Origin of the sequence: Thiohalophilus thiocyanatoxydans (assembly GCF_004366735.1) — a bacterium.
Taxonomy (GTDB): Bacteria; Pseudomonadota; Gammaproteobacteria; order UBA6429; family Thiohalophilaceae; genus Thiohalophilus; species Thiohalophilus thiocyanatoxydans.
The window spans coordinates 1-230686 of the sequence record NZ_SOQX01000003.1 but is presented as its reverse complement, the minus strand read 5'-3'; the positions used below and the strand labels follow the sequence as shown (position 1 = coordinate 230686).

At 58.2% G+C, this 230686-nt stretch carries 219 protein-coding genes and 2 tRNA genes (1 of these 221 cut by a window edge); 81 read left to right on the top strand and 140 right to left on the bottom strand.

Translation table 11 applies throughout. From position 1 onward, the window contains the following. Nucleotides 1–4413, bottom strand: the 5' portion of a protein-coding gene (locus EDC23_RS08015; protein WP_134083187.1) for an NAD-glutamate dehydrogenase. The gene continues 444 nt to the left of window position 1, outside the view; 4413 of the gene's 4857 nt are visible here — the first part of the coding sequence; its start codon is at nucleotides 4411–4413; its stop codon lies off the left edge, out of view. Nucleotides 4414–4741: 328 nt separating this feature from the next. After that, the gene (gene guaB, locus EDC23_RS08010; RefSeq protein WP_134083329.1) at nucleotides 4742–6202 is read right to left on the bottom strand and encodes an IMP dehydrogenase; all 1461 of its coding nucleotides are present in this window, start codon (nucleotides 6200–6202) and stop codon (nucleotides 4742–4744) included. A 255-nt stretch (nucleotides 6203–6457) separates the two neighbouring features. On the opposite strand from guaB, the gene EDC23_RS08005 reads away from it, so the two are divergent. The 4 genes from EDC23_RS08005 to EDC23_RS07990 all read left to right on the top strand — a co-directional run bounded on the left by EDC23_RS08005 (nucleotide 6458) and on the right by EDC23_RS07990 (nucleotide 9831). After that, nucleotides 6458–6760, top strand: a complete 303-nt coding sequence (locus EDC23_RS08005) for a DUF4398 domain-containing protein (protein WP_134083184.1) — start codon at nucleotides 6458–6460, stop codon at nucleotides 6758–6760. 124 nt (nucleotides 6761–6884) lie between these two features. Next, a complete protein-coding gene (gene xseA, locus EDC23_RS08000; protein ID WP_134083182.1) occupies nucleotides 6885–8234 on the top strand; it encodes an exodeoxyribonuclease VII large subunit in 1350 nt (449 codons plus the stop codon). After that, nucleotides 8227–9078 carry a peptidoglycan DD-metalloendopeptidase family protein gene (locus EDC23_RS07995; protein WP_134083179.1) on the top strand — a complete coding sequence of 284 codons (852 nt, stop codon included), beginning with the start codon at nucleotides 8227–8229 and terminating at the stop codon, nucleotides 9076–9078. The genes xseA and EDC23_RS07995 overlap by 8 nt, the downstream gene beginning before the upstream one ends. A gap of 528 nt (nucleotides 9079–9606) precedes the next feature. Next, a complete protein-coding gene (locus EDC23_RS07990) occupies nucleotides 9607–9831 on the top strand; it encodes a hypothetical protein (protein WP_134083176.1) in 225 nt (74 codons plus the stop codon). A gap of 97 nt (nucleotides 9832–9928) precedes the next feature. On the opposite strand, the gene der is transcribed toward EDC23_RS07990, so the two are convergent. The 11 genes from der to trmJ all read right to left on the bottom strand — a co-directional run bounded on the left by der (nucleotide 9929) and on the right by trmJ (nucleotide 20035). Continuing rightward, complete coding sequence (gene der, locus EDC23_RS07985; RefSeq protein WP_134083173.1) at nucleotides 9929–11323, bottom strand: ribosome biogenesis GTPase Der; 1395 nt, start codon at nucleotides 11321–11323, stop codon at nucleotides 9929–9931. A gap of 41 nt (nucleotides 11324–11364) precedes the next feature. Then, nucleotides 11365–12537, bottom strand: a complete 1173-nt coding sequence (bamB, locus tag EDC23_RS07980) for an outer membrane protein assembly factor BamB (RefSeq protein WP_166668808.1) — start codon at nucleotides 12535–12537, stop codon at nucleotides 11365–11367. A gap of 14 nt (nucleotides 12538–12551) precedes the next feature. Then, on the bottom strand, nucleotides 12552–13211 hold the full coding sequence (locus EDC23_RS07975) for a YfgM family protein (protein WP_134083167.1): 660 nt from the start codon (nucleotides 13209–13211) through the stop codon (nucleotides 12552–12554). Nucleotides 13212–13271: 60 nt separating this feature from the next. Further along, on the bottom strand, nucleotides 13272–14558 hold the full coding sequence (hisS, locus tag EDC23_RS07970) for a histidine--tRNA ligase (RefSeq protein ID WP_134083164.1): 1287 nt from the start codon (nucleotides 14556–14558) through the stop codon (nucleotides 13272–13274). 189 nt (nucleotides 14559–14747) lie between these two features. Further along, nucleotides 14748–15200: a helix-turn-helix domain-containing protein gene (locus EDC23_RS07965; RefSeq protein WP_134083161.1), complete on the bottom strand. Its 453-nt coding sequence runs from the start codon at nucleotides 15198–15200 to the stop codon at nucleotides 14748–14750. 9 nt (nucleotides 15201–15209) lie between these two features. Next, a complete protein-coding gene (pilW, locus tag EDC23_RS07960; RefSeq protein WP_134083158.1) occupies nucleotides 15210–15986 on the bottom strand; it encodes a type IV pilus biogenesis/stability protein PilW in 777 nt (258 codons plus the stop codon). Further along, complete coding sequence (gene rlmN, locus EDC23_RS07955) at nucleotides 15983–17098, bottom strand: 23S rRNA (adenine(2503)-C(2))-methyltransferase RlmN (RefSeq protein ID WP_134083155.1); 1116 nt, start codon at nucleotides 17096–17098, stop codon at nucleotides 15983–15985. The genes pilW and rlmN overlap by 4 nt, the downstream gene beginning before the upstream one ends. A 24-nt stretch (nucleotides 17099–17122) precedes the next feature. Continuing rightward, nucleotides 17123–17554 carry a nucleoside-diphosphate kinase gene (gene ndk, locus EDC23_RS07950; protein WP_134083152.1) on the bottom strand — a complete coding sequence of 144 codons (432 nt, stop codon included), beginning with the start codon at nucleotides 17552–17554 and terminating at the stop codon, nucleotides 17123–17125. Nucleotides 17555–17802: 248 nt separating this feature from the next. After that, nucleotides 17803–18288 (bottom strand): Fe-S cluster assembly transcriptional regulator IscR, encoded by a 486-nt coding sequence (gene iscR / locus EDC23_RS07945; RefSeq protein WP_134083149.1) that lies wholly within the window; start codon nucleotides 18286–18288, stop codon nucleotides 17803–17805. 112 nt (nucleotides 18289–18400) lie between these two features. After that, nucleotides 18401–19213: a serine O-acetyltransferase gene (cysE, locus tag EDC23_RS07940; protein ID WP_134083146.1), complete on the bottom strand. Its 813-nt coding sequence runs from the start codon at nucleotides 19211–19213 to the stop codon at nucleotides 18401–18403. Between the two features lie 36 nt (nucleotides 19214–19249). Then, entirely contained in the window at nucleotides 19250–20035 is a 786-nt protein-coding gene (trmJ, locus tag EDC23_RS07935; RefSeq protein WP_134083143.1) for a tRNA (cytosine(32)/uridine(32)-2'-O)-methyltransferase TrmJ, read from the bottom strand. A 106-nt stretch (nucleotides 20036–20141) separates the two neighbouring features. Between trmJ and suhB the strand changes: the two genes are divergently transcribed. Both suhB and EDC23_RS07925 read left to right on the top strand, forming a co-directional pair. Beyond that, nucleotides 20142–20945, top strand: coding sequence for an inositol-1-monophosphatase (suhB, locus tag EDC23_RS07930; RefSeq protein WP_134083140.1), 804 nt, complete (start codon nucleotides 20142–20144; stop codon nucleotides 20943–20945). 378 nt (nucleotides 20946–21323) lie between these two features. Further along, the gene (locus EDC23_RS07925) at nucleotides 21324–21680 is read left to right on the top strand and encodes a hypothetical protein (protein WP_134083137.1); all 357 of its coding nucleotides are present in this window, start codon (nucleotides 21324–21326) and stop codon (nucleotides 21678–21680) included. Nucleotides 21681–21912: 232 nt separating this feature from the next. On the opposite strand, the gene secF is transcribed toward EDC23_RS07925, so the two are convergent. From secF to queA, 5 genes are all read right to left on the bottom strand, one after another. Further along, nucleotides 21913–22848: a protein translocase subunit SecF gene (secF, locus tag EDC23_RS07920; RefSeq protein ID WP_134083134.1), complete on the bottom strand. Its 936-nt coding sequence runs from the start codon at nucleotides 22846–22848 to the stop codon at nucleotides 21913–21915. 18 nt (nucleotides 22849–22866) lie between these two features. Then, nucleotides 22867–24720 carry a protein translocase subunit SecD gene (gene secD / locus EDC23_RS07915; protein WP_134083131.1) on the bottom strand — a complete coding sequence of 618 codons (1854 nt, stop codon included), beginning with the start codon at nucleotides 24718–24720 and terminating at the stop codon, nucleotides 22867–22869. A gap of 63 nt (nucleotides 24721–24783) precedes the next feature. After that, complete coding sequence (gene yajC, locus EDC23_RS07910; protein ID WP_134083128.1) at nucleotides 24784–25125, bottom strand: preprotein translocase subunit YajC; 342 nt, start codon at nucleotides 25123–25125, stop codon at nucleotides 24784–24786. 38 nt (nucleotides 25126–25163) lie between these two features. Next, nucleotides 25164–26279, bottom strand: a complete 1116-nt coding sequence (tgt, locus tag EDC23_RS07905; protein ID WP_134083125.1) for a tRNA guanosine(34) transglycosylase Tgt — start codon at nucleotides 26277–26279, stop codon at nucleotides 25164–25166. Nucleotides 26280–26476: 197 nt separating this feature from the next. Further along, complete coding sequence (queA, locus tag EDC23_RS07900) at nucleotides 26477–27514, bottom strand: tRNA preQ1(34) S-adenosylmethionine ribosyltransferase-isomerase QueA (protein ID WP_134083122.1); 1038 nt, start codon at nucleotides 27512–27514, stop codon at nucleotides 26477–26479. Between the two features lie 87 nt (nucleotides 27515–27601). Here queA and EDC23_RS07895 point away from each other — a divergent pair. Continuing rightward, a tRNA-Leu gene (locus tag EDC23_RS07895) sits at nucleotides 27602–27686 on the top strand. 174 nt (nucleotides 27687–27860) lie between these two features. Here the strand turns inward: EDC23_RS07895 and pgi are convergent. Beyond that, a complete protein-coding gene (gene pgi, locus EDC23_RS07890) occupies nucleotides 27861–29531 on the bottom strand; it encodes a glucose-6-phosphate isomerase (RefSeq protein WP_134083119.1) in 1671 nt (556 codons plus the stop codon). 189 nt (nucleotides 29532–29720) lie between these two features. On the opposite strand from pgi, the gene ppc reads away from it, so the two are divergent. After that, nucleotides 29721–32555, top strand: a complete 2835-nt coding sequence (ppc, locus tag EDC23_RS07885; protein WP_134083116.1) for a phosphoenolpyruvate carboxylase — start codon at nucleotides 29721–29723, stop codon at nucleotides 32553–32555. Here ppc and EDC23_RS07880 read toward each other — a convergent pair. The 9 genes from EDC23_RS07880 to pcnB all read right to left on the bottom strand — a co-directional run bounded on the left by EDC23_RS07880 (nucleotide 32505) and on the right by pcnB (nucleotide 39103). Continuing rightward, a complete protein-coding gene (locus tag EDC23_RS07880) occupies nucleotides 32505–32762 on the bottom strand; it encodes a hypothetical protein (RefSeq protein WP_134083113.1) in 258 nt (85 codons plus the stop codon). The genes ppc and EDC23_RS07880 overlap by 51 nt on opposite strands. Before the next feature lie 364 nt (nucleotides 32763–33126). Then, nucleotides 33127–33576 carry a DsrE family protein gene (locus EDC23_RS07875; RefSeq protein WP_208321322.1) on the bottom strand — a complete coding sequence of 150 codons (450 nt, stop codon included), beginning with the start codon at nucleotides 33574–33576 and terminating at the stop codon, nucleotides 33127–33129. A 547-nt stretch (nucleotides 33577–34123) separates the two neighbouring features. Then, nucleotides 34124–34504 (bottom strand): aspartate 1-decarboxylase, encoded by a 381-nt coding sequence (gene panD / locus EDC23_RS07870; RefSeq protein ID WP_134083110.1) that lies wholly within the window; start codon nucleotides 34502–34504, stop codon nucleotides 34124–34126. 115 nt (nucleotides 34505–34619) lie between these two features. Further along, the gene (panC, locus tag EDC23_RS07865; protein ID WP_134083107.1) at nucleotides 34620–35495 is read right to left on the bottom strand and encodes a pantoate--beta-alanine ligase; all 876 of its coding nucleotides are present in this window, start codon (nucleotides 35493–35495) and stop codon (nucleotides 34620–34622) included. 6 nt (nucleotides 35496–35501) lie between these two features. Next, nucleotides 35502–35819, bottom strand: a complete 318-nt coding sequence (locus EDC23_RS07860; RefSeq protein WP_134083105.1) for a DUF4156 domain-containing protein — start codon at nucleotides 35817–35819, stop codon at nucleotides 35502–35504. 57 nt (nucleotides 35820–35876) lie between these two features. Beyond that, nucleotides 35877–36698, bottom strand: coding sequence for a 3-methyl-2-oxobutanoate hydroxymethyltransferase (gene panB, locus EDC23_RS07855; protein ID WP_134083102.1), 822 nt, complete (start codon nucleotides 36696–36698; stop codon nucleotides 35877–35879). Further along, entirely contained in the window at nucleotides 36695–37348 is a 654-nt protein-coding gene (locus EDC23_RS07850) for a deoxynucleoside kinase (protein WP_134083099.1), read from the bottom strand. Before EDC23_RS07850 ends, panB begins: the two co-directional genes overlap by 4 nt. Further along, nucleotides 37341–37832 (bottom strand): 2-amino-4-hydroxy-6-hydroxymethyldihydropteridine diphosphokinase, encoded by a 492-nt coding sequence (gene folK, locus EDC23_RS07845; RefSeq protein WP_134083097.1) that lies wholly within the window; start codon nucleotides 37830–37832, stop codon nucleotides 37341–37343. Before folK ends, EDC23_RS07850 begins: the two co-directional genes overlap by 8 nt. After that, nucleotides 37829–39103: a polynucleotide adenylyltransferase PcnB gene (gene pcnB / locus EDC23_RS07840; protein WP_243830742.1), complete on the bottom strand. Its 1275-nt coding sequence runs from the start codon at nucleotides 39101–39103 to the stop codon at nucleotides 37829–37831. The genes folK and pcnB overlap by 4 nt, the downstream gene beginning before the upstream one ends. Before the next feature lie 148 nt (nucleotides 39104–39251). Here pcnB and traF point away from each other — a divergent pair, with 148 nt between their 5' ends. Next, nucleotides 39252–40364, top strand: a complete 1113-nt coding sequence (traF, locus tag EDC23_RS07835; protein WP_134083091.1) for a conjugal transfer protein TraF — start codon at nucleotides 39252–39254, stop codon at nucleotides 40362–40364. 343 nt (nucleotides 40365–40707) lie between these two features. Here the strand turns inward: traF and EDC23_RS07830 are convergent, their stop codons facing one another. The 3 genes from EDC23_RS07830 to EDC23_RS07820 form a co-directional block, all read right to left on the bottom strand. Beyond that, nucleotides 40708–41289, bottom strand: a complete 582-nt coding sequence (locus EDC23_RS07830) for a DUF3501 family protein (protein WP_134083088.1) — start codon at nucleotides 41287–41289, stop codon at nucleotides 40708–40710. Between the two features lie 164 nt (nucleotides 41290–41453). Then, nucleotides 41454–42788 (bottom strand): heterodisulfide reductase-related iron-sulfur binding cluster, encoded by a 1335-nt coding sequence (locus EDC23_RS07825; RefSeq protein ID WP_134083086.1) that lies wholly within the window; start codon nucleotides 42786–42788, stop codon nucleotides 41454–41456. 96 nt (nucleotides 42789–42884) lie between these two features. Beyond that, the gene (locus EDC23_RS07820) at nucleotides 42885–43307 is read right to left on the bottom strand and encodes a rubrerythrin family protein (RefSeq protein WP_134083083.1); all 423 of its coding nucleotides are present in this window, start codon (nucleotides 43305–43307) and stop codon (nucleotides 42885–42887) included. 280 nt (nucleotides 43308–43587) lie between these two features. Here EDC23_RS07820 and EDC23_RS07815 point away from each other — a divergent pair, with 280 nt between their 5' ends. The 5 genes from EDC23_RS07815 to folE2 all read left to right on the top strand — a co-directional run bounded on the left by EDC23_RS07815 (nucleotide 43588) and on the right by folE2 (nucleotide 47947). Continuing rightward, nucleotides 43588–43866, top strand: a complete 279-nt coding sequence (locus EDC23_RS07815; RefSeq protein WP_134083080.1) for an exodeoxyribonuclease VII small subunit — start codon at nucleotides 43588–43590, stop codon at nucleotides 43864–43866. 3 nt (nucleotides 43867–43869) lie between these two features. After that, nucleotides 43870–44757, top strand: coding sequence for a (2E,6E)-farnesyl diphosphate synthase (gene ispA, locus EDC23_RS07810; RefSeq protein WP_208321321.1), 888 nt, complete (start codon nucleotides 43870–43872; stop codon nucleotides 44755–44757). Nucleotides 44758–44838: 81 nt separating this feature from the next. Further along, complete coding sequence (dxs, locus tag EDC23_RS07805) at nucleotides 44839–46734, top strand: 1-deoxy-D-xylulose-5-phosphate synthase (RefSeq protein WP_134083077.1); 1896 nt, start codon at nucleotides 44839–44841, stop codon at nucleotides 46732–46734. 28 nt (nucleotides 46735–46762) lie between these two features. After that, nucleotides 46763–47143, top strand: coding sequence for a 6-carboxytetrahydropterin synthase QueD (gene queD / locus EDC23_RS07800; RefSeq protein WP_134083074.1), 381 nt, complete (start codon nucleotides 46763–46765; stop codon nucleotides 47141–47143). A gap of 6 nt (nucleotides 47144–47149) precedes the next feature. After that, nucleotides 47150–47947, top strand: a complete 798-nt coding sequence (gene folE2, locus EDC23_RS07795; protein ID WP_134083071.1) for a GTP cyclohydrolase FolE2 — start codon at nucleotides 47150–47152, stop codon at nucleotides 47945–47947. 239 nt (nucleotides 47948–48186) lie between these two features. Here the strand turns inward: folE2 and EDC23_RS07790 are convergent, their stop codons facing one another. The 13 genes from EDC23_RS07790 to EDC23_RS07730 all read right to left on the bottom strand — a co-directional run bounded on the left by EDC23_RS07790 (nucleotide 48187) and on the right by EDC23_RS07730 (nucleotide 59970). Beyond that, nucleotides 48187–48834 carry a retropepsin-like aspartic protease family protein gene (locus EDC23_RS07790; protein ID WP_134083068.1) on the bottom strand — a complete coding sequence of 216 codons (648 nt, stop codon included), beginning with the start codon at nucleotides 48832–48834 and terminating at the stop codon, nucleotides 48187–48189. A gap of 2 nt (nucleotides 48835–48836) precedes the next feature. Beyond that, entirely contained in the window at nucleotides 48837–49229 is a 393-nt protein-coding gene (locus EDC23_RS07785) for a hypothetical protein (protein WP_134083065.1), read from the bottom strand. After that, nucleotides 49226–49714: a phosphatidylglycerophosphatase A family protein gene (locus tag EDC23_RS07780; protein WP_134083062.1), complete on the bottom strand. Its 489-nt coding sequence runs from the start codon at nucleotides 49712–49714 to the stop codon at nucleotides 49226–49228. The genes EDC23_RS07785 and EDC23_RS07780 overlap by 4 nt, the downstream gene beginning before the upstream one ends. Continuing rightward, nucleotides 49714–50694, bottom strand: a complete 981-nt coding sequence (thiL, locus tag EDC23_RS07775) for a thiamine-phosphate kinase (protein WP_134083059.1) — start codon at nucleotides 50692–50694, stop codon at nucleotides 49714–49716. The genes EDC23_RS07780 and thiL overlap by 1 nt, the downstream gene beginning before the upstream one ends. Nucleotides 50695–50937: 243 nt before the next feature. Next, nucleotides 50938–51381 (bottom strand): transcription antitermination factor NusB, encoded by a 444-nt coding sequence (nusB, locus tag EDC23_RS07770; RefSeq protein WP_134083056.1) that lies wholly within the window; start codon nucleotides 51379–51381, stop codon nucleotides 50938–50940. Nucleotides 51382–51386: 5 nt separating this feature from the next. Next, on the bottom strand, nucleotides 51387–51854 hold the full coding sequence (gene ribH, locus EDC23_RS07765; protein ID WP_166668807.1) for a 6,7-dimethyl-8-ribityllumazine synthase: 468 nt from the start codon (nucleotides 51852–51854) through the stop codon (nucleotides 51387–51389). 12 nt (nucleotides 51855–51866) lie between these two features. Beyond that, on the bottom strand, nucleotides 51867–52979 hold the full coding sequence (gene ribBA / locus EDC23_RS07760; protein WP_134083053.1) for a bifunctional 3,4-dihydroxy-2-butanone-4-phosphate synthase/GTP cyclohydrolase II: 1113 nt from the start codon (nucleotides 52977–52979) through the stop codon (nucleotides 51867–51869). Nucleotides 52980–52984: 5 nt separating this feature from the next. Then, complete coding sequence (locus EDC23_RS07755) at nucleotides 52985–53641, bottom strand: riboflavin synthase (RefSeq protein ID WP_134083050.1); 657 nt, start codon at nucleotides 53639–53641, stop codon at nucleotides 52985–52987. Nucleotides 53642–53768: 127 nt separating this feature from the next. Next, nucleotides 53769–54869 carry a bifunctional diaminohydroxyphosphoribosylaminopyrimidine deaminase/5-amino-6-(5-phosphoribosylamino)uracil reductase RibD gene (gene ribD, locus EDC23_RS07750; protein WP_134083047.1) on the bottom strand — a complete coding sequence of 367 codons (1101 nt, stop codon included), beginning with the start codon at nucleotides 54867–54869 and terminating at the stop codon, nucleotides 53769–53771. Between the two features lie 14 nt (nucleotides 54870–54883). After that, nucleotides 54884–55396, bottom strand: coding sequence for a transcriptional regulator NrdR (nrdR, locus tag EDC23_RS07745; protein WP_134083045.1), 513 nt, complete (start codon nucleotides 55394–55396; stop codon nucleotides 54884–54886). A 173-nt stretch (nucleotides 55397–55569) separates the two neighbouring features. After that, nucleotides 55570–56820 carry a serine hydroxymethyltransferase gene (gene glyA / locus EDC23_RS07740; RefSeq protein WP_134083042.1) on the bottom strand — a complete coding sequence of 417 codons (1251 nt, stop codon included), beginning with the start codon at nucleotides 56818–56820 and terminating at the stop codon, nucleotides 55570–55572. Nucleotides 56821–57519: 699 nt separating this feature from the next. Further along, nucleotides 57520–58443, bottom strand: a complete 924-nt coding sequence (locus EDC23_RS07735; protein WP_208321320.1) for a hypothetical protein — start codon at nucleotides 58441–58443, stop codon at nucleotides 57520–57522. Between the two features lie 186 nt (nucleotides 58444–58629). After that, nucleotides 58630–59970 carry an OmpP1/FadL family transporter gene (locus EDC23_RS07730; protein ID WP_134083039.1) on the bottom strand — a complete coding sequence of 447 codons (1341 nt, stop codon included), beginning with the start codon at nucleotides 59968–59970 and terminating at the stop codon, nucleotides 58630–58632. Between the two features lie 317 nt (nucleotides 59971–60287). Here EDC23_RS07730 and EDC23_RS07725 point away from each other — a divergent pair, with 317 nt between their 5' ends. Further along, nucleotides 60288–61550 (top strand): OmpP1/FadL family transporter, encoded by a 1263-nt coding sequence (locus EDC23_RS07725; protein ID WP_166668806.1) that lies wholly within the window; start codon nucleotides 60288–60290, stop codon nucleotides 61548–61550. 157 nt (nucleotides 61551–61707) lie between these two features. Here EDC23_RS07725 and dsrE2 read toward each other — a convergent pair whose 3' ends face one another. From dsrE2 to EDC23_RS07710, 3 genes are all read right to left on the bottom strand, one after another. Further along, nucleotides 61708–62184, bottom strand: coding sequence for a sulfur carrier protein DsrE2 (dsrE2, locus tag EDC23_RS07720; protein ID WP_134083033.1), 477 nt, complete (start codon nucleotides 62182–62184; stop codon nucleotides 61708–61710). Between the two features lie 80 nt (nucleotides 62185–62264). Beyond that, nucleotides 62265–62498, bottom strand: coding sequence for a sulfurtransferase TusA family protein (locus EDC23_RS07715; protein ID WP_134083030.1), 234 nt, complete (start codon nucleotides 62496–62498; stop codon nucleotides 62265–62267). Nucleotides 62499–62638: 140 nt separating this feature from the next. Continuing rightward, nucleotides 62639–62962 carry a rhodanese-like domain-containing protein gene (locus EDC23_RS07710; RefSeq protein WP_243830741.1) on the bottom strand — a complete coding sequence of 108 codons (324 nt, stop codon included), beginning with the start codon at nucleotides 62960–62962 and terminating at the stop codon, nucleotides 62639–62641. Nucleotides 62963–63092: 130 nt separating this feature from the next. Here EDC23_RS07710 and EDC23_RS07705 point away from each other — a divergent pair, with 130 nt between their 5' ends. The 5 genes from EDC23_RS07705 (at nucleotide 63093) to soxA (ending at nucleotide 67004) form a co-directional block, all read left to right on the top strand. Continuing rightward, complete coding sequence (locus EDC23_RS07705) at nucleotides 63093–64622, top strand: beta-barrel assembly-enhancing protease (protein WP_134083027.1); 1530 nt, start codon at nucleotides 63093–63095, stop codon at nucleotides 64620–64622. A 236-nt stretch (nucleotides 64623–64858) separates the two neighbouring features. Next, nucleotides 64859–65221: a sulfur oxidation c-type cytochrome SoxX gene (soxX, locus tag EDC23_RS07700; protein WP_134083024.1), complete on the top strand. Its 363-nt coding sequence runs from the start codon at nucleotides 64859–64861 to the stop codon at nucleotides 65219–65221. Between the two features lie 28 nt (nucleotides 65222–65249). After that, the gene (gene soxY, locus EDC23_RS07695) at nucleotides 65250–65714 is read left to right on the top strand and encodes a thiosulfate oxidation carrier protein SoxY (RefSeq protein ID WP_134083022.1); all 465 of its coding nucleotides are present in this window, start codon (nucleotides 65250–65252) and stop codon (nucleotides 65712–65714) included. Nucleotides 65715–65756: 42 nt separating this feature from the next. Further along, nucleotides 65757–66071, top strand: a complete 315-nt coding sequence (gene soxZ, locus EDC23_RS07690) for a thiosulfate oxidation carrier complex protein SoxZ (protein WP_134083019.1) — start codon at nucleotides 65757–65759, stop codon at nucleotides 66069–66071. A 39-nt stretch (nucleotides 66072–66110) separates the two neighbouring features. Next, the gene (gene soxA, locus EDC23_RS07685; RefSeq protein ID WP_208321319.1) at nucleotides 66111–67004 is read left to right on the top strand and encodes a sulfur oxidation c-type cytochrome SoxA; all 894 of its coding nucleotides are present in this window, start codon (nucleotides 66111–66113) and stop codon (nucleotides 67002–67004) included. A 615-nt stretch (nucleotides 67005–67619) separates the two neighbouring features. Here soxA and EDC23_RS07680 read toward each other — a convergent pair. The 21 genes from EDC23_RS07680 to EDC23_RS07580 form a co-directional block, all read right to left on the bottom strand. Further along, nucleotides 67620–67695 (bottom strand) — tRNA-Lys (locus EDC23_RS07680). A 113-nt stretch (nucleotides 67696–67808) separates the two neighbouring features. Next, the gene (locus EDC23_RS07675) at nucleotides 67809–69071 is read right to left on the bottom strand and encodes a YeeE/YedE family protein (RefSeq protein ID WP_134083013.1); all 1263 of its coding nucleotides are present in this window, start codon (nucleotides 69069–69071) and stop codon (nucleotides 67809–67811) included. 201 nt (nucleotides 69072–69272) lie between these two features. Beyond that, nucleotides 69273–69947: a 7-cyano-7-deazaguanine synthase QueC gene (gene queC, locus EDC23_RS07670; protein ID WP_134083010.1), complete on the bottom strand. Its 675-nt coding sequence runs from the start codon at nucleotides 69945–69947 to the stop codon at nucleotides 69273–69275. Between the two features lie 196 nt (nucleotides 69948–70143). Then, complete coding sequence (gene queE, locus EDC23_RS07665) at nucleotides 70144–70812, bottom strand: 7-carboxy-7-deazaguanine synthase QueE (protein WP_134083007.1); 669 nt, start codon at nucleotides 70810–70812, stop codon at nucleotides 70144–70146. Then, nucleotides 70813–71655, bottom strand: a complete 843-nt coding sequence (gene ybgF, locus EDC23_RS07660) for a tol-pal system protein YbgF (RefSeq protein ID WP_134083004.1) — start codon at nucleotides 71653–71655, stop codon at nucleotides 70813–70815. Nucleotide 71656: 1 nt separating this feature from the next. Continuing rightward, nucleotides 71657–72205: a peptidoglycan-associated lipoprotein Pal gene (pal, locus tag EDC23_RS07655; protein ID WP_134083002.1), complete on the bottom strand. Its 549-nt coding sequence runs from the start codon at nucleotides 72203–72205 to the stop codon at nucleotides 71657–71659. A gap of 27 nt (nucleotides 72206–72232) precedes the next feature. Then, a complete protein-coding gene (gene tolB / locus EDC23_RS07650) occupies nucleotides 72233–73543 on the bottom strand; it encodes a Tol-Pal system beta propeller repeat protein TolB (protein ID WP_317622976.1) in 1311 nt (436 codons plus the stop codon). Between the two features lie 8 nt (nucleotides 73544–73551). Next, a complete protein-coding gene (gene tolA, locus EDC23_RS07645) occupies nucleotides 73552–74532 on the bottom strand; it encodes a cell envelope integrity protein TolA (protein ID WP_134082997.1) in 981 nt (326 codons plus the stop codon). 2 nt (nucleotides 74533–74534) lie between these two features. Continuing rightward, nucleotides 74535–74975 carry a protein TolR gene (gene tolR, locus EDC23_RS07640; protein ID WP_134082994.1) on the bottom strand — a complete coding sequence of 147 codons (441 nt, stop codon included), beginning with the start codon at nucleotides 74973–74975 and terminating at the stop codon, nucleotides 74535–74537. Next, on the bottom strand, nucleotides 74972–75655 hold the full coding sequence (tolQ, locus tag EDC23_RS07635) for a protein TolQ (RefSeq protein ID WP_134083312.1): 684 nt from the start codon (nucleotides 75653–75655) through the stop codon (nucleotides 74972–74974). The genes tolR and tolQ overlap by 4 nt, the downstream gene beginning before the upstream one ends. A 27-nt stretch (nucleotides 75656–75682) precedes the next feature. After that, nucleotides 75683–76081 carry a tol-pal system-associated acyl-CoA thioesterase gene (gene ybgC / locus EDC23_RS07630; RefSeq protein WP_134082991.1) on the bottom strand — a complete coding sequence of 133 codons (399 nt, stop codon included), beginning with the start codon at nucleotides 76079–76081 and terminating at the stop codon, nucleotides 75683–75685. Nucleotides 76082–76258: 177 nt separating this feature from the next. Next, complete coding sequence (gene ruvB / locus EDC23_RS07625; RefSeq protein WP_208321318.1) at nucleotides 76259–77320, bottom strand: Holliday junction branch migration DNA helicase RuvB; 1062 nt, start codon at nucleotides 77318–77320, stop codon at nucleotides 76259–76261. Nucleotides 77321–77348: 28 nt separating this feature from the next. Further along, nucleotides 77349–77963, bottom strand: a complete 615-nt coding sequence (gene ruvA / locus EDC23_RS07620) for a Holliday junction branch migration protein RuvA (protein WP_134082989.1) — start codon at nucleotides 77961–77963, stop codon at nucleotides 77349–77351. A 300-nt stretch (nucleotides 77964–78263) separates the two neighbouring features. Further along, nucleotides 78264–78791 (bottom strand): crossover junction endodeoxyribonuclease RuvC, encoded by a 528-nt coding sequence (gene ruvC / locus EDC23_RS07615; protein WP_134082986.1) that lies wholly within the window; start codon nucleotides 78789–78791, stop codon nucleotides 78264–78266. Between the two features lie 201 nt (nucleotides 78792–78992). Further along, nucleotides 78993–79742 carry a YebC/PmpR family DNA-binding transcriptional regulator gene (locus tag EDC23_RS07610; protein WP_134082983.1) on the bottom strand — a complete coding sequence of 250 codons (750 nt, stop codon included), beginning with the start codon at nucleotides 79740–79742 and terminating at the stop codon, nucleotides 78993–78995. Between the two features lie 223 nt (nucleotides 79743–79965). Then, nucleotides 79966–80325 (bottom strand): FHA domain-containing protein, encoded by a 360-nt coding sequence (locus tag EDC23_RS07605; protein WP_134082980.1) that lies wholly within the window; start codon nucleotides 80323–80325, stop codon nucleotides 79966–79968. A 21-nt stretch (nucleotides 80326–80346) separates the two neighbouring features. After that, nucleotides 80347–80991 (bottom strand): FHA domain-containing protein, encoded by a 645-nt coding sequence (locus tag EDC23_RS07600; RefSeq protein WP_166668805.1) that lies wholly within the window; start codon nucleotides 80989–80991, stop codon nucleotides 80347–80349. Between the two features lie 33 nt (nucleotides 80992–81024). Next, nucleotides 81025–81822 (bottom strand): Stp1/IreP family PP2C-type Ser/Thr phosphatase, encoded by a 798-nt coding sequence (locus tag EDC23_RS07595; protein WP_134082974.1) that lies wholly within the window; start codon nucleotides 81820–81822, stop codon nucleotides 81025–81027. Nucleotides 81823–81833: 11 nt separating this feature from the next. Next, nucleotides 81834–84368: a serine/threonine-protein kinase gene (locus tag EDC23_RS07590; protein ID WP_134082971.1), complete on the bottom strand. Its 2535-nt coding sequence runs from the start codon at nucleotides 84366–84368 to the stop codon at nucleotides 81834–81836. A 174-nt stretch (nucleotides 84369–84542) separates the two neighbouring features. Next, on the bottom strand, nucleotides 84543–86333 hold the full coding sequence (gene aspS / locus EDC23_RS07585) for an aspartate--tRNA ligase (RefSeq protein WP_134082967.1): 1791 nt from the start codon (nucleotides 86331–86333) through the stop codon (nucleotides 84543–84545). 101 nt (nucleotides 86334–86434) lie between these two features. Next, nucleotides 86435–86683: an FmdB family zinc ribbon protein gene (locus EDC23_RS07580; protein WP_134082964.1), complete on the bottom strand. Its 249-nt coding sequence runs from the start codon at nucleotides 86681–86683 to the stop codon at nucleotides 86435–86437. Nucleotides 86684–86865: 182 nt separating this feature from the next. Here EDC23_RS07580 and EDC23_RS07575 point away from each other — a divergent pair, with 182 nt between their 5' ends. The 4 genes from EDC23_RS07575 to EDC23_RS07560 all read left to right on the top strand — a co-directional run bounded on the left by EDC23_RS07575 (nucleotide 86866) and on the right by EDC23_RS07560 (nucleotide 91065). After that, nucleotides 86866–88431 (top strand): thymidine phosphorylase family protein, encoded by a 1566-nt coding sequence (locus EDC23_RS07575; RefSeq protein ID WP_134082961.1) that lies wholly within the window; start codon nucleotides 86866–86868, stop codon nucleotides 88429–88431. A gap of 18 nt (nucleotides 88432–88449) precedes the next feature. Continuing rightward, complete coding sequence (locus EDC23_RS07570; protein WP_134082958.1) at nucleotides 88450–89331, top strand: ribose-phosphate diphosphokinase; 882 nt, start codon at nucleotides 88450–88452, stop codon at nucleotides 89329–89331. A 3-nt stretch (nucleotides 89332–89334) separates the two neighbouring features. After that, nucleotides 89335–89988, top strand: a complete 654-nt coding sequence (locus tag EDC23_RS07565) for a DUF1614 domain-containing protein (RefSeq protein ID WP_134082955.1) — start codon at nucleotides 89335–89337, stop codon at nucleotides 89986–89988. Nucleotides 89989–90231: 243 nt separating this feature from the next. After that, the gene (locus EDC23_RS07560) at nucleotides 90232–91065 is read left to right on the top strand and encodes an SDR family oxidoreductase (RefSeq protein WP_134082952.1); all 834 of its coding nucleotides are present in this window, start codon (nucleotides 90232–90234) and stop codon (nucleotides 91063–91065) included. Nucleotides 91066–91249: 184 nt separating this feature from the next. On the opposite strand, the gene EDC23_RS07555 is transcribed toward EDC23_RS07560, so the two are convergent. From EDC23_RS07555 to purL, 4 genes are all read right to left on the bottom strand, one after another. Continuing rightward, a complete protein-coding gene (locus EDC23_RS07555) occupies nucleotides 91250–92023 on the bottom strand; it encodes an ABC transporter permease (RefSeq protein ID WP_134082949.1) in 774 nt (257 codons plus the stop codon). Then, nucleotides 92020–92940: an ABC transporter ATP-binding protein gene (locus tag EDC23_RS07550; protein WP_134082946.1), complete on the bottom strand. Its 921-nt coding sequence runs from the start codon at nucleotides 92938–92940 to the stop codon at nucleotides 92020–92022. The genes EDC23_RS07555 and EDC23_RS07550 overlap by 4 nt, the downstream gene beginning before the upstream one ends. Nucleotides 92941–93216: 276 nt before the next feature. Then, nucleotides 93217–94458, bottom strand: a complete 1242-nt coding sequence (locus EDC23_RS07545) for an HD-GYP domain-containing protein (protein ID WP_134082943.1) — start codon at nucleotides 94456–94458, stop codon at nucleotides 93217–93219. Between the two features lie 41 nt (nucleotides 94459–94499). Further along, nucleotides 94500–98396 (bottom strand): phosphoribosylformylglycinamidine synthase, encoded by a 3897-nt coding sequence (gene purL / locus EDC23_RS07540; RefSeq protein ID WP_134082940.1) that lies wholly within the window; start codon nucleotides 98394–98396, stop codon nucleotides 94500–94502. Nucleotides 98397–98614: 218 nt separating this feature from the next. Here purL and EDC23_RS07535 point away from each other — a divergent pair, with 218 nt between their 5' ends. Then, on the top strand, nucleotides 98615–99733 hold the full coding sequence (locus tag EDC23_RS07535) for a glycosyltransferase (protein WP_134082937.1): 1119 nt from the start codon (nucleotides 98615–98617) through the stop codon (nucleotides 99731–99733). A 49-nt stretch (nucleotides 99734–99782) separates the two neighbouring features. Here the strand turns inward: EDC23_RS07535 and EDC23_RS07530 are convergent, their stop codons facing one another. Genes EDC23_RS07530 through EDC23_RS07520 form a run of 3 tightly spaced genes read right to left on the bottom strand, consistent with a single transcriptional unit; the run spans nucleotide 99783 to nucleotide 100864 of the window. Beyond that, nucleotides 99783–100115, bottom strand: a complete 333-nt coding sequence (locus EDC23_RS07530) for a DUF2173 family protein (protein ID WP_134082934.1) — start codon at nucleotides 100113–100115, stop codon at nucleotides 99783–99785. A 9-nt stretch (nucleotides 100116–100124) separates the two neighbouring features. After that, a complete protein-coding gene (locus EDC23_RS07525; RefSeq protein WP_166668804.1) occupies nucleotides 100125–100463 on the bottom strand; it encodes a DUF2173 family protein in 339 nt (112 codons plus the stop codon). Between the two features lie 44 nt (nucleotides 100464–100507). Then, nucleotides 100508–100864: a DUF2173 family protein gene (locus EDC23_RS07520; protein ID WP_134082931.1), complete on the bottom strand. Its 357-nt coding sequence runs from the start codon at nucleotides 100862–100864 to the stop codon at nucleotides 100508–100510. Nucleotides 100865–101079: 215 nt separating this feature from the next. On the opposite strand from EDC23_RS07520, the gene EDC23_RS07515 reads away from it, so the two are divergent. Beyond that, nucleotides 101080–101604 carry an RDD family protein gene (locus tag EDC23_RS07515; RefSeq protein WP_134082928.1) on the top strand — a complete coding sequence of 175 codons (525 nt, stop codon included), beginning with the start codon at nucleotides 101080–101082 and terminating at the stop codon, nucleotides 101602–101604. A 119-nt stretch (nucleotides 101605–101723) separates the two neighbouring features. Here the strand turns inward: EDC23_RS07515 and lptG are convergent, their stop codons facing one another. Then, entirely contained in the window at nucleotides 101724–102785 is a 1062-nt protein-coding gene (gene lptG / locus EDC23_RS07510) for an LPS export ABC transporter permease LptG (RefSeq protein ID WP_134082925.1), read from the bottom strand. Continuing rightward, on the bottom strand, nucleotides 102782–103873 hold the full coding sequence (gene lptF / locus EDC23_RS07505) for an LPS export ABC transporter permease LptF (RefSeq protein WP_166668803.1): 1092 nt from the start codon (nucleotides 103871–103873) through the stop codon (nucleotides 102782–102784). Before lptF ends, lptG begins: the two co-directional genes overlap by 4 nt. Before the next feature lie 181 nt (nucleotides 103874–104054). On the opposite strand from lptF, the gene EDC23_RS07500 reads away from it, so the two are divergent. The 4 genes from EDC23_RS07500 to EDC23_RS07485 all read left to right on the top strand — a co-directional run bounded on the left by EDC23_RS07500 (nucleotide 104055) and on the right by EDC23_RS07485 (nucleotide 109853). Then, on the top strand, nucleotides 104055–105557 hold the full coding sequence (locus EDC23_RS07500) for a leucyl aminopeptidase (protein WP_134082919.1): 1503 nt from the start codon (nucleotides 104055–104057) through the stop codon (nucleotides 105555–105557). After that, complete coding sequence (locus EDC23_RS07495; protein WP_134082916.1) at nucleotides 105557–105997, top strand: DNA polymerase III subunit chi; 441 nt, start codon at nucleotides 105557–105559, stop codon at nucleotides 105995–105997. Before EDC23_RS07500 ends, EDC23_RS07495 begins: the two co-directional genes overlap by 1 nt. Then, nucleotides 105994–106506, top strand: a complete 513-nt coding sequence (locus tag EDC23_RS07490; RefSeq protein ID WP_134082914.1) for a hypothetical protein — start codon at nucleotides 105994–105996, stop codon at nucleotides 106504–106506. Before EDC23_RS07495 ends, EDC23_RS07490 begins: the two co-directional genes overlap by 4 nt. A gap of 530 nt (nucleotides 106507–107036) precedes the next feature. Then, nucleotides 107037–109853, top strand: a complete 2817-nt coding sequence (locus EDC23_RS07485; protein WP_134082911.1) for a valine--tRNA ligase — start codon at nucleotides 107037–107039, stop codon at nucleotides 109851–109853. 92 nt (nucleotides 109854–109945) lie between these two features. On the opposite strand, the gene cspE is transcribed toward EDC23_RS07485, so the two are convergent. Further along, entirely contained in the window at nucleotides 109946–110146 is a 201-nt protein-coding gene (gene cspE, locus EDC23_RS07480) for a transcription antiterminator/RNA stability regulator CspE (RefSeq protein ID WP_134082908.1), read from the bottom strand. A 420-nt stretch (nucleotides 110147–110566) separates the two neighbouring features. On the opposite strand from cspE, the gene EDC23_RS14325 reads away from it, so the two are divergent. From EDC23_RS14325 to EDC23_RS07470, 3 genes are read left to right on the top strand one after another with little or no spacing between them, the layout of a single operon-like run. Beyond that, entirely contained in the window at nucleotides 110567–110698 is a 132-nt protein-coding gene (locus EDC23_RS14325; RefSeq protein WP_279585920.1) for a hypothetical protein, read from the top strand. 11 nt (nucleotides 110699–110709) lie between these two features. Beyond that, nucleotides 110710–111693, top strand: a complete 984-nt coding sequence (locus EDC23_RS07475; protein WP_134082905.1) for an XdhC family protein — start codon at nucleotides 110710–110712, stop codon at nucleotides 111691–111693. Next, the gene (locus EDC23_RS07470; protein WP_134082902.1) at nucleotides 111690–112268 is read left to right on the top strand and encodes a nucleotidyltransferase family protein; all 579 of its coding nucleotides are present in this window, start codon (nucleotides 111690–111692) and stop codon (nucleotides 112266–112268) included. The genes EDC23_RS07475 and EDC23_RS07470 overlap by 4 nt, the downstream gene beginning before the upstream one ends. Nucleotides 112269–112304: 36 nt before the next feature. Here EDC23_RS07470 and EDC23_RS07465 read toward each other — a convergent pair whose 3' ends face one another. From EDC23_RS07465 to EDC23_RS07405, 14 genes are all read right to left on the bottom strand, one after another. Further along, nucleotides 112305–112520, bottom strand: coding sequence for a DUF2970 domain-containing protein (locus tag EDC23_RS07465; RefSeq protein WP_134082899.1), 216 nt, complete (start codon nucleotides 112518–112520; stop codon nucleotides 112305–112307). A gap of 42 nt (nucleotides 112521–112562) precedes the next feature. Then, complete coding sequence (locus EDC23_RS07460) at nucleotides 112563–113834, bottom strand: MFS transporter (RefSeq protein WP_134082896.1); 1272 nt, start codon at nucleotides 113832–113834, stop codon at nucleotides 112563–112565. Nucleotides 113835–113892: 58 nt separating this feature from the next. Beyond that, nucleotides 113893–116061, bottom strand: a complete 2169-nt coding sequence (locus EDC23_RS07455; RefSeq protein ID WP_134082893.1) for an AMP-binding protein — start codon at nucleotides 116059–116061, stop codon at nucleotides 113893–113895. Nucleotides 116062–116122: 61 nt separating this feature from the next. After that, nucleotides 116123–117706 carry a peptide chain release factor 3 gene (locus EDC23_RS07450; RefSeq protein WP_134082890.1) on the bottom strand — a complete coding sequence of 528 codons (1584 nt, stop codon included), beginning with the start codon at nucleotides 117704–117706 and terminating at the stop codon, nucleotides 116123–116125. Between the two features lie 130 nt (nucleotides 117707–117836). After that, a complete protein-coding gene (locus tag EDC23_RS07445) occupies nucleotides 117837–118442 on the bottom strand; it encodes a DUF502 domain-containing protein (protein WP_134082887.1) in 606 nt (201 codons plus the stop codon). 303 nt (nucleotides 118443–118745) lie between these two features. Then, nucleotides 118746–119534 carry an inositol monophosphatase family protein gene (locus EDC23_RS07440; RefSeq protein ID WP_134082884.1) on the bottom strand — a complete coding sequence of 263 codons (789 nt, stop codon included), beginning with the start codon at nucleotides 119532–119534 and terminating at the stop codon, nucleotides 118746–118748. A 31-nt stretch (nucleotides 119535–119565) separates the two neighbouring features. After that, nucleotides 119566–120036: a ribosomal protein S18-alanine N-acetyltransferase gene (rimI, locus tag EDC23_RS07435; protein ID WP_134082881.1), complete on the bottom strand. Its 471-nt coding sequence runs from the start codon at nucleotides 120034–120036 to the stop codon at nucleotides 119566–119568. Nucleotides 120037–120048: 12 nt separating this feature from the next. Continuing rightward, complete coding sequence (locus tag EDC23_RS07430) at nucleotides 120049–120765, bottom strand: uracil-DNA glycosylase (protein ID WP_134082878.1); 717 nt, start codon at nucleotides 120763–120765, stop codon at nucleotides 120049–120051. A gap of 201 nt (nucleotides 120766–120966) precedes the next feature. Beyond that, the gene (locus EDC23_RS07425; RefSeq protein ID WP_134082875.1) at nucleotides 120967–122517 is read right to left on the bottom strand and encodes a 2-isopropylmalate synthase; all 1551 of its coding nucleotides are present in this window, start codon (nucleotides 122515–122517) and stop codon (nucleotides 120967–120969) included. A gap of 124 nt (nucleotides 122518–122641) precedes the next feature. Continuing rightward, nucleotides 122642–122764: a hypothetical protein gene (locus tag EDC23_RS14320; RefSeq protein ID WP_279585919.1), complete on the bottom strand. Its 123-nt coding sequence runs from the start codon at nucleotides 122762–122764 to the stop codon at nucleotides 122642–122644. A 40-nt stretch (nucleotides 122765–122804) separates the two neighbouring features. Further along, nucleotides 122805–123599, bottom strand: a complete 795-nt coding sequence (gene pssA / locus EDC23_RS07420) for a CDP-diacylglycerol--serine O-phosphatidyltransferase (RefSeq protein ID WP_134082871.1) — start codon at nucleotides 123597–123599, stop codon at nucleotides 122805–122807. 190 nt (nucleotides 123600–123789) lie between these two features. After that, nucleotides 123790–124806: a ketol-acid reductoisomerase gene (ilvC, locus tag EDC23_RS07415; protein WP_134082868.1), complete on the bottom strand. Its 1017-nt coding sequence runs from the start codon at nucleotides 124804–124806 to the stop codon at nucleotides 123790–123792. 37 nt (nucleotides 124807–124843) lie between these two features. Then, nucleotides 124844–125338, bottom strand: a complete 495-nt coding sequence (gene ilvN, locus EDC23_RS07410; RefSeq protein WP_134082865.1) for an acetolactate synthase small subunit — start codon at nucleotides 125336–125338, stop codon at nucleotides 124844–124846. After that, nucleotides 125338–127056: an acetolactate synthase 3 large subunit gene (locus EDC23_RS07405; protein ID WP_134082862.1), complete on the bottom strand. Its 1719-nt coding sequence runs from the start codon at nucleotides 127054–127056 to the stop codon at nucleotides 125338–125340. Before EDC23_RS07405 ends, ilvN begins: the two co-directional genes overlap by 1 nt. 255 nt (nucleotides 127057–127311) lie before the next feature. On the opposite strand from EDC23_RS07405, the gene EDC23_RS07400 reads away from it, so the two are divergent. The 4 genes from EDC23_RS07400 (at nucleotide 127312) to EDC23_RS07385 (ending at nucleotide 130777) form a co-directional block, all read left to right on the top strand. After that, nucleotides 127312–127776 (top strand): DUF4124 domain-containing protein, encoded by a 465-nt coding sequence (locus tag EDC23_RS07400; protein ID WP_134082859.1) that lies wholly within the window; start codon nucleotides 127312–127314, stop codon nucleotides 127774–127776. A 26-nt stretch (nucleotides 127777–127802) separates the two neighbouring features. Continuing rightward, on the top strand, nucleotides 127803–128147 hold the full coding sequence (locus tag EDC23_RS07395) for a phenylpyruvate tautomerase MIF-related protein (protein WP_134082856.1): 345 nt from the start codon (nucleotides 127803–127805) through the stop codon (nucleotides 128145–128147). Between the two features lie 286 nt (nucleotides 128148–128433). Next, nucleotides 128434–130146 (top strand): proline--tRNA ligase, encoded by a 1713-nt coding sequence (locus EDC23_RS07390; protein ID WP_134082853.1) that lies wholly within the window; start codon nucleotides 128434–128436, stop codon nucleotides 130144–130146. Between the two features lie 43 nt (nucleotides 130147–130189). Then, entirely contained in the window at nucleotides 130190–130777 is a 588-nt protein-coding gene (locus tag EDC23_RS07385) for a lytic transglycosylase domain-containing protein (protein ID WP_134082850.1), read from the top strand. 297 nt (nucleotides 130778–131074) lie between these two features. On the opposite strand, the gene yccX is transcribed toward EDC23_RS07385, so the two are convergent. The 6 genes from yccX to EDC23_RS07355 form a co-directional block, all read right to left on the bottom strand. Next, nucleotides 131075–131344 (bottom strand): acylphosphatase, encoded by a 270-nt coding sequence (gene yccX, locus EDC23_RS07380; RefSeq protein ID WP_134082847.1) that lies wholly within the window; start codon nucleotides 131342–131344, stop codon nucleotides 131075–131077. Next, a complete protein-coding gene (locus EDC23_RS07375; protein ID WP_166668802.1) occupies nucleotides 131341–132114 on the bottom strand; it encodes an efflux RND transporter periplasmic adaptor subunit in 774 nt (257 codons plus the stop codon). Before EDC23_RS07375 ends, yccX begins: the two co-directional genes overlap by 4 nt. Beyond that, a complete protein-coding gene (locus EDC23_RS07370; protein WP_134082841.1) occupies nucleotides 132098–133468 on the bottom strand; it encodes a TolC family protein in 1371 nt (456 codons plus the stop codon). Before EDC23_RS07370 ends, EDC23_RS07375 begins: the two co-directional genes overlap by 17 nt. A 9-nt stretch (nucleotides 133469–133477) precedes the next feature. Next, nucleotides 133478–134008: a thioredoxin family protein gene (locus tag EDC23_RS07365; RefSeq protein WP_134082838.1), complete on the bottom strand. Its 531-nt coding sequence runs from the start codon at nucleotides 134006–134008 to the stop codon at nucleotides 133478–133480. Nucleotides 134009–134346: 338 nt separating this feature from the next. Then, nucleotides 134347–134808, bottom strand: a complete 462-nt coding sequence (locus EDC23_RS07360) for a LysM peptidoglycan-binding domain-containing protein (RefSeq protein ID WP_134082835.1) — start codon at nucleotides 134806–134808, stop codon at nucleotides 134347–134349. A gap of 172 nt (nucleotides 134809–134980) precedes the next feature. Next, complete coding sequence (locus tag EDC23_RS07355; protein WP_166668801.1) at nucleotides 134981–135208, bottom strand: DUF4398 domain-containing protein; 228 nt, start codon at nucleotides 135206–135208, stop codon at nucleotides 134981–134983. A gap of 201 nt (nucleotides 135209–135409) precedes the next feature. Here EDC23_RS07355 and arsC (EDC23_RS07350) point away from each other — a divergent pair, with 201 nt between their 5' ends. From arsC (EDC23_RS07350) to EDC23_RS07340, 3 genes are read left to right on the top strand one after another with little or no spacing between them, the layout of a single operon-like run. Then, nucleotides 135410–135760, top strand: a complete 351-nt coding sequence (arsC, locus tag EDC23_RS07350; protein WP_134082829.1) for an arsenate reductase (glutaredoxin) — start codon at nucleotides 135410–135412, stop codon at nucleotides 135758–135760. After that, nucleotides 135757–136365, top strand: a complete 609-nt coding sequence (gene wrbA / locus EDC23_RS07345; protein ID WP_134082826.1) for an NAD(P)H:quinone oxidoreductase — start codon at nucleotides 135757–135759, stop codon at nucleotides 136363–136365. Before arsC (EDC23_RS07350) ends, wrbA begins: the two co-directional genes overlap by 4 nt. Before the next feature lie 4 nt (nucleotides 136366–136369). Beyond that, on the top strand, nucleotides 136370–136765 hold the full coding sequence (locus tag EDC23_RS07340; protein WP_243830740.1) for a DUF2069 domain-containing protein: 396 nt from the start codon (nucleotides 136370–136372) through the stop codon (nucleotides 136763–136765). Here the strand turns inward: EDC23_RS07340 and hda are convergent. From hda to EDC23_RS07320, 4 genes are read right to left on the bottom strand one after another with little or no spacing between them, the layout of a single operon-like run. Then, the gene (hda, locus tag EDC23_RS07335) at nucleotides 136716–137405 is read right to left on the bottom strand and encodes a DnaA regulatory inactivator Hda (RefSeq protein WP_134082823.1); all 690 of its coding nucleotides are present in this window, start codon (nucleotides 137403–137405) and stop codon (nucleotides 136716–136718) included. The genes EDC23_RS07340 and hda overlap by 50 nt on opposite strands. Beyond that, nucleotides 137402–138478: an AI-2E family transporter gene (locus tag EDC23_RS07330; RefSeq protein ID WP_134082820.1), complete on the bottom strand. Its 1077-nt coding sequence runs from the start codon at nucleotides 138476–138478 to the stop codon at nucleotides 137402–137404. Before EDC23_RS07330 ends, hda begins: the two co-directional genes overlap by 4 nt. Then, nucleotides 138475–139038, bottom strand: coding sequence for a CDP-alcohol phosphatidyltransferase family protein (locus EDC23_RS07325; RefSeq protein WP_134082817.1), 564 nt, complete (start codon nucleotides 139036–139038; stop codon nucleotides 138475–138477). Before EDC23_RS07325 ends, EDC23_RS07330 begins: the two co-directional genes overlap by 4 nt. Further along, entirely contained in the window at nucleotides 139035–140168 is a 1134-nt protein-coding gene (locus EDC23_RS07320; RefSeq protein WP_166668800.1) for a DUF2066 domain-containing protein, read from the bottom strand. The genes EDC23_RS07325 and EDC23_RS07320 overlap by 4 nt, the downstream gene beginning before the upstream one ends. A 223-nt stretch (nucleotides 140169–140391) precedes the next feature. Here EDC23_RS07320 and purM point away from each other — a divergent pair, with 223 nt between their 5' ends. From purM to EDC23_RS07305, 3 genes are all read left to right on the top strand, one after another. Continuing rightward, nucleotides 140392–141447 (top strand): phosphoribosylformylglycinamidine cyclo-ligase, encoded by a 1056-nt coding sequence (gene purM, locus EDC23_RS07315; RefSeq protein ID WP_134082811.1) that lies wholly within the window; start codon nucleotides 140392–140394, stop codon nucleotides 141445–141447. Nucleotides 141448–141461: 14 nt separating this feature from the next. After that, entirely contained in the window at nucleotides 141462–142124 is a 663-nt protein-coding gene (gene purN / locus EDC23_RS07310) for a phosphoribosylglycinamide formyltransferase (RefSeq protein ID WP_208321317.1), read from the top strand. 186 nt (nucleotides 142125–142310) lie between these two features. Further along, nucleotides 142311–143018, top strand: coding sequence for a DUF3108 domain-containing protein (locus EDC23_RS07305; protein WP_134082808.1), 708 nt, complete (start codon nucleotides 142311–142313; stop codon nucleotides 143016–143018). 436 nt (nucleotides 143019–143454) lie between these two features. On the opposite strand, the gene EDC23_RS07300 is transcribed toward EDC23_RS07305, so the two are convergent. The 3 genes from EDC23_RS07300 to apbC all read right to left on the bottom strand — a co-directional run bounded on the left by EDC23_RS07300 (nucleotide 143455) and on the right by apbC (nucleotide 145880). Beyond that, a complete protein-coding gene (locus EDC23_RS07300; RefSeq protein WP_134082803.1) occupies nucleotides 143455–143709 on the bottom strand; it encodes a hypothetical protein in 255 nt (84 codons plus the stop codon). Between the two features lie 151 nt (nucleotides 143710–143860). Further along, nucleotides 143861–144427 (bottom strand): dCTP deaminase, encoded by a 567-nt coding sequence (gene dcd / locus EDC23_RS07295; protein ID WP_134082800.1) that lies wholly within the window; start codon nucleotides 144425–144427, stop codon nucleotides 143861–143863. 361 nt (nucleotides 144428–144788) lie between these two features. Further along, a complete protein-coding gene (apbC, locus tag EDC23_RS07290; RefSeq protein ID WP_134082797.1) occupies nucleotides 144789–145880 on the bottom strand; it encodes an iron-sulfur cluster carrier protein ApbC in 1092 nt (363 codons plus the stop codon). A gap of 213 nt (nucleotides 145881–146093) precedes the next feature. Between apbC and metG the strand changes: the two genes are divergently transcribed. The 16 genes from metG (at nucleotide 146094) to kdsB (ending at nucleotide 161168) form a co-directional block, all read left to right on the top strand. Further along, entirely contained in the window at nucleotides 146094–148124 is a 2031-nt protein-coding gene (gene metG / locus EDC23_RS07285) for a methionine--tRNA ligase (protein WP_134082794.1), read from the top strand. A gap of 191 nt (nucleotides 148125–148315) precedes the next feature. Further along, the gene (gene rsxA / locus EDC23_RS07280) at nucleotides 148316–148897 is read left to right on the top strand and encodes an electron transport complex subunit RsxA (RefSeq protein WP_208321316.1); all 582 of its coding nucleotides are present in this window, start codon (nucleotides 148316–148318) and stop codon (nucleotides 148895–148897) included. 9 nt (nucleotides 148898–148906) lie between these two features. Further along, complete coding sequence (gene rsxB / locus EDC23_RS07275; RefSeq protein ID WP_134082791.1) at nucleotides 148907–149479, top strand: electron transport complex subunit RsxB; 573 nt, start codon at nucleotides 148907–148909, stop codon at nucleotides 149477–149479. Next, on the top strand, nucleotides 149476–151041 hold the full coding sequence (gene rsxC, locus EDC23_RS07270) for an electron transport complex subunit RsxC (protein ID WP_134082788.1): 1566 nt from the start codon (nucleotides 149476–149478) through the stop codon (nucleotides 151039–151041). Before rsxB ends, rsxC begins: the two co-directional genes overlap by 4 nt. Beyond that, on the top strand, nucleotides 151038–152069 hold the full coding sequence (gene rsxD / locus EDC23_RS07265; RefSeq protein ID WP_134082785.1) for an electron transport complex subunit RsxD: 1032 nt from the start codon (nucleotides 151038–151040) through the stop codon (nucleotides 152067–152069). Before rsxC ends, rsxD begins: the two co-directional genes overlap by 4 nt. Before the next feature lie 4 nt (nucleotides 152070–152073). Beyond that, entirely contained in the window at nucleotides 152074–152718 is a 645-nt protein-coding gene (rsxG, locus tag EDC23_RS07260; protein WP_243830739.1) for an electron transport complex subunit RsxG, read from the top strand. Then, nucleotides 152715–153407: an electron transport complex subunit E gene (locus EDC23_RS07255; RefSeq protein ID WP_134082782.1), complete on the top strand. Its 693-nt coding sequence runs from the start codon at nucleotides 152715–152717 to the stop codon at nucleotides 153405–153407. The genes rsxG and EDC23_RS07255 overlap by 4 nt, the downstream gene beginning before the upstream one ends. 212 nt (nucleotides 153408–153619) lie before the next feature. Beyond that, nucleotides 153620–154255: an endonuclease III gene (gene nth, locus EDC23_RS07250; RefSeq protein WP_134082780.1), complete on the top strand. Its 636-nt coding sequence runs from the start codon at nucleotides 153620–153622 to the stop codon at nucleotides 154253–154255. A gap of 227 nt (nucleotides 154256–154482) precedes the next feature. Beyond that, nucleotides 154483–154839: an HvfA family oxazolone/thioamide-modified RiPP metallophore gene (locus tag EDC23_RS07245; protein WP_134082777.1), complete on the top strand. Its 357-nt coding sequence runs from the start codon at nucleotides 154483–154485 to the stop codon at nucleotides 154837–154839. 18 nt (nucleotides 154840–154857) lie between these two features. Next, nucleotides 154858–155715: an HvfB family MNIO-type RiPP peptide maturase gene (locus EDC23_RS07240; protein ID WP_134082774.1), complete on the top strand. Its 858-nt coding sequence runs from the start codon at nucleotides 154858–154860 to the stop codon at nucleotides 155713–155715. Further along, a complete protein-coding gene (locus EDC23_RS07235) occupies nucleotides 155690–156493 on the top strand; it encodes an HvfC family RiPP maturation protein (RefSeq protein ID WP_243830738.1) in 804 nt (267 codons plus the stop codon). Before EDC23_RS07240 ends, EDC23_RS07235 begins: the two co-directional genes overlap by 26 nt. Nucleotides 156494–156811: 318 nt before the next feature. Beyond that, the gene (locus tag EDC23_RS07230; RefSeq protein WP_134082771.1) at nucleotides 156812–157819 is read left to right on the top strand and encodes a CBS domain-containing protein; all 1008 of its coding nucleotides are present in this window, start codon (nucleotides 156812–156814) and stop codon (nucleotides 157817–157819) included. After that, nucleotides 157816–158814 carry a 3-deoxy-7-phosphoheptulonate synthase gene (aroF, locus tag EDC23_RS07225; protein WP_134082768.1) on the top strand — a complete coding sequence of 333 codons (999 nt, stop codon included), beginning with the start codon at nucleotides 157816–157818 and terminating at the stop codon, nucleotides 158812–158814. The genes EDC23_RS07230 and aroF overlap by 4 nt, the downstream gene beginning before the upstream one ends. Further along, nucleotides 158807–159301, top strand: a complete 495-nt coding sequence (locus EDC23_RS07220) for a KdsC family phosphatase (RefSeq protein WP_134082765.1) — start codon at nucleotides 158807–158809, stop codon at nucleotides 159299–159301. The genes aroF and EDC23_RS07220 overlap by 8 nt, the downstream gene beginning before the upstream one ends. A 17-nt stretch (nucleotides 159302–159318) precedes the next feature. Then, nucleotides 159319–160407 carry a glycosyltransferase family 9 protein gene (locus tag EDC23_RS07215; RefSeq protein WP_134083288.1) on the top strand — a complete coding sequence of 363 codons (1089 nt, stop codon included), beginning with the start codon at nucleotides 159319–159321 and terminating at the stop codon, nucleotides 160405–160407. Beyond that, entirely contained in the window at nucleotides 160404–161168 is a 765-nt protein-coding gene (gene kdsB, locus EDC23_RS07210) for a 3-deoxy-manno-octulosonate cytidylyltransferase (RefSeq protein ID WP_134082762.1), read from the top strand. The genes EDC23_RS07215 and kdsB overlap by 4 nt, the downstream gene beginning before the upstream one ends. Before the next feature lie 22 nt (nucleotides 161169–161190). Here the strand turns inward: kdsB and EDC23_RS07205 are convergent, their stop codons facing one another. Together EDC23_RS07205 and EDC23_RS07200 are read right to left on the bottom strand one after the other, a co-directional pair. Further along, the gene (locus EDC23_RS07205) at nucleotides 161191–163557 is read right to left on the bottom strand and encodes a bifunctional diguanylate cyclase/phosphodiesterase (protein ID WP_134082759.1); all 2367 of its coding nucleotides are present in this window, start codon (nucleotides 163555–163557) and stop codon (nucleotides 161191–161193) included. A gap of 234 nt (nucleotides 163558–163791) precedes the next feature. Further along, nucleotides 163792–165006 (bottom strand): argininosuccinate synthase, encoded by a 1215-nt coding sequence (locus tag EDC23_RS07200; protein ID WP_134082756.1) that lies wholly within the window; start codon nucleotides 165004–165006, stop codon nucleotides 163792–163794. 254 nt (nucleotides 165007–165260) lie between these two features. Here EDC23_RS07200 and EDC23_RS07195 point away from each other — a divergent pair, with 254 nt between their 5' ends. Continuing rightward, complete coding sequence (locus tag EDC23_RS07195; RefSeq protein ID WP_134082753.1) at nucleotides 165261–165503, top strand: hypothetical protein; 243 nt, start codon at nucleotides 165261–165263, stop codon at nucleotides 165501–165503. 442 nt (nucleotides 165504–165945) lie between these two features. On the opposite strand, the gene arsB is transcribed toward EDC23_RS07195, so the two are convergent. From arsB to ppsR, 6 genes are all read right to left on the bottom strand, one after another. Beyond that, entirely contained in the window at nucleotides 165946–167031 is a 1086-nt protein-coding gene (gene arsB / locus EDC23_RS07190) for an ACR3 family arsenite efflux transporter (protein WP_134083284.1), read from the bottom strand. 44 nt (nucleotides 167032–167075) lie between these two features. Next, nucleotides 167076–168023, bottom strand: a complete 948-nt coding sequence (locus tag EDC23_RS07185; RefSeq protein WP_134082750.1) for an MBL fold metallo-hydrolase — start codon at nucleotides 168021–168023, stop codon at nucleotides 167076–167078. Next, nucleotides 168020–168442: an arsenate reductase (thioredoxin) gene (gene arsC, locus EDC23_RS07180; protein WP_134082747.1), complete on the bottom strand. Its 423-nt coding sequence runs from the start codon at nucleotides 168440–168442 to the stop codon at nucleotides 168020–168022. The genes EDC23_RS07185 and arsC (EDC23_RS07180) overlap by 4 nt, the downstream gene beginning before the upstream one ends. A gap of 65 nt (nucleotides 168443–168507) precedes the next feature. Continuing rightward, entirely contained in the window at nucleotides 168508–168861 is a 354-nt protein-coding gene (locus tag EDC23_RS07175) for a metalloregulator ArsR/SmtB family transcription factor (RefSeq protein ID WP_134082744.1), read from the bottom strand. 767 nt (nucleotides 168862–169628) lie between these two features. Beyond that, nucleotides 169629–171521, bottom strand: a complete 1893-nt coding sequence (gene htpG / locus EDC23_RS07170) for a molecular chaperone HtpG (RefSeq protein WP_134082741.1) — start codon at nucleotides 171519–171521, stop codon at nucleotides 169629–169631. A gap of 231 nt (nucleotides 171522–171752) precedes the next feature. Then, nucleotides 171753–172577, bottom strand: coding sequence for a posphoenolpyruvate synthetase regulatory kinase/phosphorylase PpsR (ppsR, locus tag EDC23_RS07165; RefSeq protein ID WP_134082738.1), 825 nt, complete (start codon nucleotides 172575–172577; stop codon nucleotides 171753–171755). Nucleotides 172578–172695: 118 nt separating this feature from the next. On the opposite strand from ppsR, the gene ppsA reads away from it, so the two are divergent. From ppsA to EDC23_RS07140, 6 genes are all read left to right on the top strand, one after another. Next, nucleotides 172696–175080, top strand: coding sequence for a phosphoenolpyruvate synthase (ppsA, locus tag EDC23_RS07160; RefSeq protein WP_134082735.1), 2385 nt, complete (start codon nucleotides 172696–172698; stop codon nucleotides 175078–175080). A 1-nt stretch (nucleotide 175081) separates the two neighbouring features. Further along, complete coding sequence (locus tag EDC23_RS14120; protein WP_166668799.1) at nucleotides 175082–175240, top strand: hypothetical protein; 159 nt, start codon at nucleotides 175082–175084, stop codon at nucleotides 175238–175240. Between the two features lie 318 nt (nucleotides 175241–175558). After that, on the top strand, nucleotides 175559–176209 hold the full coding sequence (locus EDC23_RS07155; protein ID WP_134082732.1) for a c-type cytochrome: 651 nt from the start codon (nucleotides 175559–175561) through the stop codon (nucleotides 176207–176209). After that, on the top strand, nucleotides 176206–177120 hold the full coding sequence (locus tag EDC23_RS07150; protein ID WP_134082729.1) for a c-type cytochrome: 915 nt from the start codon (nucleotides 176206–176208) through the stop codon (nucleotides 177118–177120). Before EDC23_RS07155 ends, EDC23_RS07150 begins: the two co-directional genes overlap by 4 nt. Nucleotides 177121–177190: 70 nt before the next feature. Next, a complete protein-coding gene (locus EDC23_RS07145) occupies nucleotides 177191–177781 on the top strand; it encodes a biliverdin-producing heme oxygenase (RefSeq protein WP_166668798.1) in 591 nt (196 codons plus the stop codon). After that, complete coding sequence (locus EDC23_RS07140) at nucleotides 177778–179838, top strand: sensor domain-containing diguanylate cyclase (RefSeq protein ID WP_243830737.1); 2061 nt, start codon at nucleotides 177778–177780, stop codon at nucleotides 179836–179838. Before EDC23_RS07145 ends, EDC23_RS07140 begins: the two co-directional genes overlap by 4 nt. Nucleotides 179839–180307: 469 nt before the next feature. Here the strand turns inward: EDC23_RS07140 and EDC23_RS07135 are convergent, their stop codons facing one another. The 3 genes from EDC23_RS07135 to lexA form a co-directional block, all read right to left on the bottom strand. After that, a complete protein-coding gene (locus EDC23_RS07135) occupies nucleotides 180308–181498 on the bottom strand; it encodes a pyridoxal-phosphate-dependent aminotransferase family protein (RefSeq protein WP_399359077.1) in 1191 nt (396 codons plus the stop codon). 129 nt (nucleotides 181499–181627) lie between these two features. After that, on the bottom strand, nucleotides 181628–182113 hold the full coding sequence (locus tag EDC23_RS07130) for a Mut7-C RNAse domain-containing protein (RefSeq protein WP_134082720.1): 486 nt from the start codon (nucleotides 182111–182113) through the stop codon (nucleotides 181628–181630). A gap of 9 nt (nucleotides 182114–182122) precedes the next feature. Then, nucleotides 182123–182587 carry a transcriptional repressor LexA gene (gene lexA, locus EDC23_RS07125; protein WP_134082717.1) on the bottom strand — a complete coding sequence of 155 codons (465 nt, stop codon included), beginning with the start codon at nucleotides 182585–182587 and terminating at the stop codon, nucleotides 182123–182125. 143 nt (nucleotides 182588–182730) lie between these two features. Between lexA and EDC23_RS07120 the strand changes: the two genes are divergently transcribed. The 3 genes from EDC23_RS07120 to asd are packed head-to-tail and all read left to right on the top strand — an operon-like array spanning nucleotide 182731 to nucleotide 184764. Continuing rightward, nucleotides 182731–183390, top strand: a complete 660-nt coding sequence (locus tag EDC23_RS07120) for an SCO family protein (protein WP_134082714.1) — start codon at nucleotides 182731–182733, stop codon at nucleotides 183388–183390. Between the two features lie 3 nt (nucleotides 183391–183393). Next, nucleotides 183394–183870: a copper chaperone PCu(A)C gene (locus EDC23_RS07115; RefSeq protein ID WP_134082711.1), complete on the top strand. Its 477-nt coding sequence runs from the start codon at nucleotides 183394–183396 to the stop codon at nucleotides 183868–183870. A gap of 3 nt (nucleotides 183871–183873) precedes the next feature. After that, nucleotides 183874–184764, top strand: coding sequence for an archaetidylserine decarboxylase (gene asd / locus EDC23_RS07110; RefSeq protein WP_134082708.1), 891 nt, complete (start codon nucleotides 183874–183876; stop codon nucleotides 184762–184764). A gap of 248 nt (nucleotides 184765–185012) precedes the next feature. Here the strand turns inward: asd and epmA are convergent, their stop codons facing one another. Both epmA and efp read right to left on the bottom strand, forming a co-directional pair. Beyond that, nucleotides 185013–185990, bottom strand: coding sequence for an EF-P lysine aminoacylase EpmA (gene epmA / locus EDC23_RS07105; protein ID WP_134082705.1), 978 nt, complete (start codon nucleotides 185988–185990; stop codon nucleotides 185013–185015). Nucleotides 185991–186002: 12 nt separating this feature from the next. After that, nucleotides 186003–186572, bottom strand: a complete 570-nt coding sequence (efp, locus tag EDC23_RS07100; protein ID WP_134082702.1) for an elongation factor P — start codon at nucleotides 186570–186572, stop codon at nucleotides 186003–186005. Between the two features lie 113 nt (nucleotides 186573–186685). Between efp and epmB the strand changes: the two genes are divergently transcribed. Together epmB and EDC23_RS07090 are read left to right on the top strand one after the other, a co-directional pair. Then, the gene (gene epmB, locus EDC23_RS07095; protein ID WP_134082699.1) at nucleotides 186686–187693 is read left to right on the top strand and encodes an EF-P beta-lysylation protein EpmB; all 1008 of its coding nucleotides are present in this window, start codon (nucleotides 186686–186688) and stop codon (nucleotides 187691–187693) included. A 267-nt stretch (nucleotides 187694–187960) separates the two neighbouring features. Then, the gene (locus EDC23_RS07090; protein ID WP_134082694.1) at nucleotides 187961–190042 is read left to right on the top strand and encodes an EAL domain-containing response regulator; all 2082 of its coding nucleotides are present in this window, start codon (nucleotides 187961–187963) and stop codon (nucleotides 190040–190042) included. A gap of 201 nt (nucleotides 190043–190243) precedes the next feature. On the opposite strand, the gene EDC23_RS07085 is transcribed toward EDC23_RS07090, so the two are convergent. Together EDC23_RS07085 and EDC23_RS07080 are read right to left on the bottom strand one after the other, a co-directional pair. After that, nucleotides 190244–191482, bottom strand: coding sequence for a DUF1015 domain-containing protein (locus EDC23_RS07085; RefSeq protein WP_134082691.1), 1239 nt, complete (start codon nucleotides 191480–191482; stop codon nucleotides 190244–190246). Nucleotides 191483–191551: 69 nt separating this feature from the next. Next, the gene (locus EDC23_RS07080; RefSeq protein ID WP_134082688.1) at nucleotides 191552–192421 is read right to left on the bottom strand and encodes a M48 family metalloprotease; all 870 of its coding nucleotides are present in this window, start codon (nucleotides 192419–192421) and stop codon (nucleotides 191552–191554) included. Between the two features lie 279 nt (nucleotides 192422–192700). Between EDC23_RS07080 and EDC23_RS07075 the strand changes: the two genes are divergently transcribed. Both EDC23_RS07075 and EDC23_RS07070 read left to right on the top strand, forming a co-directional pair. Further along, on the top strand, nucleotides 192701–194248 hold the full coding sequence (locus EDC23_RS07075) for an adenylate/guanylate cyclase domain-containing protein (RefSeq protein WP_243830736.1): 1548 nt from the start codon (nucleotides 192701–192703) through the stop codon (nucleotides 194246–194248). After that, nucleotides 194245–195318, top strand: a complete 1074-nt coding sequence (locus tag EDC23_RS07070) for a hypothetical protein (protein ID WP_134082685.1) — start codon at nucleotides 194245–194247, stop codon at nucleotides 195316–195318. The genes EDC23_RS07075 and EDC23_RS07070 overlap by 4 nt, the downstream gene beginning before the upstream one ends. Before the next feature lie 33 nt (nucleotides 195319–195351). Here EDC23_RS07070 and parC read toward each other — a convergent pair whose 3' ends face one another. The 6 genes from parC to dapA form a co-directional block, all read right to left on the bottom strand. Then, nucleotides 195352–197598: a DNA topoisomerase IV subunit A gene (parC, locus tag EDC23_RS07065; RefSeq protein WP_134082682.1), complete on the bottom strand. Its 2247-nt coding sequence runs from the start codon at nucleotides 197596–197598 to the stop codon at nucleotides 195352–195354. Nucleotides 197599–197765: 167 nt separating this feature from the next. Then, entirely contained in the window at nucleotides 197766–199658 is a 1893-nt protein-coding gene (gene parE / locus EDC23_RS07060) for a DNA topoisomerase IV subunit B (protein ID WP_134082679.1), read from the bottom strand. 305 nt (nucleotides 199659–199963) lie between these two features. After that, on the bottom strand, nucleotides 199964–200677 hold the full coding sequence (purC, locus tag EDC23_RS07055) for a phosphoribosylaminoimidazolesuccinocarboxamide synthase (protein ID WP_134082676.1): 714 nt from the start codon (nucleotides 200675–200677) through the stop codon (nucleotides 199964–199966). Nucleotides 200678–200715: 38 nt separating this feature from the next. Then, complete coding sequence (locus EDC23_RS07050) at nucleotides 200716–201474, bottom strand: MBL fold metallo-hydrolase (protein ID WP_134082674.1); 759 nt, start codon at nucleotides 201472–201474, stop codon at nucleotides 200716–200718. 35 nt (nucleotides 201475–201509) lie between these two features. Continuing rightward, complete coding sequence (bamC, locus tag EDC23_RS07045) at nucleotides 201510–202619, bottom strand: outer membrane protein assembly factor BamC (RefSeq protein WP_134082671.1); 1110 nt, start codon at nucleotides 202617–202619, stop codon at nucleotides 201510–201512. Nucleotides 202620–202646: 27 nt separating this feature from the next. After that, nucleotides 202647–203525: a 4-hydroxy-tetrahydrodipicolinate synthase gene (gene dapA / locus EDC23_RS07040; protein WP_134082668.1), complete on the bottom strand. Its 879-nt coding sequence runs from the start codon at nucleotides 203523–203525 to the stop codon at nucleotides 202647–202649. Between the two features lie 372 nt (nucleotides 203526–203897). Here dapA and EDC23_RS07035 point away from each other — a divergent pair, with 372 nt between their 5' ends. From EDC23_RS07035 to EDC23_RS07025, 3 genes are all read left to right on the top strand, one after another. After that, nucleotides 203898–204980, top strand: coding sequence for a galactose-1-phosphate uridylyltransferase (locus EDC23_RS07035; RefSeq protein WP_134082665.1), 1083 nt, complete (start codon nucleotides 203898–203900; stop codon nucleotides 204978–204980). A gap of 206 nt (nucleotides 204981–205186) precedes the next feature. Continuing rightward, a complete protein-coding gene (bcp, locus tag EDC23_RS07030) occupies nucleotides 205187–205666 on the top strand; it encodes a thioredoxin-dependent thiol peroxidase (protein ID WP_134082663.1) in 480 nt (159 codons plus the stop codon). A gap of 240 nt (nucleotides 205667–205906) precedes the next feature. Beyond that, nucleotides 205907–207337, top strand: coding sequence for a PhoH family protein (locus EDC23_RS07025; protein WP_134082660.1), 1431 nt, complete (start codon nucleotides 205907–205909; stop codon nucleotides 207335–207337). Between the two features lie 199 nt (nucleotides 207338–207536). Here the strand turns inward: EDC23_RS07025 and EDC23_RS07020 are convergent, their stop codons facing one another. From EDC23_RS07020 to EDC23_RS07000, 5 genes are all read right to left on the bottom strand, one after another. Beyond that, a complete protein-coding gene (locus tag EDC23_RS07020; RefSeq protein ID WP_134082657.1) occupies nucleotides 207537–208637 on the bottom strand; it encodes an AI-2E family transporter in 1101 nt (366 codons plus the stop codon). A gap of 5 nt (nucleotides 208638–208642) precedes the next feature. After that, the gene (locus tag EDC23_RS07015; protein ID WP_134082654.1) at nucleotides 208643–208987 is read right to left on the bottom strand and encodes a Crp/Fnr family transcriptional regulator; all 345 of its coding nucleotides are present in this window, start codon (nucleotides 208985–208987) and stop codon (nucleotides 208643–208645) included. Nucleotides 208988–209026: 39 nt separating this feature from the next. Beyond that, nucleotides 209027–209929: a selenium metabolism-associated LysR family transcriptional regulator gene (locus EDC23_RS07010; protein ID WP_134082651.1), complete on the bottom strand. Its 903-nt coding sequence runs from the start codon at nucleotides 209927–209929 to the stop codon at nucleotides 209027–209029. A 157-nt stretch (nucleotides 209930–210086) separates the two neighbouring features. Then, nucleotides 210087–213305 carry an efflux RND transporter permease subunit gene (locus EDC23_RS07005; protein ID WP_134082649.1) on the bottom strand — a complete coding sequence of 1073 codons (3219 nt, stop codon included), beginning with the start codon at nucleotides 213303–213305 and terminating at the stop codon, nucleotides 210087–210089. Next, on the bottom strand, nucleotides 213302–214309 hold the full coding sequence (locus EDC23_RS07000; RefSeq protein ID WP_208321314.1) for an efflux RND transporter periplasmic adaptor subunit: 1008 nt from the start codon (nucleotides 214307–214309) through the stop codon (nucleotides 213302–213304). The genes EDC23_RS07005 and EDC23_RS07000 overlap by 4 nt, the downstream gene beginning before the upstream one ends. Before the next feature lie 193 nt (nucleotides 214310–214502). Between EDC23_RS07000 and ettA the strand changes: the two genes are divergently transcribed. After that, nucleotides 214503–216164, top strand: coding sequence for an energy-dependent translational throttle protein EttA (gene ettA, locus EDC23_RS06995; RefSeq protein ID WP_134082646.1), 1662 nt, complete (start codon nucleotides 214503–214505; stop codon nucleotides 216162–216164). Nucleotides 216165–216201: 37 nt separating this feature from the next. On the opposite strand, the gene EDC23_RS06990 is transcribed toward ettA, so the two are convergent. The 3 genes from EDC23_RS06990 to EDC23_RS06980 form a co-directional block, all read right to left on the bottom strand. Beyond that, nucleotides 216202–216468, bottom strand: coding sequence for a DUF6763 family protein (locus tag EDC23_RS06990; RefSeq protein WP_134082643.1), 267 nt, complete (start codon nucleotides 216466–216468; stop codon nucleotides 216202–216204). Between the two features lie 185 nt (nucleotides 216469–216653). Then, complete coding sequence (locus EDC23_RS06985; protein WP_134082640.1) at nucleotides 216654–217361, bottom strand: DUF2914 domain-containing protein; 708 nt, start codon at nucleotides 217359–217361, stop codon at nucleotides 216654–216656. A gap of 179 nt (nucleotides 217362–217540) precedes the next feature. Further along, the gene (locus EDC23_RS06980) at nucleotides 217541–218524 is read right to left on the bottom strand and encodes a 2-hydroxyacid dehydrogenase (RefSeq protein WP_134082637.1); all 984 of its coding nucleotides are present in this window, start codon (nucleotides 218522–218524) and stop codon (nucleotides 217541–217543) included. A gap of 109 nt (nucleotides 218525–218633) precedes the next feature. Between EDC23_RS06980 and hemH the strand changes: the two genes are divergently transcribed. Then, nucleotides 218634–219719 carry a ferrochelatase gene (gene hemH / locus EDC23_RS06975; RefSeq protein ID WP_134082634.1) on the top strand — a complete coding sequence of 362 codons (1086 nt, stop codon included), beginning with the start codon at nucleotides 218634–218636 and terminating at the stop codon, nucleotides 219717–219719. A 201-nt stretch (nucleotides 219720–219920) separates the two neighbouring features. Here the strand turns inward: hemH and soxB are convergent, their stop codons facing one another. Continuing rightward, nucleotides 219921–221738 carry a thiosulfohydrolase SoxB gene (gene soxB, locus EDC23_RS06970; protein WP_134082632.1) on the bottom strand — a complete coding sequence of 606 codons (1818 nt, stop codon included), beginning with the start codon at nucleotides 221736–221738 and terminating at the stop codon, nucleotides 219921–219923. Nucleotides 221739–221830: 92 nt separating this feature from the next. Further along, the gene (locus EDC23_RS06965) at nucleotides 221831–222163 is read right to left on the bottom strand and encodes a hypothetical protein (protein ID WP_134082629.1); all 333 of its coding nucleotides are present in this window, start codon (nucleotides 222161–222163) and stop codon (nucleotides 221831–221833) included. Nucleotides 222164–222464: 301 nt separating this feature from the next. Here EDC23_RS06965 and EDC23_RS06960 point away from each other — a divergent pair, with 301 nt between their 5' ends. Then, nucleotides 222465–223109: a hypothetical protein gene (locus tag EDC23_RS06960; protein ID WP_134082626.1), complete on the top strand. Its 645-nt coding sequence runs from the start codon at nucleotides 222465–222467 to the stop codon at nucleotides 223107–223109. 198 nt (nucleotides 223110–223307) lie between these two features. Here EDC23_RS06960 and clpB read toward each other — a convergent pair whose 3' ends face one another. Together clpB and EDC23_RS06950 are read right to left on the bottom strand one after the other, a co-directional pair. Next, on the bottom strand, nucleotides 223308–225899 hold the full coding sequence (gene clpB / locus EDC23_RS06955) for an ATP-dependent chaperone ClpB (protein WP_134083272.1): 2592 nt from the start codon (nucleotides 225897–225899) through the stop codon (nucleotides 223308–223310). A gap of 321 nt (nucleotides 225900–226220) precedes the next feature. After that, nucleotides 226221–226574 (bottom strand): TraR/DksA family transcriptional regulator, encoded by a 354-nt coding sequence (locus tag EDC23_RS06950; RefSeq protein ID WP_134082623.1) that lies wholly within the window; start codon nucleotides 226572–226574, stop codon nucleotides 226221–226223. Nucleotides 226575–226834: 260 nt separating this feature from the next. Here EDC23_RS06950 and EDC23_RS06945 point away from each other — a divergent pair, with 260 nt between their 5' ends. Together EDC23_RS06945 and EDC23_RS06940 are read left to right on the top strand one after the other, a co-directional pair. Beyond that, on the top strand, nucleotides 226835–228325 hold the full coding sequence (locus EDC23_RS06945; RefSeq protein WP_134082620.1) for a SulP family inorganic anion transporter: 1491 nt from the start codon (nucleotides 226835–226837) through the stop codon (nucleotides 228323–228325). Nucleotides 228326–228339: 14 nt separating this feature from the next. Beyond that, the gene (locus tag EDC23_RS06940; protein WP_134083269.1) at nucleotides 228340–229182 is read left to right on the top strand and encodes a universal stress protein; all 843 of its coding nucleotides are present in this window, start codon (nucleotides 228340–228342) and stop codon (nucleotides 229180–229182) included. Between the two features lie 155 nt (nucleotides 229183–229337). On the opposite strand, the gene EDC23_RS06935 is transcribed toward EDC23_RS06940, so the two are convergent. Together EDC23_RS06935 and EDC23_RS06930 are read right to left on the bottom strand one after the other, a co-directional pair. Next, the gene (locus tag EDC23_RS06935; RefSeq protein WP_134082617.1) at nucleotides 229338–230117 is read right to left on the bottom strand and encodes a ZIP family metal transporter; all 780 of its coding nucleotides are present in this window, start codon (nucleotides 230115–230117) and stop codon (nucleotides 229338–229340) included. A gap of 441 nt (nucleotides 230118–230558) precedes the next feature. After that, nucleotides 230559–230686: integrase core domain-containing protein (locus tag EDC23_RS06930; RefSeq protein ID WP_166668796.1), on the bottom strand; the 128-nt coding region annotated here is incomplete at its 5' end.

Genomic DNA, 230686 nt, shown 5'->3' with positions numbered 1-230686 from the left:
AAAGGGTTCGGGGATATCCTGTTCCTGGTACGCCTGTGCCGCTTTAGCCAGAGCTTCACTATCCTCCTCAACAACCTGGCTCGGCAAGGCATGAATCAGGGAGGAGACACTATCCATGTATTTATCAATTGTGGCGCCAATATCCAGCGGACGCGGAATATTTTGTAATAACCACAATGTAGACTGATTGGCCAGGCGGCGGATTGCGCTTAACATATCGAGCTGGACAGAGGCCGTGACCCGGTTATCGAGTAACGCGATCTGTTGCCACAAGCCGGGTAGGTCAAAAGTTTTGCGGGTTACCAGGTAAGCGCAGGCGATCTCGGGAATCGGTGCGCCGGTGTGCTCATAAAGGCGAGACGGGAAAGCCATACCCATCCGATTAATCATACTATTGGCGATGAACGTTGCGATAATTTCCCGACGTAACGGATGATTGTTCATATACTGCGGATATTGCCTGGCAATCGCCTCGGGAAAATAAATCGGAAGTTCATTAATCAGATACCCTTCATCAAGAACCCCGGAAGCCAGTAGTTCCTGATATAGATCGATCTTGCTAAACGCCTGTAACACGGCCAGTTCAGGTCGACTTAATCCCTGTTCGGTGCTGCGTCGTGACGACAGATTTTCATCATCGGGAAGACTCCAGGTCTCGCGTTGGATCAACCCTTTACGTTCCATCATTCGCATCAGGCGAATATGTTCATCCAATAATGTCGGAGCCAGGTGCTCACTGAGCGAAAGCGCCTCACTCTGCTGATAATTGTTTATCAGAACCAGGCGGGCGACATCTTCGGTCATACTGTCGAGAAGCTGGTTGCGCTGTGATTCGTCAAGCAACTCTTCGCTCATCGCCTTGTTGAGCAATATCTTGATGTTGACTTCGTGATCGGAACAATCAACCCCACCCGAATTATCGATAAAGTCGGTATTGAGACGCCCACCCTGTCGAGCGAACTCGATACGGGAACGCTGTGTCAACCCCAGATTCCCCCCTTCTCCGATCACCCGGCAGCGCAATTCATCGGCATTGACTCTCAGGGCATCATTAGCCCGATCATCCGCATCATCATGGCTTTCATCACTGGCTTTGACAAAAGTCCCGATACCGCCGTTCCAGAACAGTTCAACCGGTGCTTTGAGAATTGCCGTAATCAGTTCGTTGGGTGTCAGTGACCCGGCCTCCACTTGCAAAGCGTTTTTCACCTGTGGAGAAAGCGTAATGGATTTTGCCGTACGCGAATAAACTCCCCCGCCTTTGGAGATAAGTGTCGGATCATAATCTGACCAGTTGGAGTGTGGCAGGTTGAACAGGCGTTCACGTTCCCTGAAACTGTGCTCGGCATCCGGCTCGGGATCCAGAAAAATCTCCTTGTGATTGAAGGCCGCTATCAAGTGGATATGGCGGGATAACAACATACCGTTGCCAAAGACGTCGCCGGCCATATCCCCGATTCCGGCAACGGTAAAGTTTTCCAGCTGAATATCCTTACCGATTTCCCGAAAGTGGCGTTTGACCGACTCCCAGCCACCGCGGGCGGTAATTCCCATTTTCTTGTGGTCGTAACCGCTCGAGCCCCCTGAAGCAAAGGCATCATCCAGCCAGAAGTTATACTCCCGGGCGATGGCATTGGCGGTATCGGAGAAAGAGGCCGTCCCCTTGTCGGCCGCCACTACCAGATAGGGATCCGGCTCGTCATAACTGACCACCCGGGGTGGCGGAACCGGTTTGTCGTCGATCAGGTTATCGGTCAAATCCAGCAATCCGCGAATAAAGGTTTTGTAACAACTGATAACCCGCTGATTCACCTCATCGCGTTCCAGTTCACGCAGATTCTGTTTGACAATGAAACCGCCCTTCGCGCCAACGGGAATGATTACGGCATTTTTCACCATCTGGGCCTTCATCAGCCCAAAGACTTCGGTGCGAAAATCCTCCTGGCGGTCTGACCAGCGGATACCGCCACGCGCGACCTTATCACCTCGCAGGTGGACCCCCTCGGTTTGCGGCGAGTAAACAAATATCTCGAACCGGGGTTGCGGGTTGGGCAGATCGGGGATTTTTTGCGGATCCAGTTTGAATGACAGATAAGCCCTTGGGGCCTGCTGGTCCGTTGTCTGAAAGTAGTTGGTGCGTAGCATGGCCTGGAGCAGGACAAATAGGCGGCGTAATATTCGATCCGCATCCAGCGTCGGCACTTCATCCAGGGAGCGTTGAATCGCATCAGTGATCCGTTCGCTGCGTTCGGCGGCTTGTGCCTGTCCGTCGGGATCGAAGCGCACCAGAAACAGATCCACCAGCATTCGGGCAATCTGGGGATGTTCCACCAGCGCCTGTTCCATATAGTTCTGACTGAACGGGAAGTTGGTCTGTTTAAGATATTTGACACAGCTTCGAATCACCACGACTTCGCGCCAGTCAAGCCGGGCGCGCAACACCAGGGCATTTAGTCCGTCATTTTCCACCACTCCATACCATATGCGCACAAAGGCATCCTGAAAAATCTGCCTGATCTGTTCGATATCCAGTTTCCCTTTATACGCATACACCATACCGACATCATGCAGCCAGACCAGGGGGCGTCCGGCCGGTTGCAGACGATGCGGTCGCTCGTCAATAACCTTCAGCCCCATATTCTCCAGAACGGGTAATAACAAAGAAAGAGATAATGGCTCTTCGGTATGAAACAGTTTGAAGCGGATTTTCTCCTGCGGCGCTTCTACCGGGTGATACAGTCCCATCCCCAGATCCAGGCCATTTTTCAGCGCTTCGAGTTTGTGGATATCATGCGCGGCGATTTCCGCCGAATACTCTCCCTGGTAGGAGACAGGAAAGGCGGTCTCATATTCCTGCAATAATCTGTTGCCCTGCTCCTCGCCGTATTCATGAATCAGCGCGCCATGCAATTCATCTTTCCAGCTGCGAATAGTAGCCGCGATACGTTTTTCAATTTCCTCGGTCTCATACCGGGGCAACTCGCCGGGTGGCAGATGCAGTATCAGATGCAAACGGGCCAGTACCGAATCGGTCAGCCAGACTGTAAAGTCCAGTTCCCGGGCATTAAACAGGTTGGCGAGAATCTCCTGGACCTTGAGCCGGATATCGGTATTGAAGCGATCCCGCGGCATATAAATCAGGATGGAAACAAATCGTCCATAAGCATCGGGACGCACAATCACCCGTACACGTTGCCGCTCCTGAAGTTGCAAAATGCTGTGCGCAATTTCATACAGTTCGTCATCGGTACACTGGAACAGTTCATCACGCGGCAGGGTTTCAACGATATTCAACAGCGCTTTTTGTGAATGACTGTGCGCTCGAAAACCGGAGCGACGCATCACGGACTGTACCTTGCGCCGCAGCAACGGGATGTCCGTGGCGCGGCGAATATAGGCTGCGGAAGTATACAGCCCGAGAAAACGCCATTCACCGATCACTTTGCCATCGGCATCGAATCGCTTGATACCGACATAGTCCAGATAGCCAGGCCGGTGAACGGTCGCCCGGGAATTACTCTTGGTCAGAATCAACAAAGCCGGTTCGTGGGCTTTTTGTTTGGCCCGGGGGTGTAATTGTTCGAAGCTGCGGGAATAGGTATTATCCTCAGCATTACGCAAAATTCCCAGCCCACTGTCAGGAATAATTTTTAAAGAATCACTCCCTTTGCGATGTTCGAGTTGATATTCACGATAACCGATAAAGGTAAAATGGTCCTGATCCAGCCATTCCAGAAAAGCCAGATCTTCCTCCAGTTGTTCATCATCCAGTGGTGGGGTGATTGCCTTGACTTCGCCGATAATGGTTCGCAAACGTTCCCGCATCGGTTGCCAGTCCTGTACACAGGCCTCGATATCCGCGAGCACCCGGGCGATATCATCATACAACGCCTGTAACACGACCGGATCACTCTGCTGGTCCACCTCGAAATACATACAGGCTTCATTGGCGGTCTCATCACCGATTTCATCGATATCAAACACCTTGATCAGACGACCTTCCGCGTTGCGCTCTATACGCATCACCGGATGAATAATCAGATGAACCGTCAACCCGTGCCGATTCAGTGCCATACGCACGGAATCCACCAGAAATGGCATATCCTTCTGGATGACTTCAACAACCGTATGGGTCGATTGCCAACCATGCTCTTCCAGGGTGGGATTTTGTACCCGGATCAGCACCTGCTGCGGCAGACGTTGGCTCACCAGGTTCCAGTGTGAGATCACCGCACCGTACAGGTCCTCCAGCTGACGTTCGGCCATGTCCTCCCAGGACACACTGCCCAGGTACTGACGGATAAACCGCTCTATGTTGTCATGATCCCGGACGGGAAAGCTGTTATGGGCACGCGCCACCACCTTGTCAATCATATGGTGGGCATCATGTGTCGGCGTCACGGGATTATGCATGGTGGAGGCTGATCCGCCCGGTGTGTATTGGACTGTCTTTTGAGTCTACAAAAAAAATCCGGCCAACGACAGCGACCCACTCCAGACTTCAGGCTGTAGTAATAGCCAGCAAGACCGTCAGCAGACATTTTAAGGCCAGGCGGCCTGCCATCGTGCCGTTATCTCAACAGGTATTACGCCTAGCGGTACCGTGCCACCACCCGATTGATCCGGCATTCGTAACGACTATTTAAAACGAGCTGCTTGGCTAAAAACCAGAGCTCGCGGAGAGAAAGAAGACAGAGAGGAAGGAGAGCGGCCGGGTAAAGTGATACCCGGCAGTCCTGATTCAGACCCGGTAGTTGGGGGATTCTTTGGTGATTTGAACGTCGTGGACGTGGCTTTCCCGCATTCCGGCACCGGTCACCCGGACGAATTCAGGACGGGTCCGCATCTCATCGATGCTGCGGCAACCGGTGTAGCCCATACTGGCCCGGATCCCGCCCAGCATCTGGTGAATCACCGGGCTCAGGGGGCCTTTGAACGGCACCCGACCCTCGATCCCTTCGGGAACCAGCTTCTCGACCTCGCCGCCTTCCTGGAAATAGCGATCCGAAGAGCCGTGCTGGGAACCCATGGCGCCGATTGAACCCATACCGCGGTAGGATTTGTAGGAGCGTCCCTGGAAGAGTTCGACCTCGCCGGGCGATTCCTCGGTGCCGGCAAACATGGAGCCGAGCATGACACAATAGGCGCCGGCCACCAGCGCCTTGGCGATATCCCCCGAATAGCGAATGCCGCCATCGGCGATCAGCGGCACGCCGGTCCCCTCCAGCGCCTCGGCCACGTTGGCCACGGCCGTGATCTGCGGCACGCCCACCCCGGCCACAATCCGGGTGGTGCAGATCGAGCCCGGGCCGATCCCGACCTTGACCCCGTCGGCGCCGGCCTCGACCAGCGCGAGCGCCGCGGCACCGGTGGCGATGTTGCCTCCGATCACCTGGACCTGCGGGAAATGCTTCTTGGTCCAGGTGACCCGATCCAGCACGCCCTGGGAGTGGCCGTGAGCAGTATCCACCACAATCACATCCACGCCGGCCTCGACCAGCGCCTCGATCCGCTCTTCGGTGCCCTCGCCGACCCCCACTGCCGCGCCCACGCGCAACTGGCCGTATTTATCCTTACAGGCAGTAGGGAATTCGCTGGCCTTCTCGATATCCTTGACTGTCACCAGGCCGCGCAGCTCGAAATTGTCGTTCACCACCAGCACCTTCTCGATGCGATGTTCATGCAGCAGATTCAGGATCTCCTCCCGGGCCGCGCCTTCCTTGACCGTCACCAGGCTCTCCTTGGGCGTCATAATGCTGGAGACCGGCGACTCGTGGTGGGTTTCGAAACGCAAATCACGGCTGGTAACAATTCCCACCAACTCGCCCCCCTTGACCACCGGGACACCGGAAATATTCTGCGCCCGGGTCAGGGCCAGCACGTCGCGAATACTGGTTTCGGGCGTGACCGTGGTCGGATCCTTGATCACGCCGCTCTCGAACTTCTTGACCAGCCGCACCTGCTCGGCCTGGGTCCGGGCATCCATATTCTTGTGCACAATCCCGATGCCCCCTTCCTGGGCCATGGCAATGGCCAGCCGGCCCTCGGTCACGGTATCCATGGCCGCCGCCACCAGGGGAATATTCAGCTCGATCTCCCGCGTCAGGCGGGTCGTCAGCTGAACCTCCCGGGGCAGAACATTGGAATGGGCCGGCAGGAGCAGGACATCATCGAATGTGAGGGCTTCTTGAGCAATTCGCAGCATTGTGGGGTCCCGGTTGCGGTAAATCGCCGAATTATAAAGATTTTTGGGGGATCGGTAAATCGGCCCCGGCGTCAATTTTAGCAAAAATCAGCGGTTGCCATCTGGATTCTGACCCCGCATAATGGACTCCAAGTGCGGCTTGGTGGCATTTTTGCTCCAGCCAAAAAACTGAATAACAATCAAGATCCGGCAAGGATCGTAAATCACAAACCCAAGATAAACTCATAACAAGTGATTCCATCGGAGGAGCCCATGAAGAAGATAGCGATTATGGCGATGACTGCTGCCCTGACTCTGGCCGCGTGTGCAACCGGCCCGAGCATGTCTGAACAGGACGCCAACAATGCCATCAGTGCCGCGAAAAGCGAACTGAACAAAGCCAAAAACGTCAACTATGCCTGGCGCGATACCGGCAAGATGATCAAGGCAGCCGAAAAAGCCGCCAAAGAAGGCGAATATGAGAAGGCCGTTGATCTGGCTAACGAAGCCGAGAAACAAAGCGAACTTGCTCAGAAACAGTCTCGTGAACAGAAGGATGCAGAACCAATCATCTAAGAGTTCGCGAATACTGAATAAAAAGGCCGGGAAGCTCCCCGGCCTTTTTTTTGCCCGTCATCCGCGATGCGGCAGCACCGCGCTTTCGGCGACACAACGGGCGTGATTGCGGTATCCTGCTTTCATGAATCAGCCGAGCCCCGGACAACGCGATATCTACAGTGTCTCGCGACTCAACCGCGAGATCCGCACCCTGCTGGAGACCGGCTTCCCGGCCATCTGGCTGGAAGGCGAGCTCTCCAACCTGGCGCGACCCGCCTCCGGCCATCTCTATTTCTCCCTCAAGGACGAAGCCGCCCAGGTCCGTTGTGCCATGTTCCGTAACCGCAACCTGCTGCTCAAATTCCGGCCGGAAGCCGGCCTGCAGGTGCGGGTTCGCGCCCGGGTCAGCCTGTACGAGGCGCGCGGCGATTACCAGCTGATCGTTGAACACATGGAAGAGGCCGGCGACGGCGCCCTGCGCCGCGCTTTTGACGAACTCAAGGTCAAGCTGGAGGCCGCCGGACTGTTTGCCAGCGAGCACAAACAGCCTCTGCCCCGTTTCCCGCAGCGCATCGGGGTGATCACCTCCCCTAGCGGCGCGGCCATCCGCGATATTGTCACGACCCTGCAGCGGCGCTTCCCGGGGCTGCCCGTGGTGGTTTACCCGGTGCCGGTCCAGGGCGAAACCGCCGCGCCGGCCATCGTCGAGGCCCTGCATACCGCCGCCCGGCGCGCCGAATGTGACGTGCTGATTCTGGCCCGCGGCGGCGGGTCACTGGAAGATCTGTGGCCCTTCAACGAGGAGCAGGTCGCCCGTGCCATCCACAACTGTCCGATTCCGGTGGTCAGCGGCGTGGGCCATGAGACAGACGTCACCATCGCCGATTTTGCCGCCGATCTCCGCGCCCCCACCCCCACCGCCGCCGCGGAACTGGTCAGCCCCAGCCGGATCGAATGGCAGCAGAGCTTCTCGCAGCTGGGGCAACGCCTGACCCGCGTGATGCAGCAGCAATTGCGCCAGCGGGAGCAACAGTTGAGCTGGCTCGCGCGACAGTTGCCGCACCCGCAACGCTATCTGCAATCGGTCGCCCAGCGACTGGATGAACTGGAGATCCGGCGCAACAATGCCTGGCGCTACCAGTTACGTGAGCGCGCCGCACGTCTCGACACCGTGCGCGAACGATTGCAACAGCACAATCCCCGGCACAATCTGCGTCACCTTGAGGAACGGCGACAACAACTGACGACTCGACTTGCCCGCCTCATGCGCCGTCACCTGGAGGACAGTGGGCAGCGGCTGCAATATCTGGCCCGGGCACTGGAGACCGTCAGTCCGCTGGCCACCTTGAGTCGCGGGTATGCTATTGTCAGCACCGAAGCCGGGGATAAAATCATTACCGATGTAAAACAGATTTCCCGACACAGCCGTATCCGGGCACGCTTGCACCGGGGCCGTTTTATTGCCGTAATCGAGAGACTCGAAGATGAATAAACCTGGTTTCTTTCTGCGAACACTCGCTGTTGCTGTCGTGTTTTATAGCACGCTGGTGTCAGCCAACACCCTGCCCCGTCATCAGGCCATACCCGGCGGTGTCGCAATCATTACCCTGAACGACGTGAACGAAGCCAGGCCAGGAGTCTCGTATCTCAAGAAAAAAGTGATGGTGCGCGCCAATGACACGCACTGGGAAGCCATCGTCGGGATCCCCCTGTCTGCCCAACCCGGTATTCATCGTCTTAAAGTCCGCAATGGTCAGGATAACTTCCACAAGGAATTTCGCGTGGTAGACAAGGATTACAAAACCACCCATATCACCATTAGCGACGAAAGCAAGGTCTCCCTCAGTGAGGAAGATCTCCAGCGCCATTACCGGGAAAAGAAACAGATCACCGCGGCGATTAACAGCTGGAGCGAACGCGACAACGTGGACGCCAGCTTCATCACGCCGGTAGAGGGCCGTTTCAGCAGCCCCTTCGGACTCAAGCGGATCTACAACAACCAGGAGCGCATTCGCCGCCACACCGGGCTGGATATCGCCGCGCCCGTGGGGACACCGATTATTGCCCCGGCTTCAGGAACAGTCATTCGCACCGGCGACTACTTTTTTACCGGCAACACCGTGTTTATCGATCACGGCCAGGGACTGATTACCCTGTACTGTCACCTGGACAAAATAGATGTCGAGGAAAACCAGCACATCAACCAGAGCCAGAAACTGGGGGAAGTCGGCATGACCGGCCGGGTTAGTGGCCCGCATCTGCACTGGGCCGTCTTTCTCAACCGCTTCAAGGTCGATCCCGAGCTGTTTATGAGCCAACTGGAAAAGACAAAATAATCATTGATTTACGAACAGAATAATCATCCCGAATAACGATAGCGTCGATTGACACCAGGCCGGTCGTACCCCTACTCCGGCTCGCCCAACATGTCACTACCAATAAGACCGGGTACGCTGACAACAGTCTCAGCCGGACTCTTGCGCCCACGCGCTCCCGGAACGATCTTTTTCGCGAGATAAATCCTGGCGAAGAAACACGCCGATAAAGGAGACCGGTGAACACGGATCCCCGCTCCGCCGGCCATGGCTGCAACGCCGTTCGCCCCCATCATCGGTACCCTGCAGATAAACTGGCCGCTGCGCCCTGCGCCGCTCACTGTTATTACGCCGCTCTCGTTGACAGCGCAGATCATTATCCGGTGAACCCGGCACACTGAAAGCGGCACGCAATACATCAGGCAATCGAGACGACCCGTTCAGGATAATGTCAAACCACTTCATAACCGGCTCCTGTAATCGGTGACAAATTTACGCTACGATCTAATCGCCTAAACTATCGAACAGCGACCTGGATATCAGCAAACCTTGTCACATTTTATATCTGCAAATAGATTAAGATTACCGGACTGGATCAACTGGATAGCCCAGGACGCCAACGGCAACTGGTGGGGCTACAGTGCAGAGCCGCAGCAATATCATCAGGGCTGGTATGAAAATGAAGTCGGGAAGTGTCAGTTTCTCGGCGCTGATACACCGAACCGCCTGTGGCGGGACACCCTGCAACGTATTAACGCCCAGGGTGTAACGTGACATACAATGAGGAATGCCCGGCAATCAGCATTACGCTGTTCAGAACACGGCAGGATGGCCCTCAGCAACACAGCGGGGTTTATACCTGAAGGCGGGATTACTTGCCGCGTTTAGTGACGAAGCGGCGCAGGCGCTGGCGTTTTTGTAACTGGCGGGCGGTCAGTTTGTTCTTCTTGCCGGCAAACGGATTATCACCACTGCGCAATTCCACCTGCACCGGTGTCCCTTCCAGCCCCAGATGCTTCTGGAACCCGTTGATCAAATAGCGCCGATAGCTGTCAGGGACAGAGGCCGTCTGGTTGCCGTGGATAATGATCACCGGCGGGTTCTGGCCCCCTTGATGCGCGAAACGCAACTTGATCCGACGGCCGCGTACCATCGGCGGCGGATGGGCCTCGACCAGATCCTGCAGTAACCGGGTCAGGCTGGCCGTGGAGAGCGTGCGGGTGGCGGATTCATAGGCCGTGGTAATCGACGCGAAGAGATGGCCGACATTGGTGCCATGCAGGGCGGATATGAAATGGACCTCGGCAAAACTGAGAAACGGCAGCTTGGCGTCGATCTCACGACGTATCCAGTCACGCTGATCTTTCTCCAGCCCGTCCCATTTATTCACCCCCAGTACCAGCGCCCGGCCGCTCTCCAGAACAAATCCGAGCAGGCTGGCATCCTGATCGCTGATCCCCTGATGGGCATCGAGCAGCATTAATACCACATGCGCATCCTTGACCGCCTGCAGTGTTTTGATAACACTGAACTTTTCAACGGTTTCCTTAACCCGGCTGCGGCGTCGCACGCCGGCGGTATCAATCAGGACATAGTGTTGTCCGTCGCGTTCGAAAGGCAGGTAGATACTGTCCCGGGTCGTGCCCGGACTGTCATAGGCCAGCACCCGCTCTTCACCGAGGATCCGGTTGGCCAGCGTGGATTTGCCGACATTGGGCCGCCCGATGATCGCCACCTTGATCCCCGGCGGCACCCCCTCTTCCCGGGCATCCGCATCAGGCAAAGCGGCCAGAACCTGTTCCATCAGCGGTTTGATCCCACGTCCCTGGCTGGCGGCAATGGCGTAGGGCTCACCCAGTCCCAGCGCATGGAACTCGGCGGTGGCCAGCGCGGCCTCCGTGCCGTCGACCTTGTTGACCACCAGAAACAGCGTTTTGCCGCTCTGGCGCAGCCGCTCGGCAATAGCGTGATCATCCGGTAACAGACCGGCGCGGGCATCGACCATAAACAGCACGATATCGGCCTGCTCCACCGCCAGCCACGACTGGCTGGCCATCAGGCTGTCGAGCTCGGCATCCTCGCCACTGAGACCGCCGGTATCGACCACGATATAGGGCTTGTCGCCCAGCTTGCCCTCGCCGAACTGCCGATCCCGGGTCAGGCCCGGTTGATCGGCCACCAGCGCGTCCCGCGAACGCGTCAGCTTGTTGAACAGGGTGGACTTGCCAACATTGGGACGACCCACAAGGGCAATAACCGGTTGCATGGTATATCCTGATCAGATTATTGGCGGTGCGAAGGACGGCACTACTCTGCCCGTCGAAAGGCGGCCAGAAAACCGTGGCGATCCACCGCAATCACCCGTTCCCCGACCACCAGCGGTCGGGCGAGCACATTGTTTTCCTTGCGAAATACATGCTCGTAATCGTCGGACTCATCGGTAAACAGATAAGCGCCGGCATTGAGCCGGGCCCGTCCCTCCATCCGGCCGCTCTCGCGCAGCAGCCAGTGCAGATAACCGTCGTAATCGGCCACCACCAGATAGGGTCCCTCCAGTCGCGGGCGGGTGGGATTGCGACGTTGCAATTTATCCTGCCGCCACAAGGTCGAACCATTGCGCCGATTCAAGGCCAGAATCTGGCCTTCACTGTCAGTGAGATAAATACGCTGATCGTCCGCCACCATGCCGGTGTAGGAGGACATTTCGCGAGTCCACTGAACCCGTCCGGAGCGGATATCCACCGCGGCCAGCCGGCCCTGATAGGTCACGGCATAGACCATCTCATCAACCACCACCGGTTCGGCGTCGATATCGATCATCCGTTCCAGCTCGGTCTTGCCCGAGGGATGGCTGATCGGCGTCTCCCAGAAAACCGAGCCGTTATCGAGTACCAGGGCCGTCAGGCGTCCGTTATCGGAACCGGCGATGACCAGATCATTGACAATGATCGGGGCGCTGTTGCCGCGCAGGGTCAGGGCCGGGACATCGCGATCATACACCCAGCGGCGCAGACCACTGGCCGCCTCCAGCGCAAACACCTTGCCGTCATTGGTTCTGGCGACCAGGGTGCCATCAGCCACCGCCGGGCGGGCGATCACCTCGCTGGAGAGTTCGCTGCGCCACAATTCGCGCCCGTCCTCGGCCGACAGCGCGACCACTTCGCCCTGCCGGGTCCCGAAATAGAGCCGGCCGTTGGCATGGACCGCGCCGGTGGCCAGTTCCAGACCGGTCTGTCGCTCCCACACCGTCTTGCCGCTATCGACGGCAAACGCTTTCACATAGCCCTGATAATCCGCCGCATAGGCCGTTTCTTCGTGATGACGTACCGGCAACTGCAGAGATTGCTCCCCGGCACCCCGTCCGGCCTGGCCCGACCACACGGTGTCGATCCGCATGGGCTCGTCAATCGGTTCCAGTTCGCGGGGGGGCTGCAGGTTGGGCGACGATCCACAGGCGCCGACCAGCAGCGCGAGACTCACTACTCCGACTCTTCTCACGGCATAACCTCACTGTTCGGCGCCACGGCCCCGGCGGACAACTCGGCGAGCTTCATCTCCAGCAACTGTCGGCGCAGGGCATTTTCGGCGCCCAGCAGCGCCCGTTGATAATGGCCGCGTGCCTCATCCGGCTGCTCCCGCGCCCCGGCAATGTCCCCGCGAATTTCGGCATAGATCGACCCGTAACCGCCTTCCTTCACCCCGTCGAGCAGCTCGGCTGCCTGTTCGGGCTGTTCAACCAGCAGTAACCGCGCCAGACGCTGCCGGGCCAGATGCCGATATTCGTCGATGTCGCTGTTATCCAGCGCCCAGCGCAGATAATATTCAGCCTCCCCGGGCCGGTTCGCTTCCAGCTCCAGCCGGCCCATCCCCAGCGCTCCCAGCACGGCATACGCCGTGGAGTCGTACTCTTCCATCAGCGCAGCGACCGCCTTGTCGGCCAGTTCCCGGTTACCGGCCTGCAGCGCCATCTGGACAGTGCTGTAGGCCTGAGAGGCCTGGTGCTGGTTCTGCTGCTGGTGATCAAACCAGTAACGAACCCCCACGATCCCGCCGATTCCCAGCACCACGCCGGCAATCACGGCGCGGCCGTTTTCCTTCCACCAGTCCTTGATCGCCTGGACGGTCTCTTCTTCGCTGCGTTCTAACTGTGCCATCGTTTTATCCAGTATTTTGAAAATAAGTCCCGTGGCGGCCCGATCCCGTTGCGGGTCCGCTCAGTCCTGAGCCAGGGTGAATTCACGGGCCAGAAATCCCGCGAGCTCGTTCTGCGCCACCTGTTGCTGCGGCCTGTCGCCGCGTAAATCCTTCACCGTCACGCGCTGTTCGGTCAGCTCCTGGTCCCCCAGAATCAGGGCGTAAGCGGCGCCGCTGCGATCGGCCTTTTTCATCTGACTCTTGATACTGCCACCACCGCAGTGGACCTGCAGGCGCAAGGCAGGCAGAGTGTCGCGCAACTGTTCGGCCAGTTGCAGCCCCGCGGTTTCGGCCTGTTCCCCGGCCAGCAGCAGATATGCGTGCGGGCAGTACGGCGTCTCGTCGAACGGCCGCTCGTCGAGCAACGCCACCAGCCGCTCCATACCCAGGGCGAAGCCCATGGCCGGGGTCGGCTTGCCGCCCAGCTGCTCGACCAGGCCGTCGAAACGGCCGCCGGCACACACGGTGCCCTGAGCCCCGAGCTTGTCGGTGACCCATTCAAACACGGTTTTGGCGTAATAATCGAGACCACGCACCAGACGCGGATTGACCCGGTATGGGATGCCGACCGCTTCGAGCAGTTCCCGCACACGGGCAAAGTGCGCGTTTGATTCGTCATCCAGGTGATCCTGCAGGCGGGGAGCCGCCTCAATCAGCGCCTGCATCTCGGGATTCTTGCTGTCAAGAATGCGCAGCGGGTTGCTGTGCAACCGGCGTCGGCTGTCCTCGTCGAGCTGATCGAGGTGGGCATTGAAGTATTCCACCAGCACCGCGCGATAGGCGCGACGCGACTCGCTGGTGCCCAGGGTATTGATCTCCAGATGGACATCCTGTGCCAGCCCAAGCCGCTGCCACAACCGGGCCGTCAGCACGATCAGCTCGGCATCGATATCCGGGCCGCTCAGGCCGAACACCTCGACCCCGAGCTGGTAAAACTGGCGATAACGCCCCTTTTGCGGCCGCTCGTGGCGGAACATCGGGCCGGCGTACCACAGCTTCTGTGCCCCCTGATTCAGCAGGCTGTTCTGGATGGCGGCGCGTACACAGCCGGCGGTCCCTTCCGGGCGCAGGCTCAGGCTGTCGCCGTTGCGATCCTCAAAGGTGTACATCTCCTTTTCGACAATGTCCGTCACCTCGCCGATGGAGCGTTTGAACAGCTCGGTTTTCTCGACAAGGGGTAGCCGAATCTGCCGGTAGCCATAACCGGCCATCAACTCGCGAAATGCCTGCTCCACGAACTGCCAGCGCGGCGTCTCTGCCGGCAGAATGTCGTTCATGCCCCGGATTGCCTGGACTGCGTTTGCCACGTTGATACCCTGTATTTGCGATGCGCGAAAAAGCGTCTCCCGACGCTGAAAACGGTCGCCATTATACGCGATTCAAACCGCCATGCGGTGGGGGATCGGGAGGCAATTTCAGTAAAACAGGACCGACGGAGTATCCCCGGCCAGGGCGCACAGCAGGCAAGTGCCGGCTCAACCCCGAAAACCCGCCGGCTAGAAGGGCCAGTCCAGAGCGAACGGCAGGGAAGGGACGCCGACAAACAGACCGACCAGCGCGACAATAATCAAAATAATCAATATCACATAACGCAGCGGCCGCCTGTTGCGCGTGGTCAGCGGGATCGGTTTGTCAGAGTTGAGGTGTCCGGGGAGAAGATCACGGTTTTCCTCCCGATCGATCTGGACGGCATCGATGATTTCATTTTCCGGCAACTGCAACAGACGGGCATAGCTGCGCAGGTAACCCAGGATGTAGGTCTTGCCCGGCAGGCGGGCATAATCGTCCTCTTCCAGGGCCGCAATAGTGCTCACTTCCTGATTAAGCTGGTGGGCAACCTGTTCACGGCTCAGATTTTGGGCTTCACGGGCTTCACGCAGACGCTGGCCGGGCCAGATACGCGGTTCGGCGGGCGGCATTTCCGGCTGATGTAATGCCTCCCGTGTCATATTGCCCCCTTAAAGTTTACCCTGGCGTTCCAGCTTTCTCAATTTTCGGGTTTCCTCGGAATCCGGAAACCGTTCCTTGAGCAACATGGCATATCTGGTCACCTTATTTCTGTTACCTGCTTGGCGTTCCAGCAAAATACTGAGCCACAGGCTCTGGGCATTGTGCTTGCGCTGCTCCAGAGCCCGTTCCAGGTAGTTGCGGGACTGCCCGTACAGACTCATATCAAAGGTCAACCGGGCCATACCCAGATTGGCGATGGGCAGTTCGGGATCGAGTCGCAGGGCCTTGAGGTAATACTCCTCAGCCTGCCTGAGATTATTCCGGGTCTCGGCACACTGACCCATGTTCTCGTAGATACCCGCCTTGCCGGAATAAACCGGATCATCCAGTGCTTTTTCGAAATTGCGATCGGACGCTTCATATTTTTCCAGATCACATAACAGCACCGCATAGTTGTTCAACAACGAGGGATCCTTCGGGGTAATATCCAGGGCTTCTTTGAAGTGCTGTTCGGCCTTCTCGGGCCGGTCGACGCGGCGATAGAGTTCGCCCAGGTAATGATGGGCCCGGGCATTGTCCTCGTTCTGGTCAATCGCCTTTTGCAGCTTTCCCATTGCCCGTTCGTTATCGCCCTGTTGCATGTACTTCACACCCAGCTCGGCGTTCAGTTCCGAGGCCTCGCGCAGGCGTTCGTCCGACAGTGCTGGTTTACTGCTGGTAGTGGTACAGGCCCCCAGCATCAGCGTCGAAACGATCAGCAATACAAGAGGCAGATATCGGTTCATGTTCCCACCCTGTTGATTGGTATCTGTTCGGCAGTGCGCCGTAATTTGCGTTTGGTCTTGTCCAGCACCTGGCCGGCCAACTGGCCACAAGCGGCATCAATGTCATCGCCACGGGTCTTGCGGGTCACTGTCATCAGCCCCGCTTCCAGCAAGATATCACGAAACCGGTTGATGGTCGCCGCATCGGAGCAGCGATAGTCGGTTCCGGGAAACGGGTTGAACGGAATCAGATTGATCTTGGAGGGCACCTGCCGCAACAGTTTGATCAATGCCCGTGCATCGGCCTCGCTGTCGTTGATTCCCGCCAGCATCACATACTCAAAGGTAATCTTACGTCGTGAATCGCCGTCAATATAACGCAGGCAGGCCGCGATCAACTCCTTGATCGGGTATTTGCGGTTGATCGGTACCAGCTGATCGCGCAGTTCATCGGTCGGCGCGTGCAGTGATACGGCCAGGCTCACATCGCTGACCTGCTTGAGACGATCGAGTGCCGGAATCACGCCGGAGGTACTCAGGGTCACACGTCGCTTGGACAGCCCATAGGCGTTGTCTTCCATCATGATATTCATGGCGCGCACCACGTTGTCGAAATTAAGCAAGGGTTCGCCCATGCCCATCAACACCACGTTGCTGATGCTGCGTTCCACGCGCGGAATACTGTGCAGGCGCTGGTTGGCTACCCACAGCTGGCCGATGATCTCGGCGGCGGAGAGATTACGATTGAAGCCCTGCTGGGCGGTGGAACAGAACGTACAGTCCAGTGCGCAACCGACCTGCGAGGAGACACAGAGGGTGCCGCGATGGTCCTCGGGGATAAACACCGTTTCGATGCAGTTGCCATTGTCCACCCGCAGCAGCCACTTGATGGTGCCGTCCTCGGAACGCTGTTCGCTGACCACCTCGGGCGGGCGGATTTCCGCGACCTGATCGAGCTTCTCGCGCAGCCCTTTGCCCAGATTGGTCATGGCGTCGAACTCGTCGACGCCGAACTGGTAGATCCATTTCATCACCTGGGTGGCGCGAAAGGCCTTTTCGCCCTGCTCGGCAAAAAAGGCCTGCAAGCCGCTTTGATCGAAATTCAGCAGATTGACTTTGTCGTGCTCGCTCAAGGTGATAAATGCTCCTGTAAGACCCTAGCGGGTGCGCGGACAGATTTCGTCGTCGTTGAAGAAAAAGGCGATTTCGGCGCGGGCGGTTTCCGGGGCATCGGAACCGTGGACCGCGTTTTCATCCACGGTTTTGGCGAAATCGGCGCGAATGGTGCCCGGCGCCGCTTCGGCCGGATTGGTGGCACCCATCACTTCGCGGTTTTTGGCAATGGCCTCATCGCCTTCGAGCACCTGAACCATGACCGGCCCGGAGGTCATGAACTCAACCAGTTCATTATAGAAGGGACGCTCCCTGTGCACAGCATAGAACTCCCCCGCCTGCTCCTTGCTCAGATGCAGCATCCGGGCGGCGATGATATTCAGGCCCGCCTTCTCAAAGCGGCTGTAGATCTCGCCAATCACATTCTTGGCAACGGCATCGGGTTTGATTATGGAAAGGGTGCGTTCAACGGCCATGCAGAGTTACTCCTGGTTCAGGGTAGCAAGATAGCATAAACCCGCGCCAGGGCACGGGTTTATATCACAAATGGTAGATCGGGAATTTTATCCCCTGGCGGGGCCGCAGGCAATCAGCAAGACCGGTTTCCCGGAGCATGGAGCAGGATTTAATCGCACAGCCGGTCGAACCGCAGTGACGGCCGCCGCAATACCCTGAATCGGATCACCCCTTGCCCCGCGCGAACGGGGCAAGGGGCGATCAGGCCTCAGGATTCGACCGCGACCTTGCCTTGCGGCGACTGGAAGCTGGCCTGTTGCTGGCGTTCCTGACGGGCGGCCACTTCCTGGACACCCCGTCGTTCAACCAGCTGGCCCAGGCTGATACCCTTGAGAAAATCGTGAATCTGATAACTCAAATCGGTCCACAGATCATGGGTCAGGCACTGCTGGTCATCCTGGCAGTTTGACAGACCGCCGCAACGGGTGGTTTCGACCTTTTCATCCACGGCGGTGATGACGTCGGCCACGGCCACTTCGTGGGCATCGCGGCTGAGGCGGTAACCGCCGCCCGGTCCACGGGTGCTGTCGACCAGACCGTTCTTGCGCAGCTTGGAAAACAACTGCTCCAGATAGGAAAGGGAGATCCCCTGGCGCTGGGAAATGTCGGCCAGCGTGATCGGCCCTTCTTTGTAATGCAGCGCCAGATCCAGCATGGCGGTGACTGCGTAGCGACCCTTGGTAGTCAGTCTCATTGTACTGTCCTGTCTCGTATAATTTGGATTTACCGGTTTAACTTACGGTTAATCTAGCAAGCCCTACTATTTTAGTCAAGAATATGCCGGGCGAATTTTACCCATATTATAGTCATGACTTTTCGGGTTTGCCCGGATCATCGGCCATCCCGATATCATCGGGCCCTTTCAGATCCTTGCCACTGATATCGCAAACCTCCAGATCGGGCAGATCGGGCACCTCGATCTCCATGCCCAACGCCTTGAGTGACCGGCACATGGTCTCCATCTGCTGATCCATGGCGTGAATGTGATCCAGCATGCAATCGATGGCGTTGGCGACCGGATCGGGCATGTCCTGGGTGGTGCCGTAGGCGTCGAAGCCGATTTTGGCGGCAAAGGCCTTGCGCCGTTCATCCTCCGGCCCCGGTTTGACCTTGGCCACGACCCGCCCCGGAATGCCGACCACCGTCGCACCGGGGGGAATATCCTTGACCACCACCGCGTTGGAGCCGACCCGCACCCCCTCGGCCAGGGTGATCGGCCCGATCACCTTCGCACCGGCCCCCACCACCACATTATTGGCCAGGGTCGGATGGCGTTTGCCCTTCTGCCAGGTGGTGCCGCCCAGGGTCACCCCGTGATACAAAGTACAGTCGTCGCCGATCTGGGCGGTCTCCCCAATGACCACACCCATCCCGTGATCGATAAAAAAGCGGTGGCCGATTTGCGCCCCGGGATGAATCTCGATCCCGGTCACCCAGCGACCCAGGTTGGAGAGCACCCGGGCCAGCCATTTGAGGTGATGGTTCCACAGGGCATGACTCAGGCGGTGCAAGAGTACCGCGTGCACCCCCGGATAGGTGGTCAGTATCTCGAAGGTGTTGCGCGCGGCGGGATCCCGCTCGAAGACGCACTGAATGTCTTGTTTAATCCGTCTGAACATAAGAAGCTCTAATCTGTCCTGAAGCTTACTTTACCATTAACGCTCTGATTCTTCAGTCTTTTCGCCGCGGCTGCGGGACTGGACGGCGCTCAGAATGCCGCGCAGGATGTTGATCTCCATGCGATCCAGCTCGGCCCGGCCGAACAGCCGGCGCAAGCGGCGCATGATCTGGCGCGGCGCGCTGGGCTTGAGAAAATCGAGCTCGGTCAGAGTCTGTTGCAAATGTTCGTAGAGCCGCTCCAGTTCATCGGCCGTGGCCCGCGGCTGATCGCTGTGGAAACGGTTATCCCGCCGCCCCGTCTGTTCCAGCAGACTCATGCGCAGCTCATACACCAGCACCTGGGTGGCGGCGGCGATATTCAGCGAGCTGTAATCCGGGTTGGCGGGGATATGCACCAGATAGTTGCACCGATCCAGCTCGTCATTACTCAGCCCGTTATTCTCGCGCCCGAACACCAGCGCCGCATCCGCCGACTCGACCACCTCCAGAACCCTGTCGGCGGCGGCGCGCGGATCCAGGCTGGGCCAGGGAATACTGCGCAGCCGGGCGCTGGCGCCCAGCACCACGGCACAACCGGCCACGGCCGACTCCATCGAACTCACTACCTGCGCCTGTTCCAGAATATCGTTCGCCCCCGAGGCCCGGGCCCGGGCCTCGCCGCTGGGGAATTCGGCCGGATTGACCAGTACCAGTTGCGTCAGGCCCATATTTTTCATCGCCCGGGCCACGGCGCCGATGTTGCCCGGATGGCTGGTGCTGACCAGCACCACCCGCACCCGCGACAGGCGGGCATTGAGCACGTCGTCCTGCTTTGCCGACATCGCAAATCATCCTGTCAGTTTGAATACAGCCTGCTACAATAGCGCACCTTGACGTCCGGCGCCGCCGGCGTTTTTGTTCTTTGGCAACCGGATTAAGGAAAAGCTTGTGCACCCGATGTTGAATATCGCGGTTCGCGCGGCGCGTGATGCTGGTTTTATCATCGCCCGTAACGCGGACAAGGTCGACACTCTGACCATCACCGAAAAAGCCGACAACGATTTTGTCAGCGAGGTAGACCGGCGCGCCGAACAGGCGATCATCCGCACCCTGCACAAGGCTTATCCGGACCACAGTATCCTGGCCGAGGAGAGCGGCAGCCATGCCGGCAACGACTACGAGTGGATTATTGATCCGCTCGACGGCACCACCAACTTCGTGCATAACTTCCCGCAATACGCGGTCTCCATCGCCCTGCGCCACAAGAACCGGCTGGAGCAGGCGGTGGTCTACGATCCCCTGCGCGAGGAGCTGTTCACCGCCAGCCGGGGCGAAGGCGCCCAGCTCAACGGCAAGCGCATTCGCGTAACCCCCCGTCGCACCCTGGAAGGCGCCCTGCTGGGCACCGGGATCCCCTTCCGTGACGAGCATATGCCCTACATGGACGCCTATCTGCAGATGATGCAGGCGCTGCTCCCCGGCAGCGCCGGAATCCGCCGCGCCGGCTCGGCGGCCCTGGATCTGGCCTACGTGGCCGCCGGCCGCCTCGACGGCTTCTGGGAATTCGGTCTCAACAGCTGGGACATGGCCGCCGGCGTGCTGCTGATCGAGGAGGCCGGGGGACTGGTCAGCGACTTCAGCGGCAACGCCAACCACATGAAAAACGGCAATATCGTCACCGCCAACCCCCGCCTGTTCAAGGCCATGCTGCAGAAAATCCGTCCCTTCGTCCCCGACGACCTCAAGGGTTGAGCTCTCTTTTCGGTAAAAAGAGACGAACGCAGAGGCGCAAAGACGCAGAGGATCGCAGAGAATGAATATAATAATAATCCAGGCAACGGCGTATCGTAGCTCAGGTTGCGCATAGCGCTACCTGAGACTCACCCACTAGCCAATTGTCACGCAGGCTGTCGCCAGCGTGACCTACATCCTTTTTCAGCATCAAGGACTAACCCAAAGGCGCAGCCCAGGCGCCACCACGCAGGCGGGGACGCTGGTGGTTTTTTGCTCGTCACCCCGGCACATCGGGGGCAAAATTCATTTGACCGAGATCAAAAATTCATGCTTACTAGTCAGTAACCGTACACATCACCAGAATATTCAACCCGAATATTTATTAAGGAGGGGATGGTGAAACGTAGTGCTTTCGCTTTAATCGCACCGCCGGTGGCGGTCTGCCGCTATGGCTGTGCCGGCTGTTGCGCCGCACCGATCTCAGTATTCTGGATTGCCGGCATTATCAGCCTCATATACGCATTTTTCGGCGGCCCGCTTGGCGTTGAGGGCATCAGTCTCGGCACCCTGGCACTGGGTGCGGCCCTGTGGGGCATTGCCGCCGTCTGGGCGGAGACGGTCATCAGGAACGTGGAAGAGGATGAAAACGATCCCGAATGCGAAACCCGCAGCAGCACAGTCTGTCGCATGGTCCGTCCCCGCGCCGATGACTCGGACCCGATGGACGAAGTGAAAAAATTCCAGTCCCGCTAAAACAAAAAGCCCGCAACCGCGGGCTTTTTGCACTCCGTCTCACGGCCAATTGAAAACGCGGAGTTCGCAGAGGCGCGGAGACGCAGAGTTAAAATAATAGAATTGCAAAAGTGAATTTGGCCATTCTGGTTAATTCGCTTTTCACCATCACTTCTCGTAATGCAACACGAAATTCACTTCTCCGCGACTCAGCGCCTCCGCGCGCTCTGCGATTATTTCCAGAGACTTGATTTCAAAGCTCATGGCCGGGTTGATCGGCGCCCTCTTTTTCCACCGGGATCAGGTTCGCGCTGTTGACGTTCAGTGCCAGGGCAACACTGCTGGCCACATAAATGGACGAGTAGGTCCCGATAATGATACCCACCAGCAGCGCCGCGGCGAAGGAGTGGATCATCTCCCCACCGAGGAAAAACATGGCCAGGACCACCAGCAGGGTCGTCAGGGAAGTGACCACCGTGCGCGACAGCGTCTGGTTCAGCGAGGTATTGATCACCTCCGGTGGCTGACTCTTGCGCATGCGCAGGAAATTCTCCCGGATACGATCAAACACCACGATGGTATCGTTCAACGAGTAGCCGATCACGGCAAGCACCGCCGCCAGCACGGTCAGATCGAAATCCATCTGGGTAACGGAGAAAAAGCCGATTACGATCACCACATCGTGAATCAGTGCCGCGATGGAGCCGACCGCAAAGCGCCATTCGAAACGGGCCATGACATAAATCAGAATAAAGGCCAGTGCGATCAACATCGCCAGCCCGCCATCATCGCGCAGCTCCTCACCGATTTGCGGACCGACAAATTCCTGACGCCGCATCTCGACCGACTCATCCTCGGCTCTCAGGGCCTTGAGAATATCGTCACTCAGAGCCGCATTGATCTGCCCCTCTTGCGGGGCCAGACGAATCATGACATCGCGGGAACTGCCAAAGTGCTGCACCACGGCATTATCGTAACCGGCGCGGCCAATCGCGCTACGGATTTCGTCCAGCTCCGCCGGCTCACTGTAGCCGACTTCCAGCAACGTGCCGCCGGTAAAATCGAGACCGAAATTCAGTCCGCGCGTCGCCAGTGAGACAACGGCAATTATGAGCAATACTGCGGTCAGAAAGAGCGCGTAATGACGTTTACCGGTAAAATCGTAATTGGTGTTCTGGAAAATCTGCATGACGCGAATCCTGTTGCCTTAAATAGACAGTTTGCGCAGTTTCTTGCCCGCGACCGCCAGATTAACGATGGCGCGGGTACCCATAATGGCGGTGAACATGGAGGTGATGATCCCGATCGACAGGGTAATCGCGAACCCCTTGATCGGACCGGTTCCAAAAACAAACAGCACCACGGCGGCGATCAGGGTAGTAATGTTGGCATCGGCGATGGTCGACAGGGCCTTGGCATAGCCGGAACTGATCGAGGCCTGGGGCGAATTGCCATTTTGTAACTCCTCGCGAATACGCTCGAAGATCAGCACATTGGCATCGACCGCCATCCCCACAGTCAGCACGATTCCGGCGATCCCCGGCAGGGTCAGCGTGGCCTGCAACATGGAGAGTACCGCCACGATCAGCACCAGGTTTGTCACCAGCGCCACATTGGCCACCAGGCCGAAGCCGCGATACCAGAAGGCCATGAAGGCGAGCACCAGAATCATGCCGATCAGTACCGAACTGGTTCCCTGGTTAATATTATCCTGGCCCATGCTGGGACCGATGGTGCGTTCTTCGATGATCCGGATCGGTGCGGCCAGCGCCCCGGCACGCAGCAGCAGCGCCAGTTCGCTGGATTCATTCGGCTCAAGGCCGGTTATCTGGAAACGCTTGCTCAGTACACCGCGGATGGTCGCTACATTGATCACTTCCTCGACCTTGCGGGTCACGACCTTCTCTTCGCCGTCTTCATGAGTAATCTCGGGCTTGTACTCGATGAAGACCACCGCCATCGGCTGGCCGATGTTCTTCTTGGTCACACTGGCCATGCGGCTGGCACCGGCGCCGTCCAGATTGACGAACACCGCCGGGGAACCGCTCTCCTCATCGAAGCCGGCGGTCGCATTGGTGATGCGTTCACCGGTGATGATCACCCGTTTTTTGAGCAAAATCGGATCGCCGTTACGCTCTTCATAGAGCCGTGAACCAAAAGGAACCCGGCCCCGCTGCGCTTCACGCACGTCATTTTCCACATCGACAAGGCGGAACTCCAGCGTCGCGGTAGCGCTGATGACGGTCTTGACCTGGGCACTGTCCTGTACCCCCGGCAACTGGATAACAACCCGTTCCTCACCCTGGCGCTGGACGATCGGCTCGGCTACCCCCAGCTCGTTGATACGATTACGCAGGGTCGTAATGTTTTGCTTGACCGCCGCCTTCTTGATTTCCGTTATTGCACTATCCGCCAGGCTGGCAACAAGATAATAAGCCCCGTTACGTTCCTGCTCGATCAGTTGCAGATCGCGCCGCTCGGCACTGATAGCGGTATCGGCTGCCTCACGCTCTTCGTCACTGGAAAAACGCAGCTCCACTGCTCCGTCTTTCTGGGTGACCGAGCGATAGCGAACTTTCGCCTCCCGCAGGATAGTGCGCATCTCATTGCTCATATCCTCGTAGGTCTGCTCCATCACCGTGTCGGTGTCCACTTCCATCAGAAAGTGCAGACCACCCCGCAAATCCAGCCCCAGGTACATCGGCAGCGCACCAAGCCCGGTCAGCCAGGACGGTGCCGCCGGCGCCAGGTTCATTGCCGCGACATAATCATCCCCCATTTCCGAACGGAGAATGTCGTTCGCCTTGAGCTGCTCATCGACATCGGCAAAACGTACCAACATACCCTGTTCATCCAGCGTAATCCGGCTATAGGGAATATCATTGCCTTCCAGCAGCTCCCGAACCCGATGGTGTGCCGCACTGTCGACCTGCCCCTCGCCGGTGGCGGAGATCTGAATCGAGGGATCCGTGCCGTAAACATTGGGCAAGGCGTAAACAAGGCCTGTTACCAGAATCAACAGGATCAGAAGATATTTCCAGAGTGGGTACTGATTGAGCATGAAACACGTTCCCGGATTGAGTTCGCGGCGGGCTTTAAGCCCCGCCGCGCGAAGTGTTTGTCGTTATTCTTTGTTGATGGTCTTCAGAGTTCCCTTGGGCAACACATTGACCACCGACTGCTTTTGCAATTTGACCTCGATGTTATCGGCCAGTTCCAGGTTGACATATTCGTCGCCCACTTCGGTCACTTTACCCACCAGGCCGCCGTTGGTTACAACCTCGTCACCCTTGGACAGTGCGGATACGAGGTTACGATGTTCCTTGGCGCGTTTTTGCTGCGGGCGAATCAGCAAAAAATAGAAAATCACGAAGATCCCGACAAAAAAGATCAGCTGCGACATGATATTGGGTTCCTGGGCTGCCGGGGCCGCCTGGGCCATCGCATCGGAAATGAAAAAGCTCATAATCTGTCCCTTGCATTTTGGAGGTTAGAGAGGCGCTATTATGACATAGCAGGCAGCGCTTGCGAGCGTTTGTCATAGAAATCGGCCACGAATCCGCCCAGATTCCCCGCCGCAATCGCCGCGCGCAACTGCGCCATAAGCTGCTGATAGTAGTGCAGGTTATGCAGGGTATTGAGCCGGGCACCGAGAATCTCCCCGGTCTTGTCCAGGTGACGCAGATAGGCGCGGCTGTAATGGCGGCAGGTGTAGCAGTCGCAGGTCTCGTCCAGCGGCCGGGTGTCGGTGCGAAACTGGCTGTTGCGGATGCGCAGCAGCCCGGTGGAAGTGAAAATGAAGCCGTTGCGGGCGTTACGGGTCGGCATCACGCAATCGAACATATCGATGCCCCGGCGCACCCCTTCGACCAGATCCTCCGGCTTGCCCACCCCCATCAGATAACGGGGCGTATCGACCGGCATCCGCGGACCCAGATAGTCCAGAATCCGCAGCATATCTTCTTTCGGTTCGCCCACCGACAGGCCGCCGATGGCATAGCCATCAAAACCCATCCGCGTCAGGCCGTCGAGCGATGCCTGGCGCAACGACTCGTACATGCCGCCCTGAACGATCCCGAACAGGGCGGCGGCGTTGTCGCCGTGGGCAACCTTGCAGCGCTCGGCCCAGCGCAGCGACAGTTCCATAGACGTGCGGGCCTCCGCTTCGCTGGCCGGATAGGGCGTGCATTCATCGAAGACCATCACAATATCCGAGCCCAGTGTCCGCTGCACCGCCATCGACTCTTCCGGCCCCATGAAGTGCCGGCTGCCGTCCACCGGCGAGGCAAAATCGACCCCCGCCTCGGACAGCTTGCGCAACTTGCCCAGGCTCCAGACCTGAAAACCGCCCGAATCGGTCAGGATCGGCCCGTCCCAGTGCATGAAATCATGCAAGTCGCCATGCGCCTCGATCACCTCGGTACCGGGGCGCAACATCAGGTGAAAGGTGTTGCCCAGCACGATCTCCGCGCCCAGCTCGCGCAACTCCTCGGGGGTCATCGCCTTGACCGTGCCATAGGTCCCCACCGGCATAAACGCCGGCGTCTCCACCGTCCCGCGATCGAACGTCAACCGCCCGCGCCGGGCCTCGCCATCGGATTGCAATAATTCAAATTTCACCGAAAATCTTCACTCTATTTAAATGCTCTGGAAAAATAACGCGGAGTTCGCAGAGGCGCGGAGACGCAGAGAAAATAATTTTGAATTGTGAATGGAAGCCGTCCCCTGAAATTCAAAATTTAGAATTCAACATTCAAAATTATATTTTCACACACTCCGCGCCTCTGCGTCTCCGCGCCCTCTGCGTTGAATATCCATCACTCACTACGAGTGAGGTACATGGCGTCGCCGTAGCTGAAGAAGCGGTAGCGCTGTTCGACGGCGTGGCGGTAGGCGCGCATGACGTTGTCGTAGCCGGCGAAGGCGCAGACCAGCATCAGCAGGGTCGATTCGGGCAGATGGAAGTTGGTGATCAGCCCGTCGACGATCTGAAATTCATAGCCCGGATAGATAAAGATATCCGTGTCGCCGGTGAACGGTTGCAGTTGTCCGTCGCGTACGGCGGATTCCAGACAACGCACGCTGGTGGTGCCCACCGCGATCACCCGCCCGCCCCGCTGGCGGGTCTGTTCAACCTGCTGGCAAACAGTCTCGTTCACCTCGACCCATTCGGCGTGCATGTGATGTTCGCGAATATTCTCCACCCTCACAGGCTGAAAGGTGCCGGCGCCGACATGCAGGGTAACCCAGGCGGTTTCGATCCCCTGCCGGGCCAGCTGGGCCAGCAGGGCCTCATCAAAATGGAGTCCGGCAGTGGGCGCGGCCACCGCACCGGGGCGTCGGGCAAAGACGGTCTGGTAGCGCTCCCGATCCGCCTGTTCATCGGCACGGCGGATATACGGTGGCAGCGGCATGTGTCCCAGCTCGTCCAGTATCGCCAGCAGGGTGCGTTCGGGATCGTCACGATCGGTGAGCCGCAGACGAAACAGTTCTCCCTCACGACCCAGTACCGTCGCACTCACGCTATCGCTCAAATGCAGTGTCGTGCCCGCCTTCGGGCTTTTGCTGGCGCGCACGTGGGCCAGCAAGTCAGTGTCATCGAGCAACCGCTCCACCAGCACCTCGATCTGCCCGCCGCTCGCCTTGTGCCCGAACAACCGTGCCGGAATCACCCGCGTATCGTTCATCACCAACAGATCGCCGGCCTGCAGCAGCTCCGGCAAGTCCACAAACTGCCGATCCGCGATCTCGCCCGTGACGCCCAGGCACAGCAGACGACTGTCCCGTCGCTGAGCGGCGGGAACCTGGGCAATCAGCTCCTCGGGCAGATCAAAATGAAAATCCTGGCATCGCATGGCGGCGCATAGTAGCAGATTTGAACCCCTTCGACCCCAAACGCCCTTACAACCGCCGCCCGATTTGCCTATAATGGCCGCCGCAATGGCGCTCTGGTGGAATTGGTAGACACGCGGCACTCAAAATGCCGTGGGGCAACCCGTCCCGGTTCGAGTCCGGGGAGCGCTACCAACTTAAACACAGGGACGAGTTACGAGGGCCGAGGAAAAAGCCCCCTGCCCCTGATTCCTTCCTGAATTTTCCGTCAATGTATTATCGCGTGAGCTGGCAACAATGATACAGAGTCGGGATTACGCAATCGCTTTTCCTCGTCCCTCGTAACTCGTCCCTCGGCCCTGTTATTTGTTATTTATCCGGACGCAAACCCTTGTAGTAGTTGATGAGGCCGTTGGTCGAGGTATCGTGGCTGTCGATCGGGTCGTTGTCGGCCAGTTCCGGCAGGATTTTATCCGCCAGTTGCTTGCCCAGTTCCACGCCCCATTGATCGAAGGAGTTGATGTCCCAGATCACGCCCTGGACGAAAACCTTGTGTTCGTAGAGCGCGATCAACCGTCCGAGGGTGCGGGGATCGAGGGTGTGGAACAAAATCGTATTGGTCGGTTTGTTGCCGGGAAAGACGCGGTATGGCAACAGCCGCTCGATCTCCGCCTCATCCAGCCCCTGGGCCTGCATATCGGTTCGGGCCTCGGCTTCGGTCTTGCCGCGCATGAATGCCTCGGTCTGGGCGAAGACGTTGGACATCAGGGTACGATGGTGATCACGAATACAGTGCAGACTGGTGATCGGCGCGATAATATCCGCCGGAATCAACTTGGTGCCCTGATGCATCAATTGATAAAACGCATGCTGGCCGGTGATCCCCAGCTGACCGAACAATACCGGCCCGGTCTCGTAATCGGTAATCGGATTACCCTGGCGATCGACGCTCTTGCCGTTACTCTCCATGTCCATCTGACGCAGGTAATCGGGCAGGTATTTAAGATGCTGATCGTAGGGCAGCACGGCATACGTCTGGGTGCCGAGAAAATTGTTGTACCAGATGCCCAGTAACCCCAGGATCACCGGCATGTTCTGATCCAGCGGCGCGTTACGAAAATGGCGATCCATGTCACAGGCGCCCTGCAACATCGACTCGAAGTGATCCATCCCCACCGAGATGGCGATACTCAGACCGACCGCCGACCACATGGAATAACGCCCGCCGACCCAGTCCCACATGCGAAAGATATTGGACTCGGGAATCCCGAACTCACCCGCGGCGGCAACATTGTCGCTAACGGCGATGAAGTGGCGTTCCATTGCCGAGTCATCCCCGGCCACCCGCCGGAACCAGTTACGCGCGGTCTTGGCATTGACCAGGGTATCGCGGGTGGTAAAGCTCTTGGAGACAATAATAAACAGCGTGGTCTCGGGTTTGATCGATTCCAGGGTGTCGAGAATGTGGTTCTCGTCCACATTGGAGACAAAATGCATCCGTAAATCGTGAATCGCATACGGGCGCAACGCCTCGCAGGCCATCAGCGGTCCCAGATCCGAACCGCCCACCCCGATGTTCACCACATCGGTGATTGGCTGGCCGCTGTAGCCGCGCCAGTGACGGGAGCGTACCGCCTCGCTGAGCTCGCGCATCTGCGCCAGCACCGCCTGCACCTGCGGCAGTACATCCTCCCCGTCCACCCGGATCGGCCCGGCCTCGGGATCACGCAGGGCCGTGTGCAACACGGCCCGCTGCTCGGTATGGTTAATCCGCTCGCCGCTGAACAACCGTTCGATCCAGTCAGGCAAGTCACACTGCCCGGCCAGGGCCTGCAGATGAGCCAGGGTCTCGTCCGTGATCCGGTTCTTGGAATAATCCAGCAACATATCGTCCAGAGTGAGCGAGAAACGGTCGAAACGGGCCGGATCACTCTCGAACAGATCCCGCATAGACACCGATTGCAGCTGTTCGGCGTGGCGGCGCAGCGCCTGCCAGGCTGGCAGGGCGGTGCGGGATAGTGCAGGCTGCGGTTTGGACATGACGGTCACAAATCCTTCATAATTCATTAGCTTACAGGCTTATAAAGATACTACCACGCTATGCTGGCAAGGCAACCATTGTTTGCCGGGCCGTTCGGATCACAGAGAAAATACGCCGTCAATGGACACACCCCACAGTTTGACGGCTATAATGTGCGGTCATTTTGCAACCGAAACAGTCAAACCACCATGGCGGCAGAAAAACAATTCTCGCAAGACGGGTCCCGTCAAACCGGCAATCGGCCTGTGCACGACAAACCGTTGCGCTCCCGGGTCAAGCTGTTCGGCAATATCCTTGGCGAGATCCTGCGCGAGCACGCCGGTGAAGAGGTCTTCAACGCCGTGGAAACGCTGCGCAAGGGCCACATCAGCCTGCGCGAGGCGGACAACCCGAACAAGCGCCGCAAGCTGGCCGAGTATACCGCCACGCTCGATGCCGAGACCCTTGTCCATGTGGTGCGCGCATTCGCTATCTATTTCAGTCTGGTCAATATCGCCGAGGAATCCTTCCAGCATCGCATGCGTCGTCGTGATGCCGGTAAAACCGGCCCCACCTGGAAGGGGTCCTACCACGCCATATTAAAAGAGCTGGAAGGTGACGGTATCGAGCCGGCGCAGGTCCAGACCCTGCTGAACCGGCTGGCCTACATTCCCGTATTCACTGCCCATCCGACCGAGGCGAAACGCCGCACCATTCTTGAGGCCCTGCGACGCATCTTCGTAATCAGCGAAGAGCTGGACATCCCCGGTCTGACACTTAATCAGCGTGAGGAAATTCAGGAGAAGCTGCGCCGCCACATCCGGATTCTGTACAAGACCAACGAGGTACGGGTGGACAAGCCGCAGGTGCTGGACGAGGTCAAAAACGGGCTCTATTACTTCAAGGAATCGCTGTTCGATGCGGTGCCGGAGACCTACCGCAACCTGGAAAAATCCCTTAACCATATCTATGGCCGTGACCACGGTGTGAGCGTGCCGAGCTTCATTCGCTTCGGCTCCTGGATCGGCGGCGACCGCGACGGCAATCCGTTCGTCAAGCCGGAAACCACTGTCAAGGCCGTCAACATGATGGCCCATGCCGCCGTCGAGGAATACGCCGAGCGCGTCCGCGGTCTGAGCCGGACCCTGACCCACTCTTCCCAGCTGTGCGAACCCAACGCCGCCTTTAACGACAGCCTGCAAGGGGATGAACAGCGGTACCCGCACATCTTTGCCGACCATCCGCACCGTTTTAAACAGGAACCTTATCGGCGCAAGCTGTTCCTCATGCACAAGCGCCTGCAGGCGACCCTGGACAAGCTGCAGTCACGTATCGCCGATGCCGAGTATGTCGGCCTGGGTTGCGGTTATATCAACGAACACGAACTGCTCAAGGATCTTTCTTTGATCCGCGATTCGCTCATCAGTCACGGCGACCGGGTCATCGCCGACGGTGAGCTGCAGAACCTGATCCGACTGGTGGAAACCTTTGGTTTCTATCTGGCTCATCTGGATATTCGTCAGGAATCGACCATTCACACCGAAACGGTCAGCGAAATCATTCGCCAGATCGACGGCAGCGACTACGCCGCGCTGGATGAAGATGGCCGGCTGCACAAACTGGCTGAACTGATTCGCCAGCCGCCCGCGGAGATCGACACTGAAAAACTGAGCGAGATGAGCCGGGAGACCTTCGAGGTATTCCAGGTCATGACCCGGCTGCGCGAGGAAGTCAGCCCGCACGCCTTTGGCAGTTACGTCATCTCCATGACCCATCAGGCCAGTCATGTACTGGAAGTGATGTTCCTCGGCTGGCTGGCCGGACTGGCCGGCTACCGTGACGGTGAGCCGTTCTGCCATATTCATATTTCGCCGCTGTTCGAGACGGTCAACGACCTGGCCCATATCGAACCGGTGATGAACCGCCTGCTGGATATTCCGACCTATACCGAACTGCTCAAAGCCGCGGACAACACCCAGGAAGTGATGCTGGGTTATTCCGACTCCTGCAAGGACGGCGGCATTCTCGCCTCCACCTGGAACCTGTATCAGGCCCAGCAGCAGATCACCGCCCTGACCCAGCAACGCGGCATCCGCCTGCGCCTGTTCCACGGTCGCGGCGGCACCATGGGCCGCGGCGGCGGCCCGACCCATGACTCGATCCTGTCGCAACCGACCGGTACTGTACACGGCGAGATCAAGTTCACCGAACAGGGTGAAGTGCTCTCCTATAAATACAGCAACCAGGAGACCGCCGTTTACGAGCTAACCATGGGCATTACTGGACTGCTCAAGGCCAGTCGCAACCTGATCGAACCGCCGCCGCCGGATAACCCCGAATACCTGGATATCATGGCGCAACTGGCCAAAACCGGTGAACAACATTATCGCGAACTGACCGATAACACCCCCGGCTTTCTGGATTACTTCTACGAAGCCACCCCGGTATCGGAGATCGGGCTGCTCAACATCGGCTCGCGCCCCTCGCATCGCAAGAAAACCGATCGCTCCAAGGAGTCGGTGCGCGCCATCGCCTGGGTCTTCGGCTGGGCCCAGTCGCGCCATACGATCCCCGCGTGGTACGGCATCGGCATGGCCCTGGAAAAATGGGTCGGTCGCAGTCCGGAAAAACTGCAAAAGCTGCAGGAGATGTACCAGCAATGGCCCTTCTTCAGCGCCCTGCTGAGCAATACCCAGATGTCACTGTTCAAGGCCGACATGCACATCGCCCGCGATTACGCCGATCTGTGCAAGGATCCGCAAACTGCGGACACCATCTACAAGATGATCAACGCCGAATACAACCGCACCCGTCTGCGCGTGCTCGAAGCCGCCCGGCTGCAGGAACTGATGGCCGAAACCCCCAACCTCGCCCTCTCCCTCACCCGGCGCAACCCCTACCTGGATCCCCTCAACCAGATCCAGCGCATCCTCATCGAGCGTTTCCGCGACGAATCAATCAGCGAGGAAGACCGCAACCAATGGCTCAACCCGCTACTGCGCAGCATCAACGCCATCGCCGCGGGTATGCGAAACACCGGTTAAATCTGGAATGCACTGTTTCAGCAGTGAATTCCATTTCTCCAGAATAGTAAAAAAACGCGGAGGACGCGGAGTCGCGGAGTCGCAGAGAATACAAAGTGACAATTTTGGATTTTGAATGACAATTTCAAAGAACAATTCAGCATCCAAAATTACTTTACGCACTCCGCGCCCGCTGCGTTCATTTCCAGGGATAGTTCCGTTGGTCACGCTGGCTCCGCCTGTGTGACTTCTTTATTATTTATTGGCGCTCACTTACTCGCGTTTGTCAGGTAGCGCTGCACGCAACCTGACCTACAGGCAGATATTAAGTCAAATGTGGGATCGCAATTCAAAATCAAAAATTCAATATTTATAATTGTCTTTTCGCCTTCTCTGCGTCTCCGCGCCTCCGCGTCCTCTGCGTTCATTTCCAGAGAAAGTGAAAAAGGGACCAGGCAAGCTGGACGGGAATGGTGTTGCGGGCGTGGGTAATGGGGTTATTTCGTCGAGGCAGACGCTTCCGGGTTTGTTATTGAATAGAAAAGGGCCGGTAAACCGGCCCTTTGCATGATCAAGTTTTTTGCTAACAAGCTTACGGACGGATGTAGGCGTAGCCCTGTTCCTGCAGTTCGACTATCCGGGCGACACCACCGGGAACCACTTCTACCCCCTTGGCCAGGGCAGGCTTTTTACCTTTTTTGCTTTCTATCTTGGCCATGGTATTGGAACAGGCATTGAAGTTGATATTCTGCATTGCCATGCTCTCGACCCGATCGGCATTATCGCCGTTTTTGGAAAGCAGGCCGAGCCCCGGTCCATAGGCGACAATCTGCACGTCAACATTATCCATTCCGTATGCTTTTTGCAGGTTTGCCGCATTATTCAGGGCAATTTTCTGGGTACGGGGATCATCCGTGCTGACCTGAATGATCACCTTGTGATCCGCATCCATCGATCCCGCCAGGGCGCTCTGCCCCAGAAAAACAGTGGCCAGTACCGCCGAAACCAGTCCACCTTTTACAAAATTCGTCACTTTATGCATAGTAATCTCCTCAAATAGCTCTTATGACATTTTTAATTATATCGTTATTGTTTAATAAACAACGCCGGGTAAATCAGCGTTGTTATTCTGATAGTGAGACACCTCACCATCTGCTACTCAAAAACATTACCTTTAACCAGGTACCAATGCAACCCGCCGGCGTATAAATCGATCTGAAGCGGTTTAATCAAGGATGTTTTTGAGCCACGGAAAACTAACACCAAGATAAGCACATGCGAATAATCGCAAAGAAGTTTATGTAATGTCGTCGAACGTCAGCAAGCAACGTTGGTGACATCCGAAATTATCTTCAGGGTTCGTTTTACTGGAACACCGAATTCACAGAACACACCGAACGTGGTTAACTGGTTTACAAGGCTTTTAACGCAGAGGTGCAAAGAAAATAAAGTGACAATTCTAAGTATTGAATTTTGAGGTTTGAATGACAATATTCACCGATAAATTCAGAATTCAAAATTACTTTGCGTTCTCCGCGTCTCCGCGTCCTCTGCGTTATTTTCCAGAGCGTTGGAGAAGAGAATGAAGGTCAGGCGACCTGGACGGGGATGGTGTTGCGGGTATGGGTAATGTCGTTATTTTCGTCAAGGTAGACGAGTTTGGGCTTGTAGGTGGCCAGTTCTTTCTGGTCCAGGCCGACATAGGCGCAGATGATGATCACATCACCGGGGTTGGCCCTGTGCGCGGCGGCGCCATTGACGGAGACAATGCCGGAGCCATCTTCGGCCCGGATGGCGTAAGTGGTAAATCGCTCACCGTTGGTGACGTTGTAGATTTCGATCTGCTCGTATTCCCGGATCCCGGAAACTTCCAGCAGTTTGCCGTCGATGGCGCAGGAGCCTTCGTACTCCAGCTCCGAGTGGGTTACCCGGGCCCGATGCAGTTTGGCCTTCAGCATGGTGGTCATCATGGTCCTGCGCTTCCTCTCTGAATACGAGACTCTTTTCCGGACTGTTTATTTTAGCATGCCCGACGCGGGCTTCCTACCAGACAAGGTCTTCTTTAATAAGGAGTTTTTCGCGCCATCACTTGACAGCGTCGGCGCCTTGCGGCTGCGTGGCGCCGATCCGCAGGTTGTCGATCAGCCGGACCTCGCCAAGGCGGGCGGCGCCCAGAACGACCACCGGCCGCCCGGCAGCGGGAGGCTGCAGGGTGGCGGCATCGCGCAGGCTGATATATTCGGGGGCAAACCCGGCATCCGCAAGCCGCGCCATCGCCGCCGCCTCCAGCGCGCTCAAATCGATCTCACCCGCGCGCCACTGCTCGCCGACCCACTGCAGGGTGGCGTATAACGCGGGTGCCTGGCGGCGTTCGGGCGCCCTGAGCCGGCTGTTGCGCGAGCTCATGGCCAGGCCGTCCGCTTCCCGGCGGGTTGGCAGGCCGATCACTTCCACGGGCATATTCAGATCGGCCGCCAGCTTGCGCACCACCAGCAACTGCTGATAATCCTTCTCGCCAAACAGTGCGAGATCCGGCAGCACCGCCTGAAACAGCTTGGTCACGACCGTGGCGACGCCGGTGAAATGGCCGGGGCGATGTGCGCCTTCCAGTTCGCTCGTCAACTGCGGCACCTCCACCCGGGTCACACTTTCGCGTCCTTCGGGATACATGGCCGCCTCGTCCGGGGCGAACACGGCGGCCACATCCAGTGCCGCCAGTTGCTGGCGATCCTGCTCAAACGTCCGGGGATAGTGCCGGTAGTCCGCGGCCTCGTTGAATTGCAGCGGATTGACGAAGATACTGACCACTACCCTGTCGCCCCGGCGCGCGGCCTCGCGGACCAGGCTCAGGTGGCCTTCATGCAAATTGCCCATGGTCGGCACAAAGGCAATGCGCCAGCCGGCGGCCCGCCACGACAGGCTTTGCAGCTGCATGTCGCGTACGGCATGGATGATCTGCATGAATGCCTAGTCAGTCTGCTTGCAGCGATAGACGTCATAGACCCGCTTGCCATCCTCGATTCCGGTAGTGGCAACGATGGTATCGCCTTTGAGATCGACCGCATGGTTACGCGCCAGGACTTCCAGCTCCTCTTGCATGGTCTCTTCCTTGCGCTCGACACCCGCCACGGTGGACTTGACCGAGACGGTGGTCTTGCCCAGTCGTTTGCAACCCTCGACATGTTGCGCCTCGACCACCCGGACCTGTTCGGCGGCCGGATCCAGCTTGACCCAGCTGCAACCCTGCAGGGCTACCAGTGCCAGTACCACGAAAAGCTTTTTCATACTGTTCTCCAGAGAAACGTTGTTTTACTTAGAACCTTACACGTTCTCAAGGTTCGCTTATTGATAGGTATGCTCCGCTTGCGGGAACTCGCCGGCTTTGACCTGGCGCACATATTCGGCAATCGCCGCGTTGACGCCCATGCCCGGGCCCAGTTCAGCCAGAAAGTCTTTCACAAAACGGGGCCGTTTGCCGGGGGTCATACCCAGCAGATCGTAGATCACCAGCACCTGGCCGTCGCACTCGGCGCCCGCGCCGATGCCGATGGTGGGAATCGACACCGCGGCGGTAATCCGGGCGGCCAGTTGGTGCGGGATACACTCCAGCACCACCAGCCCCGCGCCGGCCGCTTCCAGGGCCACGGCATCCTCGATCATCCGCCGGGCAGCGTCGGCATCGCGCCCCTGAACCTTGTAACCGCCCAGCTCGTTCACCGACTGGGGCAACAGCCCGAGATGACCGCAGACCGGCACGCCGTTGTCGACCAGTTGTTTCACCCGCGGTATCAGCGCACCACCGCCTTCCAGCTTGACCATGTCGGCCCCGGCTGCCAGCAGGGCGCGGCCGTTTTCCAGCGCCAGTTCGTCCGTGGTATCACTTTGATAAGGCATATCGGCAATCAGCAACGCCCGTTGTCGGGCCCGGGCGACATGACCGGTATGATAAATCATGTCGGTCATGCTCACCGGCAGGGTCGAATCATGCCCCTGGATCACCATGCCCAGCGAGTCGCCCACCAGCAATACGTCCACCCCGGCCGATTCACACTGACTGGCCAGGCTTGCGTCATAGGCGGTGAGCACCGCGATCTTCTCGCCGCGCTGTTTCATGTCCCGCAACGCGCGGTCATCCAGAGGCGCTGTCGTTTGTGTCTGGGTCATAATTCCAGCGGACCGGGATTGAAATAGTGTCTGCCGCTGCGAATTTTGCTGATCTGGTCCAGCAGCAGCGTGTAATCCTGCGCCTTGTTGGCAAAATCAATTTCGGCGGCATTGACGATCAACAGCGGCGACGCATTATAGTCATGAAAGAACGCCATGTAACTTTCACTCAAGCGGTGCAGATAGTTGGGATCCAGGCTACGTTCATAAGCGCGGCCGCGCTCAGCAATGCGCTTGCGCAACACCTCGACCGGCGCCTGCAGATAGACCACCAGATCGGGTTGCGGACCGCTCACCGCCATATGTTGATATACCTGATCATAGAGCTTGAACTCCTCGGCATCCAGGGTCAGCTCGGCAAACAGCCGATCCTTTTCCATCAGAAAGTCGGCCACGCGCACCGGGGCGAACATATCGCTCTGTTGCAGGGTTTGAATCTGGCGTACCCGTTGGAAGAGGAAAAACAGCTGGGTCTGCAGGGCGGCGGCGCGGGGATTCTCGTAGAAGCGTTCCAGAAAAGGATTGTCGTCGGCGCCCTCGAGAATCAGATCCGAACCGAAAGAGTCGGCCAGGCGCCGGGCCAGCGTGGTCTTGCCCACCCCGATCGGCCCTTCCACCACAATATAGCCGAGAGAACCGCTATCACGCATCGTGCAAACGCTCCGGCCGATCCGCCGCGACCCGGGGCAGGAGCGCCTGCAGGGAGCCGTGACCCGGGATCGTGAAATCCGGCGCGACGATCTCCTGCAATGGATACAACACAAAAGCGCGTTCAGTCATGCCCGGGTGCGGAATGGTTAATCGTTGATCGCTGATCGTTTCCTCGCCATAGAGTAACACATCCAGATCCAGGGGACGCGGGCCCCAGCGTTCTCCCTCGCGCACCCGTCCATGCGTCTGTTCGATCGCCTGCAAGGCATCCAGCAGCGCATGCGGTGACAACCCGGTCTCCAGGACAGCCACCGCGTTGATATAATCCGGCTGATCGGCCGGTCCCATCGGCGCCGAACGATACAACGCGGAGGCCGCGCGCAGGCGCGAGCCGGGCAAGTGCGCCAGTTCGTCCAGCGCCTGTCTCACCTGGGCAAGCGGATCATCAAGATTGCTGCCCAGGGCAATGTAGCTGTCTATCATGTCCGTTTTTTCCGGCGCCGCCGGCCGCGTTTGCTTTTGGTGCCCGGCGACACGGCCTGCAGCATCTCCCGCTGGATCTTTTCATCCGCCTGCTGGAACTCGGTCCACCACTCACACAATTCATCCAGCGGTTCACCGGCCTGTTTGCGCAGTAACAGAAAATCATACCCCGCGCGAAAGCGCGATTGCTCCAGCAACCGCACCGCCCGCTTGCCCTGACGTTTGACCAGACGCGCCTGCATCTGCCAGGTCTCCTTCATCGGCAGGGTGAAGCGTTTGGGAATGGTGATGCGCCGGGTCTGCTGTTGCACCACGTCGCGGCCCGCCTGGTACAGCGCCTGCAGTTCGCTCTCCTCCTGTTCCCGCAACAGGGCCGCCTGCTGCTGTACCGGCGGCCACAACAGCACCCCGAACAAAAAGAACGGGGTTACCGGTTTTTCATCCTGAATGCGCCGATCCGTATTCGCCAGGCCCGCTTCGATAAAGCGCCGGGTATAGCCGTCATCAGTCTCCAGCAGTTCGGCCGTCTGGGGAAACAGAAACTGGAACAGGCCGTATTTGAGCAACAGCTCGAAGGTTTGCACTGCCTGACCGGACATGAACAGTTTCAGCATCTCCTCGAACAGGCGCGCCGGCGGCACATCGAGCAGCCGCTCGCCATGGCGGGCAAACATTGCCTCCAGTTCGGAATCGAGGCTGAAATCCAGTTTGGCCGCAAAGCGCAGGGCGCGCAGCAAGCGTACCGGGTCTTCCTGGATCCGCACATCGGGATCCCCGATCATGCGCAGGCGCTGTTGCGCCAGATCGGCCATGCCACCGGTGTAATCGACGATGGAAAAATCCTCGATGTTGTAATACAGCGCATTGACCGTAAAATCGCGGCGAAAGGCATCTTCTTCCAGTGAGCCGAAAACGTTATCCCGCAAAATCATCCCGTCGGTCATCACCCCGTCCTCATCCCCATCCCGATGCTGGGCCCGGAAGGTGGCTACCTCGATGATGTCCCGCCCGAAATGGACATGCGCCAGGCGAAAACGGCGGCCGATCAGCCGGCAATTGCGAAACAGCTTTTTGACATCCTCGGGGGTGGCGTCGGTCGCCACATCGAAGTCCTTGGGCTGATGGCGCAACAGCAGATCCCGCACCCCGCCGCCGACCAGATAGGCGGCAAAACCGGCCTTTTTCAGCCGATAGAGCACCTTGAGCGCATACTCACTGATGTCGGCGCGGGAAACCGCATGGGCATTACGTGGAATGATTTCTGGCTGCAACGGGTAGTGGCTCGTAATCGATTCATTATTAAAGCAATTTGATTAGCGTCCGATAATAACAAAAAATCGGCGCAATCATGCACTTTTCGCCACCCTGTTTCCGGGACGGATCCGGGATCGCCCGACAACTTATAAAAACGAGGATACCATGCAACTGACACGCCCCCTGCTTACCGCCGCCCTGCTGGGACTCAGCCTGAACGCCACGGCCCTGCCCTTTGCCACCTATGAAGCCCGCTCGGCCGGGATGGGCACCACCGGTGTGGCCAGCAGCAACATTGCCTCGGCCCCGTTCAGCAACCCGGCGATGCTGGCCGCCCAGCGCTTCGAGGATGATTTCTCCCTCACCGCCGGTCTCGGCGTGCAGGCGATTGATAACGAAAATCTGCTGGATGACATCGAAGACTTCAACGATGCCTACGACGCCAACGACCTTGCCGGCATGGATGCGGCGGCCAGCCGCGCCGACGGCAAGCGGATCGATGTGCTCGGCAACGGCGCGCTGAATGTCGGGTTCTCGGCGGAAAAGTGGGCCGGGGCAGTCAGTGCCAACCGCTATATCCAGGCCAACAGCGGCGTCCAATATGACGCGTCAAACAATGGCGCTGACTCCACCATCGATCTGGTCGGTCTGGAAGTCACCGAGATCGGCGTCAGCCTGGCCCGTCAGTTCGGCCGGTTCTCGGTCGGCTTCACCCCCAAATCGCAGTCGGTCACCTCCTATGACTCGGATTCGGTTCTGCTGCGCAACACCGAAGACCTGGGCGATCTGATCGATGCCGCCACCGAGGAAGGCGAGAAGGATCATGGCGGCGGCGTCAACGCCGATATCGGCCTGGTCTACCGGCTGGGCGAGGAGAGCCGCTGGCAAGCCGGGGTGGTGGTACGCAATATCAGTGAGCAAACCTACACGACCTCCGGCAACCGGACCGTCAAGATCGAGCCCCAGAGCCGGGCCGGCCTCGCCTATAACGGCGATGTGTTCACCGTGGCCGTGGATTATGATCTGAGCGAAAACGACCCGCTGGTCGCCGGGGGTGACAAGACGCAGATGCTGGCCGCCGGGCTGGAGTTCGATATTTTCAGCACCCTCAAGCTGCGCGCCGGTTACGCCAAAAATACCGCCGATGTCGCCGGTCCGGATGATGATCTGCTCTCCGCCGGACTGGGACTGAATATCCTCGGCCTGCAAGCTGACGCCGCGGTAATGGGTAACGACAACAACCTCTCCGGCTTTGTGCAGCTGGGCGTGCAATTCTAAGCTGTAAGCTGTGATATTACATTCTATGATTGTTTGGAAAATAACGCGGAGTTCGCGGAGACGCAGAGTCGCGGAGACAAGGATAATTGTTAATGTAGAAAAATGAATTATGCAGAAGCAGGCTGTCAGAATTGACAGAGCAACAAATATCCTGCAAACCAAACCAGGTTTCTCTGCGCCTCCGCGTCTCCGCGAACTCCGCGTTTGATTTCCATATGCGAAAATTTCCGAGACCCGACTGACAATACCTGCCTGCGAGCATTGCTACGGTAAACATTCTCTTTCTTGCACAAAAAAGCCCGACCATTACTGGTCGGGCTTTTTTTACGGGTTGCCGACAGCGTTACTGAAAGTCGGCCACCAGCGCCTTGCGGGTATCGTCACTGACGGTAATGCTGGTTGTCAGGTTCTCGTGGTCGACACCCATATTGATCGCCGCGCCGTTTTTAACCGCTTCGGCCATGGCCGGTTCAAACTCGAAGCGCATGAAGTGGACCGACGAGGTCTTGGTCTCGTCTTCCCGTTCCATATCCTCGTCGGCAATGGCATAGACCTTGTCGTGCCCCTCGATCTGAACCCAGACCTTGTCCTCCACACCGATCAGCTGGGCCAGGGCCTTTTTACGCTCCTCTTCATCTTCGTATTCGATCATGAAGGTGGCCTTGAGGTTGCTGCCATCGGGGATTAACGGGTTGTAGGCATCCAGTTCATCCTGGATCCCTTCCTGTTCAAAAATGCGTTCGACCCGCAACATCTCCTGAATCTGGTACTGGATAGTCAGCCGATCCTCGAAATACAAAGTCGCATGTTCCGACAGCGGGACCTTGCGGTACTTTTTATGCTCAAGAACCTTGCTGCGGAAATCCTTGCGTTGTTTCGCGTACTCTTCCAGCGACATCAGATCGTCACGTGTCAACGTAGCCATTATCAAACCTCTCGAATCTGCATGTGTATTCGGTCAAAAACAAAGCAACTAAAATCTCTCCACCAAGGCACAAAGACACCAAGTAATAAATTATTTATTTTCTTGGTGTCTTGGTGGTGAGTGCTTTTCCTCGTCCCTCGTAACTCGTCCCTCGGCCCTGTTGCTTATATACCGTAAGCAACTCGCAGCAGGGTCATCGGGTGTTCGGGATGCGAGCCGTCGCGCAGGCCGTTTTCGATCTGATGGCCGGCCATGATGCAGTCACTGGTGTAGTGGTCCGGTTCGGCCTGTTTGACCTTGTTGGTCACCGGGCGGCAGATTTTCATGGAGATCTCGTGGTACTCCTTTTTCACCGCGTAGGTACCGTCATGGCCCGAGCAGCGCTCGATGACTTCAATTTCGGTATCGGGTACCAGCTTCAGGGCGTCCCGGGTTTTCAGACCGATGTTCTGCACCCGCTGGTGGCAGGCCACGTGGTAGGCGACCTTGCCCAGCCTGTTGGGGAAGTCGGTGTTCAGTTTGCCTTCCTTGTGGCGCAGCATCAGGTATTCAAACGGATCGTAAAACGCCTGCTGGACTTTTTTGACATCCTCGTCATCGGGGAACATCAGCGGCAGTTCCTGCCTGAACATCAGCGCGCAGGAGGGAATCGGCGCGATCAGGTCATAACCTTCATCCACCAGTTTGGCCAGCGCCGGAATGTTGGCATCTTTGGCCTTCGCCACCGACTCCAGATCGCCCAGTTCCAGCTTGGGCATACCGCAGCACTGTTCCTTCTCGGCCAGCACCACCGGGATGCCGTTATGCTCCAGCACCGCGACCATGTCTTCATTCATGCCCGGTTCATTGCGGTTCCCGTAGCAGGTCGCGAACATCGCCACCTTGCCCCAGGTGGTTTCACCGGGATCGGCCTGCATATCGCCGCTGCCCTTGAAGCGCTGGCGATACGACTTACTTTCAAAACGCGGCAACGTGGCTTCGGCATGGATGCCGGTAACCGGCTGCATCAGCTTGCGCAGCGGTTTGATATTGTTCACGGTATTGACGGTCTGGGCGACCACCGGAATACCGGCGATCTTGCCCACCGTGTCGGTTGAGGAGAGCATCTTGTTACGGAAACTCGTGCCCTCTTTTTTGAATTTGACGGCCTTGGCGCGCAACATCAGGTGTGGAAAATCCACATTCCATTCGTGCGGCGGCACATAAGGACATTTGGTCATGTAGCACAGATCACACAGATAACAGTGCTCCACGACTTTCCAGAAATCGTCTTTGGCAACACCATCGACTTCCATGGTCTCGGATTCGTCCACCAGATCGAATAACGTCGGGAATGAGTGGCACAGGCTTACGCAGCGACGACACCCGTGACAGATATCGAAGACCCTTTCCAGCTCGTCGTTGAGTGCCTGTTCGTCATAGAACGACTCGCTTTGCCAGTCAATCGGATGACGAGTTGGTGCATCGAGACTACCTTCACGAACGTTTGAACCGGCCATGAGAGCTCCCTGTTGTTATCAAGTTTGGTGAAAACAGAAGTTGAAAAACCGGGATCAGGGTTCTGATCCCGGCTCTTTATCCTGTACAACGCCGGATCAGGAATCCAGGTTGTCCAGGGCCTTCTGGAAACGGTTCGCGTGAGAGCGTTCCGCCTTGGCCAGGGTTTCGAACCAGTCGGCGACTTCGTCGAAGCCTTCGTCGCGCGCGGTCTTGGCCATCCCCGGATACATGTCGGTGTATTCGTGGGTTTCACCCGCGATCGCGGCTTTCAGGTTGTCCGCGGTACCGCCGATGGGCAGACCGGTTGCCGGGTCACCGGACTGTTCCAGATATTCCAGATGGCCGTGGGCATGGCCGGTTTCACCTTCCGCGGTTGAGCGGAATACAGCGGAGACATCGTTGTAGCCTTCGACGTCGGCCTTGGCCGCAAAGTACAGGTAACGACGGTTAGCCTGGGACTCGCCGGAGAAGGCGTCCTTCAGACTCTGTTCGGTCTTGCTGCCTTTCAGTTCTGCCATTATCGTTTCCTCCATTTATCAATGACTTAGTGGAAAAATCAAAATTTAGACTCTGTCTAAATCGTGATAGTAAGATAGACCAGCCGCTTGCCCCTGTCAAGACTCAGTCTAAACCCTGCGCGGGTGGCTCACTTCGACTGCATGGGGCCAGAGCGCGTCAATTTAAAGCGTGGCGACACCATGTTCCTGGTTGCGGGGCTGTTTTCGGCGGATAAATCCCCCTATCATTAGCCCTGCGCCCAGGGCGCTGCAACTGTCTGAACCCTAGAGTATAAGTGCCGTGACCCAAAAAGATAGCAAAAAGAAAACCAGCAAAAAGACGGCGGCCAAAACCGCCGCCCCCGATTTCGAAAAATCCCTGGCCGAGCTGGAGGCGCTGGTGGAGCGCATGGAACAGGGGGACCAGACCCTTGAGCAATCGCTCAAGGATTTCGAACGCGGCGTCGCCCTGACCCGCAGCTGCCAGCAGGCGCTGAAAACCGCGGAACAGAAAGTCGAACAACTGCTGCAGCAAAACGGCCAGGAAGAGCTGGTCCCCTTTGAGCCGGATGATCAGTAAGCCGTGACCGAAGCACTGATCGAACAATGGCAACAGCGTGCCGACCGCGCGCTGGATCGCTGGCTCCCTACGGCGGAGACCCTGCCGCAACGCCTGCACCAGGCGATGCGCTATGCCGTGTTCAACGGGGGGAAACGGGTCCGCCCGGTACTCACCTACGCCGCCGGCCAGGCGCTGGGCGTGGCCCCCGAACACCTCGATGCGCCGGCAACGGCCGTGGAGCTGATCCACGCCTATTCCCTGGTCCACGACGATCTGCCCGCCATGGATGACGACGATCTGCGCCGCGGCCAGCCCACGGTGCACAGGGCCTTCGACGAGGCCACCGCCATCCTCTGCGGCGATGCCCTGCAATCGCTGGCCTTTTACGTCCTGGCCCGGCATCTGGATCCGCAGATTCCCGCCGCACAACGCCTGCAGATGCTCGATGATCTGGCCCTGGCCAGCGGCTCACGCGGCATGGCCGGGGGCCAGGCCATCGATCTGGGGGCCGTGGGGCGGGAGCTGAACATCGCCGAGCTGGAGAACATGCATATCCACAAAACCGGCGCCCTGATCCGCGCCAGCGTCAAACTCGGCGCCCTGTGTCGTCCCGGCATCGACCCTGACACCCTGCACCAGCTGGATCATTACGCCAAATGCATCGGCCTGGCCTTCCAGATCCAGGACGATATCCTGGATGTCGAAGGCGATACCGAGACGCTGGGCAAGGCCCGCGGGGCCGATCTGGCTCGCAACAAGCCCACCTACCCCGCCCTGCTCGGCCTGGAGGGGGCCAGGGATCTGGCGGCCGAACTGCTCGACGACGCCCTGGGCAGCCTGGCCGCCTGGGATGACCAGGCCGAAGCATTGCGCTGGATTGCCCGCTATATTGTGCAGCGCACACATTGATTTGCCCCGGGCGGCACAAACCCGCCGCAAGTTGCTATAATCCCTTTCTTATTCGCTACCTGTTCCGATGACCTGACCCCGATGTCCGATTCCGCGCTTTATCCGTTGTTGCACCGTATCGATACGCCCGGCGATCTGCGCCAATTCGAACAACCGGAGCTGCTACCCCTGGCCGATGAGCTGCGCCGCTTTCTGATCGAGTCGGTCAGCCGTACCGGCGGCCATCTGGCCGCCAGCCTCGGCACCATCGAGCTGACCCTGGCGCTGCATTATGTGTACGACACCCCCGAGGATCGGCTGGTCTGGGATGTCGGTCACCAGAGTTATCCGCACAAGATCCTCACCGGCCGCCGCGAGCGCATGCCGAGCCTGCGCCAGAAAGACGGCCTGAGCGGCTTCCCGCGCCGGCAAGAGAGCGAATACGATACCTTCGGCGTCGGCCACTCCAGCACCTCGGTCAGCGCGGCGCTGGGCATGGCCCTGGCCGCCCGCCAGCAGCAAAGCGATCGCCGCGCCGTGGCGGTGATCGGCGACGGCGCCCTGACCGCCGGCATGGCCTTCGAGGCCCTCAACCACGCCGGCGACATGGATGCCAACATGCTGGTGATTCTCAACGACAACGACATGTCCATCTCCCCCAATGTAGGCGGGCTGGCCAACCATCTGGCACGGATCCTCTCCGGCCGGCTCTACGCCTCGATGCGCGAGGGCAGTAAAAAAGTCCTCAGTGTCATGCCCTCGGTCTGGGAGCTGGCCCGGCGCGCCGAGGAACACATGAAAGGCATGGTGATCCCCGGCACCCTGTTCGAGGAGCTGGGCTTCAATTACATCGGCCCGGTCGACGGCCACGATCTCAATACGCTGATCAAGACCCTGCGCAACCTGCGCCAGCTCAAGGGCCCGCAGTTTCTGCACATCGTCACCAAGAAGGGCAAGGGCTACCCCCCGGCCGAGGACAACCCCTGCACCTATCACGGGGTACGGCCGTTCGATATCGACAGCGGCAAGCCCCATGCCGGCAGCCCGGCCGGCGGCCCCACCTACACCGAGGTCTTCGGCCAGTGGTTGTGCGACATGGCCGCCGCCGACGAGCGCCTGGTGGGCATCACCCCGGCCATGCGCGAAGGCTCCGGACTGGTCACCTTTGCCGAGCAGTATCCGGATCGCTATTTTGATGTGGGTATTGCCGAACAGCACGCGGTGACCCTGGCCGGCGGCCTGGCAGCCGACGGGATGAAACCGGTACTGGCTATCTATTCCACCTTTTTACAGCGCGCCTACGATCAGCTGATTCACGACATCGCCATCCAGAACCTGCCGGTGCTGTTCGCCATCGACCGGGCCGGTATCGTCGGCCCCGACGGCGCCACCCACGCCGGCAGCTTTGACTTGAGTTATCTGCGCGCCATCCCCAATTTAACCATTATGGCCCCGGCCGACGAGAATGAGTGCCGCCAGATGTTGAGTACCGGTTTCCAGTTAAACGGCCCGACGGCCGTGCGCTACCCGCGCGGCACCGGCATGGGGGTCGCGGTTGAACCGACGCTGGCGACCTTGGAAGTGGGCCGCGGTGAACTGCGCCGCGAGGGCAAGCGTGTCGCGATCCTCTCTTTCGGCGCCCTGCTGGGCAACGCGCTGGCCGCCGCCGAAGAGCTGGATGCCACAGTGGCCAACATGCGCTTTATCAAGCCGCTGGACACCGAACTGCTGCAACAACTGGCCGCCGACCACGATCTGCTGGTCACCCTGGAGGACAACGCGATCCAGGGTGGCGCCGGCAGTGCGGTGAGCCAATGGCTCGATGAACAACCCCACTCCGTGCGGGTGTTACATCTGGGACTGCCCGACGAATTTCTGGAGCACGGCAGCCGCGAACAGTTGCTGGCAACCGCCGGGCTGGATACAGAGGGTATAATCCGGACCATTACCGCGGTACTGGGCGAGCCGCCCCTTGCCAAACACGCGACACTCGCGTAAAGTCCCACTGAATCACTCAGGTATTATCATGGCGCCACGCTACACCATGACCATTGTCACCGACTTCGCCGCGGCACATTATCTGCGCGATTACGAAGGGGTCTGTAACCGGCTCCATGGCCATAACTGGAAAGTGGAAGTGCATGTGCAGGCCAGCGCCCTGGATCGGGTCGGCATGGGCATGGACTTCAAGGACATCAAGGACGCGACCCGCGGATTGCTGGGCGGCCTGGATCACTACAATCTGAACGACATTGCACCATTCGATCAGATCAATCCGACCGCCGAGAATATTGCCGCCTTCTTTTACAGCAAACTGTCGGATGTACTGAATTCCGACGTGGTGAAAGTGAGTGCCGTAACGATTTGGGAAACCGATCGCGCCTGCGTCACCTACACAGAGGACTAGAGCTCAATGAATGCCGTAACCGATCCCATCGAAGACGTACAAAGCAGTGCCGATACCCGCCGGATTCCGATCAACAAGGTCGGTATCAAGGATATCCGCCATCCGGTACGCATCCGCGACCGCAATGAAGGCGAGCAGCACACCGTCGCCTCGTTCAACATGTACGTCAATCTGCCGCACAACTTCAAGGGCACGCACATGTCCCGCTTCGTGGACATCCTTAACAACCACGAACGCGAGATTTCGGTGCAATCCTTCAAGGAAATGCTGGCCGAGATGGCCGAGAAGCTGGAGGCCGACTCCGGTCATATCGAAATGGCCTTCCCCTACTTCATCAACAAGAAGGCGCCTATCTCCGGGGTGGAAAGCCTGATGGACTATGACGTCAGCTTCATCGGCGAAGTTCACGATGGCAAAGTGCAAATGACGCTCAAGGTCATCGTACCGGTTACCAGCCTCTGCCCCTGCTCAAAAAATATCTCCGACTACGGCGCGCATAACCAGCGTTCCCATGTGACCGTTGCCGCCCGCATCGAGGAATTCGTCTGGGTCGAGGAGCTGATTGAACTGGTCGAATCGGAAGCCTCCTGCGAACTCTACGGCCTGCTCAAACGACCGGACGAGAAAAACGTCACCGAACGGGCCTATGACAATCCCAAGTTCGTCGAAGACATGGTCCGGGATGTGGCCGCGCGCCTGAACGCCGACAAGCGGGTCAGCTACTACGTGGTCGAATCCGAAAACTTCGAATCCATCCACAATCACTCCGCCTACGCCCTGATCGAAAAAGACAAAAAAGCGTAACCAGCTCACCGGTTAGTGACAATTTTCCAGGGAGGGAACTTAAACGCAGAGGACGCGGAGTCGCGGAGGCGCAGAGGTTATTGATTTGCTGCTTCTTGATTGTGTTATCAACTTTTCCCAAGCATCTTCTCCGGAATATCGCTGTCGTTCGAATATAAAAATAATTCTGTTCTCCGCGACTCTGCGCCTCCGCGTCCTCCGCGTCCTCCGCGTTAATTCCCAGAGAATCGAAAAGAGTCTCACCATTTCTTTTTCAGCACCAGCCGTTCCCCGTCGCGTTGCATTTCCAGTTGGCCGAGGAAGGACATGCCCAGCAGGATGATCCGGGGTGAGTTCCCTTCATGGACGAGGCCGGTGACGTTGTGCAGCTGGATATTGCCGACCTTGACCCGATCCAGTTTGACCTTGTAGGCCCGGGCCAGTCCGTTGGCCGTGGAGACGCGAGTGGGATCGCCCACCACGCGAAAGTCGATGCCCAGACGCCGGGCCTGGGCCTCGTTCATGGAGATGGCACTGGCACCGGTATCCGCAATGAAGCGGATCGAATAACCGTTGATGCTGCCACTGCCCAGATACATGCCCCGCTGACGATAAATGACAGCCTCGGCCATTTCGGGCCGGGAATAGTCGGTACTGATCTGGTTGCCGAGTTCATAGGTTTCCCGCCGACCATCGATTTCCAGTACCGCTTTATCACTGTCGGCGCGGATTAGCTTGATGCCCTGTGGCGTGGCCTCTCCCGGACGCAGGGTGTATTGCGTCCCCTCAACCTCCAGGATCACTCTGTCCCGAAACAGCCCCTGTATCTGCAGATCCAGTGCGTGGGCCGCCCGGCTTCCCGCCAACATCAGCACGATCAATACCAGTTGGCGAGGCAGGGAGGACATGGTTAACGTCGCTCTACCCGGTAGCGATCGCCACTTTGCTGTTGCAAATCGATACGCACCCGATCGGCTGACCAGCCATGGAGCTTGTCGTGCGCTTCCACCACCACGACTGTCATCTCCCCGGGAATGGCAATCCCCGACAGACTGCGGGTAAACGGCTGTTCGTTCTCATGGGGATGATGCAGGGTGCGCTGACCCAGTTCCTTGCCGTCAGGGGACACCACCCGCCAGGCGTCGGCGTAATGATCCCAGCCGGTATCGGCATGCTCCAGGGTGACATGGGCACGCCAGTTTTTCCCGGTCTCTTCCTGCAGCTCGACCTGGAGAATTTGCACATCGCCGGCCCGCGCCAGGAGAGTAAGTAAAAACAGGCTGACTGTGATTATTCCCTTCATAAAGTCCCTCCTGTCAGATAAATGATCACCTGCAGTACGATCGAGGCATACACGGCTGCCAGCAGATCATCCAGCATGATACCGATCCCGCCCGAGACGCGTCGATCCAGAAGGCCGATGGGCCAGGGCTTCCAGACATCAAACAACCGAAACAGGACGAACCCGGCGAGGATCCAGATCCAGTCGAACGGCACCGCGACCATGGTCAACAAATAGCCGACAATTTCATCCCAGACAATGGCCGGATGATCGTGGACACCCAGCCGTTGCGCGGTGGCCTGACAAAGATGGATGCCTATATATAAAAGGAATAGCGTGACCAGCAGATAAGTCACCGGCGCCAGAGAGGCCAGCAACAGATAAACCGGAATCGCCACCAGCGTCCCGGCCGTGCCGGGGGCCTTCGGGGCCAGCCCACTACCCAGCCCCAGGCTCAACAAATGGACGGGATTCAACAACAGACGGGGATCGACTTTACCTGGCATCAGCTCGACTCGTTAAAATGGCGATAACCCTGACCGGTTACAGACCTCGGGCTGCCGTCCTGTTCAAGACAACGTATCCCGGGTTCGACCTCGATCCGGCCGATACGGGTCAAGGGGCAATCCAGCTGCCCGGCGAGCACCTGGATATCGGTATGCCGATCGGCCGGCGCGGTAAAACAGAGTTCATAATCGTCCCCGCCGATCAGCGGCAGATCGCCGAGCCCGGAATCCGCGGCGATCAGGTCACGGGCCGCGGACGACAACGGCAAATCGGCGTATTGCAGGGCGGCGCCGCAATCGGCCGCCGCGCACACATGCCCGAGATCGGCCAGCAAGCCGTCGGAGATGTCGATACAGCTACTGGCCATACCGCGTAGCGCGATACCCAGCGAAAGCCGGGGTTGAGGCCGGTTAAGCCGACCGCACAGTTGCTCAGCCGCTGAATCACCGGCTTCCAGCCCGCCCTGTACCAGCCGCAAACCCAGTGCGGCATCACCGAGCGTCCCGGAAACCCAGATTTCCTCACCCGGCGCCGCGCCCTGGCGCGTCAGCGCCTGTCCGGGGGGCAGATACCCGGCGACCTGCACCGTGACCGTCAACGAGCCGCGTGTGGTATCCCCGCCAACCAGCTGCAGACCGTATTGCCCGGCCAGCTCCGACAAGCCCCGGCTGAACCCCGCCAGCCACTGTTCGTCACTTTGTTCGAGCGTCAACGCCAGAGTCAACCAGGCCGGTTCGGCCCCCATCGCGGCCAGATCACTGAGATTCACCGCCAGCGCCTTCCAGCCGATGTCATAGGGATCCGTCTCAAGCGGAAAATGCACCCCGGCCACCAGTGTGTCGATCACCACCGCCAGCTGCTGCCCGGCGGGCGGATCGATCACCGCCGCATCATCACCAATACCCAGCACCACATCGTCCCGCCCTGGTGTTGCCTGAGCGAAATAACGGGCGATGATGTCAAATTCCGAAAGCGGCATGGACCAGGCCCCAGGGCAGTTAAAGTATCATCGACTCTTGAATAGAGTGATTTAAAAACGCAGAGTTCGCAGAGTCGCGGAGGCGCAGAGAAAATTTATTTTGATCCACAAACTATAAAATTATGTTTCTTAAACTCTATGAAATTCAATTCCGAACAAAAACTTATTTTTCTCCGCGTCTCCGCGACTCTGCGTCCTCCGCGTTATTTTCAGTAAATTCGAGAAGTGGTAATCAACATTTGATTAGAATTTTTTGCTTTTATGGGCCTGCATTTCGATGCCACGCAGTTCGGCGGCGAGTTTGTCCATCACACCGTTGATGAATTTGTGGCTGGCTTCGGCGCCGAAGGTCTTGGCCAGTTCAACGGCTTCGTTGATGATCACGCGATAGGGGACTTCCGGTTTGAACTTGAGCTCAAACGCGCCCAGGCGCAATACGGCTTTCTCGACCGGGTCGATCTCGTCGTAGGGGCGCGTAATATAGGCGGTGATGGATTGATCGAGTTCGTCACTATGTTCGGCGACGCCGTTGCTCAACTCGCGGAAGTAGGCTTCATCCACATTACGCATCTGCTGATCGACGGCATACTGGCCGATGATCTTGTCTATGGTGTTTCCGGACAGTTGCCATTCATACAGGCCCTGCATGGCAAGGCGGCGGGCGCGGCTGCGGGAGCTGGATTTCATCTTGTTTACAGGTTCTTTAACAGGTTGACCATCTCGATAGCCGACATGGCCGCTTCGGCGCCCTTGTTGCCGGCCTTGGTGCCGGCCCGTTCGATCGCCTGCTCGATGGTATCCACGGTCAGTACCCCGAAGGCAACCGGCACATCCTGCTGCAGCATGACCGAAGACATGCCTTTGACGCATTCGCCGGCCACGTAATCGAAATGGGGCGTCCCGCCCCGAATCACCGCGCCCAGGGCAATGATGGCATCGTAGTTTTGGCCCTGCGCCATGCGCTGTACCACCAGCGGCAGTTCATAGGCCCCCGGGACGCGCACGATCTCGATATCGTTCTCATTCCCGCCATGGCGGGTGATGGTGTCCACCGCCCCCTGTAACAGGCTCTCCACGACAAAGCTGTTAAAGCGCGCCACGGCCAGCCCGAAACGGGCTCCTTTGACTACCAGTTCGCCTTCCACGGTTTTCATGGTCATTATGCTTTCCTGTTATTCCCCGTAAACGTATTCCACCACTTCCAGGCCAAAGCCGGAAAGTGCGTGCATTTTCTTCGGTGCGCTCAGTACGCGCATTTTCTTTACGCCAAGATCGGTCAATATCTGCGCGCCAATTCCGAAGGTGCGCAGATCCTCGCCCGATTCATAGTGTGGCAGATCGTGCCCCTGATCCTGTTCATTATACTGTTTTATGTGTGACACCAGGGTCTCCGATTCGCCCGCCAGGCGTAAAATGATCACCACGCCCCGCCCTTCATCGGCAATGCGCTGCATCGCGTCGCTCAGCGGCCAGCCGCAATCATCACGCTGACTGCCGAAAATGTCACACAGGGTGTCTTCCACATGGACCCGCACCAGCACGGGGTGTTTCGGATCGAGATCGCCCTTGACCAGCGCCAGGTGGACCTGGCGATCGATGCTGTTGCGATAGGCATACAGATGAAAATCACCATAACGGGTCGGCATGTTACACCCGGCGGCGCGCACGATGGTTTTCTCGTTGCGCATGCGATATTCGATGAGATCCGCGATCGTGCCGATCTTCAGATCGTGCTCGGCGGCAAACTTTTCCAGATCCGCACGCCGGGCCATGCTGCCGTCTTCATTAAGAATCTCGACAATCACCGACGCCGGCTCCAGGTCGGCCATGCGCGCCAGATCGCAACCGGCCTCGGTATGCCCCGCCCGGGTCAATACGCCGCCGGGCTGAGCCATCAGGGGAAACACGTGACCGGGCTGTACCAGATCCGAGGGTCTGGCATCGGGTGCCACGGCGGCCTGGATGGTCACGGAGCGATCGGCCGCCGATATCCCGGTGGTTACCCCCTCGGCCGCCTCGATCGACACGGTAAACGCCGTGGCATGCGCTTCGCGATTTTCCGTCACCATCGGCGGCAGGCGCAGGCGTTCGCAGCGTTCCTTGCTCAGGGTCAGACAGATCAGACCCCGACCGTATTTGGCCATGAAATTGATTGCCTCGGGCGAAATCTTTTCAGCGGCAATAATCAGATCGCCTTCGTTCTCGCGATCTTCATCATCCATCAGGATTACCATTTTACCCTGACGAATGTCCTCGATAATCTCTTGTGTACTGTTCAGTGCCATATGTCCTACTTGATAAAACCGTGTTCGGCGAGCAACGCCTCGGTCACGCCCTGACCCGATTGTGCCGCTTTGTCACCCAACAGTAAACGTTCCAGATAACGGGCGATGACGTCCACTTCCAGATTGACCCGCTGACCCGCCTGGAAATCACCCATGGTGGTCTGCGTGAGAGTATGCGGCACAATATTCAAATCGAATAGCGCCCCGTCCACGGCGTTAACCGTGAGACTGATGCCATCGACACAGATCGAGCCTTTGGTCGCGATGTAGCGCGCAAGCTCATCCGGGGCCTTGATACGAAATTTTACCGAACGCCCGGCCTCGGATCGTTCCACCACCTCGCCGATCCCGTCCACATGGCCGCTGACCAGATGGCCACCCAGATGGGTGGTGGGGGTCAGGGCTTTCTCCAGATTGACGCGGCTGCCGTTTTTGATCTCGGCGAAGGTGGTCCGCGACAGCGTCTCACCCGAGACATCCGCCCAAATCCCGTCACCCGGCAATTCCACCGCTGTCAGGCAGACCCCGTTGACCGCGATGCTGTCGCCCAGCGCCACATCCGCCAGCGACAATGTGTCGGTCTGGATGCGCACCCGTGCATCGGCGCCTTTGGGCTCGATCGCCGCAACCTTGCCCACCGACTGTATAATTCCCGTAAACATCGTCTGCTCGTCATTCCGGTTTGGTACTCTCAGACAGTATATCTGCGAGTCCAGGTCAGTAAATTTCACCACGAAGACGCGAAGACACGAAGGAAAAATTAAATCAATAAACTTCGTGTCTTCGTGGTTAGCTCTTTTTCAATCCCGCGGTGATTCGCCAGTCTTCTCCAACGGCACGGATATCCTTGATCTGTAGTGACAACCTGTCATCCATCGTTTCTATTCCCGGCAGGTGAAACAGGCCGCGGGCGGCGTCACCGAGCAGGGTCGGGGCCATATAGACGATCAGTTCATCGACCAGGCCGGCGTGCATGAGCGCCCCGGCCAGGGTGGCGCCGGTTTCCACGTGCAGTTCGTTGATTTCCATCTCGCCCAGTTGATCCAGCACCGCACCGAGATCGACATTGTTGCGTGCATTCGGCGGGACCGCGAGCACCCTGGCGCCCGCATTTTGCAGTTCCTCGCGCGCGGCCTGATCCTCGCTGCAGGTCATAATCACGGTCTGGCCGGGCTGGTGCAAAATTTTCGCCCCCGCCGGGGTACTCAGGTTGGTATCGATAATCACCCGCAGGGGCTGACGTTCGGTCTGGTCAAGGCGCACGGTCATCGACGGATCATCGGCCAGCACGCTGCCGACGCCGGTGAGGATCGCCGAGCTGCGCGCACGCCAGTGTTGCACATCCTGGCGCGCGGCCGCGCCGGTAATCCACTGGCTCTCGCCCGAGGCCATGGCGGTGCGTCCGTCCAGACTCATGGCCAGCTTCAGTCGCACCCAGGGGCGACCGCGCTGCATGCGCCGGATAAAGCCGGGATTGAGTTGAACGGCCTGCGCTTCCATCAGGCCGCTGTCCACGGTAATACCGGCGGCCTGCAACTGACTGATACCACCGCCGTCAACCTGTGCGTGGGGATCGCGCATCGCCACCACCACCCGGCTGACACCGGCCTGGATCAGCGCGTCACTGCAGGGGGGCGTCCGCCCCTGATGGCAACAGGGCTCCAGGGTGACATAGGCCGTACTGCCGCGCGCGGCATCGCCGGCCGCCTGCAGGGCATGCACTTCGGCATGCGCTTCACCGGCTCGTTCGTGCCAGCCTTCACCGACGATGGCGTTATCCCGCACCAGCACGCAACCGACCCGGGGATTGGGATCGGTGGTATACAGGCCGCGCTCGGCCAGCTGCAGGGCGCGGGCCATGTAACGGTGATCATCGGCGCTGAAGCTCATCCGGAAACGACCGCTTATTGCTTGTCGTCGTCATCCGGCAACAGGGACTGTTGCTGGCGTTTCATTTCCGGAGAGGGAACGCTCTGGAGTTTCTCGATCTCTTCCTGGAAGGCACTGACATCCTCGAAGCTGCGATACACCGAGGCAAAACGCACATAGGCGACCTGGTCCAGATCCCGCAGTTCCTGCATCACCAGTTCACCCACCTGCTTGGAGTCGATCTCACGTTCCCCCAGGGCCCGCAACTGCTTGAGGATCCGGTTCAGGGCATCCTCGATGGCGTCGGTATTGACCGGTCGCTTCTCCAGAGCCCGTTGCATGCCGGACCGCAATTTATCCTCATCAAACGGCTCGCGCCGGCCGTCTTGCTTGACCAGCCGCGGCATCACCAGCTCGGGCGTTTCAAAGGTGGTAAAACGTTCGTGACAGCCCAGGCACTCGCGCCGCCGACGCACGGCGGCGCCCTCGCCCGCCAGACGCGAGTCGATTACCTTGGTATCATCGGCGCCACAGAACGGACAATGCATCGATCAGTGCCGAGGGACGAGGGACGAGGGACGAGGAACAAAATATTTCTGTGTCATACCACTGCTTCCCGGTTCCATGAGTTATCCATATCGTCGCAATAGCCAGAAAAAAGGATCAAGCCTGTGGGCGCCATTTTTCCACCTCGTCACTCGTCCCTCGTAACTCGTCCCTGTTACTTGTAGACCGGATGCTTCTTGCAGAGATCCAGGACTTTCTTCTTGGTCTCGGCAATCACCTTTTCGTCGCCCTTGGCATCGATCACATCGCACATCCAGCCGGCCAGTTCCCGGCTTTCGGCTTCCCCGAAGCCACGGGTGGTGGACGCCGGGGTGCCGACACGGATGCCGCTGGTCACAAACGGCGACTGGGGATCGTTGGGCACGGCATTTTTGTTGACGGTAATGTTGGCATCGCCCAGCCAGGCATCGATGTCCTTGCCGGTCAGCTCCTGCTTGATGAAGCTGACCAGAAACAGGTGGTTCTCGGTGCCGCCGGAGATGACCTCGAAGCCGCGGCTCTGGAATACCTCGGCCATCACCTTGGCGTTTTTGACCACCTGCTGCTGATAGGCCTTGAAGTCGGGTTCCAGCGCTTCCTTGAAGGCGACAGCCTTGGCGGCGATGACGTGCATCAGCGGGCCACCCTGGGTGCCGGGGAAGACCAGTGAGTTGAGTTTCTTTTCAACGTCCGGGTTGGATTTGGCCAGGATGATGCCGCCACGTGGCCCGCGCAGGGTCTTGTGGGTGGTGGAGGTGGTCACATCGGCGATGTTGACCGGGCTCGGGTAAACGCCGGCGGCGATGAGACCGGCCACGTGGGCCATGTCCACCATCAGCCATGCACCGACCATGTCGGCGATCTCGCGAAAACGCTGCCAGTCGACCACCTGGGAATAGGCGCTGAAGCCGGCGACGATCATCTTCGGCTGGTGCTCTTTGGCCAGCTTCTCGACTTCGTCGTAATCGATGAAGCCCTGCTCGTCGATACCGTACTGCACGGCATTGAAAATCTTGCCGGAGAAGTTGACCTTGGCACCGTGGGTCAGGTGACCGCCGTGGGCCAGACTCATCCCCAGTATCGTGTCGCCGGGCTGCAACAGGGCCAGATAGACCGCCGCGTTGGCCTGGGAGCCGGAATGGGGCTGGACGTTGGCGTAATCAGCGCCGAACAGTTCTTTGACCCGGTCGATGGCCAGCTGCTCGGCCACATCGACGTACTCACAGCCGCCGTAATAGCGCTTGCCGGGATAGCCTTCGGCATATTTGTTAGTGAGTACTGACCCTTGAGCCTGCATGACACGCGGGCTGGTGTAGTTTTCGGAGGCGATCAGCTCGATATGCTCTTCCTGGCGCTGCTCCTCGTTCTGCATCGCCGCCCACAGTTCGTCGTCATAGCCTGCAATGGTCATGTCTCGTTTAAACATCAATTACTCCCGGTTTAGATAAAATACAATGAATTCAGAGCGTTACAGCCCAGCGCAGGGTGCGCCCGGGGCTGTCATGGCTCGCGCAAAGAAGCCGTAGTTTACCTGATCCGGGGATTTTTTTCATGGCGATCAGGGGTTTTGCCGGGGGAGCGCTGCGCGCACCCTGACCTGATCCCTGGACTCTCGCAAAGACGCTGAGCCGCCAAGAATAAAACCCACTGTTTTCTCCGCCGCCGCGGCGGCTTTGCGAGAGGGAATAGATAGATTGACCCGAGTCACGTAGGTCACGCTGGCGCCAGCCTGCGTGACTTTCCAACCCATAACCAGCGTCTCACAGGCCAGAGATGCAGCGATCGCCGCCGTCCGGGGTGTCAGGGAGCGCTGCACGCACCCTGACCTACTTCCTATTTTTCTCTGCGTCGCGGCGGCTTTGCGAGAGATAATAGATTGACCCGAGCGCTGAGCGCCAGGTTACGGGACATTTACCGTCATTCCGGCGAAAGCCGGAATCCAGCCTCGAATCCGGGCTGGATACCGGGTCGGGCCACCTGTGCCAGACGCCGGCCCCAAACGAAAAAAACCCCGACGAAAAGCTCGCCGGGGCTGAGTTGGTACGTGGAGGAGGTACCAAATAAGTGCTGATTTTAGCGGTTTTTGTGTGATCTTGTCAGCATTTTTACCCCCTCTCGTCCCTTCTTACCAGTCGTCCCCGCCGGTTTTACCCCCGGCCGCCCGGGTCAGAGCCGCTTCGATGGCCGAGGGGGCGCACATGATGGAGGCGAAGCTGTTGCTGCCCATCATGGAAAGATCCGGGAAGCTGATGGCAATGCGGAATTCGGCCCGCAGCGCATAGGCCTTGTTGTCCTTGACCACGATCTCGTAGGGCAGATGACCCAGGGACTTGATCTCCTTGAAGTCGATCCGTTCCATGATGTACTGATCGCCGGCACATTCGGTGTCATCGGAGTTACCCAGGATGTTGACACCAAATACGGTGGCCTCCTGATCGGGCAGATCGATGCGATAGACCGGTTTCACCCCACCCTTGCCCTCGGCAATCGCCGCCTCGACACTGTTAACGGCTTCCTGATAGGAGTCATAACTGGCCAGACTGAGACGATCATAGAAATAGGGCATCAGCCATTTGTACTGATAATCGCGCAGGTCCTCCCCGCTTAACCCCTTCTTGGAGCCGTAGCTCTGCTGTTTACCCAGCGCCCCTTCCAGTTGCGAGGCTACCGCCACCAGATCGCCATCCAGCCGATAGGCGTGGGCCAGATAAACCGGGTTGGTATAGGCGACCTGGACGGCGTCGCCGGTATCATAAAAAGTCACCCGCTGCGCCGCACCGAACACGCCGTAATCGGTTTTGGCGGCGGTCGCTTTGAGCTCATCACTGGTAATGGCGACAATCGTGGCGTTGTCATAGGGCGAGTATTCGCCAACCACCTCGAAGCCCGCATCACGCAGCGCCTGTTTGGCCGTACTGACCGCCTCGGCCATACCGGCCCCCTGACTCTCGGCCTGCACGAACGGTTTGATCTTTTCCTCGGCCTGCACGGCGCCTGTCGATAACAACAGGGCCAGCAAACCGCTGAAGGCAAGTTTCATCGGTTCCATAAATCTCCCATCCCAAATTCTAAAAAAAGTAAAGTGGCAAGTTACAATGTCGGACCAGAGTCCGACCGGCAAATCAATCACAGGTCGGGCTTTAATCCCACCTGAAGTTTTGCAAAAGAAAGGGCCATGGATTCGCATCCACGGCCCTGTCGACATCCCTGTTACATCAGCGCAATGTCTGATGGCTTAGAATTTCCAGGCCCAGCTGGCTTCCATTTCCCATTGGGTCATTTCGATAGTGATATCCTGGTTTGAATTAAGCGCATTTTCACCTGTCACGCTATTTTCCGGTGCATACATCGCAGCGAAGTTAAATTCACTGTCAGCGCCGGTGCTCTTGGTAAAGCCGAAGGTGAAATGATCTTCCATCACGCCCGGTGCCAGGATGTTGAACAGCACTTCCGTATTGGGAATGGGCTGATCACCGTGGTTATACCCCACGCGCCAGGTCCAGTCGGCGCTGGTGGCCCACTGATAACCCAGCTTGTAGACCGTAATGTCTTGCCAGCCAAAACCGCCACCATCATCCGATCCTAACAAATTACCATCCACGGTCAGATTAGATATTGGATTGGAAATGGACGCTATATCACCATACATAATTTCCTGCACATCGAAGAGCACAGTACCAGAGTCACCCATATCGTAGGCAAGTCCCAGCGTCCAGGTGGCCGGAATATCGAAATCACCTTGCTCGGCAAACAGACCTTTATAGTCATCAAACTCGCTCATATCCATCTCACTTTGATAAGATGCGCCTAAAGTCAGGCCCGGAGCGACTTCGTCACTAATCCCCAGTTTCACACCAAAACCACTGGAGGTGTCAGTACCATTATCCGTTAAATTGTCAGAATCGCTGGAAGATCCGCCAAACTTATTCAGACCCTTGGCCTCAAAACGCTGATAAGCCAGAATCGGAGTAATACCCCACGCCCCGGTATCGGAATACTTCTGTGCATAGGTCAAAGCAACAAAAAGTTGCTCGAGATCCACACCAGCTGTGCCACCACCGAAAGCACCATCTGAATTTACGGTGTTGTTATTTGTGCCATCGTTGTGATTAGCCTGTCCACCCTTGTACTCTGTGTTCATTCCGCCGTTTCCGTAGACAGACAAACCCAGTGTACTGTTGTTATCAAGCTGCCAGTTATAGCCGAAATGAGGAATGATGAAGACATCGTCTTCACTTTCGAGTGTTTGGCCACTGCCATTTTCACCCAGAGTAAATGCACATTGCCCCCCCTGACAACCAGCCGTAGTAGAGGCATCAGTTGCAGTGTAACCGCGCGGATTCGGGCTGAACAGTGCGGCACCGACGTCCATCCGCTCCCCGATAAATGCCATACCGGCCGGATTGGTGGCCGCGGCCAGGGAATCCTGTGGCAGGGCAACACCGGCACCGCCGAGCCCCTTGTTGGTGGTGCCGTAACCGTGGGAAAAATAACCGTTGGTCGCAAAGGCCGCCGTCGGCAGGGCAAGTGCGGCGGCGACGGCTGTGGCGAGCAGTCGTTTGTTTGTAGTCTTCATTGTTTCATCTCCCATGAAAGGTGAAGGTAGTATTTATAATTTTCTTTAAAGTCACCGGCATGCGGACATGCCTCAGTTTCTGTTGTTTAACGTGACGTGCGTAGTAGTTTTTATATGCAACGAAAGATGTTGGCAACTGGCACCGTATCTTTCATTAGGGCTCCAGTAGTGTCAAGCAATTTTTATGGTGCTATTGGTTATTATTATTACCATATTATAATTTTCTTAATTAGTTTCTTTGTGTGTAGTCACTCCGATAATTCCCCGCTACAGTATGACGAACAACAAGTAACAGCCAACTCATGGGAGGTCCTTACATGGACACACAGTTTCATTATTCCCGCCTGTCCCGTGCCGTGTTGCTCGCAACGGGACTCACCCTGATCGGTTCACACGCACTTGCCTCGGGTTTTCGCATTCCGGAAGTTTCGACCGTCGGAACCGCCACCTCCAACGCACTGGTGGCCAACACGACCGAGACCGGCGCGCTGGCCTATAACCCGGCGGCCATGTCGTTTCACGACGCCAATGCAATCAATGCCGGCCTGACCCGGATCACCTACGAGCCAAAAGTCGATCCGGATAACGGCACCGCCACCGGCTCCACCGGCGAGGATACGTTTTTAATCCCCAATGGCTATTTCATGGTTGATGGTTATGACAACATGTCCTTTGGTCTCGCCATTAACGCTCCTTTTGGACTGGAAACGGAATGGCCAAGTGGGACATTTGGCGGTTTCGCAGGTCAATCAGTCCTGGAAACGTCTCTTAGCCGGATCAAGATGTTTAATGTCAATCCCAACATTGCGTGGCAGCTTGATGACAGCAGCAGTTTTGCCTTTGGTGTCAACTATTACGATCTCGACGAACTGGTTTTCAATAACCATGGGGTCGATCTGAAAGGCAGTGGTGGTGATCTTGGCTGGAATGTCGCCTACCAGAAAAAAATGAATAACAAGCTGACATTTGGTGCCAATTATCGCAGTGCAGTAGAAGTTGATTTATCAGGCTCATTTCATGCTTTCGATGCGTCATCACCAAAGAATACACCTCAAGCAGCATACTCCAAGCTGGAATTCCCTGACATGTTTCAGGCCGGGTTTCACTATCAGATTACCGACAAGCTTGGTGTAGAGCTGGATGCGGAATATACCGGCTGGAGCAGCTTTGACAAAATCACCGTCGTTAACGGTGGTGGAACAGAACTGACATCCAGCACCAACAACTGGGACGATACCTGGGCTTACCGCATCGGGGCCATCTACCAGATGAATCCGAAGACCAAATTGATGTTCGGGTACAGCTACGACGAGAGCCCGCAGCCGGATGAGCACTTCTCGGCCCGGGTGCCGGATGACGATCGTCAACTCTTCAGCCTGGGCATGACCCGTGACTTCGGCAGCTGGGATCTGGAACTGGCCTATATGCTGGTCGATGTCGATGATCGTGATGTAAACTCAACAGACTCCTACGACCCAACTGCTGACCCATCCATGGAACCCAACGGGACCGATGTCTACAACGGAACCTATGAGAGCGATTCGGATCTGATCAGCGTCGGCATGAGTATGGAGTTCTAGAACAAAGCTGGCAGTCGGCAGATAGCAGTTGGCAGAAAGTTGAAATCAGCTGTTTTACTGCCAACTGCCATCTGAAGTCTGCCAACTTTGTTTTATCGCATAAAAAAACCCGAAGCTTTCGCTTCGGGTTTTTTCTCTCCCATGATTTGAATTCGTTTCAGACGAACAGCGAGATATCCGCTTCGCCGGCGAATTCAAAGAACATGGCCGCGCCACCGTATTCGATACCATCAATGAACTCGGAGTGATTCATATCGAACAGGTCGACGGTCATCTGACAGGCGATGATCTTGACGTCGGCCTCGACGCAGAGATCGCGCAAGTCTTCCAGACTGGCGACGCCTTTGGATTTCATCTTGGCTTTCATCATCTTGGTCATAACTGACTGCATACCGGGAATGGCCGTACCGATAACGGGGAACCATTTGTCCATGCCCATCGGCATCGGCATGCCCGGGTTACCCAGCGGGCTGACCTTGACGTCCATCTTCTTCTTCAGAAGCTGCAATCCGTAGAAAGTGAAAAATATCTGGACTTCATAGCCCAGCGCGGCCGCGGTGGAGGCAAGAATAAACGGTGGATAGCCCCAATCCAGCGTGCCCTTCGTCGCAATAATGGCAAGTTTTTTAGACATAGTGCACCTCGATTTCTGTCACCTGCCCGTCGAATGCCGGGCACGGTAACAGCTGTATTAATATTTTATTATAGTAATTGTTAGCTCGCTTTTTTGATCAGGAAGTAAAACTTACCGCCTTCTTCCTTGGATTCCATCAGCTCGTTACCGGTCTGCTTGGAAAAAGCTTCAAAGTCCTTCACGGAACCCGGATCGGTGGCGATGATGTGCAGGACCTGTCCCGCGGACATACCGGCCAGGGATTTCTTGGCGCGCAGGATAGGCAGCGGGCAGTTCAGGCCTGATGCATCCAGTTCTTGATCGAAGTCAGCCATAGTGATTTCTCCTTCAAGTCATCTGAGTTGGTTTGGGGTTAAACTATACGATTGAATATTAGCAATCAATCCTACACTTATATGACAACTGGATTTAGAACACAAGAAATTTGTGGTAATCCTGTATTGCTGGTAGGGCTTCATGCTACTGCCAGGCCACTGGATTTCCAGGCCTGAATTCCGCCGCGCAAGTTATGGACATTGTCGAACCCGCTGACGGACAGATAGGCACAGGCCTGAGCGGACAGCAGACCCACCTGGCAATACAACACCACCACTTGCGTCTTCTGAACCTCATCCAATTGCTTTGACAGTTGGTGCATGGGCACATTCCGTGCCCCGGGAATACTCTCCCGCTGCGCCTCGGCCGGATTACGAATATCAATCAGGCTGACGCTGTGGTCCGTATCCTCCAGCATGCTGGCCAGATCCGCAACCTCGATTTCCTTGAAAACCTGCATCATCTCTCTCCCATGAGATTTGATTTGGCGGCATTATAACCACAAATAAATAGTGGTTATAATAAAGGCCCGCATAGTCTACTGAAATCTTGAAATGAATACGAGCGAACCTATTGATAAACACAGGGTCTGAGTGCCGGGCGTCGTCATCCCGGCCAAATCGCCGTATGATGGCCCTATCCATATTCGTTACAAGGTCACGAACACTATTTTGCACCTGCTCAGAACGCATCCCACCTGGCTACTCATCGCGCTGCTGATTTTCTCGCCAGCGCCGCTGCCGGCCGCGCCGACATTGCCCGATATCGGCGACGCCGCGGCCGGCGCGGCCACGCCGACCGAGGAAAAGCGTGTCGGCGAGTCGGTGATGCGCAATATCCAGCGCAGTGGCCGGATCATCAACGACCCCCTGATCGACAGCTATCTGAACCACCTGGGCTACAAGCTGATTGCCGCCGGCGACAGCGAGATGACCGATTTTCACTTTTTTCTCATTGACGCCCCCGACATCAACGCCTTCGCCCTGCCCGGCGGCTATATTGGGATTCACTACGGCCTGATACTCTCCACCCGGACCGAGAGCGAGCTGGCCTCGGTCATGGCCCATGAAATCGCCCACGTCACCCAGCGACATCATGCCCGCGCCTACAATTTCGGAGGGGGGAGCAGTCTGCCCGTCCTGGCGGCGCTGATTGCCGCCATTGTACTGGGAGGACAAAGCGGCGAGATGGGCGAGGCCGCGATCGCCTCCATTACCGCCGGCAGCATCCAGAGCCGGATCAACTTTACCCGCGCCAATGAAAAAGAGGCCGATCATCTGGGCATCAAACTGCTCGCCAACGCGGGATTTGATCCCAACAGCATGGCCAGCTTCTTCGAACAGATGCACAAGTCCAACCGCCTCTACGGCCCGCAGGGGCCCGAGTTTCTGCGCACCCACCCGGTCACCGCGACCCGTATCGCCGATGCCCGGGATCGGGCGCGCCAGTATTCGGTCGAAATGAGCGAGAGTGCCGAGACCTTTCACCTGATGCGCAATCGCATCAGGGCCCTGACCAGCCGCAAGCCGGCCGAATTGCGGAAGGAGTTCGCCGATAACCTGAAATCGGGACGCTATCTGAACCAGCGAGCCGAGCGTTATGGCTATGTTCTGAGCCTGATGGAAACCGGCGACTACCCGCGTGCCAAAGAGGTTCTGGACAAACTGCTTGATGAGCAGCCTCAACGCATCGCTTTCATGCTTGCCCGGGCGGAACTGGCGTTTGCCCGCGACAAGACTGAAGAAGCGCTGCAACACTACCGCGACGCGCTCGAACTCTATCCGGGGAATCCCGCCCTGACCCTGGGCTACGTGGAAAGTCTTCTTGAGGCCGAACAGCCCGGGCCGGCCAGAGAGATCCTGCGCGATTTTCTGCGCGAGCGGGATCGCAAACCGCGCTTTTACCAGCTGCTGGCCGAGGCAGAGGAGAAACTCGGCAACCCGGCCCGGGCACAGATCGCGCTGGGCGAATACTATTACCGCACGGGCCTCTCCCACCAGGCCATCACCCAGTTCAATCTGGCGCTCAAAAACGACGCGCTGGAATTTTATGACGCGTCCCGGGCCGAGGCCCGCCTGCAGGAATTGAAAAAGGAAATCGCCGCGCTGGAAAATCGGCCCTGACAGCCGCCTCCGTTTTCATCTACACTAGTGTTTACAGCAAAATCGTCCAGTGAATCAGTACATTAGCTTTAGCTTATTTACTGAAACACACTGAGGGTACTTGCTATTAGGTTCTCAATCTGTATGCTATGAACCTTAACGAGGTATAAGTCTTGCCGGCACGGTAAGCGTCCACAATAATAAGACTGTCAGCCTTAAAAACTGACCCAATCTCTAACTTCAATGAGGAGGAGACCATGCGGAAAGCCGCTAAACTCATAGCTGCCGCCAGCACTGTCGCTATGTTGCTCGGTTCCATGGCTATGGTACCCAGCACAGCAGTCGCTGCCGATGCAGACACCGGCAAGAAGCTTGCTGAAAACCGTAAAAAAGGCAATTGCTTCGCCTGCCACAGCTACGAAGGTGCCCACTTGCCCGGTAACATCGGGCCGCCGTTGGTAGCAATGAAGTCCCGCTTCCCTGATAAAGACAGGGTGCGTGAACAAATTGCCAACCCCACCAAGTTCAACCCGAACTCAATGATGCCTCCCTTCGGCAAGCACAATATCCTGACCGAAGAGGAAATTGATCACATCACCGAGTGGGTCTATACCCTTTAATATTTCCGGCAAGTGGAGGAACCAATCAATGCAACGTAGAACTTTTCTCAAGGGCAGCCTGGCCGGTAGCACCGTCGCGGTCGCCGTCGGCGCCGGCCTGCTCACCCCCGGTGCGGTCATGGCCGCCTGGCCCAAGCGGGCATTCGAAACCGAAGATATGCAAACGGCCATGAATGACCTGTTTGGCACCGCCCAGACCGAGCCGACCGATGACATCAGCATCAAGGCCCCGGACATCGCCGAAAACGGCGCCGTGGTCCCGGTTTCCATCACCTCCGGCATCGCCGGCATCGAGGAAATCGCGATCATCGCCGAGAAGAACGGCACGCCCCTGGCGGCCAACTTCAAGCTGGCCGACAACGCCAAAGGCTTTGTCTCAACCCGCATCAAGATGGCCAAAACCTCCAATGTGATTGCCGTGGTCAAGGCCGGCGGCAAGGCCTACTCGGCCCGCAAAGAGGTCAAAGTCACTATCGGCGGTTGTGGCGGCTAAGCCCGTCGTCATCGAAACGAATCGATCAAGAGGAACACTATTATGGCTAAGAGTATCCGAGCCCGGGCGACCCTCAAGGGGGACACCGTTACAGTCAAGTCGTTGATTACGCACGTTATGGAAACCGGTCTGCGCAAGGACGAGAAAACCGGCGACAAGATCCCGGCACACTACATCCAGGAAGTGACCTGCGAACACAACGGCAAGGAAGTTGTGCTGGCGCAGTGGGGACCGGCCGTCTCCAAGAACCCGTATCTCTCTTACGAGTTCACCGGCGGCAAGTCCGGCGATGACGTGTCCATCAGCTGGGTCGACAACAAGGGAGAGAAAGACTCCCTGACGGTCCAGATCAAGTAATCAACGAGTCAATCCAACTGGATGACAGGAGTTATAACAATGAGAAAACTGATAATCGCTTTAACAGCGCTTTCGGTTCTGGGGGGTGCATCTGCGCCGGCAGTCGCCAAGACAGACCCGCAAAGCGATCTCAACGAATTTCGCCAATACTTCTACAAGAAATTCCCTGGCGTGAAACTGCAGGAATTTGGCGACGGGATCTACGCCATTGACAAGGTCCGCCGTGACGAATGGCAGCTTATGGAAGAATTCCCCTCCTACGAGGACGGTGTCAATCGCGGTCGCAAGCTGTTCGAAAAATATGATATCGGCAGCTGTTTCAAGAATGGCGGGAAAGGCATCAAGCAGCACTATCCGTACTTCGACAAGCAGTCCGGCAGCGTGCGTACGCTCGAAGGTGACCTGATGGCCTGCCTGAAGCGCAAAAACGTCGACCTGAAGGCCGAAAAACTGCGTTTCTTCAAGGGCAACTTCGCCGCCATCGCCGCGTACATGGCCTACACCTCACGGGGTGAAAAGCAAAATGTCGTGGTTCCCGACGACGAACGTGCACTGGATGTCTATGAGAAAGGCAAACAGTTCTTCTACGCCAAGCGTGGTCAGCTGAACATGTCCTGTGCCGATTGCCATGTCTACAACTCCGGCATGATGGCCCGTGGTAACCTGCTCAGCCCAGGCCTGGGTCAGACCTCACACTTCCCGGTCTGGCGCCGCAAGTGGGCCGGTGGTGACGAAACCGGCGTGAAGGGCTTTGGCACCATCCAGCGCCGTTACAGCGGCTGTAACAAGCAGGTCCGTGCTCTGCCGATGAATGCTTACAACAGCGGCAAATACAAGACCGAAACCCAGCATCCGACATACGTGGCTCTCGAGTATTTCCATACTTACATGAGCAACGGTATCCGGCTGAACGGTCCGGCGATTCGCCAGTAAGCGGCAGGCAACATACCGCTAAAGAAAAGCCCGGCTCTGCCGGGCTTTTTTTTGCCTGCTGAGTCCTAAGTCCTAAGTCCTAAGTCCTAAGTCCTAAGTCCTAAGGAATCAACCGGGCTGGCTGCAACGACCGGGGTGTCAGGGAGCGCTGCGCGCACCCTGACCTACTACGTTGACTCTCGCAAAGGCGCGAAGCCGCAGAGATAACCGACTCTTTCTCAACGTCGTGGCGGTGCTTGAGAGTCCGTAGGTCACGCTGGCGACAGCCTGCGTGACTTTCCATCGGGAACCGACCCCTACAAACCGGACAGGAACGAGAAGGCCTTGAAAGCCTCACCACGAAGGCTCGAAGACACGAAGAATAAGCCGGGGTGTCAGGGAGCGCTGCACGCACCCTGACCTACCCTGCATTGGTTGGCTGCCAACTGCCATCTGCAAACTGCTCACTTGCCCTCAGGACTCAGAACTCAGAACTCAGAACTCAGAACTCAGAACTCAGAACTCAGAACTCAGAACTAGCCTGACACCTGGAAACTGGCCCCTGTAAATAAATGACGGGATATGAGCATTTTGAGAAGACAAGAAAAAGGGCTACCCGTTGGGGTAGCCCCGATATGGTGGGACGTGAAGGACTCGAACCTTCGACCAGCCGGTTAAAAGCCGGATGCTCTACCAACTGAGCTAACGTCCCGGAGAGACTGTTACAGGCTCTGTGAGAGCCGGATGTAACAGGAAGCGCGCATTTTACCGGACTCACCGGGAATGGCAACCCCGTCCCCGGTGAACGACCGTTCCGGTGTCAGCTCAGATGGCCTCCAGCTTGCGCATGCCCTCGGGCAGCAGCTTGAAGTCCACCAGCGCGGTGACAAACGCCTTGCCGAAGCTGGCCTCGTCCTCGTAGACCATCTTGTAATACTGGATCTTCATGGTCATGGCGCTGCCCAGCACGATGCCGCCAAAGGCCAGGAAGGAGCCCAGCGCCAGGGTGGAAACGCCGGTGATCGCCTGCCCCACGGTGCAGCCCAGGGCCAGCACGCCGCCGATCCCCATCAGTGCCCCGCCGATAGCATGGTTGATGACATCACGGAAGTTAACGAACCATTCGACACGGAATCCTCTGGAGATGATTGCCCAGAACAGGGAACCCAGGATCACGCCGAAGACCGCCATCACGCCGAAAGTGAGATAACGGCTGGCAAAGCCCTCGGTGGCATAACCCAGCGTCTGACCGACCGGATTGATGAAGGTATAGGACTGGGTCCCGACTGAGCGGGGCGGATTACCCTCTTCCATGAAGCTCCAGTTGCCCGATTCGGCGTATTCCGTCCAGGTGAATGTTTCGCCGCCGGCATCAATCATGGCCGCATCGGTGACATACCAGGCCGCCAGTACGGCCAGGCCGACCACCAGCCCCCCCAGGATATTGTCGAAGCTCTTGCGAAAATCCGCGGACTTGAACAGAACCCAGACCAGCAACGCCACCAGCAACAGCCCGACCACGACGCGGGTTACCTCCGCCTCGGTACCGAATACCCGGCCGAGCAGACTCCCCAGGTCCTGCTGGGAAGCCAGCGACACGCTCGTGGGGCTGGTCCAGGGATAGAACAGCAGGGAATAAATGGTCTGATCAGTGCCGGGGAAGGGATTGAGCATGAAATAGGCACAGACGGCGATAACAGCAAAGACAAGAATGGACTTGACGTTACCGCCCCCGATGCGGATCAACGTCTTGCTGCCGCACCCGCTGCCATAGGTCATGCCGATCCCGAACAGGACGCCGCCCAGGATATATTCCAGCCAGGCAAAGTTACTGCCCCGGTACGGTGGCACGGTTTGATCCACGCTGATCAGCCCGCTCCCCTCGATAATCGCCACGCCGAGCATGGCCACGGTAATCGCCAGCAGCCAGGCCCGGAAACGGCCGCTGTCGCCCATATTGACCAGGTCGGAGACCGAACCCATGGTGCAGAAATTAGTTTTATTGACGACCGCACCCATGACGAAGGCAATGGCAAAACCCAGCCACAGTATCGTCCAGTGCGCATCAGCAAAGCTTTCGAATGTCATTGATACAGCCCTCTCGATTTACGCATGATATTGTTTGCCCGCCATCCGCCGGGCGCCCAGGCCTGACCGGTACCTCCTCCGCACAAGTCCGACCAAATGGCGGCATTGTACGGACTTCCCCCAAAAGTGACCAGTTTCACAACCCCCTACTTCGCTGTTGGTGCATTTTGCACCATCCCAAGTTAATGATTTCTCTGGGGTTCAGAGCTGGTAGGGGGTCGGATCCGGGATCCCGGCAGTTTTGAAGCCGGCCCGGCGCAACCGACAGGCGTCGCAGCGCCCACAGGCGCGGCACTGCGCATCGGGGGCATAGCACGAGGTGGTCAGGCCGTAATCGACGCCGAGACGCGCGCCTTCGCGGATAATCGCGGCCTTGCTCAGGTGAATCAACGGGGCCTCGACCCGAATCGGACGGCCTTCCACGCCGCGCCGGGTGGCGAGATCGGCCAGTCGCTGATAGGCCGCGATATATTCGGGCCGGCAATCGGGGTAACCGGAATAGTCCACCGCATTGACCCCGATAAAAATCGCCTCCGCCTCCAGCACTTCGGCCCAGCCCAGCGCCAGGGAGAGAAATACCGTATTGCGCGCCGGCACATAGGTGACCGGAATCCCTTCCCCGACGCCCTCCTCCGGCACATCAAGCGACTCATCAGTCAGCGCCGAGCCACCCAGATCGTTCATATTCAGCTGCATCAGCTTGTGCTCGACCACCCCGAGCGACCGCGCCACCTGCTGCGCCGCATCCAGCTCGCATTTATGGCGCTGCCCGTAATCGAAACTGATGGCGTAACAGGCATACCCCTGCTCGCGCGCCAGCGCCAGCGTCGTCGCAGAATCCAGCCCACCCGAGACCAGCACCACAGCTTTTTTCATAACCTCATCCTCATAATAATTTCAACGCAGAGGCGCGGAGGAATAATTTTGAATGTTGAGTTTTGAATTTTGAATTGCAGTTCACAATTAATTCAAAATTCATCATTCAAAACTCAACATTATTTTGCACTCTCTGCGTCTGCGAGTCTCTGCGAGAGAAAGATATTCTTCGTGACTTCGAGTCTTCGTGGTGAAATTAGCGCCCAGGTTCGTCGCCCCACAGGAGTTTGTGCAGTTGCAGCTGGAAGCGCACGGGCAGCTGGTCGTGCAGGATCCAGTCGGCCAGTTCCGCGGGTTTGAGCGTTTCGAACACCGGCGAGAACAATACTTCGCAGCGCCCGGCCAGGTTGTAAGTTCGCAGCATTTCCACCGCCCAGTCGTAATCGGCCCTGTCCCCGATTACAAATTTGACCTGGTCCTGCGAATTCAGGCAATCGAGATTGGTATACAGATTCTTATCCTGTTCGCCGGAGGAAGGCGTTTTCAGATCCATCACTTTGATCACCCGCGGATCCAGCTGGCAGACATCCAGCGCACCGGAGGTTTCCAGACTGACGCTGTAACCGTGATCGCACAGTTGCGTGAGCAGGGCCGGACAGTTTTTCTGCGCCAGGGGCTCGCCGCCGGTTACGGTGATATGCCGGGTATGATAACGGCTCACTTCAGCCAGGATATCAGGCAGGCTGTACCATTGCCCGCCGCTGAAGGCGTAGCTGGTATCGCAGTAGCCGCAACGCAGGGGACAACCCGTCAGACGAATAAATACCGTCGGCAGGCCGACCTGACAGGCCTCACCCTGCAGGGAATAGAATATCTCGGTGATTCGCAGACGATCCGCTGCGGCAATGACAGCATTGTCCGACATTTACCCATCGCTCAATTTGGCACGGATTTTCTGTAACAGATTCCGGGCCTGGCTCGCTTCCGTGGTGCCGGGATAATCGGCAGTCAGTTTTTCAAGACTATCGCGCGCCGCCTGATACTCTTCCAGCTGGTTGTAGCTATAGCCAATCTTGAGCATGGCTTCGGCTACCTTGGGGCTGTCGGGATAATGCGCGATCAGTTTTTTATAGTCGCCGATCGCCGCGCGGAAGTTGCGCTGTGCATAGTTGGCCTCACCCAGCCAGTAGCGGGCGATATGGGCATAACGACCGTCCGGATAGTTTTGCAAAAACTCGCGAAAAGCGGTAATCGCCTGGTCATACTCCAGCTCGCGCAGCAGGTTAAAGGCTTCCTTGTAGGCCTCCTGTTCCGTCTTGTCCACGGAAAGCGGCACTGCCTTATCATCGCCACTTGACGATTGACGCGCCTCTGATCGCGGAGCGGATTCGCCGGTGAGTCGCTCCGGCGTGTCGGAGGAAGATTGTTCGCCGCGATCACGCTTTGGCGTATCGGGCTGTTTACGGGCTTCACCCCGCTCGACCTCTAACAACCGACGATCGAGATCAATATACAGCTCACGTTGACGCTTTTTCAGCTCCTCGATCGTATGCGTCAGTTCCTCGTTCTGACCGCGCAACTCGCGGATCTCTTCTTCCAGGCTGTTCAGACGCATCAGAATATCCGCCAGCCCCTGGCTATCGACCAGTCGCTCCAGCCGCTCCAGGCGTTGTTCGATCGAACGATCCCCTCTGTCTTGCGCAAAAGCGGGGATCGACAACACGCCGACCAGAAGCACCAACAAGCCACGCTGATAGAAAGTTTTCATATTACAACCCGGAATAAAGAATCTCGACACGACGGTTCAGACGCCAGGCCGATTCATCATGCCCCATTGCCGCCGGACGTTCCTCGCCAAAGCTGATCACCTCAATCTGCTCGGCCGATACACCCTGGACCTGCAGCAACTGCTCCACAGACTGTGCCCGACGCTCGCCCAGAGCCAGATTATACTCCCGGGTACCCCGTTCATCGGTGTGCCCTTCCAGTACGACCTCCACATCGGGATTACGACTCAGAAAATCGGCATGCGCATCGATGACTTCGCGCTGTTCGTCGGTGATCCTGCTGCTGTCAAAATCAAAATAGATAACCCGCGTGGAGAGCGGGCTGTCCGGATCGTTCAGCTCCTCCATCCGGGCCCCGCCGCCAAGATCGCCGGAGAAGCGCTGATCTTCGTCTTCCTGCGAGACCTCCGCGTCACGACCGTCGGCCATCTCCTCCTCGGCCTCGGCGTCGGACTTGACCGGGCCAAAGTTACAACCGCCCAGAGTCAGCACGACTGAAATCAATACGAGATAAGTCAGAAATTGGCGCATAAGATTCTCCTTGGGTATTTCCCGTCATTATTCGGACCGCAATGGTGACCAGGCCGGTTCACGTACGTCACCCTGTTGCAGACTCAGTTGCTGTTGGGCCCGTCCATCAACCGATACAGCGGAGAGGATACCGCGATAATCATCTTCGGTTGCATAGATAATCATACTACCATTTGGTGCAAAACTGGGCGATTCATCCAGCCGCGAATCGGTTAACACCCGGAATTGCCCGCTGTCCCGGTTCTGCACGGCAATCCGGAACCGGCTCCCCTCACGATGCACCATGGCGACATGCTTCCCGTCCGGCGAAACACTGGCACGCGCATTATAGCTGCCGCGAAAAGTCAGCCGTGCGGGCCGGCCGGCCGGCCGCATATCGCCATTCAACGCCACCTCATACAGCTGGGGTGAACCACCGCGATCAGATGTAAATACCAGTCCCTTGCTGTCGGGCAACCAGGCCGGCTCGGTATCAATCGCACCGTTGCGGGTAATTCGTTGCAATGACCGGTCCTCGATATGCATCACATAAACTTCCGGGTTGCCGTCGCGCGACAGGGTCATAGCGAGGTATTCGCCATCGGGGGACCAGGTGGGGGAACTGTTCAGTCCGCTAAATTCCGCGAGCCGCCGGGTCTCACCGCTGAGGATATTCTGAATATAGATCTCCGAGCGGCCCCGGGCAAAAGAGACGAAAACCAGTTTTTTGCCATCCGGGGACCAGCTTGGCGAAAGCATCGGCTGACGGGACTTGTAGATAACCTGCTCATTGTGACCGTCGGAATCAGCAATGGCCAGCTGGTAGCGCGGTTTGTCGGCCTGATCCCGGATCACGGTGATGTAGGCGATAAACGTATCGAACGCACCGCGTTTGCCGGTAATTTCCTGATAAATAATATCGCTAATTTGATGGGCGGTACGCCGCAGTCCTGATTTGTCAGTCTGCAAGCTGTAACCGGCCAGTTGCTGTCGTCGATTCACATCCAGCAGTTGAAACTGTACGGTGTAACTGCCGTCATCGCGCGGTAATATCCTGCCGACGACCAGATAATTGACATTCAGCGCCCGCCAGTCGGCGTAATTGACTTTTGAGGCCGTATTCGGACGCGCAATCAGATCATCTTTATCCAGTGGCCGGAAGAAACCGCTGCGATGCAAATCAGCGCCAATAATCTGATCAAGCTGCTCGGGTGCCTTGCCCTCCCCCCCCCAGGCAAAGGGCACCACGGCAATCGGCATGGCTTCGTCCGAGCCCTGGGTAATCTCGATAGTCAACACAGCCCGCGCCGGCAAACTGATCAACAGCCACAACAGCGTGAACAGGCCTATTCGTCTCATCCATATCATCAACGTTTATCCTCCGGCGCAAAAACAAATTCGATTTCCCGAAACTCGTCAAACAGTCCCGAGTCCACACCGGGAACCGGCAACGGTGCCGCGCTGTAGACCGCATCTTCCACCGAGCGATCAAAGGCGGCATCGCCGCTGCTTTGGGTAATCCTGACGCTGGCCACTTCGCCGCCGGGCAATAATCTCACCATAATTTTACAGCGCATGCCACTGCTGGCTGTGGCGGGTAATCGCCAATGTCGGGTAATGCTTTCTTTAATCCGGCCTTTATACCGGTTAATTTCATCGCCATGCCGTGCCAGCCACTCACGACGTGCCTGGGCCTCGGCTTCAGCCTCCATCTCGGCCTGCAATTCCTTCTCGGCGCGTTCCTGCTCGCGGCGCTGCTCGGCTTCGCGCTGCTTGCGCGCCTCCGCCTCTTTGCGACGTTTTTCTTCCTCCGCCTCGCGCTGCTTGCGCGCTTCTTCCTCTTTACGGCGCTTCTCTTCTTCCGCCTCGCGTTGCTTGCGCGCCTCCTCCTCTTTGCGACGTTTCGCTTCTTCCGCCTCGCGTTGCTCGCGCGCCTCCGCCTCTTTACGACGTTTCTCTTCCTCCGCCTCGCGCTGCTTTTTCAGCTCGGCCTGACGTTGTGCTTCCGCTTGCTTGCGCTTTTCCTCTTCCGCCTCGCGCTGCTTGCGTGCCTCTTCCTCGCGACGCTTCTTTTCTTCCGCCTCACGCTGTTTTTTCAGTTCAGCCTGACGCTGTGCTTCCGCTTGCTTACGTTTTTTCTCTTCCGCTTCGCGCAGCCGTTGTTCCCTTGCTTCAAATTCCTTCTCGTCAACCGCCCTGGCTTCGATGACTTCCATCTCCTCTTGCTTGCCGGAGTCAGCTTCCTCGGTGGGCCAGTCAATATTGACCATCAAGATCACAACCAGCAACGCATGCACCAGCACGGCAGCCAGAACCGCCAGTGGAGAACTTTTGATGACTTGCCACATACTCAGTTTTCAGCATCATCCGGCGAGCGTGTAACCAGCCCCAGGTCTCTGACACCCGCCTCTTGCAAGGTTGCCATCATCGTTACCACCTGGCCGTAGTTGGCATCCCGATCACCCTTGACATAAACTGTTTTGTCGTTGCGCTGACGCAATATCGCATTGACACGTTGCACCAGCGTTTCGGCCTGTAATGGCTTGTCGGCTTGCTCGCCCAGATTAATAAAATAATCGCCCTCACGATTGACCGACACGACCAGAGGCTCCTCCTCTGTCTCTTCCAGTGTTTTTGCACCACTCTCCGGCAGGTTTACCTCGATACCTTCACTTAGCAGGGGGGCAGTCACCATAAAAATAATCAGCAGTACCAGCATAACATCAATGTAGGGCACGACATTGATTTCGGACATACGCTTACGTTTGACGCGTCTTCCGGTCACCTTCATGACTGAACCGCTTCCGCGCTGCTGTGGGTTTGACGTTGCAAAAAGGACGAGAATTCCTCGGTAAAAATATCATAACGGCTGATCAACCGCTCCACGTCATTGGAATAACGGTTATAGGCGACTACCGCCGGGATGGCGGCAAAGAGACCCATTGCGGTTGCAATCAAGGCTTCGGCGATGCCCGGCGCAACTGTCGCAATGGTTGCCTGCCTCGCGGTGCCCAGGCCCATGAACGCATTCATAATTCCCCAGACTGTACCGAACAGGCCGACATAGGGGCTGGTGGAACCTACCGTTGCCAAAAAGGAGAGGTGGTGCTCCAGCCGATCGATCTCGCGGTTGAGCGCCACCCGCATGGCGCGTTGTGTGCCTTCGACAACCGCACTCGGCTCGACGTTGCGGCTTTTACGCAGGTGGACGAACTCCCGGAAACCGGCTTCGAAGATCAGTTCCATACCTTCTAGTTGAGTTCGCCGGCCGGAGAGGCGTTTGTACAGCTCACTCAGGTCGGCCCCGGACCAGAAGTGCCGTTCGAATTGATCCGCCGCGGCCCGTGCCCGTTTGATAACGGAATATTTGAAAAAGATCAGGGTCCAGGAGAGTAGCGACACCGCCAGCAGCAACAGCATGACCAGCTGAACAACGAAACTGGCATCGAGAATCAGATGGGTCAATGACATTTCAGGCAAGCTGTTATCCTCCGGCGATTAAAGTTGTTGTTGCAGCGAGGCGGGAATGGGACGCGGCTTGAAACTGCTCGCTTCCAGACTGGCAATTTTGACTTTTCCCTCGCACAACAGGGTATTGTCCGATTCACGACAAATGGCCTGGGCAAAAGTCAGGCTGGCCTTGCCGGCTTCCACTACCTTGACGCTGACGACGAGGCTGTCGTTAAACCGCGCCGGCTGCCGGTAATCCACCTGCACCCGGCGCACAGCAAATAAGACATCGTGCTGCGCAATGAGTTCATCCTGCTCAAAGCCCAGTTTGCGCAACCACTCGGTGCGGGCCCGCTCCATGAATCTGAGATAATTGGCGTAATACACCACGCCGCCGGCATCGGTATCTTCGTAATAAACCCGAACCGGCCACAGGAACTCGTTCACACTCTATACTCCTAAAACAATTCAACGCAGAGGCGGGAGATAATTTTGAATTTTAAATGTTGGATTTTGAGTTTCAGAGCTACAGACCATTCAAAATTCAACACTCAAAATTCAAAATTATTTCTTCACTCTGCACCCAAACGACGGGCATAAACGCCTCTGCGTTAAAAAGAACCTTTATGAGCCCTCAGTCGTCTCATTGTTAAACATGTCCAGTGAGGCGGCGGCAGGCTCGGGGGTCGGCGCGGACAAGCCGAAGTGGAGGTAGGCGTGGCGGGTCGCTATACGCCCGCGCGGGGTGCGCATCATAAAGCCCTGCTGGATCAGATAGGGTTCGAGCACATCCTCGATCGTGCCGCGCTCCTCGCCGATGGCCGAGGCCAGATTATCGATGCCCACCGGACCGCCATCGAATTTCTCGATAATGGTCAACAACAGTTTGCGATCCATCATATCAAAGCCGTGGTTGTCCACATCCAGCATATCCAGCGCCTGATGGGCCACGGCGGCGCTGATACGCCCGTCCGCCTTGACCTGGGCGTAATCGCGAACCCGACGCAGCAGCCGGTTGGTAATCCGCGGCGTGCCCCGGGAGCGCCGGGCGATCTCCAGCGCCCCCTCGGGCTCGAGCTCCACCTCCAGAATCTGCGCGGAACGGCGCACGATCCGGGTCAGGTCCTCGGGACTGTAAAACTCCAGGCGCTGCACAATACCGAAGCGATCCCGCAGCGGCGAGGTGAGCAGGCCGGCGCGGGTGGTGGCGCCGACCAGGGTAAAGGGCGGCAGATCGAGCTTGATCGAGCGGGCCGCCGGCCCCTCGCCGATCATGATGTCGATCTGGTAGTCCTCCATGGCCGGGTAGAGGATCTCCTCCACCACCGGACTGAGGCGGTGAATCTCGTCCACGAACAGTACATCATGGGGCTCCAGATTGGTCAGCAGCGCCGCGAGATCGCCGGGGCGTTCCAGCACCGGGCCGGAGGAGTGTTTCATGTTCACGCCCAGCTCGTTGGCAATAATATGCGACAGGGTGGTCTTGCCCAGGCCCGGCGGGCCGAAGATCAGCACATGATCCAGGGATTCGCTGCGGCTGCGCGCCGCCTCGATGAAAATCCCCATCTGCTCGCGCACCGCCGCCTGGCCCACATAATCGGCCAGTCTGGCGGGCCGGATGGCCCGGTCCAGGGCATCCTCGGAGCCCTGCTGCCCGGCGGCGATGAGGCGATCGTTGTCAATCATGGCTGTGATAAGTCTTTGTTTTCTATAATCAACGGCTTACAGCCGCCTTGAGCGCGGCGCGAATGATATCTTCACTGTTTCGGCCCTCGCTGTCCACCGACTGGACCATACGGCTGGCCTCCGGCGGTTTGTAGCCCAGGGCGATCAGGGCGCTGACCGCCTCGCGATCGGCCTCCTGGGATCCGGCCGCCGGGGGGCGCGGTGCCGAACCGTCGGCCGGCGCCGGACTGTCGCTCTCCCAGTCGGCCAGCCGGTCCCGCATCTCCATGATCAATCGCTCGGCGGTCTTTTTCCCGACCCCCGGCAACTGCACCAGCGCGCGGCTGTCGTCATCATGGACACAGCGGGCGAATTCATCGGCGCTCATCCCCGAGAGGATCGCCAGCGCCAGCTTCGCCCCGACCCCGTTGACCCGGATCAGGCTGCGAAACAGCCGCCGCTCGTGCTCACTGGCGAAGCCGTAGAGCTGCTGGGCATCCTCGCGCACCACCAGATGGGTGTGCAGAGTCACCGGCTGGGCCACCTCCGGCAGCTGGTAAAAAGTCGACATGGGCGCCTCGATTTCATACCCCACCCCGTGCACATCCACCAGCAGCTGCGGCGGCTGCTTGCTGACCAGAATCCCCTGAATACGCCCGATCACCTGTTGGCTCCTGATTGAATTTTGCCTAACTGTATCACTTATCCACGCCACTGGGATTAACGCGGAGGGTCGCTCTCGTCATCCTGACTCCCGCGACACCAGTACTTCCTTGTACGTCGCGCGGAGGTGTTTATGCCCGTCGTTTGGGTGCGGAGCCGCAGAGAAAACATGAACCTGTTTCAGATTTTGATCCGATAAATATGATTGTGAGGCGGTCCCTGCCGTGTGCCAGATTTAGCTATTCTTTTCCTCCGCGTCTCCGCGCCTCCGCGAACTCTGCGTTGTTTCCCAGAAACCCCGCTAACGGCGCCGCCGCAAACGGCGCACTCCCGCCGGCAAGCGGGGGGATAATTGTTGCATGCTCTGGCGCAGATGGGCATGGCAAAGTGCCGCGGCGAGGGCATCGGCGGCGTCTTCCTGGGGCAGCTTGTTGAGGCCCAGCAGATGCTGGACCATATGCTGGACCTGCGCCTTGGCAGCATTGCCTTTGCCGACGATGGCTTTTTTGATTTCCGTCGGGCTGTATTCGCTCAGCGGCAGCGAACGCAGGGCGACAGTACTGATGGCCGCACCGCGGGCCTGGCCCAGCTTCAGGGCGGAATCAGCATTGCGATGCATGAATACCTGCTCCACGGCCACTTCGTCGGGCTGGTGCTCGTCCAGCAACGCAGCCAGCCCCTGGCAAATGGTCTTCAGACGGGTATCCAGCGTCCCCTCCGCCGTGCGAATGCAGCCGCTGCCGATCCACACCGCGCGCGGCCCCTGCATCTCGATGATGCCAAAACCGGTCAGCCGGGAACCGGGATCAATGCCCAGAATGCGTGTCATTCGAAAAGAGTACAGGATACCGACAGCGGAGAAAACGGCTTTTTAGGCAGACGCGACGTCGGCGGCAGCTCGGGAGAACTGCTTTTTAACGCGGAGTTCGCGGAGGCGCTCGAATAATTTTGAATTTTTAATGTTGAATTTTGAATGAAACCTGGAACCGCAATTCAAAATTTAAAATTCAACATTCAAAATTACACCAGGTTACTGGCCGAGTTGTTCGAGGACCTCGTCGGAGAAGTCGGCGTTGGTGTAGACGTTCTGCACGTCGTCCTGGTCTTCGAGCATGTCGACCAGTTTCATCACCTGTTCGGCCTCGTCCAATGGCAGATCGACGCTGGTGGCGGCGCGCATGGTTACTTCCGCCATCTCCGGCTCCAGGCCTGCTTTCTGCATGGCACTTTTGACGTCGAAAAAATCCTCGGGCGCGGTGATCACCTCAATGCTGCCGTCCTCGTTGGTGACCACGTCCTCGGCACCCGCCTCCAGGGCCGCCTCCATGATCGTATCCTCGTCGCTGCCGGCGGGATAGCTCAGGCTCCCCAGTTTGGAAAAGAGATAGGCGACCGAGCCGTCGGTACCGAGGTTGCCGCCGTTTTTGGTAAAGGCGTGGCGCACCTCGGAGACAGTCCGGTTACGGTTGTCGGTCAGACAATCGGCCATAATCGCCACGCCGCCGGGGCCGTAACCTTCGTAGCGAACCGCCTCATAATTGGCGCCGTCCTGATCACCACTGCCGCGCTTGACCGCCCGCTCGATGGTATCCTTGGTCATATTGGCCGACAGCGCCTTGTCGATCGCCGTGCGCAGGCGCGGATTGGTCTCCGGATCACCGCCCCCCTCCCGGGCCGACACGGTGATTTCACGAATCAGCTTGGTGAACAGCTTGCCGCGACGGGCATCCTGCGCCGCCTTGCGGTGACGAATATTGGCCCATTTACTGTGTCCGGCCATGACTACCTCTTTATGTTCCGTTAGCTTTCGACAGGGGGAATCTTAACATTAATGTGTGCGGGGATCAGGGGCTAGATACTAGGGGCTAGGGGCTAGTGACTCAGCCAGGTAGGTCAGGGTGCGCGCAGCGCTCCCTGACACGCCAATACGTTTAAAAAGTCACGCAGGCTATCGCCAGCGTGACCTACAAAACTTTGCACTCAGAACTCAGAACTCAGCACTATTAACTATCGGGTAGATAGATGGCGGTCTGTTCGTAGTGTTCGTCGTCGGCACCGCTGTCGAAGGTGAACTCGTGACTGCCGATGCGAATGACATCGCCGTGTTTGAGCAGCTGGCGAATGATCTTGCTGTCGTTGACGATGGTGCCGTTGGTGCTGCCCAGATCTTCCAGATAAACGTCGTAATAATTTTCCAGATAATCATTGGGCTTCAGAACCAGGCGCGCGTGATGGCCGCTGACCGCCGGATCATCGAGCTGGATCTCATTCCCTCCCTGGCGGCCGATATTCAGCGTCTTCTTGTCAAACTCATAGCTGCTGAGGGTCAGCCCTTCATGTTTGAGTAATAGTTTTGCGGACATAATTAACTGCTCATCCGGTGCTCAGGCTTCCTCGAAACGCATCCGGGTATCGGATACTTCGATGGTGTCACCGGAATTCAGCTGCTGACTTTCCGTCTGCAGAGGTTGTCCATTGATTCGCGGTGGTTGGCTGGCAACACCACTGCCGCTCATCCGCATCAGAAAATAGTTCTGTCCGCGTCGGGCGATGACCGCCATTTGTGAGCCCGGTGTTCCCAGGGTGGTATAGGGCTTGGTCAGCGTCAGCACCTCGCCAGCCTTGCTGCCTGACAGTATTTTAACCACATAATTTTTATGCGATTCGGCGGATTGTGCTGCTGTCGGCCGGGAAGCGGTCGGTGTATCCGCGGAAATAATCACGGTACTTTCAAAATCTTCGGCATTGTCATCAATATATTTGAATTCGTGCCGGCCGATACGGACCACATCACCGTGATTCAACTGTCGTTTGCTGACTTTCTTGCCGTTCAACAATACGCCGTTGGTGCTGTCGAGATCCTCGATATAGACATGTTGCAGCATTAAAAACGCCGCATGCGTACCACTCACAGTCGGATCATCGAGCTGCACGTCGTTGCTGGGTTTACGCCCGACAGTCAGCTTCTCCTTGGTCAGCGGATATTCTTTAACAATTGCGCCGTTATGAGTCAGTATAATTCTTGCCATAATTACCTGTGAACTCCACTCAGGATTAGTCATCTACATGCTGGAGTCGGAAAACGTCTTTTGCAGACAGGCCAGCACCACCGAGATATTGTCCTTACCACCCTTGTCATTTGCAAGTGCGATCAACGCCTCGGCCGCTCCCTCGAGATCACAGCCCTCCGTTTCGGAACGGTACTCTCTGATCAGAGTCATTATCTCATCATCACTGACCAGATCGGTCAAACCATCGGTACACAGAATGTACACATCACCGTACTCGGCCTTTATCTCGGTAACATCCACATCCACGGTGTCGGCAATACCCAGTGCCCGGGTAATCAGATTACGGCTGGCCGACAGTTGCGCGTCTTCCTGGCTCAGGTAGCCATTATCCACCATTTCCTGAACCAGTGAATGATCGTTGGTCAAGCGCTCCAGTTTATCATCACGCAACCGATAACCCCGGGAATCGCCCACATGAGCGGAGATGAGGCGATCATCATAGAACAGGTTCAGGACGATGGTTGTCCCCATACCATAATAAGCAGGATTTTCCCTTGCCTGGCGATTGATCTCGTCATTGGCGTAACAGACAGCCTCGCGCACAGCATCATCCAGAGCAATATTAAGGCTGCCCTGCATGTCCGGATGCAGTACATCATGGAGCACCTCCCGGATACTGTTAACGGCGATTTCACTGGCCACCTCGCCGGCATTATGCCCGCCCATTCCATCGGCCACGATCACCAGGCCCATGTCCTTGTCCCAGGAGATGTGATCTTCGTTATGCTCCCGCATCTTTCCAACATCCGAGATGCCGTAGATGACCAGATTTGTCGAATCACCCAACATTTTTTTTCATCCTAATGCTTTTTGGTCAACCGTTCTCGACAACGGGTCAGCGTCTTGGTCATCTGTGCACCACTCTGGAAGCGACGATCCAGCTCCTTGTGAAGTGCTTTGTTAATTACCTGACTGACACAGGAAGGCAGATCCGGACGGAACATACGAATATCCGGATGCTTTTCGTTGGCTATCTTATACATCAGGCTGGCCAGTGAATCCGCAATAAACGGTAATTCACCGGTCAGCATTTGATACAACATCACTCCCAGGGAAAACAGGTCCGAACGCCCGTCAAGTTTGGCACCGGCCAGCTGTTCCGGCGACATATAGGAAGGACTCCCCAGAATCGTTCCGGTCTTCGTCTTACTGGTATCGGTCAGGCAGGCTACGCCGAAGTCGGTTACCTTGACGACGCCGCTGTCCCGATCGTAGATCATATTGGCCGGTTTGATATCGCGATGAACGACTTTTTCATTGTGTGCATAATCGAGTGCTTCAGCAATCTGTATAATAACATCGAACGTTTCCCGTGCCGGCAGGAGATTGTCCGACTTAGCATAGGCCATCAGGTTTTCACCCTTGAGGTAGTCCATGGCTATATAAGACAGGTCCTGATCTTCGCCAACATCATAAATTGTGACGATGTTGGGGTGATGCAGGCGCCCGGCGGTCTCCGCCTCGCGGAAAAAACGTTCCTTGACATCCACCAGCTTGTCGCCCTCAAACTCCTGGGACAGGCTCATGGTTTTAATCGCAACACTGCGACCAATCTTGGGATCATGTCCCAGATACACCATGCCCATGGCACCCCGACCCAGTTCACTGTCAATCATATAGCGACCAATCATCGGCTTTTGCACACCGGGATTACTGACAATCAATGTGCCGTCGGCAGGGGCGCTGCTCTTGCTATTGCCAATAACAAACTGCTCGGACACCTCGCGGTTATGTTTCAGTCTTTCCTGAACATCGCTGAAACTGGCGTCATGAGACTCAATGTACTTGAATACGGCCACCGCCTTGTTGTATTGCCGCTTACGCTCATAATCCAGGCCCAGGTTGTATAGCTGATTGAGCAAAGGTTCATCCACAATACAATGGCGGTATTTCTCAAACGCCTGATCGAGTTGTCCCTGGGAGTGATACTGCTGCGCCAGCGCCTGATTGGCTCCGGACAATTCCAGATACACATGACGAAGCTGGCCTTGCAGAAATTGTTTCATGGCGAGAACAAGGTGACCGATCAACAGGAGTGCCAGCGGCGTCATCAAGGGTAACCAGGTGGTTTTGGCCAGCATGGCGATAAGATAGCCATTGAACAGACCAATCAGCAGCAACGCGCTCAGAGCTACACCGGTACTCATGCGAAAACGCGGCAGAATAAACATCAGATACAGTCCCATCACGATAATCAGTGACCATTGTGCCCAACTGGCCCAATAGGGGACTTCGAACATATCATCGTTTAACAGGCTGGTAACACTGTGCGCCGTGGCCAGTACCGGTGGCATCGACTCGCCCAGGGGCGTCTGCAGGGAAGCGGCATAGGGTGATCCGGTTAAACCGACCAGAATTGTTTTATTACTAATGCTTTCGCTATCAATTTTGTCTTCCAGCAGATCGAGGATAGAGATTACCTTGATAGGCGGTTTGTCTTCCTTGCCGCGATAAAAACGGGGATAGATGCGCAGTTTATTATCAGCATTAATTCGTTGGTCAGCCAATTCAACACCGTGTTCCAGATGCACGCTGATTTGCGACATACTCAATTGCCGGGTGTGTGTCGCCACCATCAGGGTGAATGAAGGCAGGTAATGTTCCCCGTACCGGAATACCAGCGGCTCGGCCCGCAATGCCGGCTCTTTGCCATTGCCCAGGTTCATAACCCCGGCGCCATTGGCATACTCGGCGAGCATTTCGACAGGCGGGTATATCCGATCGACTGACTGAACCGGCTCGGGCAAGAACCGCTGATACCAGAGCGACTCATCCGGTTTCCCGCTCACGTCGTCCAGCCGGAATTTCTCCTGGTAGTCGGCCAGGACAGGGGTTTCCCGCACGGCGCCATTACGTGCGTAGGGAATGGCCAGGACAACCCGGCCGGCAGAACGCAGGCTATTGGCAAAATCCCGATCGGTCTGCATCTGTTCTTCGGTCTGATTTGCCAGTTCGAGTAACTGACGACTGCCTTCCTGCTTCTCCAGCTCCGCCTTCAGTGCCTGCAGCGATTCCAGACCGACCGCCCGTTGTTCGCTCTCAAAAGGCAGCGCAAAACCGATCACAGCGGGATTCATGGCGGAAAGCTGCCGGGTCGCCCGGGCCAGAAGATCCCGTCTCCAGGGCCAGGGGCCGAATTGTTCAATGGCATCCTGATCGATGGCGATCACAACCACATCCTGGCTGCCGGGCTGGCTGGCGGCGAAACGCGCCCCGAGATCATAGCCGGCATTTTCCAGCGGTCGCGTGATATCTGCCACCCCGGCCAGCAGAAACAGCCCGGCCACGATCAAACCGAGAAACCAGTCTGTTTTCCAGTAGGGTACCTGTTTCACGCTTGCTCCGTGCCTCGGGCTTGTAATATCGGTTTTATGCCCGCCGGGCGGCGACTTGACCGCCGGGACTTGCCACTACGGGTATCGGTAAAAAGAGAATGACATGAGCGCACCCATTAATAAAGAGGGAATCGCCCACTTTGGGAGGTCTGCCGCGCCGGAAGCGGGCAGAAATTAACCGCCCGGCTTCTCCTTGCCGGGCGGATTGCGCAGCTTGATGTGCAATTCGCGCAACTGGGCCTCGCTGACCGGCGACGGCGCCTGGGTCAGCAGACAGCTGGCTGACTGGGTCTTGGGGAAGGCCATCACATCGCGAATCGACTGGGCACCGGTCATCAGCATCACCAGCCGGTCCAGCCCAAAGGCCATGCCGCCGTGGGGCGGGCAGCCGTAATGCAGGGCATCCAGCAGGAAGCCGAACTTCTCCTGCGCCTCACCCTCGCCGATGCCCAGCGCCTTGAACACCCGGCGCTGCACTTCTTCGCGATAGATACGCATGGAGCCACCGCCGATTTCGGTGCCGTTGAGCACCATGTCGAAGGCCCGTGAGCCGCAGTTGCCCGGATCCGATTCGAGCTTGTCGAGATCGGCCTCGTTCGGGGAGGTGAAGGGATGGTGCAGGGAATACCAGCGCTGGCTCCCCTGGTCCCATTCGAACATGGGGAAATCGACCACCCACAGCGGCTGCCAGCCGTGCTCCAGATAACCTTTCTCGTGACCGAGCTTGACCCGCAGCGCGCCGAGCGCCTCATTGACCACCGTGGCCTTGTCGGCGCCGAAGAAGATCAGATCGCCGTTTTCGGCCTCGGTGCGTTGCAGGATCGCCTCGATAGCGTCATCGGGCAGGAACTTGAGAATCGGCGACTGCAAGCCTTCGCGACCGGCGGCGATGTCGTTGATCTTGATATAGGCCAGTCCGCGCGCACCGTAGATACTGACAAAATCAGTATAGTCGTCGATCTCCTTGCGGGTCAGCTCACCGCCTTTGGGTACCCGCAGAGCAGCCACCCGGCCCGCCGGATCATTGGCCGGACCGCTGAAAACCTTGAACTCGACGCCCTGCATCACATCCGCCACATCCACCAGCTCCAGCGGAATGCGCAGATCGGGCTTGTCGGAACCGAAACGGCGAATCGCCTCGGCGTAGGTCATACGCGGGAAAGGATCGTGTAGCGGGATTTCCAGCACATGGGCGAAAACATGCCGCAGCATGCCTTCCATCATCGGCATGATCGCTTCCTCGTCGAGGAACGAGGTCTCGATATCCAGCTGGGTAAATTCGGGCTGGCGGTCGGCGCGCAAGTCCTCGTCGCGAAAACAGCGGACGATCTGGTAATAGCGATCCATGCCGGCGACCATCAGCAGCTGTTTGAACAGCTGCGGGGACTGCGGCAGGGCGAAAAAGGCGCCGTCGTGGGTGCGGCTCGGGACCAGGTAATCGCGCGCCCCTTCGGGGGTCGCCTTGGTCAGCATGGGCGTCTCGATCTCGAGAAAGCCGTTGTCATTCAGGTAATTACGAAACTCGGTAGTGATCTTCGAGCGCAGCTTCATGCGCTGCAGCATTTCCGGGCGGCGCAGATCGACATAGCGATAGCGCAACCGGTGTTCCTCGGCCACGTCCTCGTCATCGAGCTGGAACGGCGGCGTTTCCGAGTGATTGAGAATCTCCAGCTCCAGTCCCAGCACCTCGATCTGGCCGGTCGGCATGTTGGCGTTCTCCGTCCCCTCGGGACGGCGACGCACCCGGCCGGTCACCCGCAACACATATTCGCTGCGAACCTTCTCGGCCAGCATAAACGGTTCGGGATTATCGGGATCGTAGACCACCTGCAACAGCCCTTCGCGATCGCGCAGATCAATAAAGATCACCCCGCCATGGTCACGACGCCGGTGGACCCAGCCGCAAACAGTGACTTGTTGATCGATATGAGATTCGTTGATCTCGCCGCAGTAATGGCTACGCATGAGAGTTCGGGGCCTGTGCTTGGGACAAGGCGGGAATCTTACGGATTGGCGGGGATCTGTGCAACCGGGGAATCGCCCCGGTTGCCCGGACAGAGCGGGTTTCAGGCGCTTTTCTTGCTCTCGCCGCTGCTGCTTTTGCCGCTCTCGCCGGCCAGATTCTTGCGGTTATCCGACTTGAAATCGGTCTCGTACCAGCCGCTACCCTTGAGCCGGAAACCGGAGGCCGAAATCAGTTTTTTCAAAGCCGTTTTGCCACACTCGGGGCACTCGCTCAGAGGCGCCTCGCTCATCTTCTGGATCACTTCCAGAACGTGATCGCACTCTTCACACTGGTATTCGTAAATCGGCATCGTGGAGGTCCTCGTACGCAAGCAAGTTAAAGGTCGGTCCGGGTATTATATAGGCGGCCTGGCACGGATACACCCGCCCGTTATTAAAATAAGGCCGGTTCCGCCAAATTCAAGCACTGCGAGTCAAAGTTGGGATTCCCGGTCGATTGTGCCACAATCCCGTTATTTCAAGCGGTTATGGCATGACACAGACTCCCTCCTCCGACAACAACGGTGACAAGGACCGGCTCAAACTGCGCCGGGTCGCCATCGACACCTATCACGAAAACGTTGCCTATTTGCACCGCAATTGCGAGCTGTATCGCGCCGAGGGCTTTCAGGCTCTGAGCAAGATCGTGATCATGGCCAATGGCCGGCGCATCCACGCCGTGCTGAACGTGGTGGATGACGAGGCCATCGTCGGCACCGAGGAACTGGGACTGGCCGAACAGGCCTTTGCCCAGCTGGACATGCAACAGGGCGAGCCGGCCTGGGTGATCCATGCCGAGCCGGTCGAGTCGATGGATGCGGTGCGCCGCAAGATACGCGGTGAGCGCCTGTTGGCCGAGGATTACCGGGAGATCGCCAGCGACATCGCCGCCAGCCGCTATTCCAAGATGGAGATGGCCGCGTTTCTGGTGGCCTGTACCCAGTCGGGCCTGGATCGCGAGGAGACGCTGTACCTGACCCGGGCCATGGCCGACACGGGTGAACATATGCAGTGGGACGCCCCGCTGGTGGCGGACAAACATTGCATCGGCGGTATCCCCGGCAATCGCACCACCATGCTGATCGTCCCCATCGTGGCCGCCCACGGCCTGCTGATGCCCAAAACCTCCAGCCGCGCCATTACCTCGCCGGCCGGCACCGCCGACACCATGTCGGTGCTGGCCAAGGTCGATCTCAGTCCGCGCAGCATGCACGAGGTAGTCAACAAGACCCGCGCCTGCCTCGCCTGGGGCGGCCGTGCGCATCTGGCCCCGGCCGACGACATCCTGATCTCGGTGGAACGGCCGCTGGGCATCGACTCCGAGTCGCAGATGGTCGCCTCCATCCTGTCCAAGAAACTGGCCGCCGGGGCCACCCATCTGTTGATCGATATCCCGGTGGGCCCCACCGCCAAAGTGCGTCACATGAGCCAGGCGCTGCGCCTGCGCAAACTGTTCGAGTACATCGGCGATCGCATCGGCGTCCATCTGGAGGTGGTGATCAGCGACGGCAGCCAGCCTATCGGTTGCGGCATAGGCCCCATGCTCGAAGCCCGCGATGTCATGCAGATCCTCGAAGGCGATCCCGACGCCCCCAACGACCTGCGCCAGAAGTCTCTGCGCCTGGCCGGGCGGATACTGGAGTTCGACCCCGACGTGCGCGGCGGCCAGGGCTATGGCATCGCCCGCGACATCCTCGAGGACGGCCGCGCCCTGCGCAAGATGCAGGAGATCATCGCCGCCCAGGGCAAGATCGACTACGCCTTTATCGCCGGTCCGCTCAATATCGAGATCCCCGCCGATGACGATGGCGTGGTCACCGCCATCGACAATTTCAAGCTGGCCAAAATCGCCAGCCTGGCCGGCGCGCCAATGGAGCGGGCCGCCGGGGTGGATCTGCTCAAAAAACTGGGCGAGCCGGTGACCCGGGGCGAACCGCTGTATCGTATCCATGCCGCGTTCAGTGCCGACTTCAATTTCGCCCGCCATCTGGCCGAGCAGGACAGTGGCTACCGGATCGGTCACCCGGATGAGATCAGCCACAGCTACATGGAAATCTGACCCGATGGCGATCCACTCATGACCCTCCTGCTCGGTTTTCCCGACGAAGCGGCACCGGCACAACGCCTGGCGGCAGCGTTGCAGCTCGAGTACGCCCCCATCGAGGTGCACCGTTTCCCCGATGGCGAAAACCGCCTTACCCTGCCGCCGGCACTGCCGCCGACCGTGGTGCTCTATCGCAGTCTGGATCATCCCGATGCCAAACTCGTGGAACTGCTGCTGGCGACCCGCGCTGCCCGGGAGCTGGGCGCCGAGCGAATTATCCTGGTTTCGCCCTATCTCTGTTACATGCGTCAGGACAAAGCTTTTCATCCCGGTGAGGCCGTCAGTCAGCGGATCATCGGCCGCTTTCTGGCCGACCTGGTCGACGCGGTGATCACCGTCGACGCCCATCTGCACCGCATAGCCCGCCTGGACGAGGCGATCCCCCTGCCCCAGGCACACAATCTCAGTGCCGCACCGCTGCTGGGACGCTTTTTGCTCGAGCAGACCCGCGAAGTGCTGATGCTGGGTCCCGACGAGGAGTCTCGCCAGTGGGTCGAACAGGTGGCCCGGCAGGGCGATTTTGACTTTGGCGTCGCCGACAAGGTGCGCCGCGGCGATCGGCAGGTGGCCATTCGCCTGCCCGATCGCGAGTACCGGCAACGCCATGTCGTGCTGGTGGATGACATGATCAGTAGCGGCCACACCCTGGCGGTCACCGCCAGGCAGTTGTACAACGCCGGGACCCAACGGGTCGATGCTCTCTGCACCCATGCGTTATATGACGATAACGCGGCGAAGCTTTTAAAAGAGGCAGGGATTGAAACGATCTGGAGCGCGGACAGCGTCCACCACCCGAGCAACGCCGTGCAACTGGCCCCACTGCTGGCAGCAGCTGTCAGGAAGATGCTGAACTAGGTTATGCGTTCACCCGGCAATTATCTGCTGCTGTTTTTTGTCGCCCTGGTAGTGATCCTCTTCATCCAGATCCAGATCTTCTCGCTGGTGTTGAGCAAGCTCGGCCTGTCGCCCCACTCGGCCGCGCTGTTACTGATCACCACCCTGATTGGCAGTGCCGTCAACCTGCCGCTGGCCCGGATCAAGGCCGAGAAACCGCCCGAACCACCACCACAAATGCCCCGTTACTGGCCGTTCAAACTGCCGCCGTTTACCGGCTATACCGTCATTGCCATCAATGTGGGCGGGGCGCTGGTGCCGCTCCTGTTCTCGCTCTATCTGTTTCTCAATCAATCCCTGCCGCTGCCCACCGTGCTGCTGGCCATCGGCATCGTCAGTGCGATCAGTTACGGCTTCAGCCGGCCCATTGCCGGACTGGGCGTCGGCATGCCGATCTTCATCGCCCCGCTGACCGCCGCGATCACCGCTCTGCTGCTGGCCCCGGAACAGAGCCCGCCGCTGGCCTATATCTGCGGCACCCTCGGCGTGCTGATCGGCGCCGACCTGCTGCGCCTCAAAGACATTCCCAAACTCGGCGCGCCCATCGCCTCCATCGGCGGCGCGGGGACCTTCGACGGGATATTCTTCACCGGCATCATCGCCGTGCTGCTGGCGTAAAAAGATCAAAACGCAGAGGCGCGGAGGCGCAGAGAACGCAAAGAAGAGATTAACCACGAAGACACCAAGACACGAAGAAAAAAATTATTAAAGATAGAGCCCGTTACAAGATTTCTGGTGTTAATTGATTATCACTTCATATGAATAAAAACTCTGCGGTCCTTTGCACCCAAACAACGGGCATAAACGTCTTTGCGCCTCTGCGTTAAAGTTCTTTGTCACTAACGGCTACGACATCAGATTATGAATAAAGACAGGAAAAACATTCTGATCACCGGCTGCTCATCCGGGATTGGCCTGTGCGTGGCGCGGGGGTTGCGGGAGCGCGGTTACCGGGTATTTGCCACGGCGCGACGCGAGGCGGATGTGGCGAAGCTGAACGAGGAAGGCCTGGAGGGTTTGAGACTGGATCTGGATGATTCGGCTTCGATCAACGCCGCGGTGGACGAGGTGCTGCAACGCACCGGCGGCACGTTGTACGCCCTGTTCAACAACGGCGCCTACGGTCAGGCCGGGGCCGTGGAGGATCTGCGCCGCGACGTGCTGCGCCGGCAGTTTGAGACCAACCTGTTCGGCTGGCATGAACTGACCTGTCGGGTACTGCCGGTGATGCGTCGCCAGGGTTACGGGCGCATTATCCAGAACAGCTCCATTCTGGGGCTGATCGCCCTGCCGTTTCGCGGCGCCTATAACGCCAGCAAATACGCCCTGGAAGGCTTGTCCGACACCCTGCGCCTGGAACTACGCGACACCGACATTCATATCTCACTCATTGAACCCGGCCCGATCGAAAGCCGCTTTCGCGCCAACTCCTTTGCCGCCTACCAGCAGCACATCGACCGCGACAACAGCCCGTTCCGGGATCACTACCTGGCCATGGAACAGCGGCTGACCAAGGAAGGCCCCGCCGTGCCCTTCACCCTGCCGCCGGAGGCAGTTTTAAAACGCGTCATCCACGCGCTGGAAAGCCGCCGGCCCAGACCGCGCTATTACGTCACCTTCCCCACCTACCTGTTCGGCACCCTCAAACGCTTCCTCTCCACCCGCCTGCTGGACAAACTACTCGCGCGTATATAGCTGGCTCTCTGGGATAAAACGCAGAGGGCGCGGAGTCGCGGAGCCGCAGAGAAAACTATTTTATTATCATAAGTCTGTCAGACGATCGTGATAATCATCACGGAAGCCTGGTTTTATAAAGATCTTCTCCGCGTCTTTGCGGCTCCGCGCCCTCTGCGTTATTTTCCACGAACACCTCTAGTATTCACGTTCGGATGCCGACACCCTTGTTGAGCAGGTAGAGGCAGAACAGGTAGAGGACGACGACGAAGCCGGTGATGATCAGCAGTGCCACCCGGATGTCGATGTCGGAGACGCCAAGCATGCCGTAGCGCATGGCATTGATCATGTAGAGGATGGGATTGACCAGCGAGACGTTCTGCCAGAACTGCGGCAGCATGTCGATGGAATAGAAAATCCCGCCCAGGTAGGTCAGCGGCGTCAGTACGAAGGTGGGAATGATGGAGATATCATCGAAGCTTTTGGCATACACGGCGTTGACGAAGCCGCCCAGGGCAAACAGCAGCGAGGTCATGAGCACCACGTAGAGGGTTACCAGAATATGATGCAGCTGCGGCTCGGCGAAGATCAGGGAGACTGCGGTGACAGCCAGCCCCACTATCAGGCCGCGCGCCATGCCCCCGGCGGCATAGCCCAGCACAATGAGGTAGTTGGGCATGGGCGAGATCAGCATCTCCTCCACGTGACGCTGGAACTTGGCGCCATAAAAGGATGAGACGACATTGGCGTAGGAGTTGTTGATGATCGCCATCAGGATGATCCCGGGGACGATGTATTCCATGTAGGTCAGGCCACCGATATCCGACAGCTGTGAACCGATCAGGTTACCGAAGATAATAAAATAAAGCCCGGTGGTGATCGCCGCCGGCAACACCGTCTGGATCCAGATGCGGATAAACCGCAGGAATTCCTTGGTCAGGATTGTGCTAAAGGCGACGTATTGCTGCGACAGCTTCATGCGTTGTCCTCCTCGACCATGCGCACGAACAACTCTTCCAGTCGATTGGTCTTGTTACGCATACTGAGCACATGCAGCCCCTGGCGACTCAATGCCTCGAACAGCTGATTGAGGCTCTGCGCCTTGCTGATATCCACGCTGAGCGTGCGCTTGTCGAGCATGGTCAGATTATAGCCTTCGACCTGGGGCACCGTATCGATGGTCTCGCCCAGATCCAGTACGAAAGTTTCCACGTGCAGCTTCATCAGCAGTGATTTCATCTCGGTGTGCTCGACCGCCTCGCCGTGATTGATGATGGCGATATGCCGGCACAGCTGCTCGGCCTCTTCCAGGTAATGGGTGGTCAGGATGATCGTGGTTCCCTGGGCGTTGATCTTGCTGAGGAATTTCCACATGGAGCGGCGGATCTCGATATCCACCCCGGCAGTCGGTTCATCGAGAATCAGCAGTCGAGGTTCGTGCACCAGCGCGCGCGCGATCATCAGGCGCCGCTTCATCCCGCCGGACAACTCCCGCGCCATGACGTGGCGCTTGTCCCACAACTCCAGCTGGCGCAGATAGGTTTCCGCGCGCTCACGGGCCAGCTTGCGATCGATACCGTAATAGCCGGCCTGGTTGATAACAATCTCTCCTACCGGCTCAAACTGGTTGAAGTTGAACTCCTGCGGCACCAGACCGATACAGCTCTTGGCCGCCTCCAGATCACGGTCGATATCGTGACCGAACACTTCGACGCTCCCGGCGGTTTTGTTGATCAGCGAACAGATAATCCCGATGGTGGTGGACTTGCCCGCGCCATTGGGGCCCAGCAGGGCGAAGAAATCCCCCTCGCGCACATCCAGATCGACCCCCTTGAGGGCCTGCACCCCGCCGCGATAGGTCTTGGTCAACCCCCGAATAGTCAGCGCGTTGGACATAAACTCACTTGAAAAACCGAACCGGCGGGTATTGTAACAAAAGACATCCACCAATAGACAGGCGCCTTGCTACACCAAAAAATTCATGGTTATCCAGGTGGAGTTTTTCAACGCGGAGCACGCAGAGGCGCGGAGTCGCAGAGGAAAATAATTAGCAGGTTTAAATTTTAAATGAGACGCAGCGTCGCAATTCAAAATTTAACATTCAACATTAAAAATCATATCTCTGCGCCTCCGCGAACTCTGCGTTATTCATACCAGAGCAGGAAAAGAGGATCAGATCAGCGATTCGTCCTGAATGACGGACGGCAGGTCGATGTCGCATTCGTCGTTGTGGAGAATTTTACGGATTTCCAGTTTCTGTTTACCGTCACGCCAGCGCGGATGAGCCAGGTTGATCAGTTTGGGTTTGACATAGCGCTCGCCCTTGCTGTTGATCACCAGCAGCACGATGGGTCGCAGACGGCTTTTTTCACTGGCGGAAACCACCACACCGATCTGCCCCAGATTGAGTTGCACCATACTGCCGACGGGATAGATACCCAGGCATTTGATGAACTGCTCGACCAGATCCTGCTCGAAATCCTCGCTGATCCACTCGTACATGTTCTTTAATGCCGCGTAGGGCGCGATACCATCGTGATAGCAACGATCGCTGGTAATGGCATCGTATACGTCAACAATGGAGACGATCTTGGTCATGCGGTTAACCCGTTCGCCCATCAGGCCGTGCGGATAACCCTTGCCACTGATCCGTTCATGGTGATGCAGAACGACATCGAGTGACTCCCGGGGAATATCCCCTCTGGACACCAGCAATTCATGGCCTTTCGATGCATGGGTCTTGATAATTTCGAACTCTTCCGGTGTCAGGCGACCCGGCTTGTTGAGGATCTCCAGTGGGACACGCATCTTGCCGATGTCATGCAACAGCGCGCCCAGCCCCATCAGTTCCAGTTCTTCCTTGTTCATCCCCAGATAACGGCCGAAGGTCACCGCCAGAATACAGGTATTCATACAGTGGGTGACGGTATATTCATCGCGGTGTTTGAGATGCGACAGCCAGACCATCGCGTTGGGGCTGTGGGTGATGCTTTCGGTGATCTCGGTGACCAGATCACGCGCCGTGGCGGTATCGAGGCTGTTACCCAGCCGCACATCATCCATCAGGGTTTCGATATAACTTTTGGCCCGACTGTGAACCGGCCGGGCTTCCTGCAGTGTCTCCTGAAAATCCTGCTCCTCGCGCTCGGCTTCCTGTTCCGCTTGCTGTTTCGCCGCGGTGGCTACCGCCGATGGCGGCCGACTGGCCAGACTTTCCAGCTCGGAGAGCACCGAATCATGGGAACGTTCGGTATCGACATACACATGGGCACAGCAACGATTGAGCTCGGCCAGCTCCTCGTCATCGGAAATCAGCACGCCCTCGAGCAAAAACGAGGTTTGTGCCCAATCGCAATCCAGGTCGCTAACAAACATCCCTTCCTTGAGACTGGCGACATCAAGTTTAACCTTCATCGCTTGCCCTGTTTGCACATCTGTCAGGGAATCAGTCTGTCTCAATCCAGCCAGCGGCGCGCGTTACGGAACAACCGCAGCCAGGGACCCTCTTCGCCCCACGCATCAGGATGCCATGAATACTGGAGGCTGCGAAATACACGCTCCGGATGCGGCATCATGATGGTGAAGCGCCCATCCATGGTCGTCAGGCCGGTAATCCCTTCAGGAGAACCATTGGGATTGTAGGGATACCGTTCGGTGGCTTCACCGTAATTATTAATATAGCGCAAGCTCACCAATTGTTCAGTCTGCAGCCGCCGTGCGGCATCCGGAATATCGAAGCGGGCCTGCCCCTCGCCGTGGGCCACGGCAATCGGCAGCCGGGAACCGGCCATCCCGGCCAGCAGGATCGAGGGTGATTCGAGGACTTCGACCTGCGCCAGGCGCGCCTCGAACTGCTCGGAGCGGTTGCGTACAAAACGCGGCCAGTGGCCGGCGCCGGGAATCAGATCCCGCAGATGGGAGAGCATCTGGCAGCCGTTACACACCCCCAGCCCGAAACTGTCCGGGCGGGTGAAAAACGCCTCGAACTCGTCGCGGGCGCGCGGATTATACAGAATCGAGCTGGCCCAGCCGCCACCGGCACCCAGCACGTCACCGTAGGAAAAGCCTCCACAGGCGACCAGCCCGGAAAAATCGTTGAGCGACACCTGCCCGCTGATGACATCGCTCATGTGCACATCCACCGCCGCAAAACCGGCGCGATCGAACGCCGCGGCCATCTCGATCTGGCCGTTCACACCCTGCTCGCGCAGCACGGCAATCCGCGGACGCTGGCCGAGGTTGAGATACGGCGCGGCAACGTCCTCCTGCGGATCGAAACTGCAATGGGGTGACAGGCCCGGATCGGTTTCATCCAGCAGGTTATCGTACTCTTCGCGGGCGCACTCGGGATTGTCGCGCAGCGCCTGCATGCGGTAGCTGGTTTCACTCCAGATACGGCGCCAGTGGGTGCGTGTCCCGTCCAGTACCGTCTCACCGTGATGTTCGAAAACCAGTCGATCATCCTCGCGCAGGCTGCCGATCACATGGCTGTAATGGCCCAGACCGGCCTCATGTAACGCCTCCTGCACCGCTGCCAGTTCACTGTCTTGCACCTGAATCACCGCCCCCAGCTCCTCGCTGAACAGGCTGGCGACGGCGTCCTCGCCCAGCTCGTCGAGCCGGATCTGCAGGCCGGTGCGGCCGGCAAAGGCCATTTCGCAGAGGCTCGCAAACAGCCCGCCATCGGCGCGATCGTGGTAGGCCAGCAGTCGACCCTGCTCGTTAAGCGATTGAATAACATTGAAAAAGTGTTTCAGCGCCAGGGGATCGTCAAGATCCGCCGGGTGCTGGCCCAGCTGCTTGTAGACCTGGGTCAGGCAGGAGCCACCAAGCCGGTTGGCCCCCTTGCCCAGATCGATCAGAATCAGCCGGGTTGCCCCCCGGTCGCTGCGCAGCTGCGGTGTCAGGGTGCGGCCCGCGTCGCTCACCGGCGCGAAGGCCGAAACGATCAACGACAGCGGTGCGGTCACCGAGCGGGTTTCGCCGCCTTCCTGCCAGACGCTTTTCATCGACATGGAGTCCTTGCCCACGGGAATGGTGATCCCCAGTGCCGGACACAGCTCCATGCCCACCGCCTGCACCGCATCAAAGAGACCGGCATCCTCGCCGGGATGGCCGGCCGCGGCCATCCAGTTGGCCGACAGTACGACCCGTGACAGGTCCGGTACCGGGGCGGCCGCCAGGTTGGTGAGCGCTTCCCCGACGGCCAGCCGGGCCGAGGCGGCGTGGTGCAGCAACGCCACCGGCGTACGCTCGCCCATCGCCATCGCCTCACCGGCGCAGGTATCGTAACTGGCGGCAGTCACCGCCACGTCAGCCACCGGTACCTGCCAGGGTCCGACCATCTGATCCCGGGCCACCAGGCCGGTAATGGTGCGATCGCCGATGGTAATCAAAAAGCTCTTGTCAGCCACCGTCGGCAGGGCCAGCACCCGTTCGGCGGCCTCCGCCAGATCCACGCTGGCGGTGTCGAAGCCGGGTTTACTAAACGGGGCATGATGAACGTCGCGCAGCATCTTGGGCGGCTTGCCCAGCAACACTTCCAGCGGCATATCGATGGGCGTGTTGTCGAAATGCCCATCACCCACGACCAGGCGGCGCTCCTCGGTCGCCTCGCCGACCACCGCCCAGGGGCAGCGTTCCCGCTGGCAGATCTCGGCAAACCGCGCCATATCTTCGGGCCCCACAGCCAGCACATAGCGCTCCTGGGCTTCATTGCACCAGATCGCCAGGGGTGACATGCCCGGGTCGTCGTTGGGCACGGCACGCAGCTCGAAACGCCCGCCGCGCCCACTGTCGTTGACCAGCTCCGGCAGGGCATTGGAGAGGCCGCCGGCGCCCACATCGTGAATACTGATGACGGGATTGGCCTCGCCCAGCTGCCAGCAGCGATCGATCACCTCCTGGGCACGACGCTCCATCTCCGGATTGCCCCGCTGCACCGAGGCAAAGTCGAGATCCTCCAGGCTCTCCCCGGTGGCCATGGACGAGGCCGCCCCGCCCCCCAGGCCGATCAGCATGGCCGGGCCACCGAGTACCACGATCTGCGCCCCGGGCGGGATGTCATTCTTGGCAACGTGATCGTCGCGGATATTCCCCAGCCCGCCGGCCAGCATGATCGGCTTGTGATACCCGCGGACCTCTTCGCCCTGCGGGCCCGGTACCCGCTCCTCATAGGTCCGAAAATAACCGCACAGGTTGGGCCGGCCGAATTCGTTATTGAAGGCCGCCGCGCCGATGGGCGCCTCGAGCATGATGTCCAGCGCCGAGACGATCCGTCCCGGCTTGCCGTAATCGGTCTCCCACGGCCGGGGGCAGTCGGGCAGGCGCAGATTGGAGACCGAATAGCCGCACAGCCCGGCCTTGGGTTTTGAACCCCGACCGGTCGCCCCCTCGTCGCGGATCTCACCGCCGGCCCCGGTGGCGGAACCGGGAAACGGGGCAATCGCGGTGGGATGGTTGTGGGTCTCGACCTTCATCAGGATATGGATGTCCTGGGCATGATAGGCGTACTCGCGCGTACCGGACCCGGGATAAAAGCGCCGGCCCCCATGGCCTTCGATCACCGCCGAGTTGTCACTGTAGGCGGAGAGAATGCCGTCGCTATGCTGCTGGTAGGTGTTGCGAATCATCCCGAACAGGGAGTTGTCGCGGGGCTGGCCGTCGATGATCCAGTCGGCATTGAAAATCTTGTGCCGGCAATGTTCCGAATTGGCCTGGGCAAACATCATCAGTTCCACGTCGCTGGGGTTGCGTCCCAGCGACTGGAAATTCTCCACCAGGTAATCGATTTCATCCCCGGCCAGTGCCAGGCCCAGCTCGGTATTGGCCCGCTGCAAGGCATCGCCTCCGCCACCGAGCACATCGACCTCGGTCAGCGGCGCCGGATCGGGATGACGGAACAGCCGTTGAGCTTCACCGGTATCGCGGAACACCGCCTCGGTCATACGGTCGTGCAGCGCCGCACCCAGGCGCCGGGCCTGTTGCGCGCTCAGTTCGTTACCGTCGCCAAGCGTCAGGGTATAGAGAATGCCGCGCTCGATCCGTTGCACGTTTTGCAGACCGCAATTGTGCGCAATATCGGTCGCCTTGCTCGACCACGGGGAGATAGTGCCGGGACGGGGGATGACGAGAAAGTCATGGCCCTGCAAGGGCCGCGCGGGCGGTTCGGCATAAGCGAGCAGGTTCTCGAGGCGCTGGCGTTGTTCGGCCTCCAGTTGCGGCTCAGTTTCGACAAAGTGCAAATAGATCGCCTGCAAATCCGCTACTTCAGGCACCTCGATGCGCAGAGCGGCCAGACATTTTTCCAGACGAAAGGACGACAGGGCCGAGCCACCTCGGAGTTGCAACATGCGCGGAATCCCGGATTTGATTGGCATTGATGGTAAACACGGATCATACACGATCTCCGAGCCGGGGAGCGAGTGACGCGGAAGCCGCCTTGCAACGCAACAACTAAACCGCAAACTCAGTTATTACACCGGGCAAGTCCCGGTTCAGGAGTACCGAAGCTTGCGACAGTCGGGGTATACTGCCGGTTTTGGCAATATAACCGGGGTCAGCATACAGCATGGGTCAGACACTGAAAGTTTTGCATGTTTTTCAAGGCACGGATGTGGGCGAGCGCCACCAGTTGCTCAGAACCAAAGCCCGGGGCATCGATGTCATCGTGGTGTGTCGAAGCGGGGCAAAATTCCAGGATGACATGCAGGCCGCGGGGATTCCGGTTCACCATCTGGACATTCGCAAGCGGATCGATCCCGAGGCCATTGCGCGCCTGCGGCAACTGGTGCTGGCCGAGCAACCCGAGATTGTCCATACCTATACCAAAACCGCCCTCTCCAATACGATCCGGGCAATCCGGGATCTGCCGCCCAGGCTGGTTGCCTACCGCGGCATCGTCGGCAATCTGCACTGGCTGAACCCCTCCTCGCGTAGCAGTTTCCTGCATCCCCGGGTCGATCGCATCATCTGCGTCTGCGAGGCAATTCGCCAGGATCTGTTGCACAACCGCTTCCTGGGCTGGCGAATTCCGCCGGAGAAAGTGGTCACCGTGCACAAGGGGCACGAGACCGACTGGTGGCCTCACGAGAACGTCCCTGACGATTTCACCGAATTCGGGATTCCCGCCGACGCGACGGTGATCGGTTGCGTCGCCCAAATGCGCAAGCGCAAGGGCATTCCGGTGCTGATCGAAGCACTGGAGAGACTCGAAAACCGGGCTGTTCACCTGGTCCTGATCGGCAAGGTCGCCGACAGAGCCATTGCCAGACAGGTTGCGCGCAGCCCGGCGGCCGGGCGCATCCATTTTCTCGGCTGGCGCGCCGATGCGGCCAGTCTGACCGGGGCACTCGATGTTTTCGTGCTGCCCTCCCTGCGGCGCGAGGGGCTGCCCCGCACCGTGATCGAGGCGATGAGTCAACAAGTGCCGGCGGTCGTGACCGACTCCGGCGGCAGTCCGGAATTGGTCGAGGAAGGGATCAGTGGCCGCATCGTTGCCTCGGGTGATCCGGGCGCACTGGCCAATGCGCTGAACGAACTGCTTCGCGACCCTGAACGGCGCAAGCAGATGGGCATTGCCGCGGAAGAGCGCATCCGGACCACGTTCAACCCGGATATCACCGTCGCCAGAACCCTGGCAGTCTACTCGGATCTGTTAGGCCGGGATGTCACGGGCAAAAGCGAGTAACTACTCCGCCAATGACAGGGACCCGATAGCCAGACCCTGGAATCCGGCCCTACCATTGCGAGGCACCCCGTAACTCCTGCATCACCTCGTTGAGGTGACCTTCGCTCCCATCGAACAGGCAAACCACGTTGCCCACGCTGCAGACCGTGTAACGCGCGCCGCGGACCACCCAGCCGCCGGGCGGCGTCCAGCCGCGGATACCGGTAAACATGGAGAGTTGGTCGGCATTACCCTGCACCAGGCGCTTGTAGTTATGCGCAAAGTGGGCAAGATTAGCCTGTTCCTCCTGTCCCCCCATCCCATAGCCTTCCACCAGCTCGCCATCATCGCGAAAATGCGCAACGGCCATCACACCATCAAGGATCATGATCTGTTTAATCAAGTGGCCTCCTCAGGCTTCCAGCGCCGCGTAAGCTGCTTCATAATCGGTATTGTCATTTGGCATAATCACGCCGGCCTCTTCATTGGCGATGACAGTCCAGTCAAAACCGATCAGTGAAAAGCCCTTGACCGGGTAAAACCCGCCGGAACCGGTCACGTTCTCCCAGCCCCGCGCCTGCATGGTGGCAATCGAGGTATTGGCGACACAGACATGCGCCACCAGATCGAGAATGGCGTCAGTCATTTCGCTGTCCGCGCTGATACGCGACTCCTGCAGCTCCCCTTTGCTACTGAAATTGAATGCGGCAACCGCGCCATCGAGGTTGATCAGTTTATCCAGATCGGCCATTGGTCACTCCTTAAAGACTGATTGGTTTATTATTATGTAGCCGGTCATACCAGCATTGTTTCAGAACTCTCCACATGCTCGCGCAGATAGGCCATGATGTCGTTCAACGAACCATTGGCGTTATCGATAAAGCAGAACACATTGGCCATCACGCAAACCGTCATCTTGTCACCCCGCACCACCCAGCCCCGCGCCGGCGCGCAGCCGCAATCGGCTTTGAGATGTTTGAGCATGTCCGTTTCCATGTGCACGGCCATGGTAGTGGCGCGGCACATGATCGAGGCCATGCGTGCGGTTTCGTAATCGAGCTGCCCGTCGTAGGTAAATCGATCGCCCCGGTAGGTATACTCGCCTGCTGCGATGACGCCCGGTGTCGCCACCAGATCGGATATGACGCTCATGCAGTCCCCTCTTTGTGTTTTATAGTTATGTTGCCGCTGGCAAGTTGCGGCTGATTGCCATTGCTTGATTCAGATCAATGACAACCGTTTCTTAAGTAATAACAGACCTGACAAAGAATGCCATATAGAGTTTTTTTATAGGTCCCTATAAAATAGGACCGTTCTTCGCAAGATTACCGGACCATGCCAGTGCTACTGCTGCTCAGGATTTGACCATGACCGTTTCAGCCCTCCCGTCGGCACCGCTCCATCGACGTCTGTTCGCCATGCTGTACGACGCGCTGTTGCTACTGGCGATACTCTTTATCGCCTCGGCTATCCCGTTGATTTTTACCGGTGGCGAGGCGATCGAGGGTCACAACCTGCTACTGACCGGTTATTTTCTGCTCATTTGCTTTGGCTTTTTTGGCGGATTCTGGACCCACGGCGGGCAAACACTCGGCATGCGTGCCTGGCGCCTGCAACTGATCCGCGACAACGCCGGGGCGCTGGACTGGCTCGCCGCGCTGCTGCGTTTTTTAAGCGGGCTGCCCGGCTGGCTGGTGTTGATGCTGGGACTGGCAGTGTACTTCAACCCCCAAATACAGCTGCCGGGCATCCTGCGCTGGCTGCAAAATCTGCCCCACGGCAGCATCGTCCTGATTGGTCTGCTCTGGCTGGGATTCGACAACTGGCCCAATGGCTGGCGGGAACGCATAACCCACACCCGCGTTATCCTTCTGCCGAAGGATAGGGGCTAGTTGCTAGGTGCTAGGTGCCAGGTGGTTTGCGGAAACTGATTTTCTATCACCCCTCCCTAACCCTCCCCTTCCAGGGGAGGGGATATAAAAACTAGCTCCTGGCACCTACCCGAAGGGTATTAGCGTAATCGGCGGAACCAGAGTAGCGACGCGCCGATCACCAGCGCCGTGGGCAAGGCCGCTGCCAGCGCCGGCGGCAGCTCGTAGACCAGTCCCATCTGCCCGGCGAGCCGGTTGCCGATATAAAACACGATACCGACCAAAAATCCGATCATAATCTGTTGCCCAATACTGGTATGACGTTGTGCCCCGAACACGAACGGCACGGCCAGCAACACCATCGCGGCCAGGGTAAACGGCATCACCGCCTTGCCCCATATCGCCAGTTCGTACTGCCCGGAGTCCAGTCCATTATCGTGGAGGTAACCGATGTAGTCATACAGTTTCCAGACCGCCAGGGTATCCGGATCCACCGATACCACATTTATCAAATCCGGATCGAGCAGCGTACTCCAGGGCATCTCCTCGACTTTACGCTCGTGCAATGCCTGATCGCCGATTTCATAGCGGGTCACCCCCTTCAATAACCATTGTTCACCATCATAACGGGCACTTTTGGCCCGCATAAGCGTCTCCATGCGCTGGCCATCGAAAGTATACAAATGAATCCCGCGCAGCTTTGCCTGATCATCAATGCGACGCACGTTGATATAGGTACTCCCGTCCCGGGCCCAGAGGCCATACTGGGTATTCAGACTGATCTTTGCCCCCATCAGTTGCACACGTTTCTGGTTGCTGTATTCATATACTGGCGGTGCGATAACTTCACCAATCACCATAGCCAGCAGAATCAACATGGCGGCGGTTTTCATGACAGCCCAGACGATCCGTGTCAATGACAAACCCGCGGTACGCATGACCACCAGCTCGCGATTATTGGCCAGTGTCCCCAACCCCAACATGGTTCCCAACAGGGCGGCCATGGGAAAGATTTCATACATTTGGCGCGGCATGTTAAGCAGGGTATAGAGCAACGCATGCCAGATCGTATAATTGCCCCGATCGATCTGATCGAGCTCATCCACGAAGCCGAGCAGAGCGAACAGGGCGACCAGTACAGCAAGTACCGAAAACACGCCGACGATAACGGACTGGCCGATGTAACGCTCCAGTATTTTCATCTGCTTGTCGCTCCCTTGTGCCACCAGTGTCGGATACCGCTTTGACGCAATAACAGGATTACGGCAAGAAGTAACACCGCTCCATGCACCCACCACAGCCCTACCCAGGGCGATATCTTTTCATCAGACAGCCAGTTACGAGAGACAGTCAGCAAGTTAGTCAGTACCATATACAACACAATCGCGATCGCCAGTTTGCCATACCGATTCTGACGATGTGAGGTCACACTCAAGGGCACCGCTACGAATGCCAGGATCAGACACATCAGGGCCGATGAGATACGCCACTGTAGCTCAGCGGTATACCCCCTTTTATCTTCTTTCCAGAGTTCAATGGTCGGGATAGCCTTGTGCTTGCGGCTGGTGATCTCGGGCTCCTTCTCCTGGATACGTATCCCGTGTTTTTCAAATTCAACCACTGTATAGTCATCTTGCCCCGGCTCGCCCTCGTAACGATAGCCCGACTCCAGGACCATAAAACGATCACCGTTTTCTTCCTCGGTCATCTGATGACCGGACCGGGCACGGATAATCGATTGCCCCCCTTCACGTTGCTGCTGCACAAACACATTATGCATCCGATTCTGCTCACGATTCACTTCCTCGACGTAGAGCACGCCACTGCCCTCGCTCATCTCCTGAAAACGGCCCGGTGAGATACCCTGGATATCGCCACGTGCCTGCGCCACGGCAGTCAGGCGCTGGACCTGATGTTCCGCCCAGGGCGACAACTGCAAGCTGAGCACGCCCTGCAGCACCGCCACCACCAGCGCCAGCCCCAGCACCGCCCGCAGAATATAGCCGGTGCCAATACCACAGGCATTGATAGCCGCCATTTCACTATCGCGATACAGGCGACCCAGCGCCAGAATAATTGCCAGATACAATGCCAACGGCAGGATAAACACCAGCAGGCTGAGAATCCGCACCCCGAAGATCTGCAGCACCATGTCCACCTGCAGCGAACCCCGGGCCACATCATCGAACAGGCCCACCAGCTGCGCACTGAGCGCGATCAGCAACAGCACGAGGGCCACCGCCAAAAAGGTGAGAAAAACTTCCTTAACCAGGTACCGGGCTATAATCACGTCAGAATCAGGGGGTTGAAAACCGGCTCGTTCTTTATCTACACAAACAATACTGTATTATATTGTGCATCACGATGAATTAACCCTGTGTTTGGCGATTTTTTTATGATTGGCCAGCAGAGCGGTAACGGGGTTACGATCCGGCAAATCCGATTCAAAGCAGGCAAAAACAGGAATCCGTATGAATATTACGCTCAAATCGACACCGGTCGAACAACAAGCCGGCAGTTGCCTCATCGTCGGCGTGTTTGACAAACGCCGCCCCGATCCTCACGCCAAAGCGCTGGACAAGGCCTGTGGCGGCGAGATCAACCGTATTCTGAAACAGGGAGATATGGACGGCAAGGCCGGCCAGACCCTGATGCTGCACAAACTGCCGGGTATCAAGGCCACACGCGTCCTGCTGGTCGGTTGCGGCAAAGCGGATGAATTCGATGCCACCCAGTACGCCAAAACACTCGCCGTCGCCATCAAGGCGGCCCACGACTCCGGCGCCCGCGACGCCGCCTGCTATCTCACCGATCTGCCGGTCAAGGATCGCTCGCGCGCCTGGAATGTGCGCCGCGCCGCGGAGCTGGTCCACCAGACACTGTATCGCTACCACCAGACCTTCAGCAAACCGGAAAAACCCGATTACCCCCTGGGCAAGCTGCAGCTTTGCGTGGAAGAGAAGGCGCTCAAGACGGCCCGCACCGGCCTGAAGATTGGCGAGGCCATCGGCAAGGGCGCCAACTTCACCCGCGACCTGGGGAATCTGCCCGGCAATGTCTGTACGCCTACTTACCTGGCCAGCCAGACCAGCAAGCAGCTTAAAAGCTATAACAACCTGAAAGTAAAGGTATTCAACCAAAAGGCCATTGAGGAGCTGAAGATGGGCGCCTTCCTGTCGGTCGCCAAAGGCAGTCGCCAGCCCCCCAAACTGATCGTCATGGAATATAACGGGGGTAAAAAAGGCGATAAACCGTATGTGCTGGTCGGCAAGGGCATTACCTTCGATGCCGGCGGCATCTCCATCAAGCCGGCCGCCGCCATGGACGAAATGAAATACGACATGGGCGGCGCTGCCGGGGTGATCGGGACCATGCAGGCCATTGGCGAACTGCAACCGCCGCTCAATGTAGTGGCGATCGTGCCCGCCTGCGAAAACCTCCCCGACGGCAACGCCAACAAGCCGGGGGACGTGGTCACCAGCATGTCGGGCCAGACCATCGAGATACTGAACACCGACGCCGAAGGCCGACTGGTCCTGTGCGATGCCCTCACCTACAGCGAGCGCTTCAAACCCAAAGCCGTCATCGACACCGCCACATTGACCGGTGCCTGCATCGTCGCCCTGGGTAATCACCCCTGTGGACTGCTGAGCAATGACCAGTCGCTGGCCGACGCGCTGCTGGCCGCCGGCCAGACCAGTCGGGACCGCGCCTGGCAACTGCCCTTGTGGGATGAGTATCAGGAGCAGCTCAAGAGCAACTTTGCCGACATGGCCAACATCGGCGGGCGCGAGGCCGGCACCATTACCGCCGCCTGCTTCCTCTCCCGTTTTACCGAAAAGTTCAAGTGGGCCCATCTGGACATCGCCGGCACCGCCTGGAAAAGCGGCGCCGAAAAGGGCTCCACCGGTCGTCCGGTGCCGCTGCTGACCCAGTACCTGCTTGACCAGTGCGGCAAGAAATACCAGCTCTGATGACCCGGGTCGACTTCTACATCGTCGAGGATAATCGCGCCCAGGCCCGCCAGCGCCTGGCCTGTCGCCTGGCTGAAAAAGCCTACACACTGAACCATACTGTATATATACATGCCGACGACCGGCAGCAGGCCGAACAGCTCGATCAACTTCTGTGGACGTTTCGTGACGGCAGTTTCATCCCGCACAGCCTGCAGGATGATAAAGTGGCCTCACAAGCCGCTATCGTAATCGGCTGTGATGATGAACCGAAAGAGCACAATCAGGTATTGATCAATCTGGGCGAAACGGTCCCGCCCTTTTTCAGCCGCTTCGAGCGGGTGGCCGAACTCATCACCGGGGATGAACAGGCACGACAGGCGGGGCGGGAGCGTTTTCGGTTTTATCGTGACCGCGGTTATGAACTTAACACCCATAACCTTGACGACAAGGCATCATGAGCAAACAGAACGACCCAAGCGATCCGGCCACGGAAGATAACCTGCTCAATGCGCTGGAGTCGATCAAGAGTCTGCTCGAACAGAGCGAGACCAAGCTCACCGCCGCGCGTGACAGTATCAGCCGTGCCAATGATCCCGCAAATCCGCAAAAACCGCGCCGCGGAGCCGGTAACGAGCCGGTGGTGCCGGTACTGGAGGACATTATTGAACCCGGCGCCTATGATGCACCAATCGAGCAGATGGAGATCCCGGAAATAACCGACGAAGATGATACAACAACAAACAACACCACTCCCTCACCTGACAGCGAAGAGCCGGTTACCATGAGCGATCCGAAACAAACCGACAGCGACACCATGCTGGAGTTTCTCGACCATCTGCAGGCAAGCCTGGAAAAAGAGGTCCGCAACACGTTGATGCGCACCGTGGTCAATATCGAAAAAGAAGTCAAAAAAACCATCGCCGAACAGCTGGATACCATTCGAGAGCAAGTCCGTAACAAAAAATAAAAGGCATTAACCGCAGAGAACCACCGAGAAAAATCTGTAAAATAAACTACTAATCTTTTTTGAAAACACACAAGAGTGTACACGCGGGAGTAAGATCAACTTTTCCCGAAGCACAGGAACGGATAGAAACTCAGAAGCCAGTGCAGGCCGATCCCCCTCCAGAACGAGCGCAGGAAAAGCAGTGTGCCAGGGTTCAGAAACAGCCCGCCAAAGACACGCTGCCGGCGGGTCAAGCTCGCCGTCGGGATGATTGCCCCAGACGATAAATAGATATCCTCCCCGGCCATTGGCAGGAAATGGGTCCGTACCCGCTTCGTCAGCAGGGTGAGCAGCAGCTATACCCCGGCCGCGTCTGCCAGAAGTGTCATTTGGGAGCCGGCGCATTCATCACGACAAAGTTCAGCATGGCCCGGACCAAATAGCGGAAATTTTGGGCTTTTCGACCACCGCAGCATATGGCCGCCGGGCGGGATTCGGTATAATGCCGTTTTTCCGACCATCAATTCGCAAGCAACCGAATCGGACGTTTCGTGGACAAAACATATAACCCCCAAGCTATCGAACAACGCTGGTACGACACCTGGGAAGAGAACGACTACTTCGCCCCCTCGGGCACCGGCGAGCCCTTCTGCATCATGATTCCACCGCCCAATGTCACCGGCAGCCTGCACATGGGTCACGCCTTTCAGGACACCATCATGGATGCCCTGACCCGTTACCACCGCATGCGGGGTGACAACACCCTGTGGCAACCGGGTACCGACCACGCCGGCATCGCGACCCAGATGGTGGTCGAGCGGATCGTCAACGCCGAAGGCCGGACCCGTCACGATATCGGCCGCGAGAAATTCATCGAGAAGATCTGGGAGTGGAAAGAAGAATCCGGGGGCACCATCACCCGCCAGCTGCGCCGCATGGGCGCCTCCCCCGACTGGCGACATGAGCGCTTCACCATGGATGACGGCCTCTCCGACGCGGTCAAGGAGGTCTTTGTCCGCCTGTACGAAGAAGGCCTGATCTATCGCGGCAAGCGCCTGGTCAACTGGGACCCGGTGCTGCACACCGCGGTCTCCGATCTCGAAGTGCTCTCCGAGGAAGAGAACGGCCAGCTATGGCACATGCGTTACCCGTTAACCAACGGCACCGGCCACCTGATCGTCGCCACTACCCGTCCCGAAACCCTGCTCGGTGACTGTGCCGTCGCGATTCATCCGGGCGATGAACGCTACAAGCACCTGCTCGGTGAGTTCGTCGAGTTGCCCCTGAGCGGCCGGCGTATTCCGATCATCGCCGACGACTATGTCGATCCCGAATTCGGCACCGGTTGCGTGAAGATCACCGCCGCCCACGACTTCAACGATTACCAGGTCTGGCAACGCCATCGCGATGAAACGCCTATCGCCGATCAACCTCACGGCGGGCTGATCAATATCTTTAGCGAAAGCGCCGCCGTACGCGACACCCTGCCCGATGAAGGTCAGCTACTGCCGGCCGCCTACACCGGCCTGGATCGGTTCGAGGCACGCAAACGGATCGTCGCCGATCTGGAGGCACAGGAGCTGCTGGAGAAAGTCGAGCCCCACAAGCTGATGGTCCCGCGCGGCGATCGCTCCGGCGCGGTGATCGAACCGTTTTTGACCGACCAGTGGTACGTCAAGGCCAAACCGCTGGCCGAGCCGGCCGTCCAGGCCGTGGAAAGCGGTGCGATCAAATTTGTCCCCGGCAACTGGAAGAACACCTATTTTGAATGGATGCGTAATATCGAGGACTGGTGCATCAGTCGCCAGATCTGGTGGGGCCATCGCATCCCGGCGTGGTACGACAAGGATGGCAATATTTATGTCGGTCGCGACGAACAGGAAGTCCGTCAGCAACACCAGCTGCCCGATGATCTCACCCTGCAACAGGATGAGGATGTGCTCGACACCTGGTTCAGTTCCGCCCTGTGGCCCTTCTCCACCCTGGGCTGGCCGCAGCAGAGCGAACGGCTGAAGACCTTCTACCCCACCAGCGTACTGGTCACCGGCTTTGACATCATCTTCTTCTGGGTGGCGCGCATGATCATGATGGGGCTCAAGTTCATGGACGATGTCCCGTTTCGTGAAATCTACATCCACGGGCTGGTGCGCGACGCCCACGGCCAGAAGATGTCCAAATCCAAGGGCAACGTACTCGATCCCATCGATCTCATCGACGGCATCGAAGTCGAAACCCTGGTGGAAAAACGCACCCAAGGCATGATGCAGCCGCACCTGGCCGAGAAGATAGCCAAACAGACCCGCAAGGATTTTCCCGACGGCATTCCCGCCTTCGGCACCGATGCCCTGCGCTTCACCTTCGCCGCGCTGGCCTCCACCGGCCGCGACATCAACTTCGACATGGGCCGCATCGAAGGCTATCGCAACTTCTGTAACAAGCTGTGGAACGCGGCGCGCTATGTGTTGATGAATACCGAGGAGCAGGATTGCGGGCAGAATGGCGGCGAAGTGGAACTGTCCGTGGCCGACAAATGGATCATCAGTCGTCTGCAGGAGACCGAGCAGCAGATCAACAAGGCGATCGGCGAGTACCGTTTCGATCGCGCCGCCAACGCCCTGTACGAATTTACCTGGAACGAATACTGCGACTGGTATCTGGAGCTGTCCAAACCGGTACTGATGAGCGACGCCGCCAGCGAGGCGGCCAAACGTGGTACTCGCCGTACCCTGGTGCGCGTGCTGGAAGCCGTGCTACGCCTGGCCCACCCGATCATGCCCTATATCACCGAGGAGATCTGGCAACGCATCGCCCCGCTGGCTGCCCGAGACGGCGAGACCATCATGACCCAGCCCTATCCCGAAGCGGACGACGGCAAGATCGATCATGCCGCCGTCGAGGAGATGGAGTGGGTCAAGCAATTCATCGTCGGCATTCGCCAGATCCGCAGCGGCATGGACATCAAGCCGGGCAAGCCGCTGCCGGTAATCCTGCAGCACTACAGTGACCAGGATAAAGCCCGCGTCGAACGCAATCATCATTACCTGCAAAACCTGGCCCGGATCGAGTCCATCGACTGGCTCCCCGACGATAAAGAGGCGCCGGAGTCGGCCACCGCCCTGGTCGGCGAGATGCAGATCCTCATCCCCATGGCCGGACTGATCGACAAGGATGCCGAGCTGGCACGCCTGAACAAGGAGATCGACAAGCTGGAAAGCGATGCCAAACGCGTCGAAGGCAAGCTCGGCAACGCGAGCTTCGTCGACAAGGCACCGGAGGCGGTAGTTCAGAAAGAGCGCGACAAGCTCAAGGATATCCAGAGCACTTTGCAGCAGCTCAAATCCCAAAAAGATAAGATCGCCCGGCTGTAGCTCACAACCCTGGAATTACAACCCGATTGCGCGCATAAAAAAAGCCCCGCGATTTCTCGCGGGGCTTTTTTGAGACAGCAGATGTTTAAGGCTTAGGCCTGGACATCTGTCGCCTGCGGGCCCTTCTGGCCGTTCTCGACATTGAAAGTCACGGATTGACCTTCAGTCAGAGTACGGAAGCCTGATCCGGTGATAGCCGAAAAGTGAACAAATACGTCACTGCTTCCATCAGAAGGAGCGATAAAGCCGAAGCCCTTGGATTCGTTAAACCATTTAACGGTTCCTGTTGCCATGATAATTTACCTATTCAAAAGTTATTAATAAAAGTCCGATACATGTCTTGCGAGGTTTCAACAGGTATTATCTTGGAAAGAAATACTGACAAGAACCAGAGAGATGTAGCGTATGCGCATTATATACTGGAATTTAACCAGAAACACCACACATTTACAGTATTTGGGAATAATAATCGATAATTCAAGATCAAAAGCGTCGAAACCGACTCCAACGAGTGAAAATCATCCCGGCTGGCGGGCTTCAGAGCGATGACAACACCCGGTTTCCCGTTATACCCGGGCGGGCCATTGTTCCATTCAGTTTCCGTCCGGCATACGCACGGTTTTCACCAACAGCCCAGGGGCCTCCTTATCCAGGTGAAATTCAAACGGGAAATGCTAGGATTGAAAAGCAGGAACCCGCGCGAGGAGCAACGCATGCCACAACTGAATGTTAACGGTAAATCCTACACGCTTGATATCGATCCCCCCCTGCGGTGGGCCCGACACGATGGACCGGGCCTGAGCGGTCAACCCTCCCTGCGTCTGTCACTGAAACTCTTCGCCTGACGGTGACCACGATGGCGAATTGGGGCACTGACCGCGACGTAATCCAGACTGCTCACCAGTGGCTGCAAGAGGGCCATGCGCTGGTGCTGGTCACCGTGTTGAAAACCTGGGGCTCCTCGCCCCGCCCGCCCGGCTCGCTGCTGGTGATGCGTCCGGACGGCGTGCATGTCGGCTCGGTCTCCGGCGGTTGCGTGGAAGAGGATCTGCTGGCCCGCTATCGGCAGAATGAGTTGAGCGATCTGCCTGTTCGACTCGATTACGGGGTCGATCGCCAAGAGGCGACCCGATTCGGCCTGCCCTGCGGCGGGCGGCTGGAGCTGTTGCTGGAGCAGTTAATCGATCCGGATCAACTGCAACCGTTGCTGAGTGCCATGGAACAGGACGAGCTGGTGGCGCGTCGGGTGGATCTGACCGGCGACGCGGTCAGCCTGGGCCCGGCCAGCGCCGATCAGGCCTTCAGTTACACCGATGAGGCCATCAGCAAGGTGTTTGGCCCGCAGTGGCAGATGCTGCTGATCGGCGCCGGCCATTTGTCCCAGTATGTCTCGCAGCTGGCGCTGATGCTCGACTACCGGGTGATCGTCTGTGATCCGCGCGAGGAGTATGCCGCCGGCTGGCAGGTACCCGGTGCCCGGCTGATCGGCATGATGCCGGACGAGGCGGTCGGCGAATACACCGGCCACCCCCGCAGTATCGTACTGGCCCTCACCCACGATCCCAAGCTGGATGATATGGCCCTGCTCGAGGCGCTCGGCTCGGAGGCGTTCTATGTCGGTGCCATCGGCTCGCAACGCAACTGCGACGCCCGCCGCCGGCGCCTGCGGGAACTGGGGCTGAGCAGGGCACAGATCCAGCGCCTGCACGCCCCGGTCGGACTCGACATCGGCAGCCATACCCCGCCGGAGATTGCTCTGGCCATCCTCGCCGAGATCACCGCATTGCGTAATGCCGCCACCGCGGTCGTGCGCAACCCGGATGCGGTCAATGTGGTATGAGCCCCGTCACCGGGATCCTGCTGGCCGCAGGCCAAAGCCGGCGCTTTGGCCGCAACAAACTGCTCCAGCCCCTCTCGAATCAGGTCCCGATGGTGGCGCAGGCGGCGCGCAAACTGAAAGCCGTGTTACCCGAAAGCGTGGCCGTGGTCGGCCCCGATGATCCTCGCACCGCGGAACTGCTCGAAGCAGAAGGCCTGCAGGTCGTGATCAATCCCCAACCCGAAACCGGTATGGGCTGCAGCCTCGCCTGCGCGGTACGCGCCAGCCACGATGCACCTGGCTGGTTGATCACCCTGGGCGACATGCCCTGGATCGACAAACAAACGACCCGGGCGATCGCCACGGCACTGCAATTACCCCGGGATATCATCGCGCCCCTTTATGGCGACCGCCGCGGCCACCCGGTCGGGTTCGGCAGTGCTTATGTCCGGGATCTGTTGGCCCTGGACGGCGATCACGGCGCCCGCCCCATTCTGAACGCCAACCCGCAGCATCTGACACTGGTTTCCGTCAACGATCCCGGTGTATTGCGGGATGTGGATTACCCGGAAGATATGTCGAGTTCTGAGTTCTGAGTTCTGAGTTCTGAGTACTAAGTACTAAGTACTGATTCACACTCCGGCCAGCGACAGCACCAGATTGACAATGCCGAGGATCACCGCAATAAAGATCACTACCCCGATAATTCCCAGAGTAATGTATTGCCAGGGTTTGCCGTGGGTAAAGTCCCGCTCATAATGACTGCTTTTCTGTACGCCGAGAAACCCCGCCATGACGCTCTTGGCGACATCCCATAGACTCGGGGGCTGGTTATTATCCTTATTCACTGCAACACCTGCCTTGTTTTACTCTGAAATTTATCATCTGTCTCATAACTGTCCTGCGATGCGCTCGCCTTCCTTGACATTGACCAGCAGCAACAACCCGCCGCCGAGTGCGAAAAGCAGCGTAATCGACAGGATCCCCAGCCGCGAGCTGTCGGTCAACATGGCAACCGTACCCATCATCACCGGCCCGATCACTGCGGCGAACTTGCCCATCATGTTGTAAAACCCGAAAAACTCACCGGACTTCTCCGGCGGGATGATGCGTGCGTACAGGGATCGGCTCAGTGACTGTACGCCTCCCTGCACCAGGCCGATCACCACGGCCAGCATATAGAACTCATACACCTCTTCCATAAAATAGGCCCAGGTGGTCACGAAAAAATAGACCCCCAGGGCGATCAATATACCGGCTTTTGGCCCGATTTTCTGCCCCAGCATACCGAACAACAGGGCAGCGGGAAAACCGACAAACTGGGTAATCAACAGGGCAATGATCAGATCATTACTGTCAAAGCCGATCGACATACCGTAATCCACCGCCATGCGCACCACCGTATCGACACCGTCGATATAGAGCCAGTAGGCGAGCAGAAACAGCGAGACTACCCGTAACTTGCGGATCTCCTGAAAGGTAGTGCGTAACTGGCGGAAACCGCCGCGTACCGCCTTAAACATCGGCAAACGCAGCCCTTCGTCCGCCGGCACGTTGAATACCAGCGGCAGGGTAAATACCGCCCACCAGATGGCCACGGTAATAAAGGAAAAACGCACCGCCTCGCCGGCATCGGCGAAACCGAACCAGGCGGGATAGAGCGTCATCAGCACATCCAGGCTAAACAGCAATCCCCCACCCAGATAGCCCAGGGAATAACCATAACCGGAAACCAGATCATACTGTTCGGGCCGGGCGACCTTGACGATCAACGCGTCGTAGAAGATCAGACTGCCCATAAAGCCAATCACGCCCAGGGCATAGAGGATAGCCGCGGTCAACCATGCGCCCTCGGCAACCCCGTACAGGCTGACGGTCATGATCATGCCCAGGGACGCAAAGGAAAGCAGCAGCCGCTTGCGGGCCTGGCCGGCATCGGCAATGGCGCCGAGTATCGGCGCCAGCAGGACGATGACAATGCCGGCGGCGGAGTTGGCAACCCCCAGATGAAAGGTGCTGGTGGTGGCTGACTGATCCGCGCTCAGGTACTCTTTGAAAAAGATCGGAAACAACCCCGCCAGCATGACCGTGGCAAAAGCGGAGTTAGCCCAGTCATACAGGGCCCAGGAAAGCACTTTCTTTTCGGTGAGCAGTTTCCACATACTGGTTCCGTTTTACGTTTGTTGTTATCCTTGCAAGCCCCTGCCCTGCCGGTCCCGGTCATTCTTCCGGCGCGTGACCGCATTGCTGTTGCAATTGCCGATAATCGATCTTGCCGCTGCCCAGTTGCGGCAGCTTCGGCAGGTGGATCAGCTTGTGCGGCACACCGACTTCGGGGATACCCAGCTCATGCGCGGCATCCACAAGCTCACGGCGTTGCGGTTTCGGCCGCGTGGTCATAAGCACCAGCTGTTCACCGCTCCCACCATCGCTTACACGGATGATCGCATGGGTCGCCTGTGGCCAGACACGGCTGACAAATGTCTCCATCTGCGCCAGCGATACCATCTCGCCGTCGATCCGGGCAAAACGCCGGGCCCGGCCAGTGATGGTCAAAAAGCCGCGCTCATCCATGTGGACAATATCGCCGGTATCATACCACCCCGGCCCGGCCGGGGTGGCCGGCGGCGCGATCTCGCCCGGCTGTTCGGGCTGCAGATAGCCGAGCATCACGTTGGGCCCTTTCACCCACAGGCGTTCGCCGTTTTCCATGCCCGGTTCAGCCACCAGCCGGTACTCCATGCCCGGCAGCAGCCGGCCGACCGTGCCGGGACGGTTCTCCATCGCGGTATTCGTGGCGATCACCGGGCCGGTCTCGGTGGTGCCGTAACCTTCGAAAATGCGCACCCCGAACCGCTCGCTCCACATCCGGCGGGTCGACACCTGCAGTTTCTCCGCCCCGGCAAACACATAGCGAATGCTGTAAAAATCATACGGATGAGCGAAGCGGGCATAGCCGGCCAGAAACGTGTCGGTACCAAATAATATGGTGGCGTTGATGTCGTAGGCGATCTCGGGAACGATGCGATAGTGCAGCGGGTTGGGATAGAAAAAGACCCGCACCCCGGATATCACCGGCAATATCGTGCCGCAGGTCAGGCCGAAAGCATGGAACATGGGCATGGTATTGAGTACCACGTCCCGCGAGCTGAAGTCGGTGCGGCTGACCAGCTGCGAGCAGTTGGCCAGCAGATTGGCGTGCGACAGGACCACGCCCTTGGGCGCCGCCTCGGAGCCTGGGGTAAACAGCAGCACCGCGGGATCATCCGGCGCGGCCTCACCGGCGCGACCACGATACCCCAGTCGTGGAAAACAGGCCGCGAACAGGCCGCGCAGTTTATGCCGCCAGCGAAGGCCACTGACCACCTCTTCGAGGTAAATCACCCTCACTTCCCGGCCCAGTTCATTCAGCAATTCATGCAGGCGGACATAATCGGCAAACCGGCGCGAGGTGTAGATCGTGTCGATGCGCCCGATGCGACAGACCTCGAGCAGATTTTCTACGCCATCGGAATAATTGAGCAATGCCGGCACCCGCTGATAGATCTGCAATGCAAACAAAGTAATCAGCGTCGCGGTGGTATTGGGCAGCAGAATGCCGACGTTCTCTGTACGCCGGGTTTGGACAGCAAGGGCATCGGCCAGAATAAAACTGCGCCGGATCAGCTGGCGATAGTTAATCGGTATCCGCTCGAAGTCCTCGGCAATCTTGTGCCGGCCGCCGTGAATCCGCTGCGCATCCAGCAAGGCTTCGAAAATCGTGCAACGGTAATGGCTGGTGGCGAACATCATCTCGGTCATGATGTCGGTCAGCTGCTCCCCGGCGTAGATCCGTCGCGCGCGACCCCGCACCTCGGCCGGCGCCTTGATCTTGCGCGGCGGCAGAACGGTCAGGGTAATGCGCGGAAACCAGCGCACCCGGATCCGTTTGCGTAGGCGGGAGAACGGCGAATACTGGGCTCCGTTGATGCGCACCGGCAATACATCGGCATCGACCTTGTCCGCCACCAGCCCCGGGCCGTGATAGATCTTCATCAACGCCCCGGTCACCGTGATCCGGCCTTCGGGAAAGAACACCACGCTGTTGTTGTCCTGCATATAGCGAATCAGCGATTTGAGCGAGAACGGCCTGGTCGGGTCCATCACAAACAGCGTCACCAGCGGTTTAAACGGGCGCATGAACCATTGATTAACGATGCGGGTATGGATCGCGAAGCTGAAATCGCGCGGCAGGAACACCGTCAACAGCAGGCCGTCGAGAAAGGAGGTATGGTTGGCGATCAGCAGGGTGCGCGGACCGGCCTGCTGCAGGTTTTCCAGTCCCTGCACCTCAACCCGATACAACAGCCTGAGCAGGGCGCGAAAAACGATCTTGAGTAAGGTTCGCATCCGCTATTGATACCGGGTCACCGCCCGGTTTGTAAAGGGCTTTTACCCCGCCCGGGCCGGGCTAATGCTCGCGGGTGGCGTGAAATGCGATATCAGGCCAGCGCTCGATCGTCAGATCCAGATTGACCCGCGTCGGAGCCAGATAGGTGAGACTGCCGGCGGCATCCAGTGCCAGGTTGTCGGACGCCTTTTTGCGAAACTCGGCGAGTTTTTTCTCATCCTCGGCGGTAACCCAGCGGGCGGTATTCACGTTGACCGCCTCGAAGCTGCACTCCACGTTGTATTCTTCCTTGAGGCGAAACGCGACCACGTCAAACTGCAGTATCCCTACCGCGCCGACGATGATGTCGTTGTTATTGAGCGGGCGAAAGACCTGCGAGGCACCTTCTTCGCTGAGCTGGTCCAGCCCTTTTTGCAGGGCCTTGTTCTTCATGGGATCGCGCAGGCGAACCCGGCGGAACAGCTCCGGGGCAAAATTGGGGATGCCGGTAAACTTGAGCTCCTCACCCTGGGTGAAGGTATCACCGATCTGAATGGTGCCGTGATTATGCAGGCCGATGATATCGCCGGGATAGGCGGTTTCCACATGTTCGCGCTCGCTGGCCATGAAGGTGATGGCATTGGCCAGCTTCACATCCTTGCCGATGCGTACCTGACGGGCCTTCATGCCTTTTTCGTAGGTACCCGAGCAGACCCGCAGAAAGGCCACCCGATCGCGGTGCTGGGGATCCATGTTCGCCTGGATCTTGAACACGAAGCCGGTGAACTTCTCTTCCTCGGGCTCGACAATCCGTTGACGGGTTTCGTGCGACTGGGGCGGCGGTGCGATCTCGACAAAATAGTCCAGCAGCTCTTCGATGCCGAAGTTGTTGATCGCCGAGCCGAAGAAGACCGGGCTCAGCTTGCCGGCCAGAAAAGCATCGATATTGAATTCATGGCTGGCGCCACGTACCAGTTCGATCTCCTCGCGCAACTCATCGGCGGCACTGCTGCCCAGTACTTCTTCCAGGCGCGGGTTATCCAGTCCCTGAATCACTTCGCCGCTCTGGATCTTGCCGCCATGGGTGGCACTGAACAGATGAATACTCTGGTTATAGAGGTGATACACCCCCTTGAAACCCTTGCCCATGCCGATAGGCCAGGTAATGGGCGCACATTCAATACCCAGCACCTTTTCGACTTCGTCCATCAGTTCGATGGGTTCGCGGCCTTCACGGTCCAGCTTGTTGATAAAGGTCAGAATCGGCGTATCGCGCAGGCGGCACACGTCCATCAGCTTGATGGTCCGCTCCTCGACCCCCTTGGCACTGTCGATCACCATCAGTGCCGAATCCACCGCGGTCAGTACACGATAGGTGTCCTCGGAGAAATCCTCATGGCCCGGCGTATCCAGCAGATTGATAATGCGTTCCTTGTAAGGAAACTGCATGACGGCCGAGGTAACCGAGATGCCGCGCTGTTTCTCCAGCGCCATCCAGTCGGAGGTGGCGTGGCGATCCGACTTGCGTCCCTTGACCGTCCCCGCCTGCTGGATGGCACGGCCATACAACAACAGCTTTTCGGTGACGGTGGTTTTCCCGGCGTCGGGATGGGAGATAATCGCAAAGGTACGCCGGCGATGGGTTTCGTCGAGATAACGGCTCATAACTATCCAGGGTCAAAAGGACCGATATTGTACAAAAAAGTGGCCGGATTGGGCAGAGTATCGCCGCTTGGAAATGGCATTACAGCGACGCCGTGCCGACAAACGGCACGCTTGCGAGACGTCTGTCAGCTCACGGTTTGGCCGAGGCGCCCGACTTGGACAACTCGGCGGTGAGCACCCGGCGCATGGCATCTTCCATCGACAAGGGGACCGGCTCCACTTTGGAACGAGGCAGGTAAAGGGTATACCCCCCAATCTGGTAACTGAGCGGCAGGTAGATGGCGACAATATCGTCATCGCCTTCGGCGTTCAGACCGGGGATATCCTCGATTCCCTCGCGGGTCAAAAAACCCAGCAGCTTCGCCTCGCCGATCGACACCAGCACCACCTGCTTGAGCCCGCCCCGGCTCTTGCCCGCGGCAAAATAGTCCATGAAATCGTGTAGCGAACCGTAAATCGATTTGACCAGCGGAATCCGCTCCAGCAACTTCTCCACCAGCCAGATCAGGCGCTGGATCACCCAGGCATTGACCGCTAGGCCCAGGAAAAACAACACCACCCCGCCGGCCACCAGCCCCATTCCGGGCAGATAATACTCCTCCGGCACAACCGAGGTGATCACCGGATGCAGCCCTTTTTCGATAGTCAGCCCCAACCAGTAAATCAGATACAGGGTTAGCGCGACCGGCAATACCGTGGCCAGCCCTTTTAAAACGTTCTTCCATAGATAAGACATGGTGCTCTCCCGCAAACCCGGATAATCCACATAAACCAGCTGCCACTATAGCAGCCGCCCGGCGCATGGGCAGCCTCGGCCCGGCGCGTCGGGAAGCGTCATCTTCAGGACGTCTACCCAGCCGCAATATCAAATAGACTCACATATAATCAGACTATATGAAGGTAGTACAACTTGATAAACAAGAGGCTTCGGCGACAATCGCCAATGAAATCGTCACTCACAAACCGCGAGAAGGTCTCAGAACGGTTGAGACCCAACAAGCCCCATATTCATCAAGGAAGAGGGAAAACGGGGACCGGTTTATTTTCTGTCGATACCCAGCCACTCTACCCACGCTTTGAACAATCTTCTATCCAGCGCCGCGACGGCGGAGCGTGGCGTCAAACTGTTGTTGAATACGTCGTCGCCGTCCAGGGTGCAGGACCAGCCACCCGCCTCGGCCAGGATCAGGTGGCCCGCCGCATAGTCCCACAGGTTCTGCTTACCGTGTAAATAGACATGGCTGCGTCCGATGGCGATCCAGCACCAGTCCAGCGCCACCGAGCCGAAGCTGCGCTGCGAGGAGTAGGGAATCTCGGTCGCCAGCCGGGTGGCCAGCGCCGGTGCCAGGCGTTTGAAGTCGACAAGGCCGGTACACTGTTTCAATGTCAGGCCTGTATCGATGGGACCGAGTCGTTCATCGTTGAGCCAGGCGCCCTCCCCCTTTACCGCACTGAAGCATTCATCACGTTCCGGATCGTAGACTATCCCCATTTTGAGTTCGCCCTGCTCGATCAACGCCAGCGATACGGAATAAACAGGAATACCCGAGGCGTAGTTGCTGGTGCCATCCAGCGGATCCAGAATCCAGATCGGCTTGCCGCTTTGCAGCAGGGCCTGCTGTTCTTCCGCGGCCATCTCCTCGCCAAGAAACAATGTCTCCGGGCAATGGTTTTTCAGTTCTTCCGCGATGCGGTTTTGCACCGCCAGATCCGCCTCGGTCAGAAAACTGCCGTCGGCCTTGATACCACACTTGACGTTGGTAAAACGCGGCAGTAATTCCTCCCGCGCGGCGGTGCGAACAAGCGATGTCAGCGTACCGAGATTCATAAGCGTAACCGGATTGTTAATAGGAAAGTGTTCAGTGGTCGAAGGTCAACGCCATCACCATCGCATCCTCGCGGCCGAACGCAGCGGGATAGTAATCGGGTCGGATGCCGATCTCCTGAAACCCGGTTTTCTCATACAGCCGAATAGCCGCCTGGTTGGAAGGGCGGACTTCAAGATAGACAGAGCCGGCGTGCCGCTCACGGGCCAGTTGCAGCAGATCAGCAAGCATCAGCTGACCGTAACCGCAGCGGTGCGCATCCGGATTGACGCAGAGAGTCAGGATATGCGCCTCGCCGGCAGCCACCGAGAGAATGGCATAGGCCTGGACCTCCCCTTCGACTTGCAACACCCGACAGCTGTAGCCCACGTTCAGGCAATCGCGGAAGATCCCGCGGGTCCAGGGAAAGTCATAGATCGACTTTTCGATCGCCATAATCGCATCCAGATCGGCGATCCCCATGGGGCGTATTCCGTCATCAGCCTGTTTGAATACCGCGCTCATGCTCGTCTCCGCTTACGCCTGGTCGTCGCGGGTCAGTGACTGGGCAAACAACAGATCCTCCCATGCCTTGCGTTTGTCCGCCGGGGTACGCAACAGATAGGCGGGATGATAAGTCACCACCACCGGGGTGCCGGTGGCTTCGAGGCGGTGTACCGTGCCGCGCAGCCGGGCCAGACTGGTGGTGCAATCCAGCAGTCGCTGGGCGGCGACCCGGCCCAGGGCGATAATGAGATCGGGCTGGATCAGCTCAATCTGGCGGCGCAGATAGGGAAAACAGGCCGCCGCCTCTTCCGGGCGGGGATCCCGGTTGTTGGGCGGACGGCATTTGAGAATGTTAGCGATATAGACCTGCTCGCGGGCGAGACCGACCGCCTGCAGCATGGCGTTAAGCAGCATGCCGGCCCGGCCGACGAAGGGCTCGCCCTGGCGATCCTCATCGACCCCGGGCGCCTCGCCGATGATCAGCCAGCGGGCCTGCTCGTCGCCCACCCCGAACACCGTCCGGGTCCGGCTCGTGTGCAACTCGCACAACTGACAGCCCGCCACCTGCTGGCGCAGCGCGGACCAGTCCAGCTCACTGACATCGGGCCGCCCCTCCGCCGACGCCGGTTCCGGGGCCGACTCGGGCAACGGCGCCACCTCGGCCGGCAGCGCCTGATCCCGCCGCACCCAGACATCGATGCCCATCGCATCCAGATAACGGCGTTGTTGTTCAGAAACCGGAGACATGGTCAGAGTTTACCACTTCCGAAAGAAAAGGGACGAGGTACGAGGGACGAGTAACGAGGCAAAGCGCACAAAAAATCACCACCAAGGCACCAAGAGACCAAGGTACGAAGAAAATAATTGTGCATTCTTGGTGTCTTGGCGTCTTGGTGGTTAACGCCTTTCCTCGTCCCTCGTCCCTCGTCACTCGTCCCTGGCCGCCGACTAAACGTCGGCGGCCTGCGGGTGTTCCCGCTCCACCGGCGAGACGATCTTGTTCAGGGCGTTGATGTAAGCCTTGGCCGAGGCGATGACGATGTCGGTATCGGCCCCCTGGCCGTTGACGATCCGTCCGTCTTTTTCCATGCGCACGGTGACCTCACCCTGGGCGTCGGTGCCGCTGGTGATGTTGTTTACCGAGTAGAGCAGCAGCTCGGCGCCGCTGTTGATGACCTTCTCAATCGCCCGAAAGGCCGCGTCCACCGGCCCGCCGCCGTCGGCTTCGGCCTGCTGTTCGTGACCGTCCACATTGAGAGTCACGTCGGCATGCGGGGTCTCGCCGGTTTCGGAGCAGACCCGCATGGCGACCAGGTCGATATGTTCGTTCTCGGCGGAGATGCCGGTTTCGGTCACCAGTGCCTGCAGATCCTCGTCGAAGATCTCGTGCTTTTTGTCGGCCAGATCCTTGAAGCGGGCGAAGGCGTCGTTCACTTCGTCTTCCGAGGCAAATTCCACGCCCAGCTCCTTGAGCCGCGAGCGAAACGCGTTACGTCCGGAGTGCTTGCCCAGCACCATGCGGTTGGCCGACCAGCCGACATCCTCGGCGCTCATGATCTCGTAGGTCTCGCGACTTTTGAGCACGCCATCCTGATGGATGCCCGATTCATGGGCAAAGGCGTTGGCGCCGACGATCGCCTTGTTGGGCTGCACCGCAAAGCCCGTGATACCGGCGACCAGTTTCGAGGTCGGCACGATCTCGCGGGTATCCAGATGATCGACATTACAGCTGAAGATATCCTTGCGGGTCTTGACCGTCATCACGACCTCTTCCAGCGAGGCGTTACCGGCCCGCTCGCCCAGACCATTGATGGTGCATTCGACCTGGCGGGCGCCGTTCAACACCGCGGAGAGAGAGTTGGCCACGGCCAGGCCCAGATCGTTATGACAGTGCACGGAGAACACGGCCTTGTCCGAGTTGGGCACCCGTTCGATCAGGTTGCGAATCGTCTCGCCGAACTGCTGCGGCACGTTATAGCCGACGGTATCGGGAATATTGATGGTGGTGGCGCCGGCGTCGATCACCTGCTCGACAATGCGGCACAAAAAGTCCAGCTCGGACCGCCCCGCGTCCTCGGCAGAGAATTCGATATTATCGGTATACTGGCGCGCCCGTTTGACCGCACGTACCGCCTGTTCGACCACCTGGTCCGGCTCCATGCGCAGTTTCATCTTCATGTGAATGGGCGAGGTGGCGATGAAGGTGTGGATACGCGCGCTGTTCGCCTCTTTTAATGCCTCGCCGGCACGATCGATATCCTTCTCCAGCGCGCGGGACAGACCGCAGACGGTGCTGTCCTTGATGCTGCGGGCCACCGCCCGTACCGCATCAAAGTCGCCGGTACTGGCAACGGGAAAACCGGCCTCGATCACATCCACGTGCATGCGTTCCAGCGCGCGGGCGATACGGATCTTCTCCTCCTTGGTCATGGAGGCGCCCGGACTCTGCTCGCCGTCGCGCAAGGTGGTGTCGAATATGATTAATCTGTCGTCATTCATGGTCTCTCTCCTGCTAACCCATTATGGCACGGCCTGGCCGTAAACCTGAAAATCTCTGCATTGCTTGTTGGGCTGTTAGGATGCTGGCGCCCAGCCCGGCGCGTCGTCTGCTGTTATTTGCCCCTCAGGGCAGCAGTCGTAGATTCAGGAGAGAATCGAGGGAGGTAAACCGGGCGAACAGGGGCAGCCCCTGCACCGCCGGGGCAGTGACAGCGATGTCGCGGGAAGTCGGTTCCGTCAATGTCATGGTATTTCGCTCAGTCATTACAAATAACTATAACGCCTGATCAGGGATTTTCCAAGTCCTGTTCATCCTCTTCGCCGTGAGCGTGCCGATGGGCCTGATCCCGTTCGGCCCGCCGCCGGCGCAGTTGCACCAGGGTCAGTACCGGCCCGGAGAGGGCATAACCGCAGAAGACCGTGAACAGCACCACCGGCGGATTGGCTGAAACCAGCACCAGGATCAGGACAATCACCAGAATGGCCACAAACGGAACCCGGTTGCGCAGGTTGAAGGTCTTGAAACTGTAATAACGCACATTACTGACCATTAACAGCCCGACCAGCACCGTCAGCGCCCAGACCAGGTAATCGAACCGCCCAGGAAAGACGTTATAGCTCTCCCCCACCCACACCCCGCCGGCGATAATCGCCGCCGCGGAGGGACTGGCCAGCCCCTGAAAGTAACGCTTGTCGGCATGTTCCACCTGGGTGTTGAAACGGGCCAGGCGCAGCGCGGCGGTGGCCGTATAGATGAAAGCGGCCAGCCAGCCCAGCTTGCCCAGATCCGACAGGGCCCATTCATAGATCACCAGCGCCGGGGCCAGACCGAAGGAGACCAGGTCAGACAGGCTGTCATACTCGGCGCCGAAGTCGCTCTGGGTGTTGGTCATGCGCGCCACCCGGCCGTCGACACCATCCAGCAACATGGCCACGAAAATGGCAATCGCCGCCGGCTCGAAGCGGCCGTGCATGGCGGCCACGATCGCGTAAAACCCGGAGAACAGCGCCGCCGTGGTAAACAGATTGGGCAGCAGGTAGATACCGCGCCGATGTGAGTCCGGGGTGTTTTTTCGGGTCATGCTCGCGTGTACACAGCTAAAAGTGAGATTGCCATCATAACGTAATTCGCGATGCTGTGAAGCGGGCTTTGCCCGGATTCACTGTCGCGTTTTGCGCAGGCCAAAATAGCAAGGCCGGTTACGCGAACCGGCCTTGCTGAATCGCCCGGACATTCAATATTGAATGTCCGGGTAGCGTGGCGTGACAGCCTCAGTTTTTGCTCTTGTCCACCAGGGCATTGGCCTTGATCCAGGGCATCATGCCACGCAGCTTCTCGCCGACCTGTTCGATCGGGTGTTCCGCGTTGAGCCGGCGCATAGCGGTCATCTCCGGATAGTTGGTCATGCCTTCGAGGATAAACTTCTTGGCATACTCGCCGGTCTGGATGTTCTGCAGAGCTTCTTTCATCGCCCAGCGGCTCTCCTCGTTGATGATCTTGGCGCCGGTAACGTACTCGCCGTACTCCGCGTTGTTGGAGATGGAGTAATTCATGTTGGCGATGCCGCCTTCGTACATCAGATCCACGATCAGCTTCAGCTCGTGCAGGCACTCGAAGTAGGCCATCTCCGGGGCATACCCGGCTTCCACCAGGGTTTCAAACCCGGCCTTGACCAGCTCCACCGCGCCACCGCAGAGCACGGCCTGCTCGCCGAACAGATCGGTTTCCGTCTCGTCCTTGAAACTGGTTTCGATGATGCCGGTACGGCCGCCACCAATCGCCGAGGCATAGGACATGGCGGTCTCTTTAGCCTTGCCTGAGGCGTCCTGAAATATCGCAACCAGATCGGGGATCCCGCCACCGCGCACGAATTCGCTGCGCACAGTATGACCCGGTGCTTTCGGGGCAATCATGATCACGTCCAGATCGTCACGCGGCACCACCTGGTTGTAATGAATACTGAAGCCGTGAGCAAAGGCCAGGGTGGCACCTTTTTTCAGGTTCGGCTCGATATCGTTTTGGTAAATCCGCGCCTGGTACTCATCCGGGGTCAGCACCATGATCACATCGGCACCGGCTACGGCATCGGGGACATTCTTGACGCTCAGGCCTGCCTCTTGCGCCTTTTTGGCGGAAGCGGAACTTTCACGCAGGCCGACGGTAACATCAACGCCGGAGTCCTTCAGGTTGTTGGCATGGGCATGGCCCTGGGAGCCATAACCGATGATAGCCACTTTCTTGCCTTTGATAATAGAGAGATCACAATCTTTGTCGTAATAGATATTCATACGTAATACCTGCCAATCCAGTTTTATTTATTGAAAATTAAATACGTAGCGCCCGGTTGCCGCGTGCGACACCCGTGGCACCGGAACGAACCGTTTCGATAATCAGCTGTGCGTCGATGGCGCCGAGAAAAGCGTCCAGTTTGGAGCCGTTACCGGTCAGCTCGATGATGTAGGTTTCATCGGTCACATCCAGAATCCGGCCCCGAAAAATGTCGGTCATGCGTTTGAGCTCGGCGCGTTCCTTGTCGGAAGGCGTCGAGACCTTGACCATCATCAGCTCCCGTTCGATATGGTTACCCTCTGAGATATCCGCCAGGGTGACCACGTCGACCAGCTTGTTGAGCTGTTTGAAGATCTGCTCGATGATCTCGTCCGAGCCGCTGGTGACGATGGTCATACGCGACAGGGAAGCATCCTCGGTCGGCGCCACGGTCAGTGATTCGATGTTGTAACCGCGTGCCGAGAACAGCCCCGCCACCCGGGACAGGGCCCCGGCTTCGTTTTCCATCAGCAGTGAGATAATGTGTCGCATCAGGCCAGCTCTCTTTCCGGTGACAGGTGCATCTCGTGATGTCCCTTGCCGGCGGCAATCATCGGATAGACGTTTTCGGTCTGATCGGTGATGAAATCCATGAACACCAGCCGGTCCTTCATGGCAAAGGCTTCCTTGAGCGCGCCTTCCACGTCGCCCGGCTGCTCGATGCGCATGCCCACATGGCCGTAGCTTTCCGCCAGTTTGACGAAATCGGGCAGCGCATCCAGGTAGGAGTGCGAATAACGGCTGTCATAGAAGAACTCCTGCCACTGGCGCACCATGCCCATGTAACGGTTGTTCAGATTCACGACCTTGACCGGCAGCATGTATTGCAGCGCCGTGGACAGCTCCTGCATACACATCTGGATACTGGCTTCACCGGTGACGCAGGCTACCTGCGAATCGGGATAGGCCAGCTGCACACCCAGTGCCGCCGGCAGGCCGAAGCCCATGGTGCCCAGACCGCCGGAGTTGATCCAGCGCCGTGGTTTGTCAAACGGATAGAACTGCGCGGCGAACATCTGGTGCTGGCCCACATCGGAAGTGACATAGGCGTCACCCCCGGTCACCTCGTGCAGCTTTTCGATTACGAACTGCGGCTTAATCAGTGCGCTGTTGCGATCGTAACGCAGGCAGTTTTTGCTCCGCCAGGCATCGATCTGCTGCCACCACTGATCCAGCAATTTGGCATCCGGTTTTTTCTTCGATGCCTTGATCGCCTTGTTCATATCCGTCAGCACATGTTTGATATCGCCGACGATGGGCACGTCCACCCGCACGTTCTTGGAGATGGACGAGGGATCGATATCGATGTGAATGATCCTGGCATCCGGGCAGAACTGTTTGACGTCACCGGTGACCCGGTCATCAAAACGGGCACCGATGGCGATCAGCACGTCACATTCGTGCATGGCCATGTTGGCCTCGTAGGTGCCGTGCATACCCAGCATGCCCAGATGCTGTTTATCGCTGGCCGGATAGGCGCCCAGGCCCATCAGGGTCTGGGTGATGGGGTAACCCAGCTTGCGGGTAAACTCGATCAGCTCGGCATCGGCGTTGCTCAGTACCACCCCGCCGCCGGTGTAAATCATCGGTCGCCGGGCTGACAGGATCAGCTCCATCGCGCGACTGATCTCGCCGGGGTGCGCCTTGACCACCGGTTGATAGGAGCGCATCTCGATTTCACCGGGATAGGCGTAGTCGATCTTGATATTCGGATCGGTCGTATCCTTGGGAATATCCACCACCACCGGTCCCGGGCGCCCGGTGGTCGCCACATGAAAGGCCTTGCGCAGGGTGTCGCCCAGGTCCTCGGCATGTTTCACCAGGAAATTATGTTTCACGCAGGGACGGGTAATCCCGACCGCATCCACTTCCTGAAAGGCGTCGCTGCCGATGAACTGGGTGGCCACCTGGCCGGTGATGATCACCATCGGAATGGAGTCCATGTAGGCGGTCGCGATCCCGGTCACCGCGTTGGTGGCCCCCGGCCCGGAAGTCACCAGCACCACGCCCGGTTTGCCGGTAGCGCGGGCATAACCGTCGGCGGCATGGGTCGCGCCCTGCTCGTGGCGCACCAGAATATGTTTGACCTTATCCTGATTGAACAGGGCGTCATAGATATGCAGAACCGCACCACCCGGATAGCCGAAGACGTATTCAACGCCCTCGTCCTTCAGGAACTGGACTACGATTTCGGCTCCACTGAGTTTCACGTTATATACTCCCCGGTACTTTCCAGCAATTTGGCGTCAGCACGAAAAAATACCCGTCGCAGCGGGCAGAAACGCCCATTATAATCAGTAAATCAGTATAAATACACGGAGTTGCGGCAGAAACCTGCCCGATGCCGGCAATTTCCCCGTCCCCGGCGGTGGTTACCGGCCAAAGGCGCGCCCCCGGGGCCGCTAGGTTGGAAAACCACTCCTGTGATAGGCTTAACAACAACGCAATCGCAAGCGGTGCACAATATGGCCATGAAAATAGTCAGCCAGATACTCGGCCTGTTCCTGATCCTCGCGTTAGCGAGCCCATTTGCCCTGGCCGCGACCTACAAGTACCAGGATGAGTCGGGCAACACGGTCTACTCCCAGAAACCGCCCGAAAACCCCGATACCCCCTACGAGATTCTTGAGGGTATCACCTCCGGCGCCAAAGCCGGCAGCAGCTCGCCGTCCAGCAGTAACGGCGCTTCGGCACCACCGACGCCGGACCCGCAACAGGACGAAGAGCAGAATGACATTGCCGCCCAGGAGGAGCAACAGGCCGAAAAAATCCGCGAGAAAAACTGCGAGGCGGCCAAGAAAAACCTCGAGATATACACCGTCTACCGTCGGGTGCGCAACGACGAGGGCGTGGTCGAACGGGTTGACGAAAACGAACGCCAGCAGAAGATCGAGGAAGCCAAACAGGCTATTCAGGATTTCTGCGACTGACCCGCACCGCATCACGGAGTTTCAGTATGCCCCTGCTCAAAATACAGAGTAATCAATCCGTCGAACCAGCCGCCGCCGAACAGTTGATCAGCGCGGCCTCAAAACTGGTGGCCGACCAGCTGGGCAAACCCGAGCGCTATGTGATGGTGGCGCTGGAACCCCCGATACCCATGTCCTTCGCCGGCAGCACCGATCCGCTGGCCTACCTGGAGCTCAAGAGCATCGGCCTGCCGCAGGACAAAACCCCCGCCCTCTCAACGGCCCTTTGCGATCTGGTCCAGGAACAACTGGGGATCGATCCCGAGCGGGTTTACATCGAATTCGCCGACGCGCCGCGCGCCATGTGGGGCTGGAACAACTCTACATTCTAGACTTCCAAAAAAAATCTTAACCACCAAGACACGAAGGCACCAAGTGAATGGGGAGATGCAAACTCAGGTCTCTCTACCTTGGAAGAATAGAAGCCTGGCTACGGCTTGGCATGGTTCCAGCCAGGGCTCGCAAAACCAATAAACAACGTATTCTTGGTGTCTTTGTGTCTTGGTGGTGAGATTTTGTGCTGTTTTCCCTCGTAACTCGTCCCTCGGCCCTCGTCCCTGTCAGAAAATTTGGGATAAAATGGCCACTTAACTCAATGACATAACAAAGCGAAAATCTATGAGAACCTCCCAGTTGTTGCTCTCCACCCTCAAGGAAACCCCGGCTGACGCCGAAGTGCTCAGCCATCAGCTGATGCTGCGCGCCGGGATGATTCGCAAGCTCGCCGCCGGGCTGTATACCTGGCTGCCGATGGGGCTGCGGGTGTTGCGCAAGGTGGAGCAGATCATTCGCGAGGAGATGGATCGCGCCGACGCCCAGGAAGTGCTGATGCCGGCCGTGCAACCGGCCGAGCTGTGGCAGGAGTCGGGGCGCTGGGAGCAGTACGGGCCAGAGCTGCTGCGCCTGACCGATCGCCACAGCCGGGAATTCTGTTTTGGTCCCACCCATGAAGAGGTGATCACCGATCTGATCCGCCGTGAGATCCGCAGCTACAAACAGCTGCCCACCAACCTCTACCAGATCCAGACCAAGTTTCGCGACGAGATCCGCCCCCGTTTCGGGGTGATGCGGGCCCGCGAGTTTCTGATGAAAGATGCCTACTCCTTCCATCTGGACGACGCCTCGCTGGATGAAACCTATCACCGGATGCACGAGACCTATTGCCGCATCTTTTCGCGGCTGGGACTCGACTACCGCCCGGTCCAGGCCGACACCGGTTCCATCGGCGGCAAACTGTCGCACGAATTCCATGTGCTGGCCGACTCGGGCGAGGATGCCATCGCCTTCAGCAGCGACAGCGACTACGCCGCCAACGTGGAGCTGGCGCCTGCGCTGCCGGGCAGTGACAGCCTGCCCCCCGCCGGCGCGGCAATGCAGACCGTGGATACGCCCGACCAGCACACCATCGAACAGCTGGCGGCGTTTCTCAAGGTTCCCGCCACCCAGTGTCTGAAGACCCTGCTGGTGGTCGATGCCGAAGAGCAGACCCACGCGCTGGTGCTACGCGGCGATCATGAGCTGAACCTGCTCAAGGTCGAGAAGCTCGACACCATAGCCCCGCCGCTGCGTTTCGCCAGCGACGCGGAAGTGAAGCAGGCCTGCAATTGCGAGGTCGGCTCTATCGGTCCGGTGGGTCTGAATGTGCCGCTGCATGTGGATCACAGCGCCCTGATCGCCGATTTTGTCTGCGGCGCCAACCTTCCCGGCAAACACCTGACCGGGGTCAACTGGGGCCGTGATCTGCCGCAGCCGCAGACGGTCGACATCCGTAACGTCGTGGAGGGCGATCCCGCGCCCGACGGCAAAGGCACCCTCTCCATCAAGCGCGGTATCGAGGTCGGACACATCTTCCAGCTGGGGACCAAATACAGCGAGGCCATGAAAGCGACCGTGCTGGATGAAAACGGCCAGTCGGTGGTGATGACCATGGGCTGCTACGGCATCGGCGTCTCCCGCGTGGTCGCCGCGGCCATCGAACAGAATCACGATGAGCGCGGCATCATCTGGCCCGACGCCATCGCACCGTGGCAGGTGGTCATCCTGCCGATGAACATGCACAAGTCACAGCGCTTGCGCGACACGGTGGATCAGCTTTACCGCGAGTTACAGCAAGCCGGTATCGATGTGCTGGTGGATGATCGCAAGGAGCGCCCCGGCGTGATGTTCGCCGACATGGAACTGATCGGGATTCCGCATCGTATCGTGATCGGCGAAAAGAGCCTCGACAAGGGCGTGGTGGAGTACAAGGGCCGCCGGGAAACCGAAGCGCGGGAAATTCCCGTCGATCAGATCGTCGACCAGCTTGAACAGCAACTTCAAACAAATAACTAATGTGCTATAACGATCCCATACAAGGTTCAATATGAGGTCGTGGATGCTACGTGCTGTGTCGATTACCCGGACGAGCGCCCTGTTGCTGGTTGCCACTCTGCTTGCCGGCCCGTCGCTGGCAGCGGACAGCGGCCATGCCGATCCTGAACTGCGCCAGTTGCTACAGCAGGCCATCAACGATAACGACAGTTTCGAGGATCGGTTCGACGCGGAAGTCTGGCTGGTCGACATGTCTCAACGCCTCAAGTCACGCATGCCCGATACCCGCAAGCGTCTCAACCTGCTCAGGCAGATCCATTTCGAGGCCAGGCGGGCCGATCTCTGGCCCGAACTGGTGCTGGCGGTCATCGAGGTGGAAAGCAACTTCGATCGCTTTGCCATCTCCAGCGCCGGTGCCATGGGTCTGATGCAGGTCATGCCCTTCTGGCTCGACGAAATCGGCCAGCCCGGCGACAACCTGTTCGACATCCAGACCAACCTGCGCATGGGCTGCACCATCCTCAAGTACTACCTGGACAAGGAAAACGGCAACCTCACCCCCGCCCTGGCCCGCTACAACGGCAGCTACGGCAGCCACCGCTACACCACCAAGATCTACACCGCCCTCGACAACCGTTGGCGGCGGTATTAGACCGTGTGGCAGAGCAAAATCTTTGCCACTTTTTGCATCCAGTGGAAGAAACGCGGAGGACGCAAAGGCGCAAAGATCGCAGAGGAAAAATTATTATTGGGGTAGAGGGTATATATCCAGGACTGCGTTGTTTGTGTTGTTTAATCAGGGAAAAATCCAGGCCGCCTCGAAGAATCCCCCGCATTTCATCAATGTAAACAATCTAAAGAAATATTCTTTCTTTGCGTTCTCCGCGCCTTTGCGTCCTCTGCGTTACTTCCCAGAGCGCCAGAAAAGAGATTTGTTTACGGTATTTTATTATTCGGTAGTGAAGTGCGAAGGCGGCGGGGTGTCGGCGGTCTGGCAGTCGACCTGTTCAACCTCGGCCATGGGCGGGCCTTCCCGGAGCCAGTCGCAGAGCTGGCGGACCCTGGCGTCGGAGCCGCAGGCGAGGACTTCGACCGAGCCGTCGGAGAGGTTGCGGGCGTAACCGGTCAGGCCCAGGCGTTGTGCTTCGTGGCGGGTGCTGTCACGAAAGAAGACACCCTGCACCCGGCCCCGGACCCGACATTGGCGGCACAGATTCATGGCAATTCGATGGTGGCGGTTTGTCCGACCCGGTAACGCTCTCCCTCCATCGCAAAGCTGACAGCGACAGTATAGCGATCACTGCCTTTAGCCGGTTCCAGGCCGATGCTCTTGAGTTTGCCCTCGTGGCGCTTGTCATTCACCTTCACTGTTACCGTCTGGCCCACCTCGAGGGGATCGATCTGTTCCTCGGTCAACTCGGCACGGGCAACCATGGAGTTGGCATCGGCCACGGTAACCAGGGTGACCGGCTGCAAATCATTGATCACGGTCTGTCCCTGTGCAGCCGGGACATCGATAACCAGCGCATCGAACGGCGCGCGCACCGCGCTGTACTCAAGGTTCAAACGGGCATGAACCAGCGCGGCACGCGCCGCGGCATAGTCGGCTTCCGCCTGTTTGGCTTCGTTTGACGCAATCTGCAGTTCATGGTCCGACAGTACCGTGCGATCATACAACTCCTCGGCCCGATCCCGCTCGCGCCGGGCTTCCTCGCGCACCGCTTCCAGGCTCTGTAATCGCGTGTGCGCCTTGCCAACGTCCGCTTTGAAGCCGCGCTCATCCAGTTGCACCAGAATATCTCCGGCCCCGACCCGCTGGCCGGTCTGCGCCCTGACCTCGGTGATCACGCCCTGTACCGGCGTGCCCAGTTCAACACGCCGCTCCCATTCAAGTTGCGCCTCGTAATCGGCCGCCATCAGTTGACCACTGATCAACAACAGCAACACCGCCCAGCCGGGCGCCGCGATTGAATTACTCTGATTGTGCATCCGTTTCGTCCTTCTGCAATAAATTCTTCGGCGGAACAAAGGCTTCATCCAGATCCAGCCGGCCGAGCAAGGCATTCAGACGCGCCCAGGCCAGCGCTGTTTCGTAATCGGTTTCCGCGGCATTTCGCTCCGCTTCGGTGTAAAGCACCATGGAATCACCCAGATCGGCTTCGACCTCGAGTTCATAGAGTGCCCGGCTGCGATCCAGATAGAGTTCACGATAGCGTTTTTCGGTTTCTCGTTGTTCCCGCTTGGCTTTGAGCGAATCCAGTTGCAACCACAATTCCAGCACCTGCTGGCGTACATCGCGCTCGGCAAGGCTCAGGCGTGATTGGGTCTCGAACAACCGGGCCTTTTCCCGGGCCACGCCGGCATCGGTCCGGCTACCGTCATACAGGGGGACCGTCAATTGCAATTCAGCACGAAAATCGTCGTAGCTGTTGCGCTCACGGGAATAGGCCCCTGCCTGCAACGTGCCCTGGACGCTCGGGTTATCACCGGCCCGGGCTTCGGCCACCCGCGCACGGTCGGCCTCTACACGCTCGCGCAAAGACTGGACCACCGGATTTTCTTTCAAAGCCAGCGTCTGCAGTGATTCCACCTCCGGCAACTCCTGCTCGATAGCTGGCAAGTCGGGCGGCACGACATTACGGGGCAGTTGGCCGGGGCGGTTGAGGGCCTGTGCCAGCCGGGCGCGGGTTTCGCGCTGACGGTTCTGGCTTTGCGAACGCCGATGCCGGGCACGCTGGTAAACAGCTTCCTGCTCAAGCAGCGCCAGATCAGAAATCTGTTTAAGCTCGTAACGATCGCGCATTTTATCCAGCTCCACGAACTCCACGGCCATTTCTTCGTTGTAACGATAGTACTGCAGGTCGGCGAGTACCACGTCGAAAAACCGTTGCATGATTTCCAGCCGCCGTTGCTGGCGGGTGTTGATGCGCAATAATTTACTGCTGTCCAGTTGTCGGGCCGCCGCTTCACTGGCCGAACGGGTGCGGCCGAAATCGTACAGCGTCTTGTCGAGGTTCAGGGTCAGGCGATGATCATCATGATCCTGATTCAGGGCATAATCAGGGGGCTCCACATAGGCCAGCGCCCCATCCACATAGATCGCCGTATCATCGCCGGCCCGCGCCCCTTGCAGCTCCGCTTCCGCCGCGCTGATTCGTGCTTCGGCAATTTGCAGCTCGGGATGAGGTTCATCCGCCAGCTCCAGCGCCTTTTCCAGCGTCAGGGGTTCGGGCAGCGCTGCCGGTTTTTCATCGGCCTGCTCCTGGGCATAACCAACCGTCAGCCCGCAAAACAACAGCAGGGCCAGCCAGCCGATCTGGCGAAAAACGGTATTTGATAGCATGTCGTGCGATTATTCTTTGCGTTTGTCACGTTTGTAGCGGGTGAAGGACGTGTCCTTGTAGATCCCCTCGGCGACGTATTCCCCCATCCACATAAACTCCTCGATACCCGAGGTTTTGCCGGTATGCCGGTGAACCCGTTCCCCCTCCAGGTTAAAGAAGGCGAAAACCGGAGTCGCCCGTACCCGATGCTCGCGGAAGGCGAAATCCTTCTGTTTTTTCTGTTCGCCCTGCATATTGGTGATTTCGACATCCCCTTCGATATCAACCGGGAAGTTCAGAAAGTGCTTACGATAATATTCCTGGACCTCTGGGCGGTTAAGGACATTTTCCTTCATGTAATGACAGAAGGGGCATTCATCCATCTCGAAGAATATCAGAATGCCTTTCTTACCCTGCTCCCGGGCATTGTTCAGCTCTTGCTGGAAATCTCCCCAGGTTTCGTTGAAGAAATGCTCGTAGGGATCCCGGGTGTCCGCCGAAAGCGTCACGGAGGTCAGCAAGAGTAATAAAACGGAAAAATAACCCATCAGTTTACGCATGATTACACCACTTCTCTGAAATTCCACAACTTATGACCCGCGACAGGCACAAAAATTCCCTTTGCGCCCGGCAGGACAATCCGCCGGCTATTCTATCGCGTTTCCCGGGGTTTTAAACCCGTTCCCGGGTTTCGTAAAGCGGATAGTCGTCTCTCCCACACGAGCTTTAATATTCGTATACCAAAACGGCCGGGACTGCGGACGCGGACGGATAACGGCTTCGGGGCAAGGGAAAGGGCAAAGGGGGACGAAACAGAGTGAACTTAAGGAAGGCCGAACAAACAAAAAGGGCCCCGAAGGGCCCTTTTGCAGTTACGGAAATGGATCCGGAATCTGGCTTAGCGTGCCAGGTAATCACTGTCGGAATCCTCGACTTCACCCAGCGACCATTCACCGCGGGTCTTGGCATGCCGCACGGCGGCATCCACATCCGAGCTGGACGGGTCATTGTCGATTTCCAGTACCTGACCGGGGTGAATCAGATCCGCATCGTCGATCTGATCACTGTTCTGTTTGTAGATCAGCGGCCACTGGTAAGGATTGCCATAGATTTCCGACTTGCCGGAAATATCCCACAGGTTGTCGCCACGGACCACCGTATAGTCTGACATGTCGGAACCATTAACATCCGGACCGAGCGTACCAGAGGTATCCCCAGAAGTGGTTTCTTCCGGCTCATAGGCAGTTTCAGTGGGAGCCGGTTCCTGCGCTTCTTCCTCGGTAGTGCCCGCGCAACCGACAGAAAAACTGACCGCAGTGATCAGCAGTCCTGCGATTTTCAGCGAGTTGACTATTTTCATTGTTATGGACTCCATTTGATTTGAATTCATATTAAATAAGGGCAATATATCCAGTATATTGCAACCTAGCATTCGCTGTAAATGACTGTCAAGGCAGCAACTTTTAAAGCTCGTGACAAGGTGCTTCACTACCTCCAAGTTTAGTGATCTGACCCCATATAGCAAGCAAAGATCAGTCGTTTTGAGGCCTGTTTCCGCTTTTGTCCAGCGCGGTTTGCCGGGCCAGCATTGCCTGCTCCTGTGCCTCGAGTGCAAAATCCCGGGCCACCGGGTAATCGCCCTGCTCCAGTTTACGTGCGGCCCGGTCCAGTAATTTTTCCGCAATCGACAACAGTTCAGGCGCATGTTCCCCGGCGCCGACCTCCTTGGCCGCCTGGATGGTCTGACGGGCGTTGCTCATTTCCTGAACAGGCGCGGAGACGGCACAGCCAGCAAGGAGCAGGACAACGTACCAGCCGAGAAACAGGGACAAAGAGGTTATACGCATTTAACGGGGTCGGGTAAACATAAAGTCTATCGAATGTATCCCCGCCCCTATAGGCTGTCAAGACAACAGCCGGTAGAATAGCCAGCAAACATTTTTATACAAGGTCAGGGACGCATGTCGCTCACGCTCTATCATAATCCCCGCTGTTCCAAATCCCGGCAAACCCTGGAGTTGCTTCAACAACACGGCCACCAGCCCGAGGTCGTGGAATACCTCCAAACGCCCCCGGAGCGAGCCACGCTGGAACGGATTCTCGACCTGCTGGGACTGGAACCACGCGATCTGATGCGCCGCAAGGAACCCGAATACAGGGAAAATAACCTTGATGATCAATCCCTTGGGCGTGACGCGCTGATCGATGCCATGCTCCGTCACCCCAAACTGATCGAGCGGCCCATCCTGCTGGCCAACGGCAAGGCCGCCATCGGTCGGCCACCGAAAAACGTGCTGGAGATCCTCGAATGAGCGAAATTCTGGTGCTCTATTACAGCCGTCACGGCGCCACCGCCGAACTGGCCCGCCAGATCGCCAGGGGTATCGAACACGCCAACATGCAGGCCCGGCTGCGCAGTGTGGCACCGGTCTCCACCACCTCCGAGGCGGTGGATCCGCCGGTCCCGAACAGCGGCGCCCCCTATGCCCGCCTGGAAGATCTTCAGGAGTGCGCCGGCCTGGCGCTGGGCAGCCCGACTCGCTTTGGCAACATGGCCGCGGCGTTGAAATACTATCTGGACAGCACCAGCCCCTTATGGCTACAGGGCGCGCTGGTCGGCAAGCCGGCCGCGGTGTTCACTTCCAGCGCCTCGCTGCACGGCGGCCAGGAAACCACCCTCACCTCGATGATGCTGCCGCTACTGCATCACGGCATGCTGCTGGTGGGCCTGCCCTACAGCGAAACCGCCCTGCACACCACCCGCAGCGGCGGCACCCCCTACGGCGCCAGCCACCTGGCCGGGGCCGAGAGCGATCTGCCGCTCAGCGAGGAGGAGAAACAACTGGCCCGGGCGCTCGGCACGCGCCTGGCGCAGGTTACCCGGGCACAGCTGGACGCCGGCCTGATCAAGGCGTAATCGATTGAATATTATTACTTTTTCCCGCTGGCTGACGCTCCTGTCCTATTTCGCCCTGCTGATCCTGCTGATGCTGTGGCTGACCGTGCTGGCGCCACCGCAGCGGGTGCCGGTCTCTATCGCCCTGCTCCTGCTGGTCGGCCCCCTGTTGTTCCCGTTACGGGGGCTGCTGGACGGCCGCCCCTATACCCATGCCTGGACCAGTTTTCTGGTGCTGATCTATTTTATTCACGGGGTGGTGGAAGCCTACAGTAACCCCGATGAGCGGCTCTACGCCGGCCTGGAGGTGCTGTTCAGTGTCTTGCTCTACACCGGCTGCCTGCTCTACGCGCGCAGCCGGAGCCGCCAGCTCAGGGCCCGGGCTGCCGCCCCAGATACTCACGAACAAAGGGAATCGTAAGCCGCCGCTGGGCCGCCAGCGACGCCTCATCCAGCGCCTCGAGCAGCTGGAACAGGGAGACCATATCCCGCGGGCAGCGCTTCATCAGGTACTCCGCCACCTCATCGTCGAGCGTCACGCCGCGCGCGCCGGCGCGTTGCTGCAGAGCCTGGCGCTTGGCGGTATCGTTGAGCGATTGCAGCTGGAAAACCGGCCCCCACCCCAGCCGCGAGTGCAAATCGGGCAACTCCACGGCCAGGGCGGCGGGTGACACCGAGGCGGTCAGCCGCAGTTGATGACCGGCCGCGGTGAGGCGGTTATAGGCGTGGAACAACGCCGCCTCCCAGTCGGGATCGCCGACGACCGCATCGACATCGTCCAGGCACAACAAGTCAAATTGCTCCATGCCCTCGAGCATGGCCGGGTGCAGGCCGGGTTCGGCCAGGGGCAAATAGGCGGCGCGGCGCCCCTGCGCCGTCGCCTGGTGACAGACCGCTTGCAGCAGGTGAGTTTTACCGGTCCCGGCCGCGCCCCACAAATAGAGGGACACCTCGCTAGAATGCTGTAATGCCGCCAGGACCGGTTCGTTCCCCGCGGCCAGAAAATTTTCGAAGGTCGCCGCATCCCGCAGCCGGATCCCCAGCGGTAATTGCCGACTCATGACTCTCCCGCAGACCCCGTTGTTTCAGCATACAGCTCACTTTGCCGGTAGCGTTCGTGGGCATAGCGCAGCAGCACCATTGCCACCGCCGCCAGCGGCAACGCCAGCAGGACGCCGATAAAGCCGAACAACTGCCCCCCGGCCAGGACCGCGAAGATCACCGCCACCGGGTGCATGCCGATGCGATCCCCCACCAGCAGCGGCGTCAGCACGGTTCCCTCCAGTACCTGGCCGATGCCGAAGACAATGCCGACATACACCAGGTACATCGGATTCTGGAACTGGACCAGTGCCGCGATCAGGGCCAGCAGAATCCCGACGATGGTCCCCAGGTAGGGCACAAAGCTGATCAGCCCGGCGATCGCGCCGATCAACAGGGCAAAGTCGAGCCCGATGATCGACAGCCCGACCGAATAGATCAGGCCCAGCGCCAGCATCACCAGCAACTGGCCGCGCAGGAAGGCGCCGAGCACTTCATCGGACTGCCGTGCCAGGCGCACCACGGTCTGCTCGCTGCGCCGCGGCAGCAGGGCCCGCAGCCGTTCCAGGACTTGCTCCCAGTCGCGCAGCAGATAGAAGGTGACCACCACCATGATCAGCAGATTGGCAATCCAGCCGACCAGCGCCAGCCCCGAGCGGGAGATCGAACCCAGCGTCTCGCGGGCAATGCCGCCGGCCTGTTGCCAGTTTTTCTGAATGGCGGTTTTGAGCGTATCCAGTTCCAGGGTGGTCTCGGCCAGCCCCAGCCGGGCAGTCAGCCAGGGCAACCCCTCGGCCTGCAGCCAGTCGATATAACGGGGGAGTTTTTGCACCAGCACCCGGATCTGCTCCTCGATGAGCGGAATCAGCACCAGCAGCAGCAACAGCGCCACAATCGTGAGCACCACAAACACCAGGACAACCGCCAGGGTGCGCGGCAGTTTCCAATCCTGCAGCCGATCCACCAGCGGGTCGGCCACATAGGCGAGGATCGCGGCGCCGATAAACGGCACCAGCACCGGCCCGAGCAGATAGAGTACCGCCCCGGTCAGGGCAATCGCGGCCAGTAACCACCATCGTTGTTGCACGCTCATGTTTGTCTCCTTGTCGGCCACTGCTGCCAGGCCCGGTAGCCCCACAATGCCACATAACTGACCCCGCTCATGACCGTGGTAACAAAGACCCCGTACATGAGCCCGTTAACCAGCATGGGCTGATCAAGCCAACCGATCAGTGAGAGGATCACCAGCAACACCAGCCCGATCTGCAAGCCGGTATTGAGCTTGCTGATTAACAGCGGCTGCGCGGTCACACTGGCAATCAGCCAGCGGTAGACCAGCGTCCCGAGCACGATAATCCCATCCCGGGCGATCACCGTCCCCACCAGCCAGGACGGCAAAGCGCCGATCCAGCCCAGGGTCAGATAACCGCAGACCACCAGCAACTTGTCGCCCAGCGGATCGAGAAACCCGCCCAGGCGGGTAATCCACTGATAACGCCGGGCCAGATACCCGTCCAGCCCGTCCGACAACCCGGCGATCAGAAACAGGATCAGGGCGGTGGTATAGGCGCCCTGCAACAGGCTCCAGACCACCGGCGCCACCAGCAGGATACGCAGAAGACTGATCAGGTTGGGGAGCTGGCGCAGGCTCACGGCAACAGACGATACTGGAGATCGACCCGGCGCGTTGACACCGGCATGCCGCTGTCTTCTCCCTTCACCGGTTCAGCCAGCGGGTTTTCAAGGTTGGAGGGGGTCATCGGGACCGTTTCGGCCTCGAGCATGCGCCCCAGCGAAACAGCCTGGTTGATCGCCATCCGGCCATGCCGGCTGGTCAGGATCAGGCTCACACTGTCCGCTTCAATCTGATCGATGCGCACATCTTCCACCAGCGCCAGATCGCTCAGATAGTCCATCACCCGACTGAACCCGCCCAGATCCCTGACCCCGGTGATCCGCACCCGCAGCGCTTCGCTCTGATCACGCTGCCCGACCCGGGCATACTGTTCGGCCAGCAGATCGGCCAGCTGATCGATGGCGGGGGTGGTCACCTCCTCCGCGGCCTGGCCCGAGGCGTTCCACGTCTGCCGGCGTCCATCCTGGTACAGGGTCCAGCGACCGCGCCAGTCGCCCGAGGCCGTCCTGGCGACCCGCCCGGCCAGCACCGCCTCGGCGTCATAACGCTCGGAGGCCTGCAGCAGGTTCTCCTCAAAATTGCCCCAGACATCACTGACGCTGATCGCCTTGCGATCGGTCAGATCCATCAACGGCAGATGCAGGGGAACCCCGCGCAGCCGCGCCTGTTGTTCCAGGGCACGCCGGACCCGGTTGTTCATATCATTACTCAGTATTTCGCGATCCCCGCGATCATCCACAACCAGCCAGATCAGGGTCGCCGGACGGGTACGTCCCCACACCGGCAGGCGGTTCTCGTGTAACAGGCGATCGATCGCCTGCTTGTCAAAACGCACCCACAAGACATCGGTCGGCTCATCCTCGCCTTCCACTTCCCGGCTCTGGTAACGGAACTGCTGCACGTGGCGCGGCGCCTGCTCCAGCAACGGCTCGATATCGGTTACCGTCAGTACCCGGCGCCGGCCGGTCACTCGCACCAGCACCTGTTGCAGCGCCACGCGCAGCGCCACATCGCGCACCTTCCGGCTCTGGGATTCGACCGGGACCTCGGCTTCGTACAGGCCCTGTACTTGCTCGGCCTGCAGCGGCATCACCACCAGCCACAGTAATCCCGCAACCATTATCCCCAGCTGTTTGTAATACGTCATTCGATTCACATCCTTCTGCGTTAAGCGCGACCCCATTGTACCGGCCCGGCGGCAACGGATTCCAAGCCAGTGGCCGAGTTGCTAAACTACGCGGCGTTCCGAAAGACGATCGGATAACTGCCCGATCGCGTGGCCAGAACAGCCATTAATCGACAATTGGCGTATTATGCCTTGATGCGACCCGAAAAAGGTGCGCCCCATTCTCTATTTTCAGGAGTCTCTTGTGTCCAATGATACCGCCCCACCGGCAGCGGGTGGCCTGAGTTACCGTGACGCCGGCGTCGATATCGATGCCGGCAACCGCTTGATCGATCGCATCAAGCCCTACGCCGCCAGTACCCGGCGCCCGGAAGCGATGGGGGGGCTGGGGGGCTTCGGCGCCCTGTTCGAGCTGCCGCCGGGACGCTATCGCGAGCCGGTACTGGTCGCGGGGACCGACGGCGTGGGTACCAAGCTCAGGCTGGCCATGCAGATGCAGCGCCACGATACCATTGGTATCGATCTGGTCGCCATGTGCGTCAACGATCTGATCGTCCAGGGCGCCGAACCGCTGTTTTTTCTCGATTATTACGCCACCGGCCAGCTGGATATCGAGACCGCCAGCGATGTCATCAAGGGCATTGCCGAAGGTTGTCGTCAGGCAGGCGCCTCCCTGAGCGGCGGCGAGACCGCCGAAATGCCCGGCATGTATCAGGGCGGGGACTATGATCTGGCCGGCTTCTGCGTCGGGGTGGTGGAAAAAAGCCGCATCATCGACGGCAGCCAGGTTCAGGCCGGCGATGTGCTGATCGGCCTGCCCGCCAGCGGCCCCCACTCCAACGGCTATTCATTGATCCGCAAGATTCTGGAAGTCAGTGATGCCGCGCTGGACATGCCGCTCGGCGACACCACCCTGGGCGAGGCGCTGCTGGCGCCGACCCGGATCTACGTCAAACCGCTGCTGGCCCTGTTCGAACAGGTCAACGTCCACGCCCTGGCGCATATCACCGGGGGCGGACTGAGTGAAAATCTGCCGCGGGTCATGCCCGACAACACCGCCGCCGTCATCGATCGGCAAAGCTGGCAACGCCCGCCCGTGTTCGACTGGCTGCAGGAACAGGGCAACATCGCTGACGAGGAGATGTTCCGCACCTTCAACAACGGGCTGGGGATGGTACTGATGGTCGATGCCGACGACGCTGACGCCTGCCTGAACGTATTGCAGGAACAGGGTGAAGCCCCGCTGATCATCGGCCGGATCGAGCGTGCGGATGGCGATCCGCATGTCCTGATTCGCTGAGTCTCGTGCGCAACGTGACGACACAGGGTCCACTGCGCATCGTGGTGTTGATTTCCGGCAGCGGTACCAACCTGCAGGCGATGATCGATCAGATTCACCGGGGAGACACCCCGGCCCGGATCGTCGCGGTGATCAGCAACAAGGCCGAAGCCTACGGTCTCAAACGGGCCGAGCAGGCCGGGATCCCCGCCGAGGTGCTCAGCCACCGCGGGTACGCCTCACGCGAGGATTACGACCGGGCGCTGCAACAGCTGATCGACGGCTATCAACCGGATCTGCTGGTACTGGCCGGGTTTATGCGAATTCTGACCGACGCTTTCACGCGCCATTATCAGGGCCGGATGATCAATATTCACCCCTCCCTGCTGCCCCGTCACAAGGGATTGAATACCCACCAGCGCGTCCTGGAGGCCGGCGATCCCGAACACGGCTGCAGCGTGCACTATGTCACCGCGGAACTCGATGGCGGCCCGGTCATTTTACAGGCCAGCGTCCCGGTGGAAGCCAGTGACACCCCCGAAAGTCTGGCGCAAAAAGTCCATGAGCAGGAACACCGTATCTATCCCCGGGTGATCGACTGGATCGCCCGTGGCCGCGTACGCCTCGAAGACGATACCGTCCTGTTCGACAACCAGCCCCTTACCGAACAGCAGCGCCGGTATCGAGCGCAAAATTAACGCTCGTAAAGAACAGCTTCTACCTCCCCGGCCCCTGGAGAAGATAAAATGAACCTGTTGCAACAGCGCTGTCTAAATTTAACGATGCTCTCGCAAAACCGCCGGGCTTGCCGAAGAATCATTTTCTCTTCATGTCTTTGCGTCCGGGTGAGAGATTAAAAACCAACCTTCTTTAGTGGTGAACCTTTGAACTCCATACTTCGCGCCCTGCTCATCAGCCTGCTGGTCAGTTTGCCCCTGACGGCAAATGCGGAACTGCCGGCGCTGGATTTTGAATACAGTGTCAGCAAGAATGATTTCCGTCTGGGCAGTACCCAGCGTCAGTTAAAGCAGACCGGGGATAATGACTATACCGTGCAGGCGCTGACCAAAGCGGAAGGCGTTGCCGCCCTGTTTGTCTCCGATACCGTGCGCGAGACCAGTCGTTTTCAACTTATCGAAGGCCGAATCCAGCCGTTGCACTATCGCTACCACAAAGATGGTAAAGATCCGGAAACTTTTGAAGTCGACTATGATCGCGAGGCACAGTTGCTGCGCCACAGCCGGCTCGATGAAACGCCGCCGTTACAGGAAAATGATCAGGATCTGATCACGTTTCAGCTCGCCATGATGCGTGATCTGCAGCAAAGCGTCCGCAAACTGGAATACCGGATTGCCGATAAAAAACGGATTGAGAACTACAGCCTGATCCCGCGAGGCGAAAAGGTTTTCGACACCGAGATGGGCAAACTGCACACGGTGGTCATGGAGTATTACGACCAGAAGCGAAACCGCACCTACACCTTCTGGTGCGCCAAAGAACTGGATTACCTGCCCTATCAGTCCCGCCGGATCGATGACGACGGCGATACGATCACGTTAAAGCTGAGCCGTTACAACGGCAAATCCCTCTAGCCCCCCTTACGGGCAGGGACGAGGTACGAGTGACGAGGAACGAGTAGCCTCTTTTACCAGACCGTTGCGATTCAACGCGGAGTTCGCAGAGGCGCGGAGACGCAGAGGAAGATGTAAATTATTTTTCTCTGCGCCTTTGCACCCAAACAATGGGTATAAACGTCTCCGCACCCTCCGCGTTATTTCCCGGCGAGTTTGAATAATAGTAGTCTGGCAGGTCACGCTGGCAACAGCTTGCGTGACTTTGCGGGCAGACCTCTTTATACCAGACCGTTACAACGCAAAGGCGCGGAGTTTCAGAGTTATGATAGAAAAATTATCTTTCTCTGCGGCTCCGCGACTCTGCGTCCTCTGCGTTACTTCCCAGTGAATATGAATAATGGAATGTTGGTAAATGTCACCGGTTACCTGCAATGACGAGAGGGCGCCGACGTTCTCAACTAACCGCGGCCGGATCGTTTAGACACCCGCGCACGAACTCACGCCAGCAACCGAGCCGATCCACCAGTGCCATGATCCGGTGATCGGAGACGCTGTGTGACTCGACGACCGTCGGCGAGACGTCGCCGCGGTCCAGCAGGGCCCGTAGTCGACGGGGCTCCAGCTCGACCAGAACCTGGCCGCTGGCGACGGCGCGAACTTGCAGGCTCGGGGTCACATCCCCGAGCCGGGATTCCAGTTGCAGATGCATGGGACCTCCAAAAATGATAATAATTCTCATTCGCAATACTACCAGAACAGCCTGGTATTGCAACAGGAATCATTCTCATTTAGGAAACCGTCCCGCACCACCCGCATCAGCGATGCGGGTTGCTCCCGGCAGGGTCAAGTGACAGGCGGAATCAGGCCCGCGGCAGGGTCACGCCCTGCTGGCCCTGGTATTTGCCGCCGCGATCCTTGTAGGAGGTTTCGCAGACCTCATCGGATTCCAGGAACAGCATTTGCGCCACACCTTCATTGGCATAGATCTTCGCCGGCAGCGGGGTGGTATTGGAAAACTCCAGGGTGACATGCCCTTCCCAGTCCGGCTCCAGCGGGGTGACATTGACGATGATCCCGCAGCGGGCATAGGTCGACTTGCCCAGGCAGATAGTCAGCACGCTGCGCGGGATGCGAAAAAATTCCACCGTGCGCGCCAGCGCGAAGGAGTTGGGGGGGATGATGCAGACATCGCCCTTGAAATCGACAAAGCTCTGATGGTCGAAATCCTTGGGATCGACAATGGCGGAATTGATATTGGTGAAAATCTTGAACTCGTCAGAACAGCGCACGTCATAGCCGTAACTGGAGGTCCCGTAGGAGACGATCTTCCGGCCATCGACCTCCCGCACCTGCCCCGGCTCGAACGGCTCGATCATCCCTTCCTGCTCGGCCATGCGCCGGATCCACTTGTCCGCCTTGATGCTCATACTGCCCCACTCCTCAAAAACGAGGGGCTATTCTAATCCAAAAAGGGACGCGTCACGAGGGACGAGTGAACCGGGACGGAGCCTTTTTCGGGCGCGCTGCACTTATAACGCGGAGGACGCGGAGACGTTTATGCCCGTTGTTTGGGTGCAGAGGCGCGGAGAAAATTATTTGTGAAGCCTCAGACAGTCTTGCTCTGCGACTCCGCGCCCCCGCGTTTTTTTCCAGAACATCTGAAAAATAGGACCACCGGAAATGAAACGGGGCACCGAAGTGCCCCGTTTCAGGAACTGACGAGAAAGGCAAAGCCGGGTTGGCTTTGCCTCGTCCCTCGTAACTCGTCCCTCGGCCCTGGATGGTGATTCAGTTGTTTTGAATCACGATCTTCGGGAAGCTCGCGCTGTGATCCTTGGCCTTGAGGGCCAGCTTGGCTGCCACGTGACGGGCGATGTCGCGATAGATTTCAGTGATGCGGCTGTCCGGATCGGCCACCACGGACGGCTTGCCGGCGTCGGTGGAGCTGCGGATGGACATATCCAGCGGCAGGGAGCCCAGCAGGTCGACCTTGTTCTCATCGGCTATGCGCTGACCGCCGCCTTCACCGAAGACATGCTCTTCGTGACCGCAGTTGGAGCAGATGTGAATGCTCATGTTCTCGATGATCCCCAGTACCGGGACTTCGACCTTCTCGAACATTTTCAGCCCCTTGCGGGCGTCGAGCAGCGCGATGTCCTGCGGGGTGGTGACGATAAGCGCGCCGGTGACCGGCACCTTCTGCGCCAGGGTCAGCTGGGTGTCGCCGGTGCCCGGCGGCAGGTCGATGATCAGATAATCGACCTCGTTCCACTGGGTGTCGTTGAGCAACTGTTCCAGTGCCTGGGTAACCATCGGGCCACGCCAGATCATCGGGGTCTCTTCGTCGATCAGATAACCGATGGACATGGACTGGACATTATGGCTTTTCATCGGCTGCATGGTCTTGCCGTCGCTGGACTCGGGCTGGCCGGTGACACCCAGCATGCGCGGCATGCTGGGACCGTAAATGTCCGCGTCCAGAATACCGACAGTGGCGCCTTCGGCCGACAGGGCCAGGGCCAGGTTGACCGCCGTGGTGGATTTGCCCACGCCGCCCTTGCCGGAGGCCACGGCGATGATGTTCTTGACGCCCTTGATGGGTTCGACGCCTTTTTGCACGCTGTGGGAGACGATCTTCCAGCTGATGTTGAATTCGGCGCTGCCGACGCCGTCAACCGCTTCGACCTTTTCCTTGAGCTGGGCGGCCAGCTTGTCCTTGTAACCGGCAGCCGGATAACCGAGCTCGATGTCGACGCTCACCTTGTCGCCGTCAATCCGGATGTCCTTGACCGCTTTGGCACTGACCAGATCCTTTTCCATATTCGGATCGGTGATCTGTTTCAGCGCTTCTTCAATCTGTGTCTGGGAGACGTCTGCCATCTCGTATCTCCTGATAGTTTATGTGGCTAAATAACCGAGTAAAATAGACAACTAATCCCGGGGTCGCGTATGTTACACAAATTCCTCGACGAGTGCGAATTTCACCGCAAAACCCGCTGGAAAACAACGGAAATAATTTGCAACTGGCCGCAAACGCCCATTCCTGCTAGGGTATGCGGCTTTTGAGCCTCACGATTTCGGTGCTTTGAAACCATGTCCACACCGCGTCATATCCTCGTCACCAGCGCCCTGCCGTACGCCAACGGCTCGATACACCTTGGTCATCTGGTGGAGTATATCCAGACCGATATCTGGGTTCGCTTTCAGAAAATGCAAGGTCACCAGTGCACCTATGTCTGCGCCGACGATGCCCACGGTACGCCGATCATGCTGCGCGCCCAGAGCGAGGGCATCGAGCCTGAAACGCTGATCGCCCGGACCCACGAGGAGCACACCGCCGATTTTGCCGCCTTCGGCATCGGTTTCGACAACTACCACACCACCCATTCGGACGAGAACCGCGAGCTGGCCACGCGGATCTACACGCGCCTGCGCGAGGCCGGTCATATTCACACCCGGATCATCAAGCAGGCCTTCGATCCCGAAAAGCAGATGTTCCTGCCGGACCGCTTCATCAAGGGCGAATGTCCCCGCTGCGGCGCCGCGGACCAGTACGGCGACAGCTGCGAGGCGTGCGGGGCCACCTACACGCCAACCGAGCTGAAAAACCCGGTTTCCGCCCTCTCCGGCGCCACGCCCATAGAAAAGGAATCGGAACATTACTTTTTCGCGCTGGGTGAGTTCGAGGCGATGTTGCGCGACTGGACCCGGGGCGACCACGTCCAGCCGGTGATCGCCAACAAGCTGCACGAATGGTTCGACGCCGGGCTGAGGGAGTGGGACATCTCCCGCGATGAACCCTACTTCGGCTTCGAGATCCCCGATGCCCCCGGCAAATACTTCTATGTCTGGCTGGACGCCCCGATCGGGTATATGGCCAGTTTCAGGCAACTCTGTGATCGGCGCGCCGATCTGGATTTTGACAGCTACTGGGACAAGGACAGTGACTACGAGGTGTATCACTTCATCGGCAAGGATATCGCCTATTTCCATACCCTGTTCTGGCCGGCCATGTTGCACGGCGCCGGCTTTCGCACCCCCAGCGCGGTGTACTGCCACGGCTTTTTGACCGTCAACGGCCAGAAGATGTCCAAGTCGCGCGGCACCTTTATCCAGGCGCGAACCTATTTAAAACACCTCAATCCCGAATACCTGCGCTATTACTTCGCCGCCAAGCTGGGCAGCGGCATCGAGGACATCGATCTCAGCCTGGAAGATTTCCAGCAGCGGGTGAACTCGGATCTGGTTGGCAAGGTGGTCAATATCGCCAGCCGTTGCGCCGGCTTCATTCACAAGCGCTTCGAAGGCCGGCTCGCCGACAGCTGCAGCGAGCCCGAACTGTATCAGCAGTTTGTCGAGGCGCGTGAATCGATCGCGGCGTTGTATGAAAACCGTGAATTCGCGCAGGCCATGCGTGAGATCATGGCCCTGGCCGATCAGGCCAACCAGTACATCGATATGGAAAAACCGTGGGTCATCGCCAAACAGGAAGGCAGCGATCAGGCCCTGCAGGCCATCTGCAGCGTCGGGATCAATCTGTTTCGGGTGCTGGTCACTTATTTAAAACCGGTATTGCCCAAACTGGCCGCCGGCGCCGAAACGTTCCTTAACATCGACGCCCTGCAGTGGGACGACGTGCGCGAACCGCTGATCGGCCACGGGATCAACAAGTTCAAACCACTGATGACCCGCATCGAAAAGGCCCACATCGACGCCATGATCGACGAATCGAAACAGGATCTGCAGCAAACCGCGCCCGCCACACCCCAACCGGCCGCCGATATCGAGCCGATCGCCGGGCAGATTGAATTCGACGACTTTGCCAAAATCGATCTGCGCATCGCCCGCATCCTCAAAGCCGAACCCGTGGAAGGCGCCGACAAGCTGCTGCAACTGACCCTGGATATCGGCGACGGCACCCGCAACGTCTTCGCCGGTATCAAGTCCGCCTATCAACCGGAGGATCTCGAGGGCAAGCTGACCGTGATGGTCGCCAACCTCAAACCGCGCAAAATGCGCTTCGGCGTCTCCGAAGGCATGGTGCTGGCCGCCGGGCCCGGCGGCCAGGATCTCTGGATCCTCGAGCCGCACGCGGGGGCGCAGCCGGGAATGCGAGTAAAATAAATAACAGGGCCGAGGGACGAGTTACGAGGGACGAGGAAAACCTCTGTTTCTCATCAAGGCACGCACATAACCTGCAGGGACTTTGATCGACCTCAAACCGGGTGGAAGCACGCTATGCTTAAATTTATCATCCTGATGGAGTACGCTAATTACCTCGTCACTCGTCCCTCGGCCCTCGTCACTGTGATGTAATGATGGAATACGCCCTCATACTTGTCAGCACGGTCCTGGTGAACAACTTCGTTCTGGTGAAGTTTCTGGGGCTGTGTCCGTTCATGGGGGTCTCGCGCAAGCTGGAGACGGCGACCGGCATGGCGCTGGCCACCACCTTTGTGCTGACGCTCTCCTCCATCTCCAGTTATCTGGTCAACGAGTATCTGCTGACGCCTTTCGGGCTGGAGTATCTGAGAACGATTTCCTTTATTCTGGTCATCGCGGTGGTGGTGCAGTTCACCGAGATGCTGGTGCACAAGACCAGTCCGCTGCTCTATCAGGTACTGGGGATCTTCTTGCCGCTGATCACTACCAACTGTGCCGTGCTGGGCGTGGCGCTGCTCAATGTGCAAACCGAACACGGCTTTATCGAATCGGCCCTGTACGGCTTCGGCGCGGCACTGGGCTTTTCGCTGGTGTTGATCCTGTTTGCCGCCATGCGCGAACGTCTGGCCGTGGCCGATGTGCCCGAGATCTTCCGCGGCCCCTCCATTGCGCTGATCACCGCGGGACTGATGTCGATGGCCTTCATGGGCTTTGCCGGACTGGTCAGAGGCTGAGCGACCATCATGCTGGAAGCCATCATCGTCCTCGCCATCCTTGCTGTAGTCTTCGGTCTGTTACTGGGCTTTGCCGCGGTGCGTTTGAAGGTCGAGGGCGATCCGGTGGTGGATCAGATCGACAATATCCTGCCGCAAACCCAGTGCGGCCAGTGTACCTATCCCGGTTGTCGACCGTATGCCGAAGCGATCGCCAAAGGGGAAGCCGATATCAATCAATGCCCGCCCGGTGGCGAAGTGGTGATTCAACAACTGGCCGATCTGCTGGGCGTCGATCCCAAACCGCTGAACGAGGAACACGGTGAACACGGCGAGAAGACCGTGGTGGTGATCGACGAAAACGAATGCATCGGCTGCACGCTCTGCATCCAGGCCTGCCCGGTGGACGCCATCCTCGGGGCGCCCAAACAGATGCATACCGTGATCGAATCCGAATGCACCGGCTGTGACCTGTGCATCGAGCCCTGCCCGGTGGACTGCATTCATATTGTCCCCGTCCCGGAGACGCCGCAGACCTGGAAGTGGCCCGCGCCGCCCCAGCCGCTGGAAAAGCCGCCCCGTGAAGCCGGGGGCTCAACGTGAAGCGTCGGCTGTGGCATTTTCACGGCGGCTTGCGCCTGCCCGGTCACAAGACCGAATCGATGCAGGAGCCGATCCAGGCGGCGAACCTGCCCAGGCGCCTGACTATTCCCCTGCAACAGCATATCGGCGAGCCCGCCGAGCCGGTCGTGGAGATCGGGCAACGGGTGTTGAAGGGTCAGTTGCTGGCTCGCGCCAGTGAATACATCAGCGTGCCGGTGCACGCCTCCACCTCCGGCACCGTGGTCGCGATCGAGGATCGCCCCATTCCCCATCCGTCGGGTCTGCAGGCACCCTGTGTCGTTATCGACAGCGACGGCCGGGACGAAGAGATCGAGCATACTCCGGTCAACAACTATACCGAACTGGAGCCCAGCGCCCTGCGCAATGTGATCCGCGAAGCCGGCATCGTCGGTCTGGGTGGCGCCGGCTTCCCGGCCTTTATCAAACTCAATCCCGGGCCCGGCAATGCCGTTGATACCCTGATCCTCAACGGCGCCGAATGCGAACCCTATATCACCTGCGATGCCATGCTGATGCAAACGCAACCGCGCCGGATCATCGAGGGGCTGTTGATCATGCGACATGCCCTGCAGGCGCGACACTGTATCATCGCGCTGGAAAACAACCAGCCCGACGCCTGGCAAAGCCTGAACAATGCGCTGGAAGACGACGAAAAAACCTTTATCGAACTGGTGAAGGTGCCGACGATCTATCCCACCGGTGGCGAGAAACAGCTGATCAAGGTGCTCACCGGCAAGGAAGTGCCCAGTCACGGCCTGCCGCTGGACATCCAGATGGTCTGTCACAATGTCGGCACCGCCGCCGCCATTGCCGATACGATTCATGAAGGCAAACCGCTGATCTCCCGCTACGTCACCGTCACCGGGGATACCGTCGGCCAGCCCTGTAACCTGGAGGTACGGATCGGCACCCCCTTCGAGGCAGTCCTGGAACAGTGCGGCTGGCGTGATGATCGGAACGACGAGATACTCATGGGCGGACCGCTGATGGGCTTTACCGTGGATAACCCCGCCGTGCCGGTGATCAAGACCACCAACTGCATTCTCTCCTGGCCGACGACAAGCGAGCAGCAGACGCCGATGCCCTGTATTCGCTGCGGTGAATGCGCGCGGGTCTGTCCGGCGCAACTGTTGCCCCAGCAGCTTTACTGGTATGCCCGGGCGAAAAACTTTGATCGGGTTCAGGATTTTAATCTGTTCGACTGCATCGAATGCGGCTGTTGCGCCTATGTCTGCCCCAGCCATATCCCGCTGGTGCAGTATTACCGTTTCGCCAAGACCGAAATCTGGGCCCAGGAGCGGGACAAGAAAAAAGCCGACCAGGCCCGCGAGCGGCATGAATTCCGCCAGCAACGTATCGAACGTAAAAAACAGGAAGACGAAGAACGCAAGCGGCGCAAGAAAGAGATGCTGAAAAAGAGCCAGGGCGATGAAACGGACGGTGAGGAGAGTAAAAAAGCCGCCATTGATGCCGCCATGGCCCGCGCCAGGGCGCGTCGCGGGGAAAAGACGCCACAATCCGGGGGCAAGAAAGAGACATGAACCTGTCGTTACACAGTTCACCGCATATGCGGACCAGTAACCGGGTTAACCGGATCATGCTGCTGGTCATCGGCGCCCTGATCCCCGGGATACTGGCCGCCATTCATTTCTTCGGCTGGGGCGTGCTGATCAACATCACCCTGGCGGTCTTCACCGCCGTGGCAACCGAGGCACTGATGTTGCGCCTGCGCAAGCGGCCGATCACCCCGTTTCTGCTCGACGGCAGCGCGGTGGTCACAGGCATTCTGCTCGGGGTGGCCATCCCCTCCCTCGCACCCTGGTGGATCCCGGTTCTGGGCGCCGCTTTTGCGCTGATTATGGCCAAGCATCTGTACGGCGGACTGGGTTACAACCCCTTCAACCCGGCCATGGTCGGCTATGCCATGTTACTGATCGCCTTCCCGCGCGAGATGACCCTGTGGTTGACGCCCGCGGTACACGATCTGACCTTTGTGGATAATCTGCGTTACACCTTTCTGGAACAACTGCCCCCCAACTGGACACTGGACGGCCTGACGGCCGCCACGCCCCTGGATGCGGTGAAAACCCAGCTGGCGCAGAACCTGACCTTGACCGAAATTCACCAGGGCAGCACGGAACTGTTTGGTGCGATATCAGCGCACGGCTGGGAATGGATCAATCTGTTGTTCATGCTCGGCGGGCTGATACTGATCTATCTGCGCGTGATCAGCTGGCATATCCCCCTGGCCATGCTGGCGACCCTGTTTCTGGTCTCGGGGCTGTTTCATCTGAACGATCCGGACACTTTCACCTCGCCCCTGTTTCACCTGTTCAGTGGCGCCACCATGCTCGGCGCGTTCTTTATCGCCACCGATCCGGTCACCGCCGCGGCAACCAACCGGGGACGAATTATTTTCGGCATCGGCATCGGCCTGCTGCTGTATATCATCCGCACCTGGGGCGGCTATCCCGATGCCGTCGCCTTTGCCGTGCTACTGATGAACATGGCGGTCCCCACCATTGATTATTACACCAGGCCGCGCGTGTTTGGTGAGAGTCGGGACTGAATCCATGCAACTGCTCAAACACATGTCAATCAGCGCCGTATTACTGGGCGGCTTTGCCATTATCGGCAGTGGTCTGGTGGCCTGGATCCATCAACAGACCGCGCCCACCATCGAAGCCAATGAACAGGCCGCCTTGCTCAGCAATCTGCACAGCCTGATACCGCCAGGCACGCATGACAATGATATAACCGAGGACACCATCCAGGTGCGCGACGAGACGCTGCTGGGCACTCCCGAGCCGGTCACGGTCTACCGGGCCCGCCAGGACGGCGAGCCGGTTACCGCCATTCTCAATGTCATCGCCCCGGATGGCTACAGCGGTCGCATCAACCTGCTGGTGGCCATTCGGTACGACGGCGAACTGGCCGGCGTGCGCGTGATCAAGCACAGCGAGACCCCGGGACTGGGGGATGCCATCGACGCCGAGCGTTCCGACTGGATCCACAGCTTTGCCGGTAAATCGCTCGATAACCCCGAGCCGGACGGCTGGCGGGTCAAAAAAGACGGCGGGGAATTCGATCAGTTTACCGGCGCGACCGTGACGCCCCGCGCGGTTGTCAAAGCGGTGCGTAACGCGCTTAAATATTACGCGGAACATCGCGAGCAACTGTTTCGCCCAACCGACAACACAGGCGACGAATCCGCATGACAAACAACCCTTACGGCACCCTGATCCGCGACGGCCTCTGGACCAACAATGTGGCCTTTGTCCAGTTGCTGGGCCTGTGCCCCTTGCTGGCGGTCACCAACACCACCATCAACGGACTGGGTCTCGGCCTGGCGACCATTCTCACCCTGGTCGCTTCCAATACCACGGTATCCCTGATTCGCCGCTGGGTGCGCCCGGAGATCCGGGTGCCGGTGTTCGTGCTGATCATCGCCTCGGTAGTGACCATGATCGAGCTGAGCATGAATGCCTGGTTTCATGAGCTGTACAAGATCCTGGGGATCTTCATTCCGCTGATCGTCACCAACTGTTCCATTCTGGCCCGCGCCGAAAGCTTCGCCTCCAAAAACCCGGTGCCGCAGGCCTTCGCCGATGGACTGTTCATGGGCCTCGGCTTTACCGCCGTGCTGGTGGTCCTCGGCGCCATGCGTGAAATACTCGGCTTCGGCACCCTGCTGCGCCAGGCCGAACTGATGTTCGGCCAGGGCGCCGACTGGATGACCCTGGTCCTGTTCGAAGACTACCGCGGCTACCTGCTGGCCATCCTGCCCCCCGGCGCCTTCATCGGGCTTGGATTACTCATTGCCGTCAAAAACCTGATCGACAAGCGCCGCGCCGAACACAGCAAGGCTCCCATCGGCACCGAACAACCCGTCGGTGCGGCTACCTGAGATAAAAACCCCAACGCAGAGGCGCAAAGGCGCAGAGTTACGCAGAGGAAAATCATTTATGGTTGCTGTCGCATATGCTTCATATACCCAGCAATAGGCATGCATATTCACCCGGATTATGCTTCCCTACCCGAAGCGATCGACTATCCAAAAATTTTTAAATCTCTGCGCCTCTGCGTTAAGATCTTTTATCTAAATCAAGAAGAACAACAATGAACCCCCAAAAGCGACGTGAGATTTTCAAGCGGCTTAAGAAAGAAAATCCGCACCCCACCACCGAACTGAACTACCGCAGCCCGTTTGAGTTGCTGGTGGCGGTGATTCTCTCGGCGCAGGCCACGGACAAGGGGGTCAACAAGGCCACCCGGGAATTGTTCAAGGTCGCCCGAAGCCCGAAGAAGATTCTGGCGCTCGGGGAATCCGGCCTGAAGGAATACATCAAGACCATCGGCCTGTTCAACAGCAAGGCCAAAAACATCATCAAGACCTGCCAGATTCTGGTCGAACAGCACGGCGGCAAGGTGCCCGAAGATCGTGAGGCGCTGGAGGCGCTGCCCGGCGTGGGGCGCAAGACCGCCAATGTCATCCTCAATACCGCCTTCGGCCACCCCACTATCGCCGTCGATACCCATATTTTCCGGGTATCGAACCGCACCGGTCTGGCGCCGGGCAAGACCGTGGTGGAGGTGGAGAAGAAACTGCTCAAGGTGGTGCCCGGGGAGTACAAAAAGGACGCCCACCACTGGCTGATACTGCTGGGTCGCTATACCTGCGTGGCGCGCAAGCCGCGCTGCGGGGCCTGTGTCATCGAGGATCTCTGCGAGTATAAAGACAAGACTTCCGACTAATCCTCTTGCCTGCTATCCGGCGAGTGAGTGCCCCCCGGGTAACTCACTGCAGTATTAGTAACTACTAATTTAACCGCCTCCTCGCGCCGGACCCGGGCAGGAACCATTACGCCCGGCCAGGGTCACATTTCAGGAATCGCGTGGTTTTTTTATATCATTTCTGTTGTAAGGTTGACCCCGATTCCACGACTAATAACCAAACAAATAACACATGGAGAATACAGATTATGTCCACTAAAAAATCATCCAGAACCCTGACACTCGCGCTGGGCACCGCCTTTGCCGCCGGCATGGCCGCCAGCAACGTCGCCACTGCCGCCGAAGCCGGCAATAATCCCTTCGCCATGAGCGAGCTGTCCAGCGGATACATGCAACTGGCCGACAACCACATGGGTGACAAGGGCCGCGAAGGTCGTTGTGGCGAAGGCCGCGGTGACGAGAAACAGAGCCAGGAAGGCAAGTGTGGTGAAGGTAAATGCGGTGGCGATAAAGAAATGAAAAAGAACATGGAAGGTAAATGTGGCGGCGACAAGGCCAAACAGGAAGGCAAGTGTGGTGAAGGTAAATGCGGCAGTAACAAATAAGCTGCCAGAGGAACTGACATGAACACGACAGACTATCCTGTTCATGGCGCCGGACTGGGTCTGCGGCGCTCCATCATGGAGCCGCTTGCAGACCCGTTCCCTTCTCAGGTGCAATTCATGGAGGTGGCGCCGGAGAACTGGATTGGCGTCGGGGGCCGCTATGGCCGCAAGTTGCGCGAATTTACCGAGCGCTATCCCTTTGTCACCCACGGCCTGTCATTATCGCTAGGCAGTCCCGCACCGCTGGACGAGGCATTTTTACAGCGTCTCAAGCGATTTCTCAACCAACACAATATCCGAATCTACAGCGAACACCTGAGTTACTGCAGTGACGACGGGCACCTGTACGATTTGATGCCCATACCGTTCACCGAAGAGGCGGTCCATTACGTGGCCGAACGCATTCGTCGTGTCCAGGATATACTGGAACAGCCCATTGCCGTGGAAAATGTCTCCTATTACGCCGCGCCGGGCAAACAGATGGACGAGATCGAGTTCATCAATGCCGTACTCGAGGAGGCTGACTGCAGGCTGTTGCTGGATGTGAACAATATTTATGTCAACAGCGTCAATCATCGCTACGATCCCGTGGAGTTTCTGCACGCCCTGCCGGGCGAACGCATCAGTTATATCCATGTCGCCGGCCATTACAACGAAGCCGAGGATCTGATCATCGACACCCACGGCGCCCCGGTGATCGATCCGGTCTGGGAGCTGCTCGATCAGACTTACCGGCATTTCGGTGTGCTCCCCACCCTGCTGGAGCGAGACTTCAACCTGCCGCCGGTCAATGAACTACTGGCCGAAGTGGACATGATTCATACGCTCCAGCAACGCCAGGAACAAGCGCATGACTACCATGCCGAATCAGTCTGACAAGCCCGATTTCCGCCAGCAGCAGTACCGGTTTGCGGCCCATCTGCGCGATCCGCAGACCCATCCGTCACCGGAGGGCATCGAGGATCGGCGCATGGCCATCTACCGGGAGCTGTTTTATAACAATGTCCAGAGTTTCATGGCTGACAGTTTCCCCGTATTGCGCCGGATTCTGAACGATGAACAGTGGCACCGGCTGATTCGCCACTATTTCGCCCGGCACCGGGCAAAAACCCCGCTGTTTCCCGAAATGCCGCGCGAATTCCTCAAATACCTCGAACAGGAACACGAACCGGCCGCGGATGACCCGCCGTTTTTATTCGAGCTGGCCCATTATGAATGGGTCGAACTGGCACTGAGCCTCGCCGACCAGGAACCGGACTGGAGCCGGATCGACCCGCAGGGCGATCTGCTGGCGGCCCAACCGGTGCTTTCGCCGCTGGCCTGGCCGCTCAGCTACCATTATCCGGTTCACCGGATTGGCCCCGGATTCCAGCCCGGGCAGCCGGGCGAGCAACCCACCTGTCTGCTGGTTTACCGGGACGACCGGGACGAGATTACCTTCATGGAACTGAACCCGGTCACCACCCGTCTGCTGGCCCTGATCGAGGAGGACAACGGGCAAAGCGGCGAGGCGCTGCTGCGCCAGATTGCCGGGGAGCTGAACCACCCCGATCCCGACATGGTCATCGAAGGCGGTCAACAAATTCTGAACGATTTGCAGCGGCGCGGTGTCATACCGGGTACCCGACCAATCAACACCCGCGTGTCGATCTAGTCGGCCCCCTTTCCAGATCTCCTCCTGTGGTCTGTTTGCCGGTCGTTGTTTGGGCCGGCTTTTCTTTTTGCGCCCGTGTGACGCGCGTTGAATCACACTTTTCCCGCGCTAACATGCTGATAATGGTGATATAATTTTCCGCCATAACCGTCCGGGAAAGCCCCTGTGCTGTACCTGTGCAGGCCTGTTGTATTACACTGCACCGGCACCGCTGCGGGCCAGCCCGGAGACACTCAGGGATACCGGGACCGGCCAAACCCAATCCGGATACCGCTTCACTCACATGCCAGCCCTGCTGACAGCTGAACGACATTTAACATGAAAATTTCCGCCTCGATTTATTCCAACAAGCACAAGGCACTGAAGGACATCGTCGCCGAGCTGGATGCGCACGGCACGGATTTTTTTCATATCGACTGCAATGATGACCCTGCAGTATTCGATGATATCGCGCAGATCCGCCAGCTCAGCAGCACCCCGATCGATTTGCACATCATCACCCCGACACCGGACAGGTATTACGATCTGATCGCCGCGCACGAGGTGGATGCGGTCTGTTTCCAGTATGAGCCGTTGCAGGAAGCCCTGGCGATTCCCGGCTCGATTCATGCCCGCACCGGTCTGGCCATCAGCTCGAATACCGATATCGACGTGTTCGCGCCCTATGCCGAACAACTCGACTTCGTGCTGATCATGGCCACCACCCCGGGACAGAGCGGCGGCACCTTCGACAAGCACAACTTTCGCAAGATTCGCCAGTTCCGCCAGAAATACCCGCGCACCCGCATTCACGTCGACGGTGGAGTGAATCACGAGGTCTCCTTTATCCTGCGTAACATGGGAGTCTATGCCGCGGTGTCCGGCTCCTATCTGATGAACAGCGATTCCATCGGCGCGGCCATGCTCAACCTGAAAACCCATGACATCGGCTCGCATTACCTGGTCGGCGATTTCATGCGCCAGCTGGACGAGACCCCGTTACTGAAACCGCACGAACTCAGTGTCCGCAACATCCTGCAGTCCATCGAAGACAACAAGCTGGGGTTCACCCTGCTGGTCGACGAGAACGGCGTATTGCTCGGCATGATCACCAACGCCGATGTCCGCAAGGGGCTGCTCAAACACATCGACAATCTCAATGCACTGGAAATCCCCGACATGGTCAACCCTTCTCCGGCGATGGCCCGGGAGGATTTCACGGTACAGGAACTGCTGGCCTATATTCAGGAACAGACGTTCCCGGTCAATTATTTACCCGTTGTTAACAACAAGCATGAAGTGACCGGCTCGGTCACCTTCATGAATCTCGTTAAAGGTGAAGTATGATAATCCATTTCGACAAAGACACCGATCAGAAGACGCTCGAACAAATCAGCCGCGAGCTGGATGCCTTTCATATCAAAAAGCCGGACTATCATGTGATGGTCACTCCCTCGGCCCTGCAGGAAGTGCCCGGTCAATACCAGAGCATGGTGGTGGAAAGTTTCGTCTTTCCCAACGACATGCAGCTGTCCAGCGCCGACTACCTGCCGGAGAAACGCCGTATCGACATCGGCAACATCAGCATCGGCGGCAACACCCGCAACACCATGATCATCGGCGGCCCCTGCTCGGTGGAATCCGAAGAGCAGATCACCGCCTCGGCCAGACTGATGAAGGAACTGGACATCTCCACCCTGCGCGCAGGCTGTTACAAGCCGCGCACCTCGCCCTACAGTTTCCAGGGCCTGGGCGACGAGGGGCTGCGGCTGCTGGACAAGATGCGCAGCGAATACGGCCTCAACATCATTACCGAGGTGCGGGACTCCACCCATGTGGACGAAGTGATCGAAACCACCGACATTGTGCAGATCGGCGCCAAGGCCATGTACGACCAGGGGATCCTGCGTACCTGCGGCCGCAGCAACAAACCGATCCTGATCAAACGCGGCTTCGGCAGCACCCTGCAGGAGTTTGTCCAGGCGGCCGAGTTCGTACTCTCCGCCGGCAACGACAACGTCATCCTGTGCGAGCGCGGTATCCGCACCTTCGAGACCAAGACCCGCTTTACCCTGGATCTGTGCGGTGTCGCCTATCTGAAGGAGTACACCAACCTGCCGATCATCGTCGATCCCAGTCACGCCATGGGTTATCGCTACGGCGTGCCGGATCTGGCCCGGGCCGCCACCGCCATGGGGGTCGACGGCCTGCTGATCGAGGTCCATCCCGATCCCTCCGTGGCCAAGTCCGACGCCTCGCAACAGCTGGATCACGATGCCTTCCGTGAACTGATCGGTACCCTGCGGCCCATCGCCCAGGCTATCGGCTACAACATTGTCTGAATCTGTGGCGATTCGTTCGGACATCAAGCTGCTGGCCCTGGATATCGACGGGGTGATGACCGACGGCGGTATGTATTACACCGAGAGTGGCGAGGAGATCAAACGCTTCGATACCAAGGACGGACGCGGCATTATTCATCTGCAACGCGAGGGCGTTCAGGTCGCAGTATTGAGCTCCGGCTTTAAAAGCACCCTGATCGCCGAGCGCTGCAAGACGCTGGGCATTGAAAAATACTATGTCGGGACCGAACCGAAGCTGGCGATCCTCAAACAATTCTGCGCGGAACTGGCTATCGATCTCGAACAGGTTGCCTATATCGGCGATGACATCAACGACCGCGAGATTATCCATGCGGTGGGGTTCAGCGCCTGTCCTGCCGACGCCGTCGGCTCGATAAAGCCGATTGTCGATGTCGTACTGGAGAAAAACGGTGGCTACGGTTGTATTCGTGAGTTTATCGACGAGCATCTGGGCTATCATTTTTGAACGATAAAAATACCCGTATGTCCCTGCCCTTTACCACGCCTCCGGCCAGTCTGTGTATTTTACGCCTCTCCGCCATCGGCGATATCTGCCACACCCTGCCGGTGGTGCGCACCCTTCAGCAGGCCTGGCCGCAAACCCGACTGACCTGGATCATCGGCAAGACCGAATACGCCCTGCTGCAGGGTATCCCCGATATTGAATTTATCGTTTTTGACAAGTCTCGCGGCTTCGCCGCCTACCGCGATGTGCACCGCCAGCTTCACGGCCGCCGCTTCGATGCGCTGCTGCACATGCAGGTTGCCCTGCGTGCCAGTCTGTTGAGCCGCCTGGTCAACGCTCCGATCAGGCTGGGATTCGATCGCGCCCGGGCCCGGGATCTGCAATGGCTTTTTACCAATCACCGGATCGAGGCCAGACCGCATCAGCATGTCATGGACGGGCTGTTCGGTTTCAGCCAGGCCCTGGGGATCGAGGAAAAGCTGCTGCGCTGGGATATCCCGATCCCGGCAGCGGATCGACAAACAGCCGAACAGCTGGCCGATCCCGCACGACCCTATCTGGTCATCAGTCCCGGCGCCAGCAGCGCCTATCGCAACTGGCATGTTGCAGGCTATGCGCAACTGGCCGAGTATGCCGCGACAGAACACGGTTTGCGGGTCTATCTCACCGGCGGCAACAGTGCCACCGAGCAGCAGCTGGCCTCGGCCATCGAAGAGAAGGCCCCCAACGCCAATATCACCAACCTGATCGGCAAAACCTCGTTAAAACAGTTGCTGGCGATTCTGGAAAAGGCTGTTGTCCTCGTTTCACCCGATTCGGGTCCGGCCCACCTGGCCACGACTGTCGACACCCCGGTGATTGGTCTGTATGCCTGCGCCAACCCCGACCGGACCGGCCCCTATTTGAGCCGGCAATGGACCATCAACCACTATCCCGACGCCGTGCAGGAGAAATTCCACAAACCAGTGTCGGCATTACCCTGGGGCATCCGGGTGCGCGATCCCGGCACCATGGACCGAATCACGGTCGAAGAAGTAGAATCGACACTGGACCGCCTGCTTCATTCACACCAGAGCACTGTTTCAGATAAAGATCACAACGCATGAGCTTTCATATTGTCATACCCGCCCGCTACGCTTCCGGCCGCCTGCCGGGCAAACCCCTGCGCGAGATCGCCGGTAAACCGATGATCGCCCATGTCATCGACAACGCCCTGCAAAGTGATGCCGAACGCATCATTGTCGCCACCGATGATCCGCGCATCATGGAAGCATGCACCGACTTTGCGGTGGAATGTTGTATGACCTCGGAGCAGCACAATTCCGGTACCGAACGCGTTCATGAAGTGATCGAAAAATTTGCTCTCCCGGACGGGACGATCATCGTCAACATGCAGGGCGATGAGCCGCTGATGCCGGGGGCCTGTCTCAACCAGGTCGGCCATGCCCTGGCACGGGACAGCGAGGCGGAGATGGCCACCCTCAGCACACCGGCCGAGAGTGTTGAAGAGCTGTTTGACTGGAATGTAATCAAGCTGGTGTGCGACCACCAGGATAACGCACTCTATTTCAGTCGGGCACCGATCCCCTGGGATCGCGAAGCGTTTCAGTCACCGGCACCGACGCTGGATGATTTCAGTGACTTCCAGCGGCATATTGGTCTGTACGCCTATCGCGCAGGCTTCATCAAACAGTATATCGAGTGGGGCAGTTGCGCCCTGGAGCGCATCGAGTCACTGGAGCAGTTACGGGTGTTGTATCATGGCCGGAAGATCAAGGTCGTCAGGGCCGCGCAGGTCCCCGGGCCCGGGGTCAACACCGAGGAAGAGCTGAAGCGGGTGGAGAAAATTCTTCTGGCACAACAATAGAGCCAACTTACAATCTCAGAAGCTACTTCTCAACCACCTCGGGATAACCAATATGGTATCCCTGTACATAATCAATACCCAACTCCAGCATTTTCTCATAGATCATTTCATCCTCCACGAACTCCGCCACCGTCGCGATCCCCATGGCATGGCCAATGTCGACAATCGCCTTGACCATTGATTCGTTGATCTTGTTGGTGACGCTGTTACGCACCAGGCTGCCGTCGATTTTCAGATAATCTACATGCAGATTCTGCAGATAGGCAAACGAACTTACCCCACTACCGAAGTCGTCCAGTGCAAAATGGCAACCGACATCTGTCATTATTGACATAAACTTCTGCGCATTGGCCAGATTAGTGATCATTGCCGTTTCAGTGATTTCAAAAATCAGCCCCTTCGGATCAATTTGATATTCTTCCAGCTTGTTGATCACATAAGCAACCATATCTGTATCACCCAGCGCCTCACCGGAAAGGTTGATCGATATCTCATTGCTGTCGATATGACCGGACTGAATCAGACTGAATGCCTCGTTGATGACCCATTTATCAATGCTTTTTATAAGATTGAAACGTTCCGCAGCCGGTATAAATGCGCCCGGGGCGTAAAGCTTGCCGTCTTCTCCTCTCATACTGACCAACAGCTCGTAGCGGTCGCGCTTTCCCGCCCGGATCGGTCGTATCAGTTGTTTGCGCAGACAAAACCGACCTTGACTCAATGCCTGCTGCAGGCGATGCGCCCATTCGATATTCTTGATATGGCGGTCCAGCTCATAGTCATCCTGATGGTACACATGAACCCGATCCCGTCCGGTATCCTTGGCAACATAGCAGGCCGTATCAGCAGCCTGCATAACATCCTTGACGCCGCCACTGTGTCGATTAATCGGCACCAGGCCGATACTGGCGCCGACAGTAAAGGTGTGACTCTCCCAGGAAAAGCGGTATTCGGCGATGACTTTGCGAACTGCTTCAGCGATCTCTCTGGCTTTCTCGACCCCGCAGCCCGGCAACAGTAAACCGAATTCATCGCCGCCCAGGCGGGCCAGCGTATCGGTATCCCGTATCTTTTCCTGTAACAACCGGCCCAGTTGGCGCAAGAGTTCATCGCCGGCACTGTGACCACATTTGTCGTTCACTATCTTGAACTGATCAAGATCGATATAACACAAGCCGTGCGTCTGATTTTCGCGCACACTCTGTTCGAGCAGCTGGTTGATTTTGCGATCAAATTCGCCGCGATTGACCAGACCGGTCAACCCGTCATGAGTCGCGAAATATTCCATCTCGTCGGCCATATCCCGGATATCGGTAATATCCCAGGAATAGATCTGTACAACATCATTTTCCCTGACGTAGGAAAACTGCTGTTCATAGACCATACCGTCCACCTCGATACTGCGTAACACCGGTCGATCACTGTTTACCACCCTGTCGACCATGGCCTGCAAGTCAGACAGTGCCGGATGTGCGGTCCCCTGCATTTCAAGTTCGCCAAAAGTAACCTTTGCTGCCGGGTTGGTGTAGGTGATCTCGCCTTGCCGGGTAATCTCGATAATCGGCATCGGGCTGAGTTCGGGAAAACTGGCCAGCCGCAGTAATTCCCGCTCCGCTTCCTTGTGCTCGCTGATGTCACGAATTACGGCGCACACGGAGACGGCCTGCTCGATGGTGATCGGGGTCAGGCTGACTTCCACGGGAATCACACGGCCGTCCTTGCGCAGACAACTCAGTTCACTATGCCCCATGGGCCGGGCCCGCGGTGCGCTGTTGAACATCTGACGAAAGTTCACATGGCGCTGGCGAAGCTGCTCCGGCAACAATACCTCCACTGACTCGCCGATCAACTCCGTATTTTTGTAGCCGAGCACACCGAAACACTGGGCATTGGCCTGTTCGATGATGCCCTCGCTGTTAACGATGATTTGCGGATCCGGCGAGGCTTCGAACAGGTTGCGAAAACGCCGCTGGGTATCAAGATATTTACTCTCCGCCTCGCGGATCAGGGTCAGATCCTGAATATGCTGCACAATGCCGGTCGGCTTACCTTCGGCATCGCGCACCACCCCGATACGCACCTGGATGGAACGTTCGGCATGGTTGCGCGGATCATCCGCTTCCAGGGTTACGACCGCATCGCGCCGCTCATAGCGCGCCCGACAGACCGGGCAGGGAACTTCCTCGCCCTCCGGATGGAAGAACAGGCTGATCGGCTTGCCAATGACTTCGTCAGGCCGATGTCCCAGACGTGCGAAGAAGGTTTTGTTCGCCTGGACCACCCTATCCTCCAGATCCAGCAGACAGATGGGCTCATCCAGAAAGTCGAGTGCGGTTTTCCAGCCGTGGGATAGGGTATCGATAATCGGAGCCTCGGGGACCAATGGCATAAATAAACATCTGTCTGCTCCCGTTCCCTGGCATTAGATGAAGAAATCCTCCCGGATTCCGCGGCTACAAGCATTTGTCGGCCTGCGACGCCGGAACTTTACTCAATCCGGGCACATCACCGCACTCCAACTCATAAGACGGGATGTGAGCCAGATTATTCCAATACTTTGATTTTATAAGGATTTACGCCTCCGGACAGGATGCCCGGAGGCGATTCGCCTGGACCCGCAGCCTCAACGGCGGCGCTTTGCAGCGATACGCAGACGCAGCGCGTTGAGCTTGATGAAACCTTCGGCATCCTTCTGATCGTAGGCGCCGGCGTCCTCCTCGAAGGTGGCAATTTTCTCGTCGAACAGCGAGTCGCTGTCGGACTGGCGTCCGGTGACGATGACATTGCCCTTGTAGAGTTTGAGCCGCACCAGCCCGTTCACATGCTCCTGCGAGGCGTCGATCATGGTCTGCAGCATCTCGCGCTCCGGTGACCACCAGTAGCCGTTGTAAATCAGCGAGGCGTATTTAGGCATCAGCTCGTCCTTGAGATGGGCCACTTCGCGATCCAGAGTCAGCGATTCAAGCGCGCGATGAGCCTTGAGCATTACCGTGCCGGCCGGCGTCTCGTAGCAGCCGCGGGATTTCATGCCCACGTAGCGGTTTTCGACCAGATCGTCGCGGCCGATGCCGTTGGCGCCGGCCACCTCGTTGAGAGTGCTCATGACCCGGGCCGGGCTCATGGTCTCGCCGTCGATGGCGACGATATCGCCGCGTTCATAGCGCAGCTCCAGCACGGTCGGCGTATCTGGCGCGGCTTCGGGCGCCACGCTCCAGCGCCACATGTCGTCCTCCGGCTCGGCCCAGGGATCTTCCAGAATGCCGCCCTCGTAGGAGATATGCAGCAGGTTGGCGTCCATTGAATAGGGCGACTTCTTGCCGGCCTTGGCGAAATCGACCGGGATGTCATGCTCTTTGGCATAGCTCATCAGCTTCTCGCGGGAGTTGAGGTCCCACTCGCGCCAGGGGGCGATCACCTTCACGTCCGGTTTGAGCGCATAGGCGCCCAGCTCGAAACGAACCTGGTCGTTGCCCTTGCCGGTGGCGCCGTGGGAGATGGCATCCGCCCCGGTCTCGTTGGCGATCTCCACCAGCCGTTTGGCGATCAGGGGCCGGGCGATGGAGGTGCCCAGCAGGTACTCCCCCTCATAAATGGTGTTGGCGCGAAACATCGGGAACACATAATCGCGGGCATACTCCTCGCGCAGATCCTCGATATAGATCTCCTTGACGCCCATGGCCTCGGCCTTGGCCCGGGCCGGCTCGACCTCTTCACCCTGGCCGATGTCGGCGGTGAAGGTCACCACCTCGCAGCCATAGCTCTGCTCCAGCCATTTGAGAATGATGGATGTATCCAGACCGCCGGAATAGGCCAGCACTACCTTCTTGATATCGCTCATGAAAATCGGCTCCGTCGCAAATGCGCCACATTCGGTGAAAATCGCCGCGCATTATAACGGAAAGTGGCCGGGTCGCGGCGCTGATCACGGCCTCTTTTGCGCCAGAAAAACCGGGCGGCGGGCCTGTCGCATGCTATATTGGGCAATGTCCGCCGTACGGCCCGTCTGAACGGGGCGCGCCGGGCTCAATCGGCCGGGGAGCGATCACCTGCAGTATCGTCCAGCCATCGACAACTTTACCGGATCCGCTTCCCATGCAACAAAATATTGGTCAAAAATTCGCCTTGCTGTTTGCCATCGCCAGCTATCTGGCCGCGGTCGGTTGCCTCGTGGCCGCCGTCCTGTACGAACCCGTTCAAACCAGCGACCCGATTCAGGCCTCGCTCATCGCCTCGGTCATTTTTTTCGGCGGCTGCGCCATTGTCCTGCATGTCATCGCCCGCGCCCGTATCAAGGGACTGGTCAGCCTGAAAGATCCCGAAAACGGCATCGATTGACCGAGAGAATCTTCTATTTTGATCCGATATTGCCTGAAAGTGGTTATGCGCCAATAGTCGCGGATAAGTCGCAAAACGACGCCCCGAAGCGCACCAATTTGCCAGCCGCATCACAAATCGCGCAGTTTCCCCTTAACCCGCAGGAAAAGTCGTGCTATACAGGGTGACTTAATAACCATAACCTGAGATAGAGAAAATGGGACGACTGGTCTTGATCATCACGCTTCTGTTTTCGGTGACTGCAATCTACAGCGAAGCCCATGCTGGTGGGGCGGGGAACCCGGCCCTGATCGGGGTCGATGCCGCCGACCGGGCAACCTGTGGAGCCGGGTATCTCCACGATCGGTCGGCTTATCGACGTGCACAGCTTGGCGACTGAGCCCCATCACCCCCCGTGGCGCAGCGCACCGGCGCCAGACACCGGAAAACACAACCCGATAATTCACAGTCCTGAGTGCGTATTCGGTACCGTCGGACAGCACTGGTCGTGCGCGACCACCCCGTCACGGGCTTCATACCAGCGGCGGCTGCGATTGACCACGCCCACGGCAATCAGCATGACCGGTACTTCAATGAGCACCCCCACCACGGTGGCCAGCGCCGCACCCGACTGAAAGCCGAACAGGGCAATGGCGGTGGCCACGGCCAGCTCAAAGAAGTTACTGGCGCCGATGAGCGCCGAGGGCCCGGCCACACAATGGGGCGAGCGCACCGCCCGGTTGAGCAGATAGGCAAGTCCCGAATTAAAGAACACCTGGATCAGGATCGGCACCGCCAGCAGCGCGATGATCAGCGGTTGCCGGATAATCTGCTCGCCCTGAAAACCGAACAACAGCACCAGGGTGACCAGCAACGCGATTAATGACACCGGATGCATCAACTTGAGTGCCCGTTGCAGACGCAGATAACCGTGTTCATGATTAAGCAGCCAGTGACGCCACAGATTGGCGATCACCAGCGGCACCACGATATAAACCAGCACCGACAGCAGCAAGGTCTCCCAGGGCACCGTAATGGCGGAGAGGCCCAGCAACAGACCGACGATTGGCGCAAACGCAAAAATCATAATGACATCGTTCAGCGCCACCTGTGACAAGGTGAAATGGGGCTCACCCTCCGTGAGGTGACTCCAGATAAACACCATGGCAGTGCAAGGTGCCGCTGCCAGAATAATGAGTCCGGCAATGTAGGAGTCGATCTGATCCGGCGGCAGCCAGTCACGGAATAGTACGCCGATGAACAACCAGGCCAGCAGCGCCATGGAAAACGGTTTAACCGCCCAGTTGACGAACAGCGTCACCCCCACGCCACGCCAATGTTGTGTCACTCCCTTTAGCGCACGCAGATCGACCTTGAGCAACATGGGAATGATCATCAGCCACACCAGCACCGCCACCGGCAGGTTGACCCGGGCGATCTCCAGCGCACCGATAGCCTGAAACGTGCCGGTAAAAAAGTGCCCCAGACCAATGCCGACGAGAATGCACAAAAAGACCCAGGCGGTCAGATAGCGTTCGAAAAAACCCATTTCGGCACCGGAGGACTTTCTCGCGGTGGTTTCGCACTGTGCGCTCATGGGTCCGGCAGTTCCCCGGTCTGGTTGTTTTCAAACTGGACGTAACTGCGGTGTACGTTGCCGCGGTGTAACTGATCGTAGTTTTTCAAATACTGCCAGCGCGACACCTCACCGTACTGTGCCAGCGTGGCGTCGAGGCCTTCCCAGTTCTCCGCTGCCGGCCGGATGTTATCCACCAGCCAGGCGAGATACTCCCCGGTATCGCGTTTCGCCCTGGCGACATCACAGACATTGCCGTGTCCCGGCACGATCGCTTTGGGCGCAAACCTGGCCATTGCCGTATTAAAGGCCTGATGCCAGCTGGCGACCCGGCTTTCCGGGCGGATACTCAGCATCCGATCGACATAGATCAGATCCCCGCTGAACAGGATCTGCTGCCCGGGCAACCAGACCGTGACATCACCGGGAAAATGCGCATCGCCAAACCAGTGCAGTTCAATGGCCGTCCCGCCCAGCTCGAATTCGGCGCTGTTACCGGTCAGCGGTTCAGCCGCGTATTCCGGCCGGGTATCGGCCATCGGGCTATCAAGAACACGCTCCAGCATCGCCTGATGCTGTTCCGCGAGATTGCGCTGGGTATCGACCGTGCGTTGCAGGGCAATGATCGTCGCCCCGCGGTCGGCAAAATAGCCGTTACCCAGCCAGCGATGATCCTGCGAACCGGTATTGATCACCCAGCGGATCGGCTCTTCGGTCACCGAACGCACCGCCTTTTCGATGACTTTAGCGCCGCGGTTGGACGCCCCGCTGTCGATCACCGCCACACCCTCGCCGGTGACGATGAAACCGAAGTTGGCGTTGAGCGCCAGATTCTCCGGCGTGCGCCCCGTGGTCGGACCGATCAGGGCGTAGACGCCTTCGTCCACCTGTTGCGGCGTCAGACTCATGGCCGAGGCCAGGGCGCTGATCACCATGAGTCCGATTGCCAGTCCTGTCTTTATCATTGATTTTGCTCCTGGAGTCGCTGCACCAGATCGTGGACCTGATGCCGGATAGTCTCGCGGGTTTCACGAAACACATTCATTACTGCCTCTTCGCTGCCGCTCGCCCGGGCCGGATCCGCCAGCGGCCAGTGGGCCTTGCGTGTGCCGGCCGGCAGCGCCGGACACTGTTCGTCGGCGTGGCCGCAGACAGTCACCAGGTAATCGGCGCGTTCCAGCATCTCGGGCGTCAGCCGGGTCGATTCCTGTTGCGAGATATCCACACCCGCCTCGGCCATCACGGCGATGGCGCGCGGGTTTTTGCCATGCGCCTCGATGCCGGCGGATTCGATCCGCCAGTCGCCGGGGGCCAGCTGCTTCGCCCAGCCCTCGGCCATCTGTGAACGGCACGCATTGCCTGTACAGAGGAACAGTAGATTCATTTCGGTGGCCTCTTGGATCGTCTTATGCGCGGGGCGCCCGGGTGGGGTTCACTGGTGGATCGCCTTCAGGCGCAGCAGCTGGCTTCCGGGCGGTTGGGCATGGCGACCAGGGCCGCGCGGTCATCGGCATAGGGCGACTCGCCCGCTACCCCCTCGGCGGTCATTGCCAGCACCTGTTGTGCCCAGTCGGGCAGTGCCGCGTGCAGCCGGTAATAGACCCATAAACCCTGGCGGCGGTCACTGACCAGCCCGGCCTGGCGCAACTGGGCCAGGTGGCGCGAAATCATCGGTTGCGAGACCGCCAGCACATGGGTCAGCTCACACACGCACAACTCCCCCTCCTGCTGCAGGAGCAGCAAGGCGCGCAAACGCAAAGGGTGCGCCAGGGCACTGAACAGGCTATCGGCTTCAACCGTCATACCTCAAATATATGATTATCCATATATCTGGTCAAGCCGATATAACAATCTGTAGCAATTCCCGAGGCGCCGTAGAATCTTCCGGGAATAAACTGCCCCCCTGTCGGGGGGGTGCGGCGTTCAGCGGATTCGATCCGGCAGAGTTGTGTCCGCAGGCTTTACCGTCCGACCGGAAAACGCGGCGGTCCAGACAAAGCAGAGGCGATATCCTGCAAGCAGCTGTTCCCTTGGTTTAAACCATCTGCATACAAGGCTACGACCCCTTTTCTGATTAGCCTGATCCTTCACACGAAAAGCAACGCTGCGCTATTGAAAGATGCCGGGGTGTATTGCTTCTGAAAATAAAATTTACCGCAGAGACGCAGAGCGTCAAAGTTAATGTGTCCGTTAACTCCGGAAAGTTCAGTAAAATAATTAGTATTAAATGATTTTCTTATTTTTATTTGATCTGATCTCGATCAAATTCCGTTTTGTTAAGGCGCGCTAAATTTGCCAGAACTGGTAAAAGAAAGACTGGAGGATGCGTCATGCAAGAAGGTGACAAGGGGATCGCATTAAATGTGGGTAAGACGGTGCTGGTGTTGTTCGGTTTTATGGTATTGGCCATCGTGATATCGAACATCATTGCCTGATGCCCCGCGGGCAGGGACGAGGGCCCAGGTACGAGTGACGAGAAATGGTTTGCTGGTGCCAATTGAGATCACCCCTCCCTACCCCTCCCCTTACAGGGGAGGGAACAAGTGGGGGTTGGCCGTGATCGATCAGTTTTAGCCGCTGAGTTCCTGCAGCATGCGGTTGACGCGGCTGACGTAGGCGACGGGGTCTTCGAGCTGGCCGCCTTCGCTGAGCATGGCCTGTTCGAAGAGGATCAGGGCCCAGTCGTTGAACTGGCTGTCGTCGTCCACATCCTGCAGGCGCTTGACCAGGCCGTGGTCGGGGTTGATCTCCAGTACCGGCTCGATGTTGGGCACGTTGTGCCCGGCCTGCTTGAGCAGTTTTTGCATACTCATGGCCATGTCGTTTTCCGAAACCACCAGGCAGGAGGGGGAGTCGGTCAAACGGTGGGAGACCTTGACCTCCTTGACCTTGCCTTCCAGCACTTTTTGCATCCGCTCCAGCAGTGACTGGTAATCCTTCTCGGCCTGCTCGGCTTTCTCTTTCTCTTCCTTGTCTTCCAGATCGCCGAGATCCAGCGCGCCCTTGGCGACGGAGACGAACGGTTTGCCGTTGTATTCGTCCATGAAGGACATCATCCACTCGTCGACGCGGTCGTACATCAGCAGCACCTCGATGCCCTTCTTGCGGAACAGCTCCAGGTGGGGACTGTTTTTCGCCGCGGCGTAGCTTTCGGCGGTGATGTAGTAGATCTTCTCCTGCTTCTCCTGCATGCGTTCGATGTACTCGTCCAGGGAGACGTTCTGCACATCGCTGTCGTTATGGGTGGAGGCGAAGCGGAACAGTTTGGCGATCTTCTCCTTGTTGCCGAAGTCTTCGGCCGGACCTTCCTTGAGCACATTGCCGAACGCCTGCCAGAACTCGCTGTATTTCTCCGGCTCGTCTTTGGCCAGTTTTTCCAGGTGCCCCAGGATCTTCTTCACCGAGCCGTTGCGAATGGTGTCGATCTGGCGATTGCGCTGCAGGATCTCGCGCGAGACGTTAAGCGGCAAATCGTCCGAGTCGACCACCCCGCGCACGAAACGCAGATAGTTGGGCATCAGCTGCTCAGCGTCGTCCATAATGAACACCCGCTTGACATAGAGCTTGATGCCGTAGCGCTTGTCGCGGTCGTAGAGATCGAACGGCGCGCGCTTCGGTATGTAGAACAGCGTGGTATAAGACTGGGTGCCTTCCACCTTGTTGTGCAACCAGCTCAGCGGTTCCTCGAAGTCGTGGGCGACGTGTTTATAGAACTCGGTGTACTCCTCGTCGCTGATCGCATCGCGCGGGCGGGTCCACAGCGCGGAGGCCTTGTTGACGGTCTCCAGCTCGTCGGTGGGCTTGCCCTCCTCGTCCCGCTTGATCATCAGGATCGGCAGGGAGATGTGATCGGAGTACTTCTTGATGATATTGCGCAGCCGGAAGTCATCCAGAAACTCCTCGGCGTCCTCGCGCAGATGCAGGGTGACACAGGTGCCCCGCTCCGGCCGTTCGACCGTCTCCAGGGTGTACTCGCCCTCGCCGGCCGATTCCCAGCGCACGCCGTGCTCGGCCCCCAGGCCGGCGCGGCGGGTCTCCACGGTCACCTTGTCGGCGACGATAAACGAGGAGTAGAAACCGACCCCGAACTGGCCGATCAACTGGGCGGTTTGCGACTGGTCCTCGGAGAGGGCTTCGAGAAACTTGCGCGTGCCGGAGCTGGCGATGGTACCGATGTTCTCCATCACTTCCTGGCGGTTCATGCCGATTCCGTTGTCGGTGACGGTGACGGTGCGCGCCTCGGGATCAAAGTCGACCCGCAGCTTGAGATCGGTCTCCCCCTCGTAGAGGGCATCGTCGGAAAGGGCCTCGAAGCGCAGCTTGTCGCAGGCATCGGAACCGTTGGAGATCAGCTCGCGCAGGAAGATCTCCTTGTTGGAATAGAGCGAATGGATCATCAGCTGCAGCAGCTGCTTGACCTCGGTCTGGAAACTGAGTGTCTCCTTGTGGGCGTCGACAGTCATTTTCTTCTCACCTTTTTATATATAAGCGTGTTGTAATCAAAGGACACAATTTGTAGAAGGTTATGGGGACGCGGGGGGCTCTTTTCAAGCCCTGCGCCCGCGCCCTTCGGGCGAGGGACGAGTGACGAGGGACGAGTGACGAGGAAAAGCGGTTGGGTGCGTTCCACGCACCTTCTTTTTCACCTCGTACCTCGTTACTCGTCCCTCGGCCCTGGCCCTGGCCCGGAGGGCCTAAAGTCGACGGTGGTCCAGGCTGGTCGCCTTGAGGATATAGGTGGCAATCTCCTCGATGGATTTGCTGGTCACATCGAGATACTCGATGCGGTTGTGACGAAACAGTGCCTCGACCTGGCGCACTTCATACTGGCACTGATGCAGGGCGGCGTAACGGCTCTCGGGGCTGCGTTCCTGGCGGATCTGCTGCAGGCGCTCGGGCTGGATGGTCAGGCCGAACAGCTTGTCCCGCCAGGGCTTCAGATCGGCCGGTAGCCGACTCTCCTCCAGCTCCTCGTCCACCAGCGGGTAGTTGGCCACAAACACCCCGTAGTGGATCGCCAGAAACACGCTGGTCGGGGTCTTGCCGCTGCGCGAGACGCCCACCAGGATCAGATCCGCCCGTTCGTACTGTCGGATACTGCCGCCGTCGTCATTTTGCAGGGCGAAATTGACCGCATCCATGCGGTGACGATAGTGCTCCTGCGTGACCACCCCGTGGGTGTGTCCCACCGAGGCCACCCGCCGGGAGCCCAGCTCCTCTTCCAGCGGCGACAGGAACGAGTCCATAAAATCGATGAACAGGCCCTCACTGGAGGCGACAATTTCATGGATGGCCGAGACCACCAGGGTGCTGAAGATGATCGGGCGCAGCCCCTGCTCGCGATGGGCCGCATTGATTCTGTCCCGCGCCTCGCAGGCCTTTTCCTCGCTGTCGATGAAACGCAGGGTCCGGTAATCAAACGACTGCCCCGCGAACTGGGTCATCAGGCTGTGACCGAGGGTCTCCGCCGTGATGGCGGTACTGTCGGAGACAAAAAACACCGCGCGTTTGTCGGTCATGATGCCTTCACCCAATTTATCGTATAGATAGTTGAAAAGCGGGCAAACCTGCCTGTAACCTGCCCGATAACCGGTTACACTCTGCTATGAATCATCCTGACAAGCAAGGGGCAACAACGTGGCACAACATCTGATCTGGTTCGATGAACTGCGGCTCGACGATGTTCCCCGGGTCGGCGGCAAAAACGCCTCGCTGGGCGAAATGATTCACCAACTGAGCGATGCCGGCGTCCGGGTGCCGGGCGGTTTCGCCACCACGGCCGATGCGTTTCGCGAATTTCTGGAATACGAGGGGCTGGCCGATCGGATCTACGCGGAACTGGACCAGCTGGATACCAACGATGTGGTCGCGCTGGCGAAAAGCGGCGAACGCATCCGTCAGTGGATCATCGACACCCCCTTCCCGCCCGAGCTGGAAAAGCAGCTGCACGAGGCGATCAGTAAACTGCAGCAAGATCACGGCGAGGAGGTCTCGTTTGCGGTGCGCTCCTCCGCCACCGCGGAAGATCTGCCCGAAGCCTCTTTCGCCGGCCAGCAGGAAAGCTATCTGAACATCAAGGGTGAAGCCAACCTGATGGATGCCATCCGGCATGTCTTCGCCTCGCTGTTCAACGATCGGGCCATCACCTACCGGGTCCATAACAAGTTTGACCACCGCCAGGTGGCGCTCTCCGCCGGCGTACAGCGAATGATTCGCAGCGACATCGGCGCCAGCGGGGTCCTCTTCACCATCGATACGGAGTCGGGCTTCGAGGATGCGGTCTTTATCACCGCCGCCTACGGCCTGGGCGAGACCGTGGTGCAGGGGCAGGTCAACCCCGACGAGTTCTACGTCTTCAAGCCGATGCTGGAAAAAAACAAACAGGCCGTCATCCGCCGTAACCTCGGCCAGAAAGCCATCCGTATGGTCTATGGCGAGGATAGCGGTTATACCGGCTCGACCCGCACCGAGGAGGTGCCGCTGGAACAGCAGCGCCAGTTCTGTATTAATGATGAAGAGGCCATGGAACTGGCTCGTCAGGCCGTAACGATCGAGAAACATTACGGTCGCCCGATGGATATCGAATGGGCGCGGGACGGGCTGGACGGCCAGCTGTATATCGTACAGGCGCGCCCGGAGACGGTGAAAAGCCGCAGCGATCGCAATGTGCTGGAGCGCTACGAAATGGAGGATTACGGCAAGGTGCTGGCCACCGGGCGCAGTATCGGCCAGCGCATCGGCAGCGGCGTGGCGCGCACCATCATGAACGTCAAGGAGATGGACCGGCTGCAACAGGGTGACGTGCTGATTACCGATATGACCGATCCCGACTGGGAACCGGTGATGAAGCGCGCCTCGGCAATTGTGACCAACCGGGGCGGACGCACCTGTCACGCGGCGATCATAGCCCGTGAGCTCGGTATCCCGGCGGTGGTCGGTTGCGGTGATGCCACCGAGGCGATCACCGACGGCAAGGAGACCACCGTCTCCTGCGCCGAGGGGGATACCGGTTATATCTATGAAGGCATCCAGCCGTTTGAGATCAAACGGGTCAGCCTCGACAGCATGCCCGAGCTGCCGTTTAAAATCATGCTCAATGTCGGCTCCCCCGACCGCGCCTTTGATTTCAGCTACCTGCCCTGTGCCGGGGTAGGACTGGCGCGTCTGGAGTTCATTATCAACCGGATGATTGGCGTCCACCCCAAGGCCCTGCTCAACTACAACAAGCAACCGGACGAGATCAAGCAGCAGATCGACCGCCAGACGGCCGGCTATCCCGACCCGGTCAGTTTCTTTATCGAAAAGCTGGCCGAGGGTATCGGCACCATCGCGGCGGCGTTCTGGCCCAAGCCGGTGATCGTGCGCATGTCCGACTTCAAGTCCAATGAGTATCGTAACCTGATCGGCGGCGAAGCCTATGAGCCCCATGAAGAGAATCCGATGATCGGCTTTCGTGGCGCCGGACGCTATATCGCCAAATCTTTCCGGGACTGTTTCGAGCTGGAATGTTTCGCTCTGAAGAAAGTGCGCGACGAAATGGGCCTAACCAATGTGGCGATCATGATTCCTTTTGTCCGCACCGTGGAAGAGGCCCACGAAATTATCAACCTGCTGCATGACAATGAATTGCAGCGTGGGGTCAATGATCTAAAAATTATTATGATGTGCGAGATCCCCTCCAATGCCCTGCTCGCTGACAAGTTTCTCCAATACTTTGACGGCTATTCCATCGGCTCCAATGATCTGACCCAGCTGACACTGGGACTGGATCGCGATTCGGAGCTGGTTGCCGAACTGTTCGATGAACGCAACGAGGCGGTCAAAATGCTGCTTTCCATGGCAATCAAAGCCTGTCGACTGCAAAACAAATATATCGGCATCTGCGGCCAGGCGCCGTCGGACCACCCGGATCTGGCCTTCTGGCTGATGGAACAGGGCATCAACAGCGTCTCACTGAACCCCGACAGTGTCATCCCCACCTGGCTGTATCTGGCCGAGCACCTGCAGGAAAAAAACACCTGATATGACCCGACTGTTTATTTTTCTCATCATCGTTGCCGCCTTCGCCATCTGGGCCGGCTTCGCCTTGCGCCGCGTTGATCGTCGCTATTCCAATATCGCTTTTGTCATTGGTGGAATACTGGCCTTTCTGGCAGCCGGGGGATTTTACGGCCTGTTATAGACAAGCCTGGTGTTATTGAACTCAGAATCATTGATCTGGTGGACGCCCTCAGGAATGTTGCTGCAATACGGAACTGACTCTTCCTGCCGGATCGGCCGGACAACACCACGACAAACAGAGCGTTTACATAGACACCCCGAATACGGGGTGTCTATACTTGAGTGAATTGCCATCGCCGTTCGCCCAAACAAGCGTTCCGAATACCCGTACAGATAAAGGCGCCCCGGAAAGTTCAGAATGTTCCGGGATTCGAAACTTCTTATCTATATTTAGCGAGCGACGATACACCCCATTAACGTGACAAGGATTCACAGACTAATGAAACTCTGGCCGGTCATTCCCCTGTTAGCAGTTGTCTCACACATCGCCATGGCCGCCGGCGATGTCGAAACCGGCAAGCAGATCGCCATGCAAGGTAACAATCAGGGCGCTACGGCGTGTGTCGCCTGTCACGGCGCCAATGGACAGGGCAATGCCTCGGCGGGGTTTCCCCGTCTGGCCGGCTTGAATGCGGCATATCTGGGCAAGCAGCTGCGGGATTACCGTAACGGGTCACGTGATAATCCGACTATGAACCCGATCGCCGCCGCACTGGATGATGTGGCGAGCCGGGATGTCGCGGCCTATTATGCCGGTCTTGATCCCGTCGGCGATTCCACGAAGAGGAAAGAGAGCGCTTCCGGGCGGACCCTGGCACTGCGCGGTGACTGGGATAACACGATTCCCGCCTGTGTCAGTTGTCACGGACCGGGCGGGCGCGGTGTGGCCCCGGCCTTTCCGGCCCTGGCCGGACAACATGCCAGTTATATCAAGGCCCAGCTTCAGGCCTGGCGCGCGGGTAAACGACGCAACGACGCCAACGAGCTGATGAAGGTCGTGGCCGAACGCATGAGCGATGAACAAATCCAGGCGGTCGCCGATTACTTCGCCGCCGCGCCTGTCCAACCCGACACCGGAGCCGAGCAATGAAAACCACGCTTGTATTGATCAGCAGCCTGCTTGCAGTGACCGGAACCGGTATCGGACAGGAACGGGATTACCAGCTCGAGCTGCCCGACACACCGGGGGAAGCCCCCCGCTTCACCCCGCCGCCCGACTCGGCCATCCCGGACAATCAGTTTGGTGAGATGGTGCGTCGTGGGCGTGATCTGTTTATCAACACCCAGCAATTGCGCGGCAAGTACGTGGGTAACGACCTGAACTGCGTCAACTGTCATGTGGATGCCGGCCGCCGTGCCGACTCCGCGCCGCTGTGGGCCGCCTATACTATGTATCCCGCTTACCGGGGCAAGAATGATCGGGTCAACACCATGGAAGAGCGCATTCAGGGCTGCTTCCGCTACAGCATGAACGGCAAACCGCCGCCGTCCGGCAGCGAGGAACTCACCGCCATTCTGACCTACCATTACTGGCTGGCCAAAGGCGCCCCCACCGGGGTGGCCCTGGCCGGACGCGGCTATCCGAAGCTCGACTCACCGGACAAAACACCGGCTATCCGCCGCGGTCAGCAGGTCTACCAGGCCCAGTGCACCATTTGTCATGCCGATGACGGTCAGGGCCGCAAAGCCGAAGGCGAGCATATCTTCCCCCCGCTGTGGGGCGAGGACTCCTTCAACTGGGGCGCCGGCATGCACCGCATCAACACCGCGGCCAATTTCATTCATGCCAACATGCCGCTGGGCAAACCCTACAGTCTGAGCGAGCAGGAAGCGTGGGATGTAGCTGCCTACATCAACAGCCACGAACGCCCGCAGGATCCCCGTAATGACGGTGATCTCAAAACAACCGACCAGACCTTCCACAACCACCAGTGTTATTACGGGGACAAGATCAACGACGCCGTGCTGGGCAGTCAGGCCTATCCCAATCCGTTTGAATAAGCCTATGGGTTACAACACGCGTCGAAACAGCAGCTCGGCAGGAAATGCGACACAACCGGCAGCGAGCGGTTTGATCAGCCAACTCAGGACTGCGACAAAGCCGGTCCATCAGTCGCTCGAACAGCACCCGATTCTGCAACCCCTGCTGAGTCCGGTACTGACAAGGGAAGATTACCGGCGGGTATTGATTGCCTTTGCCGATTTTTATCGAATACTGGAGCCCCCCCTGCTTGACGAACTCATCCGAGTGACCGATCAACAGAATACCACCTATCATTACCGGCCACGTTGGCCACTATTGCAGGATGATTTACGCGATCTGGGCACTATGATCGATACGCTCCCTTCTGTCACACCAGCTTTGCCATCAATGGAGAACACCGGCGCGCTGCTCGGCGTACTTTATGTGCTGGAAGGTGCCACCCAGGGGGGACGGATCATCGCGCCGCATCTTGCCAGGACATTGGGACTGGACGCCGACTGTGGTGTCCGCTACTTTCGCGTATATCAGCAAGACACGTGGCAACAGTTCAAGGCGCTGCTGACCTGTTACGACGGGTTACTCGACGACAAGGCCGTCACGCACAGTGCCGTACAGATTTTTAACATGCTGTATCAGCATCTTGATCATTATCTGCCATCCGACAGGACCGACCCTTGAGTGAACTGAACGATAACAAACTTCAAAAGGCCCTGGAGTCATGCGCCCGGGAACCGGTGCATATTCCCGGAGCGATTCAGCCCCAGGGCTGTCTGATCAGTATGGATGATACCTTTAGCCGGATTCTTCAGGTCAGCGCGAATATCAATCACTGTCTGGCCGTCTCGCCTGAACAGGCGCTGCAAAGCTCTCCGCAACAACTGCTGGGGAAGCAGCTAATCCAGCGCTTGCAACGCGCGTTGAAAGATGCCCCATTTTCCACCACGGCCCTGCGTACAACTCGTCGCTTTGACGAGCAAACCCGACGCTATAATGTACTGGCCTATCGCAGCGGTAAACGGTTGGTTCTGGAATTCGAACAGCTGCACCAAAGCAGCCGTCATCGCCTTCTGCCGGCCGTGAATGACTGGCTAGACCGTTTTGCCCGCGCCAACGACAGCCAGGCCTTGCTCGATACCCTGACGCAGGGAATACGCGAACTGACCGGCTACGAGCGGGTCATGGTCTATCACTTTGATAACGAGTGGCATGGTAGTGTCATCGCCGAAAGCCTCGGCGGCCAGGCCGACAGTTTTCTGGGCCATCACTTTCCCGCCAGTGACATCCCTCCCCAGGTGCGGGCGCTGTATGATATCAACCCGGTGCGCAGTATCCCGGATGCCCGCGTCACGGGCGTGCCACTGATACCGGCCGAGGATCCCGACAACGGTCCCCTGGATCTGTCACAAGGGATTCTGCGCGCGGTCTCGCCCATTCATCTTGCGTATCTGCAGAACATGGACGTGCAGGGTGCGCTCTCCATTGCGCTTCACAACCAGCAACAGTTGTACGGTCTGGTTGCCGCCCATGCATTACAACCCCGACCATTACCGCCCGACGTGCGTGATGCCGCCCGTTCCCTGGTCCAGGCCGCCACCCAGCGGCTGTTTTTGCTCAAGGCCCACAGCGAGGCGCGGTTTTTACAACGGGTCCGTGACAGTCAGGCACTGATCTCCGATATTCGCGGACAGTTGCGTGAACCGGCAACCATTGTTCAGGAGCACGGTTACGACTGGTTGGAACTGTTCGAAGCCTGCGGTTGCGCCCTGGTCTACCCGAAACATACCATCGGCCTGGGCCGGGTACCGGATCGACCGACTCTGCAAAAAATCGTCGCCTGGTTGAATCAGGAATCCCAGACCCACGACACCTGGCAAAGCCATGAACTGCGACACACCGGGCTGGCGGGATTGGTTGACAAACAGGATGCCTGTGGCTTGCTGGCTGCCCCATTACCATTGGGCCAGAAGGATACAGGCTGGTTACTGCTACTGCGTGCCGAGCATATTGAAACCCGGCTGTGGGCCGGCAATCCGGAAAAACCGCTGCTCGACGACAAAGAGGAAGTGCGGCTTTCACCCCGACACTCGTTCGCGACCTGGGCAGAGCAAGTGACCGGTCAGAGCCGGGCATGGAGCGCAATAGAACAGCGGGCAGTCACCGGGCTGGCCGAAGATCTCGCCGTCGCCGTCTCCGCCCATGAAATCGCCAAGCTTAACGAACGGCTCGAACATCTGGCCTATACCGATGCGCTAACCGGCATCTGGAACCGCTCACGCACCGAAACCGTCCTTGATAGCGAGATCAGCGCCGCCATCCGGTATGGCCGTCCCTGTAGCGTACTGCTATTCGATATCGACCACTTCAAACAGGTGAATGACACGCATGGCCATGACGCGGGCGACAAGGTACTGGTCACCATCAGTGATATTCTCAACCGGAGCCTGCGCCCCACCGACCATTTTGGTCGCTGGGGCGGCGAAGAATTTCTGGTGATCGCGGGTAACTCCACTCTGGAGTGTACGCTGCAACTGGCAGAACGCCTGCGCCAGGCCATCGAAGCCGGCGACATGGGCCCGATTGGCCACATCACCGCCAGTTTCGGGGTAACCACCTGGGTCGCCGGTGATACCCGTCGCACGCTGGTCAAACGGGCGGATCAGGCCATGTATCGGGCCAAAGAGGCGGGCCGCAACCGGGTGATGAGCGAGACCGGCAGCGGAACAACTTCCGACTGATCCATAATATCGTCGCTTTTGTATCAACAGCAAAGGCGAATGATCGATGCAGAATACAGCCCGGCCCGGAATGGTTCACAAATTCAACAACAAACCACGAAGACACGAAGTCTCGAAGCGGATTAATTTTTTCTTCGTGTCTTCTTGGTTACCTTTTTATAAAATTCAGGGGTCATGCAAACTATCGTTTGCGTGACCTCCGATTTGATTAAAGGAGGCCTTTTTCTAACGAAGCACGCCAGAACAGTAGAGCCTGTTTGTGTCGCACCGACAAAGACGGCGGTTTACCAGGATTGAATTAATCGTTCTTCGTGTCTTCGCGCCTTCGTGGTTAGATTTTTATAAAACAGCGGTCATGCAGGCTATCACCGGCGTGACTTCCGGTTTGGTTAGCCCGCAACTTTTTGCGACGACAAATAAAAAGGGCGACCGTATAGTCGCCCTTTTTCTGTTTCGTTAAACCGAAGGTTTAACTGGCCTGTGCGGCGCCGTCCAGTACCGCTTTGGCCGCCGGCACGGCCACACCGCTTGTGATCGGCGCGTTCATCTTGCTCAGTACCTCGTCCAGTGACTTGAGACAGTACTCGATGTTGGCCGGGTTACTGGCGTGGCCCATCAGGCCGATACGCCAGACCTTGCCGGCCAGGTTGCCGAGCCCGGCACCGATTTCCAGGTTGTAATCATTCAGCAGGATGGAACGCACCTCGGCATCGTCCACGCCTTCGGGAATCGTCACGGCGTTGAGCTGCGGCAGGCGATCGCCCTCCTTGACCACGAAAGACATGCCCAGCGCTTCCAGGCCGGCCTTGAGCGCCTGGTGATGATGCTGATGCCGGGCCCAGGCGTTTTCCAGCCCTTCTTCGTGCAGGATCAGCAGCGCCTCGTGCAGCCCGTAAAGATTATTGATCGGTGCGGTATGGTGGTAGGCGCGCTTGCCGCCGCCACCCCAGTAACCCATCACCAGGCTGAGATCGAGAAACCAGCTCTGGACCCTGGTTTTGCGGTTTTTCACGACCTCGGCCGCGCGCTCGCTGAAGCTGACCGGCGAGAGACCCGGCGGCGCGGAGAGACATTTCTGAGTACCGGAATAGATGGCATCGATGCCCCACTCGTCCACCTTCAGCGGTGAGCCCCCCAGCGAGGTGACCGCATCGACGATGGTCAGACAATCATGCTGGTGCGCCAGCTCGACCAGAGTTTTGGCATCGGACTGGGCGCCGGTGGAGGTTTCAGCATGCACGAAGGCGACGATTTTGGCATCCGGATTCGCCTTCAGGGCCTCCTCCACTTTTTGCGGATCGACCACGGCACCCCATTCGTCCTCGACCATGACGGCCGTCGCGCCGCAACGCTCGACGTTCTCTTTCATACGCCCGCCGAACACGCCGTTCTGGCAAACGATCACCTTGTCACCCGGCTCCACCAGGTTGACGAAGCAGGTCTCCATACCGGCCGAACCGGGCGCGGAGACCGGGAAGGTGAGTTCATTTTGGGTCGCAAAAGCATACTGCAGCAGACCTTTCATCTCTTCCATCATGCCGATGAAGGCAGGATCGAGATGGCCGATAGTCGGCCGCCCCAGGGCTTCCAGGACCCGCGGGCTGACATCGGACGGACCGGGGCCCATCAGGGTCCGTTGAGGGGGGATAAATGATTTCATACACAATACCTTGTCTCGTTGCTCCGGGGGGCTTTCCGCGGAGAATTAATAGCCGAGTAAAAACGTCCAGTATAAAAGTTTTATACCGGCTTGTCCCGGGCGGATTGAGGTCAAGCCACGGAAAAGACCCTACTCTGCGTCCGCCCGGGTGGCACCCGCGAACGCCTGCTGCCACTGCCTGAGGCGGTGGCGCATGCGGCGCACGTGGCTGCCGTCCCAGTAAACCTTGTTACAGGTCGGGCAGTATAGCGTGCCCTCCTTCCGGCGCACATCGGCGGGCACGGCTGCCTGCCAGCTCGCGTCCGCCGGACGCAGTTCGGTATTGCAGACCAGGCAGCGGGTAAAGGGCCGGTACTGCCAGTCCATGACCAGCTGGCGGGAGAGGCTCGCCGCACACTGTTCGAGATTGTTGCCTTCCAGCAGAATGACATGGCCCGGGGCACGGCGGTATTCGAGCAATTTGCGATCGCGGGTCAGCAGTTGGCGGTGTTCGGCGATGGCCTCGCGCAGCAGGGCATAGTCGTCGCGGCCGTCGCTTTCGATCAGGGTGTCGTAACCGGCGGCCCGCAGCCAGCTGCCGAGCCGTTGCAACATCTCATCGCAGAGAAACTTCACAGGTGGGGATCAGTCGGCCGAGCGGATGACTCCCGCGACAATCCCCAAAATCTGCACATCCTGATTTTTGATATAGATCGCTTCCATCTCGGGATTGGCCGGCTGCAGGCGAATGCCGTCGTGCTCCACGTAGAATTTTTTCAGGGTCACGCTCTCGCCGTTGATCATGGCCACCACGGTCTGGCCGTTTTCGGCCGTCTCCCGTTTTTCGATGACGATGATGTCGCCATCCTGGATGTTGTCATCGATCATCGAATGGCCGCGTACCCGCAGGGCGTAGGTATTGCGGCGCACCATGTTGGCCGGCACCGAAATCCGCTCGTCCTGCTCGCAGAGATCCATGGGCAGCCCGGCGGTCACCTCGCCCAGCAGGGGAATACTCAGCATGCCGTCGGCAAACACATCCAGCGCCTCGAGCTCCGGGGTCCAGACGGGGCGTTCGCCCTTTGGAATCATATAGTTAACATTTGACATTGAGGTAATCTCTCAGGTATTTTTCCTAACCTTAGCCGGGATAGGCAAAAAATTCAAATCCCGTCTACCGATGTCGGAAGCTTTACTTTCCCGCCGAATCTGAACAGACTTCGGGGTCGCCCAATTCATGAGATAATGGTGTTATGTCTGATACCCGCATTCCCAAATTCGTCAGTTATCCGCTCATTGCCCTGGTCGCCGTCGTTGCCGTCTGGCTGGGCGTGTGGCTCTCCCTGCAGAACAGCGGCCAGAGTGGTGTCCCCGAGGAGATGGAAGCCACGGTCCTGCCCGAACCGCGCGAACTGGAACCCTTTGCCCTGCAGGATCACAATGGCCAGCCGTTTGGCCTGGAACAGCTGGAAGGGCAATGGAGTTTTCTGTTTTTCGGCTTTACCAATTGTCCCGACATCTGTCCCGCAACCCTGCACACCATGAAAAGCGTCTGGCAAAAGTTGCCGACCGAACCGGGCGAACCGGGCCACCCGAAACTGTTTTTTGTCTCGGTGGATCCCGACCGGGACCAGCTGGACACGCTCAAGGAGTACGTACACTATTTTGATCCCTCGTTTGTCGGTGTGACCGGGAAGCTGGACGAAATTGATAACCTGACCGGCCAGGTTGGCGTACTGTACGGTTACGATGACAAGGGCAGCGACAATCCGCTCGACTATACCGTCAACCACAGCGGACAGGTGCTGCTGTTAGATCCGCAGGGTCGGATGCGGGCGGTCATGTCCCCGCCCCATGACTCAACGACCCTGGCACGCAATTATCAGACGATTATTAACTATTACGGAGATTAAACCATGCTGCCAATTCGCCAGCTTATGCTATCCGGCCTGCTGGCCGGTTCCCTGGTTGCCGGTCCCGCTTCTGCGCAGACCCTGGAATTCGAAGGCGCCTGGTCGCCCGAGGCTCCACCGACGGCACCGGTCATGGCCGGTTATGTCGAGATCACCAACAACGGTGACAAGGATGTAGCGATTACCGCCGCCCGTTGTGACGACTTCAACAAGGTGGAAATTCATGACATGGTCGAACGCGACGGCATGATGCGCATGATCCAGCAGGAAAGGCTGACGATCCCCGCCGGTGAAACGGTGAAACTGGAAAAAGGCGGCCTGCATCTGATGCTGATGAAACCCCGGCGCGCCATCAAGCAGGGCGAAACGCTCGACATCACCTTCGAAACAGCCGCGGGTGAGTCGAACAAGGTCCCCTTCGAGGTCAAAACCCGCTCGGAGCAGGAAATGCATCACGACAATCACCAACGCCACCATTAAGCGATGAACTTCTCACTCCTGCGCCTGTTGTGTCGCACGCAGCAGGCCGCGTTTGTGACCCTGCAGTATCTGCTGCCGCATCATCTGCTTTCGCATCTGATGCGGGGCCTGACACGCCTGCGCATCGGCTGGTTGAAGAATCTGCTCATCGAGCGTTTCATCCGTCTGTTTAACGTGAACATGGCGGAGGCGGCACAGCCCGATCCGCGCGCCTATCCCGACTTCAATCACTTTTTTACCCGGGCCCTGGCCGCCGATGCCCGGCCGCTGGCCGTCGGTGAGGGAAATGTGATCTGTCCGGTCGACGGTACGATCAGCCAGCTGGGCCGACTGGAATACGAGACCCTGTTTCAGGCCAAGGGCCATCGCTATTCACTGCCTCACCTGCTGGCGGATCACACCGGGGCCGTACGAACCTTTCAGGATGGCTCCTTCGCCACCCTGTACCTGTCACCGCGGGATTACCATCGCATTCACATGCCGCTGGCCGGTACCCTGCGGGAAATGATCTATGTGCCCGGCCGGCTGTTCAGCGTCAACCCCACCACGGTCAGCCGGGTGCCCGATCTCTTCGCCCGCAACGAGCGGGTGATCTGCCTGTTCGACACCGACGCCGGTCCCATGGCGATGATCCTGGTCGGCGCCATTTTCGTCGCCAGCATCGACACCGTCTGGCACGGCACCGTCACCCCGCCGCGCCGCAAAACCGTACAGCATTGGGATTACCGCCAGCACCCCGTGCATCTGCAACAGGGCGAGGAAATGGGCCGCTTTAACATGGGCTCGACCGTGATCCTGTTATTCGGCAAGGACGCGGTAACCTTCAGCGACCAGCTCGCCGCCGAGGGCCATGTGCAGATGGGGCAGCTTCTCGGTTCCTGTGCAAATAGCTAGGTCGCTGGAAATAACGCGGAGGGCGCGGAGACGCGGAGGCGCAGAGGAAATCGAATTATTTTCCGGACTTACCTGCCGACTTCCAAATAAATAAAGTAAGCAATTAATAGAACAAGTGGCAAAACCCCTGTTACGTTTGTGATAAAGCTCTCTCCGCTTCGTCTGTACTTTCATTTAGCAGGAAACACAATAGTTTTTCTCCGCGACTCCGCGCCTCTGCGACCTCCGCGTTTATAACATTACTCTATCTAAGCACGTTCCATGCTGAAGCTGAGCACGTCGCGGATGTCGTCACAGCCGGTGGCGATCATCAGCAGTCGATCGATCCCCAGGGCGACGCCGGCGCAGTCGGGCAGGCCGTGTTTCAGGGCGGCGAGAAGTTTTTCATCGATCTCCGGTATAAAGCGTCCCTGTTGCTGCCGCTGCTGTTGATCCCGCTCGAAGCGTCGACGTTGTTCGACCGGGTCAAGTAACTCATGGTAACCGTTGGCCAGTTCCAGGCCGTTGAGGTACAGCTCGAAACGACTGGCGACGGTGATGTCGTCCTGTTGCTGCAGGCGGGCCAGCGCGCCCTGGCTGGCGGGATAGTCATAAATGAAGACCGGCCGGTTGGCGGGCAATTGCGGTTCGATCACATGGGTCAGTAACAGATCCAGCCAGCCGTCGCGATCCATCACCTCATCACTCACGATATCGATATGCCGTTGCCGCGCCTGTCTCTGCAATGCCTCGACCGAGCAGCTGAAGGGATCCAGTTGCAGGTAACGGTCAAACAGCTCTCGATAACTCAGTTTGAGCGTTTTCCCCGGCGATATCGAATCCGTCAGTAACGTTCTGACCAGATCATCCACTTCCTGCATGAGCCGATGATGATCGAACCCGGGTCGGTACCATTCGACCATCGTGAATTCGGGGTTATGACGATGACCGGCTTCATCGGCGCGAAACACCCTGCACACCTGATAGATGGGTCCGCTGCCGGCGGCCAGCAGCCGTTTCATCGGGTATTCGGGGGAGCTGTGCAGATAACCGTCCGCACCCTCCAGCGGGACGCGCAGAGTGTCGATATGTACATCGGTGACGGCGTGGTATTGGAGGATCGGTGTCTCGACTTCCAGCACGTCGCGTTGCGCAAAAAAGGCCCGCAGCTGTTGCAGCATGCGGGCCCGTTGTTGCATCACCGCCAGATTGGCGCCCGGGCGCCAGGAGGTGTTGTCCGCTGTCATCCGCGCAGGCCGTCAATCCTTGACGCGACCCACGTATTCGCCGGTGCGGGTATCCACCTTGATCTGCTCGCCCTCGTCGACGAACAGCGGTACCCGCACGACAGCACCGGTATCGGTGGTGGCCGGTTTGCCGCCGCCACTGGCGGTATCGCCCTTGACACCGGGATCGGTCTGCACGATGGTCAGCACCACGTGGTTGGGTGGCATGACACTGATGGGATTGCCGTTCCACAGGGTGACGGTACAGACGTCCTGCTCCTTGAGCCACTTGGCGGCATCGCCCACGGCGCTCTCATCGGCGGCGACCTGTTCAAAGGTTTCCGGATGCATGAAGTGCCAGGCCTCGCCGTCGTTATAGAGATACTGCATTTCGGTATCCAGTACGTCGGCCGCCTCGACCGAATCACCGGACTTGAAGGTTTTTTCCAGGACCCGGCCGGTGAGCAGGTTGCGGATCTTGACCCGGTTGAAGGCCTGCCCCTTGCCGGGTTTGACGAACTCGTTTTCAATAATGGTACAGGGATCCCCGTCGAGCATGAACTTGAGACCGCTTTTGAATTCATTGGTACTGTAAGTTGCCATGGACTTCCTCGTTTCCTGCTGCGCCTGATATCCCGTTCACCGGGTTATCCCGTAAACTGGGGGAGACGACAATTAAGCCAATAACGATAAATACACTAAAACAGAATCCGCCTATGATAACGCGAACTCCCCCCCGGTGGCATACCGTTGACTGGCAAAAATCCCTGGCCCGGGCCATCCGCGATCCCCGCCAGTTGCTGGAACAGCTCGCGCTCCCCGCCGATTTGCTGCCGGCGGCCCGGGCCGGAGCCGAGGATTTTCCGCTGCTGGTGCCGCACAGCTATGTGGCGCGCATGCAGCCGGGCAATCCGCAGGATCCCCTGTTGCGCCAGGTCTTGCCGCTGGAAGCGGAGCTGCAGAACGTGCCCGGCTATGTGGCGGATCCGGTCGGCGATTTGCCGGCCATGGCCCGCCCCGGCCTGCTGCACAAGTACCACGGTCGCGCGCTGGTGGTCACCACCGGCGCCTGCGGGATCCATTGTCGCTACTGCTTTCGGCGCCACTTTCCCTACCAGGAGGCCAATCCCATGCCGGACCGCTGGCAACAGGTCCGCGAGTACCTTGCCGCCGACGAGAGCATCGAGGAGCTGATTCTCAGCGGCGGGGATCCGCTGAGCCTCTCGGATCAGCGTCTGGCGGGGCTGCTCGACGCGGTCCAATCGATCCCCCATCTCAAGCGGCTGCGGCTGCACACCCGCTACCCGATCATTCTCCCCGAGCGTCTGACCGCGGATCTGTTACAGCTGCTGCAACAGGCGCCCCAGGCCGTGATCATGGTGATCCACGCCAACCACGCCAACGAGCTGGATAGCGGCGTCACAGCGGCGCTGGCCCCCTACCGGCAGGCCGGAATCAGCCTGCTCAACCAGGCGGTGCTGCTGCGCGGCGTCAACGACAGCGAGGCGGCGTTGAGCGGACTGAGCGAAGCGCTGTTCGAGGCCGGCGTCCTGCCCTATTACCTGCACCAGCTCGATCCGGTGCAGGGCGCGGCCCACTTCGCCGTCCCCGATACCCGGGCCCGCGGCCTGCACACGGCGCTGCGGGCCCGGCTGCCGGGCTATCTGGTCCCGCGCCTGGTGCGGGAAATGCCGGGCGAAACCGCCAAAAGCCCCCTGATCTGAAGGCGACCGTATCGAGGGTCCCCCCGCCACGCGCCCCCAGCGGGAAAGTCACCAGCAAATACTGACGCGGTCGAAAATACCTACCAGGCAAAACCCGCTAACCCGCTGGATACCGGGACTGAGCGCCGGAAACACCCCGGGACAGGGGCGACCAGTATACGTATTTTTGATGTGTGTTTTACTTGCTCCACGCGCCCCGGCGATGACATGATACACTTCGTGAATACGCCATTATTACAAGAAAAATCAAAAAGGTAAGGACTCACGGTGAGTGACGCTGAACTACTCAGACTGCTGACAATTTTCGATAACACAGAAGAAGCCGAAAGCCTGATCAGTACCCTGCGCAATGCCGGGCATATTATCCGCGACATCCGTGCCGAGGATGCCGAGGATCTGGAAAAAGCACTGGAAGAGAACCCCGTCGACATCGTTCTGGCCAAACAGGCCACCCCTTTAATCAGCGCCAAACAGGTGGTCGAATACATTGTCAAATCCGGGCGCGATATCCCGGTCATCGTAGTCACCCCTGCCGGGCAGCAGGATGACGCGATTGACACGCTGAAGATCGGCGCACGCGACAGTATCGAACTGGGCAAGAACGAAAAATTCAAATATCTTGTCAAACGCGAAGTCGAGGATTTGCAAAACCGGCGGGATCGACGGCGAAATGAAAAAATGCTTCACGAGTCGGAGAAACGCGCCCGCGATCTGATCGACAACTCCCGTGATGCCATATCCTATGTTCACGATGGCATGCATATCTATGCCAATAACGCCTATCTCAAAATGTTTGGTTACGACACGCTTGAGGACATCGAGGGTGTACCGATCCTGGATATGGTCAGCAGTGAGGACCATGCCAAGCTGAAAGACTTCCTGCGCAAATACGCCAAGGGGCAAAGTACCGACGATACCCTTGACGTCCACGGTGAAACCCTGAATGGCGACAAATTCAAAATTACCATGGAATTCACTACTGCCAGCATGGAAGGCGAAATCTGCTCACAAATTATAATTCGCGACCAATCCAATACCAAGGAGCTGGAAAAGCAGCTCAATGTTCTGAGCAAGCAGGATCTGCTAACCGGGCTGTATAACCGCAACTACTTCCTGGAACAGGTGGACAGAATGGTTGCAAAGACAGTCGGCGACAAGGCACAGGGTGCATTACTCTATATCGTGATCGACGAGTTTGAAAAACACAAGGAAGAACATGGTATTTCAGGCGCCGATCTGCTGCTCACGGATGTGGCCGGCATGCTCAAAAGTAAAATCGGTTCGATGGGAACCCTGGCACGGTTTGAGGGTCATCATTTCACCTTTTTACTCAACAACACCGATATCAAACGGGCGGAAAAAATCGCTGCCGGACTGGTCAAATTAATCCAGGACCATACTTCCGATATAAACGATAAAATCGTTAATGCCAAGGCCAGTATCGGTCTGGCCCATATTAACGAAACTGTAAAAAATACCCAGGAAGCAATTAACCGGGCCATCAAGGGCTTTCATGCCGCGGAAAAAGAAGGCGGAAATCGCTACTATATCTACAACCCGGCAGTTGAAGATCTGGAAGAGCAGGAGCAGATTGCACACTGGTCACACAGCATCAAGGAAGCGCTCAAGAACAACCGTTTCAGACTGCTGTATCAGCCCATTGTCAGCTTGCATGGTGAAACAGGTGAACACTATGAAGTTCTCGTGCGCATGCTGAATGAGAAGGGCGAGGAAATTCCGCCCTCGGAATTCGTTCCTCCCGCCAATCAGGCGGATCTGATGAAATATATTGACCGCTGGGTAATCGCCAATACCTTCAAGGTTCTGAGTGAACGCAGCAAGCAGCAAAAACAGACCCGGTTCTTTATCAAGATCTCGCAAAGCTCCCTGATAGATCCCGAGTTTCTGCCCTGGGTAACGGAACGAATCAAGTCAATGCGACTGGATGCAACACTGCTTGCAATCCAGATAAGCGAGGAAACCGCGCTAAATAACATTAATGCGGCAAAAAGATTGATTGACGGATTCAGGCAGCTCAACTGCCGCACCGCGCTCGAGAATTTCGGTCTGGAGCAGAATACTTTCCAGTCCATGAAACAGCTGCCGGTTGACTATATCAAGATTCATTCCAGTCTTATTCAGCATCTTGCCCAAAATGTCGAACATCAGGACAAGGTCAAGGAGATTACCGCTGAAGCCGGCGAGCGCAACATGCTGAGCATCGCAACAAATGTTGAAGATGCCAACAGTCTCGCTGTACTGTGGCAGTGCAGTATCGACTTTTTCCAGGGTCACTTTCTGCAGGAACCGAGTACCGATCTGAATTATGATTTCGAGGAAGGCTTCTGAAGCACGGCTAAATAATAAAAGTTCCGAATATCCGATTCACCCCTGTAGGGTGGAACAAGCGAAGCGGTTCCACCTGCCCCCGGAAAAACCTGGTTCCGTCTCGTTGCTCCTTGTTCCAGCTGCCTGGTCAATGAACTGGTATTCGGATCGCCTGTTTAGACTCAGTTAGAGAAACTAACGGCCGCGCAGGTTTATTTTCTTTTAATCCAGCACGTGCGAAACCAGCCCATCGGCCAGTTTGGGCTCGAACCAGGTGGACTTGGGCGGCATGACTTCATTGGCATCCGCTACCGCCATCAGATCGGACAGGCTGGTCGGGTAAAGAGCAAAAGCCACCGCCATCTCACCGCTGTCGACCCGCCGTTCCAGTTCCGCCAGCCCGCGTATTCCGCCGACGAAGTCAATGCGCTTGTCGCGGCGGGGATCATTGATCCCCAGCACCGGATCGATCAGGTTATTCTGCAGCAAGCTGACATCAAGCCGACCGACCGGATCCGCCTTGGGAATACGGCCCGGTTCGATCGCCAGACGGTACCATTGCCCGCCCAGATACATGCCGAACTCGCCGGACTGGCCCGGCTTCACACTTTCGGAGCTGGGCTCGATCCGGAAAGCCTCCTCCAGCTTGTCCAGAAACGCAGCCTGATCCAGGCCGTTCAGATCGCGAATAACCCGGTTATAATCAAGAATCATCATCTGATCATCCGGAAAGATCACTGACAGGAAGTAATCGTGACTGGCTTCGCCGTTTGTCTTTCCTGTAGCGGCACGCATCTCGGCAACCCGCGAGGCGGCGGCGGAACGGTGGTGACCATCAGCGATATACAAACAGTCCATCGCCTCGAACGTCGAGGTAATCGTCTCAATATCCGCCGGATCATCCACGCGCCAGAGAACATGACGCACGCCGTCATCGGCGATGAGATCGTATAAAGGCGGGGTTTGACGAATGGTCTCAACCAGATCATCGATTGTGGCATTATGCCGATAGGTCAAAAAGACCGGACCGGTCTGGGCATTAAGCGCGTCGATCTGTTTGACCCGATCGGTTTCCTTATCGGGACGGGTATACTCATGTTTTCGAATACGGTTACGATCGTATTCAGCCACTGACGCGACAGCCACCAGACCGATCTGTATGTGTTCGCCCATTTGCAATTGATAAAAATAGTAGCTGGGTTGTGCTTCACGCATCAGAATGTCGTTGTCGATCAGGTTCTGCAGATTTTCCGCGCCCTTGGCATAAACGCTGTCTGAATAGGGATCGGTGTCCTCGGGTAAATCAATCTCCGGCTTGGAAATGTGTAAAAAGCTGTAGGGGCGGCCCTGCACCTTGTCTCGAGCTTCCTGGCTGTTGAGTACATCATACGGCGGCGCAATCACATCATCGGCGTGTTCCGGTGCCGGACGCAGGCCGGAAAAAGGGCGGATCAGGGACATCGTGGCTCCTTAGTGTGTTGTATTTATTAGCAGCGCGTTCGGCTGAATACCGGTTTTATCATGCCTGTTTCAACTACCAGTTTGCAAGGCCCGAAGCCTTTCATGCAGGCTGGGATGACTGTTAAACAGTTGTATAAAACGGAACTTGAGTCGCGCCGGCAACCCGAAGGCGGCAAGTTGCCGACTCCGTGCACCGTCTGTCATGACATCCAGGCAACGCAATGCAGCATGCATCTGTTTAATTCCCACAAGCCGGGCGGCGCCCTGATCCGCGCGGTACTCACGTTCCCTGCTGAAATACATAATCAACAGACTGGCCAGCCAGCCGCCGGCCAGTTGCAGCAGCACCGCGGTCCAGAGATAAATTATTCCGCCTGAGGAGTACCCCGGCCAGGCTCGCGAGATAATATAATCCAGTGACCGGGCAGGCAAATTGATAAAAATCGCCAGCACCCCTTGAAGCAGGGCCAGTATCTGTACGTCACCGTTGGCGATATGACTGATCTCATGTGCCAGAACGGATTCCAGCTCTGCGGGTTTCAAACTTTGTACCAGTCCCTCGCTCAGCACAATCGTGGCATGCTGTCGACGCAAACCCAGAGCAAAGGCATTAAGTTCACGGGCGGGATAGATTGCGATCCGGGGTGGATTGATCTGCCGCCGCAGGGCCAGACGAAACGTCGTGATGTGCAACCACTGTTCCAGACCACTCAGGGGCTGCTGCAACATGCGGGCCTTCAGAATCCAGCGGCAATAAAGCTGCATACCGAACAGGCACGACAACCCGGCGACCACGATCAGCCCCGTGAGCAGTAACAGTGTTGGCAGGTAACCCGGCCCCCCTTCATGAGCCAACAGGAATCCGAGCCAGGGCAAACAACCCAGAAACAGTGCCGCGGCGGTCAACAGAAGCAGGAGTGACGATTTGGCGAGCGTCATCCCCGGCTCCGGTCAAACCGCCAGTCACCTGCGCGGGTCACAGCGTGTCTCAAATGGCTCTCCTCCCGTCACCTGCTTGTGACACAGTTCACAAAATCGCCGGCTCGAAGCTGGTCCCCTTTTCCTGGGGACAAAGCGTGACATTATGCTTTAATATACTGATAATTATAGGCATCTGGAAAGGAGATTCTCAAAGAGGCACTATCCGACAGCGGACCAGAGGCCCGAACACTCTCCCCCTGCCCCCTCCGGACGCATTGCTTTGGTAATATAAAGAATATGGGTATACTCTCGACACAGCGTGCGCTCATCCGTCAGTTGAAACATTGGCGGGTTCGCTCCCGTTCCCGGCTGCGGCGTTTTGTAAAAAACCATGTCCCGGAATATTTTCCCATCGCCTATAAATTATCGCTGATTATTACCCTGCTGATCAGCGGCGGCATGATTCTACTGGGTCTGGTCATTGTAACGAATCAGACCGAACTGTTACGCGGTCAAATGGATGAATACGGTCAGGCAATGGTCAGCCAACTGGCCGAGTCATCCAAGGAACTGGTGTTATCCGATGATACGCTGAGCCTGATGGTGGTTATCAGCAATCTTGGCAGCAACGAAAGCATTCTCGGCGCCGCAATTTATTCCGATAATGGCAAGACCCTGGCCTCCTCAGGGGCCGGACCGGTCAAGGATATTATCAATCTATACGGCCAATCGAATGATGTTGGCAACAACAGCTACAGTATTTCCTGGCAGTCGTCGAATGAGGAAGGCGAGACAATTGATGCCGTCTCATTTATTACGCCAATCCGGTTTCAGGGCGTTATTGCCGGGCATGCCATGGTCAGTTTCAGCAAGGAAGCATTAGGCCAGTCCATACAACACACAATCAAAGCTATCGCCGCCGCAACGATACTCATGATTATTATGGGAGTCATCATAGCCTTCATCATGGGCGATCGTCTCTCCCGGCCGATACACAGATTGATGGATGCAAGCAGGGCCATTGGCAGCGGCAACTATGGTTACCGGATTGACGAGCGCCGAAACGATGAAATCGGCTATCTGACTTCATCGTTTAATGATATGGCAAAAGGCTTGCTGGAAAAATCCCAGGTTGAAAATGCTTTTTCCCGTTATGTTTCCCCCAATGTTGCCAGACAGATTCTTTCCAACCTGGATGAAGTTCAGCTTGGCGGAAAACATATTGAAGGCTCGGTACTTTTCGCCGATATTGTCGGCTTCACCAGCATGTCAGAGAAACTCCCGCCTGACGAAGTTGCCAGCTTGCTGAATGAATACTTCTCCTATATAGCCATGGTCAGTGAGCTTTACCAGGGTACAATCGATAAATATATGGGCGATTGTGCCATGATTGTTTTTGGCATACCGGATTACGATGAGGAGCATAAATTCAATGCAATCGCCTGCGCGGTTATGATTCAACGCCTGGTTGACAGATTGAATGCCCGGCGCATACGAGAGGGAAAACAGCCGGTCTATTTCCGGATCGGCGTCAACACCGGTGTCATGCTTGCAGGAAACATGGGCTCACCGGAACGCATGCAATATACCGTCGTCGGGGAAGCCGTCAATCTTGCCTCCCGGCTTCATTCTGTTGCCGACAAAGGCCAGGTCGTCATCACAGAGATTCTTTACAAGGATGAGGATATAAACTGGCGAGTAAGTGCAAGAAAACACAAATCGATACAGTTACGCGGTATTACCGAGCCCGTCTCAACCTATATTGTCAACGATGTTGCCGAAAGCTACCGCAGCACTATGGATTATCAGCTTGATGAAATAGCTTCAGGAAAGTTTGTCGCATGACTCTTCATCGTTTTTTCTTGATTGTCGCCCTGTCTCTTTCGCTTGGCAATTGTGCTTACCTTCATTCCTTCGACGCCAATCTTGCGGAAAAAATTGACCAGTGGATCGAGGAAGAAAAATATCACAAGGCACTCAAAACACTTGAGCATGTCAAGGACAACAAGGCGGATTATGCGCTATTAATGCAAAAACGAGAGCAGATTATCAAACTGGCTGAAAAACTTGAACAAAAAACCATCTCCCGAACAAACCAGCTTGTCAGAAACAACGAGTGGCACAAGGCGGCACAGCTCTATGAAAAAAACCTGGAGAAAATTCCGGAACACGAGAAACTGCGTCAATCGTACGCGGATTTTCTGGAAAAAAGGCAGGCCTATTTAAAGGATCTTGAACTACGCTTATTAATAAAAAAGAGCGCCTGGCTGGGCAACAATACCGTATTATACGATAAAATAAAGAAAGCTATACCGGGTAATTATCAATCTGTCTCCGGCGTTCGCGACTACGAGCATGATCGGGAACAGGCATTACAGGCACTGATCGAGTGCATCCGCACTTCAAGTTCGGCAAATCGACTCGATCTGGCCAAAACCTGCCTGTCACTGGCACAAAGAATAGACCGTGATATTCAGTACGACCCGCGAGTGGCTTCGGCACGTAAAAAAATAAACCAGGAAAAAGCAGCCAGTCTCCGACAATACAAACAAAAAACAACCGATATACTTTCCAATCTCAGGCAGGGTTACAGTCTTGATAACCTGCAACGATCTCACGATCATTTAAAAGCATCGAGTGACTTTCCGTCTCTGGACAAAGAGGCAATGGGACTCCTGGATGAACTCGACAGACACTTGAAGGCAGGTATAGAGCAGCGTATGGAGTCTGCGCGTCGACTCTACAGTAACGGCAAAATCGAGCATGCCCTGCAAATCTGGGAATCGCTGCAAACCATCGCGCCGGATAACCAGAAGCTCAATGGGTACATTGATCGGGCACACCGGGTTTTGAAAAAGCTCCGGCAACTGCAGGAGAAAGAACCCGGTATTCCCTCTTTGCAGAATCAGAACTGATCACGGCCTCTTTCCCCTTATCAGCGGATCCTGCTACTCCTCCACGGGCTCCATGCGATTTACGTTACGAAAGCCCTGCGGCAGTTTGATACCACGCTGGGCCCGCTCCCCCTCATAAGGCTCCATCTCCTCGGGTTTGAGCACCTTGTGCCGTTTGCCGGAATAGACCTTGAGACTGTCCTGCTCTTCGAGCACCGTGACAGCCGTGGCGTACTCCTGCCCGCTTTTGGCCCTGGCCGGGGGAATGTTCATAATTTTAACCCCCTTGCCCTTGGGTAATACCGGCAGCTCGGCAACATGGTGAATCAGCAGTTTGCCTTCGTTGGAGACCATCGCCACCCAGTAGGTTTCCATATCGGTGACCGGAACCGGCGGTAATACCCGGGCACCTTCAGGAACCTTGAGCATGGCCTTGCCCTTTTTATTGCGGGTGATCATGTCCTCCAGCCTGCTCACCATGCCATATCCGTGGCTGGTAGAGAGCAAGACCAGTTGATCCGGGTTACCCGTCACCACACCACAGAACGTGGCGCCGGGCGGCGGACTCAGACGACCGGTGAGCGGCTCGCCCTGCCCCCTTGCGGAAGGCAATGTGTGGGCCGGCAGGGCGTAAGTGCGCCCGGTCGAGTCGATCAACACCGCCAGCTGGTTGGACTTGCCCCGCGCGCTGTTGAGATACGCATCGCCCGATTTGTAATTCAATTCGATGGGATCCATTTCGTGACCCTTGGCGGTGCGGATCCAGCCTTTTTCCGACAAGACAATCGTCACCGGATCGGCGCTGACCAGTTCGGTCACATCCAGCGCCTGGGCAGCCTCACGGGAGACGATGGGCGAGCGACGCTCGTCCCCGTATTCCTTGGCCACTTCCTTGAGTTCTTTTTTGACCAGCGTCTTGAGGCGTTGTTTGGAGCCGAGAATCTTCTCCAGCTCGGCCTGCTCCTCTTTCAGCTCTTTTTGCTCGGTACGAATACTCATCTCTTCAAGCTTGGCCAGATGGCGCAGCTTGAGTTCCAGAATCGCCTCGGCCTGCTCATCGGAAAGCTTGAAGCGCTTCATCAACACCGGCTTGGGCTTGTCATTCTCGCGGATAATCTTGATCACTTCATCGATATTGAGGTAGGCGATCATCAGGCCGTCGAGAATGTGCAGCCGCTTGCTGACCTTGTCCAGGCGATATTCCAGACGGCGGCGCACGGTAGCGGTGCGGAAGGTCAGCCAGTCATTCAGTAAATCCTTCAGATGGCGGACCCCGGGGCGGCCGTTGAGGCCGATGACGTTCATATTGACCCGGTATGTGCGTTCCAGGTCCGTGGTGGCGAACAGATGAGTCATCAGCTCGTCAGCATCGATCCGGTTAGAGCGCGGTACGATGACCAGACGGGTCGGATGCTCGTGATCGGACTCGTCGCGAAGATCCACCACCATGGGTAATTTTCTGGCCTGCATCTGGGCCGCAATCTGCTCCAGAATCTTGGCCGGCGAAGTCTGATGGGGCAAGGCGGTGATGATGATGTCATCTTTTTCCCGCTCGTACCGGGCCCGCATCCGGATCGAACCGTGGCCGGTTTCATACATTTTCACCAGATCGGCTTTCGGGGTAATAATCTCCGCCTCGGTAGGATAGTCCGGTCCGGGCAGGTGCTTGCACAATTCCTTGATGGTGGTCCTGGGGTTTTCCAGCAGGTGGACCGACGCGTTAAGCAACTCGGTCAGATTATGCGGCGGAATATCGGTACTCATTCCCACGGCAATGCCGGTCGTCCCGTTCATCAAGACATGCGGGACCCGGGAGGGCAGAACTTCCGGCTCACTCATCGTCCCATCGAAATTGGGCACCCAGTCAGCCGTCCCCTGCCCCAGCTCGGACAACAACAGATCGGCGTAGCGGGACAGACGGGCCTCGGTATAGCGCATGGCGGCAAACGACTTGGGATCATCCGGCGAACCCCAGTTACCCTGGCCTTCAAGCAGCGGATAACGATAGGAGAACGGCTGCGCCATGAGCACCATCGCTTCATAACAGGCGCTGTCACCATGGGGATGGAACTTACCCAGTACATCACCCACTGTGCGGGCCGATTTCTTGAACTTGGAGCCGGCCTTGAGGCCCAGATCGGACATGGCATACACAATACGCCGCTGCACCGGTTTGAGACCGTCACCGATATGCGGTAACGCCCGATCCATAATGACGTACATCGAGTAATCGAGATACGCCCGCTCGGTAAAATCCTTCAGCGGTAGCAGTTCAATATTTTCTTCGAATTGATTGCTCATGGTGTCCGTTCACTTCCTCAAGATCGTTTTTACCGCAGAGGCGCAGAATTATAATTTTAAATTTTTAATGTTAAATTATGAATTGGTAAGCTGACTCTAATTAAAAATTCAACATTGAAAACTCAACATTATTTTCTCTGCGTCTCCGCGCCTCTGCGGTAGATTTCTTAAACCTCGATGTCCGCCAGGTCGCCTTTTTTCTCCAGCCAGGCCCGGCGATCGCCCGCCCGTTTTTTGGCCAGCAGCATATCCATCATCTGCTGGGTGCCGTCACCGCTTTCGGTTACCAGTCGCGCCAGGCGCCGGGTGTCGGGATCCATGGTGGTCTCACGTAACTGCAGGGGATTCATCTCGCCCAGGCCCTTGAAGCGGGTGACCTGCACCTTGCCCTTGATTTTTTCCGCCGCGATGCGGTCCAGCGTCCCCTGGCGTTCGGCGTCATCCAGTGCATAGTAGGTTTCCTTGCCGACATCAATCCGGTACAGCGGCGGCATGGCAATATAGACGTGCCCGGCGTCCACCAGCGGCTTGAAGTGGCGCAGGAACAGCGCTGTCAGCAATGTAGCGATATGCGCGCCGTCCGAATCGGCATCGGCAAGCACGATCACCTTACCGTAACGCAGGCTGGAAAGATCATCGGAGCCGGGATCCACTCCCAGGGCAACAGAGATATCGTGCACTTCCTGGGAGCCGAGTACCTCGGCCGGCTCCACTTCCCAGGTATTGAGAATTTTACCGCGCAGCGGCATGATCGCCTGGAATTCACGATCCCGCCCCTGCTTGGCGGAGCCGCCGGCCGAATCCCCTTCGACCAGAAACAACTCGGTGCGGCTCAAATCCTGGGCCGAGCAATCGGCGAGTTTGCCCGGTAACGCCGGGCCCTGGGTCACCTTCTTGCGCACCACCTTGCGTCCGGCGCGCAACCGGCTCTGGGCATTGTTAATCGCCAGCTCGGCGATCTGCTCGCCCATGTCGCTGTGCTGATTCAACCATAAACCAAAGGCGTCCTTGACCACCCCGGAAACAAACGGCGCCGACTCCCGCGAGGAAAGTCGCTCCTTGGTCTGGCCGGAGAACTGGGGGTCTTCCAGCTTGACCGAGAGGATATAACTGAGTTTTTCCCAGATATCCTCCGGCGCCAGTTTGACCCCGCGCGGGATTAAATTGCGAAATTCACAAAACTCCCTGACCGCTTCGGTCAGGCCGGTGCGCATGCCGTTGACATGTGTGCCGCCCTGGGCCGTCGGGATCAGGTTGACGTAACTTTCGCTGACGTTGATCGAACCGTCGGGCACCCAGGCCAGGGCCCAGTCGACGGCTTCCAGGTTACCGCTGAAACTGCCGATAAAAATATCCGGCGGCAACAGCTCCACGCCGCCCAGTTCACCCTTGAGATAATCGCGCAGGCCATCTTCGTAATACCACTCCTCTTCCTCCTTGCCGGCCTCGTCCTTGAAGGTAACGTGCAAGCCCGGGCACAGGACCGCCTTGGCGCGCAACACATGTTTGAGTCGCGGCACGGAGAATTTGGGTGAATCGAAAAACTGGGGATCAGGCCAGAAGCGCAGGGTGGTGCCGGAATTACGCTTGCCAACCGTGCCAATCTCTTCAAGACTGGATTTCTTGTCCCCGTTGGCAAAGGCGATGTTGTACTCCTTGCCATCACGTTTAATCCAGACTTCCAGATGTTTGGACAGGGCATTCACCACCGAGACACCGACTCCGTGCAGGCCACCGGAGAACTGGTAATCCTTGTTGGAAAACTTCCCGCCGGCATGCAGGCGGGTCAGGATCACTTCCACGCCCGGCACCTTTTCTTCCGGATGCATATCCACCGGCATGCCGCGCCCATCATCACTGACCTGCAAAGAGCCGTCCTTGAACAGCACCACATCAATCCGTTTGGCGTGCCCGCCTATCGCCTCATCGACACTGTTATCGACAACTTCCTGGGCAAGATGGTTGGGACGTTCGGTCTGGGTGTACATACCGGGGCGTTTACGCACCGGTTCCAGTCCGGTCAGAACTTCAATGGACTCCGAGGTATATTTCGTATTCATAGTTAACCGTTATATCACAATGGTACTCGCCGGCGTCATCCCCGGCCGATTGTCAGGAGTCGATTCTACGGGCGAATGCGGCATCGGGCAAAATGAATCGTGCCGGATATGTGCACGATTTTGCACTGCGCTGGAGAACCCGGTCAGAATTAAAGTTATTATTAACCGCGGGGACGGTTATTTTCCTGCCCTGCACAGGAACAGGGCCCCTCATGCAAGATCCACCGTGCCCTGTCGGACGTCAGCTACAACAATCTTTTCCCGTTTTGCATCATACCCACGGATATCGGCCAGAACAGGCATGCTCAGCCCAGTTCAATGCCCAGGCGCCGCGCGACCGCCTCGTAAGCCTCCACGACACCGCCCAGCCCCTGGCGGAAACGATCCTTGTCCAGCTTGTCACGGGTAGTGGCATCCCACAGGCGACAGCCGTCGGGAGTGAATTCATCACCCAGCAACAGCTCACCGTCAAAGCGCCCGAACTCCAGTTTGTAATCGACCAGCAGCAAATCGGCATCCAGAAACAGTTGCTTGAGGATATCGTTCACCTGGAAGGTCAGCCGCTTCATGGTTTCGACTTCGTCCACGCTCGCCCAGTTGAACGATAGAATATGATAATCATTGATCATCGGATCATGCAGGGCATCGTCTTTGAGGAAAAACTCGAATATTGGCGGATTGAGTGGCTGGCCTTCCTCGACTCCAAGTCGACGACACAGGCTGCCGGCACTGAGATTGCGCACCACACATTCGATCGGCAACATATCCAGTTTTTTGACCACCGATTCCTCGTCGGACAACAGACGCTCGAAATGCGTTGCCACGCCGCCCTGTTGCAACTGTTGCATAATAAAGGCATTGAACTTGTTGTTGACCATGCCCTTGCGATCCAGTTGCGCCAGTTTCTCGCCATCAAAGGCGGAGGTGTCGTTGCGAAACTGCAGAATCAGTTTGTCGGGATCATCGGTGGTATAGACCGTTTTTGCCTTGCCCGAGTACAGTTCCTGTTGTTTTTGCATGATGCTTATCCTCGCAAGCGGTTATGCTTTTGTCGCTGTCAGACCTGACGCCAGTCAGTGCCCTGCTCCTGACAGGCCACCTCGACCTCCCGCGGCAGACAGCCCAGTGCCCCGGCCAGCGCCTGACGGGCCAGTGCGGGGGTATTGTTCTTGTCGCTCAAATGCGCCGCCACCAGATACTGCAAATCATCGATATCGAGACTGGCCAGTATTTGCGCCGCCTGCGCGTTGCTCAAATGGCCGTAACTGCCGCCGACCCGCTGCTTGAGACTGACGGGATAGGGACCCTCTTCCAGCATCTGCGGATCGTGATTACATTCAAGAATCAGGGCATCACAACCGGACAGGCTGGCATGAATATGCGGTGTGCTGCTCCCGGTATCCGTTAACAGGCCCAGACGCCGATCGCCGTCACTGAACACAAACTGACAGGGTTCGCGGGCATCGTGCGGCACGGGGAACGGTTGAATTTCGATCTCGCCGATCGCCAGGGTCTGATGGACGTCAAACAGATTCAGTGTCGGCACCTTGCCGGGTTGGGAACCGTTGACGGTGCCCCGTGTCGCCCACACCGGTACGCCGTAACGCCGCGCCAGCAGCCCCACACCGCGAATATGATCCCCGTGTTCATGGGTCACCAGCACGGCATCCAGGCTTTGCGGATCGCAGTCGAGACGCTGCAGCCGGGCCTCGGTGTCACGCAGGGAAAACCCGCAGTCGATCAGGATACGGGTCCGGCCATGTTCGATTAAGGTGCCGTTGCCTTTACTGCCACTGCCGATCAGTGCAAATCGCACGTCTTCTCCCCAACCTGAATGTTCGTGGTGACAGATTAGCGCAAGTGGACTTCGATTTCCTCGAGCAGACGTTTGCTCAGCTCCGGATCGATTTTCTGATTGTCACGATCCCGCAAACTGATCTCAGTGTAATCACCCCGCTCCCTGACCCGCAGCAGCAACGCTTCGATCGCCGCTTTCTGATCCTCGCTCTCCATCAGGCTGGCCCAGAAACCTTGCTTCTCTTGTTTCATGAATTCTTCGGTGAGCTTGATGTAATAGGCACCTTCAGAACGGTTGCGATCTTCCACCAGCAGTCCCACACGATCCAGCGCCAGTCCAACCCGCCGCCAGGTACGCGGGAAGGTTTCGTTGACCTGCAGCAGCAACGTATCCTGCCCCTGCCTGAACTCGGTGCGCTCCTCCGGCTCGGCGGTCGCGACCATCCGGCTTGCTTGCTCCTCGTCACCGCCGAGCGAGATCAAAAAGCGCTGCAGCAATTCCACTTCCAGGTCGTGATCCGTGTCATTCGGTACCCAGGCGGTTTCCACCACTTCGATACCGCCGCCATCGACAACGATCTCTTTCATCCCGCGATGCGTGATAAATACCCGGGTTCCTCCGTTATCGCCACGCTCCAGACGCAGCCGGTAGCGATCTTTAAAACCACTGGAACCGATTGCATCAATCATGCGTTCCAGCCAGTTACCCGGCACCCGCTCGCGCCGTTCCTGCCAGTTGGTCTCCAGGAGACCGAGTTTTCTGTCGCGTTCGGTAATTTCGAAACCGAGGTTCTCCATAAACTCGCCCGCAGCATCCCAGACCTGTTCCGGAGGCAGGTTAACTTCCAGCCAGTGCATGTTGCCCTGGCGCACGAAACGTACATCCTCGGCAGACGCCACGACAGAGTCGGTTTCTTTGCCGGCGTTACCCTGCATACCCGAATAGCTGGCCTGCTCACGACCGATACCGGGGATCTGCATCTCCTGGCCCGTACGCGGGAGATTGAGCTTGGGCGGAACCTCCAGCGATTGCTGTTTGCTTTCTGTTTCGACCTGATCGGCATAGAGCGCCCGATAATCCTTCTCGGGGCTGCCTGAGCAGGCACCCAGCGTCAGGGCCGAGAGGGCCAAAACAACGACTTCAATGCCATTACGGCGCTTCATGCATGATTCCTCTGCAAAAACTGAAAACTATTGGACCAGACCGGCCTTGCGCAGTTCGTCATGCACAATGGTCTGGTATTCGCTGGAGAGCACGGTCAGCGGCAGGCGGATTCCCGCCGGAATCAGGCCCATATCATACAGGGCCCATTTGACCGGAATCGGGTTGGCTTCGAGAAACAGGTTCTTGTGCAGGCCCAGCAGCTGATCATTCAGGCGGGTGGCGGTCTCCCGGTCACCGGCGATCGCGGCCATGCACATCTCGTGCATCATTTTCGGTGCCACATTGGCAGTGACCGAAATATCACCGTGGGCGCCCGCCAGCATCAATTCCATCGCCGTGCCATCGTCGCCACTGTAGACCTCGAACTGCGGACCGCACAGGGCGATGATATCCCGCGCGCGCTGGACGTCCGCGGTGGCGTCCTTGATGCCAATAATATTCTCGACGGCCGCCAGCCGGGCCACCGTCTCCGGCTGCATATCCACGGCGGTGCGTCCCGGGACATTGTAGAGAATCTGGGGAACATCGACGGCCTCGGCGACCGTCTTGAAGTGCTGGTAGAGGCCTTCCTGGGTCGGTTTATTATAATAAGGGGTCACCAGCAGACAGGCATCGGCGCCGACCTCTTTGGCCGATCGGGTCAGCGAAATCGCCTCGCGCGTGGAGTTGGAACCGGTCCCGGCAATGACGGGAATCCGCCCGCGCGACAGCTCCACAACCCGCTTGACGACGTGGCAGTGTTCTTCCTCGTCCAGCGTGGCCGATTCGCCGGTGGTACCCACAGCAACAATGGCATCGGTCTGGTTCTCGATATGAAACTCCACCAGCGTCGCCAGCGCGGCCTCATCAAGACTGCCGTCTTCGTGCATGGGGGTGGCCAGCGCCACCATACTCCCCTGAAACATACCCCTCTCCGTAAAAAGTACTCATGTTACTTGGACCCACCGGCTCTGACAAGCGGCCCGCCGCTGGACGAAAACCGGGCCCCGGGGACGCGCTTGCCGCGTTTGCCAGCAGCACGGGCCGCCCCGAACGGCGTCACCGACCTCGCTGAGACACCGCCCGGCCGGCGCCGAAAACGATCCCGGCCTGATTTTCGGTGTTTTCCGTGGTTTCAGGGCGCTCGTTGGTCCACAGCCCTGACGTCCAACCACCACAGCCGTTCGAAGATTAAGCCACCCTGTAGGGCCATAAAATATAACTGCTCAACAAGCCGGGCAAATCCCGGTATTTTCGCGTTAAATAGTCGGAATATTATATTATTAAAGGAGCCGGGCATGTCCGAGACGGAAAAGGCGATTCGCGAAATCCGCATCAACCCCATCGTACCCAGTGAATCGGTCCTGATCGCTACCGCCCGCAGCATGCGCCCGCGCAAGGAGGAGGCCCCGGCCCCGCGGGATACCCGCCAGCACGTGGAGACCTGCCCCTTCTGCCGCGGCAACGAGGACAAGACCCCGCCGGAACTCAGGCGCTACGAGGTGGCCGGCGAGTGGGCAGTGCGCATCGTGGAAAACCTCTATCCGGTCCTGGGCGATGATCGCGACAAATCCGGGCTCGTATTCGGCCTGCAACAGGCCATCGACGGCTACGGACGCCATGAGGTGATCGTCGATCATTACACCCACGGCATCGCCGTTCACGAAATGGCCGAAGAGCACCTGACAACCCTGTTCCAGGCTTACCAGTCTCGCGCCGCCGAGTTGTATGCCCTGGACGAACGACTCAAATACATCCTGATTTTCAAAAACTTCGGCCCCGCCGCCGGCGCCAGCATGGCGCACACCCACAGCCAGTTGATCGCCCTGCCCGTGGTCCCGCAAAACCTGCAGGAAGAGCTTGAGCACAGCCGCGATCATTACAAAAAACACCACCACTGCATCTTCTGTACCCTGATCGACGAGGCGCTGACTTTCGAAACCACCATCTACGACCGGGATTCAGGCAAGATCGTGCGCCGCATCAATGTCGGCCAGTACGTTGTGGAGCGCGGTGAACGGTTTATCGCCATCAAACCCTTCGCCAGCCGCTACGAGTGGGAGATCCATATCCTGCCGCTGGAACACAACAGCGATTTCCTCGAGACTTCGGCGGAAGACATGGCGGATCTGGCGCGGGTGCTCAAACGCACCATGGCCCGGCTGGATGCGGTGATCGGCGGGGCGCAATACAACTATTTTCTGCACTCGCGCCCGAGCAGCGACGATTACAGTGACTGCCGCGGCAGCTATCACTGGCATCTGGAGATCTGTCCCCGGACCAGCGTGCCCTCGGGGTTTGAGCTCGGCTCCGGGCTGTTCGTCAACACTATCAGTCCCGAAGAGGCCGCCGAGCAACTGCGCACCGTGGAGCTGGACTGACCGGGGAGCGTGCTCTGCACCACTGACGACACCGAAGACACGGAATCACTGAAAAGCTATTGCAAAAACCGGCTGAAAGCTGCTTTGATATCGGTGTGTCCGGTGAGTCGGCCGTCTATCCAGCTGACCCGCTTATAACAACTGTTCCAGGATAAGTACGACGCAGTGTCTGAACAACAATGGTTGCCAAGGAGAATCAACCCGTTATGAGCGATACAGTGAGCCTGGGTAAAAAAGTGCCTGACTTTACCCTGCCGGCCACCGGCGATCAGGCCATTTCCCTCTCCGATTTCAAGGGTAAACATGTCGTGCTCTATTTTTACCCCAAGGACAGTACCCCCGGCTGCACCCGCGAGGGTCAGGACTTTCGCGACAACCACGCCAAATTCAAACGCCAGAACACGGTTATTCTTGGTCTCTCACGCGACGGCGTCAAGGCCCATGAAAACTTCAAGGCCAAACAGGAATTCCCCTTCGAGCTGCTCTCCGACAAGGAGGAGACCGTCTGTAACCTGTTCGACGTCATCAAGATGAAAAACATGTACGGCAAAAAAGTGCGCGGCATCGAGCGCAGCACCTTCCTGATTGACGACAAGGGCAAGCTGCGCCAGGAGTGGCGCAAGGTCAAGGTCGACGGCCATGTCGAGGAAGTCCTCGACGCGGTCAAGCAACTCAACAAAAGCTAGATCCTGAAACGGATCGCCGTTTTTACACGACTTTGCCTGTATTCCAGAGTATGAAGGAATTTAACCACCGATGACATCGCTCCCACCGAAAACACTGAACAATATGACAGAAAAATGCGTCAATATCGGTGACCTCGGAGTATTCGATGTTTCGGTGGTTGCACATCAAAAGCCGGCCAGTTGTATTTCATTATCTGCGGCGCGCACCACTTCCCCCTTCAACCAGGTTGTCATCACATTATGAGTAAACGTCTGTTCGTGGTTGATTCGAACGTGCTGATGCACGATCCCACCTCACTGTTTCGCTTCCAGGAACATGATATCTTCGTGCCGATGATGGTGCTCGAGGAACTGGACAACAACAAGAAAGGTCGTACCGAGGTGGCGCGCAACGCCCGTCAGGCCAGTCGCTTTCTGGATGAACTGCTCTTCGGTGCCAGTCACGAAGAGATCGAACAGGGTCTGCCGCTCAACGCCCATCTTGACGCCCTGGCTCAGCATAAGCTGCAAAACGGCCATAAGGAGCTGGCCGAGCAACTGAGCGGGCGTCTGTTCTTTCAGACCCGCGCCTATCCCGACAGTCTGCCACACCACCTTCCCGGCAATCTACCCGATAACAATATCCTTGGCACTGCCCTGGCCCTGCAGGAAAACCGGCAGGAGCGGCGGGTCACCCTGGTCACCAAGGATATCAACCTGCGGATCAAGGCGGCGGTGGTCGGCATCCACGCCGAGGATTACCGCAGCGATCGGGCGCTGGAGGATGTCGATCTGCTCTACACGGGCCATTACCGGCTGGAGCAGGCGTTCTGGGAACGGCATGCGCGGGAAATGGAATCCTGGGTCGACGCCGGCCGCACCTTCTACCGTCTCAAGGGTCCGGACATCGAAGAGTGGTCGCCGAACGAATTTATTGTCAGTGACCAGGAGACAAATCCGTTTGATGCCATCGTGCGCAGGATCGAGGACGACAGTGCCATTATCGAGACGGTGCAGGACTACCGCGGCAGCAACCATGCGGTATGGGGTATCAATGCCCGTAACCGCGAACAAAACTATGCGCTCAACCTGTTAATGGATCCGGAGATCGACTTTGTCAGCCTGCTGGGCATGGCCGGGACCGGCAAGACCCTGCTGACCCTGGCCGCCGGCCTGGAACAGACCCTGGAACAAAAGCGTTACAGCGAGATCATCATGACCCGCGTCACCGTCCCCGTTGGCGAGGACATCGGCTATCTGCCCGGCACCGAGGAAGAGAAGATGACCCCGTGGATGGGCGCGTTGATGGACAACCTGGAAGTGTTGACCAACACGGAAGCCGGTGGCGAGTGGGGCCGCCAGGCAACCAACGACCTGCTCAGCAAGCGAATCAAGATCCGCTCGGTCAACTTCATGCGCGGGCGGACTTTCCTCAATCGTTATATCATCATCGACGAGGCGCAGAACCTGACCTCCAAACAGCTCAAGACCCTGATCACCCGCGCCGGCCCCGGCACCAAGGTGATCTGTCTGGGCAACATCGCCCAGATCGACACCCCCTACCTGAGCGAAACCACCTCCGGCCTGACCTACGTGGTGGATCGCTTCAAAAGCTGGGAACACAGCGGCCACATCACCCTGGTCCGCGGCGAACGCTCGCGCCTGGCCGATTATTCATCGGAAGTGCTCTAGATCGATCACTGGGATTAAACGCAAAGGACGCGGAGTCGCAGAGGCGCGGAGAAAAAATATAATTTTGAATGTTGAGTTTTAAATTTTGAACTGGGATTTTGTTCAGAATTCAACATTAAAAACTCAAAATGATTTACAAACTCTGCGGCTCCGCGACTCCGCGTCCTCCGCGATATTTTCCAGTGCACTGGAAAAATGATTATTGTTGAGCCTGGGCCTGTTGTTCGCGTTGTTCTTCTTTCTGGTGGATGCGTTCGGAGGCGCGTGGCCAGGCGCTCAGGGAGGCCTTGACCAGGGTGGCCAGCGGGATGGCAAAGAACACACCCCAGAAGCCCCACAGGCCGCCGAATACCAGCACGCTGACAATAATGGCGATGGGGTGCAGGTTGACCACTTCGGAGAACAACAGCGGCACCAGAACATTACCGTCCAGCGCCTGAATGATGGCATAGGCCACAACCACCCAGGCGAAGTCCGGTCCCAGTCCCCATTGCATGTAGGCGACCAGTGCCACCGGGATAGTCACGACCGTGGCGCCGATATAGGGAACCACCACGGAAATGCCGACCAGCGCCGAGAGCAGGATGGAATACTTGAGACCCAGTAATTCAAAGGTAATGTAGGTGGTAATGCCGACGAGCAGGATTTCCCAGAACTTGCCGCGGACGTAGTTACCCAGTTGCTGATCCATTTCCTGCCAGACCTGGTTGGCCAGCGCCCGTTCGCTGGGCAGAAAGCCGGTTGCCCAGGCCACAATGGGCTTTTTATCCTTGAGAAAAAAGAACACCATCAACGGCACCAGCACCACATAGACCATCAATACCACCAGATTGGTCAGCGAGGCGAGCGAGAGACTGACGATCTTCTGCCCCAGCGAGGCGACCTCGCGATTGAGCAGTTGGGTCAGATCCGTGACCTGTTCCTCGGAAATGAATGCGTAATGCTCGGGTAACTGCAACAGGGACTGCTGCAATCGATAGAAATGGCGAGGCAGCTCCTGAAAAAGCTCCTGCAGCTGGGAGGTCACCACCGGCGCCACACCCAGAAAGAGGAAAAACAGAAAGATCAGGAAGACGGTAAACACCAGAATCACGGCCCACAGACGCGGGGTGCCATACTCTTGCAGCTTCTGGACAATCCCTTCCAGCAGATAGGCAATCACCAGTGCCGCCAGCACCGGCGTCAGCATATTGCCGAAGATCAGCACTACGGCAAAGCCGATGATCAGGATGAACGCCAGCAAAACCGCCTGGGGATCGGAAAAATAACGGTTGTACCAGCTTTTCAGCAGTTCCAGCATGGGGTTTATTCTTTGTGCTTCAGTGCCTGATAGTGGCGTTCGAAAATCACTTCCAGCTCATCGATGACTTCAGCGGCATCCCGCCCGCGCATCATGTGTTCGGTCACCAGATCGGCGGTCTCGTGCAACAATTTATCCTTGTTCAACATCGGATAGGTTCGGGACAATCGCTTGATGGCGGCAATGACCGTCTCATCCTCCGGCCGGGGCAAGTCCAGCGGTTCGTCCGCCACCGGCTGGGTGGCGGGATACTGCTGTGCCAGAAAGCGGGCATAATCAAGCAGACTCTGCCGGCCTTCCTCGGACAACCGGGAAAAATAGTCCAGGAGTTGATTTTCCAGTTTATTCACCGACCCGTACCGTGTTGACAGTCACAGACCGATGATAAATCAATGCGGATGGGACTTGCAGTAGGCACGGGCGAAACTGAGCAATTCGTCCATCGCCCGGATCTTGAATTTCTGTTTCTGATGCACGAAGGAAAAGGGCCGCTCCACCGGGGGATCGAGTTTAATCGCCACCAGCGTGCCCAGCTTCAGCTCCTTCTCGATCGTGGCACTGGAGAGGACCGAAACGCCCATGCCGGCCTCGACCGCGCCCTTGATCGCTTCCAGGCTGCCCAGTTCCATGGACAGATTGAGATCCGTCGCATTGATACCGGCCCGGGTCATACTCTCCAGCATCACCTCGCGCGTGCCCGAACCCTCTTCCCGGCAAATAAACGGGTAGTCGGCGATCTGCTTGACCGGCACCACCTCCTGCTGCGCCAGCGGATGATCCGGCGGCACGATCAGCACCAGCTTGTCGGTACGACACTCCTCGACCACCAGATTCTTGTTGGTCACCGGCGCCTCGACCACGCCCAGGTCGATGGCATTGTTCTCCACCATGCTGACAATGCCGTCGGTATTGGCGACCCGCAGACGGATAGTGACATCGGGATACTGTTTTTTGAAATCGCGCAGCAGCTCGGGAAGCATGTACTCGGCGATGGTCGAGCTGGCGCCGATGATCAGCACCCCGCTGATATCGCCGGTCAGCTCGCGCACCGAGTTGTCCATTTCGGCATACAGTTCGAAGATCCGGTTGGCGCATTCATAGACGCGCTGTCCCGCATCGGTCAGGCTGATACGGTTGTGGGTGCGGTCGAACAGCCGGGTGTTGAACTGCTCCTCCAGCTGGCGTACCTGAAAGGTGACCGCCGGCTGGGTCATGTGCAATTCCTCGGCCGCCTTGGTAAAACTCAGCAACCGGGCAACTGTCTGAAATACCTGTAATCGTCTGTCCGCCATTCGACCTCTCGCCGCCTACAGCAATAATAATCTTTATCTATACATGCATCGGTAAAACTAAGGGCGAAATGGTAGCAAGTCTGGCGCCAAAACAAAACTGGTTTTGCCGCCAGACGCGGATTTAACCTGCTGAATTTCAGGATTTTTCAGTACAAAATCAGCTTTCCATACGCTTGTACATGAAGGCGTAGTAGAGCACCGGAATCACCACCAGGGTCAGCAGGGTCGAGACCAGAATCCCGAAGATCAGCGACAGGGCCAGCCCGCTGAAGATGGGATCATCCAGAATGAACGTCGCTCCCAGCATCGCCGCCAGGCCGGTCAGGGCGATCGGCTTGGCCCGCACCGCCCCCGAACGCAACACCGCATCCTGGAACGGCACCCCGGCGGCCACCTCCTGATTGATGAAATCAACCAGCAGGATCGAGTTGCGCACGATGATCCCCGCCAGGGCGATCATCCCGATCATGGAGGTGGCGGTGAACTGGGCGCCCCACAGGGCATGGCCCGGCATCACCCCGATGAGGGTCAGCGGGATGGGCGCCATGATGATCAACGGTACCAGATAGGAGCGGAACTGGCCCACTACCAGCAGATAGATCAACAACAGGCCGACCGAGTAGGCGATGCCCATATCCCGGAAGGTCTCGTAGGTCACCTGCCATTCGCCGTCCCACTTGATCCCGTACTGATAGGGGTTGTCCGGCTGCTGGATCAGGAACTGGTTCAGTGGCCGGCCCTGATCGATATCCATCTCGCCCAGACTGCCGTACATGTCGAACATGGCATACAGGGGACTGTCCAGCTGCCCGGCGGCATCGCCGGTGACAAACACCACCGGCAGCAGGTCCTTGTGGTATATGGCGTGCTCGCGCTGGGTGGGCATGATCTCGACAAAGTCGGACAGCGGCACCAGTTCCCCGCCGCGACTGCGGATGGGCAACAGCAACAGCGTGTTGAGCCGGGCCTTGTCGGCGACCTCGAATTCCATGCGGATCGGCAGAGGGTACTTGAGATTGCCCGGATGCAGGTAACTGGCATCCTCGCCACTCAATGCCGCCGAAAGCGCCGACACCACCGACTGCTGGCTGATCCCGAGCAGGGCCGCTTTTTGTTGATCGACCTGCAGAATATACTTGGGCGAGCGGACTTCAATACTGTCGTCCACGTCCACCACCTCGTCGGTCTGTTCAAAGACCCCGCGGATCTGCTTGGCCACCCGGATCTGGCCCTCGTAATCCAGCCCGTAGACCTCGGCCACCAGCGGCGACATCACCGGCGGGCCGGGCGGCACCTCGACGATCTTGACGTTGGCATCATGACGCTGCCCAATCTCCTGCAAGGGACCGCGCACCGCCCGGGCAATAGCATGACTGCGGCGCTCGCGCTTGCTCTTGTCGACCAGATTGACCTGGATATCCCCGACATTGGCCCCCTCGCGCAGATAATACTGGCGCACCAGACCGTTGAAGTTGATCGGCGACGCATTACCGGCGTAGATCTGGTAATCGCTGACCTCGGGGACCTCGGCCAGATAACGACCCAGTTCACCCAGCACCCGATTGGTCCGCTCCAGGCTCACACCCTCGGGCATGTCCACCACCACCTGAAATTCGGACTTGTTGTCAAACGGCAGCATTTTCATCACCACCAGTTTGAATCCGACCAGGCTGACCGACAGCACAATCAACGCCATGATCACATAGAACATCATGCGCCGCCGCGGTGCGCCCTGCTCGCGATTGAGGAACGGGCCGATATATTTTTGGAACAGCCCGTGTAGCCGTTCGGTAATCCGATCTTCCTGCGGCTCGTGGGCAACATTCTGGCGCCCCAGGACCTTGTTGGCCAGCCACGGGGTGACCACGAAAGCGATGATCAGCGAGATCAACATGCCGATACTGGCGTTGATCGGGATCGGGCTCATATAGGGCCCCATCAGGCCGGTGACAAAAGCCATCGGCAACAGCGCCGCAATGACGGTGAAGGTGGCCAGAATGGTCGGGCCGCCCACCTCGTCGACGGCGACGGGAATCGCCGCCAGCAGTTTCTTGCCGCCCATCTGCATGTGCCGGTGAATGTTCTCCACCACCACGATGGCATCATCGACCAGAATGCCGATGGAGAAGATCAGCGCGAACAGCGAGACGCGGTTGAGCGTGAAGCCCCAGGCCCAGGAGGCGAACAGAGTAATCGCCAGGGTGATGACCACCGCCGCGCCGACGATCAACGCCTCACGCCAGCCCAGTGCCAGCAACACCAGCAGTACCACCGAGGCGGTGGCAAAGATCAGCTTGGTAATCAGGGTCATGGCCTTGTCATTGGCCGTCTTGCCGTAATTGCGAGTGACGGTGACGTTGACCCCGTCGGGAATAAAAATGCCCTTGACCTGTTCCACCCGCTCGATCACATCCTCGGCGATGTTGACCGCGTTGGTGCCCGGCTGTTTGGCGATGGCCACGGTCACGGCCGGGAACTCGCCCTGCGCCGTGATCCCCTTGGCGTGGGCCGCCGGCCCGGTCCCCAGGCGGACATACTGTTCGGGCTGATCCGGGCCGCGGGAGACCTTCGCGACATCCCGCAGGTACACCGGCTTGCCTTCATGCACGCCGACGATCAGATTCTGTACCTCGCCCTCGCTGCTGAGGAAGGTGCCGGTCTGCACCGGGATTTCCCGATTCTCGCCCACCAGCGACCCGGCCGGGCGGGTCGCGTTGCTCTGTTGCAGGGCATCGCGCAGATCGGAGACCGCCAGGTTGTAGGCCGACAGGCTGGCCGGGTCCAGCTTCACCTGCACCACCTGATCCGGGCCGCCCAGGGTATAGATATCGCGCGTGCCCTTGACCCGCTTGAGTTCCGATTCGATCGAATGGGCGACCTTGCCCAGATCCTCGCCACTGTAACTGGCGTCCTCGCTCCACAGGGTCAAAGAGACGATCGGCACATCATCGATGCCCTTGGGCTTGATGATCGGCTGAGCCACCCCGAGGCCCGGCGGCAGCCAGTCCTGCTTGGAATAGAGGGCGTTATACAGCCGCACAATCGCCTGGGTGCGATCCTCGCCCACCTTGAACTGCACGGTAATGGTCGACATGCCGGGACGCGAGACCGAATAGACATGCTTGAGCCCTTCCAGCTCGGAGAGGATCTGTTCCGCCGGGGTGCTGACCAGCTCCTCGACCTCCTTGGCCGAGGCGCCGGGAAAACCGATAAACACGTTGGCGAAGGTGACGTTGATCTGCGGCTCCTCCTCGCGCGGTGTCACCAGCACCGCGAATACCCCGAGCAGCAAGCCGACCAGGGCCAGCAGCGGGGTGATCTCGGAAGTGAGAAACCGTTTCGCCAGTCCCCCGGAGACGCCCAGCTTCTCACTCATTGACGCTCACCTGCCTGTTGTTCCTTGTAATGCGTCGTCGCCCGGACAGGATCCAGGGCCACCTGCTCGCCCTCCTCGAGTCCCGCCAGCACCTCGACCATGCCGTCATCGAACCGCTCGCCGATGCGCAACTGACGCAAATGCAGAGCACCCTGCTCATCGATCACATAGGCGCCCGTGACTTCACTGCGATGGACCACGGCCTTCACCGGAATCAGCAGGCGCCGGATCTCTTCCTTCACGAACCCCACCTTGACGAACATGCCGGGATAGATCCCGTACTCGCCCTCGGGCAGCAGGACCCGCACATTGAAGGTATGACTCTGCGCATCGGCATAGGGGGAAATGCGCAATGACTCGGCCTCGACGCTGCTTTTACCATTGCGATCCAGAAACACCCGCGCCTGCTGCCGTTCGCGTACCACTCGCACCATCTCCTGGGGAATATCGACCGAGGCGCGCAACACTTCCAGCGAAATCCCGGTAAACAGTGGCTGACCCACGCTGGCCAGCTCGCCCACCTCCACATGGCGCTTGACCACGATGCCGCTGTAGGGTGCCCGCACCCGGGTGTTCTCCAGCTCCTCGCTGGCCTGCTCGAACGCCGCCCTGGTCGACTTCAACCGCGCCTCGGCCTTGTCCAGCTGCGATTTGGCGACCAGCTGTCTCTCGTAAATGTCCTTGACCCGCTCAAACTCGGCCCGGGCCTCGTCGTAATTGGCCTTGGCGGCGTTGTAGCGCGCGCGCTGATCGTTGTCGCGAAACCGCAGCAGCAGCGCATCTTTTTCCACATAATCGTCGACATCGTAATGGATCTCGACCACCCGCCCGGAGGTCTGGGCCGAGACGGTCGCCTCGTGAACCGCCTCGATGCGCCCATCCAGCACCCGCTCCACCGGCCGGGTTTGCAGGCTGGCCGTGGCGCTTTCCAGTTCCGCCGCCGACGCCCACCCCGTGACCGCCATGCCCCAGAACAGAACCGTAGTATGTAATGCAGCCCGCATGAATCGACTCCTCAAGATCAGCAAGGGGTTATCATATCAATATCGACGAAGCGGGAAACCCCTATTATCAAGGTGCTAGGTACTAGGGGCTAGGTACTAGAGCCTGGATTCAGAGCACTGTCTTCTACGCTGGTGATTCCGGTACAATGGCGGGTCAGTAATACGCATTAAATTCTGGAGAGACCGATCCCCTATGGCTCAGTATATTTACACCATGAACCGCGTCAGCAAGGTGGTTCCGCCCAAACGTACCATTCTCAAGGACATCTCCCTGTCGTTTTTCCCCGGGGCCAAGATCGGCGTGCTGGGGCTCAACGGGGCGGGTAAATCGACCCTGCTGCGGATCATGGCCGGGCTGGATACCGAGATCGAGGGCGAGGCGCGCCCGCAACCGGGGATCAACATCGGCTACCTCTCCCAGGAGCCGGAGCTGGATGAGACCAAAACCGTGCGCGAAAACGTGGAAGGGGCGCTGCAACACATCAAGGATGCCCAGGCCCGGCTGGAAGAAATCTACGCCGCCTACGCCGAGCCGGACGCCGATTTCGACGCCCTGGCCGCCGAGCAGGGGGAACTGGAAAACCTCCTGCAAGCCACCGACGGCCACAACCTGGAGCGAACCCTGGAGATCGCCGCCGACGCCCTGCGCCTGCCGCCCTGGGAGGCCGAGGTCAGCAAACTCTCCGGCGGCGAGCGCCGCCGGGTCGCGCTGTGCAAGTTGCTGCTCTCCAAACCCGACATGCTGCTGCTGGACGAGCCGACCAACCACCTGGATGCCGAGTCAGTCGCCTGGCTGGAACGCTTCTTACATGATTACAGCGGCACCGTGGTGGCGGTGACCCATGATCGCTATTTCCTGGACAACGTGGCCGGCTGGATTCTGGAGCTGGATCGCGGCGAAGGCATTCCCTGGCAGGGCAACTACTCCTCCTGGCTGGAACAGAAGGAAAAGCGGCTGGAGATGGAGGAGAAGCAGGAAAAGTCGCGGATCAAGACCATCAAGAGCGAACTGGAGTGGGTCCGTACCAACCCCAAAGGGCGCCAGGCCAAAAGCAAGGCGCGCCTGGCCCGCTTCGAGGAACTCTCTTCCAGGGATTACCAGAAGCGTAACGAAACCAACGAGCTGTTCATTCCGCCCGGCCCGCGCCTGGGCGATCTGGTGGTCGAAGCCAACCACCTTCGCAAGGGCTTCGACGACAAACTGCTGGTGGACGATCTCAGCTTCAACCTGCCGCCCGGCGGCATCGTCGGCATCATCGGCCCCAACGGCGCCGGCAAGACCACCCTGTTTCGCATGCTGGTGGGCCAGGAACAACCCGACGACGGCGAACTGCGCCTGGGCGAGACCGTGCAACTGGCCTACGTGGATCAAAGCCGCGACACGCTGGATGGCAGCAAAACCGTCTGGGAAGAGATCTCCGACGGCCAGGACATCATGAGCGTGGGCGATTTCGAGATCAATTCCCGCGCCTATGTCGGCCGCTTCAACTTTCGCGGCAGTGATCAGCAAAAGCGGGTTGGCGATCTCTCCGGCGGCGAGCGCAACCGGGTACACCTGGCCAAGCTGCTCAAAAGCGGCGGCAACGTGCTGCTGCTGGACGAACCGACCAACGATCTCGATGTGGAAACCCTGCGCGCGCTGGAACAGGCATTACTGGAATTCCCCGGTTGCGCGGTCGTCATCTCGCATGATCGCTGGTTCCTGGATCGCATCGCCACCCATATGCTGGCTTTTGAAGGCGACAGCCAGGTCACCTGGTTCGAAGGCAATTACGCCGACTACGAAGAAGATCGCAAACGCCGACTCGGCGACGAGGAGCCCCACCGAATCAAATACAAGCGTCTGGATAAATAAATCTAATCAGCAACGGTTCAGGGGCCGATCACGGCCCTTACGACCATTCGGGGCTGGGGCGATAATCTTCCGCCAGGATGTTTGACTCGTCATCGAGCTCATCGAACGGCCCGCTACCGTCATTGGGCTCGGCGATCGTTGTCACTGCCAGTTCATCCCAGATTTCCCGATCCACCTCTTCCACATCCCCGTCATAAAACTGAATATCGATACCCTCTTCATCACTGGCCACGACTTCAAAAATCCGGTTATCCCTGTCCAGATACCATTGACCAATCACGGGCTCAAACGGTTTTTCTTGCATACGTCCCTCCCTCCGAAGGTATTTCGGTGCGGGAAACTGTGTCGAAGTCGCGCGGCAACAGGCCGCTCTTATACAGTAGCAGGGGGGCTCGAAATGTCATCCCGAAACAGCGGGAATGTCGCAAGGCCTTCACTAATGTGAAAGGCCTTGAACAGTATTCTCCGAGTTGTTGAATACAGGCGGTTTTAGTCCTGCATGGGTGAGCCGGCGTCCGGTGCCGCGTGGTCAGTGCTCTGTTCCGCGGCGGGCGTTTCTTCCGCCTCATCGCCGGCGGGCGCGGCTTCAGCATCCGGGGCCGATGTCGGTTCAGCCTCATCCACGGCCGAAGTCGCTTCAACATAGCTGAAGCTGTCGGAGGCAATTACCTCGTCAGCCGCATTGATCACCGACACGGTCCACTCGCCGGTCCAGTCCGACATAATGCGTTTGCGGGACCAGACCCGCCAGCGCGGCCCGTTGACGTTGAATTCCACTTCCGCCATCACTTCGCCCTCGTATTCCCAGCGATGCCTGGCGGTCTGACCTTCCATATCGCGCAGTTCGGTAAAGTAATAGACTTCCCGGATTTCATTATCCAGCTGTTCAACATCATCCACCGGTTCGCGATCCTCGATCCGGGTGGTAAAGGCCGAACGCATCACACTGCCCGAAGAAAATCCGCTTTGTTCCATGGCCGTGCCCTGTGCCGTCTCATCAGGTTGCGCTTCAGGAGACGATTCTTCCCCCTGTTCTTCCCCGGACTGTTCTTCCTGCGACGCAGCCTCCCGGGGCGGCGCTGCCTGTTCAGTCGCGGGCGTGGCTTCCTGATCCGTATCCGCCGCCTGCTGGGCGATTGCCAGCTGACTGATACCAAACAGCATGGCCAGCAGTAATCCGTATTGTTGTTTCATCATTTCACTCCCATTCGAGTCGTTGCATGTGTCCGTGGCCGGGCAGGCTGCGTTCGCTGCCGTGCGGCCTGATTGTCGGGGCGGCTATGAAACGGGGTTTTGGCGGATCTATCTGTGATGCCAATCACAGCTTCGACAGTGATCAGTGTGACGGGTTTTGCAAGCTGTCCGAAAAACCGTTTTTAAACCATCGGGTTACGCAGGGGTCCGCCGCGCAACCAGCTATCGATGTTCCGCGCCACCTGATCGAGCAGACGTTGGCGGGCGGCCCGGCTCGCCCAGGCAATGTGTGGCGTGACAATGAGATTCTCCAGCCTGGCCTGTAACAGCGGGTTCTCCTCATCCGGGGGTTCCCGCTCCAGAACGTCGATCCCCGCCCCGCCGAGACGACCGTTCGCCAGCGCCTCATACAGGGCCGGTTCATCGACGATGCCGCCGCGTGCCGTATTGATCAACATAGCACCCGGTTTCATTAATGCCAGTTGTTCGGCCCCGATCAGGCCACGGGTCTGTTCGCTCAGCGGACAATGCAAGCTGACCACATCGGCCTGTTGCAACAGTTCAGCCAGATCGATCCGCCCCGGACGTTGATCCTGCGGATCGCGGCGCGCGATCAACGGATGCATCCCGAATGCCTCTCCCATCCGCGCCACAGCCCGGCCGAGTTCGCCGTAGCCGATGATGCCCAGGGTTTTGTCCTGCAACTCCTCGATGGGATGGTCGAGCAGACAGAAGTGCGGACTCTGCTGCCAGTGTCCCTGCCGCAGAGCGGCGGTATAGGCCGGCAGCCGCCGTGACAGGCTCAGGATCAGCATGAACACATGCTGGACCACGGAGGGCGTCGCATAGCCGGTCACGTTACAGACCCCGACACCCTGATTGCGGGCCGCGTCGAGATCCACGTTGTTGACCCCGGTGGCCGCGACCGCGATCAATTCGAGATCGGACAATTGCGCAAGCCGCTGCGCATCCAGCACGACCTTGTTGGTCACCACGACCGCCGCGCCCTGCAGGCGTTCGACGACCTGATCCGGATCGGTGGCCGGATAGTATTGCCAGTCGATCGGCAGCGCCGTGATGGCGGAAAAATCCAGATCCGGCGCCGCCATCCCGCCGGCCGTCAGGCTGCCGGTATCCACAAATACCCCGCGCCGCTTCGCTGCCATGCCTGCCCCGCCCTGTCCGATAAACCGATCCGGAGTATATTTGCCACTTTTGCCGGCGCGCAAACTCCGCGATAATCCCCGCTGACACTCAATTAACAAGGTTTGGCGCATGGCATTCAAGGGCTCGCCCGGTTTCACCCACGATCAGCCCGATCAGATCGGTATCCTGCTCACCAATCTCGGCACCCCCGACGCGCCGGACAGCGGCGCGGTACGCCGTTATCTGGCCGAGTTCCTCGCCGATCCGCGCATTGTCGAGATGCCCCGCTGGCTGTGGCGAATCATTCTGCACGGGGTGATCCTGCGCATCCGCCCGCCGAAGGTGGCCCATGCCTACGCCAGTGTCTGGCGTGAGGACGGCTCGCCGCTGCTGGTCTATACCCGCAAACAGGCCCGGGCCCTGCAACCGGCATTGGAGAACCTGTTTCAGCAGCCGGTAACGGTCGCCATGGGCATGCGCTATGGCACGCCGTCACTGGCCGCGGGACTGAACGAACTCAAAGCCGCCGGGGCACGGCGCATTCTGGTCCTGCCGCTCTATCCCCAATACTCGGCCACCACCACCGCCTCCACCTTCGATGCCATCGCCGACGAGCTGAAAACCTGGCGCTGGCTGCCCGAACTGCACATGCTGACCCAGTATCACGACCATCCCGGTTACATCAGCGCGCTGTGCACCACCATTGAGCAATTCCAGCAGCAACACGGCATACCGCAAAAGTTGCTGTTCTCCTTCCACGGTCTGCCCAAACGCTATCTGCTGGCCGGCGATCCCTATTTCTGCCAGTGCCACAAGACCGCCCGCCTGGTCGCCGAACAACTCGGCCTGGCCGACGACGCCTGGCAGGTCACCTTCCAGTCCCGCTTCGGCCGCGAGGAGTGGCTGCAGCCCTACACCGACTTCACCCTCAAGGCGTTACCCGGCGAGGGCATTCGCCACGTGCAGGTGATCAGCCCCGGCTTCGCCAGCGACTGCCTGGAAACCCTGGAAGAGATCGACATGCAGAACCGGGAATTTTTTCTCAAGGCCGGCGGCGAACACTTCGACTACATCCCGGCACTCAACGATCGCCCGGAACATATCCGGTTTCTGGCCGATCTGGTAAGCGAGCACACAGGAGCCTGGCAGTCGGTGCCCATTGCTGATGCTGTCACTCGAGAACAACTGGCCAAAAAAGAAGGAGCCGGGCAATAATCCCGGTTTATTTTTACCACGAAGACACGAAGGCACGAAGTAAAATCCCTTGCCTTGAAGCTGTAATCACTACGCCCGCATATTGACAAGCAACCTTCGTGACTTCGAGCCTTCGTGGTTTCGGATTTTCACATCTAGAACCTGGAAACTAAAAAAGGGGAGCAGATGCTCCCCTTTTTCAGTGCCGTATTGGACAACCGTTCAGGCGTTGTAATCCGCCAGGCCGGGATTGCCCTTCACGTTGACCAGCTTGGGCGTGTTGAGTTTCTTGACCGTCGCCACTTTCTGGTCCCGCAGATACTCGGCGACCACATCCCAGATGTCCTTGCCTTCGCGCGGATTGGGTGACACGGAGGCCCAGCCGGCCACGCTGTACTCCTTGTCGGGCTCGATCTTGGTGCCGTCATCCAGACTCATCTCCTTGATGCGGTTGCCCATTTTGGCGGTCGGATCGATCGTGTAATCCAGCCCACCGACACGCACCATGTCCCCGCCCTGCTGACGATAGGGATCCTCGTGGAAGATGTTATCGGCCACGTCTTCGAGGACCAGCTTGATGGTTTCACCACTCATGTTATCGACGTAGGTTTCCGGGTAGGTCAGACAGGTCTGATCCAGCACGTGCTCCATGGTGATCGGCTGCCCCGGCAATACCGTGGTGCCCCAGCGGAAGCCCGGCGAGAAGGAGATCTGTGCTCCGCCCACCTCGCGCAGTGCATCACAGATGAGCTGATCGAAGGTGCCGTTGAAGTTGCCGCGGCGATAGAGCACATCCTCGGCCACCGCCAGCTCTTCGTTCAGGGTATCGAGGTAGGGCTTGCGCACCTCTTCGATGTATTTGGCCATCTCCTGATCCGGCTCCAGGAAGTTGGAGAAGACCGGCAGCAGCTTGTAATCGTAACCCTGGACCTTGCCGTTACGGATATCGAACTGCATCACACCCAGGAACTTGCCGTTGGAACCGGCATTGGTGACCAGGGTGGTACCGCCCTTGTTCTTCACTTCCATGGCACCGGGCATCCCGTCGTGGGTATGGCCGCCGAAGATAGCATCGATACCACTGACCTGCGAGGCCATCTTGATATCCACGTCCATGCCGTTGTGCGAGATCACAACCACGGCATCGGGCTTTTCGGTTTCGCGCACGGTATCCACCATCGCCTGCATGGCTTCATCACGAATCCCGAAGGTCCAGTCGGGGATAAAGCGATCACCGGGATTGGCGATCGGGGTATAGGGGAACGCCTGACCGATAACCGCCACGCGGATGCCGCCTTCCATCTCCTTGATGGTGTAAGGCTTGAAGGCGTGCAGGGAGTTCATATCGAAGTGCTCGAAGTCCTCGAACTTGTAATCAAAGCTGGCTTCAGCCTTGACCCGAACATTCTGGCAGACAAATTCGCCGTCGAAGTCCTTGACGTTGGAGATGACCTCCTCGTCGTGGTAGGTGAATTCCCAGTGACCGGTCATCACATCGACGCCCAGCAGGTTACAGGCACCGACCATGTCCTTGCCACGCGTCCAGTAGGCCGTTCCGGAACCCTGCCAGGTATCGCCCCCGTCCATCATCAGGGTCCGGTTGGCGCCGTGATCGGCCCGCAGTTTCTTGACCAGGGTTTGCAGATGCGCAAAACCGCCGACCTTGCCGTATTTTTCGGCCGCTTCGGCGAAGTTCAGATAGGTAAAGGCATGTGCCTCGGGCGTACCGGGTTTGATCCCGTAGTAATCAAGCAGCTCGTTGCCCACAATATGCGGCGGCCGGCCACGGGCATCGTGCAGCCCCAGATTCACGTTCGGCTCACGGAAATAGACCGGTTTCAGCTGGGCATGGCAGTCGGTCATGTGCATAAAAGTGACATTGCCGAACTTGGGAACATGGTACATATCCTCGGGCGCCTTGCCCTGTCCGGTGGTCGTCACTCCGGCTGAGCCACTCGACTTGTTGTCGCAACCCGGCAACATGCCTGCAGCCGCAGCCATACCCATCAACTGGATAAATTCACGGCGATTAATAGACATTCAGTCCTCCTCGTATACCTTCAGTTAAGTCTTGGTTTTTACTGTAGTAATTGTTTTTCTTGGCGCCCGTCTGAGCAGGCTGTTCACCGGAATCACATTCTGTGACCCCACAGCGGGATGTCGTCATGATAGTACAAACCTTTCCCCGGATGCATGTGTTTACGTGCGCCTGTCGACAAAACCGCGCCCGGCCCTGCGGTTTGCACTCTTTTTGTCGTGCCGCGCAACGCCAGGTTGCAGATTGCATCAATGCCCGCCCGGGCGCGCGGCCCGACCCCGCAGGCGCGCTTGTGCGTCTGGCTCGGGTTGATGCGCTTGAAACCGTATTTCCACGGCACCACCAGCCGCAGCGGCGCCCATTCTGGTTGGGCAGCACCTCCCCATGGCGTCCCGCCGCCAGAATAGTCATCGGGTACCAGTCTCATCCCTGCGCACCCCTTCGACACAGGACCACCCCGGCAGGCCATAGCACTGGCCCGGCATCTCCCCGCGCCGGTGCAAGGTGGTAATTCAACATACCTGGCCGCAGCCGGCCTGGCCCAAACCCGGCAGCCCACAAACCCGGCGCAGCAAGCGGTGCCAGCGCGCGGGATTGGCTTTATGACATCCCACCACCGGGCAAGTTCACCCATATCAGCAACAGCGGGTTTGAACGACCGAACGACTGTCGTGGCATCAGCGGTTGGGCTATGATGCACCACGCAGAAACGGAACAAGACAGGCTTGATGCGCGTCACCGATCCGAGCACATCCTCCGCCGGCAACCGACGGATCAACACGGTACTGTCCCAGCAGTCACGCAGTATGGGACAGTTACGTCGTATCGAAATCTATAATGACAAGTTCGTCAAAGTCATCGATCAGGATCTGTTCGGGCGGCAAAGCTATCATCTGAACCTCAGTATGCTGGAGCCGTGGCCGGTACGCCATCGGCGCATCGCCTGGCGCTGGCTGCTGGGAATGATCTGTTTTGCGCTGACCACGCTGGCGTTCGGCTATTATCTCTGGCTGCATCAGGACCCGGCAACACTGAACCGGCTGTTGCCGTTTATCATTGCCTTTATATTGCTGACCTGTGGTTTTCTGATCCTGTTTATCTACCACTCCCCCAATGTCACCGAGTTTCGCAGCCGCTACGGCAGTTGCCCGCTATTACGTCTGTTGTACAACAAACCCGATCCCGAAAGCTTTCGCCACTTTGTCGCCGAACTGCGCACCCGCATTCTCGCCGCCAGCCAGGCAGTCACGTTTGATAAAAAAGAGATGCTGGCCATCGAGCTGAAAGAACTGGACCGTCTGGCGGACGAAGGCGTCCTCACCCGGGACGCCTACCACCGCGCCCGCCAGCGCATCATGAACATGCACTTTTGATGAGATATATTTTTTACCGCAGAGACGCAGAGGATCGCAGAGGTTTTATTTTTGGGCCTGTATAGAAACGACCACCTTTGCCAAACATAGATCCAGAACTACAATGCAATTCAAAAAAATGCCGGCGTAAGCCGGCATTGTGAATGGTTATAAATTTTTCTCTGCGTTCCTCTGCGTCTCTGCGGTGATCCCTGGGTTTTAAGCCGCCGAGGCCTTGCGGTCGGATTTGCCGAAGACGAACCGGTCGTCCTCGACGTCGACCTTGATCACATCGCCGGGCACGAACTTGCCGGAGAGGATCTCCTGCGCCAGGGTGTTTTCCACCTGTTGCTGGATCGCGCGCTTGAGCGGCCGGGCGCCGTAAACCGGATCGAAACCGGCTTCGCCGATTTTGTCCAGCGCGGTTTCGGTCAGCTCGATGTCCATGTGCCGATCCTGCAGGCGCTTGCGCAGGTAGTCGAACTGGATACCGGCGATAGCCCGGATCTGTTCGCGGGCCAGCGGATGGAACACGACCACTTCGTCGACGCGGTTGATGAACTCGGGCCGGAAGTGCTGGCCGATGATCTCCATCACCGTGGCTTTCATCGCGTCGTAATTCTCCTCGCCGGCCATCTCCTGGATCTGTTGCGAGCCCAGGTTGGAAGTCATGACGATCACCGTGTTACGAAAATCCACGGTCCGCCCGTGACCGTCGGTCAGGCGACCGTCATCCAGCACCTGCAAGAGAATGTTGAACACATCGGGATGGGCCTTTTCGACCTCGTCGAGCAGGATCACCGAATAGGGTTTGCGGCGTACCGCTTCGGTCAGGTAACCGCCCTCTTCATAACCGACATAGCCCGGCGGGGCGCCGATCAGGCGGGCCACCGAGTGTTTCTCCATGAACTCGGACATGTCGATGCGCACCATCGCCTCTTCGGTATCGAACAGGAAGGAGGCCAGCGACTTGGTTAATTCGGTCTTGCCCACCCCGGTCGGGCCGAGGAACAGGAACGAGCCGTTGGGCCGGTTGGGATCGGAGAGACCCGCGCGCGAGCGGCGAATGGCGTCGGCCACCGACTTGACCGCCTCGTCCTGTCCCACCACGCGCTGGTGCAGTGCCTCTTCCATGCGCAGCAGTTTGTCGCGCTCGCCTTCGAGCATCTTGGAGACCGGGATGCCGGTCCACTTGGAAACCACTTCGGCGATCTCCTCCTCGGTCACCGAGGTACGCAGCAGGATCGTCTCCTGGACCTCGGCCTGGGAGGCCATCTCCAGCTGTTTTTCCAGTTCAGGGATCTTGCCGTACTGCAGCTCGGACATGCGGGTCAGATCGCCGGCCCGGCGCGCGGTATCCAGTTCGATGCGGGCCCGCTCCAGCTCTTCTTTAACGTGCTGGGAACCCTGCACCGCGGCTTTTTCCGAATTCCAGATCTCTTCGAGATCGTGGTATTCGCGTTCCAGTTTGCTGATCTCCTCTTTCAGCTTGCCGAGACGTTCCAGCGAGGCTTCGTCACTCTCTTTTTTCAACGCTTCGTGTTCAATCTTGAGCTGAATCAGCCTGCGATCGAGTTTATCCATGGATTCGGGTTTGGAATCGATCTCCATGCGAATCCGGCTGGCGGCTTCATCAATGAGATCGATTGCCTTGTCGGGCAACTGTCGCTCGGTAATATAACGGTGTGACAGCATGGCGGCGGAGACAATGGCCGGATCGGTAATATCCACCCCGTGATGGACTTCGTATTTCTCTTTCAGCCCGCGCAGGATCGCCACCGTATCTTCCACGCTCGGTTCATCCACCTGCACCTTCTGGAAACGACGCTCCAGGGCCGCGTCCTTCTCGATGTACTTGCGGTACTCGTCCAGGGTGGTGGCACCGATGCAGTGCAGTTCGCCACGAGCCAGGGCCGGCTTGAGCATGTTGCCGGCATCCATCGAGCCTTCCGCCTTGCCGGCGCCGACCACGGTATGGATCTCGTCGATAAACAGAATGACCTGGCCTTCCTGTTTGGAGAGATCACTGAGCACGCCCTTGAGTCGCTCTTCGAACTCGCCACGGAACTTGGCGCCTGCCAGCAGCGAACCCATATCCAGCGACAGCACCCGTTTGTTCTTCAGCCCGTCGGGCACCTCGCCGTTAATGATCCGTTGCGCCAGCCCCTCGACGATGGCGGTCTTGCCCACGCCGGGTTCGCCGATCAGCACCGGGTTGTTCTTGGTACGCCGTTGCAGTACCTGCACGGCACGACGGATCTCGTCATCGCGGCCGATGACCGGATCCAGCTTGCCCTGCTCGGCCCGCTCGGTGAGATCGATGGTGTATTTTTCCAGCGCCTGGCGCTGTTCCTCGGCGTTGGGATCATCCACCTGTTGCCCGCCGCGCACATTCTCGATCGCTTTTTCGAGCGCGCCCTTATCGGCGCCGGCCTTGCGCAGGAGCTCTCCGAGGTTGCTCTTGTCGTCCACCGCCGCCAGTACGAACAGCTCGCTGGAGATGTACTTGTCCTGACGCTTTTGCGCCAGCTTGTCGGTCAGATTCAGCAATCGCGACAGATCGTTGGAGATGTGCACCTCGCCGGTGGCATCCTCGATCTGCGGCAGATGATCCAGCGCTTCACCCAGCTGGGAGCGCAGCAGATTGACGTTAACGTCGGCCTGGGCCAGCAGATGCGAGACGCTGCCGCCTTCCTGATCCAGCAGCGCGCTCATCAGATGCACCGGCTCGATCATCTGGTGATCGCGCCCGACCGCCAGGCTCTGGGCGTCGGCGATCGCCATCTGGAATTTGCTGGTGAGTTTGTCCATTCGCATGAGTCGGTTTCCCCTGTACGGATAAAATTTCAATGACTCCTACAAAAATAGGGCCGGTTATGCGGGATTCAAGGCGCAGCGGCAAAACAAGTCCTCAACGATAGACCGGAATCAGGTTCAAAGCCCCTACCCTGCCCGGCTATGCGGTGAATAACGGGGAGACGCGGAGATTTTCTATGGGTTCGTTCTCACTGAAACAAGAGACGGCAGGCGGTAAATATAATTAATCGCTTTCACTTCTCAGCGCCTCCGCGTCTCCGCACCCAAACAACGGGCATAAACGTCCTCTGCGTTTTATCACCGCTTTTGCGCGAATCATTGCTCGCTGGCGCTGGCGCAGCGGATACAGAGGGTGGCGGCGGGGTCGGCGAACAGGCGGGCGGCGGCGATGGGCTCCTCACAACGCAGGCAATCACCATACTCGCCCTGATCCATCCGCCGCAGCGCCGTCTCGATACGCGTGAGCATCTGCTGGCGGCGCTGGCCGGCGGCCTGTGACATGGCCTGACCCTGCAGGGCATCCATGCGCGAGAGGCGACCGACCCGGGTCTGATCCAGCTCCACGGTCGAGCTGGCCTCGGCATTGGCCTCGCGGGTCGCATCCAGCGCGGCCCGCTGCGCCAGCAGGGCGGCGCGCAGTTGCTCGAGTTCGGTATCGGTCAGGCTCATGGGGGGATGATACGCTTTAACTTGGTGCTCGGCACACCCGCCGTGTGCCTTGCCGGGCGCTTTGTGCTATAGTGCGCGCCGCGTTTGCCCCCGCACCCCTTCCGTCACGATCGACTTTCTGTCCGCTGTGGCGCACCGGCGGTGCCCGCCAATGCTTTCATTCTCCCAACTTAACGGTCGTTGCCGCCGCTGGCGGCCGTGTTGCGCCGATTTCGTGTCTGACGCAGCGCACGACTATTGCAAACCGGAATACCGACGCCATGTACCAGACCCTGAAAACCAACTGGCTCAGCAACCCCCGCGGCGATCTGCTCGCCGGCATCGTGGTGGCGCTGGCGCTGATCCCCGAGGCGATCGCCTTTTCCATTATCGCCGGGGTCGATCCCAAAGTCGGCCTCTACGCCTCGTTCTGTATCGCTGTGGTGATCGCCTTCACCGGCGGCCGTACCGGCATGATCTCCGCCGCCACCGGTGCCATGGCGTTGCTGATGGTCACCCTGGTCAAAGAACACGGGCTGGAATACCTGCTGGCCGCCACCCTGCTGACCGGCCTGCTGCAGATTGGCGCCGGCTATCTCAAGCTCGGCTCGCTGATGCGCTTTGTCTCGCGCTCGGTGGTCACCGGCTTCGTCAACGCGCTGGCGATCCTGATCTTTCTGGCCCAGTTGCCGGAACTGAACCCGGCCACCGACGGGGTCACCTGGCATGTCTACGCCATGACCGCCGGCGGACTGGGAATCATCTACCTGTTTCCCTATCTCACCCGCTCCATCCCTTCGCCGCTGGTCACCATCGTGGTGCTGACCGCGCTGGCCATCTGGCTGGATATGGATATTCGCAACGTCGGCAGCATGGGCGAGCTGCCCGACACCCTGCCGGTCTTCCTCTGGCCCGACGTGCCGCTGAATCTCGAGACCCTGTTAATCATCCTGCCCTATTCCGTCTCGCTGGCCGTGGTCGGGCTGCTGGAGTCGCTAATGACCGCCACCATTGTCGACGATCTGACCGACACCCCGAGCGACAAGAACCGTGAATGCAAGGGCCAGGGCATCGCCAATATCGGCTCCGGTCTGCTCGGCGGCATGGCCGGTTGCGCGATGATCGGCCAGTCGGTGATCAACATCAAATCCGGCGGCCGCACCCGGCTCTCGACCCTGTCAGCCGGCGTGTTTCTATTATTAATGGTCGTCTTTCTCGACCGGTGGGTGGCGCAGATCCCCATGGCCGCACTGGTGGCCGTGATGATCATGGTCGCCATCGGGACCTTCAGCTGGGAGTCGATCCGGAATCTGAAACAACATCCGATGAGCAGCAACATTGTGATGATCGCCACCGTGGTGGTGGTCGTCGCCACCCACAATCTGGCGTATGGTGTGTTCGTCGGCGTGCTGCTGGGTGCGCTGTTCTTCGCCAACAAGGTGGGCCAGTACAAATACGTGGTCTCGGAGGCCAGCGACGACGGCCTGACCCGCACCTACCGGGTGGTGGGTCAGGTCTTCTTTGCCTCGGCGGACAAGTTCGTCGAGTTTTTCGACTTCAAGGAGGCCGTCGACAAGGTGGTGATCGATCTCTGCGAGGCCCACTTCTGGGACATCACTGCCGTGAGCGCACTGGACAAGGTGGTGCTCAAATTCCGCCGCGAAGGCACCGAGGTGGAAGTGATCGGCCTGAACGAGGCCAGCGCCACCATCGTGGATCGCTTCGCCGTACACGACAAACCCGACGCCGTCGACAAACTGATGGCCCACTGACAGGAAGCTGAATGATGAAAAACGTAGTCGCCTGTATCGACGGCACCGACGTTTCCACCGCGGTGAGTGACTTCGGCGCCTGGGCCAGCCAGCGGCTGACCGTGTCACTGGTGTTGCTGCACGTGCTGGATAAATCGGAGTACCCGGCGCAAACCGACATGAGCGGCAACATCGGCCTCGGCAGTCGCGAGGCCCTGCTGCAGGAGCTGGCGGAACTGGATGAAAAGCGCGGCAAGCTGGCGCTGGAGCAGGGCCGTATGATGCTGGAAACCGCGAAACAACGCGCCATGGACGACGGCGTCATTGAACCCATTACCCACCAGCGCCACGGCAACCTGCTCGATTCACTGCTGGCGATCGAGCAGGACACCCGCCTGCTGGTGCTGGGCAAGCATGACGAGAAACTCAAACCGCATGTCGGCAGCCGGGTGGAGAGCGTGGTACGCAGTCTGCATTGCCCGATCCTGGTCACCACCGACACCTTCAAGGCCCCCGAGAAGGTCATGCTCGCCTTCGACGGCAGCGACACCACCCGCAAGGGGGTCGAGATGGTCGCCGGCAGTCCGCTGTTTAAAGGGGTCCCCTGTCACCTGATCCTGGTCGGCAACGACAACGAAGCGCATCGCAAACAACTCAACTGGGCCCAAAGCACTCTCGAAGCGGCCGGTTTTGATGCCCCCGCGAGTATTATCAGCGGCGATGTCGAGCAGGTATTGTGCGATTACCGGCGCGAGCACAGTATCGACATGCTGATCATGGGCGCCTGGGGCCACTCGGTAGTGCGCCGTTTTCTGGTCGGCAGCACCACCACCAGCGTGGTCCGCAACGCCACCGTGCCGGTGTTATTGCTGCGCTAGATAAACGTTCCGAATACCCGTCCATTGAGCGAATAGCCTGGCTCAAGGCGCAACGTGACGGATCCCGATTGTTCCGGTTCAGGTGGAACCGCTGCGCGTGTTCCACCCTGCGCAGGTTGCTCGGGTAATGGGAACTGGTATTGAGACAGCTGCCGTTAATGCAGTGTGGAATGGGCCAGGTAGATCACCGCCACCCCCAGCAAAATAAGAATGATCTGCTGGACGGTCTGGCTGAACTCGACGCGCTTGTGCAGGCCCGGAATCAGATCGGCCACGGCAATATAGATAAAGCTGGAGGCCGCGATGGCCAGCACGAACGGCAAGGCCTGTTGCATATCGGCCAGACTGTAATAGGCCAGTCCCGCGCCAATCAAGGTCGTCAGACTGGCCAGGACATTAAACACAAACGCCTTGCGCCTGCTAAAACCGCTTTGCAGCAGCACGGCGAAGTCACCCACCTCTTGCGGGATCTCGTGCGCCGCCACCGCCAGCGCAGTGACGATCCCCAGATGGATGTCGGTCATGAAGGCGGCGGCGATCAGCACACCGTCCACGAAATTATGCACCCCGTCACCGATCAGGATCAGGGTCCCCGCCGCATTATGGTTATCGTGTGCATGCGGTTCCGGCGTATGCGCCTCGCACACCTCGTGATGGCAATGGCGCCACAGCACCATCTTCTCCAGCAGGAAAAAGCCCAGCAGCCCGAGCAACACGGTCATGCCCAGCAGATGAAAGTCGTCCGTGCCGCCCAGCGCGTGCGGCAACAGAGCCAGAAACGCCGCGCCCAGCAGGGCGCCGATGGCGAAGCTGACAAAATGGGGCAGCAGTCGTTCCCGGGTGAACCCCGGGATCAGTAAAAACAGCGCCGCCGCCAGCACACTCAGCACCCCGCCGAGCAGACTGAACAGCAAAATCCAGGTGAATAACGACATCAGGTTTCCCGATCAACAAAAAACTTTGCCATGATACCTTCTAGAAGAGTCACTAGCACCTGGTAACTAAACAACTATTCCAAATTCATGCACGCTTTACACTTTGGCTAATTCTGTAGGTCACGCTGGCGTTAGCCTGCGTGACACCCTGCCGATACGAAGAATGTCAGGGAGCGCTACGCGCACCCTGACCTACGCCACTAGCACCTGGTACCTAGCAGCTAGCCCCTGTCATCTGGCACCAGCAGGTAGGCCCGATATAGCAACGCGGTATCGGGCACTTTCGAGTTGCCGGACACCGCAGAGTTTATGCCCGCAGGGTGCTATGTCCGGCCTACCGCCAGAAGCAAGTAGGCCCGATATAGCAACGCGGTATCGGGCACTTTTCGGGTTGCCGGACACCGCATCCGCTATGTCCGGCCTACCACTAGCCCCTAGTATCTAGCTGTGTAAACCCACCAGGTTGTTCACGGAAAGCCCCAACCGGCTAACCGGCGGTTTGTAATCCAGGCTGGCATGGGGGCGGTGCCAGTTGTACTCATGCAGCCAAACCGGAAGCTGCCGGGCTC

Bases quoted from the DNA above. Each gene is read 5' to 3' on its own strand.
- epmA (WP_134082705.1), bottom strand. From the start codon at position 185,990: ATGACAGCGGACAACACCTCCTGGCGCCCGGGCGCCAATCTGGCGGTG.
- dapA (WP_134082668.1), bottom strand. From the start codon at position 203,525: ATGTTTCAGGGGAGTATGGTGGCGCTGGCCACCCCCATGCACGAAGAC.
- epmB (WP_134082699.1), top strand. From the start codon at position 186,686: ATGATAACGCGAACTCCCCCCCGGTGGCATACCGTTGACTGGCAAAAA.
- EDC23_RS07450 (WP_134082890.1), bottom strand. From the start codon at position 117,706: ATGAGCCGTTATCTCGACGAAACCCATCGCCGGCGTACCTTTGCGATT.
- EDC23_RS14320 (WP_279585919.1), bottom strand. From the start codon at position 122,764: ATGACATTGACGGAACCGACTTCCCGCGACATCGCTGTCACTGCCCCG.
- EDC23_RS14120 (WP_166668799.1), top strand. From the start codon at position 175,082: ATGACCCGACTGTTTATTTTTCTCATCATCGTTGCCGCCTTCGCCATC.
- EDC23_RS07375 (WP_166668802.1), bottom strand. From the start codon at position 132,114: ATGCACAATCAGAGTAATTCAATCGCGGCGCCCGGCTGGGCGGTGTTG.
- secD (WP_134083131.1), bottom strand. From the start codon at position 24,720: ATGCTCAATCAGTACCCACTCTGGAAATATCTTCTGATCCTGTTGATT.
- ribD (WP_134083047.1), bottom strand. From the start codon at position 54,869: ATGAGCTTCAGCGCCGATGATCACCGTTACATGGCCCGCGCCCTGCAG.
- EDC23_RS07605 (WP_134082980.1), bottom strand. From the start codon at position 80,325: ATGTCCGCAAAACTATTACTCAAACATGAAGGGCTGACCCTCAGCAGC.
- ribH (WP_166668807.1), bottom strand. From the start codon at position 51,854: ATGACCATGAAAACCGTGGAAGGCGAACTGGTAGTCAAAGGAGCCCGT.
- ettA (WP_134082646.1), top strand. From the start codon at position 214,503: ATGGCTCAGTATATTTACACCATGAACCGCGTCAGCAAGGTGGTTCCG.
- EDC23_RS07735 (WP_208321320.1), bottom strand. From the start codon at position 58,443: ATGGAACCGATGAAACTTGCCTTCAGCGGTTTGCTGGCCCTGTTGTTA.
- yccX (WP_134082847.1), bottom strand. From the start codon at position 131,344: ATGAATCTGTGCCGCCAATGTCGGGTCCGGGGCCGGGTGCAGGGTGTC.
- panD (WP_134083110.1), bottom strand. From the start codon at position 34,504: ATGATGACCACCATGCTGAAGGCCAAACTGCATCGGGCCCGGGTAACC.
- xseA (WP_134083182.1), top strand. From the start codon at position 6,885: ATGAATCAGCCGAGCCCCGGACAACGCGATATCTACAGTGTCTCGCGA.
- EDC23_RS06980 (WP_134082637.1), bottom strand. From the start codon at position 218,524: ATGGCAGCGAAGCGGCGCGGGGTATTTGTGGATACCGGCAGCCTGACG.
- queC (WP_134083010.1), bottom strand. From the start codon at position 69,947: ATGAAAAAAGCTGTGGTGCTGGTCTCGGGTGGGCTGGATTCTGCGACG.
- pilW (WP_134083158.1), bottom strand. From the start codon at position 15,986: ATGAACCGATATCTGCCTCTTGTATTGCTGATCGTTTCGACGCTGATG.
- EDC23_RS07965 (WP_134083161.1), bottom strand. From the start codon at position 15,200: ATGACACGGGAGGCATTACATCAGCCGGAAATGCCGCCCGCCGAACCG.
- EDC23_RS07330 (WP_134082820.1), bottom strand. From the start codon at position 138,478: ATGAGCGTGCAACAACGATGGTGGTTACTGGCCGCGATTGCCCTGACC.
- soxY (WP_134083022.1), top strand. From the start codon at position 65,250: ATGCAACGTAGAACTTTTCTCAAGGGCAGCCTGGCCGGTAGCACCGTC.
- EDC23_RS07995 (WP_134083179.1), top strand. From the start codon at position 8,227: ATGAATAAACCTGGTTTCTTTCTGCGAACACTCGCTGTTGCTGTCGTG.
- EDC23_RS07550 (WP_134082946.1), bottom strand. From the start codon at position 92,940: ATGTCCAACGCGCTGACTATTCGGGGGTTGACCAAGACCTATCGCGGC.
- panC (WP_134083107.1), bottom strand. From the start codon at position 35,495: ATGCAGATCATCCATGCCGTACGCGACATGCAGCTGCAAAGCCTGTCG.
- EDC23_RS07710 (WP_243830741.1), bottom strand. From the start codon at position 62,962: ATGATGCAGGTTTTCAAGGAAATCGAGGTTGCGGATCTGGCCAGCATG.
- EDC23_RS07525 (WP_166668804.1), bottom strand. From the start codon at position 100,463: ATGGCCGATCTGGATAAACTGATCAACCTCGATGGCGCGGTTGCCGCA.
- folE2 (WP_134083071.1), top strand. From the start codon at position 47,150: ATGAATGCCGTAACCGATCCCATCGAAGACGTACAAAGCAGTGCCGAT.
- parC (WP_134082682.1), bottom strand. From the start codon at position 197,598: ATGAGCAATCAATTCGAAGAAAATATTGAACTGCTACCGCTGAAGGAT.
- EDC23_RS07075 (WP_243830736.1), top strand. From the start codon at position 192,701: ATGGGTATACTCTCGACACAGCGTGCGCTCATCCGTCAGTTGAAACAT.
- EDC23_RS07230 (WP_134082771.1), top strand. From the start codon at position 156,812: ATGAAAATTTCCGCCTCGATTTATTCCAACAAGCACAAGGCACTGAAG.
- EDC23_RS07820 (WP_134083083.1), bottom strand. From the start codon at position 43,307: ATGGCAGAACTGAAAGGCAGCAAGACCGAACAGAGTCTGAAGGACGCC.
- EDC23_RS06965 (WP_134082629.1), bottom strand. From the start codon at position 222,163: ATGAGACTGGTACCCGATGACTATTCTGGCGGCGGGACGCCATGGGGA.
- EDC23_RS07430 (WP_134082878.1), bottom strand. From the start codon at position 120,765: ATGTCTCCGGTTTCTGAACAACAACGCCGTTATCTGGATGCGATGGGC.
- EDC23_RS06950 (WP_134082623.1), bottom strand. From the start codon at position 226,574: ATGAGCCTGACCGATACCGAACTCGAGCAACTGCGCGCCGCCCTGCTG.
- purC (WP_134082676.1), bottom strand. From the start codon at position 200,677: ATGCAAAAACAACAGGAACTGTACTCGGGCAAGGCAAAAACGGTCTAT.
- EDC23_RS07020 (WP_134082657.1), bottom strand. From the start codon at position 208,637: ATGCTGGAACTGCTGAAAAGCTGGTACAACCGTTATTTTTCCGATCCC.
- EDC23_RS07320 (WP_166668800.1), bottom strand. From the start codon at position 140,168: ATGACGTATTACAAACAGCTGGGGATAATGGTTGCGGGATTACTGTGG.
- soxX (WP_134083024.1), top strand. From the start codon at position 64,859: ATGCGGAAAGCCGCTAAACTCATAGCTGCCGCCAGCACTGTCGCTATG.
- EDC23_RS07675 (WP_134083013.1), bottom strand. From the start codon at position 69,071: ATGACATTCGAAAGCTTTGCTGATGCGCACTGGACGATACTGTGGCTG.
- tolA (WP_134082997.1), bottom strand. From the start codon at position 74,532: ATGTGGCAAGTCATCAAAAGTTCTCCACTGGCGGTTCTGGCTGCCGTG.
- EDC23_RS07395 (WP_134082856.1), top strand. From the start codon at position 127,803: ATGCCCCTGCTCAAAATACAGAGTAATCAATCCGTCGAACCAGCCGCC.
- EDC23_RS07035 (WP_134082665.1), top strand. From the start codon at position 203,898: ATGTCCGAGACGGAAAAGGCGATTCGCGAAATCCGCATCAACCCCATC.
- EDC23_RS07825 (WP_134083086.1), bottom strand. From the start codon at position 42,788: ATGGCCGGTTCAAACGTTCGTGAAGGTAGTCTCGATGCACCAACTCGT.
- EDC23_RS07860 (WP_134083105.1), bottom strand. From the start codon at position 35,819: ATGAAAAAGCTTTTCGTGGTACTGGCACTGGTAGCCCTGCAGGGTTGC.
- queA (WP_134083122.1), bottom strand. From the start codon at position 27,514: ATGCGATGCCAGGATTTTCATTTTGATCTGCCCGAGGAGCTGATTGCC.
- queE (WP_134083007.1), bottom strand. From the start codon at position 70,812: ATGTCGGACAATGCTGTCATTGCCGCAGCGGATCGTCTGCGAATCACC.
- EDC23_RS07440 (WP_134082884.1), bottom strand. From the start codon at position 119,534: ATGAATCTCGGTACGCTGACATCGCTTGTTCGCACCGCCGCGCGGGAG.
- EDC23_RS07610 (WP_134082983.1), bottom strand. From the start codon at position 79,742: ATGGCCGGACACAGTAAATGGGCCAATATTCGTCACCGCAAGGCGGCG.
- EDC23_RS07215 (WP_134083288.1), top strand. From the start codon at position 159,319: ATGTCCCTGCCCTTTACCACGCCTCCGGCCAGTCTGTGTATTTTACGC.
- glyA (WP_134083042.1), bottom strand. From the start codon at position 56,820: ATGTTTAAACGAGACATGACCATTGCAGGCTATGACGACGAACTGTGG.
- EDC23_RS07555 (WP_134082949.1), bottom strand. From the start codon at position 92,023: ATGAAGCTGTCGCAGCAATACGTCGCCTTTAGCACAATCCTGACCAAG.
- EDC23_RS07025 (WP_134082660.1), top strand. From the start codon at position 205,907: ATGAGTAAACGTCTGTTCGTGGTTGATTCGAACGTGCTGATGCACGAT.
- EDC23_RS07560 (WP_134082952.1), top strand. From the start codon at position 90,232: ATGAATAAAGACAGGAAAAACATTCTGATCACCGGCTGCTCATCCGGG.
- EDC23_RS07490 (WP_134082914.1), top strand. From the start codon at position 105,994: ATGAGCAAACAGAACGACCCAAGCGATCCGGCCACGGAAGATAACCTG.
- EDC23_RS07010 (WP_134082651.1), bottom strand. From the start codon at position 209,929: ATGGCGGACAGACGATTACAGGTATTTCAGACAGTTGCCCGGTTGCTG.
- iscR (WP_134083149.1), bottom strand. From the start codon at position 18,288: ATGAGACTGACTACCAAGGGTCGCTACGCAGTCACCGCCATGCTGGAT.
- EDC23_RS07115 (WP_134082711.1), top strand. From the start codon at position 183,394: ATGCTGCCAATTCGCCAGCTTATGCTATCCGGCCTGCTGGCCGGTTCC.
- EDC23_RS07455 (WP_134082893.1), bottom strand. From the start codon at position 116,061: ATGCGAACCTTACTCAAGATCGTTTTTCGCGCCCTGCTCAGGCTGTTG.
- EDC23_RS07080 (WP_134082688.1), bottom strand. From the start codon at position 192,421: ATGACGCTCGCCAAATCGTCACTCCTGCTTCTGTTGACCGCCGCGGCA.
- dxs (WP_134083077.1), top strand. From the start codon at position 44,839: ATGTCCGATTCCGCGCTTTATCCGTTGTTGCACCGTATCGATACGCCC.
- EDC23_RS06990 (WP_134082643.1), bottom strand. From the start codon at position 216,468: ATGCAAGAAAAACCGTTTGAGCCCGTGATTGGTCAATGGTATCTGGAC.
- pssA (WP_134082871.1), bottom strand. From the start codon at position 123,599: ATGACCCGAAAAAACACCCCGGACTCACATCGGCGCGGTATCTACCTG.
- aroF (WP_134082768.1), top strand. From the start codon at position 157,816: ATGATAATCCATTTCGACAAAGACACCGATCAGAAGACGCTCGAACAA.
- EDC23_RS07545 (WP_134082943.1), bottom strand. From the start codon at position 94,458: ATGAAGGTTAAACTTGATGTCGCCAGTCTCAAGGAAGGGATGTTTGTT.
- EDC23_RS07790 (WP_134083068.1), bottom strand. From the start codon at position 48,834: ATGTCCTCCCTGCCTCGCCAACTGGTATTGATCGTGCTGATGTTGGCG.
- dsrE2 (WP_134083033.1), bottom strand. From the start codon at position 62,184: ATGTCTAAAAAACTTGCCATTATTGCGACGAAGGGCACGCTGGATTGG.
- EDC23_RS07195 (WP_134082753.1), top strand. From the start codon at position 165,261: ATGCAACAAAATATTGGTCAAAAATTCGCCTTGCTGTTTGCCATCGCC.
- EDC23_RS07245 (WP_134082777.1), top strand. From the start codon at position 154,483: ATGTCCACTAAAAAATCATCCAGAACCCTGACACTCGCGCTGGGCACC.
- panB (WP_134083102.1), bottom strand. From the start codon at position 36,698: ATGACCCAGACACAAACGACAGCGCCTCTGGATGACCGCGCGTTGCGG.
- folK (WP_134083097.1), bottom strand. From the start codon at position 37,832: ATGATAGACAGCTACATTGCCCTGGGCAGCAATCTTGATGATCCGCTT.
- ndk (WP_134083152.1), bottom strand. From the start codon at position 17,554: ATGGCCGTTGAACGCACCCTTTCCATAATCAAACCCGATGCCGTTGCC.
- EDC23_RS07715 (WP_134083030.1), bottom strand. From the start codon at position 62,498: ATGGCTGACTTCGATCAAGAACTGGATGCATCAGGCCTGAACTGCCCG.
- EDC23_RS07000 (WP_208321314.1), bottom strand. From the start codon at position 214,309: ATGCGGGCTGCATTACATACTACGGTTCTGTTCTGGGGCATGGCGGTC.
- parE (WP_134082679.1), bottom strand. From the start codon at position 199,658: ATGAATACGAAATATACCTCGGAGTCCATTGAAGTTCTGACCGGACTG.
- EDC23_RS07255 (WP_134082782.1), top strand. From the start codon at position 152,715: ATGACAAACAACCCTTACGGCACCCTGATCCGCGACGGCCTCTGGACC.
- EDC23_RS07780 (WP_134083062.1), bottom strand. From the start codon at position 49,714: ATGCCAGGTAAAGTCGATCCCCGTCTGTTGTTGAATCCCGTCCATTTG.
- htpG (WP_134082741.1), bottom strand. From the start codon at position 171,521: ATGACTGTCGACGCCCACAAGGAGACACTCAGTTTCCAGACCGAGGTC.
- rimI (WP_134082881.1), bottom strand. From the start codon at position 120,036: ATGAGCGCGGTATTCAAACAGGCTGATGACGGAATACGCCCCATGGGG.
- EDC23_RS07425 (WP_134082875.1), bottom strand. From the start codon at position 122,517: ATGAATGACGACAGATTAATCATATTCGACACCACCTTGCGCGACGGC.
- tolB (WP_317622976.1), bottom strand. From the start codon at position 73,543: ATGAGACGAATAGGCCTGTTCACGCTGTTGTGGCTGTTGATCAGTTTG.
- thiL (WP_134083059.1), bottom strand. From the start codon at position 50,694: ATGCCGCTTTCGGAATTTGACATCATCGCCCGTTATTTCGCTCAGGCA.
- EDC23_RS07135 (WP_399359077.1), bottom strand. From the start codon at position 181,498: ATGAAATCATTTATCCCCCCTCAACGGACCCTGATGGGCCCCGGTCCG.
- EDC23_RS07475 (WP_134082905.1), top strand. From the start codon at position 110,710: ATGGCGAATTGGGGCACTGACCGCGACGTAATCCAGACTGCTCACCAG.
- apbC (WP_134082797.1), bottom strand. From the start codon at position 145,880: ATGGCAGACGTCTCCCAGACACAGATTGAAGAAGCGCTGAAACAGATC.
- nusB (WP_134083056.1), bottom strand. From the start codon at position 51,381: ATGAAATCCAGCTCCCGCAGCCGCGCCCGCCGCCTTGCCATGCAGGGC.
- ruvC (WP_134082986.1), bottom strand. From the start codon at position 78,791: ATGACACGCATTCTGGGCATTGATCCCGGTTCCCGGCTGACCGGTTTT.
- ribBA (WP_134083053.1), bottom strand. From the start codon at position 52,979: ATGGCACTGAACAGTACACAAGAGATTATCGAGGACATTCGTCAGGGT.
- EDC23_RS14325 (WP_279585920.1), top strand. From the start codon at position 110,567: ATGCCACAACTGAATGTTAACGGTAAATCCTACACGCTTGATATCGAT.
- EDC23_RS07495 (WP_134082916.1), top strand. From the start codon at position 105,557: ATGACCCGGGTCGACTTCTACATCGTCGAGGATAATCGCGCCCAGGCC.
- soxZ (WP_134083019.1), top strand. From the start codon at position 65,757: ATGGCTAAGAGTATCCGAGCCCGGGCGACCCTCAAGGGGGACACCGTT.
- queD (WP_134083074.1), top strand. From the start codon at position 46,763: ATGGCGCCACGCTACACCATGACCATTGTCACCGACTTCGCCGCGGCA.
- EDC23_RS07150 (WP_134082729.1), top strand. From the start codon at position 176,206: ATGAAAACCACGCTTGTATTGATCAGCAGCCTGCTTGCAGTGACCGGA.
- EDC23_RS07830 (WP_134083088.1), bottom strand. From the start codon at position 41,289: ATGGCTACGTTGACACGTGACGATCTGATGTCGCTGGAAGAGTACGCG.
- pgi (WP_134083119.1), bottom strand. From the start codon at position 29,531: ATGTCCAAACCGCAGCCTGCACTATCCCGCACCGCCCTGCCAGCCTGG.
- arsC (WP_134082747.1), bottom strand. From the start codon at position 168,442: ATGAATCTACTGTTCCTCTGTACAGGCAATGCGTGCCGTTCACAGATG.
- ppsR (WP_134082738.1), bottom strand. From the start codon at position 172,577: ATGACCGACAAACGCGCGGTGTTTTTTGTCTCCGACAGTACCGCCATC.
- lptG (WP_134082925.1), bottom strand. From the start codon at position 102,785: ATGAAAATACTGGAGCGTTACATCGGCCAGTCCGTTATCGTCGGCGTG.
- arsB (WP_134083284.1), bottom strand. From the start codon at position 167,031: ATGGGTTTTTTCGAACGCTATCTGACCGCCTGGGTCTTTTTGTGCATT.
- EDC23_RS07850 (WP_134083099.1), bottom strand. From the start codon at position 37,348: ATGCGTGATAGCGGTTCTCTCGGCTATATTGTGGTGGAAGGGCCGATC.
- EDC23_RS07725 (WP_166668806.1), top strand. From the start codon at position 60,288: ATGGACACACAGTTTCATTATTCCCGCCTGTCCCGTGCCGTGTTGCTC.
- soxA (WP_208321319.1), top strand. From the start codon at position 66,111: ATGAGAAAACTGATAATCGCTTTAACAGCGCTTTCGGTTCTGGGGGGT.
- clpB (WP_134083272.1), bottom strand. From the start codon at position 225,899: ATGGACAAACTCACCAGCAAATTCCAGATGGCGATCGCCGACGCCCAG.
- EDC23_RS07300 (WP_134082803.1), bottom strand. From the start codon at position 143,709: ATGCATCTGCAACTGGAATCCCGGCTCGGGGATGTGACCCCGAGCCTG.
- EDC23_RS07005 (WP_134082649.1), bottom strand. From the start codon at position 213,305: ATGAGTGAGAAGCTGGGCGTCTCCGGGGGACTGGCGAAACGGTTTCTC.
- rsxA (WP_208321316.1), top strand. From the start codon at position 148,316: ATGATGGAATACGCCCTCATACTTGTCAGCACGGTCCTGGTGAACAAC.
- trmJ (WP_134083143.1), bottom strand. From the start codon at position 20,035: ATGTCGGCAAAGCAGGACGACGTGCTCAATGCCCGCCTGTCGCGGGTG.
- soxB (WP_134082632.1), bottom strand. From the start codon at position 221,738: ATGTCTATTAATCGCCGTGAATTTATCCAGTTGATGGGTATGGCTGCG.
- EDC23_RS07070 (WP_134082685.1), top strand. From the start codon at position 194,245: ATGACTCTTCATCGTTTTTTCTTGATTGTCGCCCTGTCTCTTTCGCTT.
- EDC23_RS07365 (WP_134082838.1), bottom strand. From the start codon at position 134,008: ATGCGTAAACTGATGGGTTATTTTTCCGTTTTATTACTCTTGCTGACC.
- EDC23_RS07155 (WP_134082732.1), top strand. From the start codon at position 175,559: ATGAAACTCTGGCCGGTCATTCCCCTGTTAGCAGTTGTCTCACACATC.
- EDC23_RS07500 (WP_134082919.1), top strand. From the start codon at position 104,055: ATGAATATTACGCTCAAATCGACACCGGTCGAACAACAAGCCGGCAGT.
- EDC23_RS07520 (WP_134082931.1), bottom strand. From the start codon at position 100,864: ATGAGCGTCATATCCGATCTGGTGGCGACACCGGGCGTCATCGCAGCA.
- EDC23_RS07565 (WP_134082955.1), top strand. From the start codon at position 89,335: ATGCGTTCACCCGGCAATTATCTGCTGCTGTTTTTTGTCGCCCTGGTA.
- EDC23_RS07385 (WP_134082850.1), top strand. From the start codon at position 130,190: ATGCTACGTGCTGTGTCGATTACCCGGACGAGCGCCCTGTTGCTGGTT.
- nth (WP_134082780.1), top strand. From the start codon at position 153,620: ATGAACCCCCAAAAGCGACGTGAGATTTTCAAGCGGCTTAAGAAAGAA.
- wrbA (WP_134082826.1), top strand. From the start codon at position 135,757: ATGAGCGAAATTCTGGTGCTCTATTACAGCCGTCACGGCGCCACCGCC.
- efp (WP_134082702.1), bottom strand. From the start codon at position 186,572: ATGGCAACTTACAGTACCAATGAATTCAAAAGCGGTCTCAAGTTCATG.
- EDC23_RS07755 (WP_134083050.1), bottom strand. From the start codon at position 53,641: ATGTTTACGGGAATTATACAGTCGGTGGGCAAGGTTGCGGCGATCGAG.
- EDC23_RS07470 (WP_134082902.1), top strand. From the start codon at position 111,690: ATGAGCCCCGTCACCGGGATCCTGCTGGCCGCAGGCCAAAGCCGGCGC.
- bcp (WP_134082663.1), top strand. From the start codon at position 205,187: ATGAGCGATACAGTGAGCCTGGGTAAAAAAGTGCCTGACTTTACCCTG.
- EDC23_RS06985 (WP_134082640.1), bottom strand. From the start codon at position 217,361: ATGATGAAACAACAATACGGATTACTGCTGGCCATGCTGTTTGGTATC.
- EDC23_RS06945 (WP_134082620.1), top strand. From the start codon at position 226,835: ATGTACCAGACCCTGAAAACCAACTGGCTCAGCAACCCCCGCGGCGAT.
- EDC23_RS07595 (WP_134082974.1), bottom strand. From the start codon at position 81,822: ATGTTGGGTGATTCGACAAATCTGGTCATCTACGGCATCTCGGATGTT.
- yajC (WP_134083128.1), bottom strand. From the start codon at position 25,125: ATGAGCTTTTTCATTTCCGATGCGATGGCCCAGGCGGCCCCGGCAGCC.
- der (WP_134083173.1), bottom strand. From the start codon at position 11,323: ATGCAACCGGTTATTGCCCTTGTGGGTCGTCCCAATGTTGGCAAGTCC.
- EDC23_RS07205 (WP_134082759.1), bottom strand. From the start codon at position 163,557: ATGCCATTGGTCCCCGAGGCTCCGATTATCGATACCCTATCCCACGGC.
- traF (WP_134083091.1), top strand. From the start codon at position 39,252: ATGCAACTGACACGCCCCCTGCTTACCGCCGCCCTGCTGGGACTCAGC.
- bamC (WP_134082671.1), bottom strand. From the start codon at position 202,619: ATGAAGCGCCGTAATGGCATTGAAGTCGTTGTTTTGGCCCTCTCGGCC.
- tolR (WP_134082994.1), bottom strand. From the start codon at position 74,975: ATGAAGGTGACCGGAAGACGCGTCAAACGTAAGCGTATGTCCGAAATC.
- EDC23_RS07730 (WP_134083039.1), bottom strand. From the start codon at position 59,970: ATGAAGACTACAAACAAACGACTGCTCGCCACAGCCGTCGCCGCCGCA.
- hda (WP_134082823.1), bottom strand. From the start codon at position 137,405: ATGAGTCGGCAATTACCGCTGGGGATCCGGCTGCGGGATGCGGCGACC.
- aspS (WP_134082967.1), bottom strand. From the start codon at position 86,333: ATGCGTAGCCATTACTGCGGCGAGATCAACGAATCTCATATCGATCAA.
- EDC23_RS07535 (WP_134082937.1), top strand. From the start codon at position 98,615: ATGGGTCAGACACTGAAAGTTTTGCATGTTTTTCAAGGCACGGATGTG.
- pal (WP_134083002.1), bottom strand. From the start codon at position 72,205: ATGCGCCAATTTCTGACTTATCTCGTATTGATTTCAGTCGTGCTGACT.
- EDC23_RS07390 (WP_134082853.1), top strand. From the start codon at position 128,434: ATGAGAACCTCCCAGTTGTTGCTCTCCACCCTCAAGGAAACCCCGGCT.
- EDC23_RS07175 (WP_134082744.1), bottom strand. From the start codon at position 168,861: ATGACGGTTGAAGCCGATAGCCTGTTCAGTGCCCTGGCGCACCCTTTG.
- cysE (WP_134083146.1), bottom strand. From the start codon at position 19,213: ATGTTCAGACGGATTAAACAAGACATTCAGTGCGTCTTCGAGCGGGAT.
- EDC23_RS07185 (WP_134082750.1), bottom strand. From the start codon at position 168,023: ATGATAAAGACAGGACTGGCAATCGGACTCATGGTGATCAGCGCCCTG.
- EDC23_RS06940 (WP_134083269.1), top strand. From the start codon at position 228,340: ATGAAAAACGTAGTCGCCTGTATCGACGGCACCGACGTTTCCACCGCG.
- EDC23_RS07875 (WP_208321322.1), bottom strand. From the start codon at position 33,576: ATGCATAAAGTGACGAATTTTGTAAAAGGTGGACTGGTTTCGGCGGTA.
- EDC23_RS08005 (WP_134083184.1), top strand. From the start codon at position 6,458: ATGAAGAAGATAGCGATTATGGCGATGACTGCTGCCCTGACTCTGGCC.
- EDC23_RS07515 (WP_134082928.1), top strand. From the start codon at position 101,080: ATGACCGTTTCAGCCCTCCCGTCGGCACCGCTCCATCGACGTCTGTTC.
- metG (WP_134082794.1), top strand. From the start codon at position 146,094: ATGTCCACACCGCGTCATATCCTCGTCACCAGCGCCCTGCCGTACGCC.
- nrdR (WP_134083045.1), bottom strand. From the start codon at position 55,396: ATGCATTGTCCGTTCTGTGGCGCCGATGATACCAAGGTAATCGACTCG.
- EDC23_RS07085 (WP_134082691.1), bottom strand. From the start codon at position 191,482: ATGTCCCTGATCCGCCCTTTTTCCGGCCTGCGTCCGGCACCGGAACAC.
- EDC23_RS07355 (WP_166668801.1), bottom strand. From the start codon at position 135,208: ATGAGCAACGCCCGTCAGACCATCCAGGCGGCCAAGGAGGTCGGCGCC.
- rsxD (WP_134082785.1), top strand. From the start codon at position 151,038: ATGAACCTGTCGTTACACAGTTCACCGCATATGCGGACCAGTAACCGG.
- EDC23_RS07400 (WP_134082859.1), top strand. From the start codon at position 127,312: ATGGCCATGAAAATAGTCAGCCAGATACTCGGCCTGTTCCTGATCCTC.
- purL (WP_134082940.1), bottom strand. From the start codon at position 98,396: ATGTTGCAACTCCGAGGTGGCTCGGCCCTGTCGTCCTTTCGTCTGGAA.
- kdsB (WP_134082762.1), top strand. From the start codon at position 160,404: ATGAGCTTTCATATTGTCATACCCGCCCGCTACGCTTCCGGCCGCCTG.
- ybgF (WP_134083004.1), bottom strand. From the start codon at position 71,655: ATGAAAACTTTCTATCAGCGTGGCTTGTTGGTGCTTCTGGTCGGCGTG.
- ppc (WP_134083116.1), top strand. From the start codon at position 29,721: ATGGCGGCAGAAAAACAATTCTCGCAAGACGGGTCCCGTCAAACCGGC.
- secF (WP_134083134.1), bottom strand. From the start codon at position 22,848: ATGCAGATTTTCCAGAACACCAATTACGATTTTACCGGTAAACGTCAT.
- hemH (WP_134082634.1), top strand. From the start codon at position 218,634: ATGGCATTCAAGGGCTCGCCCGGTTTCACCCACGATCAGCCCGATCAG.
- EDC23_RS07580 (WP_134082964.1), bottom strand. From the start codon at position 86,683: ATGCCGATTTACGAATACCAGTGTGAAGAGTGCGATCACGTTCTGGAA.
- EDC23_RS07240 (WP_134082774.1), top strand. From the start codon at position 154,858: ATGAACACGACAGACTATCCTGTTCATGGCGCCGGACTGGGTCTGCGG.
- EDC23_RS07570 (WP_134082958.1), top strand. From the start codon at position 88,450: ATGACCCTCCTGCTCGGTTTTCCCGACGAAGCGGCACCGGCACAACGC.
- EDC23_RS07600 (WP_166668805.1), bottom strand. From the start codon at position 80,991: ATGGCAAGAATTATACTGACTCATAACGGCGCAATTGTTAAAGAATAT.
- ilvN (WP_134082865.1), bottom strand. From the start codon at position 125,338: ATGCGACACATTATCTCACTGCTGATGGAAAACGAAGCCGGGGCCCTG.
- arsC (WP_134082829.1), top strand. From the start codon at position 135,410: ATGTCGCTCACGCTCTATCATAATCCCCGCTGTTCCAAATCCCGGCAA.
- EDC23_RS06960 (WP_134082626.1), top strand. From the start codon at position 222,465: ATGCGCGTCACCGATCCGAGCACATCCTCCGCCGGCAACCGACGGATC.
- EDC23_RS07575 (WP_134082961.1), top strand. From the start codon at position 86,866: ATGACACAGACTCCCTCCTCCGACAACAACGGTGACAAGGACCGGCTC.
- EDC23_RS07120 (WP_134082714.1), top strand. From the start codon at position 182,731: ATGTCTGATACCCGCATTCCCAAATTCGTCAGTTATCCGCTCATTGCC.
- EDC23_RS07445 (WP_134082887.1), bottom strand. From the start codon at position 118,442: ATGTCTTATCTATGGAAGAACGTTTTAAAAGGGCTGGCCACGGTATTG.
- ilvC (WP_134082868.1), bottom strand. From the start codon at position 124,806: ATGAATATCTATTACGACAAAGATTGTGATCTCTCTATTATCAAAGGC.
- EDC23_RS07200 (WP_134082756.1), bottom strand. From the start codon at position 165,006: ATGAGCGATATCAAGAAGGTAGTGCTGGCCTATTCCGGCGGTCTGGAT.
- EDC23_RS07460 (WP_134082896.1), bottom strand. From the start codon at position 113,834: ATGTGGAAACTGCTCACCGAAAAGAAAGTGCTTTCCTGGGCCCTGTAT.
- cspE (WP_134082908.1), bottom strand. From the start codon at position 110,146: ATGGCAACAGGAACCGTTAAATGGTTTAACGAATCCAAGGGCTTCGGC.
- EDC23_RS07360 (WP_134082835.1), bottom strand. From the start codon at position 134,808: ATGAAAATAGTCAACTCGCTGAAAATCGCAGGACTGCTGATCACTGCG.
- tolQ (WP_134083312.1), bottom strand. From the start codon at position 75,655: ATGTCATTGACCCATCTGATTCTCGATGCCAGTTTCGTTGTTCAGCTG.
- EDC23_RS07975 (WP_134083167.1), bottom strand. From the start codon at position 13,211: ATGGCACAGTTAGAACGCAGCGAAGAAGAGACCGTCCAGGCGATCAAG.
- rsxG (WP_243830739.1), top strand. From the start codon at position 152,074: ATGCAACTGCTCAAACACATGTCAATCAGCGCCGTATTACTGGGCGGC.
- EDC23_RS07785 (WP_134083065.1), bottom strand. From the start codon at position 49,229: ATGAAGGGAATAATCACAGTCAGCCTGTTTTTACTTACTCTCCTGGCG.
- lexA (WP_134082717.1), bottom strand. From the start codon at position 182,587: ATGTCAAATGTTAACTATATGATTCCAAAGGGCGAACGCCCCGTCTGG.
- dcd (WP_134082800.1), bottom strand. From the start codon at position 144,427: ATGAGCATCAAGGCGGACAAGTGGATCCGGCGCATGGCCGAGCAGGAA.
- EDC23_RS06935 (WP_134082617.1), bottom strand. From the start codon at position 230,117: ATGTCGTTATTCACCTGGATTTTGCTGTTCAGTCTGCTCGGCGGGGTG.
- asd (WP_134082708.1), top strand. From the start codon at position 183,874: ATGAACTTCTCACTCCTGCGCCTGTTGTGTCGCACGCAGCAGGCCGCG.
- rsxB (WP_134082791.1), top strand. From the start codon at position 148,907: ATGCTGGAAGCCATCATCGTCCTCGCCATCCTTGCTGTAGTCTTCGGT.
- ruvB (WP_208321318.1), bottom strand. From the start codon at position 77,320: ATGATTGACAACGATCGCCTCATCGCCGCCGGGCAGCAGGGCTCCGAG.
- EDC23_RS07235 (WP_243830738.1), top strand. From the start codon at position 155,690: ATGACTACCATGCCGAATCAGTCTGACAAGCCCGATTTCCGCCAGCAG.
- EDC23_RS07370 (WP_134082841.1), bottom strand. From the start codon at position 133,468: ATGCTATCAAATACCGTTTTTCGCCAGATCGGCTGGCTGGCCCTGCTG.